This window comes from Kitasatospora sp. Ki12 (genome assembly GCF_054601375.1).
The window spans coordinates 1,886,846-2,115,901 of record NZ_BAAIHT010000001.1 but is presented as its reverse complement, the minus strand read 5'-3'; the positions used below and the strand labels follow the sequence as shown (position 1 = coordinate 2,115,901).

The 229,056-nt window shown below is 73.1% G+C and carries 192 protein-coding genes, 8 tRNA genes and 2 pseudogenes (1 of these 202 running past the window's edge); 101 read left to right on the top strand and 101 right to left on the bottom strand.

Annotated features, from left to right (window positions below; genetic code table 11):
• Positions 1-521: 521 nt before the first annotated feature.
• The 6 genes from ACYP53_RS09220 to ACYP53_RS09195 all read right to left on the bottom strand — a co-directional run bounded on the left by ACYP53_RS09220 (position 522) and on the right by ACYP53_RS09195 (position 7,245).
• Positions 522-851 (bottom strand): hypothetical protein, encoded by a 330-nt coding sequence (locus ACYP53_RS09220; protein ID WP_189913162.1) that lies wholly within the window; start codon positions 849-851, stop codon positions 522-524.
• A gap of 456 nt (positions 852-1,307) precedes the next feature.
• Entirely contained in the window at positions 1,308-2,672 is a 1,365-nt protein-coding gene (locus ACYP53_RS09215) for an FAD-binding oxidoreductase (RefSeq protein WP_459647109.1), read from the bottom strand.
• 172 nt (positions 2,673-2,844) lie between these two features.
• Positions 2,845-4,131, bottom strand: a complete 1,287-nt coding sequence (locus ACYP53_RS09210; protein WP_459647108.1) for an MFS transporter — start codon at positions 4,129-4,131, stop codon at positions 2,845-2,847.
• Positions 4,132-4,190: 59 nt separating this feature from the next.
• On the bottom strand, positions 4,191-5,018 hold the full coding sequence (locus ACYP53_RS09205) for a MerR family transcriptional regulator (RefSeq protein ID WP_459647107.1): 828 nt from the start codon (positions 5,016-5,018) through the stop codon (positions 4,191-4,193).
• A 128-nt stretch (positions 5,019-5,146) separates the two neighbouring features.
• A tRNA-Ser gene (locus ACYP53_RS09200) sits at positions 5,147-5,234 on the bottom strand.
• A gap of 76 nt (positions 5,235-5,310) precedes the next feature.
• Positions 5,311-7,245, bottom strand: coding sequence for a S1C family serine protease (locus ACYP53_RS09195; RefSeq protein ID WP_459647106.1), 1,935 nt, complete (start codon positions 7,243-7,245; stop codon positions 5,311-5,313).
• Positions 7,246-7,593: 348 nt separating this feature from the next.
• Here ACYP53_RS09195 and ACYP53_RS09190 point away from each other — a divergent pair, with 348 nt between their 5' ends.
• The 4 genes from ACYP53_RS09190 (at position 7,594) to ACYP53_RS09175 (ending at position 12,005) form a co-directional block, all read left to right on the top strand.
• Entirely contained in the window at positions 7,594-9,051 is a 1,458-nt protein-coding gene (locus ACYP53_RS09190) for a purine-cytosine permease family protein (RefSeq protein ID WP_189913166.1), read from the top strand.
• A gap of 115 nt (positions 9,052-9,166) precedes the next feature.
• Positions 9,167-9,991, top strand: coding sequence for a glycerophosphodiester phosphodiesterase (locus ACYP53_RS09185; protein WP_189913167.1), 825 nt, complete (start codon positions 9,167-9,169; stop codon positions 9,989-9,991).
• Between the two features lie 408 nt (positions 9,992-10,399).
• On the top strand, positions 10,400-10,819 hold the full coding sequence (locus ACYP53_RS09180; RefSeq protein ID WP_308437509.1) for an ATP-binding protein: 420 nt from the start codon (positions 10,400-10,402) through the stop codon (positions 10,817-10,819).
• 202 nt (positions 10,820-11,021) lie between these two features.
• Complete coding sequence (locus ACYP53_RS09175) at positions 11,022-12,005, top strand: DUF5926 family protein (RefSeq protein ID WP_189913169.1); 984 nt, start codon at positions 11,022-11,024, stop codon at positions 12,003-12,005.
• Between the two features lie 238 nt (positions 12,006-12,243).
• On the opposite strand, the gene ACYP53_RS09170 is transcribed toward ACYP53_RS09175, so the two are convergent.
• The gene (locus tag ACYP53_RS09170) at positions 12,244-12,879 is read right to left on the bottom strand and encodes a bifunctional DNA primase/polymerase (protein WP_189913170.1); all 636 of its coding nucleotides are present in this window, start codon (positions 12,877-12,879) and stop codon (positions 12,244-12,246) included.
• Between the two features lie 614 nt (positions 12,880-13,493).
• On the opposite strand from ACYP53_RS09170, the gene ACYP53_RS09165 reads away from it, so the two are divergent.
• Positions 13,494-14,945: a PP2C family protein-serine/threonine phosphatase gene (locus ACYP53_RS09165; RefSeq protein WP_189913171.1), complete on the top strand. Its 1,452-nt coding sequence runs from the start codon at positions 13,494-13,496 to the stop codon at positions 14,943-14,945.
• A 138-nt stretch (positions 14,946-15,083) separates the two neighbouring features.
• Complete coding sequence (locus ACYP53_RS09160) at positions 15,084-16,583, top strand: aminopeptidase P family protein (protein ID WP_459647105.1); 1,500 nt, start codon at positions 15,084-15,086, stop codon at positions 16,581-16,583.
• Positions 16,584-16,676: 93 nt separating this feature from the next.
• Here the strand turns inward: ACYP53_RS09160 and ACYP53_RS09155 are convergent, their stop codons facing one another.
• Positions 16,677-18,128, bottom strand: a complete 1,452-nt coding sequence (locus ACYP53_RS09155; protein WP_459647104.1) for a hypothetical protein — start codon at positions 18,126-18,128, stop codon at positions 16,677-16,679.
• Positions 18,125-18,802, bottom strand: coding sequence for an RNA polymerase sigma factor (locus ACYP53_RS09150; RefSeq protein ID WP_229928207.1), 678 nt, complete (start codon positions 18,800-18,802; stop codon positions 18,125-18,127). The genes ACYP53_RS09155 and ACYP53_RS09150 overlap by 4 nt, the downstream gene beginning before the upstream one ends.
• 336 nt (positions 18,803-19,138) lie before the next feature.
• On the opposite strand from ACYP53_RS09150, the gene ACYP53_RS09145 reads away from it, so the two are divergent.
• Entirely contained in the window at positions 19,139-20,116 is a 978-nt protein-coding gene (locus ACYP53_RS09145) for a helix-turn-helix domain-containing protein (RefSeq protein ID WP_459647962.1), read from the top strand.
• Positions 20,117-20,150: 34 nt separating this feature from the next.
• Here ACYP53_RS09145 and ACYP53_RS09140 read toward each other — a convergent pair whose 3' ends face one another.
• The 7 genes from ACYP53_RS09140 to ACYP53_RS09110 all read right to left on the bottom strand — a co-directional run bounded on the left by ACYP53_RS09140 (position 20,151) and on the right by ACYP53_RS09110 (position 26,737).
• Complete coding sequence (locus ACYP53_RS09140; protein WP_459647103.1) at positions 20,151-20,924, bottom strand: MerR family transcriptional regulator; 774 nt, start codon at positions 20,922-20,924, stop codon at positions 20,151-20,153.
• A 116-nt stretch (positions 20,925-21,040) separates the two neighbouring features.
• Complete coding sequence (locus ACYP53_RS09135) at positions 21,041-22,267, bottom strand: hypothetical protein (protein WP_459647102.1); 1,227 nt, start codon at positions 22,265-22,267, stop codon at positions 21,041-21,043.
• Between the two features lie 138 nt (positions 22,268-22,405).
• Positions 22,406-23,536: an LPXTG cell wall anchor domain-containing protein gene (locus ACYP53_RS09130; protein ID WP_459647101.1), complete on the bottom strand. Its 1,131-nt coding sequence runs from the start codon at positions 23,534-23,536 to the stop codon at positions 22,406-22,408.
• 300 nt (positions 23,537-23,836) lie between these two features.
• The gene (locus ACYP53_RS09125) at positions 23,837-24,415 is read right to left on the bottom strand and encodes an NAD(P)H-dependent oxidoreductase (protein WP_189913177.1); all 579 of its coding nucleotides are present in this window, start codon (positions 24,413-24,415) and stop codon (positions 23,837-23,839) included.
• Positions 24,416-24,574: 159 nt separating this feature from the next.
• Entirely contained in the window at positions 24,575-25,489 is a 915-nt protein-coding gene (locus tag ACYP53_RS09120; protein ID WP_229928208.1) for an NAD(P)-dependent oxidoreductase, read from the bottom strand.
• A 74-nt stretch (positions 25,490-25,563) separates the two neighbouring features.
• Complete coding sequence (locus ACYP53_RS09115) at positions 25,564-25,989, bottom strand: YunG family protein (RefSeq protein WP_189913178.1); 426 nt, start codon at positions 25,987-25,989, stop codon at positions 25,564-25,566.
• Between the two features lie 187 nt (positions 25,990-26,176).
• Positions 26,177-26,737: a GlcG/HbpS family heme-binding protein gene (locus tag ACYP53_RS09110; protein WP_189913179.1), complete on the bottom strand. Its 561-nt coding sequence runs from the start codon at positions 26,735-26,737 to the stop codon at positions 26,177-26,179.
• A 342-nt stretch (positions 26,738-27,079) separates the two neighbouring features.
• Here ACYP53_RS09110 and ACYP53_RS09105 point away from each other — a divergent pair, with 342 nt between their 5' ends.
• Positions 27,080-28,297: a sensor histidine kinase gene (locus tag ACYP53_RS09105; RefSeq protein WP_229928209.1), complete on the top strand. Its 1,218-nt coding sequence runs from the start codon at positions 27,080-27,082 to the stop codon at positions 28,295-28,297.
• A gap of 81 nt (positions 28,298-28,378) precedes the next feature.
• On the top strand, positions 28,379-29,011 hold the full coding sequence (locus ACYP53_RS09100; RefSeq protein WP_189913180.1) for a response regulator: 633 nt from the start codon (positions 28,379-28,381) through the stop codon (positions 29,009-29,011).
• A gap of 520 nt (positions 29,012-29,531) precedes the next feature.
• Here the strand turns inward: ACYP53_RS09100 and ACYP53_RS09095 are convergent.
• Positions 29,532-30,011, bottom strand: a complete 480-nt coding sequence (locus ACYP53_RS09095; RefSeq protein ID WP_459647100.1) for a hypothetical protein — start codon at positions 30,009-30,011, stop codon at positions 29,532-29,534.
• Positions 30,012-30,337: 326 nt separating this feature from the next.
• Between ACYP53_RS09095 and ACYP53_RS09090 the strand changes: the two genes are divergently transcribed.
• On the top strand, positions 30,338-31,120 hold the full coding sequence (locus ACYP53_RS09090) for an alpha/beta fold hydrolase (RefSeq protein WP_459647099.1): 783 nt from the start codon (positions 30,338-30,340) through the stop codon (positions 31,118-31,120).
• A 123-nt stretch (positions 31,121-31,243) separates the two neighbouring features.
• Here ACYP53_RS09090 and ACYP53_RS09085 read toward each other — a convergent pair whose 3' ends face one another.
• Positions 31,244-32,380 carry a M20 family metallopeptidase gene (locus ACYP53_RS09085; RefSeq protein WP_189913184.1) on the bottom strand — a complete coding sequence of 379 codons (1,137 nt, stop codon included), beginning with the start codon at positions 32,378-32,380 and terminating at the stop codon, positions 31,244-31,246.
• Between the two features lie 109 nt (positions 32,381-32,489).
• Entirely contained in the window at positions 32,490-32,873 is a 384-nt protein-coding gene (locus tag ACYP53_RS09080) for an ACT domain-containing protein (RefSeq protein ID WP_459647098.1), read from the bottom strand.
• 623 nt (positions 32,874-33,496) lie between these two features.
• Here ACYP53_RS09080 and ACYP53_RS09075 point away from each other — a divergent pair.
• Positions 33,497-34,834 carry a hypothetical protein gene (locus ACYP53_RS09075; protein WP_459647097.1) on the top strand — a complete coding sequence of 446 codons (1,338 nt, stop codon included), beginning with the start codon at positions 33,497-33,499 and terminating at the stop codon, positions 34,832-34,834.
• Here the strand turns inward: ACYP53_RS09075 and ACYP53_RS09070 are convergent.
• Positions 34,785-36,917: a tetratricopeptide repeat protein gene (locus ACYP53_RS09070; RefSeq protein WP_459647096.1), complete on the bottom strand. Its 2,133-nt coding sequence runs from the start codon at positions 36,915-36,917 to the stop codon at positions 34,785-34,787. The genes ACYP53_RS09075 and ACYP53_RS09070 overlap by 50 nt on opposite strands.
• A 255-nt stretch (positions 36,918-37,172) precedes the next feature.
• Positions 37,173-37,246, bottom strand: a tRNA-Gly gene (locus tag ACYP53_RS09065).
• 275 nt (positions 37,247-37,521) lie between these two features.
• Here ACYP53_RS09065 and ACYP53_RS09060 point away from each other — a divergent pair.
• Complete coding sequence (locus ACYP53_RS09060; protein ID WP_189913187.1) at positions 37,522-37,743, top strand: hypothetical protein; 222 nt, start codon at positions 37,522-37,524, stop codon at positions 37,741-37,743.
• Between the two features lie 71 nt (positions 37,744-37,814).
• Positions 37,815-38,390 (top strand): dCTP deaminase, encoded by a 576-nt coding sequence (dcd, locus tag ACYP53_RS09055; protein WP_189913188.1) that lies wholly within the window; start codon positions 37,815-37,817, stop codon positions 38,388-38,390.
• A 76-nt stretch (positions 38,391-38,466) separates the two neighbouring features.
• Here dcd and ACYP53_RS09050 read toward each other — a convergent pair whose 3' ends face one another.
• From ACYP53_RS09050 to ACYP53_RS09035, 4 genes and pseudogenes are all read right to left on the bottom strand, one after another.
• Positions 38,467-39,357, bottom strand: a complete 891-nt coding sequence (locus ACYP53_RS09050; RefSeq protein WP_189913189.1) for an alanyl-tRNA editing protein — start codon at positions 39,355-39,357, stop codon at positions 38,467-38,469.
• An 86-nt stretch (positions 39,358-39,443) separates the two neighbouring features.
• On the bottom strand, positions 39,444-40,457 hold the full coding sequence (locus ACYP53_RS09045; RefSeq protein WP_459647095.1) for a Yip1 family protein: 1,014 nt from the start codon (positions 40,455-40,457) through the stop codon (positions 39,444-39,446).
• Between the two features lie 240 nt (positions 40,458-40,697).
• Positions 40,698-41,771: pseudogene (gene manB, locus ACYP53_RS09040) on the bottom strand (mannose-1-phosphate guanylyltransferase); the annotation flags it as partial.
• A gap of 344 nt (positions 41,772-42,115) precedes the next feature.
• Entirely contained in the window at positions 42,116-44,341 is a 2,226-nt protein-coding gene (locus ACYP53_RS09035) for a (Fe-S)-binding protein (RefSeq protein WP_189913192.1), read from the bottom strand.
• Between the two features lie 342 nt (positions 44,342-44,683).
• Between ACYP53_RS09035 and dnaK the strand changes: the two genes are divergently transcribed.
• From dnaK to ACYP53_RS09010, 5 genes are all read left to right on the top strand, one after another.
• Positions 44,684-46,525, top strand: a complete 1,842-nt coding sequence (dnaK, locus tag ACYP53_RS09030; protein ID WP_189913193.1) for a molecular chaperone DnaK — start codon at positions 44,684-44,686, stop codon at positions 46,523-46,525.
• Entirely contained in the window at positions 46,522-47,145 is a 624-nt protein-coding gene (gene grpE, locus ACYP53_RS09025; RefSeq protein ID WP_189913194.1) for a nucleotide exchange factor GrpE, read from the top strand. Before dnaK ends, grpE begins: the two co-directional genes overlap by 4 nt.
• Positions 47,146-47,291: 146 nt before the next feature.
• A complete protein-coding gene (dnaJ, locus tag ACYP53_RS09020) occupies positions 47,292-48,455 on the top strand; it encodes a molecular chaperone DnaJ (RefSeq protein ID WP_459647094.1) in 1,164 nt (387 codons plus the stop codon).
• Positions 48,456-48,471: 16 nt separating this feature from the next.
• On the top strand, positions 48,472-49,002 hold the full coding sequence (locus ACYP53_RS09015; protein ID WP_373313663.1) for a heat shock protein transcriptional repressor HspR: 531 nt from the start codon (positions 48,472-48,474) through the stop codon (positions 49,000-49,002).
• A gap of 184 nt (positions 49,003-49,186) precedes the next feature.
• A complete protein-coding gene (locus ACYP53_RS09010) occupies positions 49,187-50,179 on the top strand; it encodes a helix-turn-helix domain-containing protein (RefSeq protein WP_189913197.1) in 993 nt (330 codons plus the stop codon).
• A gap of 72 nt (positions 50,180-50,251) precedes the next feature.
• Here ACYP53_RS09010 and ACYP53_RS09005 read toward each other — a convergent pair whose 3' ends face one another.
• A complete protein-coding gene (locus ACYP53_RS09005; protein WP_189913198.1) occupies positions 50,252-50,410 on the bottom strand; it encodes a hypothetical protein in 159 nt (52 codons plus the stop codon).
• A gap of 332 nt (positions 50,411-50,742) precedes the next feature.
• On the opposite strand from ACYP53_RS09005, the gene ACYP53_RS09000 reads away from it, so the two are divergent.
• The gene (locus tag ACYP53_RS09000; protein ID WP_051709310.1) at positions 50,743-51,360 is read left to right on the top strand and encodes a TIR domain-containing protein; all 618 of its coding nucleotides are present in this window, start codon (positions 50,743-50,745) and stop codon (positions 51,358-51,360) included.
• Positions 51,361-51,583: 223 nt separating this feature from the next.
• Here the strand turns inward: ACYP53_RS09000 and ACYP53_RS08995 are convergent, their stop codons facing one another.
• The 4 genes from ACYP53_RS08995 to ACYP53_RS08980 all read right to left on the bottom strand — a co-directional run bounded on the left by ACYP53_RS08995 (position 51,584) and on the right by ACYP53_RS08980 (position 56,314).
• Complete coding sequence (locus ACYP53_RS08995) at positions 51,584-52,543, bottom strand: LuxR C-terminal-related transcriptional regulator (protein ID WP_459647093.1); 960 nt, start codon at positions 52,541-52,543, stop codon at positions 51,584-51,586.
• Positions 52,536-53,519 carry a LuxR C-terminal-related transcriptional regulator gene (locus ACYP53_RS08990; RefSeq protein ID WP_459647092.1) on the bottom strand — a complete coding sequence of 328 codons (984 nt, stop codon included), beginning with the start codon at positions 53,517-53,519 and terminating at the stop codon, positions 52,536-52,538. The genes ACYP53_RS08995 and ACYP53_RS08990 overlap by 8 nt, the downstream gene beginning before the upstream one ends.
• Positions 53,509-54,459 (bottom strand): LuxR C-terminal-related transcriptional regulator, encoded by a 951-nt coding sequence (locus ACYP53_RS08985; RefSeq protein WP_189913201.1) that lies wholly within the window; start codon positions 54,457-54,459, stop codon positions 53,509-53,511. Before ACYP53_RS08985 ends, ACYP53_RS08990 begins: the two co-directional genes overlap by 11 nt.
• Before the next feature lie 742 nt (positions 54,460-55,201).
• Positions 55,202-56,314, bottom strand: coding sequence for a TDT family transporter (locus ACYP53_RS08980; protein ID WP_189913202.1), 1,113 nt, complete (start codon positions 56,312-56,314; stop codon positions 55,202-55,204).
• Positions 56,315-56,384: 70 nt separating this feature from the next.
• Here ACYP53_RS08980 and ACYP53_RS08975 point away from each other — a divergent pair, with 70 nt between their 5' ends.
• Both ACYP53_RS08975 and clpB read left to right on the top strand, forming a co-directional pair.
• Complete coding sequence (locus ACYP53_RS08975) at positions 56,385-57,329, top strand: LysR family transcriptional regulator (RefSeq protein WP_459647091.1); 945 nt, start codon at positions 56,385-56,387, stop codon at positions 57,327-57,329.
• Positions 57,330-57,462: 133 nt separating this feature from the next.
• Positions 57,463-60,069 carry an ATP-dependent chaperone ClpB gene (clpB, locus tag ACYP53_RS08970; RefSeq protein WP_459647090.1) on the top strand — a complete coding sequence of 869 codons (2,607 nt, stop codon included), beginning with the start codon at positions 57,463-57,465 and terminating at the stop codon, positions 60,067-60,069.
• Between the two features lie 94 nt (positions 60,070-60,163).
• On the opposite strand, the gene ACYP53_RS08965 is transcribed toward clpB, so the two are convergent.
• On the bottom strand, positions 60,164-60,451 hold the full coding sequence (locus ACYP53_RS08965) for a helix-turn-helix domain-containing protein (protein ID WP_459647089.1): 288 nt from the start codon (positions 60,449-60,451) through the stop codon (positions 60,164-60,166).
• A 355-nt stretch (positions 60,452-60,806) separates the two neighbouring features.
• Here ACYP53_RS08965 and ACYP53_RS08960 point away from each other — a divergent pair, with 355 nt between their 5' ends.
• The 6 genes from ACYP53_RS08960 (at position 60,807) to pyrE (ending at position 67,575) form a co-directional block, all read left to right on the top strand.
• Complete coding sequence (locus ACYP53_RS08960; RefSeq protein ID WP_189913206.1) at positions 60,807-61,364, top strand: type III secretion system chaperone family protein; 558 nt, start codon at positions 60,807-60,809, stop codon at positions 61,362-61,364.
• A gap of 238 nt (positions 61,365-61,602) precedes the next feature.
• Positions 61,603-62,763: a pyridoxal phosphate-dependent aminotransferase gene (locus ACYP53_RS08955; protein WP_459647088.1), complete on the top strand. Its 1,161-nt coding sequence runs from the start codon at positions 61,603-61,605 to the stop codon at positions 62,761-62,763.
• Between the two features lie 502 nt (positions 62,764-63,265).
• Positions 63,266-63,796 (top strand): DUF2617 family protein, encoded by a 531-nt coding sequence (locus ACYP53_RS08950; protein WP_189913208.1) that lies wholly within the window; start codon positions 63,266-63,268, stop codon positions 63,794-63,796.
• A 307-nt stretch (positions 63,797-64,103) separates the two neighbouring features.
• Entirely contained in the window at positions 64,104-65,600 is a 1,497-nt protein-coding gene (locus ACYP53_RS08945; RefSeq protein ID WP_189913535.1) for a polyamine aminopropyltransferase, read from the top strand.
• Between the two features lie 314 nt (positions 65,601-65,914).
• On the top strand, positions 65,915-66,994 hold the full coding sequence (locus ACYP53_RS08940) for a CoxG family protein (protein WP_459647087.1): 1,080 nt from the start codon (positions 65,915-65,917) through the stop codon (positions 66,992-66,994).
• Positions 66,995-67,038: 44 nt separating this feature from the next.
• On the top strand, positions 67,039-67,575 hold the full coding sequence (gene pyrE, locus ACYP53_RS08935) for an orotate phosphoribosyltransferase (protein WP_189913210.1): 537 nt from the start codon (positions 67,039-67,041) through the stop codon (positions 67,573-67,575).
• 124 nt (positions 67,576-67,699) lie between these two features.
• On the opposite strand, the gene ACYP53_RS08930 is transcribed toward pyrE, so the two are convergent.
• Entirely contained in the window at positions 67,700-68,416 is a 717-nt protein-coding gene (locus ACYP53_RS08930) for a DedA family protein (protein ID WP_229928214.1), read from the bottom strand.
• 366 nt (positions 68,417-68,782) lie between these two features.
• Between ACYP53_RS08930 and fbaA the strand changes: the two genes are divergently transcribed.
• The gene (fbaA, locus tag ACYP53_RS08925) at positions 68,783-69,805 is read left to right on the top strand and encodes a class II fructose-bisphosphate aldolase (RefSeq protein WP_189913212.1); all 1,023 of its coding nucleotides are present in this window, start codon (positions 68,783-68,785) and stop codon (positions 69,803-69,805) included.
• A 104-nt stretch (positions 69,806-69,909) separates the two neighbouring features.
• On the opposite strand, the gene ACYP53_RS08920 is transcribed toward fbaA, so the two are convergent.
• Together ACYP53_RS08920 and ACYP53_RS08915 are read right to left on the bottom strand one after the other, a co-directional pair.
• Positions 69,910-70,329: a DUF3151 domain-containing protein gene (locus ACYP53_RS08920; protein ID WP_049659647.1), complete on the bottom strand. Its 420-nt coding sequence runs from the start codon at positions 70,327-70,329 to the stop codon at positions 69,910-69,912.
• 92 nt (positions 70,330-70,421) lie between these two features.
• Positions 70,422-71,423: a zinc-dependent alcohol dehydrogenase family protein gene (locus ACYP53_RS08915; RefSeq protein ID WP_189913213.1), complete on the bottom strand. Its 1,002-nt coding sequence runs from the start codon at positions 71,421-71,423 to the stop codon at positions 70,422-70,424.
• 98 nt (positions 71,424-71,521) lie between these two features.
• Between ACYP53_RS08915 and ACYP53_RS08910 the strand changes: the two genes are divergently transcribed.
• From ACYP53_RS08910 to ACYP53_RS08900, 3 genes are all read left to right on the top strand, one after another.
• Positions 71,522-72,241, top strand: a complete 720-nt coding sequence (locus ACYP53_RS08910) for a TetR/AcrR family transcriptional regulator (protein ID WP_189913214.1) — start codon at positions 71,522-71,524, stop codon at positions 72,239-72,241.
• A 212-nt stretch (positions 72,242-72,453) separates the two neighbouring features.
• Positions 72,454-73,263, top strand: a complete 810-nt coding sequence (locus tag ACYP53_RS08905) for a DUF3152 domain-containing protein (protein WP_459647086.1) — start codon at positions 72,454-72,456, stop codon at positions 73,261-73,263.
• Between the two features lie 73 nt (positions 73,264-73,336).
• Positions 73,337-74,059: a hypothetical protein gene (locus tag ACYP53_RS08900; RefSeq protein WP_459647085.1), complete on the top strand. Its 723-nt coding sequence runs from the start codon at positions 73,337-73,339 to the stop codon at positions 74,057-74,059.
• Positions 74,060-74,074: 15 nt separating this feature from the next.
• On the opposite strand, the gene ACYP53_RS08895 is transcribed toward ACYP53_RS08900, so the two are convergent.
• From ACYP53_RS08895 to purS, 4 genes are all read right to left on the bottom strand, one after another.
• Positions 74,075-74,890 carry a maleylpyruvate isomerase family mycothiol-dependent enzyme gene (locus ACYP53_RS08895; protein WP_459647084.1) on the bottom strand — a complete coding sequence of 272 codons (816 nt, stop codon included), beginning with the start codon at positions 74,888-74,890 and terminating at the stop codon, positions 74,075-74,077.
• Between the two features lie 92 nt (positions 74,891-74,982).
• Positions 74,983-77,238, bottom strand: a complete 2,256-nt coding sequence (gene purL, locus ACYP53_RS08890) for a phosphoribosylformylglycinamidine synthase subunit PurL (RefSeq protein ID WP_189913218.1) — start codon at positions 77,236-77,238, stop codon at positions 74,983-74,985.
• Positions 77,238-77,918, bottom strand: coding sequence for a phosphoribosylformylglycinamidine synthase subunit PurQ (gene purQ / locus ACYP53_RS08885; RefSeq protein ID WP_189913219.1), 681 nt, complete (start codon positions 77,916-77,918; stop codon positions 77,238-77,240). The genes purL and purQ overlap by 1 nt, the downstream gene beginning before the upstream one ends.
• Positions 77,915-78,169 carry a phosphoribosylformylglycinamidine synthase subunit PurS gene (purS, locus tag ACYP53_RS08880; protein WP_030232982.1) on the bottom strand — a complete coding sequence of 85 codons (255 nt, stop codon included), beginning with the start codon at positions 78,167-78,169 and terminating at the stop codon, positions 77,915-77,917. Before purS ends, purQ begins: the two co-directional genes overlap by 4 nt.
• A 467-nt stretch (positions 78,170-78,636) precedes the next feature.
• On the opposite strand from purS, the gene ACYP53_RS08875 reads away from it, so the two are divergent.
• The 7 genes from ACYP53_RS08875 (at position 78,637) to ACYP53_RS08845 (ending at position 83,417) form a co-directional block, all read left to right on the top strand.
• Complete coding sequence (locus ACYP53_RS08875) at positions 78,637-78,954, top strand: histone-like nucleoid-structuring protein Lsr2 (protein WP_189913220.1); 318 nt, start codon at positions 78,637-78,639, stop codon at positions 78,952-78,954.
• Positions 78,955-79,106: 152 nt separating this feature from the next.
• Positions 79,107-79,179: transfer RNA gene (locus tag ACYP53_RS08870), tRNA-Gly, on the top strand.
• Between the two features lie 39 nt (positions 79,180-79,218).
• A tRNA-Gly gene (locus ACYP53_RS08865) sits at positions 79,219-79,291 on the top strand.
• 169 nt (positions 79,292-79,460) lie between these two features.
• Positions 79,461-80,483: an ABC transporter ATP-binding protein gene (locus ACYP53_RS08860; protein ID WP_459647083.1), complete on the top strand. Its 1,023-nt coding sequence runs from the start codon at positions 79,461-79,463 to the stop codon at positions 80,481-80,483.
• Entirely contained in the window at positions 80,480-81,322 is an 843-nt protein-coding gene (locus tag ACYP53_RS08855; protein ID WP_459647082.1) for an ABC transporter permease, read from the top strand. The genes ACYP53_RS08860 and ACYP53_RS08855 overlap by 4 nt, the downstream gene beginning before the upstream one ends.
• 95 nt (positions 81,323-81,417) lie before the next feature.
• Complete coding sequence (locus ACYP53_RS08850) at positions 81,418-82,734, top strand: sensor histidine kinase (protein ID WP_459647081.1); 1,317 nt, start codon at positions 81,418-81,420, stop codon at positions 82,732-82,734.
• A 59-nt stretch (positions 82,735-82,793) separates the two neighbouring features.
• Positions 82,794-83,417, top strand: coding sequence for a response regulator (locus ACYP53_RS08845; RefSeq protein WP_459647080.1), 624 nt, complete (start codon positions 82,794-82,796; stop codon positions 83,415-83,417).
• 27 nt (positions 83,418-83,444) lie between these two features.
• Here ACYP53_RS08845 and ACYP53_RS08840 read toward each other — a convergent pair whose 3' ends face one another.
• From ACYP53_RS08840 to purD, 4 genes are all read right to left on the bottom strand, one after another.
• On the bottom strand, positions 83,445-84,344 hold the full coding sequence (locus ACYP53_RS08840; RefSeq protein WP_189913225.1) for a phosphoribosylaminoimidazolesuccinocarboxamide synthase: 900 nt from the start codon (positions 84,342-84,344) through the stop codon (positions 83,445-83,447).
• Positions 84,345-84,433: 89 nt separating this feature from the next.
• Positions 84,434-85,972: a N,N-dimethylformamidase beta subunit family domain-containing protein gene (locus ACYP53_RS08835; protein ID WP_189913226.1), complete on the bottom strand. Its 1,539-nt coding sequence runs from the start codon at positions 85,970-85,972 to the stop codon at positions 84,434-84,436.
• Positions 85,973-86,331: 359 nt separating this feature from the next.
• Entirely contained in the window at positions 86,332-87,915 is a 1,584-nt protein-coding gene (locus ACYP53_RS08830; protein ID WP_189913227.1) for a M48 family metalloprotease, read from the bottom strand.
• Between the two features lie 594 nt (positions 87,916-88,509).
• Positions 88,510-89,757, bottom strand: a complete 1,248-nt coding sequence (purD, locus tag ACYP53_RS08825) for a phosphoribosylamine--glycine ligase (RefSeq protein ID WP_189913228.1) — start codon at positions 89,755-89,757, stop codon at positions 88,510-88,512.
• Between the two features lie 369 nt (positions 89,758-90,126).
• Here purD and ACYP53_RS08820 point away from each other — a divergent pair, with 369 nt between their 5' ends.
• On the top strand, positions 90,127-90,912 hold the full coding sequence (locus ACYP53_RS08820) for an SLATT domain-containing protein (RefSeq protein WP_229928216.1): 786 nt from the start codon (positions 90,127-90,129) through the stop codon (positions 90,910-90,912).
• 68 nt (positions 90,913-90,980) lie between these two features.
• Here ACYP53_RS08820 and ACYP53_RS08815 read toward each other — a convergent pair whose 3' ends face one another.
• From ACYP53_RS08815 to ACYP53_RS08805, 3 genes are all read right to left on the bottom strand, one after another.
• Entirely contained in the window at positions 90,981-91,628 is a 648-nt protein-coding gene (locus ACYP53_RS08815; protein ID WP_459647079.1) for a hypothetical protein, read from the bottom strand.
• Positions 91,629-91,744: 116 nt separating this feature from the next.
• A complete protein-coding gene (locus ACYP53_RS08810) occupies positions 91,745-92,788 on the bottom strand; it encodes a GntR family transcriptional regulator (protein WP_459647078.1) in 1,044 nt (347 codons plus the stop codon).
• A 136-nt stretch (positions 92,789-92,924) separates the two neighbouring features.
• Positions 92,925-93,722, bottom strand: coding sequence for a carbon-nitrogen family hydrolase (locus ACYP53_RS08805; protein WP_189913231.1), 798 nt, complete (start codon positions 93,720-93,722; stop codon positions 92,925-92,927).
• Between the two features lie 173 nt (positions 93,723-93,895).
• Between ACYP53_RS08805 and ACYP53_RS08800 the strand changes: the two genes are divergently transcribed.
• Positions 93,896-94,717, top strand: a complete 822-nt coding sequence (locus ACYP53_RS08800; RefSeq protein ID WP_189913232.1) for a maleylpyruvate isomerase family mycothiol-dependent enzyme — start codon at positions 93,896-93,898, stop codon at positions 94,715-94,717.
• A gap of 168 nt (positions 94,718-94,885) precedes the next feature.
• Positions 94,886-95,707 carry a BRO-N domain-containing protein gene (locus ACYP53_RS08795; protein WP_189913233.1) on the top strand — a complete coding sequence of 274 codons (822 nt, stop codon included), beginning with the start codon at positions 94,886-94,888 and terminating at the stop codon, positions 95,705-95,707.
• Positions 95,708-95,765: 58 nt separating this feature from the next.
• Here ACYP53_RS08795 and ACYP53_RS08790 read toward each other — a convergent pair whose 3' ends face one another.
• From ACYP53_RS08790 to ACYP53_RS08780, 3 genes are all read right to left on the bottom strand, one after another.
• Positions 95,766-97,106, bottom strand: a complete 1,341-nt coding sequence (locus ACYP53_RS08790) for an MFS transporter (RefSeq protein ID WP_189913234.1) — start codon at positions 97,104-97,106, stop codon at positions 95,766-95,768.
• A 133-nt stretch (positions 97,107-97,239) separates the two neighbouring features.
• Complete coding sequence (locus ACYP53_RS08785; RefSeq protein WP_189913235.1) at positions 97,240-98,472, bottom strand: M64 family metallopeptidase; 1,233 nt, start codon at positions 98,470-98,472, stop codon at positions 97,240-97,242.
• A 183-nt stretch (positions 98,473-98,655) separates the two neighbouring features.
• Positions 98,656-99,879, bottom strand: coding sequence for a benzoate/H(+) symporter BenE family transporter (locus tag ACYP53_RS08780; protein ID WP_189913236.1), 1,224 nt, complete (start codon positions 99,877-99,879; stop codon positions 98,656-98,658).
• A 205-nt stretch (positions 99,880-100,084) separates the two neighbouring features.
• Here ACYP53_RS08780 and ACYP53_RS08775 point away from each other — a divergent pair, with 205 nt between their 5' ends.
• A complete protein-coding gene (locus ACYP53_RS08775) occupies positions 100,085-100,984 on the top strand; it encodes an LPXTG cell wall anchor domain-containing protein (protein WP_459647077.1) in 900 nt (299 codons plus the stop codon).
• Positions 100,985-101,071: 87 nt separating this feature from the next.
• On the opposite strand, the gene ACYP53_RS08770 is transcribed toward ACYP53_RS08775, so the two are convergent.
• The 3 genes from ACYP53_RS08770 to pdhA (ACYP53_RS08760) are packed head-to-tail and all read right to left on the bottom strand — an operon-like array spanning position 101,072 to position 104,667.
• Positions 101,072-102,523 (bottom strand): dihydrolipoamide acetyltransferase family protein, encoded by a 1,452-nt coding sequence (locus tag ACYP53_RS08770; RefSeq protein ID WP_459647076.1) that lies wholly within the window; start codon positions 102,521-102,523, stop codon positions 101,072-101,074.
• A 15-nt stretch (positions 102,524-102,538) separates the two neighbouring features.
• Positions 102,539-103,513 carry an alpha-ketoacid dehydrogenase subunit beta gene (locus ACYP53_RS08765; RefSeq protein WP_459647075.1) on the bottom strand — a complete coding sequence of 325 codons (975 nt, stop codon included), beginning with the start codon at positions 103,511-103,513 and terminating at the stop codon, positions 102,539-102,541.
• Entirely contained in the window at positions 103,513-104,667 is a 1,155-nt protein-coding gene (gene pdhA / locus ACYP53_RS08760) for a pyruvate dehydrogenase (acetyl-transferring) E1 component subunit alpha (RefSeq protein ID WP_459647074.1), read from the bottom strand. Before pdhA (ACYP53_RS08760) ends, ACYP53_RS08765 begins: the two co-directional genes overlap by 1 nt.
• Before the next feature lie 425 nt (positions 104,668-105,092).
• Between pdhA (ACYP53_RS08760) and ACYP53_RS08755 the strand changes: the two genes are divergently transcribed.
• Together ACYP53_RS08755 and ACYP53_RS08750 are read left to right on the top strand one after the other, a co-directional pair.
• Positions 105,093-105,752, top strand: coding sequence for a response regulator (locus ACYP53_RS08755; RefSeq protein WP_189913240.1), 660 nt, complete (start codon positions 105,093-105,095; stop codon positions 105,750-105,752).
• Positions 105,753-105,817: 65 nt separating this feature from the next.
• Complete coding sequence (locus ACYP53_RS08750; RefSeq protein WP_229928217.1) at positions 105,818-106,918, top strand: phosphotransferase; 1,101 nt, start codon at positions 105,818-105,820, stop codon at positions 106,916-106,918.
• Positions 106,919-106,923: 5 nt separating this feature from the next.
• Here the strand turns inward: ACYP53_RS08750 and ACYP53_RS08745 are convergent, their stop codons facing one another.
• The 10 genes and pseudogenes from ACYP53_RS08745 to ACYP53_RS08700 form a co-directional block, all read right to left on the bottom strand.
• On the bottom strand, positions 106,924-108,669 hold the full coding sequence (locus tag ACYP53_RS08745; protein WP_189913241.1) for a protein kinase domain-containing protein: 1,746 nt from the start codon (positions 108,667-108,669) through the stop codon (positions 106,924-106,926).
• Positions 108,670-108,781: 112 nt separating this feature from the next.
• On the bottom strand, positions 108,782-110,221 hold the full coding sequence (locus tag ACYP53_RS08740; RefSeq protein ID WP_459647073.1) for a protein kinase domain-containing protein: 1,440 nt from the start codon (positions 110,219-110,221) through the stop codon (positions 108,782-108,784).
• Between the two features lie 288 nt (positions 110,222-110,509).
• Positions 110,510-111,124, bottom strand: coding sequence for a bacterial proteasome activator family protein (locus ACYP53_RS08735; RefSeq protein ID WP_229928218.1), 615 nt, complete (start codon positions 111,122-111,124; stop codon positions 110,510-110,512).
• Positions 111,125-111,390: 266 nt separating this feature from the next.
• Positions 111,391-112,197 (bottom strand): hypothetical protein, encoded by an 807-nt coding sequence (locus ACYP53_RS08730; RefSeq protein ID WP_459647072.1) that lies wholly within the window; start codon positions 112,195-112,197, stop codon positions 111,391-111,393.
• Positions 112,198-112,350: 153 nt separating this feature from the next.
• On the bottom strand, positions 112,351-113,328 hold the full coding sequence (locus ACYP53_RS08725) for an NAD(P)H-quinone oxidoreductase (RefSeq protein WP_189913244.1): 978 nt from the start codon (positions 113,326-113,328) through the stop codon (positions 112,351-112,353).
• Positions 113,329-113,391: 63 nt separating this feature from the next.
• Complete coding sequence (locus ACYP53_RS08720) at positions 113,392-114,438, bottom strand: potassium channel family protein (RefSeq protein ID WP_189913245.1); 1,047 nt, start codon at positions 114,436-114,438, stop codon at positions 113,392-113,394.
• A gap of 87 nt (positions 114,439-114,525) precedes the next feature.
• Entirely contained in the window at positions 114,526-115,734 is a 1,209-nt protein-coding gene (locus ACYP53_RS08715; RefSeq protein ID WP_229928219.1) for a molybdopterin molybdotransferase MoeA, read from the bottom strand.
• Positions 115,731-116,673 (bottom strand): annotated as a pseudogene (locus ACYP53_RS08710) (NTP transferase domain-containing protein). Before ACYP53_RS08710 ends, ACYP53_RS08715 begins: the two are co-directional and overlap by 4 nt.
• Positions 116,674-116,756: 83 nt before the next feature.
• Positions 116,757-117,716, bottom strand: a complete 960-nt coding sequence (locus tag ACYP53_RS08705) for an MBL fold metallo-hydrolase (RefSeq protein WP_189913247.1) — start codon at positions 117,714-117,716, stop codon at positions 116,757-116,759.
• Between the two features lie 111 nt (positions 117,717-117,827).
• Complete coding sequence (locus ACYP53_RS08700) at positions 117,828-118,475, bottom strand: FMN-dependent NADH-azoreductase (RefSeq protein ID WP_189913248.1); 648 nt, start codon at positions 118,473-118,475, stop codon at positions 117,828-117,830.
• A 107-nt stretch (positions 118,476-118,582) separates the two neighbouring features.
• Here ACYP53_RS08700 and ACYP53_RS08695 point away from each other — a divergent pair, with 107 nt between their 5' ends.
• Positions 118,583-118,993 (top strand): winged helix-turn-helix transcriptional regulator, encoded by a 411-nt coding sequence (locus ACYP53_RS08695; RefSeq protein ID WP_189913249.1) that lies wholly within the window; start codon positions 118,583-118,585, stop codon positions 118,991-118,993.
• 76 nt (positions 118,994-119,069) lie between these two features.
• Here ACYP53_RS08695 and ACYP53_RS08690 read toward each other — a convergent pair whose 3' ends face one another.
• Entirely contained in the window at positions 119,070-119,834 is a 765-nt protein-coding gene (locus tag ACYP53_RS08690) for a polyprenol monophosphomannose synthase (protein ID WP_229928220.1), read from the bottom strand.
• Positions 119,835-120,162: 328 nt separating this feature from the next.
• Between ACYP53_RS08690 and manA the strand changes: the two genes are divergently transcribed.
• Positions 120,163-121,362 carry a mannose-6-phosphate isomerase, class I gene (gene manA / locus ACYP53_RS08685; RefSeq protein ID WP_459647071.1) on the top strand — a complete coding sequence of 400 codons (1,200 nt, stop codon included), beginning with the start codon at positions 120,163-120,165 and terminating at the stop codon, positions 121,360-121,362.
• Between the two features lie 76 nt (positions 121,363-121,438).
• Here the strand turns inward: manA and dnaB are convergent, their stop codons facing one another.
• On the bottom strand, positions 121,439-123,061 hold the full coding sequence (dnaB, locus tag ACYP53_RS08680; protein ID WP_189913251.1) for a replicative DNA helicase: 1,623 nt from the start codon (positions 123,059-123,061) through the stop codon (positions 121,439-121,441).
• 452 nt (positions 123,062-123,513) lie between these two features.
• Here dnaB and ACYP53_RS08675 point away from each other — a divergent pair, with 452 nt between their 5' ends.
• Positions 123,514-124,854 carry an MATE family efflux transporter gene (locus ACYP53_RS08675; protein WP_189913252.1) on the top strand — a complete coding sequence of 447 codons (1,341 nt, stop codon included), beginning with the start codon at positions 123,514-123,516 and terminating at the stop codon, positions 124,852-124,854.
• A gap of 115 nt (positions 124,855-124,969) precedes the next feature.
• Here ACYP53_RS08675 and rplI read toward each other — a convergent pair whose 3' ends face one another.
• The 4 genes from rplI to rpsF form a co-directional block, all read right to left on the bottom strand.
• A complete protein-coding gene (rplI, locus tag ACYP53_RS08670; protein ID WP_189913253.1) occupies positions 124,970-125,416 on the bottom strand; it encodes a 50S ribosomal protein L9 in 447 nt (148 codons plus the stop codon).
• Positions 125,417-125,433: 17 nt separating this feature from the next.
• The gene (gene rpsR / locus ACYP53_RS08665; protein ID WP_030059640.1) at positions 125,434-125,670 is read right to left on the bottom strand and encodes a 30S ribosomal protein S18; all 237 of its coding nucleotides are present in this window, start codon (positions 125,668-125,670) and stop codon (positions 125,434-125,436) included.
• Positions 125,671-125,748: 78 nt separating this feature from the next.
• A complete protein-coding gene (locus ACYP53_RS08660) occupies positions 125,749-126,357 on the bottom strand; it encodes a single-stranded DNA-binding protein (protein ID WP_189913254.1) in 609 nt (202 codons plus the stop codon).
• A 96-nt stretch (positions 126,358-126,453) separates the two neighbouring features.
• Entirely contained in the window at positions 126,454-126,744 is a 291-nt protein-coding gene (rpsF, locus tag ACYP53_RS08655) for a 30S ribosomal protein S6 (protein WP_063348486.1), read from the bottom strand.
• Positions 126,745-127,064: 320 nt separating this feature from the next.
• Here rpsF and ACYP53_RS08650 point away from each other — a divergent pair, with 320 nt between their 5' ends.
• From ACYP53_RS08650 to ACYP53_RS08640, 3 genes are all read left to right on the top strand, one after another.
• Complete coding sequence (locus ACYP53_RS08650) at positions 127,065-127,364, top strand: hypothetical protein (protein WP_459647070.1); 300 nt, start codon at positions 127,065-127,067, stop codon at positions 127,362-127,364.
• Between the two features lie 181 nt (positions 127,365-127,545).
• Positions 127,546-128,664: a lipid II:glycine glycyltransferase FemX gene (locus tag ACYP53_RS08645; RefSeq protein ID WP_189913256.1), complete on the top strand. Its 1,119-nt coding sequence runs from the start codon at positions 127,546-127,548 to the stop codon at positions 128,662-128,664.
• A gap of 13 nt (positions 128,665-128,677) precedes the next feature.
• The gene (locus tag ACYP53_RS08640; protein WP_459647069.1) at positions 128,678-129,712 is read left to right on the top strand and encodes an alanine racemase; all 1,035 of its coding nucleotides are present in this window, start codon (positions 128,678-128,680) and stop codon (positions 129,710-129,712) included.
• Between the two features lie 42 nt (positions 129,713-129,754).
• On the opposite strand, the gene ACYP53_RS08635 is transcribed toward ACYP53_RS08640, so the two are convergent.
• The gene (locus tag ACYP53_RS08635) at positions 129,755-131,332 is read right to left on the bottom strand and encodes a glycosyltransferase family 87 protein (RefSeq protein WP_189913258.1); all 1,578 of its coding nucleotides are present in this window, start codon (positions 131,330-131,332) and stop codon (positions 129,755-129,757) included.
• Positions 131,333-131,487: 155 nt separating this feature from the next.
• Positions 131,488-133,971 carry a transglycosylase domain-containing protein gene (locus ACYP53_RS08630; protein ID WP_459647068.1) on the bottom strand — a complete coding sequence of 828 codons (2,484 nt, stop codon included), beginning with the start codon at positions 133,969-133,971 and terminating at the stop codon, positions 131,488-131,490.
• Between the two features lie 514 nt (positions 133,972-134,485).
• On the opposite strand from ACYP53_RS08630, the gene ACYP53_RS08625 reads away from it, so the two are divergent.
• The 5 genes from ACYP53_RS08625 (at position 134,486) to ACYP53_RS08605 (ending at position 139,761) form a co-directional block, all read left to right on the top strand.
• Positions 134,486-135,190 carry a PadR family transcriptional regulator gene (locus ACYP53_RS08625; protein WP_189913260.1) on the top strand — a complete coding sequence of 235 codons (705 nt, stop codon included), beginning with the start codon at positions 134,486-134,488 and terminating at the stop codon, positions 135,188-135,190.
• A 126-nt stretch (positions 135,191-135,316) separates the two neighbouring features.
• A complete protein-coding gene (locus ACYP53_RS08620; RefSeq protein ID WP_189913261.1) occupies positions 135,317-136,399 on the top strand; it encodes an inositol-3-phosphate synthase in 1,083 nt (360 codons plus the stop codon).
• Positions 136,400-136,557: 158 nt separating this feature from the next.
• Positions 136,558-137,877 (top strand): MFS transporter, encoded by a 1,320-nt coding sequence (locus tag ACYP53_RS08615; protein ID WP_459647067.1) that lies wholly within the window; start codon positions 136,558-136,560, stop codon positions 137,875-137,877.
• Positions 137,878-138,022: 145 nt separating this feature from the next.
• Complete coding sequence (locus ACYP53_RS08610) at positions 138,023-138,685, top strand: LppU/SCO3897 family protein (RefSeq protein ID WP_459647066.1); 663 nt, start codon at positions 138,023-138,025, stop codon at positions 138,683-138,685.
• A 56-nt stretch (positions 138,686-138,741) separates the two neighbouring features.
• Positions 138,742-139,761 carry an LppU/SCO3897 family protein gene (locus ACYP53_RS08605; RefSeq protein WP_268256513.1) on the top strand — a complete coding sequence of 340 codons (1,020 nt, stop codon included), beginning with the start codon at positions 138,742-138,744 and terminating at the stop codon, positions 139,759-139,761.
• A 131-nt stretch (positions 139,762-139,892) separates the two neighbouring features.
• Here the strand turns inward: ACYP53_RS08605 and ACYP53_RS08600 are convergent, their stop codons facing one another.
• Entirely contained in the window at positions 139,893-141,299 is a 1,407-nt protein-coding gene (locus ACYP53_RS08600; protein WP_189913542.1) for a CCA tRNA nucleotidyltransferase, read from the bottom strand.
• Positions 141,300-141,733: 434 nt separating this feature from the next.
• Here ACYP53_RS08600 and ACYP53_RS08595 point away from each other — a divergent pair, with 434 nt between their 5' ends.
• The 7 genes from ACYP53_RS08595 (at position 141,734) to trxA (ending at position 152,473) form a co-directional block, all read left to right on the top strand.
• Positions 141,734-144,253, top strand: coding sequence for a DUF6049 family protein (locus ACYP53_RS08595; protein WP_459647065.1), 2,520 nt, complete (start codon positions 141,734-141,736; stop codon positions 144,251-144,253).
• A gap of 58 nt (positions 144,254-144,311) precedes the next feature.
• On the top strand, positions 144,312-146,825 hold the full coding sequence (murJ, locus tag ACYP53_RS08590; protein ID WP_459647064.1) for a murein biosynthesis integral membrane protein MurJ: 2,514 nt from the start codon (positions 144,312-144,314) through the stop codon (positions 146,823-146,825).
• Between the two features lie 301 nt (positions 146,826-147,126).
• Complete coding sequence (locus ACYP53_RS08585; protein ID WP_189913266.1) at positions 147,127-149,124, top strand: protein kinase family protein; 1,998 nt, start codon at positions 147,127-147,129, stop codon at positions 149,122-149,124.
• 40 nt (positions 149,125-149,164) lie between these two features.
• Positions 149,165-149,887, top strand: coding sequence for an RNA polymerase sigma factor SigM (gene sigM, locus ACYP53_RS08580; RefSeq protein ID WP_189913267.1), 723 nt, complete (start codon positions 149,165-149,167; stop codon positions 149,885-149,887).
• A complete protein-coding gene (locus tag ACYP53_RS08575) occupies positions 149,884-150,867 on the top strand; it encodes a hypothetical protein (RefSeq protein WP_459647063.1) in 984 nt (327 codons plus the stop codon). The genes sigM and ACYP53_RS08575 overlap by 4 nt, the downstream gene beginning before the upstream one ends.
• Before the next feature lie 174 nt (positions 150,868-151,041).
• Positions 151,042-152,007: a thioredoxin-disulfide reductase gene (gene trxB, locus ACYP53_RS08570; protein ID WP_459647062.1), complete on the top strand. Its 966-nt coding sequence runs from the start codon at positions 151,042-151,044 to the stop codon at positions 152,005-152,007.
• 139 nt (positions 152,008-152,146) lie between these two features.
• Positions 152,147-152,473: a thioredoxin gene (gene trxA / locus ACYP53_RS08565; RefSeq protein WP_189913270.1), complete on the top strand. Its 327-nt coding sequence runs from the start codon at positions 152,147-152,149 to the stop codon at positions 152,471-152,473.
• Between the two features lie 121 nt (positions 152,474-152,594).
• On the opposite strand, the gene ACYP53_RS08560 is transcribed toward trxA, so the two are convergent.
• The 9 genes from ACYP53_RS08560 to rpmH all read right to left on the bottom strand — a co-directional run bounded on the left by ACYP53_RS08560 (position 152,595) and on the right by rpmH (position 159,345).
• A complete protein-coding gene (locus tag ACYP53_RS08560) occupies positions 152,595-153,212 on the bottom strand; it encodes a GNAT family N-acetyltransferase (RefSeq protein ID WP_189913543.1) in 618 nt (205 codons plus the stop codon).
• Between the two features lie 144 nt (positions 153,213-153,356).
• On the bottom strand, positions 153,357-154,418 hold the full coding sequence (locus ACYP53_RS08555) for a ParB/RepB/Spo0J family partition protein (RefSeq protein WP_189913271.1): 1,062 nt from the start codon (positions 154,416-154,418) through the stop codon (positions 153,357-153,359).
• Positions 154,415-155,359 (bottom strand): ParA family protein, encoded by a 945-nt coding sequence (locus ACYP53_RS08550; RefSeq protein WP_189913544.1) that lies wholly within the window; start codon positions 155,357-155,359, stop codon positions 154,415-154,417. Before ACYP53_RS08550 ends, ACYP53_RS08555 begins: the two co-directional genes overlap by 4 nt.
• 297 nt (positions 155,360-155,656) lie before the next feature.
• Positions 155,657-156,493: a 16S rRNA (guanine(527)-N(7))-methyltransferase RsmG gene (gene rsmG, locus ACYP53_RS08545; RefSeq protein WP_189913272.1), complete on the bottom strand. Its 837-nt coding sequence runs from the start codon at positions 156,491-156,493 to the stop codon at positions 155,657-155,659.
• 179 nt (positions 156,494-156,672) lie between these two features.
• Complete coding sequence (locus tag ACYP53_RS08540) at positions 156,673-157,203, bottom strand: Jag family protein (RefSeq protein WP_459647061.1); 531 nt, start codon at positions 157,201-157,203, stop codon at positions 156,673-156,675.
• A gap of 90 nt (positions 157,204-157,293) precedes the next feature.
• A complete protein-coding gene (yidC, locus tag ACYP53_RS08535; RefSeq protein WP_189913274.1) occupies positions 157,294-158,445 on the bottom strand; it encodes a membrane protein insertase YidC in 1,152 nt (383 codons plus the stop codon).
• A gap of 3 nt (positions 158,446-158,448) precedes the next feature.
• Positions 158,449-158,763: a membrane protein insertion efficiency factor YidD gene (gene yidD, locus ACYP53_RS08530; protein WP_189913275.1), complete on the bottom strand. Its 315-nt coding sequence runs from the start codon at positions 158,761-158,763 to the stop codon at positions 158,449-158,451.
• On the bottom strand, positions 158,760-159,188 hold the full coding sequence (gene rnpA, locus ACYP53_RS08525) for a ribonuclease P protein component (protein ID WP_189913276.1): 429 nt from the start codon (positions 159,186-159,188) through the stop codon (positions 158,760-158,762). Before rnpA ends, yidD begins: the two co-directional genes overlap by 4 nt.
• Positions 159,189-159,207: 19 nt before the next feature.
• Complete coding sequence (gene rpmH / locus ACYP53_RS08520; RefSeq protein ID WP_148643823.1) at positions 159,208-159,345, bottom strand: 50S ribosomal protein L34; 138 nt, start codon at positions 159,343-159,345, stop codon at positions 159,208-159,210.
• Positions 159,346-159,700: 355 nt separating this feature from the next.
• On the opposite strand from rpmH, the gene dnaA reads away from it, so the two are divergent.
• The 14 genes from dnaA (at position 159,701) to ACYP53_RS08450 (ending at position 175,489) form a co-directional block, all read left to right on the top strand.
• Positions 159,701-161,575 (top strand): chromosomal replication initiator protein DnaA, encoded by a 1,875-nt coding sequence (dnaA, locus tag ACYP53_RS08515; RefSeq protein ID WP_189913277.1) that lies wholly within the window; start codon positions 159,701-159,703, stop codon positions 161,573-161,575.
• A gap of 953 nt (positions 161,576-162,528) precedes the next feature.
• A complete protein-coding gene (gene dnaN, locus ACYP53_RS08510; RefSeq protein ID WP_189913278.1) occupies positions 162,529-163,659 on the top strand; it encodes a DNA polymerase III subunit beta in 1,131 nt (376 codons plus the stop codon).
• A 194-nt stretch (positions 163,660-163,853) separates the two neighbouring features.
• Positions 163,854-164,729, top strand: a complete 876-nt coding sequence (gene gnd, locus ACYP53_RS08505) for a phosphogluconate dehydrogenase (NAD(+)-dependent, decarboxylating) (protein ID WP_189913279.1) — start codon at positions 163,854-163,856, stop codon at positions 164,727-164,729.
• A 91-nt stretch (positions 164,730-164,820) separates the two neighbouring features.
• The gene (gene recF, locus ACYP53_RS08500; RefSeq protein WP_189913280.1) at positions 164,821-165,954 is read left to right on the top strand and encodes a DNA replication/repair protein RecF; all 1,134 of its coding nucleotides are present in this window, start codon (positions 164,821-164,823) and stop codon (positions 165,952-165,954) included.
• A gap of 148 nt (positions 165,955-166,102) precedes the next feature.
• The gene (locus tag ACYP53_RS08495; protein WP_189913281.1) at positions 166,103-166,645 is read left to right on the top strand and encodes a DciA family protein; all 543 of its coding nucleotides are present in this window, start codon (positions 166,103-166,105) and stop codon (positions 166,643-166,645) included.
• Between the two features lie 268 nt (positions 166,646-166,913).
• Entirely contained in the window at positions 166,914-168,935 is a 2,022-nt protein-coding gene (gene gyrB, locus ACYP53_RS08490; protein WP_189913282.1) for a DNA topoisomerase (ATP-hydrolyzing) subunit B, read from the top strand.
• A gap of 131 nt (positions 168,936-169,066) precedes the next feature.
• Positions 169,067-171,604 (top strand): DNA gyrase subunit A, encoded by a 2,538-nt coding sequence (gene gyrA, locus ACYP53_RS08485; RefSeq protein WP_189913545.1) that lies wholly within the window; start codon positions 169,067-169,069, stop codon positions 171,602-171,604.
• Positions 171,605-171,755: 151 nt separating this feature from the next.
• Positions 171,756-172,499: a DUF3566 domain-containing protein gene (locus tag ACYP53_RS08480; RefSeq protein WP_229928223.1), complete on the top strand. Its 744-nt coding sequence runs from the start codon at positions 171,756-171,758 to the stop codon at positions 172,497-172,499.
• A 261-nt stretch (positions 172,500-172,760) separates the two neighbouring features.
• Positions 172,761-174,155, top strand: a complete 1,395-nt coding sequence (locus ACYP53_RS08475) for a class I SAM-dependent methyltransferase (RefSeq protein WP_459647060.1) — start codon at positions 172,761-172,763, stop codon at positions 174,153-174,155.
• A gap of 16 nt (positions 174,156-174,171) precedes the next feature.
• Positions 174,172-174,248, top strand: a tRNA-Ile gene (locus tag ACYP53_RS08470).
• An 85-nt stretch (positions 174,249-174,333) separates the two neighbouring features.
• Positions 174,334-174,407, top strand: a tRNA-Ile gene (locus ACYP53_RS08465).
• 123 nt (positions 174,408-174,530) lie between these two features.
• Complete coding sequence (locus ACYP53_RS08460; RefSeq protein ID WP_189913284.1) at positions 174,531-174,863, top strand: DUF6191 domain-containing protein; 333 nt, start codon at positions 174,531-174,533, stop codon at positions 174,861-174,863.
• Between the two features lie 256 nt (positions 174,864-175,119).
• Positions 175,120-175,248 carry a DLW-39 family protein gene (locus ACYP53_RS08455; RefSeq protein ID WP_014137031.1) on the top strand — a complete coding sequence of 43 codons (129 nt, stop codon included), beginning with the start codon at positions 175,120-175,122 and terminating at the stop codon, positions 175,246-175,248.
• Between the two features lie 168 nt (positions 175,249-175,416).
• Positions 175,417-175,489, top strand: a tRNA-Ala gene (locus ACYP53_RS08450).
• A 91-nt stretch (positions 175,490-175,580) separates the two neighbouring features.
• On the opposite strand, the gene ACYP53_RS08445 is transcribed toward ACYP53_RS08450, so the two are convergent.
• Positions 175,581-176,285 carry a DUF5324 family protein gene (locus tag ACYP53_RS08445; RefSeq protein ID WP_459647059.1) on the bottom strand — a complete coding sequence of 235 codons (705 nt, stop codon included), beginning with the start codon at positions 176,283-176,285 and terminating at the stop codon, positions 175,581-175,583.
• A gap of 222 nt (positions 176,286-176,507) precedes the next feature.
• On the opposite strand from ACYP53_RS08445, the gene ACYP53_RS08440 reads away from it, so the two are divergent.
• Positions 176,508-177,401, top strand: coding sequence for a rhomboid family protein (locus tag ACYP53_RS08440; RefSeq protein WP_459647058.1), 894 nt, complete (start codon positions 176,508-176,510; stop codon positions 177,399-177,401).
• 372 nt (positions 177,402-177,773) lie between these two features.
• Here the strand turns inward: ACYP53_RS08440 and crgA are convergent, their stop codons facing one another.
• Entirely contained in the window at positions 177,774-178,022 is a 249-nt protein-coding gene (crgA, locus tag ACYP53_RS08435) for a cell division protein CrgA (protein WP_189913287.1), read from the bottom strand.
• Between the two features lie 179 nt (positions 178,023-178,201).
• Here crgA and ACYP53_RS08430 point away from each other — a divergent pair, with 179 nt between their 5' ends.
• The 5 genes from ACYP53_RS08430 to ACYP53_RS08410 all read left to right on the top strand — a co-directional run bounded on the left by ACYP53_RS08430 (position 178,202) and on the right by ACYP53_RS08410 (position 181,912).
• On the top strand, positions 178,202-178,966 hold the full coding sequence (locus tag ACYP53_RS08430) for a DUF881 domain-containing protein (protein ID WP_459647057.1): 765 nt from the start codon (positions 178,202-178,204) through the stop codon (positions 178,964-178,966).
• Positions 178,967-179,034: 68 nt separating this feature from the next.
• Positions 179,035-179,214, top strand: a complete 180-nt coding sequence (locus tag ACYP53_RS08425) for a hypothetical protein (RefSeq protein WP_189913289.1) — start codon at positions 179,035-179,037, stop codon at positions 179,212-179,214.
• A 55-nt stretch (positions 179,215-179,269) separates the two neighbouring features.
• A complete protein-coding gene (locus ACYP53_RS08420) occupies positions 179,270-179,932 on the top strand; it encodes an aminodeoxychorismate/anthranilate synthase component II (RefSeq protein ID WP_189913290.1) in 663 nt (220 codons plus the stop codon).
• A 5-nt stretch (positions 179,933-179,937) separates the two neighbouring features.
• On the top strand, positions 179,938-181,074 hold the full coding sequence (locus tag ACYP53_RS08415) for a class E sortase (protein WP_459647056.1): 1,137 nt from the start codon (positions 179,938-179,940) through the stop codon (positions 181,072-181,074).
• A 37-nt stretch (positions 181,075-181,111) separates the two neighbouring features.
• Positions 181,112-181,912, top strand: coding sequence for a class E sortase (locus tag ACYP53_RS08410; RefSeq protein WP_189913292.1), 801 nt, complete (start codon positions 181,112-181,114; stop codon positions 181,910-181,912).
• Between the two features lie 156 nt (positions 181,913-182,068).
• Here the strand turns inward: ACYP53_RS08410 and pknB are convergent, their stop codons facing one another.
• The 6 genes from pknB to ACYP53_RS08380 all read right to left on the bottom strand — a co-directional run bounded on the left by pknB (position 182,069) and on the right by ACYP53_RS08380 (position 190,602).
• A complete protein-coding gene (gene pknB / locus ACYP53_RS08405; protein WP_459647055.1) occupies positions 182,069-184,180 on the bottom strand; it encodes a Stk1 family PASTA domain-containing Ser/Thr kinase in 2,112 nt (703 codons plus the stop codon).
• 260 nt (positions 184,181-184,440) lie between these two features.
• Positions 184,441-185,895, bottom strand: a complete 1,455-nt coding sequence (locus ACYP53_RS08400; protein WP_189913295.1) for a peptidoglycan D,D-transpeptidase FtsI family protein — start codon at positions 185,893-185,895, stop codon at positions 184,441-184,443.
• The gene (locus ACYP53_RS08395; protein ID WP_229928259.1) at positions 185,892-187,295 is read right to left on the bottom strand and encodes an FtsW/RodA/SpoVE family cell cycle protein; all 1,404 of its coding nucleotides are present in this window, start codon (positions 187,293-187,295) and stop codon (positions 185,892-185,894) included. The genes ACYP53_RS08400 and ACYP53_RS08395 overlap by 4 nt, the downstream gene beginning before the upstream one ends.
• A 133-nt stretch (positions 187,296-187,428) precedes the next feature.
• Complete coding sequence (locus ACYP53_RS08390; protein ID WP_459647054.1) at positions 187,429-189,084, bottom strand: PP2C family protein-serine/threonine phosphatase; 1,656 nt, start codon at positions 189,082-189,084, stop codon at positions 187,429-187,431.
• Between the two features lie 53 nt (positions 189,085-189,137).
• On the bottom strand, positions 189,138-189,683 hold the full coding sequence (locus ACYP53_RS08385; RefSeq protein ID WP_189913298.1) for an FHA domain-containing protein FhaB/FipA: 546 nt from the start codon (positions 189,681-189,683) through the stop codon (positions 189,138-189,140).
• A 46-nt stretch (positions 189,684-189,729) separates the two neighbouring features.
• Positions 189,730-190,602 (bottom strand): FhaA domain-containing protein, encoded by an 873-nt coding sequence (locus tag ACYP53_RS08380; protein WP_189913299.1) that lies wholly within the window; start codon positions 190,600-190,602, stop codon positions 189,730-189,732.
• Between the two features lie 419 nt (positions 190,603-191,021).
• Here ACYP53_RS08380 and ACYP53_RS08375 point away from each other — a divergent pair.
• Positions 191,022-191,105 (top strand) — tRNA-Leu (locus ACYP53_RS08375).
• Between the two features lie 76 nt (positions 191,106-191,181).
• Here the strand turns inward: ACYP53_RS08375 and ACYP53_RS08370 are convergent.
• Both ACYP53_RS08370 and ACYP53_RS08365 read right to left on the bottom strand, forming a co-directional pair.
• Complete coding sequence (locus ACYP53_RS08370) at positions 191,182-192,327, bottom strand: sensor histidine kinase (protein WP_189913300.1); 1,146 nt, start codon at positions 192,325-192,327, stop codon at positions 191,182-191,184.
• Entirely contained in the window at positions 192,324-192,974 is a 651-nt protein-coding gene (locus ACYP53_RS08365; RefSeq protein ID WP_459647961.1) for a response regulator, read from the bottom strand. The genes ACYP53_RS08370 and ACYP53_RS08365 overlap by 4 nt, the downstream gene beginning before the upstream one ends.
• Before the next feature lie 340 nt (positions 192,975-193,314).
• Here ACYP53_RS08365 and ACYP53_RS08360 point away from each other — a divergent pair, with 340 nt between their 5' ends.
• The gene (locus ACYP53_RS08360) at positions 193,315-195,147 is read left to right on the top strand and encodes a phosphatidylglycerol lysyltransferase domain-containing protein (RefSeq protein WP_459647053.1); all 1,833 of its coding nucleotides are present in this window, start codon (positions 193,315-193,317) and stop codon (positions 195,145-195,147) included.
• A gap of 277 nt (positions 195,148-195,424) precedes the next feature.
• A complete protein-coding gene (locus ACYP53_RS08355; RefSeq protein ID WP_189913301.1) occupies positions 195,425-196,117 on the top strand; it encodes a hypothetical protein in 693 nt (230 codons plus the stop codon).
• A 205-nt stretch (positions 196,118-196,322) separates the two neighbouring features.
• On the opposite strand, the gene ACYP53_RS08350 is transcribed toward ACYP53_RS08355, so the two are convergent.
• Positions 196,323-199,166, bottom strand: coding sequence for an ATP-binding SpoIIE family protein phosphatase (locus tag ACYP53_RS08350; RefSeq protein WP_459647052.1), 2,844 nt, complete (start codon positions 199,164-199,166; stop codon positions 196,323-196,325).
• A 250-nt stretch (positions 199,167-199,416) separates the two neighbouring features.
• Between ACYP53_RS08350 and ACYP53_RS08345 the strand changes: the two genes are divergently transcribed.
• The 5 genes from ACYP53_RS08345 (at position 199,417) to ACYP53_RS08325 (ending at position 205,663) form a co-directional block, all read left to right on the top strand.
• Positions 199,417-200,667 carry a rhodanese-like domain-containing protein gene (locus ACYP53_RS08345; RefSeq protein WP_459647051.1) on the top strand — a complete coding sequence of 417 codons (1,251 nt, stop codon included), beginning with the start codon at positions 199,417-199,419 and terminating at the stop codon, positions 200,665-200,667.
• A gap of 100 nt (positions 200,668-200,767) precedes the next feature.
• On the top strand, positions 200,768-201,430 hold the full coding sequence (locus ACYP53_RS08340) for a DUF5819 family protein (protein WP_459647050.1): 663 nt from the start codon (positions 200,768-200,770) through the stop codon (positions 201,428-201,430).
• Positions 201,427-202,758, top strand: a complete 1,332-nt coding sequence (locus ACYP53_RS08335) for an HTTM domain-containing protein (protein WP_459647049.1) — start codon at positions 201,427-201,429, stop codon at positions 202,756-202,758. The genes ACYP53_RS08340 and ACYP53_RS08335 overlap by 4 nt, the downstream gene beginning before the upstream one ends.
• 9 nt (positions 202,759-202,767) lie before the next feature.
• Complete coding sequence (locus tag ACYP53_RS08330) at positions 202,768-204,873, top strand: FUSC family protein (protein WP_459647048.1); 2,106 nt, start codon at positions 202,768-202,770, stop codon at positions 204,871-204,873.
• A 34-nt stretch (positions 204,874-204,907) separates the two neighbouring features.
• Positions 204,908-205,663: a TrmH family RNA methyltransferase gene (locus tag ACYP53_RS08325; RefSeq protein WP_459647047.1), complete on the top strand. Its 756-nt coding sequence runs from the start codon at positions 204,908-204,910 to the stop codon at positions 205,661-205,663.
• A 46-nt stretch (positions 205,664-205,709) separates the two neighbouring features.
• Here the strand turns inward: ACYP53_RS08325 and ACYP53_RS08320 are convergent, their stop codons facing one another.
• The 5 genes from ACYP53_RS08320 to ACYP53_RS08300 form a co-directional block, all read right to left on the bottom strand.
• Positions 205,710-207,020 (bottom strand): peptidoglycan-binding protein, encoded by a 1,311-nt coding sequence (locus tag ACYP53_RS08320; RefSeq protein ID WP_459647046.1) that lies wholly within the window; start codon positions 207,018-207,020, stop codon positions 205,710-205,712.
• Between the two features lie 230 nt (positions 207,021-207,250).
• Entirely contained in the window at positions 207,251-208,159 is a 909-nt protein-coding gene (locus ACYP53_RS08315) for a pyridoxamine 5'-phosphate oxidase family protein (RefSeq protein WP_189913308.1), read from the bottom strand.
• Between the two features lie 23 nt (positions 208,160-208,182).
• Positions 208,183-208,653, bottom strand: coding sequence for a VOC family protein (locus ACYP53_RS08310; RefSeq protein ID WP_459647045.1), 471 nt, complete (start codon positions 208,651-208,653; stop codon positions 208,183-208,185).
• Between the two features lie 216 nt (positions 208,654-208,869).
• Positions 208,870-209,898, bottom strand: a complete 1,029-nt coding sequence (locus tag ACYP53_RS08305) for a hypothetical protein (protein ID WP_189913310.1) — start codon at positions 209,896-209,898, stop codon at positions 208,870-208,872.
• Between the two features lie 326 nt (positions 209,899-210,224).
• A complete protein-coding gene (locus tag ACYP53_RS08300; RefSeq protein WP_229928225.1) occupies positions 210,225-212,381 on the bottom strand; it encodes a protease pro-enzyme activation domain-containing protein in 2,157 nt (718 codons plus the stop codon).
• 256 nt (positions 212,382-212,637) lie between these two features.
• Here ACYP53_RS08300 and ACYP53_RS08295 point away from each other — a divergent pair, with 256 nt between their 5' ends.
• On the top strand, positions 212,638-213,204 hold the full coding sequence (locus tag ACYP53_RS08295; RefSeq protein ID WP_459647044.1) for a CGNR zinc finger domain-containing protein: 567 nt from the start codon (positions 212,638-212,640) through the stop codon (positions 213,202-213,204).
• Positions 213,205-213,285: 81 nt separating this feature from the next.
• Here ACYP53_RS08295 and ACYP53_RS08290 read toward each other — a convergent pair whose 3' ends face one another.
• The 3 genes from ACYP53_RS08290 to ACYP53_RS08280 form a co-directional block, all read right to left on the bottom strand.
• The gene (locus tag ACYP53_RS08290) at positions 213,286-214,776 is read right to left on the bottom strand and encodes an FAD-dependent monooxygenase (RefSeq protein WP_459647043.1); all 1,491 of its coding nucleotides are present in this window, start codon (positions 214,774-214,776) and stop codon (positions 213,286-213,288) included.
• 145 nt (positions 214,777-214,921) lie between these two features.
• Positions 214,922-216,622, bottom strand: coding sequence for a phenylacetic acid degradation protein PaaN (paaN, locus tag ACYP53_RS08285; protein WP_459647042.1), 1,701 nt, complete (start codon positions 216,620-216,622; stop codon positions 214,922-214,924).
• A 198-nt stretch (positions 216,623-216,820) separates the two neighbouring features.
• The gene (locus tag ACYP53_RS08280) at positions 216,821-218,083 is read right to left on the bottom strand and encodes a glycosyltransferase family 39 protein (protein WP_189913314.1); all 1,263 of its coding nucleotides are present in this window, start codon (positions 218,081-218,083) and stop codon (positions 216,821-216,823) included.
• 129 nt (positions 218,084-218,212) lie between these two features.
• Between ACYP53_RS08280 and ACYP53_RS08275 the strand changes: the two genes are divergently transcribed.
• Positions 218,213-218,797: a TetR/AcrR family transcriptional regulator gene (locus ACYP53_RS08275; protein ID WP_189913315.1), complete on the top strand. Its 585-nt coding sequence runs from the start codon at positions 218,213-218,215 to the stop codon at positions 218,795-218,797.
• Between the two features lie 10 nt (positions 218,798-218,807).
• Here ACYP53_RS08275 and ACYP53_RS08270 read toward each other — a convergent pair whose 3' ends face one another.
• The gene (locus ACYP53_RS08270) at positions 218,808-219,269 is read right to left on the bottom strand and encodes an Lrp/AsnC family transcriptional regulator (protein WP_189913550.1); all 462 of its coding nucleotides are present in this window, start codon (positions 219,267-219,269) and stop codon (positions 218,808-218,810) included.
• 164 nt (positions 219,270-219,433) lie between these two features.
• On the opposite strand from ACYP53_RS08270, the gene pdhA (ACYP53_RS08265) reads away from it, so the two are divergent.
• From pdhA (ACYP53_RS08265) to ACYP53_RS08250, 4 genes are all read left to right on the top strand, one after another.
• Positions 219,434-220,573, top strand: a complete 1,140-nt coding sequence (gene pdhA / locus ACYP53_RS08265) for a pyruvate dehydrogenase (acetyl-transferring) E1 component subunit alpha (RefSeq protein WP_189913316.1) — start codon at positions 219,434-219,436, stop codon at positions 220,571-220,573.
• Positions 220,573-221,580, top strand: coding sequence for an alpha-ketoacid dehydrogenase subunit beta (locus ACYP53_RS08260; RefSeq protein WP_189913317.1), 1,008 nt, complete (start codon positions 220,573-220,575; stop codon positions 221,578-221,580). The genes pdhA (ACYP53_RS08265) and ACYP53_RS08260 overlap by 1 nt, the downstream gene beginning before the upstream one ends.
• Positions 221,580-222,950 (top strand): dihydrolipoamide acetyltransferase family protein, encoded by a 1,371-nt coding sequence (locus ACYP53_RS08255; protein ID WP_459647960.1) that lies wholly within the window; start codon positions 221,580-221,582, stop codon positions 222,948-222,950. Before ACYP53_RS08260 ends, ACYP53_RS08255 begins: the two co-directional genes overlap by 1 nt.
• Positions 222,951-223,183: 233 nt before the next feature.
• Positions 223,184-224,845, top strand: a complete 1,662-nt coding sequence (locus ACYP53_RS08250; RefSeq protein WP_459647041.1) for a globin domain-containing protein — start codon at positions 223,184-223,186, stop codon at positions 224,843-224,845.
• Here ACYP53_RS08250 and ACYP53_RS08245 read toward each other — a convergent pair whose 3' ends face one another.
• On the bottom strand, positions 224,846-225,388 hold the full coding sequence (locus ACYP53_RS08245; RefSeq protein ID WP_189913318.1) for an NUDIX domain-containing protein: 543 nt from the start codon (positions 225,386-225,388) through the stop codon (positions 224,846-224,848).
• A 143-nt stretch (positions 225,389-225,531) separates the two neighbouring features.
• Between ACYP53_RS08245 and ACYP53_RS08240 the strand changes: the two genes are divergently transcribed.
• Complete coding sequence (locus tag ACYP53_RS08240; protein WP_459647040.1) at positions 225,532-225,957, top strand: SsgA family sporulation/cell division regulator; 426 nt, start codon at positions 225,532-225,534, stop codon at positions 225,955-225,957.
• Positions 225,958-226,070: 113 nt separating this feature from the next.
• On the opposite strand, the gene ACYP53_RS08235 is transcribed toward ACYP53_RS08240, so the two are convergent.
• The gene (locus ACYP53_RS08235) at positions 226,071-226,451 is read right to left on the bottom strand and encodes a phage holin family protein (RefSeq protein WP_189913320.1); all 381 of its coding nucleotides are present in this window, start codon (positions 226,449-226,451) and stop codon (positions 226,071-226,073) included.
• Positions 226,452-226,573: 122 nt separating this feature from the next.
• Here ACYP53_RS08235 and ACYP53_RS08230 point away from each other — a divergent pair, with 122 nt between their 5' ends.
• The 4 genes from ACYP53_RS08230 to thiC form a co-directional block, all read left to right on the top strand.
• Complete coding sequence (locus tag ACYP53_RS08230; protein WP_459647039.1) at positions 226,574-226,891, top strand: cupin domain-containing protein; 318 nt, start codon at positions 226,574-226,576, stop codon at positions 226,889-226,891.
• Between the two features lie 86 nt (positions 226,892-226,977).
• Positions 226,978-227,646, top strand: coding sequence for a thiaminase II (gene tenA, locus ACYP53_RS08225; RefSeq protein ID WP_189913322.1), 669 nt, complete (start codon positions 226,978-226,980; stop codon positions 227,644-227,646).
• Positions 227,647-227,872: 226 nt separating this feature from the next.
• Entirely contained in the window at positions 227,873-228,073 is a 201-nt protein-coding gene (locus ACYP53_RS08220; protein ID WP_189913323.1) for a DUF5326 family protein, read from the top strand.
• Between the two features lie 364 nt (positions 228,074-228,437).
• On the top strand, positions 228,438-229,056 hold the beginning of the coding sequence (gene thiC, locus ACYP53_RS08215) for a phosphomethylpyrimidine synthase ThiC (RefSeq protein WP_189913324.1). 1,196 nt of this gene lie beyond the right edge of the window; 619 of the gene's 1,815 nt are visible here — the first part of the coding sequence; the start codon lies at positions 228,438-228,440; its stop codon lies beyond the right edge, outside the window.

Sequence of the window (229,056 nt, the reverse complement as noted above, 5' to 3'; positions counted from 1 at the left end):
TCCTTCCGAGTGCCGCGGTCGCCACCCCCGCCGGGCCGTCCCATTCGGGCCCTGGCACGAGATGCGCTGTCGGAGCGCAACCGTACCGCCGTGGACCGACGGCCCCGGGCGCGGGCCCGTCGGTGGACGGATCACGGCCGGTCCGCGGGAGGGCGCCCGGACGCACTCGTGGGCGGTGCCGATGGCGGCACCGCCCACGAGGCCGGTCTGACGGTGACCCTTTCCGCCGGCCGGTCATGCGCTGTTCCCTCGGTGATGCGCGGTTCCCTCTGGTTGTCGCGGCTGGTGCGGTTGCCGCTGTCGTCGCGGCTGGTGCGGTTGTCGCGTCCGGTGCTGTTGCCGCCGTTGCCGCCGTTGTCGCGGCCGGCGCGGTCGTCGCCGTGCGGTCCGAGTCCGGGCGCGGGTGCTCAGCTCACCCGCGGCCCCCACCTCCGGCGCCCCCGCCCTCGGTGGTTCTCGGTGGTACTCCACGGCACTCGACGGAACCCGACGGCACTCGGTGCGGCCGTCCGGCCGCTCGGTCAGGGGAAGACCGGGGCGAAGATGACGTTGACGTTCTTGTTGCCCTGACCGGCCAGCACGGCGCCGGCGTTGTCCTTCACCGCGAGGGTGTTGCTCTGGTTCGAGGCACCGGAGCCGGTGGCCGTCTGCTGGGTGGAGACGTAGTTGCCGTCGACCCCGCCGAACACGTTGCCGGTGCCCACGTTGGACACCACGCCGGCGTTGGAGCCGGCCGCGGCACCCGCGCCGTTGTCGGCGACGGCGGCACCGGCGCCCACCAGCAGCAGACCGGCCGCGAGCGGGCCGGCGAGCAGGAGTCCGGCCACCCGACGGGTGTGGATGCGAGCCATGAGAGCCTCCAGAAATCTGTTAATCGTGCAATGGTCGATCATGAGGTGCGGGGTTCGCCGGCCAGACGAACACCTGCGGGCTGCGACGCCGGGAGACAGACTTCCGCAACAAATCGACAAAGCACTAGCTCACCCCGCAGTTTTCGCCCGTTCGCGTGATATCCACCGAGGCCGCGCATAACGGGTCGGAATCCGGACAGCGCGCCGACGCACCACCCATGAGCTGGGACTTCACCCGGATGGACGACGGTTCGCGGACAACGGGGAGCGGCGCGTCGACACCCTTGCGGACTACTGGTCGCACCACCCCGGCGCAGGCGAACCGTGAATGCGCCCCAGAAAAGTTCGACCACCCTTCTATGTCGACTTTTCCAGCCATTCGCAGACCATCGGAAAGTCACACTGAAATGGGGCGCAGAAGCGAGCGGAAACCGTGTCGAGAGGGCTCGGAGAAAATCAGACCATCTTGCCCGGGTTCAGGATGCCCAAGGGGTCGAAGACCCCCTTCAGCTGCCGCTGCAGCTCCAGCGCCACCGGGCCCAGCTCACGGGCCAGCCAGTCCCGCTTGAGCAGCCCCACGCCGTGCTCGCCGGTGATCGTGCCGCCCAGCTCCAGGCCGAGCGCCATGATGTCGTCGAAGGACCGCTGGGCGCGTACCGCCTGGTCCTCGTCCTCGGCGTCGAAGATCACGATCGGGTGGGTGTTGCCGTCCCCGGCATGACTCACCACCCCGATGGTCAGCCCGTGCCGCTCGGCGATCGCCGCGACCCCGTTCAGCATCTCCGCCAGCCGGGAACGCGGCACCGCCACGTCGTCGATCATGGTGGTGCCCAGCCGGTCCAGCGCGGGCAACGCCAACCGCCGTGCGGCCAGCAGCAGATCGGACTCCGCCTGGTCCTCGGCCGGCACCACCTCGGTCGCCCCGGCCGCCCGGCACAACTCCGCCACCCGCGCCAACTCGCCCACCCGGTCCGGCCCGTCGAACGCCACCAGCAGCAGCGCCTGGGTGGACTCCGGCAGCCCCATCTGCCCCAGCTCGTTCACGGCCCGCACCGAGACCGCGTCCATCAGCTCCATCAGCGACGGGGTCAGACCGCGCGCCATCACCTCGCACACCGCCGCCCCCGCCGCGTCCGCGCTCGGGAACTCCGCCGCCAGGGCCAACTGCGGAGCCGGCGCGGGCCGCAACGCCAGTACGGCCCGGACCACCACCCCGAGCGTCCCCTCCGAACCGACGAACAGCCGGGTCAGGTCGTACCCGGCCACGCCCTTGGCCGTCCGGCGGCCGGTCGACAACAGCCGCCCGTCCGCCAGCACCACGTCCAGGCCGAGCACGTACTCGCTGGTGACCCCGTACTTCACGCAGCACAGCCCGCCCGCGCCGGTGCCGATGTTGCCGCCGATCGTGCAGGACTCCCAACTGGACGGGTCCGGCGGGTACGACAGGCCCAACTGCTCTACCGCGCGCGAGAGTTCGGCGTTCACCACACCGGGCTCGACGACCGCGATCCGGTTCACCGGATCGATCTCCAGGATCCGGTTCAGCTTCACCAGCGACAGCACGACGCACCCGTCCACCGCGTTCGCCGCCCCCGACAACCCGGTCCGGGCACCCTGCGGCACCACGGGCACCCGCAGCTCGGTCGCCACCCGCATCACGTGTTGCACCTGCTCGACCGTCTCCGGGAACACCACCACGGCAGGCACCCCGGCCGCACAGAACCCCGCCATGTCGCGGCTGTACGCGGCCGTCACATCGGGGTCCACCACCACGGCCCCGGCCGGCAGGCCCTGCGCCAGTCGATCCGTCAGATCACCCATCGCCGCCTCCGCTCACCGCCGACCAGCTCCACCACCGCACTCTGCCCGCGTGCCGGATGTGGGGCAAGTGGGCCCCGGGGGCGGGACGGGCGGTGGGGCCGGGCCGCCAGGGCGGGGGTGGGTGAGACGGGAGGAGCGGTGGGCTGCCGGGCCCGTGCGCCGACTGCGGGGGTCAGGCTCGGCGGAGGGTCGGGGTCGCGAGGGCGGTGAGGCCGGCGGCGGCGGTGGCGAGGGCGCAGAGGAGGGTGGGCAGGGCGGTGCCGGCCGTGTCCGCGAGCAGGCCCAGCAGGGCGTTCGAGAGCACCAGCGCGAGGCTCTGCACGAGCGTCAACAGCGCCTGTACGCGCGAGAGGTGGGAGGAGGGCGTGCCGGTCAGCACCAGCGGTCCGAGGTGGCACGCGAAGAGGCCCGAACCGATGCCCGCCACCACGCTGCCGGCCACCGCCGTCACCGGCCCCGCGGCGAGCGCCAGCACCGCCGTCCCCGCCGACGCCGTGCAGAGCCCGGCCGCCGCCCCCGCGCCGGCCCTGGGCAGTGCGCCTCGCCAGGCGACCAGGCCGGCCACCGCGAGCACCCCGGCCGCCTGGCCGCCGCTCACCAGCCCGGCCGTGCCCGCCGTCCAGCCGTGCGCCCGGGCGAGCAGCGGGCCGAGCAGCGACACCACCGGGAGCAGGGCCCCGGCGGCCGCGCCGGTGAGCAGCAGCGCGGCCCGCAGCAGCGGGTCGCCGAGGGCGAGCCGGACGCCGGACGCCGCCTCGCGCAGCAGGCCGGCCGGCCCGGCGGACGGCGCGACGACCGGCCCGGCGGACGGCGCGCCCCCGCCGGGCCGGACCCGCAGCAGGACCAGCAGGACGACCCCGAAGCTCGCCGCGTCCGCCGCCGCCGCGCCGGACAGCCCGCCGGCGGCGACCAGCAGGCCGCCCAGCGGCGCCCCGAGCAGGACGGCGCCCTGCCCGCCGGCCTGGCGCAGGGCGAGCGCCCGGGGCAGCCGGTCGGCGGGCACCAGCCGGCTGGGCATCGAGCCGCTCGCCGGGAGGTAGAAGGCGTCGACGGTCCCGATCACGGCCGCCGCCACGACCAGCAGCCACAGCGGCGGTGTGCCCGGGCCACGGGCCGCGAGCGCCAGGGCGACGGTCGCGGCCAGCATCACCGCGTCCCCGGCGAGCATCACCCGGCGGGCCCCGAACCGGTCCGCGACCGCGCCGCCCAGCAGGACCAGCACCGTCCGCGGCACGGTGATCGCGGTCAGGACGAGCCCGGCCGCCCCGCCGCCGTGCGCGGAGGCGGCCCAGCCGAGGGCGAAGTACAGCGCGGCGTCGCCCAGCAGTCCGGCCTGGGTGCCGGCCAGCCAGAGCAGGTACGGCCGGGGCAGCGGCGCCCGCGCGGCACCCGCGGCGGTGTCGGAGCGGGCGCCGGTGGCGGCGTCGGAGGTGGCGGCGTCGGAGGTGGCGGTGGTCATGCCGGGCGACGCTAGGGCCCTCGACCTGGTCGAGGGCAAGCGCGCCCCGAGGGGCAGCCCTACCGGCGGACGACCGGCTCCTGGAGTTCGGTGACCCACCCGGCCTCGTCCTCCGGGCACTCCAGGTACAGCTCCCGGGCGTAGCCGGCCGAGCGGTAGCCGTTCTCCTCGATGAAGCGGGCCAGGTGCTGGACGGTCCCCAGCACTCCGTTCATCGGGCCGCGGTGCACGATCGTCGCCGCCTCCTCGATCGGCGGGAGGTCGACCACCTCGAAGTCGTGCGCGCCGGGCCGCACCGACGGCCCGACCGGGACGGCGACCAGGATCAGCACCGAGCCGTCTCCCTCCGGCCCGTCCTCGTACCGGGCGACGGACGGGCCGGTCCCCTCGACCCCGGCCTCGGCGAGCCGCCGGCACAGTTCGGTGAACAGCTGGCCGATCACCGGGGTGATGTCCTCGGGCGCGTAACTGGCGGCCACACCGGTCAGTTGGGCCGCCCGGACGGACGGCACCGGCTTCACCACGACATCGTGTGCGGACATGGTCCCCTCACTCTCGATCGTCCGGAGCCTCGCCTCCACCCGGGCCAGCCGCAGCTCGTCCGCCGCGATCGCCTCGGCGAGCTGGGCCCGTCGCAGCCGCAGCATGCCGCGCAGTTCGGCCGGGTCCACCTCGTCGTCGAGGACGGCCCGTACCTGTTGCAGCGTGAAGCCGAGCTCCTTGAGCGCGATCACCCGGTTGAGCCGGGCGAGTTGGGCCGCCTCGTAGGAGCGATAGCCGCTGACCGGGTCCACCCGGGCGGGCCGCAGCAGGCCGATCGCGTCGTAGTGCCGCAGCATCCGTACCGACACCCGGCCGTGGCTGGCGAAGTCTCCGATGTTCAACATGGTGCCTCCACTCCACCGCCTCCCACGGTGTCAGGGTCAACCCCGGCCGCCGGACCGCCCCGCAAAACACCGAGGGCGGGTGCCGAGTGGTCTCGGCACCCGCCCTGAGCAGGTGGTTCTCCTACCGGCGGAGAGCGTGGGATTCGAACCCACGGTGACGGGTCACGCCACGACAGTTTTCAAGACTGTTCCCTTAGGCCGCTCGGGCAGCTCTCCAGGCGGAGGTCAGCCTAACGGGTCCGGCGGGGTTCGGTGCACACCGTTTCGCGGTGCCGCCGGTCGGTGGGCGGGGTCACGGCTGGTCGCCCTCGCGCTGGCCGAGGGTGACCTTGGTGGTGAGCTGCTGGCCACCGCGGGTGTACTCGACGTCGACGGTCTCGCCGGGCTTGTGCGTCCAGATCCGGCTGACCAGGGCGGGGCCGTTGTCGATCGGCACGCCGCCGAGCTTGGTGATGACGTCGCCGGGCTTGAGGCCGGCCTTGTCGGCCGCGCCGCCGGGGGTGACGGCCGGCTGGCCCTGGACGTCGCGGGTCTGGATCTGCGCGCCGTCGCCCTTGTAGTCGTCGTTGCGCAGCACGTCGAGCTTGGCGTAGACCGGCTTGCCGGTCTTGATCAGGGTGTCCGCGACCCACCGGGCCTGGTTGATCGGGATGGCGAAGCCCAGGCCGATGCTGCCGGCCCGGCCGTTGGCGGAGGCGTTGGACTGGATCGCCGAGTTGATGCCGACCACCGCGCCGCCGGAGTCGAGCAGCGGGCCGCCGGAGTTGCCGGGGTTGATCGAGGCGTCGGTCTGCAGGGCGTTCATGTAGGAGGCCTGCGAGCCGGTCTCGTCGCCGGAGGCGACCGGGCGGTCCTTGGCGCTGATGATGCCGCTGGTGACGGTCGACTCCAGGCCGTAGGGCGCGCCGATCGCGACGGTGGCGTCGCCGACGTTGACCTTGTCGGAGTCGGCCAGCGGCAGCGGGGTCAGCTTGCCCTTCGGCGGGTTGTCGATCTTGACCACGGCGACGTCGTAGCCCTCGGCGTGGCCGAGCACCGAGGCGTTGTACGAGGTGCCGTCGGCGAACTTGACGGTCAGTTTGCCGCCGTTGAGGGTCGGCGCGACCACGTGGTTGTTGGTGAGGATGTGGCCCTCGGTGTCGAAGACGAAGCCGGTGCCGGTGCCCGACTCGCCGTTGCCCTGCGCCTTGATGGTGACGACGCTGGGCAGCGCCTTCTGCGCGATGGCGGCGATCGAACCGGGGGAGGGCTCGTTCTTCTGGGTGTCGCTGGCCTGGACGGTGGTGCTGCGGTGGTCGTCGGCGGAGCTCCTGCTGTCGCCGCGGTCGGCGACGCTCACGCCGACCGCGCCGCCGGCGATCCCGGCGACCAGCGCGACGGCCGCGATCAGGGCGAGCAGCGCGCCGCGCTTCTTGCGCGGGCCGCCGCCGTGCGGGCCGCCGGAGTGGTCGGCCGGGTAGCCGAGCGGGCCCGCGGGGCCGCCGGGGAAGCCCGCTCCGGAGCCGGCGTCGTGGTTCGGGCCCCAGCCGCCGAGCGGCTGGCCGGCGCCGAACGGGTGGTGGGCGTGCGCGGCGGGCACGCCGGGGGTGATCGGGGTGCCGGGGGCGGGCGTGGCGGCGCCGTACGGGTCGTGCGCGCCCGCGGCGGGGACGCCGTGGGTCGGGGTGGCGTACGGGTTGCCGGCCGGCGGCAGCGCCGGGGCCGCGGGCGCGGCCGGGGCGGGCGGCAGGACCGGCGGCGGCGCGTCGATGTACCCGGTGACCGGGTCGACGGCGGGCTCCCCGGTGACGGGCGCCACGGGCGCGACCGGAGCGGCGTCCGCGGCGGGCGCCTGGGGCGCGGCCGCCGGGGCCTCCGGCGCGGTGACCTTGGTGAAGGCGACGGTGGGCTTGTGGCCGCCCTCGGGCGCCGCACCCTCCGGCGCCGTACCCTCCGCCGCGACGCCGGCGGCGGGCGCCGGCTCGGGCGCGGGCACCCGGCTGAACGCCATGGTCGGCTGGTGCCCGCCGTCCGCCGGAGCGGCGTCGACGGGGGCGGCCTCGACCGCGCCCGCCTCAGCGGCGCCGGCCTCGACCGCGCCGGCCTCCGGCTCGGGGACCCGGCGGAAGGCCATGGTCGGCTTGTGCCCGCCCTGAGCGGGGCCCTCGGAGACGGACTCGGCCGCCCCCTGGCCTGCGGGCTGCTCCCCCTGCGGCCCGGTGGGCCCAACCTCGCGCTCGGTGCTCACGGACGACCTCCATAGCTGGCAGAACCAAGGACCATAGTTTTTCGCATTGTCGATTCGATTGCCGTAAGGACCCCTCTGAAGAACTCATAAGAATCCTTAGCCGGCACCGACACCCGGGGGTTCCCCTCCCCCGTCGGGCGTCCCGCGATGCGGACCGCACACGCCCTGGCCTTGGGTGTTCGCCCCTGTGCCGGTTAGCCTGTCGCTCCAAACTGACACGCGGGAGCTTGGACCGACCAGGCTGAGAGTGCGCATGTCGACCGTACGCCACACGAGCGAGGCGAACGGCCGAGGGGGCGCTGACCGCCGGAACCTGTCCGGGTAATGCCGGCGTAGGGAGTATCGGCCATGCCGCCTGCTTCGTCATCCTCTTCTTCGGGCGCCCCCGCGTCCAAGGGTTTCCCCGCCACCGAGGGCCCCGCCGCCACCGCGGACCCCGCCGGGTCAGCGGCCGCCGGAACCGCCGTCCTGGACCCCGCCGAGCGCCCCGAGCGGGCCGAGGCGCCGCTGGTCCTGGACACCGAGCCGCCGCGCACGCTGCGCTTCCGGGACCACTTCGCGCTCTGGATGAACCTGGGCGTCAGCCTGATCGGCTTCTCCACCGCCGCCACCGTGCTGGGCGCCCCCGGCAGCGAGCTCTCGCTGGCCGCCGCGGTGACCGCGATCGTGGTCGGTACGGCGGTCGGCACCGCGATGCTCGGCGTGGCCGCGCTGATCGGCGCCCGGACCGGCGCCCCCGCGATGGCCAGCCTGCGCGGGCTGTTCGGCACCCGGCTGTCGTACCTGCCGACGGTGCTGAACATCGTGCAGTGCGTCGGCTGGGGCGTGTTCGAGCTGCTGACGATCTCGGCGGGCGCCCAGACCGTCGCCCACACCACCGGCTACCGCTGGCTGTTCGTGCTGCTCGCGGGTGCGCTGACCACCGCGCTGACCATCTGGCCGCTGGGCTCGATCGCGGTGCTGCGCCGCTTCGTGGCCGGGGCGGTCGCGGTGGCGATGGTGTACCTCACCGTCCAGCTGGGCCGCCAGGGCGTGCCGGACCCGGGGGCCGGCAACTGGCACGGCTTCCTGGGCGCGACCGACGCGATGATCGCGGTGTCGATCTCCTTCGTGCCGCTGGCCGCCGACTACACCCGGCACTCGCGCACCCCGCGCTCGGCGTTCTGGGGCAGCTTCTCCGGCTACACGATCGCCCAGGTCTGGTGCTACGTGCTCGGCCTGATGGCGCTGCTGCAGTCCGGCGGCGACCCGAACAAGATCTTCGACTCCTTCCTCGGCGTCTGGGCCGGCTGGCTGTTCCTGCTGGTGCTGGTGGTGCGCGAGACCGACCAGTCCTTCGCCAACGTGTACTCGACCGCGATGTCGGTGCAGAACCTGCTGCCGAAGGTGGACCGCCGGGTGCTGAGCGGCGCGATCGGCCTGCTGACCACCGTGCTGGCGCTGCAGATCGACGAGTTCACCGACAGCTACTACAGCTTCCTCGGCCTGATCGGCTCGGTGTTCGTGCCGCTGCTGGCGGTGCTGGCCGTGGACTTCTTCCTCGGCGCCGGGCGCCGTGGCTGGGACCTCTCCGAGGACGCGCCGTCCCGCTGGACGATGCTGCTGCCGTGGGTGCTGGGCTTCGCCGTCTACCAGTTCATCGCGCCGACCAAGGTGGCCGGCTGGTGGACGGACTTCTGGACCTCCGCCCAGGAGACCCTGCACTTCACCCCGCAGGAGTGGACCTCGGCCTCGCTGTTCGCCTTCCTGGTGCCGGCCCTGGCCACCTGGGCGCTCACCCCGCTCACCCGCCGCACCGCCCGCTGACGGCACCGGACGGCCGTCCGCCGACACCGGACGGCCGCCCGGAGGGCCGCAGACGGCGCCGCAGGTTGGGACCGTCGTCGCCCCCGCTTCACCTGCGCCGCCTATCGTTGGCCGCGTGACCAGCCCAGACCTGTCCTCGGCGGTGGCGCGCACCGCGCCGCCCGTCCAGGTGATCGCCCACCGCGGTTCCTCCCACGCCCTGCCCGAACACACCCTCGCGGCCTACCGGCGCGCGCTCGACGAGGGCGCCGACGCGGTGGAGTGCGACGTCCGGGTGACCGCCGACGGCCACCTGGTCTGCGTGCACGACCGGCGGATCGGCCGGGTCTCCAACGGCCGCGGCACCGTCTCGGCGATGACGCTCGCCGAGCTGGAGGCGTACGACTTCGGCGCCTGGAAGACCGGCCGCCCCAGCACCGACCCGGAGCTGCGCGGCGTGCTGCGGCTGGAGCGCCTGCTGGAGCTGGTGGTGGACTGCGGCCGCCCGGTGGACCTGGCGATCGAGACCAAGCACCCGGTGCGCTTCCGCGGCCTGGTGGAGTCCGAGCTGCTCCGGATGCTGGAGCGCTTCAAGATCGGCGCGGCCCGGCAGGGCGACCGCCCGTCCGCCCGGATCATGAGCTTCTCCTCGATCGCGCTGAACCGGGTGGCCGCCGCCGCGCCGGAGTACCGGCGGGTGTTCCTGTTCGAGCGGACGCTGCCGCTGCTCGGCAAGCTGCGCGAGGGCGCGCCGCTGCCGGGCGGGGCGCGGATCGCCGGGCCGGGCATCGACCTGGTGCGGGCCCGTCCGCAGCTGGTGACCCGGCTGCGCGAGCTGGGTCACGAGGTGCACGTGTGGACCGTGGACGAACCGGCCGACGTCGAGCTCTGCCTGGAACTCGGCGTTTCCGCGATCATCACCAACCGGCCCGCCGAGGTCCTGGCACAGCTCGGACGGTGATCCGCCGACGCACCGGCGGCCGGGCCGGTGCGGACCGGCCGCCCTGGTCGGCGGTCAAACCTTCCGCGCTCGATATTGCCGGAATTCCTCTTCCCCCGGGCGACGGAGGGTGAGCACGGAATGACCTCGTGTCGACCTTCCGTAGCCACGCTCGAAATGGGCTCGCGGGATCGTCCGGTGTTCGTTTCCGACGCATTACCAAGGGGCATCTCTCCCTCGGCATACGCTGAAGGAGGTCCGGGGGTGGCGTTGATGGTGGCGCGTGAAGTGCCGACTTCATCGACCATGGCAGTGCCGCACGGCCCAGCGAGTGTCGGGGTCGCACGGCGCCGACTGCGTCGAGATCTGGGTGACCGGCAGATACCCGAACCGGTCATCGACGATGCTGTACTGATCCTGTCCGAACTGTTGAGCAACGCCTGTCGGTACGCCCGTCCGCTCGGCCCGCTGCCGGCGCTCGGCCGCAGTGCCCGGGCCGAGGTGCTCGGTCAGGTGCTGGTCGGCGTCCCGTCCGGGGCGCAGCCCGCGCCGGAGGGCCGGGAGCACGGCGAGGACACCGGGCCGCCGGACGACGGCGTGCTGGTCCGCTGGCAGATGCACGCCGACGGCGTGCTCACCCTGGAGGTCACCGACGGCGGAGCGACCACCCGGCCGCTGCCCGCCAGTCCCTCGCTGACCTCGGGCGGTGGCCGCGGCCTGAGCATCGTCGACCAGCTGGCCAGCGACTGGGGCGTGCGCGACGCGCCCGGCGAGGTGACGGTCTGGGCGGCGCTGCCCGCCCGCGCCCGCCACGCCCGGCGCACCGGGGGCGACGCCCGCAGCGCGTAGGACGACACCCGCGGCGCCCAGGACGGCGTCCGCAACGCGCAGGACGGCGTCCGCAACGCCCAGGACGGCGACGGCGGCGCTGCCCCCCGGCGCGCGACACCCGCCCCGGCGCGTCGGCGCGCGCCGGGGGAAGCGCGGGTGCCTCGAGAACGTCAGTAGGCTTCCCGGGACACAGGACCACCGTTCCCGGGAGAGCCGCACCATGGGCAAGAAGGCCGCCAAGAAGGCGCCGCAGCGTCAGTCCACCACCGCCGTCACGGGCGAGATCCCCGTGGTCGGGGCCCGCGAGGACTGCCCCTGCGGCTCGGGCCGCCGCTACAAGGCCTGCCACGGCCGCGAGGCCTCGCACGCGGTGCAGGAGCTGGTGCACCGCCCGTTCGAGGGCCTGCCGGGCGAGGCCGACTGGGTCGCGCTGCGCGAGCTGGTGCCGGCCGCCACGGTGCCGCTGACGCTGGCCGCCGGCGTGGTCGAGGGTGCCGAGGGCGAGGTCCCGTCGGTGACGCTGGCCACCGTGCTGCCGCTGGCCTGGCCGGCCCTGCGCCGCCAGGACGGCTCGATCCTGCTCGGCCTGCAGACCCAGTCCTCCTCCGGCGACCTCAGCCGCGACCTCGCGGACGCCCTGGAGCTGGCCCTGGCCACCGAGCCGGGCACCCCGGTGCCGGCCCGCCGGACCGTCCCGGGCGGGCGCCGCCTGCAGGACCTGCTGGACACCACCGCCGCGTTCACGCCGGACGTGCACACCGGCTTCGAGTTCTGGCTGGAGGACGCCGAGACCGCCACCGGCGAGGTCGCCGCCTCCCTGGAGCGCGCCAACGCCTCGGCCATCCCGACCGAGAAGCTGGGCAGCGTCGACGCCGCCTACTGGTGCGGCACCCCGGACAAGAACCACCTGCGCTGGGTGATGACCGTGCCCGAGGAGCAGCTGCTGGACGCGCTGGCCCGGCTGAACGCCGCCGGCGAGGCCTCGCTCGGCGCGGACACCCGCCTGGTCGGCTCGTTCCGCGCGCACGGCCTGACCGTCCCGGTGTGGGACCTGCCGCTCTCGATGACCGCCGCCGACTGCGAGAAGCCGGCCGCCGAGTTCGGCGAGCGACTCGCCGCGGTGCTCGCCGAGCCGGCCCCGCTGACCGCCGAGGAGCGGCGCGCCCGCGCGAACCTGGTGAACCGTCAGGTCACCTTGAACTAAAGCGCGCAGGATCCACGTGATACGCGTCACATTGTCGCGGTGAACGCGCAATTTCCGGGCGTGGAGGGCGTCTTGGAAATTGGCGCGGGCGCGGATCCTTGTTACTGTCTAAAGAGTCCGGCCGCTGGTGCATCCCCCGTCGCCAGCGGCCGGATCTTTTCTTTTTCCGGAGCGCCCCGGTGGTAGCCGTCCCGCGAGCCCCGGGAAGACCACTCGCTCCCAGGGCCCGCAGCCGCCCTCAGTACGCCGAGCGGCCGCTGTCCAGCCGGACCGTCGCCTCCACCAACTCGCCCAGCAGCGGCCCCACCTGCGGCAGCCAGACCCCGCCGCCCGCACCCGGTCGCGGCGCGAGCACCCAGCGCACCCGGCCGGCCGACCCGCCGGGCGGCAGCGGCAGGAAGCCGCCCGGCCCGTGGTAGCGCAACGAGCCAGGGACCCAAGGGAGTTGGGCGAGCATCTCGCCGAGCGCGTCCAGCGAGTAGGGCGCCACCAGCAGCGCGTAGCGGCCGGGCATCGCCAGCACCGGGCCGAGCGGCAGCCGCAGCGCGCCGAGGTAGACCAGCGCCCGCGCCCCGGCCGCCGCGGGCAGGCTGACCGCCGAGACGGTGGAACCGGTGGCGGCCAGCACCGTCGCGTCCGGGCTCTGCCGCTCCCACCACCAGCGCACCATCCGGGCGTCCGTGGTGGCGGCCAGCAGCGAGGGGTCGTGCGGGTGCGCGCCGGGGACGCTGCAGTCCCGGTCGCCGCAGGAGCAGCGTCCGCCGCGCAGCACGGCGCTCGGCACCACGGGCCAGCGGTGGTCGACAGCGGCCCCCAGGGCCGCGGCCAGTCGGGCGGCACGCTCTTCGGACCGGTCCTTCGGGTTCTCACGCATGGCGCTCGTTCCTTTCCCTGACCGCTCGGTTCGCTCCACTCCGTCGGCGTCCGCCGGGACGATCCGCGCGGGTCCGCCGCGGCACGGCCCCGGAACGAACGGGGCGGGCGGCAAGGCGGACGGCGCGGCTACGGCGTGGAGCACGGTGCGGAGCACGACATGAGAAGGGCCGCGCAGTGGAACAGCCCTTGGAACGAGAATCCCGTATGCGACCGGATGGACGCCGCCCGGGCGCGCTTGGTTCCACCGTACGAGTGAGAGACGTCAGGCCGACCCGGCTCGCGGGCGGCAGGGGCATACGATCCGGACGGCCGCCCGGTCCGTCCCCACGGTTCTGCCCGCTCGCGGCTCGCTCCATGCCTCCCGGCCCTACCGGCGCGCGCACCGACCACGCACGCCCCCCGACCGGGTCGGGAGGGCCGTGGAACCGACCAGCGCGTCGTCCCGGATCTGGACATGCCCCGAATGGCCTGTGTAGAAGTGGTGGCATTGCTGTCGATCAATGACGAGTAGTAGCGAATCGAGGCGAAACACGCCCTTTGGCCGTGCTCGCTCCACATCGGCCGTACCTGGGGGTTCCGCATGGCACAGAGCACCGCGTCAGGAGTGGCGGCATGACCGAGTCCCACCAGTCGACGGCTCTCCCGTCGACGACGACCGCCGAGCCGGGCGAACCCGGCTGCGCAGGCGGGCTCACCGTCCTCGACCCGCCGGGGCTCACCGGCCCCGCCGACACCCCGACCGGCCCGGCGGACGACCTCACGGCCCCCTCCACCGCCGTGCAGGACCGTTTGGCCGGACGCCTGTCCGATATCACCAGCCTGCACGAGCACACCGAACGGCTCGCCCGGGCGCGCGGCCTCGACGCCACCCTCGACGCCGTCCTCGCCTCCGGCGCCGCCCTGCTCGGCGCCCGCCGCGGCGTCCTGGTCACCCGGCTGCCCGGCGGCGGCCCCGGCCAGCCCGTCGGCCTCGGCCTCGACCGCTCCAGCCTCGGCGCCCTGGAGACCGTCCCCACCGAGCAGAGCCTGCTCGCCCGGCTGCTCCGCGAACGCGACCGGCCCCGGCAACTGCACTCCCCCGACCTCGCCACCGACCCCGCCATCGGCGCCCGGCTGCGCGAACTCGCCGTCCACCTCGGCCTCGGCGGCGCCTTCGGCCTCCCCCTCGCCACCCCCGAGGAGGGCCCGCTCGCCGCCGCCGTCTGGTTCTACGACGAGCCCGCCGAACCCGCCGAATGCCGGCGCGAACTCGCCCGCCACTACAGCGAGATCGCCGCCCCCCTGCTCGCCAAGCAGCTGGAGGCGGACCGGACCCGGCGCACCACCGAGGCGCTGCGCCGCGGCCTGCTGCCCGACCGCCTCCCCCAGACCCCCGGCGTCCGGCTGGCCGCCCGGCTCGTCCCCGCCGGCCTCGACCGCTCCAGCGGCAGCGACTGGTACGACGCCATCCCGCTGCCCGACGGCACCGTCGGCATCACCGTCGGCTCCGTCTCCGGCGACGGCCCCGGCGCCGGCCCCGGCTCCGCCCCCGGCGCGGCCGCCGCGATGGGCCGGATCCGGGCCGCCCTGCGGGCCTACGCGGTACTGGAGGGCGAGGACCCGGTCTCCGTCCTCGGCGACCTGGAACTGCTGCTCAAGACCACCGAGCCGACCCGCAGCGCCACCGCCGTCTACGCCTGGCTCGAACCCGAGGAGCGCCGGGTCACCCTCGCCGGAGCCGGACACTGCCCGCCCGTCCTGGTCGGCCGCAACGGCGCCGAGTTCGTGGAGACCTCGCTCTCCGCCCCGCTCGGCATGCTCGCCTGCTGGGAAGCGCCCGGGGTCGAGTTCACCGCCGGACGCGGCGACACCCTGCTGCTCTACACCGAAGGCCTGGCCCGCCGCTGCGGCCCCACCCTGCACGCCGGACAGGCCAACCTCCGCCGGGCCGCCGCCGACGCCCCCCGCGACGTGCGGATCGACCCCGACCGGCTCTGCGCCCACCTGCTGGCCGTCTGCCCCGCCCCCGAGACCGCGGCGACCGCCACCGACGACCTGATGCTGCTCGCGGCCCGCTTCGAGTAGGCATTCGAGTAGGCATACGAACCCCGCACCGGCGGGCGGCACGGCGTCCGTACCATGGGACGCACGGCCGCCCGCGCGTTGTCGCGATCCGACACTCCCCCGAGGGGCGGCGGTACCACCCCCAAGGAGGCGTTGAACGTGACCGAGGACCGCACCCCCGCGGTGGCCGAGAACCCCGAGGCCGAGGGCGGCGAGGAGCCGCAGGAGTTCAAGGGCCGCAAGAACGGTCTCTACGGCGAGATCTCCGACGAGCTGGCCGCCTCGATGAAGACCGGCTGGGCCGACACCGAGCTGCACGGCCTCGTCCCCGTCGCCCAGGCCCCCTACGCGGCCGAGCGCCGCGCCCGGCTGTCCGCCGCCTACCCCGGCGAGCGCCTCGTCGTCCCGGCCGGCAACCTGCGGGTGCGCGCCAACGACACCGACTACGCCTTCCGCGCCTCCAGCGAGTACGTGCACCTCACCGGCGACCAGACCGAGGACGCCGTCCTCGTCGCCGAGCCGACCGGCGACGCCGGCCACGCGTTCACCCTCTACCTGCGGCCCCGCTCCGACCGCGAGAACGGCGAGTTCTGGCTGGACGGCCACGGCGAGCTGTGGGTCGGCCGCCGGCACAGCCTGAGCGAGCAGGAGCAGCTGCTCGGCCTGCCCGCCCGCGACGTCCGCAAGGCCGCCGAGGAACTGGCCGCCGCGGCCGCCGACACCGCCGTGCCCACCCGCATCGTCCGCGGCTACGACGCCGGCCTGGAAGCCGCCCTCGCCGAGGTCCTCGACGCCGACCAGGACGCCGGGCTCAAGGAGTTCCTGAGCGGCCTGCGACTGGTCAAGGACGAGTGGGAGATCGGCGAACTGCGCGCCGCCTGCGACGCCACCGTCAAGGGCTTCACCGACGTGGTCCGCGAGCTCGGCCAGGCCGTCGCCACCTCGGAGCGCTGGATCGAGGGCACCTTCTGGCGCCGCGCCCGGGTCGAGGGCAACGACGTCGGCTACGGCACCATCGCCGCCGCCGGCCCGCACGCCACCACCCTCCACTGGGTCCGCAACGACGGCGACGTGCGCCCCGGCGAACTGCTGCTGCTCGACGCCGGCGTCGAGACCCACACCCTCTACACCGCCGACGTCACCCGCAGCCTGCCGATCGACGGCCGCTTCACCGACCTGCAGCGCAAGATCTACGACGCGGTGTACGACGCCCAGGAGGCCGGCATCGCCGCGGTGCAGCCCGGCGCCCGCTTCCGCGACTTCCACGAGGCCTCCCAGCGGGTGCTCGCCGAGCGCCTGCTCGCCTGGGGCCTGCTGGACGCCTCCGCGTACGACGTCGAGAAGGTCCTGGAACTCGGCCTGCAGCGCCGCTGGACCCTGCACGGCACCGGCCACATGCTCGGCCTGGACGTCCACGACTGCGCCCACTCGCGCCGCGAGGAGCACGTCGACGCCCTGCTCGTCCCCGGCATGGTGCTCACCGTCGAGCCCGGCCTGTACTTCCAGCAGGACGACCTGACCGTGCCGGAGGAGTACCGCGGCATCGGCGTCCGCATCGAGGACGACATCCTGGTCACCGCCGACGGCAACGAGAACCTCTCGGCCGGCCTGCCCCGCCGCTCCGAGGACGTCGAGGCCTGGATGGCCTCCCTGGCCTGAGCCGCACCCGCACGGACGTGAAGGGCCCGGCCTCCCGAGCAGTGGGAGGCCGGGCCCTCGCGCGTAGGGGGTGTCGACACCGGACCGCGGACGTTACCCGACGACTCGCACCGGAACGCTGTTCCGGCCGAGGAACGTCTGCGGACCCTGACCGTCGAACGGCAGCACGGCCTGCGCCGTCACCGGCATCACCCCGGGGCCGTTCCCGGAGTCGAGGGTGAGCCGGAACTTCACCGTCCTGCTCTGGCCCGGCGCCAGCGGAAAGACGGCCGTCCTGCCCGCGGTCAGATGACTCATGCTCGGTGTCGGCGACATCGGCACCGGGACCCAGGTGTCACCGTCCTGGCGCTCCAGCCTGCCCGAGTTCACCGGCTCGGTGGCGCTCGCCGGAGAACCGCTGTAGGGCTCGGTGAAGAGCGCCGGCTGGACCGAGGCGTAGGTGGTCTGGCTGGTGTTCCGGTACGTCACGGAGAAGGTCAGCGGTGTTCCCTTCGCCGGCACCTGTTGGCCGGTGCCCAAGCCGTCGAAGGTGATGCCGATGTCGTTCTCGTTCGGTGCGAGGAGCGGTGTCCGGTAGCCGCTGAGGTCCAGGGTGTCCAGGATCGAGACCACGGCGGCCTGGTGCTCCGGCTTGAGGCCCGCCGTCGTGAGGTACACCTGGTCCTGGGTGAACCGCCACATCTGTGCGGTGAAGGACTCCTTGCTGTTGCAGGAAACCTGCCAGAGGGACTTGTAAGCCGGGCGGCCGGCCACGATGTCCCTGGTACTGGTGGGGTTGGAGGTCTTCAGGACATCGTTCGAGCCGATCGCGTGCGGGTCGTCCCACACCGGGCAAGCGGGCTGCTTGGCCCAACCCGTCCCGCTCAGCGACGCGTTGGCGTTCGGCCAGGCACCGCTCTGATTGACCTCGTCGAAGCTGGTGTAGACCGTCAGCAGCGCACCGTACGGCTGACAGTCCGCAGCCCCGGCGGACTGTGGCGAGCCCGGGGCGAGGACACACAGCGAGGAGGCCGAGGGGCCGGGCACCGCCTTCCAGCCCGCCGGGATCCTGAACTTGACGCCCCGGAAGGTGTACGGGGTCGACGGGCCCGCCGGGGGTGTGGTGTTGGTGGTGGTCGCGACGGAGGAGGGGGTGGAGTCGGCGAGGGGGAGTTCGGGTTCGGGGTCGGCCGTCGGGCTGCCGGTGCCGGTGTCGGTGGGGGTGGGGGTGGCCGACGGGGTGGGGGTGGTGGTCGGTTCGGCGGTCGGGCTCGGGGAGGTCGTCAGGGTGGCGGCCGGGGGCGGGACCTGGTCGTGGGCGACCGGTTCGCCGTGGAAGGTGAGCACGCCGAGCGCCATCGCGGCGGCCAGGCCGAGCGGCACGGCGACGGTGTAGACGGGGCGCAGGCGGCGGATGCGGCTCTTCGGTGGCGCGGCCGGGCGCAGGGAGTTCGCCGTGACCTGGGCGGCGCGCGCGCCCATCGCCTCGCGGAGCAGCCGTTCCGTGGGGGTTTCGGCCGGCTCGTCGCCGTCGCCGCCGCTTCGGCGGGGGAGCTTGTCGGTCATCGAACCTTCTCCAGGTGCTTTTCCAAGGCGTCCAGGGCGCGACTGGCCGTGGACTTCACGGCACCCCGGGAGAGTCCCAGGGTCTCGGCTATCTGCGCCTCCGACATGTCGGACCAGTAGCGCAGCACCAGCACCTCTCGCTGGCGGGGGGTCAGTTCCTGCAGGGCGACCAGCACCCGGCGGTGCTCGTCGTTGAGGACCGCGTGGTCCTCGGCGGACGGGGCGTCGGCCTCGTGCGGCGGCACGTACTCGCGGGCGGTCCTGCGGCGGCGCAGCATCGAGCGGGCCCCGTTGACGACGGAGGTCCGCAGGTAGCCGAGCGCGTTGTCGAGGTCGTCCAGTTCCTCGCCGTGGCGCTGGTAGAGCTGGGTGAAGGCGTCCTGGACGACGTCCTCGGCCAGGTCCTGGTGGTCGACCAGCAGGACGGCCATCCGGACCAGACCGAGCCGGTGGGCGTGGTACAGGTCGGTCAGGGTGGGCCGGTCCTCGGCGGGCTTGCGGCCGCCGCGCAGCAGCCGGAACCCGGACCGGCGCTGCTTCGCCTCCTGCTCGGTGACGGCGGCGGCGAGCGGCTCGCCCGCCTCCTGCGCGCCGAACAGGGCGGCGACCACCCCGCGGACGGTGAATCCGCGCGCGCCTGCCGGCGCGACGGTCGGCCCGATGGCCATGGACATGTGCGCTTCCGCTTTCCCCCGGGACGGTGACGGCGTTCGCCGGACCGTCAGGTCCACCTGATCAAGATCGTGATCGGGAGGGATCCTCCCAGCCGCCCTCGGCCCGGTTCCCTCCGCCCCCGTACCAATGGACGTGTGGCGGGGACGGAGGTTGCAGGTGGGTTCGGGGAAAGTTCCGGGGTGGCCGGGACGGCTACACTCACCGGCATTCCGCCACCCGTGAGCAGGGGGTTTCGCATGGCCGAGCAGAACGTCGAGGGCCCGGTCGGCACCGGTACGGCGACCGCGCCGCGGCCGCGACCGGTGGCCGTCGCCATCGGTCGCCGGCCGGAGCCCGTGCACGATGTCGCGGTGTACGCCTTCGAGGGCATGGCACCGTTCGAACTCGGCGTCGTGGTCGAGGTGTTCGGGCTGGCCCGGCCCGAGCTGGCCGGGCTGCTGGCCACGCCCTGGTACGGGCTGAAGGTGTGCGCCGACCGGCCGGGCACGGCGCTGGACGCGGTGGGCGGCTTCAGTCTGACGGCCCGGCACGGGCTGGACGAGCTGGCGGCGGCCGACACCGTGGTGGTCCCCGGGGTGCCGAACGCGTTCGGCGGCGTGGTGTCGCCCGGGCTGGTGCGGGCGCTGCGCACCGCGCACGAGCGCGGCGCCCGGATCGTGTCGATCTGCTCGGGCGCGTTCGCGCTGGCCGCGGCCGGGCTGCTGGACGGCCGGGACGCGACCACCCACTGGCGGTACGCCGAGTTGCTCCAGCGGCGCCACCCGGCGGTCCGGGTCAACCCGGACGTGCTGTACGTGGACAACGGGGACGTGCTCACCAGCGCGGGCAGCGCGGCCGGGATCGACCTCTGCCTGCACCTGGTCCGCCGGGACCACGGCGCCAAGGTGGCCAACGCCGTGGCCCGCCGGTTCGTGGTGGCGCCGCACCGGGACGGCGGGCAGGCCCAGTTCATCGAGGCGGCGGTCCGCCCGGTCGAGGAGGAGGACGACGGGATCGCCCGCAGCATGCAGTGGGCGTTGGACCACCTGTCCGCCCCGCTGACCGTCCCGGTGCTGGCCCGTGCCGCCCGGATGTCGGACCGCTCCTACCTGCGGCACTTCACCGCCCGCAACGGGACCAGCCCGATGCGCTGGGTGATCACCCAGCGCATCGCCGCCAGCCTGCCGCTGCTGGAGTCGCCGGACGGGACGGTGGAGGAGATCGCCGCGGCGGTCGGCTTCGAGAGCTCCGCGACCTTCCGCCACCACTTCGGCCGGGTGATGCGCACCTCCCCGACCGCCTACCGGCGCTCCTTCGGGCGCGGGGTGGCGTGACTCGCTACGCCTGCTCCCGCCTACTCAGGCCTGCTCAGCCCTGCTCCCGCCGGTCGGCGTTGGCGACGATGGCGTCGTGCAGCCACTGCGCCAGGCCGGGGGCGAGGTCCTCGTAGGTACCGGTCCAGCGCGGGTCGGAGACGTACAGGCCGGCCAGTCCGCGGTGGATGGTGAAGGTGCAGTCGTAGAAGTTCCGGCAGATGTGCTGCCGGTGCTCCTCGGCGAGGCCGGTGGCCACCGCGCCGTCGGCGGGCTCGCCGGCGGTGATCGCCTCGACCAGGCGGGTGTTGAGCTCGGTCATCTCGGTCTGGATCCGCTGCCAGTCGGCCTTGGAGTAGCCGCCGGTGCGGCGCTGGGACTCGGCCCAGGCCTCGGTGTCGCCCCAGCGCTGCTCGGCCTCCTGCTCCCAGTCCTCCTGGTAGCCCTCGCCGAAGATCTCGAACTTCTCCTCCGGGGTCAGCTGAATGCCCATTCTCCGTGCCTCCATGGCGTGTTCGACGGCTGTGGCGAGGTCCTGGAGGTGCCTGATCCGGTCGGTCAGCAGTCGGTGCTGCCGCCGGAGGTGCTCGCTCGGGCTGACCGAGCGGTCGTCCAGGATCGCCGCGATCTCCTCCAGGGGGAATCCGAGTTCTCGGTAGAAGAGGATCTGCTGCAGCCGGTCGAGGTCGGCGTCCACGTACCGGCGGTAGCCGGACCGGGTACGGCCGGCGGGGGACAGCAGGCCGATCTCGTCGTAGTGGTGCAGGGTGCGGACGGTCACCTTGGCGATCTTCGCCACGGCGCCGACCGAGTAGCCCTCACTGGTCATCGGGGTTCCTCCCTGGTGCTGACCACCACCCTCGGCTCTCACGTCGCGTGAGGGTCAAGCCGTCGTGCCGGACGGCGGCCGGAACGGTGCGGCCGCCGCTCAGGCGTCGGCGCCGCTCAGGCGTCGGCGCCGACCAGCACCCGCTCACGCCGCCGGGCCGCCCGGCGCCCGCCCTCGCCCGGCCTGCCGGAGCGCGGCCGCCGGGGCTGCTGGGTGGGCCAGAAGAGCACGTACGCGGCGGAGACCACCACGAAGGCGAGCCGGACGAAGCCGCGGGCCGAGTCGGACGGGAGGAGCAGCGTGCCGCCGTACAGCGCGGCCAGCGCGATCCAGCTCCACCACGGTACGAGCCGCTTCTGCCCGACCGCGTCCCAGAGCAGGGTGCCGAGCAGGATCGAGGCCGTGTAGTACGTGTAGACGCTCGGGTCGAGCAGGATCCGGGCGTCCGCGCCGAGCAGCACCACGGCCGGCCAGCGGCCGCGCCAGACGGCGATGCTGCCGAGGCCGAGGCCGAGCGCGAACTGGGTCGGACGGTCCCACCAGGGGGTCGCCGGGTCGGTCACCCCGAACCAGCGCAGCGCGGAGGCCGGCTGGTTGGGGATGGTGAACTTGGCGGCCGCCATGGTGTCCAGGTTGCCCAGGTAGAACGGCAGCCAGGCGACCGCCACCAGGACGGCGAACCAGAGCGCGGTGCGCAGCCAGTCGCGTCGGGGCAGTGCCAGGACCAGCGGGGCGAAGGCGATCGCCCAGGGCTTGGAGTCCACCGCCAGGGCCAGGAACACCGCGACCTGGGTGGGCTTGCCGCGGGCCAGGGCGTGCGCGGCGAGGGTGGTGAAGAACAGCGCGAGGACGTCGTCCAGGTGCGCGAAGCGGACCGACACCTCGACCCACATCGGGATGAAGGCCAGTCCGGCGATCAGCAGGCGCTGCTGGAGCCGGCGGTGGTTGGTGCCGGTGCCCAGGTAGTAGAGGGCCGCGGTGCGGCCGACCACGACCAGCATCACCAGGCCGAGCGCGGCGCTCGCCGCCTCGGCGACCAGCTGGCCGGTGTGCGGCGAGAACGGGGCGGTGAGTCTGGCCGCGGCCAGGCTGACCGGGCCGATCTGCAGCTCCGGGTGGTGGGCGTAGAGCGACAGGCCACCGTCGGACTGACCGCTGAAGAGCAGCTGCTCGCCCTGGCGCAGGTAATGCCAGGAGAAGCCGCCGCTCGGCTCGACCAGGAAGAACCAGAGCACCGTCCACGCGGCCAGCAGGACGTGGTGCCTGCGGAACGGCAGTCCCGCGATGCGCCCGGTCGCCGCCTCGTAATCGGTGGTGGTCCGTGCCGTGCGTACTTCCCGCACCTGTCCTCTCCCCGCCGGTTCCGCCCCCCTCCGGCCGGACATCCTATGTGACGGAGGAGTACCGCCCGGGCCGCCCGCGTGGCCGTCCGGTGGACGGTGCGGGCGGCCCGGGGGTACCCGGGAACCGCTTCCCCCAGGTCAGCTGTGCTGGCCGGACTTGCGGCGGCGCAGCACCACGAGGGTGCCGACACCGGCCACCAGGACGGCGCCGCCGACGGCCGCGATCGCGGTGGTGTCGTCACCGCCACCGGTCTGGGCCAGGGACTTGTCCGCGTTGTCGGCGGCGGTCTTGGCCTTGCTGACGCCGCCCGGGGTGATCTTCGGCGGGGTCACGGTCGGGGGCTGCACCGGGAAGTCGATCGGCTGCGGGGCGTCGCTGCTGCTGTCGCCGGCGGGCGGCGTGGACGGCGAGGCCGGGCCGGTGGTCGGCGCGGCCGTCGTCGGCGCGGTCGACGGGGTCGTCGGCTGGGTGGTCGGCGTCGTCGGCGCGGTCGACGGCGTGGTCGGCGCGGTGGTCGGCGTCGTCGGCTGGGTGGTGGGCGTCGTCGGCGCGGTCGTCGGCGAGCTGCTCCCGGTCGGGCTCGGCTTGCCGGTCTTGGTCGGGGTGGGGGTCGGGGTGGGCTTGCCGCCGCCCGCCTTGATGGTGAAGCCCGCGCCCTTGATGCCGTCACAGCTGAAGTGGCCGTGGTCGTCCTGGTCGTTGGCGTCGGCGGAGTAGACCACCGGGACGACACCGGCCTTGCCCAGCGGGGCGTCCTTGGTGAAGGAGGCGCGGATCTTGATGTCGACGCGCTTGCCCTGGGCGATGAAGAGCAGCGCGCCGTCACCGGCGTTGCCGTCGGTCACGTCGCCGAGGAACAGCAGCACGGCGCTGTCGTCGCCGTCGCCGCCACCGGGGGCGACCACGGCGGTCTTCCAGGTACCGCCGCCGGGCAGGCCGGCCGGCAGCTGGAACTCGACCTTGAGGTCCTTCGACTGCAGCGAGCCGGCCTTGTTCTTGAACTTCAGCAGCGGGTAGGCGACGAAGTCGGTCTTCGTCGAGTTGTCGATCCGGTAGGTGAACTCGCGGGCGTCACCACCGGCGAAGAAGGTGCCGGGAACCCCGTGCACCGAGAGGTCGAGGGCCTGGTGGCCCGCCTTCTCGGCCGGCGCGGCGGCGGACGGGGATCCGGTGGTGCCGACGGCCACGGCGCCCTGGGCGCCGGCCAGCACGAGCGAGGACGCGAGCGCGGCGGCACCGGCGAGGGCGAGAGTGCGACGTATGGACAAGGGAGACCTCACGGACGTTTCCGGGCGAGGCCCGGGCGCGGGAGGGTGGCCGCGGACGCCCCGCCCCCCGCGAAGCTGAAAGTGCGACGGAGAGTACCGAACGATCCGGCCGCTCCGGAAGGCGGGTGGCGCACTGTGCCCAAGACTTGGCGAAGGGCCGTCCGGTTCGTCCAACTCCGTCCATCGGTAAGGCTTTTGCGCTTTGCCAAATGATGACCACAGAGTGACGGGTACACGTCCGGACGACCGTACCGCACGCGCCGCTGGCGGCGGTGCCCGGGCACCGCCGCCGGCGGGGGCTCAGCCGGCGAAGAAGGACTTGGCCGCGACCAGCGCCCGCTCGTCGCGCAGCACGTCCCCCGGGCGGGTCCCGTTGCCGAGCAGCGCGCCGCCCCAGCGCATCCCCATGTACTCGGCGGTCAGCCGGAGCGTGCCGATCAGCGGCTCGGCCGTGGACTCGGCGCCGCTCAGGGCGGTGACGCTCCACAGCGTGGCGCCGCCCATCCGGGCCCGGAAGTCCAGCCCGGGCACCCGCAGCCAGGCCGACCAGTGGTCGAGGTAGAGCTTGGCACTGGTCGGCAGGGTGTACCAGTACAGCGGCGCGACGAAGACCAGGTCGGTGGCGGCCAGGGTGGCGTCCAGCAGGGTCCGCTCGTGGCCGACCGGCTCGGGGGTGCGGCCGTCGCCGACGTGCCGCCGGTCCCGGTGCGGCGGCAGCGGGTGCTCTTCGAGCCGCAGCCAGCGCTGCTCGGCCCCATCCGGCAGGCTCGCCTCGGCGGCCAGCCGCGCCAGCCGGGCGGAGTTGCCGCCGGTGCGCGCGCTGGCGTCGAGGAACAGGAAACGGCGCGGCGCCTCGGCGCCGGACGGCTGGTCGGTCATCGGAAACTCCCCCGGGTCACGTGGTGCGGACGGAGGTACGAGCCTCCGCGGCGCACCGGTTATTCCGGGGGCGTCGGTTCCGGGCCCGTCAGCTCCGCGCCCGGGCCCGCAGCCGCAGGCCGGTCGGTTCCGGGCCCGCAGCCGCAGGCCGGCCGCCGGTCAGTCCGGCAGTCCGGCCCGGCGGCGGGCGACGGCGGCGACCGCCGCCCAGTCCTTGTCCCCGTCGCCGTGCGCCAGCGCGTCCAGGAAGGCGTCCCGCAGGATGCTGCCGAACGGCAGCGGCACGTGGCGGGCCGCCCCCGCGTCCAGGGCGAGGCCGACGTCCTTGAGCCCGAGCGGCAGCCGGAAGCCGGCCGGCTCGTAGCGGCGCTCGGCCACCATCGCGCCGTAGCCCGAGTAGACCGGCCCGGGGAAGAGCGTGCCGGTGAGCATCTCGATCAGGTCGGTCGGCCGGACCCCGTTGGCCTCGGCCAGGCTGCACGCCTCGGCCATCGACTCGATCGCGCAGGCCAGCAGGAAGTTGGTGCTGATCTTGGCGGTGTTGGCCTGCCGGGGGCTCTCGCCGAAGTGCCAGGTGCGCTGCCCCATGGCGGCGAACAGCGGCTCCGCCCTGGCCAGCAGGTCGGCTCCGCCCGCGGCCAGGATGTTCAGCCGGCCCTCCGCCGCGACCGGCGGCCGGCCGAGGACGGGCGCGGCGACGTAGCCGATGCCGTGCTCGGCGTGCAGCGCCTCGGCCCGCTCGGCGATCGCGAGCGAGACGGTGGCCATGTTGACGTGCAGGCTCGCCGCCGCGCCGGTCAGCAGGGCGGGGTCGAGCAGCAGCCGCTCGACCGCGTCGTCGTTGGCGAGCATCGAGACCACCGTGTCGGCGGCGAACACCTCGGCGAGCGAGCCGGCCGCCTCCGCGCCCTCGGCCACCAGCGCGGCCACCGGCTCGGGCGAGCGGTTCCAGACCCGTACGGCGTGACCGGCCCGCAGCAGGCTGCCAGCCATGCCCCGTCCCATCGCGCCCAGTCCCACGAAGCCGACCGTCGTCCCGGTCATCCGCCCACTCCCGTCGCCGTCGTCGATCACTGCGACCGACTGTACGTCAGGAGGCGAACCGCCCGGGGCCCGTGGGCAGCTCGGGGCCCGTAGGCAGCTCGGGCTCAGGCGCAGGCGCGGGCGGGCATCCGGCCACGGTTGGCGGCGGCGCCGCGCTCCAGCTCGGCGACCACCCGGCCGCGCAGCAGCTCGTACTGCGCCTGCAGCCGGCCCGGACGGGCCGGGCGGGCGACCGGGCGGCCGGGGCCGACCAGTTCGTCCGGCCCGAACTGCTCGCGGGTGAGGTCGATCTCGAAGCCGGTGGCGAAGCGGTTCCACCAGTGCAGGTCCGTACGGACCCCGTCGACGTACACCTCGCCCATCATCAACTCGCCGCCGAGCAGGTCGTGCACCACCATCGCCGTCACCCCGCACTGGCCGCGGGCGGGATTGTCGGGACGCCAATGGGCCAGATCCTCGGGCGCACAGGTGTCGACACCCCAGGAGGAGCGGATCGCACGTTCGATGTCGTTGAGGGTCCACGCCGTCATACCGGAGAGCCTGCCACGCGGCACTGACAGCGGCAGCGGCTTTTCGAAGGGTCACCCCGTGTTCTGCGGTGACCCTCCCGGCGTTCACCCGATCGAGTCAAACGCACCCGGCCGGTCGAACGGCCCCGGCCGGCCGGGGGCACCCGTCACCCCGCCGACGGGACGGCGGGGCGGCGAGGCAGGGGCGTCACTTCGCCAGGGCGGCGACGCCGGCCTGCGCGAACTGCTCGTCCAGGTCGCCGCTGGGCGCGCCCGCGACACCGATCGCCGCGACCGGAGCGCCCTTGGACTGCACCGGGGCGCCGCCGGCCAGGAACAGCGTGCCCGGGATGTCCTTCAGGTTCGGGGCCTGGGCGAGCCGCTTGGCCAGCTCCGAGGTCGGCGCGTTCCAGGACACCGCGGTGAAAGCCTTGCGCTCGGCCGACTCCGGGGCCTGCGGGCCGGCGCCGTCGCCCTTCAGCAGCACCCGGGTGACGCCGTCGCGGTCGACGACCGCGACCGAGACGTGCTGGCCGGCCTTGGTCGCCGCGTCCAGGGCGGCCTGGGCGGCGCGGGTGGCGGCGTCGATGGTCAGGCCGGTGCTCTGGGCGAGGTTCTTGTTCTGGGTGTCGACCTTCACCGCGGCCGGGGCGGCCGGGGTGTCGGTGGTCTCGGCGCTGGCCGAGACGGCGCCCACGGTGGCGGCGGCGATCGCGGCGGCGGCGACGGTGCCGGTCAGCACCCGGGTGCGCACGGAGGTCTTCTTCATGGTCAAGCTCCTCGACGGGTCTGCGGGGTGGTGCGGGGTTTCGGGGGCCGCCGGGCCGGGGGGCGTCCGGCGGCACGTTCCGATCCTCCGTCCGGGGACCCGCCCGCCACATCGACGGTCCGGCGCGAGCGTTTGGGCATGATGGAGGACGGCGGCGTCAACCGATCGGCTGATGCGGGACCGGGCCGGACGGGTCACCATCGAGGAATCGGCGCAGGTCGGCGCGGGTCCACCGCTCGCATCCGGGCCCACTCCGTCCGCAGGCCCGCCGCTCGCCCGCGGACCCGGCACCCGGGTGCGCCCGCGCCGCCCGCGCACCGCCCGTCCGACCAGGAGCCACCCGTGCCACAGTCCCGCCCCGCAGGCCCCGACCTCGGCCGCGACGCCGGGGACCCGGACGCCGGCCGGCTGGCGGTGCTGCTGGACTCCGCCTTCGTGGTGCTGCTCGCCGCCTCGCTCAACCGCTACCTCACCCACCACTCCGGCAACTCCCAGGCCCCCTGGGTGATCGGGCTGAGCGCCGCCCTGGCCCTCGCCCAGCCGGCCGGCTCCTGGCTCGACCACCACCGGCCGACCGCCTCGGGCCGGCGCCGCCGCTGGCCCCTGGCCCTGGTGGTGGTGCTCTGGGTGGTGCTGGTGCTGCTCGCGCCGAGCTTCGCCTGGTGCGCCGTCCCGCTGATCTACACCGCGCTGCGGGCGCTGCCCGCGAAGGCGGCGATCCCACTGGTGGGCGCCCTGACCCTGCTGGTGGTGATCGCCGAGATCCGGCTGCCCGGCGGGGCGGACGCCACGCTCGTCCTGCTGCCGCCCGCGGTGGCGGCGCTCGCCACCGGCGTCTTCCTCTTCATGGCCCGGCAAGCCGCCCGGCAGCGCGCGCTGATCGCCGACCTGGTCCGCACCCGGCGCGAACTCGCCGCCACCGAACGGCGGGAGGGCACCCTGGCCGAGCGCGCCCGGCTGGCGATGGAGATCCACGACACCCTGGCGCAGGGCCTGTCCAGCCAGCAGATGCTGCTGCAGGCCGCCGAGCGCACCTGGGACACCGCCCCGACGACCGCCCGCGCCCACGTCCGCACCGCCGCCGAGGTGGCCGCCCGCAACCTCGCCGAGGCCCGGCGCTTCGTCCACGACCTCGCACCGGCCGAACTCGCCGACGGCCGGACGCTCGACCAGGCGCTGCGGGCACTGGCCGGGCGGGAGTCCGCCGAGAGCGGGCTGCCGGTCCGCTTCCACCTGGACGGCACGCCCGTCCCGCTGCCCACCGCCACGCAGTCCGCCCTGCTGCGGATCGCCCAGGGCGCGCTGGCCAACGTCCGCGAGCACGCCGGGGCGTCGGCCGCGGCGATCACGCTGTCCTTCCTCGGCGACCAGGCGGTGCTGGACATCGCGGACGACGGGCTGGGCTTCGACCCGGCGGCCGCGGGCACCGGCGGCGGGCGCGGGTACGGGCTGCCCGCGATGCGCGCCCGGCTGCGGCAGCTGGGTGGCACCCTGACCGTGGAGAGCACGCCCGGCGAGGGCACCGTCGTCTCGGCCGCGATCCCCCTGGAGCACCGATGAGCGAGCGGTACCCGTGAACGAGCGGTACCCGCGAACCCGCAGCACCGATGAGCCCGCAGCCCCGATGAACGTGGAGCACCGATGAACGCGACCCCCGTCCGACTGCTGGTCTGCGACGACCACGCGGTGGTCCGGGCCGGACTGCTGGCGCTGCTCGCCAGCGCGGGCGACATCGAGGTGGTCGGCGAGGCCAGCACCGGGGAGGAGGCCGTCGCGCTGGCCGCCCGACTGACCCCCCAGGTGGTGCTGATGGACCTTCAACTCGGGGACGGCATCGACGGCGTGGAGGCCACCCGGCGGATCACCGCCGAGCCGGGCGGGCCGCACGTCCTGGTGCTCACCACGTACGACACCGACGCCGACATCACCCGGGCGATCGCCGCCGGCGCCACCGGCTACCTGCTGAAGGCCGAGCGGCCGGAGGAGCTGTTCGCCGCCGTGCACGCGGCCGCGCAGGGCCGGACGGTGCTCTCGCCGCCGGTGGCCTCCCGGGTGATGGCGCAGATGCGGGCGCCCTCGCCGCAGCTCACCGAGCGCGAGCAGGACATCCTCGAACAGCTGGCGCAGGGCCTGGGCAACCGCGAGATCGCGCGGGCGCTGTTCATCAGCGAGGCCACGGTGAAGACCCATCTCGGGCGGATCTACGACAAGTTGGGCGTGGACACCCGGTCGGGCGCGGTGGCGGTGGCGAAGGAACGCCGGCTGCTGCGCTGAGCCGGCCGCGACGCGCCTCCCCGCCCGTACCCGTCCGCCGACGGACGGCTGCGCTGGGCGTTCGCGCGGTGTCGCTGCGTGCTGTCATGATGCTCGGAATGCCTGGTTCCAAGGCCGAGGTCGCCGGGTACACGGTCCGGCCGAAGGTGCGCGGACCGGGCCGACGGAGGCCGCCGGGGGTCCACAACCGCCTGGTCCGGAGCGTTTCGAGCCGGTCCGGGCCGGCCATCACAATGTGGATGTTTCGTGGATTCCACTATTGACAAACCAACCACGCGGTTTGTTAGCGTGAGGTCAACGACGTCCCCGGGGGTGGGGGCTCGCCGGGGCCTGTGCGGACCGCTCTCGCCGGAGGGTGCTGCCAGGGGGGAACGGCGGGGCTGCCGGGGTGTCGGGGGGAGCGGCAACGCCGAGCCGCGCGACGAGGGTGGCGTGGAGCGAGTCCGGGGGGACTCGCTCCACGCCTCCCCCGACCCCTTCCGCCTTCCGGGGATCCACCCGGCACGCCGCCCGGACGGGCCTACGCCAACGCGCTCCAGTACGGGCAGCAGACGGACGGCAGCGGCGCCGGGGCCCGGGCACCCGACCCCGCCGGCACCGGGCTCCGCTCCGAGCGGGCCACCCCGGGTGAGCTCGCGGTCAGCCCGGCCTCGCCCAACTCCCCGAAGCGCAGCGCCAGTCGGTAGCCGTCCCGGGTGATCGCGGCGACTCCCGGGCGCTCGCGGTCGGCGTTCAGCGCGGTGATCGTCCAGCCGCACCGCCGCCAGTGCCGTTCCACCACGCCCACCAGCGCCGCCCGCCGGGGCAGCGAGACGACGGTGAGGACGTCCCGTCCCAGGGTCACGTACCAGAGCACCGCCGCCCCCTTCCCCGGTGGCGACAGCCGCGCACCCGCCCGGGGCGCCGCCTCCTGCCAGGCCGGCGCGGGGTCGATGGCGTCCACGGTGTCCCGGAGCAGCGTCTCGCAGCGTTCGGCGGCGTCGAGTTGATCGATCGTCACTCCGGGGTCCGGCCCCGGCCACCGCGGGGCGGGCGCGACCGGCGCACCGTCGGGGCGGCCACCCGGGCAGCCGACGTTGAGTTCGGCACCACCTGACTGCACAGGGCCCTCCGTACTCCTCCCGGCGTTCAACCCGGGCTGGGATTCCATCACTGCTTGGACGGCGGACGGGTACGGACAGTTCCACCCTCCACCGTTTCCACCCCTCAAATTGCACTGCACGGTGCAGTTGAATCAGTGCTCTGCACTGTGTAGTTTACTTCTTGTGCCGCCGACGGGAACAGCCCGCCGGACCGGCCCACCACCGCCTTCGAGAGGACCCCGCCATGCCCACCATCACCGTCGGCACCGCCCGCATCCCCTACCGCGTCGTCGGCGACGGCCCCGACACCCTCGTCCTGGTCCACGGCACCGGCCCCGGCTCCGGCATGTGGGACGCCCTGCTGGACTCCTTCACCGACCGCTACACCGTGCTGCTGCCCGACCTCTCCGGCAGCGAGGCCGCCGAGGACGACGGCGCCCCGCTCACCCTGGAGACCCTCGCCACCCAGGTCAACGCCGTGATCGACGACGCCGGCCGCGGCCCCGCCGACGTCTTCGGCTTCTCGCTCGGCGCCGTCGTCGCCACCGCGGCCGCCGCCCAGCGCCCCGACCAGGTCCGCCGCCTGGTCGCCGCCGCCGGCTGGATCAGCGCCGAACAGGACGAGTACCTACGGCTGTCCATGGCCACCTGGCTCTCGCTCGCCGAGCACCCGAGCGCCTTCGGCGGCTACGCCACCCTCACCGCCTTCAGCAGCGGCTTCCTGGACCGCATCGGGCGCGCCGCCGTCGAGGCCAACACCGCCTACATGCAGCCAACTCCCGGCACCCTGCGGCACATCGCCCTCGACCTCAGCCTGGACCTGACCCCGCTGCTCCCCCGCGTCCAGGCCCCGGCCCTGGTGATCGGCTGCGCCCAGGACGCCACCGTCCCGGTCCGGAACGCCCGGCGCCTGCACGCCGCCCTCCCCGGCAGCGTCTACGCCGAGTTCGACACCGGCCACATCGTGCTCGCCGAGGAGACCGCGGCCTTCACCAGGACCGTCCGGGAGTTCCTCGACGCCGCCTGAACGACGGGCCGCGGGCAGCCGACGGCGGGCCGAGAACGGCGGGCGGAGGCCCGACCGCCGGGGGGCGGCCGGGCCTTCGCGCGCTTCCGAACCGTCCGTGCCGTTACGTGCTGTTACGTGCCGTCAGCGGAAGCCGCCCTCGGGCGGGAGCGCCCGGCCGGCCCCGGCCCGGATCGCCTCCACCAGTCCGGTCACCAGGCGCGCCCGCGGCACCATCGCGTCGACCAGCAGGTACTCGTGGTCGGCGTGGGCGCCGCCGCCGACCGCGCCCAGCCCGTCGAGCGTCGGTATGCCCAGGGCGGCGGTGAAGTTGCCGTCGCTGCCACCGCCGACCGCCGTGCCCGCGAGGTCCGGCCGCAGCCGGCGCGCCAGCCCGAACAGCTCCGCCGACGCCGACTCCGGCATCGGCGGCCGGCCCACCGCGCCCCGGACCGCGATCTCGGCCCCGTCGAGGTGCGGGCGCAGACGCGCGAACGCGGTCTCGATCCGCTCCTTCTCCTCGGCCGACTCGACCCGGACGTCGACCGTCACCGTCGCCTCCGCCGGCACCACGTTGTCGGTGGTCCCCGCCGAGGCCATGGTCGGCGTCACCGTCGTCCCGGCCTCCGGCCGGCTCAGCGCCGCGAGGTCCAGCACCTGGTGCGCCGCCTCGACCAGCGCGTTGACCCCCGCCTCGGGCTCCAGACCGGCGTGCGCCGCCCGCCCCCGGACCGACACCTCGAAGGTCCCGCAGCCCTTGCGGCCCGTCTTCAGCGCGCCGCCCTCACCCGCGCCCTCGAACACCAGCACCGCGCCACAGGCCCGGGCCCGCTCCTCGATCAGCGCCCGCGAGGAGCCCGAGCCGACCTCCTCGTCCGCGGTCACCAGGATCTCCACCCCGCCGGTGTCCTCCAGCGCCGCCAGCCCGTGCACGGCCTGCACCAGGCCGCCGAGCATGTCGAAGACGCCCGGTCCGGTCGCCCGGCCGTGCTCCACCAGGAACGGCCGCCGGGCGAGCGTGCCGAGCGGGAACACCGTGTCGTGGTGGCCGAGCACCAGCACCCGGGGCTCACCGCCGCCCGACCAGTGGACGTGCGGCCCCGCCTCGCTCTCCACCAGGACGGCCCGCCCGCCCAGCCGGCCCTCGATCACCGCGGCGACGGCCTCCGCGGACGCCCGCAGGGCGACCAGATCGCGGGACGGGGACTCGGTCTCGACGAGCCTGCGCAGGTCGTCGAGCATCGCGTCGACCTGCGGGGCGGAACTCCTGTGCAACGTCATCTCCCGGACTCACGGGGCGAGCCGCCCGCGGCCGGGCGAAGGACGCCCCCCATCGAACCCGATCGCCCCCGGACCGAATCCCCCGGGGGCGGCCCGCTCGTCTACCCGCCTACCCGTCGACCCGGTGGCCGGCCGCCCTGAGCGCGGCCACCGCGTCGGCCAGCCGCCCCGCGGGCACCAGCACCAGGTCCGCGTCGTACGTGGACGCCACGAACACCGGCACCCCGGCACCCGCCAGCGGCCCGAGGAGCCCGGCCAGCATCCCCGGCAGGTCGAGCGCATGGGCGGTGTCACCGCCGTACAGCGCCTTCCACCGCTCGACGGACGCACCGTCCGTCCGCTCGTCCGCCTCCCGAACCACGGTCACCCCCTCGGGCGCCCGGACCAGCGCGATCCACCGCGCCGCCAGGGCCGCGGCCTCGTCGGCCGGCCGCTCGACACAGAACACTTCCGGGAGTACGCGCAGATGCTGCGTGGTGGTCGCTGTGGTCACCCGCCGATCGTAGGACCGCCGGCTCGACCGAGAACGCGCGCAGCCCTCAGGGCTCCGGAGGCAGGACAGCCGGGGCTTCATCCCTCCTCGCGATACGTTGGCACTTCCGACTCCAAGATCGGAAAGGGTGGCCGCAGAGGCCTCGAAGCGGAAGGGCTGGGGTGGCAGAGGTGGTCGAGGACCTGAAGCACTGGGTTCGCGTACCGGTGGGGCCCGATGCGGCCCGATGGGCCACCCGCGGACGGTGTCGACGGGTCCTGCTGGTCGTCCACAACGTGACGGCGGCGACGCGGTTGCTCGATGTGCTTCCGCTGTTCCGCGATGATCTGCGCGTACAGGTACTGGCGACCTGCACCGGCTCGTCGCCGTTCCAGTCGGGCGTGGCGGAGCTGCTGGCTTCGACGGGCGTCCCGGTCCTGCCGTGGGACCAGGCCCTCACGGTTCCCGTGGACCTGGCGATATCGGCGAGCTTCGGCGGCCAACTCGACCGCATCAAAGGCAAGTTGACAGTCCTCTCGCATGGTGTCGGATACAATAAAAGGCTGGCGAAGCCGGAAGCCGGAAGCCGGAAGCCGGAAGCCGGAAGCCGGAAGCCGGAAGCCGGAAGCCGGAAGCCGGAAGCCGTGTTCGGGCTCGGACCCGAGTGGATCCTCACCGCCGAAGGCGTCCCGATCGCGGACGCCATGGTCTTCTCCCACCCCGAGCAGATCGGCCGGCTCGCCGAGTCCTGCCCCGCGGCGGTGCCGACCGCCGTACTGGCCGGCGATCCCTGCTTCGACCGCATCCTGGCCGCCCGGCACCACCGCGACCGGTACCGGCGGGCCCTGGGGGTGCGTCCCGGGCAGCGCCTCGTCCTGCTGAACTCCACCTGGAATCCGACCTCGCTCTTCGGTGACTCCGGCCCCGAGGACGTCCTCCCGCTCCTGCTGCCCCGGCTGACGTCCGAGCTCCCCGCCGACGAGTACCGGGTGGCAGCCGTCCTCCACCCGAACGTCTGGCACGGCCACGGCCCCGGCCAGATCCGCCTCTGGCTGGACAGGGCCCGTCGGGCCGGCCTCGCCCTCGTCGACCCGCTCGAAGGCTGGCGCCAGGCCCTGATCGCCGCGGACGTCGTCCTGGGCGACTTCGGTTCCGTCAGCTACTACGCCGCCGCCTGCGGCACGCCCGTACTGCTGGGCGCCACCGATCCGGGGGTCCTCGGGGCGGAGTCACCCGTCGCGGCGTTCGTCCGATCGGCGCCCCGCCTCGATCCATACGGCGCGCTGCCGCCCCAGCTGGACAAGCTGCTGGCCGAACACCTCCCCCTCGACGGGCCGGCCACGCTGACCAGCTCGGTCCCGGGACGGTCGGCGGCCCTGCTGCGCGGCCTCTTCTACCGGATGATCGGCATCACCGAGCCGGCCGCCCCTGCGGTGCTCGACCCGCTGCCGCTGCCGCCGTACGAACCGCCGCTCCGCACCGCGCCCCTGCGTGTCCTCACCCGCACCACCGCGGACGGCACCATCGCCGTCCTGCGCTTCGCCGAGCCCCGGTACGAACCCGACGACGCCGAGGGCGAGGGCCACCTCGCGGTGCACGAGGACACCCTCGATCCCGGTGTGCTGGAGTCGGCCGACGTCATCCTCCGGTACGGCGAGGCCGACGACCCCCGGTTCGGCTCGCCCCACGCGTGGGCGGCCGAGGTGCTCGACCGGTACCGTTCCGCCTCGCTCGCCGTCTACGTCACCGGCCCCCGCGAGTGCGAGGTGCTGCACCGCGACGGACTGCGGTGCCGGCTGACCTCCGACACCGCCGGGGACCCGGCCGTCCACGCCTCGGCGCTGCTCGCACGGCTGCACACCGGCCCCGCGAAGGCGCCGGCGCCCTCCACCCTGACCGTCAGGACCGGCACCCGCCTCGCGCGGGTCCGCGTCACGGTTGCCCGGGAAGGCACTGGGCGCGCAGCCCGGCCAGGTAGGTGAGGTGGACGGTGGCGTTCTCCCGGCTCAGCAGCGCGACGGCCTCGTCGATCAGGGGCAGCGCCCCGGTGTGGTCGGCCGCGTCGAGGTGGAGCTCCGCGAGATCCGTCAGCACCCGGGCGGTGTTGTAGCGCTCGCCGCTGTCGCGGAAGAACTCCCGTGCCGTGGTGAGCCGTTGCTCAGCGTCGTCGAACCGGCCGAGGCCTCGCAGCGCCCGCCCCCGGTGCCGGTGCAGCAGCGCACGGGCCCGCGGCACATCGGCGGCGCCGTCGTCGGCCGGACCGATCCCGTCCAGCAGCCCGTCCGCCTCCTCGAAGCACTCCAGGGCCGACCGGAAGCGCCACTGGCGCAGCCGCAGCAGGCCCAGCGACTCGACCGCCGTCGCCCGGCCGCGCGCGTGCCCGGCCCGGGCCTCGTCGTCCGCGGCCGTCAGCAGTTCGCGTTCGGCCTCCTCGTCCTGCCGCAACTCCATCAGGGCGAAGGCCAGTTGAGTGTGCATCCGGCCGGCCGTCCGGGCCCCCGGGCAGTGCCGGGCGGCGGTACGGGCCCCGGCCCGCAGCGCGGGCAGCAGAGCGTCGTGGCAGCCGACCTTGAGCTGCACCGCCCAGAGCGCCTCGACGGTCTGGCAGACCGTGTCGAACCGGCCGAACTCCTCGGCGGCGAGCACGGCTTCGACCAGGTTGCCCGCCTCGGCGACCAGCGCGGCGACGGCCGCGCCCTCGTCCTCGTACGGGCCCGGCCCCAGCTCGGTGTACAGCGGGCCGAGGTGCCAACGTTCCTTCAGCGCCGCGCAGTCGGCGCGGACGGCGAACCGCAGGTACCAGTCCACCGCGCGGGTCACGGCCGCGGCGCACCCCGCCAGGCCGTCCTCGCGGGCCGCGGCCTCCTCCGCGTGCGCGCGCACCGCCGGCCGGTACCGGTAGCGGCCGTCCCCGGTGCCCTCCAGCAGCTGGAGCTCCGCCAGTTCGGCCAGCGTCCGCTCCGCCTCTTCCTCCGGGACCTCGGCCGTCGCCGCCACCACGGCCGCGGTCAGCGAGGACCACGGTCGCAGCGCCCCGAGCCGGTAGATCCTCGCCGCCTCCACGCCGAGCCGCCGGTAGGCCTCCTCGGCGACGGCCCGCACCGGAGGCAGGGCATTCGCCGGACCGTCACCGCCGAGCGACCCCGTCGCCAGCTGCGGGGCCATCGCTCGCAGGGCGAACGGGGAGCCGGCGCACCGCTCCAGCACCGAGGGGAGCGCGGCACGGGCCGTGGCCATGGCCGGCCGCCCCGCCAGGTCGGCCAGCAGCCGCTTGGCGTCCCGGTCGGACAACGGGCCGACGGGGATGGTGACGGCGTCCAGGCCGGTGAGCGGACGACGGGCGACGATCAGGGTGAACACCCCGGGCGCCGCCGTGATCAGCGGTTTGACCTGGGCCGCCGACTGCGCGTGGTCGAGGACGACCAGCAGCCGCCGGTTGGAGAGCAGGGAGCGGAAGAGGTCGACCCGGTCCTCCGCGGCGGGCGGAACGTACTCCGCGGGTACGCCCAGGCGCAGCAGGAAGTGCCGCAGAACCGTCGCGGCCGTCGGAGCGGTGCTCGCCGAGCCGCCCCGGAGATCCGTGTACAGGGTCCCGTCCGGGAACCGGCCGGCCTCGCGGCCTCCCCAGTGGAAGGCGAGGGCACTGGTACCGATCCCCGCCGGACCGTGCAGAACGGCCACCTTCGGCAGACCGTCGGGCTTGCGGTCCGCCTCCCGGTCCAGCAGCGTCAGCGGGCCCTTCCGGTCGGTGAAGAAGCGGGCCGAAGCCGGCAGCAGCCGCGGCACCCCGTGCGCCGCCGCCCCACCGGCGCCCTTCCCGCTCATCACGGCGGCGAGCGCCCTCGCCTGCTCGGGGCTGCGCATCGCCTCCGCCACCAGCAACCCCGCCACCGACTCCCGTTCGGCCTGCCCGACCGGCGCCGGCACCTCCCGCCCCACCGCCCGGGCCACCAGCCCGCCCACCGTCTCCCAGGCCCGCTTCCCCGCCTCGTTGGCCATCCCCGCGCCGGCCGCGCCCAGGAAAGCCGTCACCATCGACAACGACAACGGATCCACCGCACCCACCCCCGGTCCTCCGTGGGGCAGATGTCCGCCAATGCCCCAGCCTGTTGCATCCGGCCCAACGGTAGCCTGCCGCGGCAAGCCGTCGAAGGGCCTCGAGCGCCACCGGAAACGGAGAACACCACCCCTGGCACGGGCCTGAATTCGCCGGCCGGAACGCCAGGATTCGCCGCCGCACCGGCGGCCTTCCGGCACGGTGGGGGTGGATCGGTCCGGAGAACGCGAAAGCCCCAGGTCGTTGACCTGGGGCTTTACCACTGGAGCGGGCGACGAGAATCGAACTCGCGCTCTAAGCTTGGGAAGCTCATGTTCTACCATTAAACTACGCCCGCTTGACGAGCCGTCAGAGACCGCTCGATCCAGTGTCACTGTACCCCATTCGAGACGGTGGTTGCACAAGGGGTTCGGGTGCGCGGCGGTGCGGGGTGGGGGCGGGTGCGGAGGCGTACTGTGTGGGCCGCGTACGAGTGCTCCGGCGGGTGGGGTCGGGGCGGCGAGCCACCTGAGGAATGTCCGGAACATCCCCTAATGTGACGCTGTCCCGGGGCTCGGCCGCCGGGGCGTCTGAGTACGGGTGAGTACTGGGTTAGGGATGGGAAGGGGATCGATGGAGCAGCGCGCCGTCGTTCGTTGTGCCGAGGGGCACCTGTTCAGCACCACCACGTTCCCGATGCAGAACCTCGGTCCGGGCCGGCTCGGCCCCGGGCGGTTGATCCGCTGTCCGCAGTGCGGACGGCTGCGGAGCTCGGTGCTGGCCGACGTCGGGGAGCTGTCGGAGCCGCAACTGGAGCGGGCGATGCGGCTGGAGGCCGCGGAGTTCCTGGCCTGACGGCGGGCGGACGGGTAGCCGGGCCCCGGGCGGATTCGTCCGGGGCCCTTTCATGCACGTAACCTCGAAGCGTGCTGCTCTCTGACAAGGACATCCGGACCGAAATCGACCTGGGCCGGGTCTCCATCGACCCGTTCGACCCGGCGATGGTCCAGCCGTCGAGTATCGACGTGCGCCTCGACCGCTTCTTCCGCGTGTTCGAGAACCACAAGTACCCCCACATCGACCCCTCCGAGGAGCAGCCGGACCTGACCCGGCTGGTCGAGCCGGAGGGCGACGACGCGTTCATCCTGCACCCGGGTGAGTTCGTGCTGGCCTCGACGTACGAGGTCATCACGCTGCCCGAGGACGTGGCCTCCCGGCTGGAGGGCAAGTCGAGCCTGGGCCGGCTGGGCCTGCTCACCCACTCCACGGCCGGCTTCATCGACCCCGGCTTCAGCGGCCACGTGACGCTGGAGCTGTCGAACGTCGCGACGCTGCCGATCAAGCTGTACCCGGGCATGAAGATCGGGCAGCTCTGCCTGTTCCGTCTCTCCTCGCCGTCGGAGCACCCGTACGGCTCGGAGCGCTACGGCTCGCGCTACCAGGGCCAGCGCGGCCCGACGCCGTCCCGTTCGTACCTGAACTTCCACCGCAGCCAGGTCTGAGCCGCGGGACCCGCGGAGCCGCACGCAGCCGGGCGGCCGTCCCCCCACCGACGGGGGGCGGCCGCCCGCGGCGTTCTCAGGCCCGCTTCGGGCTGGTGACGGCGACCAGCTCGGTGCCGTCCTCGGACAGCCGCAGCTCGGTGCGCAGCTCGGCCAGCTCGCCGAGGTGGTGCAGGTGGGTGCCGCCGCAGAAGATCTGCGCGCCGCCCTCGGGCAGCTCGCAGTGCCACTGGCGGCGGGCGGTGAGCTCGGGGCCGGGCACCTCGATGCGGACCGGGGCGTCGGCGGCGACCCAGGCGGCGAGCCGGGCGTTGACGTCCTCGGTGAGGGCGGGCAGGGCGTCGGCCAGGGCGGGGAACTCCTCGGTGGCGTCCGCCGTGAAGCCCTTCTTCTTGAGCGACTTGCCGAGCCGGTAGGTGTCGGTGCTGGCCTCGGTGTCCATCACCGAGCTCGCCATCGCGAGGCTGTCGAAGTCCGGGTTGCCGAAGGCGTCCGAGCGGCCCGGGTCCTTGCGCCAGCGCGGGGCGAGCGCGGCGTTGAGGGCGAGGGCGAGCAGGTGGCAGCCGCTGTGCGAGGCGCTGAGGGCGCCCCGGCGGGTGGCGTCCACGGCGAGCTCCGCGGTGCGGCCGACGATGGCGCCGGGGTCGGTGTCGAGGACGTGCAGGACCAGCCAGGACCACTCCTCGTCGCCGCGCCGGACCGGGATGTCGGCGCCGACCAGCAGTGCGTCGTCCGCCGGGCCGACGGCGCCGGTCAGGCAGTCCACCACGGCCAGCTCGGTGCCGTCGACGGTGAGGGTGCCGTGGTCGGCGGGCTGGTCGGGCCAGGTGTGGTCGAGCGGGTGGAACGGGGTCGCCCCGGTCACGACGGCGTACCGGCCGTCGGCCAGCGGGTGCACCGCGAGCACCGGGGACTCGCCGGTCACCGCCCCGGCCGGGAAGCTGACGTGGGTGGTGGGGAGGGTCATGCCTGGCTCCGGTGGACGTGGGACGACGAGGGTGGACGGGCCGCGGCGCTCGGCCGCCGCCCGTCCACCATTCTGCCCTCCGCCGGTCAGCCCAGTGTCGGCAGCTTGATCAACACCAGCAGGGCGAGCAGTTGCAGCGCCGAGGCGGCGGCGGCCTTGCCCCAGGGCAGGTCGTGCAGCCGCCGGACCATGCTGGTCAGCAGGAACGCGCAGAGCCCCCAGGTGGCCCAGCCGACGACCTGGACGACGAGGCTGCCGGAGGGCAGCACCAGGTCGAGCAGCAGCCGGGGGGCGTCGGTCAGCCAGCCGATCAGCGCGGCCAGGCCGACGGTGGACTTCCACGGGCCGTCGCCGCCCAGCTGGCGGGCCAGCCCGTAGGTGACCGCGCCGAACAGCGCGCCGGCCACGGTGAAGCCGATGGCGGCGGCGACGATGCCGGTCAGCGCCACGGTGAAGGTGGAGTTGACGATGTCGTCGTGGGTCAGCCCGATGCCGAGCACCGCGAGCGCGCCGTACAGCAGCGAGACGGTGACGGCGGGCAGCCAGACCTGGTGGTCGCGGGTGCGGTCGAACATCGCGGTCGGGCTGCGGAAGAGGCCGACGAACAGCTCGCGCCACTGCGGCCGGGGGCCGGCCACGTGCGGGGAGGACTGGCCGCCCGCCCGGTAGACGGCGACGTTGTCCTGGCCGTACGGCGGCTGCTGCTGCTCGTAGGGCTGTTGCTCGTACGGCTGCTCGTACGGCGGCTGCCGGCCGTAGCCGTCCGGCGGGTACTGCCCGTACTGGCCCTGGTCCGGGTACTGCCCCTGGTCCGGGTACTGGCCCTGGTCGTAGTACCCCTGCCCGCCGCCGCCCGCGTACGGGTCGCCCGTCGGGAAGGCACGGGTGCTGCCCGGCCGGTCGGCCGCGTACGGGTCGTACCCGTCGCCGGCCGGTCCCCCCGGCGCGCCGGCGGCTCCCGGGTGCGGGGCCGTGAAGTACTCCGGCCCGTCCGTCTGCCCGTGCCCCCCGGGCACCCCCGCCGGCGGCGGCGGAGGGGGCGACCATCCGCCGTGCGGACGGTCGGCGCCCTGACCGCTGTCGTATCGATTACCAGCCACGGTCCGAAGGTACCCGTCCGGCCCAACCCGCGTCGGCCCCGGACGAAGCCGGGGCCGGTTTGCAGCCAGCCTGAGACGAACGGGGCCGAAAGCCGCCCCGGAGCGACACGGAGCGGGTGCTCCGTGGTCCGCCGACTCCGCCGGGGCCTCCGACTCCGCCGGGCGCTACCGCTGCGCGGTGACCGACGGCCCGTGCACGGCCGCCGCCGCGCTGGTGCCGGCCGGGCAGCCGCCCGGGCCGGCCGAGGTGCGGACGGCGCCGACCGGCAGCAGCGTGCCGCAGGCGATCCGGATGCCGTTCGGCAGCTCGTTGTCGGACTCCACGATCGCGCCGTCGCCGATCACCGCGCCGTCCAGCGCCGAGCGGTCGCCGATGCTGGCGTAGGCGCCGACGATCGAGTCCTTGACCAGGCTGTCCGGGCCGATGACCGCGCCGGGCAGGATCACGCTGGCCTCGACGATCGCGCCGGCCTCGACGACCGCGTCCGCGGAGACCACGGTGCCGCCGCTGAGCACCGCGCCCGGGTGGACGGTGGCGCCGGGCAGCAGCAGGGCGTCGCCGGTCGGGCCGGGAACGGCCGGGGAGTCGACCTTGCCGAGCACCAGGTCGGCCGAGCCGCGGACGAAGGCGGCCGGGGTGCCGAGGTCCAGCCAGTACGAGGTGTCCACCACGCCGCGCAGCAGGGCCCCGGTGGCCAGCAGCTCGGGGAAGGTCTCGCGCTCGACGGACACCTCGCGGCCGGCCGGGATGCGGTCGATCACGGAGCGGGTGAAGACGTAGCAGCCGGCGTTGATCTGGTCGGTGACGATCTGCTCCGGGGTCTCCGGCTTCTCCAGGAACTCCAGCACCCGCCCGTTCCCGTCGGTCGGGACGAGGCCGAAGGCGCGCGGGTCCTCGACCCGGGTGAGGTGCAGGGTGACGTCGGCCCCGGCGGCCACGTGGCCGTCGCGCAGGGCGGCGATGTCGACACCGGAGAGGATGTCGCCGTTGAAGACCAGGACCGGCTCGTCCGGGCCGCAGGTCAGGCCGGAGGCGGCGTTGCGGATGGCCCCGCCGGTGCCCAGCGGCTCGCGCTCGGTCAGGTAGACCAGCTCGATGCCGTACGGGGTGCCGTCCTGGAAGTGGTCCTCGAACACCTCGGCCAGGTAGGAGGTGGCCAGCACGACGCGGGTGACGCCGGCGGCGGCCGCGCGGGCCAGCTGGTGCGCGATGAACGGGACGCCTGCCACCGGCAGCATCGGCTTGGGGGTGTGGGTGGTCAGCGGACGCAGTCGCGTGCCCTTACCACCGACCAGCATGATCGCCTCGGTCATGGTCTGCGCTGTTCCCCTTGTGGTCTCTGCGGCCCGGCCCGGCGGGCCGTTGCCTCCGTCGGTGTTCTGGACCCGTCCGTCCGGCGCGGGTCGGCGCCCGTCCGGTTTTCCGTCCGGAACGGGCCGACCGGCTCGGAGCCGGTCCGGCGCCTACTGTATTTCCTTCCAACCGAATGCCCGTCCGGCCCCTGTGCGACGGATGTCACTCCGGGTTCTCCCCCGGTACCGCCGCGAGCCGCCGGGGCCGCCCAAAAGCCCGGCCCGGCGGGCGCGTTGGCGGCGTCCACCGGGCCGGGCAGTTGTAGCAGAACTGTCGAACAGCGGGGCTGCCGGGCAGCGGACGGTCAGGCGTCCACCGTCGCGGGCTGCTCCTCGGCCTCGGCCGGCGGGACGGCCTTGACGGAGTCCAGCAGCAGCTGGGCCACGTCGACCACCTTCAGGTGCTCCTTGGCCGCGCCCTCGTTCTTCTTGCCGTTGACCGAGTCGGAGAGCATCACCAGGCAGAACGGGCAGGCGGTGGAGACGATGTCCGGGTTGAGGGACAGCGCCTCGTCCACGCGCTCGGTGTTGATCCGCTTGCCGATGCGCTCCTCCATCCACATCCGGGCGCCGCCGGCGCCGCAGCAGAAGCCGCGCTCCTTGTGGCGGTGCATCTCCTGCTGGCGCAGACCGGGGACCTTGTCCATGATCTCGCGCGGCGGGCTGTAGACCTTGTTGTGGCGGCCCAGGTAGCAGGGGTCGTGGTAGGTGATCAGGCCCTCGACCGGGTTGACCGGGACGAGCTTGCCCTCGTCGATCAGGTGCTGCAGCAGCTGGGTGTGGTGGATCACCTCGAAGTGCCCGCCGAGCTGCGGGTACTCGTTGGCGATGGTGTTGAAGCAGTGCGGGCAGGTGGCCACGATCCGCTTGGTCGGGGCGTCCTCCAGCGCGGCGTTCAGCGTCTCCACGTTCTGCGCGCCGAGCATCTGGAACAGGAACTCGTTGCCCAGGCGGCGCGGGGAGTCACCGGTGCAGGTCTCCTCCTTGCCGAGGATCGCGAACTTCACGCCCGCGGTGTGCAGCAGCTCGGCGAAGGCCTTGGTGGTCTTCTTGGCGCGGTCCTCCAGGGCGCCGGCGCAGCCGACCCAGTAGAGGTACTCGACCTCGGCGGGGTCGATGTCCTCGCCGATCACCGGCACCTCGATGCCGGTCTCCTTCTTGAGCTCCTTGACCCAGTCCAGGCGCGCCTTGGTGGCCATGCCCCACGGGTTGCCCTTGTTCTCCAGGTTCTTGAGCATCGTCCCGGCCTCGGTCGGGAAGTTGCTCTCGATCATCACCTGGTAGCGGCGCATGTCGACGATGTGGTCGATGTGCTCGATGTCCACCGGGCACTGCTCGACGCAGGCGCCGCAGGTGGTGCAGGACCACAGCACGTCCGGGTCGATGACGCCGTTCTCTTCCGCGGTGCCGATCAGCGGGCGCTCGGCCTCGGCCAGCGCGGCCGCCGGGACGTCCTTGAGCTGCTCGGGGGTCGCCTGCTCCTCGCCCTCCATGTCCTTGCCGCCGCCGGCCAGCAGGTACGGCGCCTTGCCGTAGGCGTGCTCGCGCAGGCTCATGATCAGCAGCTTCGGCGAGAGCGGCTTGCCGGTGTTCCAGGCGGGGCACTGCGACTGGCAGCGGCCGCACTCGGTGCAGGTGGAGAAGTCGAGGATGCCCTTCCAGGAGAAGTGCTCGACCTGGGAGACGCCGAAGACGGCGTCGTCGGCCGGGTCCTCGAAGTCGATCGGCTGACCGTCGCTGGTCATCGGACGGAGGGCGCCGAGCGCGGTGCCGCCGTCCTCCTCGCGCTTGAAGTAGATGTTGAAGAAGCCGAGGAACCGGTGCCAGGCCACACCCATCGACGGGTTGAGGCCGATGGTGGTCGCCCACGCGAACGAGATGCAGATCTTCAGCATCGCGAACAGGTAGATCAGGTTCTCCAGCGTGCCGTGCGACAGGCCGCTGAGCGCGGTGACGAGCGGGTACGAGACCAGGTGCTCGGGACCGTACGAGTCGACGCCCTTGAGGGCGCCCTCCAGCGCGCGCAGCATCGTGATGCAGAGGCCGATGCCGAGGATCGTGTACTCGACGTAGAAGGCCTGCCAGGCGATCGAGCCGGCGAAGCGGGACTTGCGGCCGGACCGCGACGGCAGGCTCATCAGCCGGATCACGATCAGGACCAGGATGCCCAGCGTGGTCAGGGTGCCGAGCAGCTCGACGAAGAGCTGCCAGATCATCCAGTGGCCGATGACCGGCAGGTCGAAGTCGGCGTCGAAGAGCTGGCCGAACGCGTTGACGATGGTCAGCACCAGGCTGAAGAAGCCGACGGCGACGAACCAGTGGGCGATGCCCACGATCCCCCAGCGGTTCATCCTGGTGTGACCGAAGAATTCGGTCGCGAGGGTCTTCGCCCGCTGGGCGGGCTGCCCGAAGCGGGTGGAGTCCGCCGCTCCGGTGCGCACCACCTTGTAGATGTACAGCGCCGCACGGGCGGCGAGCGCGGTGCCGATCACAAATGTGACCAGCGAGATGACGATCGCTGCTAGCTGCATCGGCTCTCCGTCTCCTGCGGCTTTGCGGTTGAGCAGTCTCTGCGGTCCTACGGTTGTCGACCTGAGTGTACTGGTCGGTAACTTGCCGGGCCGACGGCCCGGACATTACCGGTCGGCAACAGTTCTCCAGAAGATTCCCAAGCTATGGCGGCAGTCACGTGACCGCACGCGCGCCACGGCGCCCGCCGCTCCACTACCGCCCCACCACCGTCCCGCCCACGCCCCATCGGTCGATTCCGCTCAGCAAAGTTGAGCGACTGGCACTCATAGCTGTTGACGCTGCCCGTCGAGTCGTGCATCCTTGAGCCTGTAAAGCTCAACTCTTCCGTGGAGGTACCTACGATGGCACGCGCGGTCGGCATCGACCTCGGCACGACGAACTCGGTCGTCAGCGTTCTGGAGGGTGGCGAGCCCACCGTCATCACGAACGCCGAGGGCGCTCGGACCACGCCGTCCGTCGTCGCCTTCGCCAAGAACGGCGAGGTCCTGGTCGGCGAGGTGGCCAAGCGTCAGGCGGTCACCAACGTCGACCGCACCATCCGCTCGGTGAAGCGCCACATGGGCACCGGGTGGAAGATCAACATCGACGGCAAGGACTTCAACCCCCAGCAGATCTCGGCCTTCGTGCTGCAGAAGCTGAAGCGGGACGCCGAGGCGTACCTGGGCGAGACCGTCACCGACGCCGTCATCACCGTCCCGGCGTACTTCAACGACTCCGAGCGCCAGGCCACCAAGGAGGCCGGTGAGATCGCGGGCCTCAACGTCCTGCGCATCGTCAACGAGCCCACCGCGGCCGCCCTGGCGTACGGCCTCGACAAGGACGACCAGACCATCCTGGTCTTCGACCTCGGCGGCGGCACCTTCGACGTCTCCCTGCTGGAGATCGGCGACGGGGTCGTCGAGGTGAAGGCCACCAACGGTGACAACCACCTCGGTGGTGACGACTGGGACCAGCGCGTCGTCGACCACCTGGTCAAGGTCTTCCAGTCCGGCCACGGCGTCGACCTGTCCAAGGACAAGATGGCCCTGCAGCGTCTGCGCGAGGCCGCCGAGAAGGCCAAGATCGAGCTGTCCTCGTCCTCCGAGACCTCGATCAACCTGCCGTACATCACGGCCTCCGCCGAGGGCCCGCTGCACCTGGACGAGAAGCTCACCCGGGCCCAGTTCCAGCAGCTGACCGCGGACCTGCTGGAGCGCTGCAAGGTCCCGTTCCACAACGTCATCAAGGACGCCGGCATCTCGCTCTCCGAGATCGACCACGTCGTCCTGGTCGGCGGCTCCACCCGCATGCCGGCCGTCGCCGAGCTCGTCAAGGAGCTGACCGGCGGCCAGGACGCCAACAAGGGCGTCAACCCGGACGAGGTCGTCGCCATCGGCGCCGCGCTCCAGGCCGGTGTCCTCAAGGGCGAGGTCAAGGACGTCCTGCTGCTCGACGTCACCCCGCTGTCCCTCGGCATCGAGACCAAGGGCGGCATCATGACCAAGCTGATCGAGCGCAACACCACGATCCCGACCAAGCGCTCCGAGATCTTCACCACGGCCGAGGACAACCAGCCGTCCGTGCAGATCCAGGTCTACCAGGGCGAGCGCGAGATCGCCGCGTACAACAAGAAGCTCGGCATGTTCGAGCTGACCGGCCTCCCGCCGGCGCCGCGCGGCCTGCCCCAGATCGAGGTCACCTTCGACATCGACGCCAACGGCATCATGCACGTCGGCGCGAAGGACCTCGGCACCGGCAAGGAGCAGAAGATGACCGTCACCGGCGGCTCCTCGCTGCCGAAGGACGAGGTCGACCGCATGCGCCGCGAGGCCGAGCAGTACGCCGAGGACGACCACAAGCGCCGCGAGGCCGTCGAGACCCGCAACTCCGCCGAGCAGCTCGTCTACTCGACCGAGAAGTTCATCGCCGACAACGCGGAGAAGCTCCCGGCCGACGTCAAGACCGAGGTCGAGACCGCCATCGGCGAGCTCAAGGAGGCCCTGAAGGGCGAGGACATCGCGAAGATCCGCGAAGCCTCGGAGAAGGTCTCCACCACCGCCCAGAAGCTCGGCCAGGCGCTGTACGCCAACGCCGACGCCGCCGGTGCCGCCCCCGCCGGTGAGTCCGCCCAGGCCAAGGACGACGACGTCGTCGACGCCGAGATCGTGGACGACGAGAAGCCCAAGGGTGGTGCGTCGGCATGACGGACAAGCCGCAGGGCGGCAAGCCCGGCGACGACTCCGCCGCCGAGGAGGCCGTGATCAAGGCCGCCGAGGAGGCAGCGGCGGCCGGTGCCGGCGAGGGCTCCCCCGAGGAGCTCGCCACCGCCAAGCGCGAGCTGGCCGAGCGCACCGCGGACCTGCAGCGCCTGCAGGCCGAGTACCAGAACTACCGGAAGCGGGTCGAGCGCGACCGGCTGACCGTCCGCGAGATCGCGGTCTCCAACATCCTGGAGTCCCTGATCCCGGTCCTGGACGACATCGGCCGCGCCCGCGAGCACGGCGAGGTCACGGGCGGCTTCAAGTCCGTCGCCGAGTCGCTGGAGACGGTCGTCGCCAAGCTGGGCCTCCAGCAGTTCGGCAAGGAGGGCGAGCCTTTCGACCCGACCATGCACGAGGCGCTGATGCACAGCTACTCCTCGGACGTCACCGAGGACACCTGCGTGCAGATCCTCCAGCCCGGCTACCGCATCGGCGAGCGGATCATCCGCCCGGCGATGGTCGCCGTCGCGGAGCCCCAGCCGGGCACCCAGACGGCCTCCGCCCCGGACGCCGACGCCAAGTCCGGCGACGCGGACACGTCCGACGGTGGCTCGGACAGCTGACCACCTGTGACAGCTGACAACCAGTGCGCTGCGGAGTCGTACGCCGGCCAGTACGGCGGCCGGCTCCGCAGCGCGTTGTCGACGGCCGTGCGTTCCCGTGCTGTTGACAACACAGTGACGATGGACATCGGGAGGTGGCGGAGGCCATGAGTGGCAAGGACTATGTCGAGAAGGACTACTACAAGGTCCTCGGCGTGCCCAAGGACGCCACCGCCACCGAGATCAAGAAGACGTACCGCAAGCTCGCGCGCGAGTTCCACCCGGACGCCAACAAGGGTGACGCCAAGGCCGAGGAGCGCTTCAAAGACATCTCCGAGGCGTACGACGTCCTCTCCGACGAGAAGCGCCGCAAGGAGTACGACGAGGCCCGCAGCCTCTTCGCCAACGGCGGCTTCCGGGCCGGCGGCGGCCCCGGCGGCACCGGCAGCTACAGCTTCGACTTCGGCGACCTCTTCAGCGGCAACCAGGGCGGCGGCACCGGCGGCGGCGGGATCGGCGACGTCTTCGGCGGCCTCTTCAACCGCGGCGGCACCCGGCAGGCCCAGCCCCGGCGCGGCGCCGACGTCGAGACCGAGGTGACGCTCTCCTTCGAGGAGGCCGTCGACGGCGCGACCGTCCCGCTCCGGATGACCAGCCAGGCCCCCTGCCGCACCTGCAACGGCACCGGCGCCAGGTCCGGCACCACGCCGCGGGTCTGCCCCACCTGCGTCGGCGCCGGCACCGTCAGCCGCGGCCAGGGCGCCTTCGCGCTCTCCGAGCCGTGCAAGGACTGCCGCGGCCGGGGCATGATCGTCGACGACCCGTGCACCGACTGCCACGGCAGCGGCCGGGCCAGCTCCGCCCGCACCATGCAGGTCCGCATCCCGGCCGGCGTCCAGGCCGACCAGCGCATCCGCCTCAAGGGCAAGGGCGCCCAGGGCGAACGCGGCGGACAGCCCGGCGACCTCTACGTCACCGTGCACGTCGACCCGCACCCCGTCTTCGGCCGCAAGGGCGACAACCTCACCGTCACCGTCCCCGTCGCCTTCCACGAAGCGGCCCTCGGCGCCACCATCGAGGTACCCACCCTCGGCGGCCCCGCCGTGAAGCTCAAGCTGCCCCCGGGCAGCGCCAACGGCCTCACCATGCGCGCCCGCGGCAAGGGCGCCACCCGCAAGGACGGCACCCGCGGCGACCTCCTCGTCACCGTCGAGGTCGTGGTGCCCCAGCACGTCACCGGCGACGCGCTGAACGCCCTGGAGCAGTACCGCGAGGCCACCGCCTCCGACGATCCGCGCGCGGCCCTCTTCCGGGCGGCGAAGGGAGCGTGACGACCAGATGTCCCCGATGAATCCGATGAATCCGGTCAACCCCGACGGGTCGATCGGCCCCGGCGTCGGCGAGGGCCTCCCCGGCGACGGCACCCGCCGCACCCGCCGGGTCCCCTCGGCCGCACCGCCGTACGTCCTCACCGAGGACACCCCGGTGTACGTCATCTCGGTGGCCGCCGAACTGTCCGGACTGCACCCGCAGACCCTCCGCCAGTACGACCGCCTCGGCCTGGTCTGCCCCGACCGCACCGCCGGCCGCGGCCGCCGCTACTCCGCCCGCGACATCCAGCAGCTGCGCGAGGTCCAGCGGCTCTCCCAGGACGAGGGCATCAACCTGGCGGGCATCAAGCGGATCATCGAGCTGGAGAACCAGGTCACCGCCCTCCAGTCCCGGGTCACCGAACTCGTCGACTCCCTGGAAGGCGCCGCCACCGCCCTCCAGCAGCGCGAGGCCGCCGTCCACGCCTCCTACCGCCGCGACCTCGTCCCGTACCAGCCCCCCACGCCCCAGTCCAGCGCCCTCGTCGTCTGGCGCCCCAAGCGCTGACCCGCCCGCCCGGACCCCGCCGCCGGCCCCCTCCTGTTCGGGGGGTGCCGGCGGCTCGGCCTTGGTGAGAGGGTGCGGTCATCAATCCCTCTTCGGAGGGCGCACCGGATCTGGCATGCTGAAACGCGATTCAGCGTCAGCGCTGACGGGACGCAGGTATCACGGTAACGGCAAGGAGTCGCGGATGAGTGAACGAGAGCAGCCCCTTGCCGCCGGCTTGACCGTGCTCTCGACAGAAGCACGGGAGCTATTTCTCACCGTTCTCCGAGGAGACGGCAGGCTGCCATCGGGCACCAATACCGATCAGAATGATTCTGCGCGCGACGAGCTGGCGAGGATTGGCCTTCTCGTTCCCGACAGCGATGATCCGACTGTTTTCGTAGCCGCCGACCCCACACAGCTCTCAGCCAGCCTCAGCCATTCGTGGCAGCGTCAGGCCTTGGAGCTCCTGTCACGAGCCGTCTCCCTGCCCTCCGAACTGCAGGAACTCGCTCGGGAATTCCATTCCCCGAAGCAACGCGGCGGATCGATCGAGTATGTGCAGGGCAAGGCTCTTATCCGTCAGCGGCTGGAGCAGTTCAGAGAATCCGGGCTCGAGGAAGCCCTGGCGCTCCAACCCGGCGGCCCGCGCCAGCCGGACCTTCTCGCCGGGATGATCGAGCACGATCTGGAAACGCTCCGCAGTGGTACGGAGATGCGGACGATCTACCACGCCAGCACGCGCTACCACCAGCCGACCAGGGATTACGTGGCCACACTCGCCCGGGCAGGTGGCCAGTACAGAACCCTTGACGAACCCTATACGCGGCTCATAGTGATGGATCGGCGGGTAGCCGTGATCCCGATCGCCGATGACATGAGCCTCGCGGCCTTCATCTACGACCCCGCGGTCGTCGACTATCTCGCCGAAGAGGTCTTCGAACGGTGCTGGAGCCGAGCGCTGGAATTCGAGGGCGACCGCACCGTGCCGCAGCAGGTGGTGTCCCGTCTGCGTCAGACGATCATCGACCAGATGCTCGAAGGCACCAGCCACCGGGTCATCGCGCGGCGTTTGGGAATCAGCGAGCGGACGCTGGCAAGACACATAGCCGAAATGCGCGATGACTACAAAGTCGACTCGCTATTCCAACTCGGATATGTCCTCGGCCGGAAGATGCAGGAATCGCCGACTGACTGAGAGCCCCGATTCAGGGGGTCGGCGAATCCTTCACGAGTCCTGACAAGCGGCCAGACACTCAAACGATCGTGTTCACTGCCAGGAGATGTCGTCCAGGGCGCTCGCGGTGGCCTCGACGGCAATCGCGTTGTGCGAGTCGGCAACATGGGCAAGAGAGCCGGCACCGAGCACAGCGGCGGCGACGGCCAACGAAAGCACAACCTTGCGGACAAACCGGCGCATGTCAGTCATGCCCCCACTCTCTCTCCGGAGAATCGCCACTAGAAGCGTCGAACAGGATAACGGCTCACATAGTGCCGCGCGAGGGGGGAGGCTGTCACCCCCGGTGCACGGGTGTGCGTCATCTCCCTGCCAGGCATCCAGATGACACAGGCCAACCCTGGACGCGGCGCTGCCCCGCGATGGACGATCAGTTCGCTCCCAATGGTCCGGCAAGACGCCACACCTTGCCAATGTACCGTCAAATGCTAAGTCGTTCATCAGCGGGATCACCACGCAGAGCAGCCCACATCCAACGCATCGCCGACGCTCACTCTCCCGGTCGGCCTTTCCCCGGAGTCGACATGACCGAGCCCTACCTGCGTCACCACGACAGCCAGGCCCCTGAGGGTCGGCGTGCACGTGTGTTCCTGGCCGCGCCGCTGATGCGGCTGACCGGCCCGGCCGACAGTGTGGTGACGCTCGCCAGCCGGACGCGGCTGACGACGCTCCGCACGACCCTGCTCCGCAGCGGTGCCGCTGTGTACAGCGCGCACCACAGCGACGCCTGGACCATCTCCGGCCGCGCTCCGGAGCCCCGCGTCCCCTCCGACTTCCGCGCCCTGCAGTCCGCGGACCTCGTGTTCGCCTACGTGGGAGCGCCGCTCTCGGCCGGTGTCAGCCTGGAGCTCGGGTGGGCGTCGGCCCTGCGGAAGCCGATCGTCCTCCTCGTCGACGAGGCCATCACCCACAACCCGCTGATCGCCACCATCGAGCAGGTCGCCCCCGTCCTGCCGCTGGTCTTCGACGACACCTGGTCGCAGGAGGCCCTCAACCACACGGTGGAGACCGCGCTCGACTGGGCCGGCATGGCGCTCTCCCTGCGCGAGGGCTTCTGGACCGCCCCCGGCGAGCAGTTCAACGTCCCCCGGCAGCAGCCCCCGGTCCCCGGCTACTGGCCGACCGGCGCCGCCACCGGCTGAGCACCGCTCAGCCACCGGGCTCCCCCGCCCGCCGGGCCGGCCGGACTCGGCCAGGCACGTCGCAGGATCCACCACCACGGCGGCGACCCCGCTCTCAGGGGTCGCCGGGATCAGAGCGACAGTGCGACCGACGACCAGGCCGTGGTTGAACGGGGTCTCCGGACAGCGGATCCGTGAGCCCCCGTTCCGGCCCTCCACCACGGCGACATCGGGCAGACCGCGCTCAGGCATCGCGGGCTCCCCTCATCTGCCAGCCGAGCTGGAACAGCGTCTCCGCGTCGTACTGCTCACGCAGCCGGGCGATGTGACCGGCCACGGTGCGCTCGCTGAGGCCCATCCGGGTGGCGATCGCCCGCTGGGTGAGCCCCCGGGCGAGGAGGCGGCCCACCTGCTCAAGGGTCGTGGACCCCGCGGATCCTTCCGCGAGTGCCTCCCAGTCCACCACCTGGGCCTGCGCCCACTGCCGTTCGAAGACGTCGACCAGGTAGGCGACGATCGCGGGATCCTCTACGACGGCGGCCACCGTATGGTCCGCCGCCGCGGGGATCAGGGCGACGGTCCGGTCGAAGATCAGCGTCTTGGTGAAGGGCCCCTCCAGCAATCGGATGGGGACACCGACCCGCGTCGACCGCATCGCGTACTCGACGGTTCGCGGGTCGGAGCACGCCGAGGGCTCGAAGATGGTGTGCATCACGCCACCCGCTTCGACGTAGCGGCGGGCCTGATCCAACTCGTCCGCCATGTGGTCGTGCGGACGGGGCCCGCCGGGCTGCGCGGACAGGGCCTCGTGCGGGTGGTCCCTGGCGATCTGGGAAAGCAGGTGCCGGATCTCCACCATGCCCGCCAGCCGCCGCACGCCACCGGCCGACTCCCTCCGGCGAGGTGCCGCGTCGTAGGCCTGAGCCAGGTCCTCCAGAAGATCCGGAACGAGCGCTGCCCGAGCGAGCAGGCGAGCACTCTCCTCCCGCAAGTCGGCACCGAGGCGCTCGCCGACGGCGCGCGGGTTCACCGCACTGTAGGAACTGTCGGCGGCGCGAAGGACCAGGAGCCCGAGGCCGACGAGCTGCTGGATCGTCGGCTCGTCCTCGGGACGGATGTCACCGACGTGAAGGCGACCGCCCTCCTTGAGGATCTCCCGGTAGAACTCCCGGGCGGCGGCACCGAGCAGGTCGGGCTCAGGCATCGCGGGCTCCCCTCATCTGCCAGCCGAGCTGGAACAGCGTCTCCGCGTCGTACTGCTCACGCAGCCGGGCGATGTGGCCGGCCACCGTCCGCTCACTGAGGCCCAGACGGGTGGCGATGGCGCGCTGGGCGAGGCCGCGGGGGAGGAGGCGGGCCACCTGTTCGTGGGCCGTCGGGCTGGCGGAACTGTCGGCCAGGGCTGCCCAGTTGACGCCTTCGGCCTGCTGCCAGAGCTGTTCGAAGGTGTCGACGACGAAGGCCACCGTCGCCGGGTCGTCGACCACGGCGGCGCTGGTGTAGTCGTGGGCGGCGGGGATGACCGCGACGGTGCGGTCGAAGACCAGGAAGCGCTTGAACGGCTGGTCCAGGATGCGGATCTGGCAGCCGAAGCGGGCGGCTTCGGCGCCGTACGCGACGGCCAGGTCGTGGGTGCGGGCGGCACGTTCGAAGAGGGAGCGGACGACTCCGCCGCGCTCGATGTAGCGGCGGGTGCGGGCGAGGGAGTCGGCGAGCAGATCGGCGGGGCGGGCGGCGCCGGGTTGGGCGGTGAGGCTCTCGTTGGGGTAGGCGTGGGTCAGCTGTTCGAGTTCGTGGCGGATCTCGGCCTTTCCGGTGACGGTCCGGGTGCCGGTCCGGCGGGCTTCGCGGCGGGGCACGGTGTCGTAGGCCTGGGAGAGTTCGCGGAGCAGTTCGGGGACCTGGTCGGCTTCGGCCAGGAGGCGGGTGCCGGTCTTGCGCAGGTCGGTGCCGATCCGTTCGGCGACCGGGCGCGGGTCGACGGCGCTGTACGAGGCGTCGACCAACCCCGGCACCAGCAGCCCGAGTTCGACCAGCTTCCGGAGCGCCGGGCCGTCGTCCACCCCGACGTCCGCGGCGCGCACGCGGCCGCCTTCGCGGAGGACGGCGAGGTAGAGCGCGCGGGCGGCCGGGTCCGGGAGGGCGGCGGTGAGCAGGGTGGGGGCGGGTTCATCGGTCATCGCGGGCGCCTCGCATCAGCCAGCCGAGCTGGAAGAGGGTCTGGGCGCCGTGGCGGTCGCGCAGGCGGGAGATGTGGGCGGCGACGGTGCGTTCGCTGAGGCCGAGGCGGGTGGCGACGGCGCGTTGGGTGAGGCCGCGGGCGAGGAGGCGGCCGACCCGGTCGGGGACGGTGCGGGTGGGGCCCTGGCCGAGGACCGCGGCTTCGGCGGTGTCGGCGCGGGCCCAGTCGCGTTCGAAGGTGCCGACGAGGAAGGTGATGGTGGCGGGGTCGCTGATGAAGGCGGCGGTGCTGTTGTCGTCGTTGGCGGAGATCACGGCGACGGTGCGGTCGAAGACGATGAGCCGCTGGAAGGGTTCGTCGAGGACGCGGATGAGGGAGCCGTGCCGGGTGACTTCCTCGGCGTAGGCGAGGGCGGGCGGTTCGGCGAGGGCGACCGGCTGGTAGATGGTGCGCAGCGAGCAGCCGCGCCGGAGGAGCTGGACGTCCTGGCGGAGGGCGACCTGCAGGGTGTCGGCGGGGCGTTGGCCGGGCTGGGCGGTGAGGACTTCGGAGCGGCAGTCGGAGACCAGTTGGGAGATCCGCTGGCGGATGTGGACGTGTCCCTCGACGTGGACGGCGCCGCCGGCCCGGCCGGAGGGGCGGGGCATCGCGTCGTAGGCGCGGGTGAGGCCGTCCAGGGTGCCCGGGAGGCTCTCGGCGCGGACGAGCAGCCGGGTGGCCTCGCTGCGGAGTTCGGCGCCGAGCCGGTCGCTGACGGAGCGCGGGCTGACGGCGGTGTAGCAGCGGTCCACCGGGTTGACCATCAGCAGGCCGATGTCGATGAGCTGTTGGAGGGCGCCGCGGTCGGTGTCGACGACGCTCGCGCAGGGGATGCGGCCGCCCTCGGCGATGATCGTCAGGTACAGCTGCCGGGCGGCCTCGTCGGGTTCCTCGCCCACGGGCCCTGGCTGGTGCGGAGCGACCGCCGGTTCCGCCGTCACGTCGCACTCTCCCTGCCGGACGCATCTCCCCTGGTGTTGCCCGCGTTTCCCGGCGGACGAGCCGCGGGTGCCGGTTGCCGGGCGGGCTCACGGTACCGGGTGCCGGTACGGGGTGATCATGCGGTCGGCGGTCACGGTACCGGTTCGGACGGCGGGCCCCCGGGCCCGGGTGCCGTCGCACACCGGGACGTCCGGGGGCCGCCGTCTCTGCACGCCAATGCCAGGGCGCTTCCGTCGAGGCGGAGCAGCAACGCCTCGACGGATCCGGTTCCGGGGGCCATCACCACACATGGTCCCCGGCCGGTGCTCTTCTCCCCCCGTTCCACCGGCGCGGGAATGGTGCGCCGGCGGTCAGTCCGAAGAGCAAGTCGCCACCATCGGGCTGCGGTTGCCCGGACGACTTGGCGTGTCTCCACCCTCACAGCGTGACGGCCGGTGAACAAGTGCCGCCCGAGTGCATGTTCGCGCAATTGCAGTTATCTGCATCCCGGGGTGCGGCCGGGGGGTGGAGCGGCGGGGCGGATTCCGGTAAAGGGCGAGGCCAGCGGGGGGCGGGGTGGTGCCCGGCGGTACCTCCGGTTGGCCGCGTACGGTCATGACCCGGTTGCGCGTTCCTGCAACGGCGACATGCTCCTGAGCTGCATGTCTACGCGCGGTGACAATCCGGTCCGGCACCTCAGCCCGCCTCAGCGCCCCCGCCTCACCGCGCCAGCAGCCGGCCGCGTGCCAGGCCCGCCGCCGTACCGCCCGCCGCGAGCGCCCAGGCGAGCGCCAGCAGCAGGTACAGCCCGGCGGCCAGCGCGGTGAAGCCCACGAAGCCGGTGTGCCGGGCGAGCGCGGAGGCGCCGGTGACACAGGTGCCGATCGGGAAGGTGTACGCCCACCAGGTCATCGCGAAGGGCATCCCGGCCCGGCGGGCGCGCAGGTTGGCGGCGAGCGCGACGGCCAGCCAGAGCACCGCGACGCCCATCACCGCGACGCCGTACAGCTCGGCGAGGTCGAGCATGGCGGGCGCCAGCGCGGGCAGCACCGGGTGGGCGGCGTCGGCGATCTGGTGGACGGCGGTGACGGACTGGCCGAGCGGGCCGAGCACCAGGAACAGCGAGGGGGTCAGCACCAGGGTGGGCAGCTTGCTGTGGAACAGCCCGGTGAACACCACCGGCAGCAGCACCAGGGTGGCCAGCAGCCCGATCCCGAACAGGGCGCAGCAGGCGTACAGCATGGCCTGCCGGGGTGTGCCGGCCGGCAGGTGCGGGACGAGCACCGGGCCGCAGGCGGAGGCGACCAGCGGGGCGACCACCGGCAGCAGCCAGGTCGGGTTGGACTCCAGGGCGGAGATCCGGTGCCGGGTGATCATCAGGTACGGGATGCCGCCGGCGACGGCCAGCGCGTACAGGGTGCCGACGCCCCAGAGCACGGCGTCCACGGCGACCGCGGGGCCGGTGCCGATGACCCGGGAGCCGACCGTCATCGTGCCGAGCCCGACCGAGAGCAGGGCCATCGGCGGGCAGCCGTAGAAGACGGCGGTGGCGGGCTGCTCCAGCAGGTGGGCGCGGGCGGCCTCGCGGTGCCGGGTGAGGTGCACCAGCCGGGCCGCGCCCAGCACCAGCAGGGCGGCCAGGCCGAGCGCCCACATCACCTCGCCGAAGCCGATCAGCCCGGGCAGCCGGACGGGCAGGGCGGCCGCGCCGTTGCCGATGATCGCGGTGCCCATCACCACGGCGTACCAGTTGGGGCCGAGCTGGGAGAGGTCGACGCGGGAGCGGCGGACGGCGGGGCGGGCGAGGGGACGGACTCCGGCCAAGGTGGACATGTTTCCACCATCGGTCCGAAGGCCGGCCACCGGTAGCGCCGAGGATCCTATGGCGACATAGCCTGGACCTATGCCCCTCTCCTCGCACGTCCCCGAACTCGGCGCCCTGGAACTGCTGCTCGCCGTGGCCCGGCTGGGCAGCGTCGGACGGGCGGCGGCCGAGCTGGGCGTCAGCCAGCCGACCGCCAGCGCCCGGATCAAGGGCATGGAGCGGCAGATCGGCGTGCCCCTGCTGGAGCGTTCACCCCGCGGGAGCAAGCCGACCGAGGCGGGCCGGCTGGTGGTCGAGTGGGCCCGGCAGGTGGTGGAGGCGGCGCAGGCGCTGGACGCCGGGATCGACGCGCTGCGCGAGCGCCGGGACGCCAAGCTGCGGGTGGTGGCCAGTCTGACCGTCGCCGAGTACCTGATGCCGGGCTGGCTGCTGGGGCTCTCCGAGGCCAGCCCGGGCACCGCGGTGACGCTGCGGACGGCGAACTCGGCGGAGGTCGCCGGGCACGTCCTGGCCGGGGACGCCGACCTCGGCTTCGTCGAGGGCCCCGCCACCCCGCCCGGACTGGCCGGCGCGGTGGTGGCGGCGGACCGGCTGGTCGTGGTGGTGGCACCCGGCCACCCGTGGGCGCGCCGCCGCACCCCGCTGACCGGCCCGGAGCTGGCGGCCACCCCGCTGGTGCTGCGCGAGCCCGGCTCGGGCACCCGGGAGGTGCTGGAGATGGCGCTGCGCCCGTACGGGGGCGCGACGCAGCCCCGGATGGAGCTGGCCTCGTCCACCGCGCTGAAGGCGGCGGCGATGACCGGGGCGGGGCCGGTCTGCCTGAGCGAGCTGGCGGTGGTGGAGGAGCTGGCGACCCGGCGGCTGGTCGAGGTGCCGCTGGAGGAGGGGCTGGACCTGCGCCGGCCGCTGCGCGCGGTCTGGCCGGCCGGGCAGCGGCCGAGCGGCCCGGCGCGGGAGCTGCTGGTGCTGACCCGGCGGAGCCCCGCCAGGCGCTCGGCCGGAAGCCGCCGGGCCGGAGGCTGACGGGAAGGACCGAACCCGGGCCCGGAAGATTGGGCGTAGAAGATTGGGCACGGAAAGTTGAGCGGAATAGACTCAACTTAGTGCATGCTGTAGGTAGCAGTAGTGAAGGACGACGAGGGAGGACCCCCCAGCAGTGGACGCCAGCAAGTTCACCACCAAGACGCAGGACGCCCTGTCCACCGCGATCCGGCAGGCGGGCGCGGCCGGCAACCCGGACGTCAAGCCGGTGCACATCCTGATCGCCCTGCTGGAGCAGCCCGAGGGCATCGCCCGGCCCCTGCTGGAGGCGGTCGGGGCCGACGCCACCCGGGTCGACGCCGAGGCGCGCCGCCAGCTGGCCGCCCTGCCCAGCGCGATGGGCTCGACGGTCGCCGCGCCGCAGCTCGCCCGGGACACCCTGGCGGTGCTCACCGAGGCCGGCAAGCGCGCCGACGACCTGGACGACCAGTACGTCTCCACCGAGCACCTGATGGTCGGCCTGGCCGCCGAGGGCGGGTCGGTCGCCGAGCTGCTGACGCAGCGGGGCGCGACGCCCAAGGCGCTGCTCGCCGCGTTCAAGGACGTGCGCGGCTCCGGCAAGGTCACCTCGCCGGACCCGGAGGGCACCTACAAGGCGCTGGAGAAGTACGGCACCGACCTCACCCAGGCCGCCCGGGACGGCAAGCTCGACCCGGTGATCGGCCGGGACCACGAGATCCGCCGGGTGGTCCAGGTGCTCTCCCGCCGGACCAAGAACAACCCGGTGCTGATCGGCGAGCCGGGCGTCGGCAAGACCGCCGTGGTCGAGGGCCTGGCCCAGCGCATCGTGGCCGGTGACGTCCCGGAGTCGCTGCGCGGCAAGCGGCTGGTCGCGCTGGACCTCAGCGCGATGGTCGCCGGCGCCAAGTACCGCGGCGAGTTCGAGGAGCGGCTGAAGGCCGTCCTGAACGACATCAAGGCCTCCGACGGCCGGGTCGTCACCTTCATCGACGAGCTGCACACCATGGTCGGCGCGGGCGCCGGCGGCGACTCCGCGATGGACGCGGGCAACATGCTCAAGCCGATGCTGGCCCGCGGCGAGCTGCGGATGGTCGGCGCCACCACGCTGGACGAGTACCGCGAGCGGATCGAGAAGGACCCGGCGCTGGAGCGCCGCTTCCAGCAGGTGCTGGTCGGCGAGCCCAGCGTGGAGGACTCGATCGCCATCCTGCGCGGCCTCAAGGGCCGGTACGAGGCGCACCACAAGGTGCAGATCTCGGACGCCGCCCTGGTCGCTGCGGCCACCCTGTCCAACCGCTACATCACCTCCCGCTTCCTGCCCGACAAGGCGATCGACCTGGTCGACGAGGCGGCCTCCCGGCTGCGGATGGAGATCGACTCCTCCCCGGTCGAGATCGACGAACTCCAGCGCTCCGTGGACCGGTTGCGGATGGAGGAGCTGGCCCTGGAGAAGGAGTCGGACCCGGCCTCGGTCGACCGGCTGGCCCGGCTGCGGCGCGATCTCGCCGACAGGAACGAGCAGTTGAGCGTGCTCACGGCGCGCTGGGAGCAGGAGAAGAAGAGCCTCAACCGGGTCGGCGAGCTCAAGGAGCGGCTGGACGAGCTGCACGGCGCCCTCGAACGCGCCCAGCGTGACGGGGACTTCGAGCGGGCGTCCAAGCTGATGTACGCCGAGATCCCGGCCGCCGAGACGGAGCTCACCGAGGCCCAGGAGCGCGCCGCCGACCAGGACGCCTCCGCCTCGATGGTCAAGGAGGAGGTCGGCCCGGACGACGTGGCCGACGTGGTCTCCTCCTGGACGGGCATCCCGGCCGGCCGTCTGCTGGAGGGCGAGAGCGCCAAACTCCTGCGCATGGAGGAGGAGTTGGGCAGGCGCCTGATCGGCCAGGCGGAGTCCGTGCAGGCCGTCTCGGACGCGGTGCGCCGCACCCGCTCCGGCATCGCCGACCCGGACCGCCCGACCGGCTCCTTCCTCTTCCTCGGCCCGACCGGTGTCGGCAAGACCGAACTCGCCAAGGCCCTGGCCGACTTCCTCTTCGACGACGAGCGGTCGATGGTCCGCATCGACATGAGCGAGTACGGCGAGAAGCACTCGGTCTCCCGGCTGGTCGGCGCCCCGCCCGGGTACGTCGGCTACGAGGAGGGCGGCCAGCTCACCGAGGCGGTCCGCCGCCGCCCGTACAGCGTCGTCCTGCTGGACGAGGTGGAGAAGGCGCACCCCGAGGTCTTCGACGTCCTGCTCCAGGTGCTGGACGACGGGCGGCTCACCGACGGCCAGGGCCGCACGGTGGACTTCCGCAACGCCATCCTGATCCTCACCTCCAACCTGGGCTCGCACTACCTGGTGGACCCGACCACTCCGGAGGACAAGAAGAAGGCCCTGGTGCTGGACTCCGTCCGGGCCGCGTTCAAGCCGGAGTTCCTCAACCGGCTGGACGACATCGTGGTCTTCGAGCCGCTGGGCACCGCCGAGCTGAGCCGGATCGTCGACCTGCAGGTGGCCCGCCTCGGCGAGCGGCTGAACGAGCGGCGGCTCACCCTGGACGTCTCCCCGGCCGCCCGCGACTGGCTGGCGCTCACCGGCTACGACCCGGCGTACGGCGCCCGCCCGCTGCGCCGGCTGGTGCAGTCCGCGATCGGCGACCAGCTGGCCCGGGCGATCCTGTCCGGCGCGGTGCACGACGGGGACACCGTCCTGGTCGAGCGGGACGAGGAGGGCGACCGCCTCACCGTCCGCGGCGGGGGGCCGCTGGAGAAGTAGCGGTGGTGCCGCGCGCGGGCCGTTCCCTTCCGGGTGGGAGGGAACGGCCCGCGCGCGGTGTTCCGGTGGACGTCCACCGGGACACCGCGCGCGGTCAGTCGGACGACCCGCCCCGCCGCTGCCGTCGCCTCGCCCGGTCCCGCCAGCTGCGTGCCAGCCGGTGCAGCTCGGCCACCTGCGCCTCCGGCAGGTTCCAGGTCTGGGTCAGCAGCCGCAGCGTCGACACCCGCGGGCAGGACACACCCCGCTCCAGGTCGCGGATCGACCGCACGCTCAACCCCGTCGCGTCACCCAGCTGCTCCTGCGTCATCCCCCGGTCCAGCCGGATGGTCCGCAGCAGCGTCCCGAGTGTCGCGCCCTCCCCCGTGACCGTTCCGTCCATGCCTGTTCCCCCCTCAACTCAGAACAGCTCAACTTGCCCGTCCGGGACGGGCTTTGTGTGAAGTGAGTTCCGTCGCACGCTAACCGCATCCGGCCCGTACGGCAGGCGAACCCGGGCGCCGGGCGCGTGACGTGGCTCACTCGGCGCACCGCGGCGCGCACCGCGCCCCACCCCCGGCACGCTCCGTGACCGGCACCCGTCGCACCGGCCGCCGACCCCCGCGAACAGCGCCGGAACGAAGATCGACGCGCCCCCGACCGCCCCTGTGAGCGGCGCCCGGGATGAGGCAGGATGGGAGGTGGAAAGGGCGGCCTCTCATTGCCGGCCACCACGTGCACTGAGGAAGAGGACCCCCATGAGCATCGACCCGTCGTCCATCCCGTCCTTCGGCATGCCCCAGGGGGGCCAGCCCGGCGGCCAGGGCGGGCAGCCGGCCGGCCCGCCGCCGATCATCGTCCCGGACCAGGGCCTGGTCGCCCAGCTGCTCGACCAGATGCAGCTCAAGCACGTCGTGGACGAGGAGGGCGACCTCACCGCCCCCTGGGAGGGCTTCCGCGTCTACTACATGTTCCGCGGCGACCAGAAGGAGCTCTTCGCGGTGCGCGCCTTCTACGACCGCGCGTACCCGCTGGAGAAGAAGGGCGAGATCCTCGACCTGATCGACGAGTGGAACCGTGAGACCCTCTGGCCCAAGGTCTACACCCACACCCACGAGGACGGCGTGGTCCGCCTGATCGGCGAGGCCCAGATGATCGTCGGCACCGGCGTCAACCTGGACTACTTCGTGACCACCACCGCCAACTGGACCCAGGCCGCGGTCGGCTTCGAGCAGTGGATCGTCGAGCGCCTCGGCCTGCAGAACGAGATCGAGGGCGAGGACGGCGAGGCCCCCGAGGGCACCGACGAGGCCTGATCCCCAGGCCTGATCCCCGGGCCTGATCCCCGGGGCCCGCTCCGGCCCCGGCGACGTCCGGTACGGCCCGCCACCGCGTTCGCGCCGGTGGCGGGCCGTCCTCGTCCCCGGCCCCAGCGGGCCGTCCTTGTCCCCGGCCCCGGCGGGCCGCCCTCGTCCCCGGCCCCGGCGGGCCGTCCTTGTCCCCGGCCCCTGGCTGTCCCAGGATGGGCGCGACGACGACGCAGGAGGAGCCGCAATGGGAACCAGGCCGCTGTTGAACCGCCGACTGGCCGGGATGGGCACGACGATCTTCGCCGAGATGTCCGCCCTGGCCACGGCCACCGGCTCGATCAACCTCGGCCAGGGCTTCCCGGACACCGACGGGCCCGACGAGATCGCCCGGGCCGCCGCGGACGCCGTGCTGACCGGCCGGGGCAACCAGTACCCGCCCGGCCCCGGCATCCCCGAGCTGCGCACCGCGATCGCCGAGCACCAGCAGCGCTTCCACGGCCTGACCTACGACCCGGACGGCGAGGTCCTGGTCACCGCCGGCGCCACCGAGGCCATCGCGGCCACCCTGCTGGCCCTGCTGGAGCCCGGCGACGAGGTCATCGCCCTCGAACCCTTCTACGACTCCTACGCCGCCTGCATCGCCATGGCCGGCGCCACCCGCGTCCCGCTCACCCTCCGGGCCCCGGACTTCCGCCCCGACCTCGACGAGCTGCGCGCCCTGATCACCCCGCGCACCCGGCTGCTGCTGATCAACACCCCGCACAACCCGACCGGCACCGTGCTCACCGCCGGGGAGCTCCGGGTCATCGCCGAACTCGCCGTCGAGCACGACCTGCTGGTGGTCACCGACGAGGTCTACGAGCACCTGGTCTTCGGCGCGACCCACCACCCGATCGCCGCGCTGCCCGGCATGCGCGAGCGGACCGTCACCATCTCCTCCGCCGGCAAGACCTTCTCCTTCACCGGCTGGAAGGTCGGCTGGGTCACCGCGAGCCCCGCCCTGGTCGCGGCCGTGCGCACCGCCAAGCAGTACCTGACCTACGTCAGCGCCGGCCCCTTCCAGTACGCCGTCGCCGAGGCGCTGCGACTGCCCGACGCCTACTTCGACACCCTCCGCGCCGACCTGCTGCGCAAGCGCGACCTGCTGGCCGACGGCCTGGCGGCGGCCGGGTTCCGGGTCTTCACCCCCGAGGGCACGTACTTCGTCACCACCGACATCACCCCGCTCGGCGAGAAGGACGGCATCGAGTTCTGCCGCGCCCTGCCGGAGCGCTGCGGGGTCGTCGCCATCCCCAACGCCGTGTTCTACGACGACGTCGACGCCGGCCGTAGCCTGGTCCGGTTCACTTTCTGCAAAAAGGATGACGTCCTCCAGGAGGCCGTTGCGCGACTGCAGCGCCTCTGAGGGCCCGCGCGCCCCCTTTCACGCCCTTCGAACGGTGTCGCCGCAGTCCCGACAACCGTTCTGATGCATCATCAACTCACGTGATCGAACTGCCCGGTTGCCGCCTCCACGGCAGATCCGACGGCCCGTCCGGCACAGCTCAGCCGCCCTCCCCGCCCCGTGCGAGGAGGGCGGCGGCGCGTGATGCGCGCTGACGGCGCACAACCAGCGCGCACGGCGCGCGACCCGGTGACAGGGGCGCGCGCTGTGCAAACTCGCACACCGGCTCGATCAGAGCCGGGAAGCAGGTGTGCTCGAAACGGTGAATGCTTGACAAAGTTGGGTAAATCACCGGCGGACCCGGCGTATTCGTGCTTCTCTGCTGCTGAATCTCCAGCCGGAATCCTTCCTTCCACGGTCGGCCGCGCCCAGGGCCGCACAGCCCCGAACAGCCTCGCCATCGCCTAGGCTTTTCTCGCTGCTGCTCGGCGGGCGCGCACGGAGCTGAAACGCGGAGCCGAGCATGCTCACCACACTGCAGACCTCCTACACGGACACCCGCGCCGGTGACCTGGCCTGGTGCCTCGGCGGCGACCCGCTGCCCGCTCTCGCGGTCCGCGACCTGAGACTCGACGGCGGCGGCCGTCCCGGCACGACCGGCACCCTCCAGCTGCGGCTGCTGGGCGCCTCGCACCAGGTGGTGATCGACGCCGGTCCCGGCCAGTGCCTGGAGACCGTCGCCTGCCTGCCCGGCCGCCGCACCCCGCTGCCGGCCCGGGTGGCCAAACAGGTCGGCGGCTGGGAGTACGAGTTCGCCGCCCGGATCGAGGCCCTGCCGCCGCACGACTTCGCGGCCCGCGCCCAGGAGCTGCTGGCCCTGGTCGAGGGCCACCCCCGGGGCCTCGCCGGGGTCTTCCCGGGCGACCCGAGCGCCTTCACCGCACTGGTCACCCAGGGCGGCACGGACCGCCTGCTCTGGCGGACCTGGCACGCCTACCCCCAGGAGGGGCAGCTGGTGTGCACCCGCTCCTCGCTCGTGGTGTCGGGGGCATGACCGCCGGGAGTCCGGGCGAGAGCACCGGTCCGGGCATACGCTGCAAAGCGAAGGTCAACGAATCGCACGCAGGAACGATTCGTCAATCAGACGTGGCTCAGTGTCCGTCGGATGGGCGCAGCTATCCGTCCCGCACGTCCCCTAGCGTTTGTTCGTGATCAACCATCCGGCCGGTCCGCCCGCACGCCCGCGAGTGGACCTCGACGACGGCACCCCACTCCGACCCGGGCACGGCCTCACCCCACTGCCCGCCCGCCGTCGATCCCGGCTGCGATCCCGCCCCCGGCTCGCCCGCCTGACCGTCCTGATGGCCGCGTTCGTCTGCGCGGCCTGCGGGCTGGTCTACGAGCTCGAACTCGTCGCGCTCGGCGACTACCTGCTCGGGGACGCCGTCACCCAGACCTCCGTGGTGCTCTCCGTCATGGTGTTCGCCATGGGCCTCGGCTCGCTGCTCGCCAAACGGTTCACCCACCGGCCCGCCACCGCCTTCGCCCTGGTCGAATGCGCACTCGCCCTCACCGGCGGACTCTCCGTCCTCACGCTCTACTCCTGCTGGGCCTGGCTCGGCCGCTACCAGACCGCCATGGTCGGCCTCACCTGCCTCATCGGCATCCTGATCGGCGCCGAGATCCCCCTGCTGATGACCCTCATCCAGCGGATCCGCCGCGAGGACGCCGGACGCGCCGCCGCCGACCTGTTCGCCGCCGACTACGTGGGCGCGCTCATCGGCGGCCTCGCCTTCCCCTTCCTGATCCTGCCCACGCTCGGCCCCGGCGACGGCGCGCTGCTCACCGGCGCCGTCAACGCCGTCGCCGGCGCGGCCGTCGTGCTCTGGCTCTTCCGGGAGGAACCCGTCCCCCGGATACGACGGCTGCTCTGGGCCGGCTGCCTGCTCGTCCTCGCCGTCCTCGCGGCCGCCGCCGCCGGCTCCGACACCGTCGAACGCGCCGCCCGGCACACTCTCTACGGCGACCAGGTCCGCTACGCCACCCGCAGCCGCCACCAGGAGATCGTGCTCACCGGCCCCGCCGAAGGCCCGCTCCGGCTCTACCTCGACGGACGCCTCGCCGTCTGCGGGCCCGACGAGTACCGGGCCAGCGAAGGCCTCGTCCACCCCGCCATGGCCGCCGGCCCCGACACCCGGGTCCTGCTGCTCGGCGGCGGCGACGGGCTCGCCCTGCGGGAGGTCCTTCGGCACCGGGGCGTGCGCACCGTCCGCCTCGTCGACGCCGACCCCGCCCTCCCCCGGCTCGCCCGCACCGACCCCGCGCTCGCCGCCCTCGGCGACCACTCCCTGGACGACCCCCGGGTCCGCACCACCGCCGCCGACCCGATGGCCTGGCTGCGCGGGGCCGACCCGGGCACCCCCGGCGGCGACGGGCCGTACGACGTGGTGCTCGCCGACCTGCCCGCACCGGCCGACGGCGGACCGGTCAAGTTCCACTCCCAGGAGTTCTACGGCCTCGCCACCCGGCTGCTCTCCCCCGGCGGCCGGATCGCCGTCCGGGCCGGGAGCGACCCGGACGGCCTCTGGCAGATCGACTCCGGCCTGCGGACCGCCGGACTGCAGACCGCCCCCTACGCCGTCCCCGGCAGCCCCACCGCCGGCTGCCGCCCCGGCCCGCCGGACACCGCCCAGAACTACCTCCTCGCCGCCGCCGGCCGCCCCCCGCTCACCCTCGCCCCCGACGCCCCGCCACCCCGCGCCCTCACCCCCGACACCCTCCGCACCTCCACCGCCCGCCTCACCTCGACCCGCCCCGCCCACCCCCCGGCCGCCCTCACCCTCCTCGGCCCCCGCTGACCGGCGGCCGCGGTCGCGGAGCGGCCTCCGGAAAGAACGGCGCCCCCGCCGAACGACGGCAGGGGCCAGGCACCGCGGTCGGGCGGGGAAGTCGGGTGGTGGTGGGTAGGGACCGGGCGCCCTCCTCGGCCCCGCTGACCGGCGGCCGCAGTGGCGGAGGAACCCGCGTGGTCGCGGAGCAGCGCCCGGAAGGGGCGACGGCCCCCGGCCGGAGGGCGGCGGTGGCCCGGGGCCGGGGTGGGGCGGGTGGGGCGGGGAAAGTCGGATGGTGGTGGGTAGGGACCGGGCGGGGTTGGGTCGGTAGGCTCCGTGGCATGGAGCATGAGGTTGTCGTCCCGATGTCCGCCGAGCTGGTGCGGCAGGCCTTGCAGGATCCGGCGCTGCTGGCGCGGAGCGTCCCTGGGCTGAGCACCGAACCGGCCGCCGTCGGGGGCGGGCCGGCCGAGGAGATCGGCGGGCGGCTGAAGCTGCGGATCGGCGGCTCCACGATCACGTACAAGGGCGTGCTGTCGCTGATCGAGGGCCGTGGGGGCGTGCTGACCGTGCTCGCCGAGGGCGAGGAGGCCCGGGGCAGCGGCGAGGCGACCGCCACCGTGCGGGTCAGCGTCGTGGACGGCGCCGAGGACGGCACCGCCGTGATCCGCTTCACGGGCGACCTGAGCGCCACCGGCCGGCTGACCGAGTTCGACGAGGAGACCCTCGACGGCACCGGCCGCCGGCTGCTGGACCGGTTCGCCGCCGCCCTGGTCGCCCCGGAGGGCGAGCAGGAGCAGGACCAGGAGCAGGACGACGACTCCGGCGCCGCGACCGCCGCGGTGGTCTTCATCGAGGACCGCCAGGACCAGCCCGGCGACGACCTCGACGACGACCTCTCCGAGCTGATCGCCTTCTCCGACGCGGACGCCGAGCGCTTCGGCCTCCCCATCGGCTCCGCCGACGACGAGGACGCGGACGAGGACGAGGACGAGGACGGCAACGGGGGCGAGGACGACGAGGCCCCGGACAGCAGCGCCGCGGCCGAGCACGGGGAGCCCGTCGAGGCGGCGGACGACGTCGAGGAGCGCCCCGCCGGGCAGGACTCCGTGGCCGAGGAGATCCCGGTCGAGCCGCTCTTCGCGTACGAGGACGAGCCGGCGCTCTCCGGCCCGGTGCGCCGCAGCATCGTCGGCCGGTCCGCCGAGGAGGTGGACCACGCCCCGCCGCGCGGCCCGTACGCCCCGGCGCTGCCGGCCCGCAGCGCGCGGGCCCGGGCGGCGTCCCGCTGGGGCGGCGAGGCGGGCGGGATCGTGGTGCCCGGTACGGGTGGCCGCAGCGCGGTGCCGTGGGTGATCGGCGGTTCGGTGGCGCTGCTGGGTGGTGCCGTGGTGCTGGTCAGGGCGCTGCGCCGCCGCTAGTCCGGGGGCGCCGTCGGGGACGTCAGGCCCTAGACTGAACGCTCATGAGCAACGACCGCGACGCCCTGCTGGCACAGATCAAGGACAAGGCCGTCGTGCACGGCAAGGTCACCCTTTCCTCCGGCAAGGAGGCCGACTACTACGTCGACCTGCGCCGGATCACGCTGGACGGCGAGGCCGCGCCGCTGGTCGGCCGGGTGATGCTGGACGCGACCTCGCACCTGGAGTACGACGCCGTCGGCGGTCTGACCCTGGGCGCCGACCCGGTGGCCACCTCGATGCTGCACGCCGCCGCCGCGCGCGGGCGGACGCTGGACGCCTTCGTGGTCCGCAAGACGGGCAAGGCGCACGGTCTGCAGCGCCGGATCGAGGGCCCGGAGGTGAAGGGCCGCCGGGTGCTGGCGGTCGAGGACACCTCCACCACCGGTGGTTCGGTGCTGCAGGCCGTCGAGGCGCTGCGTGAGGCGGGCGCCGAGGTGGTCGGCGTCGCGGTGATCGTGGAGCGCGGCGGCGCGGGCGCGGTCGAGGAGCAGGGTCTGACGTACGTGACCGCGTACACCCTGGACGACCTGGGCCTCTGACCCCGGCAATGCCAGGGAATCGGAACCTCCGGAACCCCCGGGACTTCCCCACGGACGACTGAGGGCCGGGCCTGTTTCACGTGAAACAGGCCCGGCCCTCGTGCTGTCCGCTCGTGGCCGGGGCTCAGCCGCGCCGGTGGCGGCCGCCGGCCTGCGCCGTGGCGTCGGCGACGCTCTCGGCGACGCCGGCCTTCTTCTTCTTCCGCTCGCGCAGGATCTCGATCAGGATCGGCGAGACCGACAGCAGGACGATCAGCAGCACCGCCGGGATCAGGTACTTGTCGATCACCGGGGCGAGCGCGTCGCCGAAGAAGTAGCCGATCAGCAGCATCGACTCGGTCCAGAGCACACCGCCGATGACGTTCCAGAGGAAGAACGTCCTGGCGGGCATCTCCAGGGTGCCGGCGACCGGGTTCAGGAAGGTGCGGACGATCGGCATGAAGCGCGCCAGCACCACGGCCTTGCCGGCGCCGAACTTGTTGAAGTACTCCTCCGCCTTCACCACGTACTCGCGGCGGAAGATCTTCGACTCCGGCTTGTCGAACATCTTCGGTCCGACCTTGACACCGATCAGGTGTCCCAGCTGGGCACCGGCGATCGCCGCGATCGGGCAGCCGACGAGCAGCACCGCGATCGGCAGCTTGGCACCGTCGCCGAGCACCGACGAGGCGGCGTTCGAGGCGGCGACGCCCGCGAGGATCAGCAGCGAGTCGCCCGGGAAGAAGAAGCCCACGAGCAGGCCGGTCTCCGCGAAGATGATCGCGATCAGCCCGATGGCGCCGAGGGACGAGATCAGGGATTTGGCGTCGAGCAGATTGACGGCCAGCTGGTTGTAGTCCACGGGCGCAGGATAGCGGGCGTACCTTGCGGGCGTACCTCGCGGGCGAGCGGCCGTACCGTGCCCGGGGGCTCCCGGCGGGCGCCCGTCGGGGCGGGTCCCACCGGCCCCGGCCGCCCCGGGGTGCGGCGTTTCGACTGGCGGGCTCCTGCTGACCTGCGGGCACGAGTCTGGGAAGATGGCCGAGGCGTCCGGTCCGCGGCGGCCCTCCACCCTCATGGCCGTACCGCGGAGGTCGCCTCGAACCTTGGTGCCGGAGAGCCACACCGCAACGCCGCGCGTCGGCGGGCCGGCACGGAGTCGTCAAGAAGGCGTACACAGCGTCGGACAGCACCGTCCGTACGCCGCAACCCGACAGGAGCGGATCGCATGCCCATCGCTACTCCCGAGGTCTACAACGAGATGCTCGACCGGGCCAAGGCGGGCAAGTTCGCCTACCCGGCCATCAACGTCACCTCGTCGCAGACCCTGCACGCCGCGCTGCGTGGTTTCGCCGAGGCCGAGAGCGACGGGATCATCCAGATCTCGACCGGTGGCGCGGAGTTCCTGGGCGGCCAGCACAACAAGGACATGGTGACCGGCGCGGTCGCGCTCGCCGAGTTCGCCCACATCGTCGCCGCCAAGTACGACATCACGGTCGCCCTGCACACCGACCACTGCCCGAAGGACAAGCTGGACGGCTACGTCCGCCCGCTGCTGGCCGTCTCGGCCGAGCGCGTGGCCAAGGGCGAGAACCCGCTGTTCCAGTCGCACATGTGGGACGGTTCCGCCGAGACCCTGTCGGACAACCTGTCCATCGCCCAGGAGCTGCTGGCCCAGGCCGCCGCCGCCAAGATCATCCTCGAGGTCGAGATCACCCCGACCGGTGGCGAGGAGGACGGCGTCACCCACGAGATCAACGACGAGCTGTACACCACCGTCAACGACGTCGTGCGCACCGCCGAGGCGCTGGGCCTGGGCGAGAAGGGCCGCTACCTGCTGGCCGCCTCGTTCGGCAACGTGCACGGCGTGTACAAGCCGGGCAACGTCGTGCTGAAGCCGGAGCTGCTGCGCGAGCTGCAGGACGCGATCGGCAAGCAGTACGGCAAGACCGACCCGTTCGACTTCGTCTTCCACGGCGGCTCGGGCTCCTCCGCCGAGGAGATCGCCACCGCGCTGGAGAACGGCGTCGTGAAGATGAACCTGGACACCGACACCCAGTACGCCTTCACCCGCCCGGTCGCCGGCCACATGTTCGCCAACTACGACGGCGTGCTGAAGGTCGACGGCGAGGTCGGCAAGAAGAACACCTACGACCCCCGCACCTGGGGAAAGCTGGCCGAGGCCGGCATGGCCGCCCGCGTGGTCGAGGCCGCCGAGCAGCTGCGTTCGGCGGGCAAGCGCCTGAAGTGAGCGCGGTCACCGCGTGAGACACGGGTGCCCCCGGCGGTCCTCCGCCGGGGGCACCCGCACGTCCGGGGTTCCTCTGGTTCCCTCTGTTCGAACGGCGGCTCGGACTACTGCTTGAGCTCCGCGTACGCCTCCGCGCTGCTGTCCTTCAGGAACTGCCAGCAGCGGGCCTCCTCCTCGGTCTCCTTGATCGCGCCGGCCGCCCGCGCGAGCGCCGCCAGGCAGCGCAGGAAGCCGCGGTTGCCGCGGTGCTCCCACGGCACCGGGCCGTGGCCCTTCCAGCCGTTGCGCCGCAGCGCGTCCAGGCCCCGGTGGTAGCCGGTGCGGGCGTAGGCGTACGACTCGACGTAGCGGCCGGCCGCGTAGGCGTCGTCGGCGAGCATCGCCCAGGCGAGGCAGAAGACCGGGAACTCGGCAGCCACCTGGGTCGGGGAGGCCGACTCCTCCGCCAGCATGCGGTAGGGCCGCTCCTCCTCGGGCAGGAGGGTCGGTTCGGGACCGTCGAGAAGATTCCTGTGGATCGCCATGCCCTGAAGTCTGCCACCCGAGCCGCAGGGGTCAACCGTCGCACCGTGGTCGTCGGCCACCGCGCTCCCGCCCGCCGCCGTCGCGGGGCCGTTCAGTGCCGGACGGTCACCACGATCTTCCCGACCTGTCCGTTGGACTCCATGTGCCGGTGCGCCTCGACGATCTCCGTCAGGTCGAAGACCCGGTCGATCAGCGGCTTCAGGGTGCCGTTGCGCAGTCCGGCGTGGACGAAGGCCCGGCCGCGGCGCAGCGCCGCCGGGTCGGCGACGAGGCCGGCCACGGCGTAGCCCCGGACGTCCAGCGGCCACACCATCGGCAGCGGGGTGGGCCGGGGGTCGAGCCAGCCGTAGACGATCAGGGTGCCGCCCGGGGCGACCAGGGTGGCGAGGTCGGTCAGACCCGGTCCGGCCACGCAGTCGAGGACGATCCGCGCGCCCTCGTCACCGGTCACCGCCCGGACCTTCGCCACCGTGTCGGCGGCGCCGTCCGCGACCACCACGTGGGCCGCGCCGGCCGCCCGCAGCTGGTCCTCCTTCGCCGCGGCGCGGGTGACCGCGACCGCGACACCGCCGAGGGCCGCGACGATCTGGATCGCGGCGACGCCGACGCTGCTGGACGCGGCGGTGACCACCACGCGGTCGCCGGGCGCGATCCGGCCGGCCTCGACCAGCGCGCCGTAGGCGGTCAGGTAGGACAGCCAGACCGCTGCGCCGGTGACGGCGTCCAGGTCCGCGGGCCGGGGCAGCAGGGTCGTCGCGGGCACCACCGCGTGGTCGCCGTACACGCCGGAGCCGGACATCCCGGTGCCGACCGCCAGGACGCTGACCGCGTCGCCGGGCGCGACCTCCGTCACGCCGGGGCCGACGGCGAGCACCTCGCCGGCGGCCTCGCCGCCGAGCCGGGAGCCCGGCAGGGTCGCGTCGTACCAGTAGCCGCCGGAACGGAAGAGCGCCTCGGCCCGGTTGAGCCCGATCGCGTCGATCCGGACCAGCGCCTCCCCCGGGCCCGGGTCGGTCAGCGTCACCTTCTCCAGCCGCAGGACCTCCGGTCCGCCGATCTCGTCGAACAGTACAGCCGTGCTCTCCGTGGCCATGGCTTGTCACCCTCCCCTTGGACGAACCGAGTGATCGATGCTCATTTTCCGTGCACCGTTCTGTTTTCGCGCACCGAACTCTAATTCAGCTCTGTACGATGTCAAGCGTGGAAGATCGGAAACCCGGCCGACGCGCCCGGCTGCGGGCGCAGACCACGGCGGAGATCAAGCGGATCGCCCTGGAGCACATGGCCGAGCAGGGCGCGGACGCGATCTCGCTGCGCGCCATCGCCCGTGAGATGGACATGAGCGGCAGTGCGATCTACAGCTACTTCGACACCCGCGACGACCTGATCTCCACGCTGATCGGCGACGTCTACACCGCACTCGTGGACGCCGTGGAGGCCGCCCGGGACGCCGTGCCCGCCGACGATCCCGGCGGCCGGATCACCGCCTGGGGCGAGGCGCTGCGCACCTGGTCGCTGGCCAATCCGCAGGGCTTCCGGCTGATCTACGGCGATCCGGTGTCCGGCTACCGGCCGCCAGCCGACGGGCCGGCCCCGGAGGCCGCGAAGCGCGCCTGCCTCGGACTGGTCGGCCTGATCGCGGCCGCCTGGCCGACCGCCCGGGCACTCCAGGACGACCCCTCGGCCCGGTGGAGCGACTTCTCCGAGGACCTGGTGGCCAAGGTCCTCGAGCGGGACCCTGACCTCCCGCCCGCCGCCGTCGCGCTGGCGCTGCGGACCTGGGGACGGATGCACGGCCTGGTCGCCCTGGAGCTGCACGGCCACCTGGGCCCGCAGGCGCACCATCCGGACCGGCTGTACCGGCGCGAGCTGCTGGACCTGGTCCGCTCGCTGGGGCTCCCGGCCGCCTGAGCCGCCTACCCGACCGGGCCGTCCGCGGCGGGCGGGGGGCGAACGGGCACACGGGACCTCCGTGATCTGCATACCGGGTACATGGACATTCACCCGTTCGCCATGCCAAGGTGACGATCATGCCCGGAGCCCGACCCGCCAGCAGGCGAGCCGCCCCCCATCGGAAGAGCGGCGGCAGACGCCGCAAGTCGGCCCGGAGAACAGGCCCTGGCATGCTCACGGCACTGGTGCTCTCGGCGCTCGTGCTGGGCGCCACCGCGATCGCGCTGACCTGGCCCGCCGGCACCCCGGAGGCCGCCCCCACCGCCCAGGCGCGGGTCGTCCCGCCCGGCGAGCAGACCGCACCGGCGGCACCGGCCCCCACGCCCACCGCGGCCGCCACGCCGGCGCCCACCCCGACGCCCACGCCGCCGCCGGTCCCCACTCCCCCGCCCGCCCCCGCCGGGCCGGACCCGGGCCCCACCAAGGGCACGGGCACCTTCACCATCGCCCAGGCCGGCGCCAAGGCCGTCGGACGCGGCACCGTGCGCCGCTACCGGGTCGAGGTCGAGGACGGCATCGGCATCGACCCCGCGACCGCCGCCGCCCAGATCCACGGCATCCTCGGCGATCCGCGCGGCTGGACCAACGACCGCCGCAACGGCTTCCAGCTGGTCGCGACCGGCTCCTACGACTTCACCGTGAAGATCGCCTCGCCCGCCACCGTGGACCGGATCTGCGGCGCCTCCGGGCTGGACACCCACGGCGAGGTCAACTGCAACGTCGGCGACCAGGTGCTCGTCAACTCCAAGCGCTGGAACACCGGTTCACCGCAGTTCAGCGGCCCGATCGAGGAGTACCGGGCGCTGATCGTCAACCACGAGGTCGGCCACCGGATCGGCCACGGCCACGAGAGCTGCCCCGCCCCCGGCAAACCCGCGCCCGCGATGATGCAGCAGATCTACGGCCTCAAGGGCTGCACCCCCAACGCCTGGCCGTACTCGGCGGACGGCACGTACCTCAGCGGGCCGTCGGTGCCGTGACCCGGACGGCACCGCAACGGAGTTGAGACCGTACCGGCAGCCCGGCGGGACCCCCGGCCCGTACGCTGCGATCATGACCGCTGCCCAACGCCGAAGGCCCACCGCCCTGTTCGCATCCGCCGCAGTCCTGCTCGGCGCGGCCGCCTGCTCGTCCTCGTCCGGGGGCGTGCCGCCCGGCCCGGGCGGGCTCTCGTACGACACCGTCCGCACGGTCGCCGAGAAGCTGCTCCAGGACCAGGCGGCGGGGAAGGGGAAGGAGGCCGCCTGCCCGTTCGGCCTCGACCTCGGCAAGGCGCTCAAGGCGGCCGGGATCCCCGGGACGCCCGCCCTCGACACCGGGGACGAGCACGCCGTGGACGGCGACATCGGCAACGGCGAATCGCCGCAGCCGTGGCCGTCCGGCATGAGCCACCCCCCGGAGATGCCGTCGATCCCGGCCAAGCCCCCGCTCGCCGACGTCTCCTGCGGCTGGCGGGTCGGCTCGGCCAAGCTGGACCTCGAACTGCTGGCCACCACCCAGCGCGGGGTCGCCGTCAACCTGATGCTGCCGGGCATCCAGCACGCCGCCCGCCTCGGCGCCTCCGACCTCCAGCAGCTCGCCGCCGACCAGCCGGGCCCCGGGCAGACGAAGCTCCTCGCCGGCCGGGGCACCGCGGCGCTCTCCCGGATCACGCCCAAGGGCGACGGGGACATCGTCCTGCTGGTGTCCCAGAACTACGACGCCCAGCCGGACGAGGCGCTCACCGGCGAACCGCTGCGCAAGCTCGCCGAGTCACTGGCGGGCCAACTGCGCTGAGCCGCCTCACGGGCTCTATCCCAGGACCGGCAGGTGGTCCCGGAGGTCGCTGCGCTCCCCGGAGGCGGACACCGCGGCCGCCTCCACCGCCGTCGCCCAGTCGGTCCGGCCGGTGGCCAGCCGGATCCAGGTCAGCGGGTCGGTCTCGACCACGTTCGGCGGGGTACCCCGGGTGTGCCGGGGGCCCTCGACGGCCTGCACCACGGCGTACGGCGGGATCCGCAGCTCGACCGCGCCGCCGGGGGCGCGCTCGGCGAAGGCGTCGGCCAGCATCCGGGCGACGGCGGCGACGGCCTGCCGGTCGTGCGGGAAGGCCTCCGGGCCGAGCGCGGCGGCCAGGTCGTCGGCGTGCACGACGGCCTCCACCAGCCGGGTCACCAGGTAGTCGGTCAGGAGCATCGACCGGCCCGCCAGGAGGGTGATCCGGCGCCCCGGCTCCGCCACCACCGGCCCGTCGAGCACGGCCCGCACGGCGTCGAGCGGCCGGTCGAACGCCGCGGCCACCTCCTCGGGCGGGCCTGCGTACCCGGTCGCCGCGTGCTCGGTCACCGCGGCGTCGACGGCCCCGGCCATCGTCCTGCTCAGCTCCGCGTAGCCGGCCAGCGTGAGCACCGGCCCGTCCGGCCCCTGGTCGTCCAGCGTGTCCGGCAGCCGGCCCAGCGCCAGGCCCAGGTGGGCCACCAGCTCCCGCACCCGCCAGGAGCCGAGCCTGGTCGGCAGGTCCAGCTGCGCCGCGGTCAGCCGGTGCACCGCGGCGCGCAGCGCCTCGTTCTGCGCCGCCAGCGCGGCGCTCGTCTTCTGCGGTTGGTACGTACGGGACTTGGGAGGCATGGGCCCCAACATACGCCGAGGGGCGGACGGTTCCGTAGAACCGTCCGCCCCTGTTACTCGCCCGCTCGCCCCCGAGCCAAAGGGGCGGCCCGTCAGCCCAGCAGGGCCTCGATGACGCCGGTGTGGGCGTCCTTCAGCTCGGTCAGCGAAACGCTGAACTGGCCCTGGACGTCCAGCTCCTGGCCGTCCACGACACCGATCCGGGTGGCCGGCAGGCCACGCGCGGTGCACATGTCGTTGAAGCGGAGCTCCTCGCTGCGCGGCACCGCCACGACGGCGCGGCCGGCCGACTCCGAGAACAGCAGGACGAACGGGTCCGTGCCCTCGGGCACGACGATCCGCGCGCCGTGGCCGCCCTTGAGGCAGCTCTCCACGAGCGCCTGGCCGAGGCCGCCGTCGGAGAGGTCGTGCGCGGCGTCGATCATGCCGTCACGGGAGGCGGAGATCAGGATCTCGCCGAGCAGCCGCTCGCGCTCCAGGTCCACCTTGGGCGGCAGGCCGCCGAGGTGGTCGTGGACCGCCTGGGACCAGGCCGAGCCGCCGAGCTCGTCCGCCGTGTCGCCGAGCAGGTAGAGCAGCTGCCCCTCCTCGGCGAAGGCGAGCGGGACGCGCCGGGTGACGTCGTCGATGACGCCGAGCACCGCGACCACGGGGGTCGGGTGGATGGCGACCTCGCCGGTCTGGTTGTAGAGCGAGACGTTGCCGCCGGTGACCGGGGTGCCGAGCACCAGGCAGGCGTCGGCCAGGCCGCGGGTGGCCTCGGCGAACTGCCACATCACGTCCGGGTCCTCGGGGGAGCCGAAGTTGAGGCAGTCGGAGACGGCGAGCGGCTTGGCACCGCCGGCCGCGACGTTGCGGTACGCCTCGGCCAGCGCCAACTGGGCGCCGGTGTACGGGTCCAGCTTGGCGAAGCGGCCGTTGCCGTCGGTGGCGACCGAGACGCCGAGGTTGGTCTCCTCGTCGATCCGGATCATGCCCGAGTCCTCGCCGACCGAGAGCACGGTGTTGCCGAGCACGAAGCGGTCGTACTGGTCGGTGATCCAGGACTTGGAGGCCTGGTTCGGGTGGCTCGCGACCTTCAGCAGGTCGGCCTTGAGGCCCTCGCCGGTGGTCGGGCGGGCCAGCCGCTCGGCGGTCGGGGCGTCGGCCTGCAGCGCGTCCTGCCAGCTCGGGCGGGCGTACGGACGCTCGTAGGTCGGGCCCTCGTGGGCGACGGTGCGCGGCGGGACGTCCACCACGAGCTCGCCGTGCCAGAAGATCTCCAGGCGCTCGCCGTCGGTCACCTCACCGATGACGTTGGCGATGACGTCCCACTTCTCGCAGATCTCCAGGAAGCGGTCGACCTTGTCGGGCTCCACGATCGCGCACATGCGCTCCTGCGACTCGCTCATGAGGATCTCCTCCGGCGAGAGCGTGTGGTCGCGCAGGTGCACGGTGTCGAGCTCGATCCGCATGCCGCCGGAGCCGGCCGAGGCCAGCTCGCTGGTGGCGCAGGACAGGCCGGCGCCGCCGAGGTCCTGGATGCCCTTGACGAGCTTCTCGCGGAAGATCTCCAGGGTGCACTCGATGAGGAGCTTCTCCTGGAACGGGTCGCCGACCTGGACGGCCGGGCGCTTGGCCGGCTTGGTGTCGTCGAAGGTCTCGGAGGCCAGCACCGAGACGCCGCCGATGCCGTCGCCACCGGTGCGGGCGCCGTACAGGATGACCTTGTTGCCGGCGCCGGAGGCCTGCGCGAGGTGGATGTCCTCGTGCTTCATGACACCCACGCACAGCGCGTTGACCAGCGGGTTGCCCTGGTAGCAGGAGTCGAAGACGACCTCGCCGCCGATGTTCGGCAGGCCCAGGCAGTTGCCGTAGCCGCCGATGCCCGCGACGATCCCGGGCAGCACGCGGCGGGTGTCCGGGTGGTCGGCCGCACCGAAGCGCAGCGGGTCCATCACGGCGACCGGGCGGGCGCCCATCGCCAGGATGTCGCGCACGATGCCGCCGATGCCGGTGGCCGCGCCCTGGTAGGGCTCGATGTACGACGGGTGGTTGTGCGACTCGACCTTGAAGGTGACCGCGTAGCCCTGGCCGACGTCGACCACACCGGCGTTCTCGCCGATGCCGACGAGCATCGCGTCCGAATCGGGCTTCTTCTCGCCGAACTGCTTCAGGTGGACCTTGCTGCTCTTGTACGAACAGTGCTCCGACCACATGACCGAGTACATGGCGAGTTCGGCGCCGGTCGGGCGCCGGCCGAGAATCTCCCGGATGCGCGCGTACTCGTCCTCCTTGAGGCCGAGTTCGGCCCAGGGCTGGGCGGCGTCCGGGGTCTGCTCGGCGTTCTTGACGGTGTCGAGGCTCATCAGGCGTTCACCAGCTGCTTCAGGACGGAAGTGAAGAAACCCAGGCCGTCCGTGCCGCCGGTACCCACCAGCGGCTCGACCGCGTGCTCCGGGTGCGGCATCAGACCGACGACGTTCCCGGCGGCGTTGGTGATGCCGGCAATGTCATTGATCGAACCGTTGGGGTTGACGTCCAGGTAGCGGAAAACCACCCGGCCCTCCGCCTCCAGCTCGTCGATGGTCCGCGCGTCCGCGGTGTAGCGGCCGTCCATGTTCTTCAGCGGGATCCGAATCTCCTGCCCGGCCGCGTAATCGCGGGTCCAGGCGGTGCCCGCATTCTCCACCCGCAGCTTCTGCTCGCGGCAGATGAAGTGCAGGTGGTTGTTGCGGAGCATGGCGCCGGGCAGCAGGTGGGACTCCGTCAGCACCTGGAAGCCGTTGCAGATACCGAGGACCGGCATTCCGAGCTTCGCCTGCTCGATGACGCTCTGCATCACCGGCGAGAACCGGGAGATGGCGCCGGCCCGCAGATAGTCGCCGTAACTGAATCCGCCGGGCAGGACGACGGCGTCGACCTGGTGGAGATCCTTGTCACGGTGCCAGAGGGCGACCGGCTCGGCGCCGGCGAGGCGGACCGCGCGCTGGGCGTCGCGGTCGTCGAGGGATCCGGGGAAAGTGACGACGCCGACGCGGGTGGTCACTTCGCCGCCTCCTCGACCCGGACGGTGAAGTCCTCGATCACGGTGTTGGCGAGAAAGGTCTCGGCGGCTTCGCGGATACGGGCGAGCGCCGCGTCGTCGACCGGGCCCTCCACATCCAGCTCGAAACGCTTGCCCTGGCGGACGTCGGCGATCCCGGTGAATCCGAGACGGGGCAGTGCACGCTGCACCGCCTGGCCCTGGGGGTCGAGGATCTCCGGCTTGAGCATGACGTCGACTACGACGCGTGCCACTGGCACTCCCGGTGGTGTCTTCGGTGAGGCGGGGGAACTCCAGACTACCGGTGGTTTCGGGCGGCATTGCTGGCCGGGGATAGCGACGCGCGTAGACCCCCGACCCTTACGCCCCAAGGGATCCGGCGCCCCCACCCCCCGCCCCGGCGGGCCGGTTTCGACGGTTTCGGCGCCCGGAACGGCCCCGCCCGGAGAACACCCGAATACGGCACTTGGGGACAGATCCGCCCGTCCCGCACATCGGTATCCGGCAGTCCCGCGAAGACACGTGAATATCCGGAAAAGAATGCCGGACTCTTCGATTTCGACCCCCTTCGGGTGCAGAATAGGGCCACCTGTCGCGGCAAGTGCTGCGTATCAGGCGGGCCAACGGGCCTGCCCGTATGCGCTTGCGCGAGTTGGTGCACATCAGGCCCCGGGCGTACCCCCGCGGACCGGTGGCCGAATTGCCGAGAGGATTGACACCCATGGCTCAGCGTGTAGTTGTCACGCTCTCCGACGACCTGGACGGCGGCGCTGCCGCGGAAACCGTCCACTTCGGCGTCGACGGGAAGTCGTACGAGATCGACCTGTCCCTGGACAACGCGGAAAAGCTGCGCGAGGCGCTCGCCCCGTTCGTCGCCGCCGGACGCCGTCAGAGCCGCACCGGAAAGTCCTTCCGCCGCACCGCCCTCACCCCGGACCCGGCCGCCGTCCGCGCCTGGGCCCAGTCCCGCGGCATGGAGCTGCCGGCCCGCGGCCGCATCCCCAAGCACGTGTACGAGGAGTTCGCCGCGGCGAACTGACCCCCGGGGCCGGCCCGAAGGCGGGCCCCCGGTCGCCCCGCCCGCCCTGGACCGAAAGGGTGGGGCGACCACCCCGAAAGATGCTGTAGAGTATTCCTCGTCGCCGCAACGGAGAGATCCGGAGAGGCGGCGGGTGCCCCACCAGGCACCGTGCGGACGTGGCTCAGTTGGTAGAGCATCACCTTGCCAAGGTGAGGGTCGCGAGTTCGAATCTCGTCGTCCGCTCGCAGTGCGCGAGCACAGCACAACTCAATAGTTTGACCTGCGGACGTGGCTCAGTTGGTAGAGCATCACCTTGCCAAGGTGAGGGTCGCGAGTTCGAATCTCGTCGTCCGCTCAGAAACGAAGGGCCCCCTCGATCGAGGGGGCCCTTCGGCATTCCCTCCGCGCGGCATTCCCCCACGAAATGGCCCATGACATTTGTCATCGCCCACCCGTGGATCCCCACCGCGATGTCATGACGGCCCGCACTGCCCGCGGGGCCCGGGCGGCGGAAGGCTTGGGGCATGGAAACGAGCCAGCCCTCCCGCCCCGACGACAGCGTGATCGAGGTCACCGACCTGCACCGCCGCTACGGCAGTGGCACCACCGGCTACCACGCCGTCCAGGGCGTCGACCTGACCGTCGGCCGCGGCGAGCTGTTCGCCCTGCTCGGCACCAACGGGGCCGGCAAGACCTCCACCATGGAACTCATCGAGGGCCTGGCCGCCCCCAGCGGCGGCACCGTCCGGGTGCTCGGCCACGACCCCCACCGGGAGCGCGCCGCGGTCCGCCCGCGGATCGGCATCATGCTCCAGGAGGGCGGCTTCCCCGGCGACCTCACCGCCGCCGAGACCGGCCGCGCCTGGGCCGGCATGACCAGCGGCACCCGCCCGGTCGAGGAGGCCCTGGAGCTGGTCGGCCTCGCCCACCGCCGCGACGTCCGGGTCAAGCAGCTGTCCGGCGGCGAACGGCGCCGGCTCGACCTCGCGATGGCCCTGCTCGGCCGCCCCGAGGTGCTGTTCCTCGACGAGCCCAGCACCGGCCTCGACCCGGAGGCGCGCGCCGCCGTCTGGCGGCTGGTCCGCGAACTGCGCGCCCAGGGCACCACCGTGCTGCTCACCACGCACTACCTGGAGGAGGCCGAGGAGCTGGCCGACCGGCTGGCCATCATGCACGGCGGCCGGGTCGTCACCAGCGGCACCGTCGCCGAGGTGATCGCCGGACGGCCGTCCCGGATCTCCTTCGAGCTGCCCGCGTTCGGCGGCGCCTCGCTCCCGCCGCTGGCCGCCGAGGTCGCCGTCGACGGCCGCAAGGTCACCGTGCAGACCACCGACCTCCAGCAGACCCTCTACGACCTGCTCGGCTGGGCCCACCGGCACGGCATCGCGCTCGGCGCCCTGGACGCCCGCAGCGCCTCGCTGGAGGAGGCCTTCCTCGCCATCGCCTCCGAGGCCGCCAACCAGGCCCCGCCGCAGGCCGCACCGCCCTCCGGGACCGCCGCCCCCGCCCGTACCGCCCGCCGCCGCCTGATCGGATCCGCCCGATGACCACCGCCGTCCCCACCGCCACCGGCCCCACCACCGCCGGCCCGCGCAGCACCACCGCCCGCCGGCTGCTCGCCCTCGGCCGCGCCGAGGCCACCCTGCTGCTGCGCAACCGCACGGCCCTGTTCACCGCCCTGCTGCTGCCGCTGTTCCTGCTCTTCACGCTGCGGGGCACGCTCACCCAGCAGGCCGAGGACCACCCCGGGCTGGACGTCGACTCGCTGCTGGTCTACGGCTCGGTCGGGATGATGCTCGGCTTCGTCGTCTACTACAACCTGACCGCCGCCTACGTCGCCCGGCGCGGCGAGCTGGTCCTCAAGCGGCTGCGCACCGGCGAGGCCCGGGACATCGAGATCATGCTCGGCACGGCCGTCCCCTCGCTGGTGCTCGCGCTGCTGATGGCCGCCGTGATCGGGATCGGCGGCAGCGTCGCCCTGCACCTGGCGGTGCCGGTCAACCCGCTGCTGATGCTCGCCGGCCTGGTGCTGATCCTGGCCACCATGATCGCCATGGCCGCGCTGTCCAGCTCCTTCACCAAGACGGTGGAGAGCGCCGGCATCACCACCATGCCGATCATGCTGGTCATCCAGCTCGGCTCCGGCCTGTTCATCCCGCTGGAGGTGATGCCCGACCGGGTGGCCGACGTCTGCCGCCTGCTGCCGACCACCCCGGCCTACCAGCTGATCCGCGTCGGCTGGTTCGGCACCGACGGCTCGTCCGCCGCGACCGGCTTCGCCGGCAGCTGGGGCACCGCGGCCCCGCACCTGGTCACCGCGACGGTCTGGCTGGGCCTGGCGGTCTGGGGCGCGGTGCGCTACTTCCGCTGGGAGCCGCGTCGCTGATTGGCCGACAGCAAATCAAGGTAATACCCCCAGTCAGACCTCTGATATGAAGGCAGCTGCAGGATCGTGGTCGAACTGGGGGCAGCACGTTGAACATGGGTTCACCACTGCGCAGATGGCGGGGCTTCGGAAAGCCCAAGCGCGCCGAGCTCTACTTCCGCTGGTCGATCTACCTGATGCCGCTGATCGTGCTGCCGGTGGCCCTGCTCGGCCTCGCCGCCCAGACCGGGCAGTACCCGGTCGGCTCCGCCCGGGTCATCCTGGCCGTCTCACTGGCCACCACCCTGGTGGGCATCCGGGCCTGCCGCACCTCGCTCGACCACTACCTGGGGCGGCCCACCGACCACCACCGCTGGCTCCTGGCCAACGGCGCGGTCACCGTCGTCGGCGCCTGGGCGCTGCTGCTGACCGGCCCGGCGATCGACGGGCCCACCGCTCCACCGCCCACCCTCCTCCTCACCACCGGCCTGCTGGTCGTCGCCTTCGCCCCGCTGTCCATCGGCCTCCCGCTGCGCTGGTCCGCCCCGGCCGCCGTCGTCCTCGCGCTGGTGGTCGCCCCGGCGATGATGCTGGCCGGGATGAGCGTCGGCAGCACCGCCGGACAGCTGGTCGGCACCGTGCTCGGGATGCCCTTCGTCGCGGCGAGCTGCCGCAGCTTCGCCTGGCTGACGGCGGTGGTCTGGGAACTGGACGGCGCCCGCGAGACGCAGTCCCGGCTGGCCGTCGCCGAGGAGCGGCTGCGCTTCTCCCGCGACCTGCACGACGTGATGGGCCGCAACCTCACCACCATCGCGCTGAAGAGCGAGCTCGCCGTCCAACTGGCCCGCCGCGGACGCCCGGAGGCCGCCGAGCAGATGGCCGAGGTGCAGAAGATCGCCCAGGAGTCGCAGCGCGAGGTCCGCGAGGTCATCCGCGGCTACCGCACCGCCGACCTGCACGCCGAGGCGATCGGCGCCCGCGCGGTGCTGCGCTCCGCCGACGTCGCCTGCGAGATCGACCTCGGCGAGCACGCCGACGAACTGCCGCCGCCGGTCCAGTCGGTGTTCGGCTGGGTGATCCGCGAGGCCACCACCAACGTCCTGCGGCACAGCGAGGCCGGGCGCTGCCTGATCCGGCTGCGCCGGGAGGACGGCCGGGCGGTGCTGGAGCTGGAGAATGACGGGGTGCCCGCCGTGCCGCTCCCCTCCCAGGGCGGCGGCACCGGGCTGCGCGGGCTGCGCGAGCGGCTCGCCGCCCACGACGGCGAGCTGACCGTGCCGCCCGCGGCGGCGGGCACCTTCCGGATGCTCGCCACCGTCCCGCTGCCGGACCACGCGGACCGGACGGACCAGGCGGGCCACGCAGACCAGGCGGACCGAACGGACCAGGCGGACCGAGCGGCCCGCGCGGCCCGCGCGGCCCGCGCGACCTGAGCGGTCCGCCCGCCGCCGGACCCGAGCGACCCGAGCCGACCCGAGGAAGGCCCCACCCGATGACCGACCCCACCGCGCCCGTCCGCGTCCTGCTCGCCGACGACGAGCACCTGATCCGGGGCGCGCTCGCCGCGCTGCTCTCGCTGGAGGACGACCTGGAGGTGGTCGCACAGGCCGGCTCCGGCCCCGAGGCGCTCGCGATGGCCCGTACCCACCGGCCGGACGTCGCGGTGCTGGACCTGCAGATGCCCGGCAAGGACGGCATCGAGGTGGCCGCCGAGCTGCGCCGGCTGCTGCCGGACTGCCGCTGCATGATCGTCACCGGGCACGGCCGCCCCGGCTACCTGAAGCGGGCGCTGGAGGTCGGGGTGCGCGGCTTCCTGCCGAAGACCGTCTCGGCGGCGGACCTGGCGGGCATCATCCGCACCGTGCGCTCCGGCGGCCGGTACGTGGACCCGGAGCTGGCGGCGGACGCGATCAGCGCCGGGGAGACCCCGCTGACCCCGCGGGAGACGGACGTCCTGGAGCTGGCCGCCGACGGCACCTCGATCGTCGAGATCGCCGAGCGGGCCTCGCTCTCCCAGGGCACCGTCCGCAACTACCTGTCCTCGGCGGCCACCAAGCTGGGCGCGGAGAACCGGCACGCGGCGGTGCGGATCGCCCGCGAGCACGGCTGGATCTGACCGGCCGCGCCCGCGGGCGTCACCGGGTCACTGCCAGGTGGTCCCGGTCAGCCGCTCGTACACGTCGATGTACTTGGCGCGGGTCAGCTCGACCACCTCGGCGGGCAGCGCCGGCGGCGGCTGCTCGCTGTAGCGATCCCAGCCGGAGGCCGGGGAGACCAGCCAGTCGCGGATCAGCTGCTTGTCGAAGGACGACTGCGAGCGGCCAGGCCGGTACTCGTCGGCCGGCCAGTAGCGGGAGGAGTCCGGGGTGAGCACCTCGTCGCCGATCACCAGCTCGCCGTCCAGCAGGCCGAACTCGAACTTGGTGTCGGCCAGGATGATGCCGCGCTCGCGCGCGATGTCCCGGGCCCGGGCGTAGACGTCCAGCGTGGTGCGGCGCAGCTGGGAGGCCAGCTCGGCGCCGATCCGGCGGGCGGTCTCCTCGTAGGGGACGTTCTCGTCGTGCTCGCCGACCTCGGCCTTGAGCGCCGGGGTGTAGATCGGGGCGGGCAGCTCGGAGCTGTTCTCCAGGCCCTCCGGCAGCGCGATGCCGCAGACCGTACGGCTCTCCTCGTACTCGCTCAGGCCGGAGCCGGCCAGGTAGCCGCGGGCGACGGCCTCGACCGGGATCATGTCCAGGCTGCGGCAGACCAGCGTGCGGCCCTTCCAGTCGGCGGGGGCGCCGGCCGGGACCTCGGTGGAGATCACGTGGTTGGGGACGATGTCGGCGATCCGCTCGAACCACCACAGCGACAGCTGGGTGAGGATGCGGCCCTTGTCGGGGATCTCGTTCGGCAGCACCCAGTCGTGGGCGGACGTCCGGTCGCTGGCCACCATGACCAGCTCTCCCGACTCGGTGCGGTAGAGGTCGCGCACCTTGCCGGTGTGCAGGTGGACCAGGCCGGGTACCTGGACCGGCTCGGGCTTGGTGACAAATCCGCTCAAGGTGTTCAGTCCTCAGGGGTCGTTCGCGGGCGTGGGGCACGGCGAAAGGGGAGGTCACTGCCCCCGCAGTCTTTCACGCCCGCCGGAACTCAGTTCTTGCAGAGCCGGTCCAGCAGGTTGGCGGTGGCCCGCTGGATCCGCTCGTCGGTCAGCCCCGGGCGGCCCAGCGCGGGCGACCAGGCGAAGGTGCCGGCCGCGAAGACGTACGCGCCGCTGGGCGCCCGGTACAGCGAGGTCTCCTGGTAGCGGGTGCGGCCGGCCAGGTCCCGGTACGGCGAGTGCGCCAGCAGCACCCGCTCGGTGTGCTCGGGCAGCGCCACCTTGGGGTAGTACCGGTCGGCCTCGCCGGCCACCAGGCCGGGCAGCTCGTCGCCCTCCTGCAGGCCGGTGCCGTCCCAGAGCCAGTGCGCGGTGTGCCGGGCGACCAGCGGGACGGGCGCGGCCACCCGGCCCGAGTACTGCACCCCGAGCAGGTGCTGCTCGGGCTCCCCCGCGTCCCGCCAGAGCGCGCTGGCGGCGCCGGTGGCGCCGGCGGCCGGGCTGCCGGGCCCGACCTTCTGCCGCTTGCGGCAGTTGAGCAGCCGGTTGGGCTCGCCGGAGGCGGCGGCGGTCAGCTCGACCCGCCAGTACATGGTGTTGGCGGACAGGAACACCAGCGAGGTGCCGCCGTCCCTGGCCCGCTCGGCGGCCCGGCGCATCGGCGCGGACCAGTACTCGTCGTGGCCGGGGAAGACCAGCGCCCGGTGCCGGGACGGGTCGACCAGTCCGGCGTGCAGGTCGGTGGCGGTGGCGTAGGAGAGGTCGTAGCCGTAGCGCTCGGCCCAGCGGATGAAGTCGTACGCGTGGCCGACGTGCAGCGGCAGTCCGGCGGTGGCGTGCGGACGGTCGAAGGAGACCGTGACGGCCGCCTCCGGCTCGCCGACCAGGTCGCCCCGGCCGTCCCAGGCGTGGTAGAGGCTGGCGCCGGTGCGGCCGTCCTCGGGGAACAGGTTGTACGCCTGCCAGGTCACGTCCGGGAGCACCAGGAGCAGTTCGGCGGTGTGCCCCTGGTCCTCGAAGTCCCGCACGGTGAACGGGATGTGGCTGCGGTGCAGCAGGTCCGCCGTGGTCAGCACGGCGACGTACGCGCCGGGCTTCCAGTGCGCCGGGACCTGCAGGCGCCAGGAGTGCCACCAGTGGTGGCAGGAGACCGTCCGGTCGACCACCAGCGGGGCTGGCTGGGCGAGGCCGGAGATCGGCGGGCTGGAGGTGATGTGGCGGGCGCCGTCGCCGCCGTAGTGGCCGATCCGGTAGACGTCCACGGTGAACTCACGGGGCGGGTTGACGGTGACCCGGAAGTCCACCGAGCCGCCGGGGCGGATCACCCCGGCCGAGGCGAAGCCCTTGATCTGCTGGTCGACGTCGTTGGAGCTCTGCGGGGTGCCGACCGGGGGCTTGGGCAGGGGGCCGGCCGTCAGCGGCCGCTGGCCGGGCGCGTCCACCGAGACGTACCAGGGCACGGCGCCCTCCGCCCCGGCCAGGTACTGGTCCGGGCTGCGCAGCCAGGGCAGCGGGCCCTGGCCGAAGGGGTCGGAGACGCTGTAGGCGTGCGTTCCGGACTCCCAGCGGCGGTTGAGTTCCGTCCCCACGCGCCCCTCCCAGGTGCACTTCCGCGACTCCTCGTTCGCCTCCGGGTGCCCCTGATCCGGTGTCGACGGTCCTGGCTCGGCGCTCGTCGCTTCCGGCACCGGCGCGCCCTTCGGCTCCCGAGGCCCGGTTGGCACGTGCCCCCCGGATGTGCGTGCGGTCTAATACACCACACAGTGCTGCCGGTTCGTCACCCTCCGGTGGCAATTGGTGCCGGGAATCTGACGGCCCGCCCGGAGGGGGCCTCCGGCCTGCGAGGACGACCGGCGGCCGGACCGACCGGGGGCGCGTGCGGTGGTGTCGAGCGCCGCCCCACCGGTCACAGCCGGACGGTCACAGCCAGGCGGTCACAGCCGGACGGTCACAGCCGGACGGGCTTCTCCAGCCGGACGTCGGCCGCGTCCAGCCAGGCCCGCAGCGGGCCGTCCTGGCCCTGTTCGACGGCCTGGGCGACCGGGCCGGCCAGGTCGGTGCGGCGGACCCCGCCGAGCAGCAGCACCGGACCGTCCAGCCAGTCCAGGCCGGGAGCACCGCCCGCGGTGTCCACGGCCGCGCAGCAGACCATCGCGGTGACGTGCTCGACCAGCAGGTCGCGGCCGCTGCGGTCGGGCTCCAGCAACGGGGCCGGGGCGGTGGTGCGGGCCAGCTGGGCGGCGAGGGCGGCGGCCAGCCGCTCGCCGTCGCCCTCGGCGAGCCGGACCAGCAGCCTGGTGAGGGTCGGGGCGCCGGGCCGGGACTGCGGGGCGAGCCGGTCCAGGGCGGACTGCAGCGCGGCGGCGCCCGCCCGCCAGCCGGCGTCCACCACCTCGGCCGGGTAGTCGGCCCACTCCAGCTCGTGCCAGGCGCCGGCCGCCGGGCGGCCGAAGAACAGCTCGGCGGCGAGCCGGGAGACCGCCCGGTCGACGGAGCCGGGCTCCTCCAGCAGGTCGCAGGCGGGGCGGTCGCCGAGCCGGCTGCCGTAGCCGTCGGCCAGCCGGTCGCGGCGGGACAGCTCGGTGAGGGCGGCGACCACGCCGGCGTTGAGGTGGGCCGGGTGGCGGCCGAGCCGCCAGGCGGGCAGCGCGACCCGGGTGAGCAGCCGGTCCCAGCCGGCGTAGGCGAGGCCGACCTGCTCCTGGGCGGCGATCCGCAGCCCGTAGTCGACCGCCCTGGCCTGCTCGGAGGCCCAGCTCGCGACGGCGCGCTCCAGTTCGGCGGAGTGGCCGCGGCAGGCGCCGAGCAGCCGGCGGGTGATCCGCCGGGCGATCCGGTCGGCGAGCGCGGCCGGACCGCGCCGGGGCGGCCGGGGCGGGGCGGCCAGGGTGCCGCCGCCGAGGCCGGGGGCCGCGCCCTGCCCGGAGTCCAGGCAGGCGTCCAGACCGCGCAGGAAGCGGCGGGCGGCGGCGATCTCCGGGTCGGCGGAGGCGGCGGCGCCGGCCACCACGGGGGCGAGCAGGGCGCGCAGCTCGCCGGCCCGCATCCACCAGAGGAAGGGCGAGCCGATCACCAGCACCGGGGCGGGCGGCTCCTCGTGCGGCCGCAGCGGGTGCGCGCGGCGCGGCGGGGCGACGTCCTCCAGCCAGCTGTCGCAGTCCGGGGTGAGGGCGATCGCGGAGGGCGCGGGGACGTCCAGCCGGTCGGCCAGCTCGTCGATCAGCCGGTACAGCTCGGGGGCCTCGGCGCGGTCCAGCGGGACGGCCGGGGTCCGGGGCGGCTCGGCCCGGCGCAGGGCGTGGGCGGTCAGCCCGGCGACCAGCAGGGTCACCCCGGCGACCGCGCAGACCACCCAGCGGGCGGCGTCCCAGCCGGCCGCGTCGGCGGCCCCGGGCGCGCCGATCCGGCCGGTGAACCGGCCCGCGAGCAGGACCACCGCCAGGGCGGCGGGCAGGACGGCGGCGGCCAGCGCGAGGCCTCGGACGCGCAGGACCGCGTGGGCGTGAGCGCGCGCGGTGTCGACAGCGGCCATACGGTGCGGCACCCCCTTCGGAGCCCTCGGGCGCCCGGCTACGGGCCCTGAGCCGACTCGAAACGATCAGTTCCGACCGGGAAGCGGAGGTGTCCGATCCCGGTAGTGCATGCTGCGTGGCGCTACTGCCATTTTCGACGCCCCGGTGCGGGTGGTCGTTCCGGATCTCCCCGGTTCTCACTCGTCCCGGTGACGCCGCCCGAATTCCGGACGCCCGCGACCGGTCCGGTGCGAAGCACCCGGCGACCGCCCGGCCGGACGCCGTCCAGCATCCCCCCGCGGAAGCGCCGCTACCCGGCGGCGACCCCGGCGCGCGACCCCCGCGCGCTGCGATCCAGCGCACCATAAGGCCGGGCGGACCGTTACGTCAGCCGGATGCGGGTGCTGTCACCCGATGGGCTGGAATCCGTCGGCTGAACGGTGCGTCCGCCCCGGGAACCACTCCAGTCCCGAAACGCCGAGGGCGCTGCGTCCATGGGGGTTGGTTCCCACGGCCCGCAGCGCCCTCGGGGCAAGCTTCGGAACGGCTCTCGGAGCAGCCTCGGAGCCGCTCCCGGAACAGCCTCCGAGCGGCCTCTCAGCGGCCTGACGTCGCTACGCGGTGGCCGCCTTCAGCGCGATGTCGGTGCGGTGCTGACCGCCCTTGAGGGAGATCCGGTCCACCGCGGCGTACGCGTGCCCGCGCGCCTCGGCCAGGTCGGCGCCGGTCGCGGTGACCGACAGCACGCGGCCGCCGGCGCTCAGCACCTGCCCGTCCTCGCCCGCCTTCGTCCCGGCGTGCAGCACGAACGCGGTGCCGTCCGCCTCGGCCTCGGCCAGGCCCTCGATCGGGTCGCCGGTGCGCGGCGCGGCCGGGTAGCCCTCGGAGGCGACGACCACGGTCACGGCCGCGCCCTCGTCCCAGCGCAGCGGCTCCAGCTGGTCCAGGGTGCCGGTGGCGGAGGCCAGCAGCACCGCGGCCAGCGGGGTGCGCAGCCGGGCCAGCACGACCTGGGTCTCCGGGTCGCCGAAGCGGGCGTTGAACTCGATCACCCGGGTGCCGCGCGAGGTGAGCGCCAGGCCCGCGTACAGCAGGCCGGAGAACTCGGTGCCGCGGCGGCGCAGCTCGTCCACGGTCGGCTGCAGGACGGTCTCCAGGACCTCCTCGACCAGCCCGGCGGGCGCCCACGGCAGCGGCGAGTAGGCACCCATGCCGCCGGTGTTGGGGCCCTCGTCGCCGTCCAGCGCGCGCTTGAAGTCCTGCGCGGGCTGCAGCGGGACGACGGTCGTGCCGTCGGTGATCGCGAACAGCGAGACCTCGGGGCCGTCCAGGTACTCCTCGATGACCACGCGCTCGCAGGAGGCCGCGTGCTCCAGCGCCTCCGCGCGGTCGGAGGTGACCACCACGCCCTTGCCGGCGGCCAGCCCGTCGTCCTTGACCACGTACGGGGCGCCGAAGGCGTCCAGCGCCTCGGCGGCCTCCGCCGCGGTGGTGCAGACGTAGGAGCGGGCGGTGGGGACACCGGCGCCGGCCATCACGTCCTTGGCGAAGGCCTTGGAGCCCTCCAGCTGGGCCGCGGCGCCGGACGGGCCGAAGACGGGGATGCCGGCCGCGCGTACGGCGTCGGCCACGCCGGCGACGAGCGGTGCCTCCGGGCCGACCACGACCAGGGCGGCGTCGAGCCGCTCGGCCAGGGCGGTGACCTGGGCACCGTCGAGCTGGTCGACCGGGTGGACCGTCGCCACCTGTGCGATCCCGGCGTTGCCCGGGGCACAGTGCAGCTCGGTCACGGCGGGATCTTGGGACAGAGAGCGGCACAGGGCGTGTTCGCGGGCGCCGCCGCCGATGACGAGGACCTTCACGCCTCGCAACAGTAGTCGGTGGCCGGTTCCGGCCGCTCTCCGGTCCCGTCGGATCCTCCAGGAGAACCGCTTTGTACGCCGAGGATGCCGGAGGATCCTCCAAGTCCGGAGGGGGTCGGACGGCGGTCGGTGCCCGGGTCACGACCACGGGTCACCGGGCCCTCGCTCGGACGGGTGAAATCCCGCCGGGCCCCGCAACCCGCTCACCTCGGGTTCCGGTGGCCGAAACCGGTAACGATCAACCACGAAGCTCCCCCATGGTCAGCCATTTGGCGGTAAGAAGTGCTGTTGGACAACCACCGGCAGACCCAGCGTCAGCCGATGCACCGCCAGCACCCAGCCGCCCGCCCGCCACAGGGAGCCCCACAGGTGAGCCAGCCGGAAATGCAGCCCGAGGAGAGTGCCTGGGGCAAGGAGATCGGCGAGGAGGACCCGCCCGCCGCCGCCGTGGTCCGGCGCGCCTCCACCCGCCACCGGACCGATCTGAGCACCCGCCAGTTCCCGCTCGGGGACTGGGGCGAGCCCGCCGAGCGGCTGGAGGAGCTCTACCGCTGGTCCGAGGAGCGGGCGGTCGAGGCGATCGAGTGGTACCGCCGGGACCGGGTCTGGAAGCGCCGCTGGGCACGGCTGCTGCGGTTCGGTACGGCCGGGTTCGCGGTCGGCGGGGTGACCGCCCCGCTGGTCGACCTGGCCGGCGCCTTCGCGCACGGCACCAGCTGGGGCTACGTCGGCCTGGCGCTCTCCGCCGGCTGCTACGGCGTCGACCGGGCCTTCGGCGTCACCTCCGGCTGGATGCGGGACGTCTCCACCGGGCAGGCCCTGCAGCGCCGGCTGGAGGCCTTCCAGTTCGACTGGGCCTCGGAGTGCGTGCGCGAGGTGCTCGGCCCGACCGAGGGCACCGCGGGCGAGGCCGCCGAGCGCTGCCTGGGCGTGCTGCGCCGGTTCTGCGAGGACGTCTCGGACATGGTCCGCACCGAGACCTCGGAGTGGATGCTGGAGTTCCGCGCCTCGATGACCCAGCTGCCCACCCAGGCCCCCGGGAGCTGGGGCGGGCGCTCCGAGCCCGGGGTGGGCGCCCAGGTGCGGGTGCTGCCGCCGCCGGGCACCCGGCCGACCATGCCGCGCCAGCGGCCGCCGGAGGGGCCGCTGCGGTAGCGCCTGCCCCTCCTGCGTCGGCGCCCGGCGGCAGCTCAGGCGTTCAGTCGCTCAGTCGCTCAGTCACGCTACGCGAAGACGATCATCGAGCCCTGGGTGACGCTCCTGGTCGCCGCCGCGTACAGGCCCGACCAGGCGTGCCGCTCCCGGGCGAAGGGGTGCACGTCGTCGATCGGCGGCCCGAACGGCTGCTCCAGACCGGTCGGGCCGAGCGGCCGAGTCGGGTCCGGCGGGTTGAGCGGATCGATGCCCAGCGCCGGTGCCACGGCCTGGAGTTCGCGCAGCAGTCCGTAGCTGGAGCCGAGCGGGCCGCCGGTGGCGAGCAGCGCGTCGTCCACCAGCGGCACCGCGAACTCGATCGGCACGTACGCGCCCGCGTGGTCGAAGTGCCAGACCAGGTGGGACTGTTCGGCGCTGCTCTCGAACATCTCCAGCAGCTGCTCGTAGTCCCCGCCGAGCGCGTCGACCGGGGTGATGTCCAGGCCGGTGAGGCCCAGCAGGTAGGCGCGGCGCAGGAAGTGCAGCGAGTCGTAGTCGAACGCGGCTATCGGCTCGACGGCGCCGCTGAGGCCGGGGACGTACTCGTAGACCGGCACCTCGGGCAGCCCTCGCGAGACCAACACCGAGTTGTAGAGGGCTAGGTCGTCCCGGAAGGGGTTGTCGGGGCTGTGGCTCAGCACGTCCACCAGCGGGACGAGCCAGAGGTCGCAGGCCATGGCCGGCAGTTCCTCTCCGGGCGGCGGGAATCGCCCGCGGAGCGGGGCGACGACGGGGGCGGGGTCGGTACCCGGACAGCCCTTTCACGGGGCGCCCGGTTCGACGCCCGCCCACCCTACCGGCCCGGGGCCGCGTGCGGGTCGGGCCGTCCTCGCGGGGCCTCGGGGGGCGCGGACGGGGGCAGCCGGCGGCCCAACCGGCCGTACGGGACCGAGCGGGGCTGCGGCACCAGGCCGAGGCCCAACCCCAGCTCACGGCCCAGCTCCCGGCCGACCTCGTCGCCCCGCGACGGCCGGCCGCCACGGGCCGGACCGGGCTCGGACCCGGCCTCCGGAGCGGGGGCGGAGGGGGCGGCCGGCTCTCCGGCACCGGGCGCCGGCGGCGTCCCGTCCGTCCCTGCCGTCCCCGCCGTCCCTGCCGCCCCTGCCGTCTCGGCGAGCAGTCCGAGGACCGTCACCGACTCCAGCGGCTGCCCGGCCAGTTCGGCCAGCGTCCGGGCGGTGTGCAGGTTGTACTCGCAGATGATCCGGTGCGCGCCGGCCAGGTCACGCGCCTCGATCGCCGCGACCAGGTCCGGGTGGCGGTCCCAGCAGACCCCGGCCAGGCTGGGCATCTCCCGCAGGTAGGGGGCCGCGAACATCCAGGACTGCACCCGCAGCCAGTCCAGGTAGTCGGCGATCCGGCGGTTGCCCAGCAGCCCCGCGACCTCCTGCCAGAACCGCCGGTCGCAGCCCACCATCACGTCCAGGTTCCCGGCCCTGGCGGCCCGGACGGCCGCGTCGGCCCGGCGGTGCAGCGAGGGCAGCCGGCTGAGGTCGGGGAGGGCGCGGCGGGTCGAGAACTGGCGGTGGAAGCTGTCGGTGAGCAGCACCCGGGACTCGAAGATCTCCAGGAAGTCGTCCCAGCACAGCTCGGGCACCGTGAAGCCGCGGTGGTGCTCGACCCGCAGCAGGCCCTGCGAGCCCAGGTCGACCAGCGCCTCGCGGGCCGGGGTCGCGGAGACGCCGTAGAGCTCGGCGATCTCCTTGACGGTGAAGTTGCGACCGGCCGCCAGTCGGCCGGCCATCATCTCCTCGCGCAAGGCGCCGGCGATCTGTTCGCGCAGGCTGTTGCGCTGGATGACGGGACGGGGGGTGCCGCCGTCGCCGGTGCCAGGCATGGGCGCGACCTCCTCGGGCGGGCCGACCGGGCCGGTCTTCGACGGGCCGGCGGGAACACGACGAGTGCTCATCTTCTCAAACCCGCCCGGGCCAGGTCCGAACCAACCCTCCGGAAGCCGCCGGGCGCCCCCGGGCTCAGCGCTGGACCGGCGCCGGGATCCCCAGCAGGCGGTCCCGCAGCACCGGGAACTCCTCCCGCGCCCTGGCCACCTCGGCCGGGTCGAACTCGACCGTCAGCACCTGCTCCTCCGCCCCCGCCTCGGCCAGCACCCGGCCCCACGGGTCCACCACGATGCTGTGCCCGGCCTGCTCCACCCCGGCGTGCGTCCCGGCCGTGTTGCAGGCCAGCACGAAGGCCTGCTCCTCCACCGCCCGCGCCCGGGCCAGCAGCGTCCAGTGCTCTCGCCGCTTGGCCGGCCAGGCCGCCGGGACCACCAGCAGCTGCGCGCCCGCGTCCAGCAGCGCCCGGAACAGCTCCGGGAAGCGCAGGTCGTAGCAGGTGGCCAGGCCCAGCGTGGCGAAGTCGGTGGGCGCGGTGACGATCTCCTGCCCGGCGCCCATCACCACCGCCTCGCCGCTGTCGAAGCCGAAGCGGTGGATCTTGCGGTAGGTGTGCACCAGCTCGCCGTCCGGGGCGAACAGCATCGAGGTGTTGTAGATCGGCCCGTCCGGGTCGCGTTCGACGATCGAACCGGCGTGCAGCCAGACACCGGCCGCCCGGGCGGCGGCCGCCATCGCGTCCGAGGTGGGCCCGTCCAGGCCCTCCGCGCCGTCCGACCAGAGGTCGTGGGCGAAGCCGCCGAGCGGCCACAGCTCCGGCAGCACCACCAGGTCGGCGCCCTGCTGGGCCCGCACCAGCGCCGCCGCCCTGGCCCGCCGCTCGGCGGGCGGCTCGGCGTCGGAGACCGCGAGTTGGATCAATGAAGCGCGCACAGTACCACCGTCCACGGCAAGAGACCTACGATCGTCACCCGAAAGCGCTGCCCAGCTGTCTCCCGGCAGCGTAACGTGCGGTTAGCGTGTGCGCCCGGAAGCCGGACCATCCCGGTCGGCCAGGACGGCCGGGCGCGGACGGCAAGGAAGCTGACGGAGGGCCGGAGATTCCCGTGACGGACAACCAGACCGTGCAGGCTCACACCGAGGCCTGGACCCAGAGCATCGAGTCCATATCGGAGCTGGTCGCCCCCCTCCCCGAGGGGTCCTGGAACCGGCCCACCGAATGCCCCGGCTGGTCCGTCCGGGACGTCGTCTCGCACGTCATCGCGGTCGAGTCGGAGCTGCTCGGCGACCCGCGCCCGATCCACTCGCTGCCCCGTGACCTCCGTCACGTGACCACCGAGTTCGCCCGCTACGTCGAGCTGCCGGTCGACAAGCGCCGCTGCCACACCGCGCTGGAGATGACCAGCGAGCTGGAGTACACGGTCATCCGCCGCTCCCGCGCGCTGCGCAACGCCAAGCAGACGCCCGGCGAGCCCGTGCGCTGGCCCGCCGGCCCGCTCGCCAGGGACGTCCCGTACCACGAGCTGCTGCGGATGCGGGCCTTCGACGTCTGGGTGCACGAGCAGGACCTGCGCCGGGCCCTGGAGACCCCCGGCAACCTGGACTCCCCCGCCGCGCTGATCGCCCGGGACCTCCTGCTGGAGCTGCTGCCCAAGGCCGTCGCCAACAAGGCCGGCGTCCCGGCCGGGACGGCCCTGGTGCTCGACGTCACCGGCCCGGTGGAGTTCCTGCGCACCGTCCGGGTGGACGCCACCGGCCACTGCACCGTGGACGAGTCGATCAGCCTGGCCCCCGACGTCCAGCTCACCATGGACTGGGAGACGTACGTGCGGCTCGCCTGCGGCCGCGGCCGGCCCGGCCCGGTGTCCGTGGAGGGCGACAAGGAGCTCGCCGAACGGGTGCTGGCGAACTTCTCCGTCACCATCTGAACCACCCGGCGCCCCTGGCGCACACCACCCGGCGTACACGCACCAACGCGCGCCGGGTGGGCACCACTCGCGCATCCATACGTCAACCCAGCACCAGCCACCTCACCTGTTTGGCCTCGTTGTTCCGGGCAGTCCTGCCACCACCCGGAAGAAGGAGGGGCGTCCACCATGGACGACGAACAGGAACAGCGGGAACAGATGGTGCTGGTGCGGTCGAGCTTCCCGGTCACCGGGCAGCCGATCCGCGTCGTGATGATCGACGGCGAGCCGTGGTTCGTCACGGCGGACGTGTGCCGGGTGCTCGGTCGCGGCAACGCGGCGCAAGCTGTGAAGGGGCTGGAAGAGCACCAGCACCGCACCGTCGACATGAGGGCGGTAACTGTCACCAAAAGTGATAGTTACGACGTTTCCGCAGGTCGGAAACTGTACAGCCACGCGAATCCATACCTACGCGTGCTGAACGAGGCAGGCCTGTACACCCTGCTGATGCGGTCCAACAAGGCGTCCTCCAAGCCGTTCAGGGATTGGGTCACCCGTGACCTCCTCCCTTCCATCCGCCGCGGGGACACCGACATCCCCACCCAGCAGCGGCGGATGGCGGAGACCCTGGCCGAGGCGGTCGGGCAGCAGGTGGAGATCATCGCCGAACTCAATCGCGACGGCTGGCCCCAGGTCTACCTGCGGTCGGACGGGGCGGTGTACTGCAAGCACGGGGAAATGCTCTACGACGTGCCGGCGCGCGAGGACGACAGCGGCCCGCCCTTCGGCGGCTACTACTCCTGCCCGAGTGTCGAGCGGGTCGGCATCAGGGGTGGCACGGCCATCCCCCGGTGCTCGAAGGTCAAGATCGTGGATCTGGTCCGCATGCTTGTCCTGGCACCCGCACCAACCCCTCTCGGTGACGGACAGCTGACCGTGGAACTGCATGGCGCTCGAATCTATGGGACGGCCCGGCAGATCTCGGACCTGATGCGCGAGTACGGCCGCTGATGCCATCGCTAACCCTCGCTTTTGGCGAGGGTTAGCGCGTCTTCGCAGGTCAGAAACGCTACGCATCAACCTTCCGGCGCAGCCGGAGGATCATCAGCGTCCCCACTGCCAGCGGGACGTACTGCCAGCAGAACGCCCAGCGGAAGGCGTCGGCCGAGTACGAGCCGGCGCCTTCCGGGGTGAGGGCGTCGAGCAGTACGCCGATGCCGAACAGTGTGATCATCGTTCCGATGAAGCCGCCCATGTTGACGATCCCGGAGGCGGTGCCGAGCCGCTCCGCGGGGTTGCGCGAGCGGGCGTAGTCCAGGCCGACGAGCGAGGCCGGGCCGTTGCTGCCCATCACCAGGATGATCCCGACCAGCAGCCAGGTCGGCGGGTGTCCGCCGGGCCAGGCCAGTACCAGTGCCCAGCCGAGCGCGGTGGCCGTGATGGCGGTGAGCACGATCGGCATCCGGGCGCGCGCCGTCGCGGAGAGCAGCCGGCCGAAGAGGAAGCCGAAGGTCATGTTGGAGAGCACCAGCAGGGTCAGCAGCCCGCCGGCCCCGGCCCGGGACATGCCCTGCGCCTCGACCAGGTAGGGCAGGCCCCAGAGCAGGCCGAAGGCGTTGCCGGGGAACTGGGTGGTGAAGTGCACCCACAGGCCCAGCCGGGTGCCCGGCTCCCGCCAGCAGTCCAGGACCTGCCGGCGCAGGCCTGGCCGTTCCCGGTGTTCCACCGGCCGTACCGGGGCCGCCGGCACCGGGGACTCCCGGAGGAAGAGCGCGACCAGCGCGAACACCGCCACGCCGAGCAGCGCGATCGCGGCGAAGGTCGGCGTCCAGCCTTCGCTGTGCAGTGCCTGGGCCAGCACCACGGTGGTGATCAGGTTGCCGCCCATCCCGGCAAGACCGGTCAGCTGGGCGACGAACGGGTTCTTCGCCGCCGGGAACCAGCGGGCGGCGATCCGCAGCACGCTGATGAAGGTCATCGCGTCGCCGCAGCCGAGCACCGCCCGGGAGGCGAGTGCCGGGGCGAAGGTGGAGCTGAACGCGAAGGCGAGCTGCCCGGTGCTCAGCAGCAGCACGCCGAGCAGCAGCACCCGGCGCGGCCCGAACCGGTCGACCAGCAGGCCGACCGGGATCTGCATGGCCGCGTAGACCAGCACCTGGAGGATCGAGAAGGTGGAGAGCGCCGAGGCGCCGATGCCGAAGCGGTCGGCGGCGTCCAGTCCGGCGACCCCGAGGCTGGTGCGGTGGATGACGGCCAGGACGTAGACGCTGACGCCGACGGACCAGGCCAGCCAGGCCGCGCGGCCGCCGGGCGGTCCGGCCGCGGGGACGGCGGTACCTCGGGGAGCGGGAGCGGAAGCGGGAGCAGGGGCGGACAGGGGCGCGGCTGGGCGGGCGGGCTCCACGGTCATAGTGCGACCAGGTTAGTCATCCCATGATGGGAGGCCCAGGGCGGGGTTCGGTCGTCCGGACGCGAACCCGCACCGACCGGACGCGGCCCCGCGCCCCCGCGGGGCCGTGGATCCGCCGGTGCGCTCCCCGGTCTCAGCCGGCCAGCGTCCAGGACACCGACCGGGTCATGTAGCGGTCCCGGAAGGCCTCGTCCCGTACCCAGTCGGTGGTGTCCCGGACGGTCGCGGTCACGGTGGCCGTCCGGCCCGGGGGCAGGTCCAGCCTCGCGGTGTCCAGCCAGGAGCCGTCGGCCGACTGCGGCGTCACCGGGACGCCGTCCACCTTCCACTCCACCTTCAGCTGCCGCGGCCCGCTCAGCGGCAGCGCCCGGACGTCGAGCCGGGGCCGCCCGGCCACCTCGCCGGGCGGCGGCACCGGGGCGTCGGTCGGGCGGACCTTGCGGTACAGCTCCTCGACGATCGCCTCCCGCGAGGGCAGGTTGTAGGTGCTGCCCAGGGTGCGCATGACCGAGTCCGGGGTCGGCCGGTAGAGGCCGTTGGCGCTGCGGTAGGCCCCGACCAGCCCGGCGCCGTCCGGGGACTCGGCGCCCAGCCAGCGCCACCACTTGGTCTGCTTCCTGCGCATGTCGTCGGCGTTGAGGGTGGAGAGGTTCGGGTAGTCGGCGTCGTCCGGGGCGCTGTCGTACTCGTCGCCGAGGTCCCCCACGGTGTGCCCGATCTCGTGCTGGATGATCCGCCCGGCGTCCTGGCTGCCGCCCGCCAGGGTGGTCACCCCGGTGCCCCCGGCTCCGCCGTACTCCGTGGAGTTGGCCAGGGCGATCAGGTACTGCGGCCCGGCGCCGTCCCCCGCGTAGCGGGCGGTGGCGGACTCGTCGGCGCAGAGCAGCCGGGCGGTGCCCTCGCACCAGAAGTGCATGCCGAGCGGGGTGGCCGGGTGGCGGCCGCGGCTCTCGCTCTCGGCTATCCCGGAGACCGGGGAGACCACCTCGACCCGCCGTATGTTGAAGAAGCCCTGGTAGGTGCGGAAGGGCTCGATCTCCATCAGCGCGTGCCAGGCCCGGTCGGCCTGCTGCCGGAACAGTTCCTGTTCTCCGGCGGTGTAGCCGTCGCCGAGCAGGACCAGGGTGATCCGGTTGGCCGGGTCCCCGGTGCGGCGTATGTCGACGGTCGGGGCGGCCGCGGGTATCCGCTGGTCGGCGCGGACCGCGGTGTGCGGCGGCACCGCCCGGTCGGCCGGGGCCCCCGGCCCGATCACGCCGAACGGCGAGGGGGCGGCCAGTTCCAGGGCGGCGGGCAGCAGGGCGGTGGACACCAGCACGAGCGCGGCCAGACTCCGGACGAGACGGCCAGGGTTGCCAGACGGCATACGGGTGCGTCCTCGGGGCTCCGGTCACCCGGCGTCGCCCGGGTGGTGGAGCGGAGACGTACCCGGCGCGGCGTGTCGCCCCCACCGGCGGACGCAAATGTCACCGACCTGGCCGAACGATCCGCATCCTCCCCGCCGTACCGGTCATGCCTGTCATGCCTGACATACCAACCACATCGCCGCTCAGGACCGCCGGAAGTCCAGCACCAGATGGGTGCCCAGCCCGAAGAGCAGCCCCCAGAAGGCCGAGCCGATCCCGAACAGGCTCATCCCCGAGGCACTCGCCAGGAAGGTCACCACCGCCGCGTCCCGGCCGCGCTCCTCCGCGACCGCCGCCGTCAGGCTGCCCTGCAGCGCGGCCAGCAGCGCGACCCCGGCGATCACCGCGATCAGCTCCTTCGGCAGCCCGGTGAACAGGCTCACCAGCACCCCGCCGAAGCTGCCCACCAGCACGTACAGCACGCCCGAGGACATCCCCGCGACGTAGCGGCGGCGCGGGTCCGGGTGGGCCTCCGGGCCCGAGCAGATCGCCGCCGTGATCGCCGCCAGGTTCACCCCGGGCGAGCCGAACGGCGCCACCAGCATCGACACCGCGCCGGTCGAGCCGATCAGCAGCCGGTCGTCCGCCCGGTAGCCGAAGGCCCGCATCACCCCGAGGCCCGGCGCGTTCTGCGAGGCCAGCGCGACGATGGTGAGCGGCAGCGCCAGCCCCACCAGCGCCGACCAGGAGAAGGCCGGCACCGTCAGCACCGGCACGGTCGGCCCGCCCGAGCCCGGCCGCAGCGACAGTCCGACGGTCAGCGCCGCCAGCACCCCGCCGACCAGCAGCGCGACCGGTACGGCGTACCGCGGCGCGAGGCGCTTGGCCAGCAGGAAGGCCGTGAAGCTGCCCAGCACCAGCACCGGCGCGCTGTGCACCGCGCCGAAGATCCCGGCACCGAAGGAGAACAGGATGCCCGCGAGCATCGCGTTCACGATCCCCACCGGCACCGCGGCGATCAGCCGGCCGAACCAGCCGGTCACCCCGAACAGCGCCACCACCACCGCGCTCACCAGGAACGCCCCGACCGCTTCCCGGTAGGGGTAGTCGCCCAGGCTGGTCACCAGCAGCGCGGCCCCCGGGGTGGACCAGGCGGTGATCACCGGCGTCCGGGTCCACCAGCTCAGCGCGAAGCCGCTCAGCCCGCTGCCGATCGCCACCGCCCAGATCCAGGAGGCGGTGTGCGCCGGGTCCAGCCGCCCGGCGGCCGCCGCCGCCAGCACCACCACCAGCGGTCCCGAGAAGGACACCGCGACGCAGATCAGGCCCGCCAGCAGCGCCGGCCCCGACACGTCGCGCCGCAGCGACCGGCGTTCCCCGCTCCCGACCGGCGTCGTCTCCGGTCGGATCGTCAGCTCATCCGTCATCCCGGCAGTATCCCGAAGCAAGGGTCCGGAGGTCCCGAAAAAGTTTTTGAATCCACCTGCAACCCCCGGCGGGGATGCGCGTCTATACGGATGAAGGCACGGAGAGCGAGACCGGCAGAGCCGGGGGGCGCTTCCGCTCGGTAGGAGCGGGGCCGGTCGTCTTCACCATCACACCGTCAGTCACATGACCCTGGGGAGTCACGTCATGCGCATGCCCGTTATCACCCGTTTTGCGAAGAACGACCGCGCACTCTCCGGCCGCCGCCGCGTCGCCGTCCTCGCCGCCACCACCGTCCTCGCCGGCGGCGTCCAGTTCCTCGCCACCGACACCGCCTGGGCCTGTGGGGACGTGCGGTACGGCGACCCGCGCCCGTCGGTCGACAAGCCGACCGTCCCGTCCGCAGGCTTCCGGGTCTTCGACTCCAACAGCGTCGCCGCCGACGGCAGCTGGACCGAATTCGGCCTGTCGATCGGCAACCTCACCGGGACCGACGTCCCGAAGACCGCACCGGCTTTCGGTCTGTCGGCCGCCAGTAAGGGAACCCGGCTGCGCGTCAAGGACGTGCGGGTCGAGGTCATGCAGCACGGCGCCTGGAAGCCGCTCAAGCTCGACGTGGGCTGCATCGGGCTCGACGCCGACACCGACGGGCTGGCGCAGCCGCTGTCCAACGGCCGGGCCGCCAACTTCATGTTCCGGGTCTCGCTCTCTCCCGACTCGCCGAAGGACCTGACCTCGCTGAGCCTGGTGACGAACGCCACCAACGACAAGGGCGAGGAGGAGACCTGGGACCACCGCGAGGTGAAGGTCACCCACCCCAAGGCCGCCCCGGCTGCGAAGCCGACCCAGGCTGCCAAGCCCGCGCCCACCAAGTCGGCCAAGCCCGCCCCGGCCGCCGACAACAGCCCTGCCGACAAGCCCGCTGAGATGGCCCAGGCCGCGGCCCCGTCCGCCGCCCCGGCCACCACGGCGCCCGCCGGCACCCCCGAGCTGGCCCAGACCGGCGCCTCCTCCACCAACACCTTCCTCGCCCTCTCCTCCGCCGCCCTCCTCGCCCTCGGGGCCGGTGTCCTGATCGCCGTCCGCCGACTCCGTCCCCAGCGGTAACCGGCGGGCGGGCACAGGAAAGGGGGCCCTCCTCTTCCGCACGGCGGTGCGGAGGAGGAGGGCCCCCTTCTCATTCCTTCGGGGACGTCAGCCCCAGGTGATCAGGCGCTTCGGGCGCTCCAGCAGGGCGGCCACGTCGGCCAGCACCTTGGAGCCCAGCTCCCCGTCCACCAGGCGGTGGTCGAAGGAGAGCGCCAGCGTGGTCACCTGACGCGGGACCACCTTGCCCTTGTGCACCCACGGCAGTTCCCGGACCGCGCCGAAGGCGAGGATGGCCGCCTCGCCCGGGTTGAGGATCGGGGTGCCGGTGTCGACGCCGAAGACGCCGACGTTGGTGATGGTGATCGTCCCGCCCTGCATGTCGGCCGGCGAGGTCTTGCCCTGGCGGGCGGTCTCGACCAGCTCGCCGAGCGAAACGGCCAGCCCGGAGAGGGTCTTGGACCCGGCGTCCTTGATGTTGGGGACGATCAGGCCGCGCGGGGTGGCCGCGGCGATGCCGAGGTTCACCTGGCCCCTGATGACGATCTCCTGGGCCGCCTCGTCCCACTGCGCGTTGATCTCGGGGTGCCGCTTGACCGCGGTCAGCAGCGCCCTGGCGACCAGCAGCAGCGGGCTGACCCGGACGTCCCGGCCCAGCTCGCCGCTCTCCTTGAGCCGGCGGACGAACTTCATCGTGCGGGTCACGTCGACCTGGACGAACTCGGTGACGTGCGGGGCGGTGAAGGCCGAGGCCACCATCGCCTGCGCGGTCGCCTTGCGGACGCCCTTGATCGGCACCCGGACGTCGCCCGTGGCCGGGGCGGCCGCCGAGGCGACGACCGGCTCGGCCACGACGGCCTCGGCCACCGGCGCCGGAGCGGCCGCAGCCGCCGGAGCCGCCTGGGCCGTGGCGTACGCGTGCACGTCCTCGCGGGTGATCACGCCGTCCCGGCCGGTCGGGGTCACGGCGCGCAGGTCGACGCCGAGGTCCTTGGCCAGCTTGCGCACCGGCGGCTTCGCCAACGGCCGGTCACCGGCGGGGACTTCGGCCACCGGCGCCGGAGCGGCCGGAGCCACCGGGGCGGGCGCGACCGGAGCAGCGGCGGGAGCAGCGACAGGCACCGCCGCCGGCTTGGCCGCGGTGACGGTGGTGGTGGTCCGCCGGGCCCGGCGGGTGGAGCCGCCGGTGCGCGGGCCGTACCCGACCAGCACCTCGCGGCGCTCCGGCTCGGCCTCCTCGGCGGGGGCCGGCGCGGCGGGCGCCGCCGCGACGGGGGCGGCCGGAGCCGCGGCCCCCGCCTCCCCGGCGACCGCGACGGAGATGATCACGGTGCCGACGTCGACCGTGGTGCCCTCGGGGAAGTGCAGCTTCTCGACCACCCCGTTGAACGGGATGGGCAGCTCCACCGCCGCCTTGGCGGTCTCCACCTCGCAGACGACCTGCCCGTCGGTGACGGTGTCACCGGGCTTGACGAACCAGCTGAGGATCTCGGCCTCGGTGAGGCCCTCGCCCACGTCGGGCATCTTGAACTCGCGGAGCGAGCGAACTTCGGTGGTCATCTTCGCTCCCCGGTATCAGTACGCGAGCGCGCGGTCGACGGCGTCGAGCACGCGGTCAAGGTCGGGGAGGAAGGCCTCCTCGACGCGGGACGGCGGGTACGGCGCGTAGTAGCCGCCGACCCGCAGAACCGGTGCCTCCAGGTGGTAGAAGCACTTCTCCGTGAGCCGGGCGGCCAGCTCGGCGCCCATGCCCAGGAAGACGGGTGCCTCGTGCACCACGACGGCGCGACCGGTGCGCTTGACCGAGTCCTCCAGGGTGGTGAAGTCCACCGGGGAGAGCGAGCGCAGGTCGACGACCTCCAGCCGGCGGCCGTCCTCCTCGGCGGCCGCGGCGGCCTCCAGGCAGACCTTGACCATCGGGCCGTACGCGACCAGCGTCGCGTCGGTGCCGGGCCGGACGATCCGGGCGTCGTGCATGCCCAGGTCGGGGGCGTCGCCGACCTCGCCCTTGTCCCAGTAGCGGCGCTTGGGCTCCAGGAAGATGACCGGGTCGTCCGACTCGATCGCCTGGCGCAGCATCCAGTGCGCGTCGTGCGGGTTGGACGGGGTGACCACGCGCAGACCGGCGGTGTGCGCGAAGTAGGCCTCGTGCGACTCGCTGTGGTGCTCGACCGCGCCGATGCCACCCGCGTAGGGGATCCGGATGGTGACCGGCATCTTGACGTGGCCGAGCGCGCGGGCGTGCATCTTCGCCAGCTGGGAGACGATCTGGTCGAAGGCCGGGTAGACGAAGCCGTCGAACTGGATCTCCACCACCGGGCGGTAGCCGCGCAGGGCCAGGCCGATCGCGGTGCCGACGATGCCGGACTCGGCGAGCGGGGAGTCGATCACCCGGTCCTCGCCGAAGTCCTTCTGCAGGCCGTCGGTGATCCGGAAGACGCCACCGAGCTTGCCGATGTCCTCGCCCATGAGGAGGGTCTTCGGGTCGTTCTCCAGCGACTTGCGCAGCGCTCCGTTCAGCGCCTTGGCGATGCTCAGCTGACCGGCCATCAGTGGTTCTCCCCCGCCTCGAAGGAGGCCGCGTACGCGACGTACTCGGCCCGTTCCTCATCGACCAGTGTGTGCGGCTCGCTGTACACGTGGTCGAAGATCAGGGTCGGGTCCGGGTCCGGCATGCCGCGCACGCCCTCGCGCACCCGCAGCCCCAGCTGCTCGCTCTCGGCGTCGACGGCGGCGAAGAACTCCTCGTCGGCCAGGCCCTCCTTCTCCAGGTGGGCGCGGAGCCGGCTGATCGGGTCCTTGGCCTTCCAGGCCTCGGTCTCCTCGGTGTGCCGGTAGCGGGTGGGGTCGTCGGAGGTGGTGTGGGCGCCCATGCGGTAGGTGAACGCCTCGATCAGCACCGGGCCGTTGCCGTTGCGGGCGTGGTCGAGCGCCCAGCGGGTGACCGCGAGGCAGGCCAGCACGTCGTTGCCGTCGACCCGCACGCCGGGGAAGCCGAAGCCGGAGGCGCGGCGGTACAGCGGGATCTTGGTCTGGGTGGTGGTGGGCTCGGAGATCGCCCACTGGTTGTTCTGGCAGAAGAACACCACCGGGGCGTTGTAGACCGAGGCGAAGGTGAAGGCCTCGTTGACGTCGCCCTGGCTGGAGGCACCGTCGCCGAAGTACGCGATCACCGCGTCGTCGGCGCCGTCCTTGGTGATGCCCATCGCGTAACCGGTGGCGTGCAGGGTCTGCGAGCCGATCACGATGGTGTAGAGGTGGAAGTTCTTCTCGTTCGGGTCCCAGCCGCCGTGGTTCACGCCGCGGAACATGCCGAGCAGGTTCAGCGGGTCGACGTCGCGGCACCAGGCCACGCCGTGCTCGCGGTAGGTGGGGAAGGCGTAGTCGCCGGTGCGCATGGCGCGGCCGGAGCCGACCTGGGCGGCCTCCTGGCCGAGCAGCGAGGCCCACAGGCCCAGCTCGCCCTGGCGCTGCAGCGCGGTGGCCTCGCCGTCGAACCGGCGCACCAGCACCAGGTCGCGGTAGAGGGAGCGCAGCTCGTCCGGAGTGGTGGTGAGGGGGTAGTCGGGGTGCTCGACCCGCTCGCCTTTCGGCGTGAGCAGCTGGACGAGCTCCGGCTGGGCGTCCGTACCCGCGGCGCGGAGGGTGTCAGGGACAGCGGGGGCCGCCTTCTTGCGGGCCCTCGCCGTGCTTTTGACGGTCACGTTCACTCCTCGGTCTGTCCGGCCGCCCGGGGTCGCCGGTGACCGGTCCGGTCACCGCCTCGCGGGGCGCGCGTGGGTGTGCGCTCCCACTGCGGGGCAGGTGGTGATCCTGTTCCGACGGCACCCTCACGAGAACGTTACCCAGCGTCCGCCCTCGGCGCGCTTGCGCTAGGACGTCCTACTTGTTCAGGGCCTACAACCCCGAGGGTGCCGCGTTCGGCTCGCCGTCGGAAGGGTGGGGGTGACGGTCGGCGTGACGCAGCTCTCAATTCGAGCGCCTTCAGGACACCAGCGCACGTTATCCGGGCGGACGCCCGCGCGTAAGGGGGTTCTCGGTATCGGTTTCGGATGTCTCTGGCCGGATCACGTCTTTACGGCGTTGAGAGCGATAGGTCTTTCCTACGGTGATATGGGAGGCTTTGGACGTGACTGACAACGGACAAATCAGGGTATTCCTGCTCGATGATCACGAGGTCGTCCGACGGGGTGTGCACGACCTGCTCTCGGTCGAGGACGACATCGAGGTGGTCGGCGAGGCCGGCACCGCGGCCGAGGCGCTCACCCGGATCCCCGCGGTCCACCCCGACGTCGCGGTGCTGGACGTCCGACTGCCGGACGGCAACGGGGTCGAGGTCTGCCGCGAGATCCGGTCCCGGCTACCGGAGATCAAGTGCCTGATGCTGACCTCGTTCTCCGACGACGAGGCGCTGTTCGACTCGATCATGGCCGGCGCCTCCGGCTACGTCCTGAAGGCGATCCGCGGCACCGACCTGATCACCGCCGTCCGGGACGTCGCGGCGGGCCGCTCGCTGCTCGACCCGGTCGCCACCAGCCGGGTGCTCGCCCGGCTGCGCGACGGCGGCGAGAAGGAGGACGAGCGGCTGGCCCAGCTCACCAAGCAGGAGCGACGGATCCTCGATCTGATCGGCGAAGGTATGACCAATCGTCAGATCGGCAACGAGTTGCACCTGGCCGAGAAGACGGTGAAGAACTACGTCTCCAGTCTGCTCGCCAAGATGGGCATGGAGCGACGGACCCAAGCGGCCGCCTTCGTGGCGCGGCACCAGGCCGACCACCAGTACTGAGCCGACGACTGCACAGTCCTGACGGTTTGTCAAGGGCCCCCGCCAGGGGGCCATAACCTCTGGCTGTGACTTTCAGCCAGACCCTCGCCTGCGCCCCGGCCCGCCCCGATCTCTCCGCACCACCGATGGGAACCCTCAGTCCGCCCGTCCCGCACACCGCGCTCGCCGAGGTCCTGGCCCGTTACCGGGTGGGGCGCCTGCTGACCGCAGAACCCGTCGCCGAAGGCCTGTTGAACCGGGGCTACCGGGTCACCACCGAGGCCGGCGCGTACTTCCTGAAGTGCTACGTCGACTCCGCCACCGCCAGCCGCCCGAAGATCCTCGCCCACCACCGCGCGATGGCCGCGCTGAACACCCTCGGACTGCCCGTCGCACCCCCGCTGGCCTGCGCCGAACGGTCCGGCACGGTGGCCGGCTGGGGCGGCCGGCTGTTCGCGCTGTTCCCGTGGACCGATGGCCGACACCGGCACGGCACCGAGCTCGACCTCCCGGGGTGCGAGGAGCTCGGCGCGCTGCTCGGCCGCCTGCACGGCGCCCTCGACGACGTCTGCGCCCCCGTCGACCCGCCCGCCGGCTACCGCAGCGCCGACCCCGCCGACAGCGCCGGGATCGCCCGCGACCTGCGGCTGCACGCCCGCGAGCACCGCCCGTACGGGGAGCTGGACGCGCTGGTCGAGCAACGGCTCACGGAACGGCTGGAACTGCTCGCCGAACACGCCCACCGCCGCCCCGCCCCGCAGGCGGCCCCGCCCACCGGCTGGACCCACGGCGACTTCCACGGCCTCAACCTGCTGTACGACGAGGGCCCGGGGGGCGGCCGGGTGACGGGCGTCCTGGACTGGGACAAGCTCGGCCCGCAGCCGCGCGCCGAGGAGGCCGTCCGGGCCGCGACACTGCTCTTCAACGACCGGGCGTCCGGCGTCCTCGACCTGGTCCGGGTCCGCCGCTACTCACAGGCCTACCGGGCCTCCGGCGCCGCCACCGCCGAGCACCTGGCCGCCGCCGCCCACCGGGTCTGGTGGGAACGGCTGAACGACTTCTGGATGCTGCAGTGGCGCTACCAGCGGGCCGACCACCGGGCCGACCCGCTCTACCCCGCCTCGGCCGGCCAACTGGCGTGGTGGTGCCAGGAGTACGAGCAGGTCCTGGACGCCTTCGCCAACTGACCGGATCAGCCGCCGGGGGGCGGCGGTGTGATCGGCCCCTTCGTGGAGGACGGCGGCACCGGGTTGGTGGGCGTGCCGCCCCCGCCGCCCGGGGTCGGCGTCGTCCCGCCCGTCGACCCGCCCGTCGCGGTCGCCGACGAGGAGGGCGTCGTCGTGTGGCTGGGCGAGGTCGTCGCGGTCGGGGACGGGGTGTTGTGCTTGCCCGTGGTCGCCGACGGCGTCGTGTTGTTGCCGCTGTTCCCGGAGTTGTTCCCGCTGTTGTTGTTGCCGGTGTCGGTCGGCTGCTGCGGCTTCCTGCTGCCGGAGACCGAGGCGGGCGGGCTCGTCGTACCGCTCTGGGTCGGCGTGGTCGGCTCGGCCGTGCTCACCACCGGCGCCGGCGTGGAGGGCACGCCGTGGTCCTTGTTCCCGCCGTCGTCGGTGCCGCTGAGCGCGAAGGCGATGCCGGCCCCGGCCGCGACCAGCACCGCGACGCCGCCGGCCACCCAGGCCCACGGCCCGCGCCGCCGGCCGTGCCCGTCGTCGCCGCCACCACCGTCGTCGCCGCCGTACGAACCGCCACCGCCCGAGTAGGGGGTGAAGGGGGTCTGCTGGTCGCCCGACCCGTAGGGCAGCGCGGAGGTCTGGTCGCCCGGGCGGACCACGCCGAAGGCCGCGGTGGCCGCCGTCTGGTCCGGCCGGAGCACCTGGGTCGCGCCGGTGTCGCCGGGGATCCCGGGCACACCGGCCCAGCCGGCCCCGGCCGCGCCGTGCATCTCGCGCAGCGCGTGCTGCACGTGGGCGCGGAACTCGTCGGCGTCCTGGAAGCGGTCGTCCGGGTTCTTGGCCAGCGAGCGCAGCACCAGCCCGTCGAGGCCGACCGGCACCCGGCCGTTGGCCTGCGAGGGCGGCACCGGCATGTCCTGGACGTGCTGGTAGACCACCGAGAGCGGGGTGTCGCCGGTGAAGGGCGGGCGCAGGGTGAGCAGTTCGTACAGCATGCAGCCGGCCGCGTACAGGTCGGAGCGGTGGTCGACCGGCTTGCCGAGCGCCTGCTCGGGCGAGAGGTACTGCGGGGTGCCCATGACCATGCCGGTCTGGGTCATCGTGGTGGCCCCGCCGGTCAGCGCCCGGGCGATGCCGAAGTCCATCACCTTGACCGCGCCGCTGTTGGTGATGATCACGTTGGCGGGCTTGATGTCGCGGTGGACGATGCCGTGCCGGTGGCTGTAGGCGAGCGCCTCCAGCACCCCGGCGATGATGATCAGCGCCTGGTCGACCGGCGGCGCGGCCTCGTCCGCCAGCAGCTCGCGGACGGTCCGGCCCTCGACCAGCTCCATCACGATGTACGGCGTGGACTCGTCCCCGACGTACTCCTCGCCGGTGTCGTAGACCGAGACGATCGAGTGGTGGTTCAGCGCCGCGACGGCGTGCGCCTCGCGGGTGAACCGCAGCCGGGCGATTTCGTCCTGGGCGAGCTCGCCGCGCAGCAGCTTGACGGCGACGGTACGGCCCAGCCGCACGTCCTCGGCGGCGACCACCTCGGCCATGCCGCCGCGGCCCAGCCGGTGGGTCAGCCGGTAGCGGCCGTCACCGACGGTGCCCAGCGGTGCGGCGGTGCCGCGGCCGGGGGTGTGCGGGCCGCCACCGAAGGCGGGCGGCAGCGCCGAGGTCGCGGCCTCGCTGCCGGGCTCGGGGAGCCTCGGCGTCCCGCCGGTCCGTCCGGCCGCTCGGGCACCCGCGTCGTCGTCCGGCTGCTGCGTCTGTGCCATCGCTCCTCGCCCCGGGCGTTCGCTCGGATCGCGGTGCCCTGTCGCTTTCGTATCCCCGAACGCTACCGCCTCCGGGGCGGACCCGTGCCACCCCCGAACCGGTCGGAAACCGTCAGAGCAGGCCATTCCGGTCGGACGGGACGTCGACCACCAGCACGTTCGCCTGGCGGTCGGCGTGGCTGAACTTGCCGCCGGTCTTCTTGTCGGCGTTGTTGACCACGATCGCGATGATGATGCCGGCGAGCACCAGCACGCCGATGATGATCCCGACCACGACCACGGCCGTCGAGCAGCCGCCGCTCGCCTTCGGCTGCTGGTACGGCGGCATCGGCTGCTGCGGCATCGGCTGCGGCGGCGGGGTGTGCGCCTGCTGGGGGAAGGGGTGCGGCGTGTGCGGGGCCTGCGGACGCGGGGTCTGGTAGGCCGGCGGCGGGGTCTGGTACTGCGGCTGCCCGCCCTGCTGCAGGTACTGGGGGTGCGGCGTGTGCGGGGCCTGCGGACGCGGGGTCTGGTAGGCCGGCGGCGGGGTCTGGTACTGCGGCTGCCCGCCCTGCTGCAGGTACTGGGGCGGCGGGGTCTGCGGGTTCTGCTGGGCGGCGTGCACCGAGCGCGGGCCCTCGTTGATCACCAGCGGGGTGCTGGCCTGCAGCTGGTGCCCGCTGCCACCGCCCTTCGCCGCCTGGATCAGCCGCTCCGCCTCGTCCCGCATCGCCGCGGCGCTCTGGAACCGGTGCGCCGGGTCCTTGCGCAGCGCCTGGGCGACGAAGGCGTCCAGCTCGGGGGTGACCGAGCGGTTGAGGGCGGAGGGCGCCGGCGGCTCCTCCTGGACGTGCTTGTAGGCGATCGAGAAGGCCGAGTCGCCGTCGAAGACCAGCTGGCCGGTGAGCATCTCGAAGAGCATCACGCCGACCGAGTACAGGTCGGAGCGGGCGTCCACCGGCTTGCCGAGCGCCTGCTCGGGCGAGAGGTACTGCGGGGTGCCGACCACCATGCCGGTCTGCGTCATCGACGTGACGCCGGATTCCAGCGCCCGGGCGATGCCGAAGTCCATGACCTTGACGTTGCCCTTGCGGTCGAACATGACGTTGCCGGGCTTGATGTCGCGGTGCACCAGGCCCATGTCGTGCGAGGCCTCCAGCGCGTTCAGCACGCCGACGGTGACCTTCAGGGCCTCCTCGGCGGGCATCGCGCCGTGCTGGGCGACCGACTCGTTGATCGCCTCGCGCAGGCCCTTGCCGTCGATCAGCTGCATGACGATGTACGGCGTGCTGGAGCCGTCCGGGGCGATGTCCTCGCCGCTGTCGTACACCGTGACGATGTTCGGGTGCTCCAGCCGGGCCACCGCCTGGGCCTCGCGGCGGAACCGCTCCTTGAACGAGTCGTCCCGGCCCAGCTCGCTGTGCATGCTCTTCAGCGCGACCTGCCGGTCCAGCACGCTGTCGTAGGCCAGGTGCACGGACGCCATGCCGCCCTCGCCCAGCAGCCGCTGCAGCACATAGCGGCCGTTGCCCAGGGAGAAGCCCTCGACCGCCGCGTTGCCGTGCTCGCTCATGGTCCTCTGCTCCCCCTCGGCGCGGCCGTGCTGCCGCCACCGTGACGTTCGGTCTCGTCCGTGCGTGTGGGCCCGGCCCGCCGGCCTGGCGGACCCCTGTCGCGGCGGATCCACCGGCCTGCGACAGGGGTCAGGGTATCGGCTCGCGCCGACGGTGATCGGTCCAGGGCCGGTCCTGGGTCCGGGCCGTCGGCACCGGATCCCGGCGGTACGGCCCGGGGCGGATGGTCGTGGTACGTCCGGTCCGGCGGGCCGCCCGGCCCGCCGGCGGGTACCGGCGAGTAGCGGCTACAGGTACGGGCCGGAGCGGATGCCGCGGCCCTGGCCCGGCTCGTCCTCGTCCGGGTCGCCGCCGTGCAGGCCCGGCGGCAGCGCCCGCCGCATCTGCTCCAGCTGGGCCCGCGCCGCCATCTGCTGGGCGAACAGCGCGGTCTGGATGCCGTGGAACAGGCCCTCCAGCCAGCCGACCAGCTGGGCCTGGGCGATCCGCAGCTCGGCCTCGGTCGGGATGGTGTCCTCGGTGAACGGCAGCGACAGCCGCTCCAGCTCGGCGACCAGCTCCGGGGCCAGGCCGAGTTCGAGCTCCTTGATCGAGCTCGCGTGGATGTCCTTCAGCCGGACCCGGCTCGCCTCGTCGAGGGGCGCCGCCCGGACCTCCTCCAACAGCTGCTTGATCATGCTGCCGATGCGCATGACCTTGGCGGGCTGCTCGACCATCTCGGTCACCGGGAGCTCACGCGGCATGTCGCCGTCGTCGTCCGAGTCCCCCATCGGGCCGGCGAAACCCTGGCCCACCGGCAGCCCGTCCGGTCCGACGATCAGCACCTTCTGGCCGTCCTGCGGCTGCCCGCCGGCGGCCTGGTAGGGCTCCCGCGACGAGCGCTCGTTCATCGGATTCGTCATGAACAACATTCTCTCTCACTGGGGTTGGTCGGGCGGAAGCCCCCGTTCGTCCCGCCGGCCTGCGCCACCCGTCACGAAGGTACGCCCCCGAGCGCCGCGCGGGAATCCGTACGGGTACTCAGATCCCGTGCCGGGCGCGCCGACCGCCCCACGGAACCCGCACCGAACCTCCACCCCCACCACCCGCCGCCGACGGCGCCGGCGACCCGGTCGGTCACCCTGGGGAACCGGTCACACACTCCCCGTCGCCCAGCCGCACCGTCGACTCAGCGCCTCCGCAGCCGCAGGCCGACCAGCCCCAGGCCGCAGCCGATCAGGCCCAGGCCGGCGCCCAGCGGGAGCTGGGTCGTGGAGGCGTCCTGCCAGCGGGCCGGCAGGACGATCGGGACGGTGACGGCCGTGACGGGCCCGGCGGCCGCCGTGACCGCGTCCGGTGCGACGGCGTCGCCGCCGGCGGCCTGGTCCTGGGCGTCCGGGTCGCTCTCGACAGCCCGGTCCGGGGCCTGCTCGGACGCCTGGTCGACGGCCTGCTCCGGCGCCTGCTCCGGCGCCTGGTCCGGGGCCCGCTCCGGCGCCTGCTCCACGGCGGCGTCGGAACGCTCCGGCAGCAACGCCGGGCGGTGCCGGTGGGCCCGGGGGAAGTCGCCGTCCTGGTGCGACCGCGGGCCGGGGCGCAGCGGCGGCGCGGCCGCCGGGGTGGGCGCGGCCGGGTGCGCCGGGGCCTCCTCCGCACCGGCCGGGCTCGCGGCGCCCCCCGTACTCGCCGCGCCCGCCGCGCCCGCCGCGCCCGTCGCGCCCGGCCCGACGCCGGGCGTCGGCGCGGAGGGCGGAGCAGGCGAGGGGAAGGGAGCGGGTGTGGGGAAGGGAGCGGGCGAGACCCCCGCCGAGGGCGAGGGCATCGCCGCCGCCGCCGACGCGGCGGCCAGCGGGAGCGCGAGCCCCAGCACGGCCGCCGCGAACAGCCGCTGGGCGCGGCCCGGGTGCGGGTGGCGGGCGGACGGGTGGCGACGGGTACGACGGCGGTGCGGCTCCCGGGGCAGCGGCCCGAGGCGTGCGTGCGGCGATGCGGCCACGGTCGGAGTCCTTCCGACGGCCGCCCGCGCCCGGGGGCGGGGTCGGCGGCGGGACAGCTCCGGACCAGCGTCGCACGGCCCGACAATCCAGGCATTTCGGACACGTACCCGGTCGGTCGCCGCACCGCGCCGCCCCTCGGGCCGGCCCGGCGATCAGGCCCGCAGGACGACCTTGCCGACCTGCTCGCCGGCCTCCAGCACCCGGTGCCCCTCCCCCGCGTCGGTCAGCGGCAGCACCCGGTCCACCACCGGCTTCACCACCCCGGACTCGACCAGCGGCCACACGTGCTCCCGCACCGCCGCCACGATCGCCGCCTTCTCCGCCAGCGGCCGCCCGCGCAGGTTGGTGGCGATCACCGCCGCCCGCTTGCGCAGCAGCGCGTTGAGGTCCAGCTCGCCCTTCACCCCGCCCTGCAGCCCGATGATCACCAGCCGCCCGTTGACCGCCAGCGCGTCCACGTTCCGCTGCAGGTACTTGGCGCCCATGATGTCCAGGATCACGTCCGCCCCGGCCCCGCCGGTGGCCTCGCGGAGCGCCTCGACGAAGTCCTGCCGGCGGTAGTCGATCACGATGTCCGCCCCCAGCTCGGTGCACCGCGCCAGCTTCTCGGCACTGCCCGCGGTGACCGCGACCCGCGCGCCGACCGCCTTGGCCAGCTGGATCGCCATCGTCCCGATGCCGCTCGCGCCGCCGTGCAGCAGCACGGTCTCGCCGGGCCGCAGGTGCGCGGTGAGGAAGACGTTGGACCACACCGTGCAGGCGACCTCCGGCAGCGCCGCGGCCTGCTCCGGGCTCAGCCCCGCGGGCACCGGCAGCAGCTGCCCGCTCGGCACCGCGACCCGCTGGGCGTAGCCGCCGCCCGACAGCAGCGCGCACACCTCGTCGCCGACCGCCCAGCCGGACACCCCGGCCCCGAGCGCGACGATCCGCCCGGCGCACTCCAGCCCGGGGTAGGGCGAGGCGCCGGGCGGCGGGTTGTAGAAGCCCTGCCGCTGGAGCAGGTCGGCGCGGTTGACGGCGGTGGCCGTCACCTCGACCAGGACCTCGCCGTCGGCGGGCACGGGGTCGGGCACCTCGGCCCACACCAGTGCCTCGGGACCACCGGGTACGGGAATCGTCATCGCATGCATGCCCCGAACCTACTGCGCGTCAGGGCGGTTCGCGGGCAGCGCCCGCACGGTCCGGCCGTCCGGTCAGCCGGCCGCCTTGATGACGATCACCCGGTCGGTGAGCTGCAGCACGGCGGCCTCCGGCTCGGTGTAGTTGAGCACCCGCCGGCCGCGGACCACCGCGACCACCAGGTCCGCGCACTCGCGCGGGCTGTGCCCGGCCTCGGCCCGGGTGACCGGACGCTCCACCACGTCCAGCCCGTTGCCGTACGTCAGCAGGTCCTCCATCACCGCGCCGGCGTGCGGGCTGAGCATCGACATCCCGAGCAGCCGCCCGGCCGAGCTGGAGCTGGTGACCACCACGTCGGCACCGCTCTGCCGCAGCAGCGGGGCGTTCTCGTCCTCCCGTACGGCGGCGACCACGGTGGCGCCCTTGTTCAGCTGGCGCGCCGTCAAGGTGATCAGCACGGCGGTGTCGTCCCGCTCGGGCGCGACCACCACCCGGGCCGCCGCGGGCAGGGCGGCCCGCACCAGCGTGTCGGTGCGGGTGGCGTCGCCGACCACCCCGACCAGGCCCTGCTGCGCGGCCTGGTCGATCACCTTGCGCTGCGGGTCGACGACGACGATCTCCTCCTTCTTCACCCCCTGCCCGAGCAGGGTGTCGACGGCGCTGCGGCCCTTCGTCCCGTACCCGATGACGACGGTGTGCTCGTGCACGGTGGACCTCCAGCGGTTCAACCGCCATTGCAGGCGGGTCCGTTCGGTGAGCACCTCCAGCGTGGTGCCGACCAGGATGATCAGGAACACCACGCGCAGCGGGGTGATCACGAAGATGTTGGTGATCCGGGCGCCGTCGCTGAACGGCGTGATGTCGCCGTACCCGGTGGTGGAGAGCGTCACGGTGGCGTAGTACGCCGCGTCGAGGAAGCTGACCCCGCCCCCGGCGTTGTCGTTGTAGCCGTCCCGGTCGAGGTAGACGATCAGCGTGGTGGCGACCAGGACGGCGAGCGCCACCAGCAGCCGCGAGCCGACCTGCCGCACGGCGGGCGCGGCCCGGCGGGCGGGCAGCACGATCCCGCCGTCCGACCACGGATCCGCCCCGGTCGCCCCGGCCCGTCGCATCCGACTCATGCGTCCACCTCGCCGCACACGCTCCGCTCGCTCACATGCCCACCCCGCCGGAAACGCACCCCTCGACGGCTCCCCCACCCCGCTCGCTCACGGCACCTCCAGCAGCTCGACCGTCTCCCCCGCCGCCGCCCCGCCGGGCGGGACCACGGCCAGGGCGTCGGCCCGGGCGAGGCCGCGCAGCATCGCGGGCCCGTCGAAGGCGAGCGGCACGACGCCCCCGGCGGTGCGCCGGACGGGCTGCAGCCGGGTGTCCGCCGGGTGCCCGGGCAGCGCGGCCGCGGCGGGTGCGAGGACGGGGGCGCCGACGGTCCGCCCGCTGCGGGCGTGCAGCAGCGGCAGGGCGAGCGTGACCGTCCCGGCGACGGCGGCCAGCGGGTTGCCCGGCAGACCGACGAGGTGGCGCCCGCCGGGGAGTTCGGCCAGCAGCATGGGGTGTCCGGGCCGGACGGCCACGCCGTCCACCAGCAGCCGGGCGCCGGCCTCGGCGAGCGCCCGGTGCAGGTGGTCGACCGGCCCGGCGGCCGTCCCGCCGGTGGTGACCACGATGTCGGCGGTGGAGTGCCGCAGCGCGTCCCGGAGCAGCCCGAAGTCGTCGCGCACGTACCGCACTTCGCCGACCTCGGCGCCGGCGGCCCGCAGCCAGTGCGGCAGCAGCGGCCCGAGCGCGTCCCGGACCAGGCCCGGGCCGGGGATCCCGGAGTCCAGCAACTCGTCGCCCAGGACGAGCAGTTGGACCACCGGGCGGCGGCGGACGAGCAGCCGGTCGTGGCCGCAGGCGGCGGCCAGGCCGAGCACGGCCGGTCCGACCGGGGTGCCGGCCGGCAGCAACTCCTCGCCCCGGCGGCACTCCTGGCCGCGCGGCCGGACGTCCTGGCCGGTGGTCAACCGGTCGGGCCCGTGTTCGTGGAGCAGCGCGCCGTCCGTCCGGCCGTGCTCGCGGCGCAGGACGGCGGTGGCGCCGGAGGGCAGCCGGGCGCCGGTGGCGATCTCCACGGCGCCGCCGTCGGCCAGCGGCGCCGGTTCGTCCGGTCCGGCCAGCACCCGGCCGGCGACCCGCCACGGGCCGGGCCCGGCGACCGCCCAGCCGTCCATCGCGGAGGTGTCGAAGGCGGGCAGGTCGGTCAGCGCGGCGAGCGGCTCGGCGAGGGTGTGCCCGAGCGCTTCGGCCAGTGGCAGCCCGGTCCCGGGCAGCGGGCGCAGTCCGGCCCGGCGCGCGGTCTCGCGGGCCCGGGGCCAGGTCTCCACGGCGGGGCCGGTGGACGGGGCGGCCACGGTGGTCTGCCCGACCGCGCTCACTGCTCGCCCGGCCGGTCGGCGGCGACCCACCGCTCGGCGAGGGCCTCGGTCCGCCGGGAGGCCTCGGCGACCGCCTCCGGCCCGCCGCCCTGCTGGGCCGCGGCGTAGCCGATCAGGAAGGCGGTCAGCGGAGCGGCCGGCCGGGCCACTCCGTGCGCGACCACCCGGGCCAGGTCGAGCAGACCTCGGACGTCGACGTCCAGGTCGATGCCCAGCTCGGCCTTGGCCTCGGCGATCCAGTCATCCAGCGTGCGCTCCATGCGCCCATGCTGCCTGATCGGCGGTTTCCCGGGGGTGTTCACCCCGTGTGCGGGGCGCGTCGTTTCCCTCACGGGCCGGTGGCGGCTGCGGTGAGGGTCAACCCCGGTCGCGCTCCCGGGCCTGTTCCAGGTCCTCCCAGGTGTCGCAGTCGTACGCGACGTTGTCGGTGTCGGCGACCCGCAGCCGCGCCAGTGCGCCGACCAGGCGGCGCAGCGGCTGCCCGGCCGGGTCGCCGAGGGCGGTGAGCGCGGCGCGCAGCGGGGCGGTGCGGTAGGCGGCGGCGAGCGGCTGGTCGCGCCCGCCGGCGTCGACCAGGACGGCGGCGTCCACGGCCGGCCCGGCCTCCTCCAAGGCGGCGGCGAGCCGCCGTACCGTCCGCCGGTCCAGGAACGGCAGGTCGGCGGCGAGCAGCAGCACGGTGTCCGCGGTGACGAGGTCGAGCCCGGCCGCGACGGCGGCGACCGGTCCGCCGCCGGGCGGCTGCTCCCTGGTCCAGCGCACCCCGGTGCGGGTGGTCGGCCGGGCCGGGCCGACCACGACGGTGGTGCGGGCGTCCGCGCAGGCGGCGAGCACCCGGTCGAGCAGGGTCGTCTCGCCGACGGTCAGTCCGGGCTTGTCGGCCCCGCCGAGGCGCCGTGCGGCCCCGCCCGCCGGGACGATCACGTCGTACGGCGTCATGCGGCCAGTATCGTCCCTGGCACGGCGGAGCCCGCCGGGTGGCCACACCGCAGAACCTCTCCGCAGGGCCGAGCCCGCGGGAACTACTCGTCCTGGTCGTCCTCGACGATCTCCGCGTCGATGATCTCCGCCTCGACGGTGTCCTCCCCCTCCGCCGCCGCCCGGGCGGTGTTGGCCGCCGCGCCGAGTTCGAGGATGGCCGGCAGGGTCAGCTCGCCGTACCGCTCGTTCATGGCGGTGACCAGCGCTTCCGGGTCGTCACGGTGCCGGGCCAGCGCCCGGTCGAAGTCCCGCAGGTACTCGCCGGTGAAGGCGAGCACCCGGGCGGCGTCGTCGCCCTGCCCGGGGGCCCGGTGCCCGGCGATCACCCGGTCCGCGCCGAGGTCGGCGATCCGGCCGAGGTTGTGCCCCCAGGTGGTGCGCTGGGCGGGGGTGGTGTCGGCCGTCCAGACGTGGCAGCCGTTGTAGGCGAAGTCCCCGGCGATCACGGTCCGGCTGCTCGGCACGTGGACGACGGTGGAGTTCCCGCAGTCGGCCTGGCCGAGCAGCAGGACGGGGATCACCTGGCGGTCCAGCATGAGCGGCTGGGGCAGCAGCGGGGCGGGGATCAGCGGGTGGTCCGGGATGTCGTCGCCGTACACCGGCTTCCACTGCGCGACCTTGGCGGCGGCGGTGCGCCGGATGCCCTCGACCACGGCGGGCGCGGCGAGCAGCTGGGCGTCGGGGAAGAGCTTCAGCACCTCCTCGGCGCCGAAGTAGTGGTCGGGGTGCTGGTGGGTGACCACGATGGCGAGCAGCCGGCGGCCCTTGCCCGCGACCCATTCGGCGAGTTCGCGCCCGGCGCTGCGGGTGAGCTGGGCGTCCACCAGGATGGCGGTCCGCTCGCCGAGGATCAGCGCGGAGGTGGCGAAGAAGGCCGACTCGGGGCCGGTGAAGACGGCGACCTCCAGCGGCCGGGCGGGGCGTTCGCCCTCCGGGACGGCGGCCGGTGAGCCGTCCACTCGCTCCGCGCCGGCGCTCTCCTCGGGCGGGGACGACGTCACGGGCTTGCTCCCTCTGGTAGGCGGTCGGTCTTCCTGCGCCCTACAGCATGGGAGCACCGGCGCCCGATTGCGCGGAAGGCGCGCCCGGCGGGGCGCGCCTTCCGGCTCAGGTCACACCGCGACCCGGGCGGCGATCTCCTTGGCCCGCTGGGCGGCCTGCTCCAGGGCCCGGGCCTTGGACTCGGCGGCGTTCGGGATGAACTCGGCCAGCGCCGGGACGCTCGCCGCGAGGGTGAGCTCCGGGACGATGAAGTCGACCTCCAGCCCGAGTCCGCCGGCCAGCACCTTCTCCAGGTAGGTGGTGACGAACTCGAACGGCTCGCGCGGGGCGCCGGGCGCGTACGAGCCGCCGCGGGAGGCGACCACGGTGACCGGGGTGCCCTTGGCGGACGGCGCCTCGCCGGCGGTGCGGCCCATCAGGATCACCTGGTCCAGCCAGGCCTTGAGGGTCGACGGGATCGTGAAGTTGTACATCGGGGCGCCGATCAGCACCGCGTCGGCGGTCTCCAGCTCGGCCATCAGCTCCTCGCGCAGCACGAAGGCGGCGGCCTGTTCGGCGCTGTGCGCCTCGGCGGGGGCGAAGCCGGCGGCGATGCCGTGCGCGTCCAGGTGCGGGATCGGGTCGGTGGCGAGGTCGCGGTAGATCACCGTGCCCTCGGGGTGCTCGGCCTGCCAGGCGGCCCGGTAGGCGGCGGTGACCTCGCGGGAGACGGAGCCGTCGGTGACCGCGGAGGAGTCGATGTGCAGGAGCGTGGGCATGGCGGGACCTCCGGAGGATTAGTAGCTGCTGTTTTCGCTGCAACTGAAAGTACCGTAGCAGCTTACTTTTCTGCAGTCACTAGTGACCGGTCTAGTACGCTGGATCCATGGCCCAGCACGAGGTAGTGACCGACGGAGCCCCGAACGCCCTCGACGCGTGCGCCGCCGGGGCCCAGAACCCGTGCCAGAACACCGACCTGGCCCTCGGCCGGGTGTTCACCCTGCTCGGCAAGCGCTGGACCGGCATGCTGCTGGCCGTGCTCAACAACGGCGGCCAGGCCTACTTCTCCGAGCTGCGCCGCGCCGTCCCGGGCATCAGCGAGCGGATGCTCTCCGACCGGCTCACCGAGCTGGCCGAGGCCGGGATGGTGGTCCGCGAGGTCGACGCCGGCCCGCCGCTGCGGGTCAGCTACCGGCTCACCGAGGGCGGCGTCGCGCTCAAGCCCGCGCTGAACGAACTGGCCGTCTGGGCCGACCGCTACCTTCCGGAGAGCGCCCTCAAGAGCGGCGGCTGCTGAGCCCGGAAACGCCTCCCGGCATGCGAAAGGGCCCGCCCGCTGTCACCAGCGGACGGGCCCTTCACCACAAGCGAATTCAGCGCTGCTTCGCGCCGCGCAGCCGGGCCAGCCGGTCGGACAGACCCCACGAGGTCACCCGCCACAGCGCCTCGACCACGATGCTGCGGCTCATCTTGGACGCGCCCAGCTCGCGCTCGACGAAGGTGATCGGCACCTCGGCGACCTTGAACCCGGCCTTCACCGTGCGCCAGGCCAGGTCGACCTGGAAGCAGTACCCGGCCGAGGCGACCTCGTCCATGCCCAGGCCCAGCAGGGTCTCCTTGCGGAACGCCCGGTAGCCGCCGGTGACGTCCTTGATCGGCACGCCCAGCATCAGCCGCGAGTAGGTCGAGCCGCCGCGCGAGAGCAGCAGGCGCGACTTCGGCCAGTTCACCACCCGGCCGCCCGGCACCCAGCGCGAGCCCAGCACCAGGTCGGCGCCGCGCAGCGCACCCAGCAGCCGGTCCAGTTCCTCGGGCTGGTGCGAGCCGTCGGCGTCCATCTCGACCAGGACGTCGTAGCCGTTGTCGATGCCCCAGCGGAAGCCCGCGAGGTAGGCGGCGCCCAGGCCCTCCTTGCCCTTGCGGTGCATGACGTGCACGTGGGCGTCCTCGACGGCCAGCTTGTCGGCCAGGTCGCCGGTGCCGTCGGGGCTGTTGTCGTCGGCGACCAGCACGTGGGCCTCGGGCACCGCGGCACGGACCCGGCCGACGATCCGCTCGACGTTCTCCGCCTCGTTGTAGGTCGGGATGATCACCAGGACCCTGCCGAGATCAGCAAAACTCTGCTGGTTCACGGTCACGTACAAACCTCTCGGCCGATGGCGGGGAATCTCAGAACACCGTCGCCCGCACGCTGGAACGCGGCTCCACCGGCAGCCCTCCGACGGGGTGACCACGGTGGGGAACTGCGCGCAGGGCGGAGACTACTGCGTCCTGGCATCCTACTACCGAGCCCGGGAACCACCGGTCCGACCATGGCACTCCCACCGGATGCCCACCGTTTCCCCGTGGGTGACACCGGTCGGCTAGGGTCGATGCCCTTGCCCGTGCCCGGGCCGCCCGCACCGCCGGGCCCGCCCCCGGCGATCCGGCACACCCGCCAGACAGCGAAGGAGTAGGACCGCGCGCATGGACAGGCTCGTCAACACCGTCCGCCCGTACGCCTGGGGGTCGCTCACGGCCCTGCCCGAGCTGCTCGGACAGCAGCCGACCGGTGAACCGCAGGCCGAGCTGTGGATGGGCGCCCACCCCGGCGACCCGTCCCGCGCCGACCGCGGGGAGGGCCCGCGCCGGCTGGACGACCTGATCACGGCCGACCCCGAGGGCGAGCTGGGCGCCGCGAGCGTGGCCCGGTTCGGCCCGACCCTGCCGTTCCTCCTCAAGGTCCTCGCCGTGGGCACCCCGCTGTCGCTCCAGGCCCACCCCACGATCGCGCAGGCCCGCGCCGGCTTCGCCGCCGAGAACGCCCTCGGCATCCCGCTGGACGCCCCCGAGCGCAGCTACCGCGACGCCAACCACAAGCCCGAAATGGTCTGCGCGCTCAGCGAGTTCGAGGGCCTCTGCGGCTTCCGGCGGCCCGGTGAGGCGGCCGAGCTGATGGCCCGGCTCGGACTGCCCGAGCTGGACCCGCTGATCGACCTGCTGGGCGTCGAGGACGAGACCGAGGCGCTGCGCGGCACCCTGGCCGCGATCCTCACCATGGACGACGAGACCGCCCGGCAGACCGTCGGGGCGACCGCCGCGGCGCTGGCCGAGCACGACACCGGCGATCCGGACTGGTACTACGCCCCGTACGCCCGGATCGCCAAGGACTTCCCGGACGACCGCGGCCTGATCGCCGGCATGCTGCTCAACCGCTTCAAGCTGCGCGCCGGCGAGGCGCTCTACCTGGGCGCCGGGGTGCCGCACGCCTACCTGTCCGGCGTCTGCGTCGAGCTGCAGTCCAACTCCGACAACGTGCTGCGGGCCGGCCTCACCCCGAAGCACATCGACGTGCCGGAGCTGCTGGAGGTCGTGCTCTTCGAGTCCGCCGCCCCCGGGGTGCAGGCCCCCGTCCCGGTGGACGCCACCCCGGGCGAGGAGCTCTACCCCGTCCCGATCGACGAGTTCCGGCTGTCCCGCTTCACCCTGGACGGCGTCGAGCGCGCGGTCGACGGCCGCACCCCGCAGATCCTGCTCTGCACCGAGGGCTCCGCCCGGCTGACCGCGGCCGACGGCACCGTCCTGGACCTCGCCCGCGGCCAGTCCGCCTTCCTCCCCGCCACCGGCGCCCCGACCCGGCTCTCCGGCACCGGCGCCACGCTCTTCCGGGCCACCGTCACCGTCTGACCGCCCCGTCCGACCGCGCCGTCCGATCGCGCCGTCCGACCCCCGACGGGGGCGGCCGCGCGGGCGGCCGACGGGGTCAGTCCCGGGTCATGTCGACGAAGCGCGAGTAGTGGCCCTGGAAGGCCACCGTGATGGTCGCGGTCGGACCGTTACGGTGCTTGGCGACGATCAGGTCGGCCTCGCCCGCGCGCGGGGACTCCTTCTCGTAGGCGTCCTCGCGGTGCAGCAGGATGACCATGTCGGCGTCCTGCTCGATCGAGCCGGACTCGCGCAGGTCGGAGACCATCGGCCGCTTGTCGGTGCGCTGCTCGGGGCCACGGTTCAGCTGGGAGAGCGCGATGACCGGCACTTCCAGCTCCTTGGCCAGCAGCTTGAGGTTACGGGACATGTCCGAGACCTCCTGCTGACGGTTCTCGGCCCGGCGGGAGCCGCCGGACTGCATCAGCTGGAGGTAGTCGATGACGACCAGCTTGATGTCGTTGCGCTGCTTGAGCCGACGGCACTTGGCGCGGATCTCCATCATCGACAGGTTCGGCGAGTCGTCGATGAACAGCGGCGCCTCGCTGACGTCGGGCATCCGGCGGGCGACCCGGGTCCAGTCGTCGTCCGTCATGTTCCCGGAGCGCATGTGGTGCAGCGCGACCCGGGCCTCGGCGGAGAGCAGACGCATGGCGATCTCGTTGCGCCCCATTTCGAGCGAGAAGATCACGCTCGGCAGCTTGTGGTGGATCGAGCAGGCCCGCGCGAAGTCCAGCGCGAGGGTGGACTTGCCCATCGCGGGACGGGCGGCGATGACGATCATCTGGCCGGGGTGCAGGCCGTTGGTGAGCGCGTCGAAGTCGGCGAAGCCGGTCGGGACGCCGGACATCTGGCCGTTGCGGGAGCCGATCGCCTCGATCTCGTCGAGGGCGCCCTCCATGATGTCGGCGAGCGGCGCGTAGTCCTCGTTGGTGCGCTGCTCGGTGACGGCGTAGATCTCCGCCTGGGCGGCGTTGACGATCTCGTCCACGTCGCCCTCGGCGGCGTAGCCCATGCCGGCGATCCGGGTGCCCGCCTCGACCAGGCGGCGCAGCACGGCGCGCTCGTGGACGATCTGGGCGTAGTACTCGGCGTTGGCCGCGGTCGGGACGGAGTTGACCAGGGTGTGCAGGTAGGAGGCGCCGCCGACCCGCTGGAGCTCGCCGCGCTTGGTCAGCTCGCCGGCCACGGTGATCGGGTCGGCCGGCTCGCCCCGGGCGTACAGGTCGAGGATCGCGCCGTGGACCATCTCGTGCGCGGGCCGGTAGTAGTCGGCCGGCTTGAGCACCTCGACGACGTCGGCGATGGCGTCCTTGGAGAGCAGCATGCCGCCGAGGACGGACTGCTCGGCCGCGAGGTCCTGCGGGGGGACCCGCTCGAAGCCGTCCGCGCCGCCCTCGCCGTCGCCCTCGCCCCTGCGCTGCCAGCCGCCGTCCCGCTGGCCGTCCCCGGAGCCGTTCCGGCCGCCCTTGCCACCCTTCTGGAAGCCGTCGCGGCCACCGCCGCCCTTGCCGTCCTTGCCGCCCTGACCGCCGCGGCCGCGGGAGACCGGGAGCCGGTCACCGGGGCCGTCCGGGAAGGGCGCGTCGTCGAAGGCGCCGGCCGGGAAGGGGTCCTCGGCGGGCTGCCAGTCCTCCTCCGGCGGCGGGGCGTCGTGGTCGTCGTACTGGGGGCCGGTCACGCGTGTTCCCCGATCAGCGAGTGGTGCGAGTTTGGAGCTTGCCTTGCCGGTGGCTGGGTGGAGCGGATCCGCTCCTCTTTGTACGCCACGGCTCCGACAAATCGGACGCCGGGGCGCTGGGAGTGTCGGGCGGACGGCCCACGCTAAGGCGCCGGACGCCCTCCCGCCAAGGCGGTTATCCACAGGGGGTGTGGATGAACGGCCCCGGCCTGTGGAGAACTGCCGCAAAGCTGTGGACACCCCTGTGGACGCCCCTGTGGATAACCGGACGATCGATCCACCGTCAACCTGCTGACCTGGCATTACCTCTTTGAGGGCCTGTGCATGAGAAATTCTTCACACACCTCCGAACGGCTGTGGGCACGGAGCGGGCGAACGGCGTCGCTCAAGATTTCGAGTAACAGGCACAGGCCTCTTACGTCCATTACCTGTGGATGAGTAGCCTGGAGCCCATGACCGCCTCGCCCCCGACCCCCGCCCGCGCCGGGCGCCGGCACGACCGGGAGATCCTCTCCCTGGCCGTCCCGGCCTTCGGCGCACTGGTCGCCGAACCCCTCTTCCTGATGGCCGACTCGGCGATCGTCGGCCACCTCGGCACCCCCCAGCTGGCCGGGGTCGGCGTCGCCTCCGCCGCGCTCACCACCGCGACCGGCGTCTTCGTCTTCCTCGCCTACGCCACCACCGCGGCGGTCGCCCGCCGGATCGGCGCCGGGGACCGCCGGGGCGCCGTGCAGCAGGGCGTCGACGGCATCTGGCTCGCCCTCGGCCTGGCCGTCCCGGTGGTCCTGCTGACCCTGCTGGCGGCACCCCTGGTGGCCGACCTGCTGGGCGCCTCGCCGACCGCCGCGCCCTACGCGGTGACGTACCTGCGGATCAGCGCCCTGGGCATCCCGGCGATGCTGATGGTGCTGGCCGCCACCGGCGTGCTGCGCGGCCTCCAGGACACCCGTACGCCCCTGCTGGTGGCCGTCGCGGGCTTCACCGCCAACATCGGCCTGAACGTCGGTCTGGTGTACGGCGCCGGGCTCGGGGTGGCCGGCTCGGCCTGGGGCACCGTGCTCGCGCAGACCGGGATGGCCGCCGTCTACCTGGTCGTGGTGGTCCGCGGCGCCCGCCGGGAGCGGGCCTCGCTGCGGCCGGACGCGACGGGCATCCGGGCCTGCGCCAGGGCCGGCGGCCCGCTGCTGGTCCGGACGATCAGCCTGCGCGCGGTGCTGATGATCGCCACCGCGGTGGCCGCCCGGCTGGGCGACGACCAGGTCGCCGCGCACCAGATCACCATGACGCTGTTCAGCTTCCTGGCCTTCGCACTGGACGCCATCGCGATCGCCGGCCAGGCCATCATCGGCCGCTACCTGGGCGCCTCGGACGTCCCGGGCGCCAGGGCCGCCACCCGGCGGATGGTCCAGTGGGGAATCGGCTCGGGGGTGGTGCTCGGCCTGCTGGTGGTCGCCGCCCGCCCGCTGTACGTCCCGCTGTTCACGCCCGATCCGGCCGTGCGGGCCCAGCTGGACACCGCCCTGCTGCTGCTCGCGCTCAGCCAGCCGGTCTCCGGCCTGGTCTTCGTGCTGGACGGGGTGCTGATGGGTGCCGGGGACGGCCCGTACCTGGCCTGGGCGGCGCTCGCGACCCTGGCGGTGTTCGCCCCGGCGGCCTTCGCGGTGCCGGCCACCGGCGCCGGGCTGGCCGGGCTCTGGTGGGCGATGAACCTCTTCATGCTGGTCCGCGCCGCCTTCCTGGTCGGACGCGCCCGCGGCGGCAAGTGGCTGGTCACCGGGGCCGTGCGCGGGTAGCCCCGCCCCCCCGGGGGGGGGGAGGCGGACGGCGCCTGGAAAGACGGACCGCGCCGGAAAAGACCGAGGGCCGGGCTCCCGGAGGAGCCCGGCCCTCAGGCCACTGCTACGGAACTCAGGCAGCGACGACCGCGATGTCCAGGTTGGCCTGGACGTCGGAGTGCAGCTTGACCGAGACCTTGTGGGTGCCCACGGTCTTGATCGGCGAGGCGATCGCGACGGCGCGCTTGTCGACCGCCGGGCCGCCGGCGGCCTTGATGGCGGCGACGACGTCGGCCTGGGTCACCGAGCCGAACAGACGGCCGGCGTCACCCGAGCGGACGGCCAGCTTGACCTGGACGCCCTCGAGCTGACCCTTGACCTCGTTGGCGGCCTCGAGGGTCTGGATGGCGTGGATCTTCCGGGCGCGACGGATGGCGTCGACGTCCTTCTGACCACCCTTGGTCCAGCGGATGGCGAAGCCACGCGGGACCAGGAAGTTGCGGGCGTAGCCGTCCTTGACCTCGACGACCTCGCCGGCGGAGCCGAGACCCGGCACCTCGTGCGTGAGGATGATCTTCATTACTTGGTCACCCTCTCTTAGCGCGCGGTGCTGGTGTAGGGCAGCAGCGCCATCTCACGGCTGTTCTTCACGGCCGTGGCGACGTCACGCTGGTGCTGGGTGCAGTTGCCGGTGACCCGGCGGGCACGGATCTTGCCGCGGTCGGAGATGTACTTCCGCAGCAGGTTCGTGTCCTTGTAGTCAACGTAGTTGACCTTGTCCTTGCAGAAGACGCAAACCTTCTTCTTCGGCTTGCGAGCAGGCGGCTTCGCCATTGTGTGCTCCATTTGGGGTTCACGGCCCGGCGGGCGTCCGGGGACGCCGCGGCCGGGCCGCACGAAATCTGTCAGCTCTTAGAACGGGGGCTCTTCCGAGTAGCCGTTGCCACCACCGGACGGGGCACCCCAGCCGCCGCCCTGGTTTCCACCGGACGGGGCGCTGGAGGCCCAGGGGTCCTCGGAGGGGCCGGACTGGCCGCCGGAGTTTCCACCCCAGTTGCCGCCCTGCTGGCCGCCACCGCCGCCCCAGTTGCCGCCACCGCCGCCCTGGCCGCCGCCGCCCTGCTGGCCGCCGAAGCCGCCGCCGGGAGCGCCGGACCGGTTGGCCCGGGTGACCTTGGCGGTCGCCGAGCGCAGGCTCGGGCCGACCTCGTCGACCTCGACCTCGAAGACCGTCCGCTTCTCGCCTTCCTTGGTCTCGTAAGACCGCTGGCGCAGTCGGCCCTGCACGATGACGCGCATGCCGCGCTGCAGCGACTCGGCCACGTTCTCCGCCGGCTGCCGCCAGACGTTGCACGTGAGGAAGAGGCTCTCGCCGTCCTTCCACTCGTTCGTCTGACGGTCGAAGGTGCGGGGGGTGGACGCGATGCGGAACTTCGCGACCGCCGCACCCGACGGGGTGAAGCGCAGCTCGGGGTCGTCGACGAGATTGCCGACGAGGGTGATGACGGTCTCGCCTGCCATGGTGGTGATGACCTCTCGGGAAGATGTCCGTTCACCGCTGTTTCACGTGAAACAACGGTCGCGAGCTACCCGAGACCCGAAGGCCTCAGAGGTGGCTCAGTGGGTGTCCGGGCGCAGGACCTTGGTCCGCAGAACCGACTCGCTCAGGCCCATCTGGCGGTCGAGCTCCTTGACGACCTCAGGCGTGGCCTTGAGGTCGATGACCGAGTAGATGCCCTCGGACTGCTTGTTGATCTCGTAAGCCAGACGGCGACGACCCCAGGTGTCGACCTTCTCCACCTTGCCGCCCGCGTTGCGGACGACGGTGAGGAAGTTCTCGATCAGGGGGGAGACAGCGCGCTCCTCGACCGAGGGGTCGAGGATGACCATCACCTCGTAGTGACGCATGGGTAACCCACCTCCTTTGGACTCAGCGGCCACGGTCTCTCCGTGGCAGGAGGGTTGTGCGTAGCGTCGGCACCGGTGCGGTGACGACTCCGGCCCACCGTAGCGGCAGGGTCCGACAGTCAGGCCCCGCACCACCCGATCGGGGGGCGGCCCCGTAAGAGGGCGCAAGGGGGCACAACTACACCAGTGCAGACGGCACAGCCTACCCGCACCCGTACGGCCGAACAAAACGCATAGGGGTTGTGAGACGGACCCAACCGCCGCAATCTGGACGGAACGGGATTCCTGCCCGTTCGTCTCCACGCCTGGAGGTGGGACCCATGGCCCAGTCCGTCCACCGCATGCCCGCGCTCACGCTGAACACCGACGGCCACCCGCACCCCCGCGAGAACACCCTGGTGGCGCTGACCGCCGTCCTGGGCGTGATCGCCTTCACCACCTCGTTCTTCTACAACCTGCATCTGCTGACCTCGTGGACCGGCCTGGCCGGCATCGTCACGGGGTTCTGGGGCATGTTCGTCTCGGTGACCACCGCCGAGCGCTTCGTCCTGATGATCACGCTCGGCGCGTCCGCGATCGGCTTCTACCTCGGCATCGCCCGCGGCGGCCTCTGGGGCTGAACCAGGGCCTAACCGGGCCACTCCGGAACCCTCGGCGCCCCCGCCGCGTATCTGCTGGAAGACAGGTACGCGACGGGGGCACCGTCGTGCCCGCCCGGAACGGGCGCCCGGGCCCCGGACGATAAGGTCAGCCCGAGAACCCGGGGCCCACCGCAGCCCGACCGACGAGGAGCACCGAGCAATGAGCCTGCGCCTGAGGACGATCACCCGCGAGGAGCACCTCGCCTTCATCAGGAGCCGCGCCTCGGCCAGCCACATGCAGGTGCCGTCGTGGGGCGACGTGAAGGCCGAGTGGCGGTCCGAGTCGATCGGCTGGTTCGACGACGCCGACCAGCTCGTCGGCGCCGGCCTGGTGCTCTACCGCCAGCTGCCCAAGCTCAAGCGCTACCTCGCCTACCTGCCCGAGGGCCCGGTCATCGACTGGTTCGACCGGGACCTGGACCGCTGGCTCTCCCCGATGCTGGCGCACCTGAAGTCGCAGGGCGCGTTCTCCGTGAAGATGGGTCCGCCGGTGGTCATCCGCCGCTGGAACGCCCCCACCATCAAGGAGGCCATCGCCGCCAAGCAGGCCAAGCGGCTGCGCGACGTCGAGGCCGACTGGTACGAGGCCCGCGCCTTCGAGGTGGCCGACCGGCTGCGCAAGGCCGGCTGGCTGCAGGGCGAGGACGGCGGCGCCGGCTTCGGCGACGTCCAGCCCCGCTACGTCTTCCAGGTGCCGCTGGCCAACCGCTCGCTGGACGACATCCACAAGAACTTCAACCAGCTGTGGCGCCGCAACATCAAGAAGGCCGAGAAGAGCGGCGTCGAGGTGTTCCAGGGCGGCTACGACGAGCTGCCGATCTTCCACCAGCTCTACCTGGTCACCGCCGAGCGCGACCACTTCACCCCGCGCCCGCTGTCGTACTTCCAGCGGATGTGGAAGGCCCTCACCGCCGAGGACCCGAACCGCATGCGGCTCTACATCGCCTACCACGAGGGCGAGCCGCTGGCCGCGACCACGATGCTCGTGGTCGGCGAGCACGTCTGGTACTCCTACGGCGCCTCGGCCAACCACAAGCGCGAGGTCAAGCCGTCGAACGCGATCCAGTGGCGGATGATGCGCGACGCCTACGCCCTCGGCGGCGGCGTGTACGACCTGCGCGGCATCAGTGACACCCTGGACGAGAACGACCACCTGTTCGGTCTGATCCAGTTCAAGGTCGGCACCGGCGGGCAGGCGGCCGAGTACCTCGGCGAGTGGGACTTCCCGCTCAACAAGCTGCTGCACAAGGCCCTCGACCTCTACATGTCCCGCCGCTGAGGAGGCTGCTCCGATGACGCTGTCGCTCTACCTCGACACCGAACGCTGGCGCACCCACCAGCGCTCCGTCCTCGCCGAGTTCCCCGGCCTGGTGCCGGTCGCCAAGGGGAACGGCTACGGCCTGGGCAACCACCGGCTGGCCGAGGAGGCGACGCTGCTGGGCACCGGTGTGCTCGCCGTCGGTACCGCGTACGAGGCGGCCGACGCCGCCGAGTGGTACGGCGGTGAGCTGCTGGTGCTCACCCCGTACCGGGTCGGCGAGGAGGTCCTCCCGCTGCCGCACGCCCGCGTGATCCGCACGGTGGCGAGCGTGGACGCGCTGCGGGCGCTGCACGGCGCCCGGGTGGTGCTGGAGTGCATGACCACCATGCGCCGGCACGGCGTGAGCGCCGACGACCTGCGCACCGTCGCCGCCGAGCTGGAGGGCGTCGCCTTCGAGGGCCTGGCGCTGCACCTGCCGATGGACCGGCCGGACGGCTCCAGCCCGGTCGAGGAGGTCGCGTACTGGGTGGACACCGCCCGCGCGGCCGGCATCCCGGTGCACACCGTGTTCGTCAGCCACCTCGGCGCGGCCGGCATGGAGCAGCTGACCCAGCGCTACCCGGGGACGGTCTTCCGGGCCCGGATCGGCACCCGGCTCTGGCTGGGCGACCACGCCGCGCTGGAGGTCCGGGCCACCGTCCTGGACGTCACCCCGGTGAAGAAGGGCGACCGCTACGGCTACCGCCAGCACCCGGCGCCGGCCGACGGCCACATCCTGGTGGTCGCCGGCGGCACCGCGCACGGCATCGGCCTGGAGGCGCCCAAGTACGTGCAGAGCATGGGCGCGCGGGCCAAGGGCATCGCCCGGGCCGGGCTGGCGACCGTCAACAAGACCAAGTCGCCGTTCCACTGGGCCGGCAAGCAGCTCTGGTTCGCCGAGCCGCCGCACATGCAGGTCTCGCTGCTGTTCCTGGACGGCGAGACCAAGGCCCCGGTGATCGGCGACGAGCTCGGTCTCCAGGTCCGCCACACCACCACGCACTTCGACCGCGTGGTGGACCGCTAGACGCTCCCCGGGCGCTCGGCGCGGCCGTTCGGCCCGCCCGCGCTACGGCTTCTCGGCCGGCTCCAGCAGTTCCGGCTCACCCAGCCACTGCTCGGGGCCGGCCGGCGCGTAGGCGGCGTAGCTCTCCTCCTCGCGCAGCCGCCGGGCGGTGCCCAGCACGAAGACGTCCGGGGCGCGGTCCAGCACCCCGCCGGAGGGGTCGTCGCTGCCGTCCCAGCGGACCGGGTCGCGGTCCGGGTACAGCACGTCGCGGACCACGAGGGTGACCAGGTAGAGCGTGCCGATCAGGTGCAGTCCGATCGCGAAGTGGTACCAGGCCTCGCCGATCCCGTGCTGCTTGGGCCCGGTGACGAAGCCCAGGTGGGACCAGATGCCCAGGGTGTAGAGCACCTCGCAGGCCTGCCAGATCAGGAAGTCCCGCCAGCGCGGCCGGGCCAGCACCGCGAGCGGCAGCAGCCAGAGCGCGTACTGCGGCGAGTACACCTTGTTGACCAGGACGAACAGCGCGACGACCAGGAAGGCCAGCTGCGCGAAGCGCGGGCGGCGCGGCGCGGAGAAGCCGAGCCACGCTATGGCCAGGCAGCCCAGCACCATCAGCGCGCCGATGTAGACGTCGAGGTCGGCCAGCCCGACGCCGCGGGTCTGCATGAGGATCAGCCAGACCGAGCCGTAGTCCTCGCCGCGGTGCTTGCTGAACACGTAGAAGGTCGACCAGCCCTGCCAGTTGGCGATCATGATCGGCAGGTTGACCACCAGCCAGGAGCCCACCGCGCCGCCCAGCGCCAGCCGGAACTCGCGCCACTTGCCGGCCCGCCAGCAGAGCACCAGCAGCGGGCCGATCAGCAGCAGCGGGTAGAGCTTGGCGGCGGTGGCCAGGCCGATGAAGACGCCGGCCCAGCCCGGCCGCGAGCTCGCCCACCAGGCCATCGCCACGGCGGCCAGCGCGACCGCGAGCAGGTCCCAGTTGACGGTGCCGTTGAGCAGCAGGACGGGCGCCAGCGCGAACAGCAGCGCGTCCCAGGGGCGGCGGCGGTGGGTGCGGGTGAGCGCGACCACCGCGACCACCGCGCAGGCCATCAGCAGCCCGGCGTTGACCGCCCAGAACCACTGCTCCTGGCTCTGCTGGTCGCCCCCGCCGGGCGTCAGCCAGGCCGCGACCTGCATGAACAGACCGGTCAGCACCGGGTACTCGAGGTACTGCAGGTCCCCCGAGGAGCCCGGGATGCGGTCCACGTACGGGTGCAGCCCGGCGGCGAAGCCGCGTCCGGAGAACAGGTGCGGGATGTCGCTGTAGCAGGCGTGGATGTACTGCGGCGAGCCCGGCTGGAACCAGGCCTGCTCGTAGCAGGGCACCTTCTGCACCATGCCGAGCACCGAGACCACGATCACGGCGAGCGCCAGGAAGCGCGCCGGGATCCACCAGGAGACGCCGAGCAGCGCCCGGCGGCCGGGCGGCCCGCCGATCACCTCGCTGCCGGCCGCCGCCACCGGGTCCTCGTCGGCCGGGACGACCACGGTGTTGGCGGGCGGCGCGGCCGTGGCGACGGCTGCCGGGGCGGGCCCTGCGGCGGCGCCGGGCCCGACCGGGGCGGCGGATTCGTCACGATCGCTCGACGTCATGCCGGACATCCTGCCGCACCGTCCGCGCCGGGACGAGGAGGACCCCGCAACGGTCTGCGGCGATCCGGGGGCGGCCGGGCCGCGAAGCGTGACGAAAACGGCGGTGGCGGCCCTCCGAGGAGGACCGCCACCGCCGTTCCGACGTCTCGCCCGGGCTACTGCCCGGCGACCCCTGGTGGGGCGGGGGGAGGCGTGGTCTGCGTCGGCTTTCCGGTCGGTTTGCCGCCGCCTCCCGGTGTCGTCGTGTCCGTGGGTGTCGGCTGCTGCGTCTGGCAGCCGGGCAGGCCCAGCAGACAGGTGTTGGTCGGGTGCGGGGTCTTGGTCTTCGTCGGGGTCGGCTGCTGGTCGCCGGGGCAGTCCACGCCCGGCACGCAGGTCGGGGTCTGGGTCGGCTGCGGCGGGGCGGGCTGCGTCGGCTGCTGGGTCTGCGTCGGGGCCGACGGGCTGTCGGTCATCGTCGGCGTCGGCGCGGCCGTGGGCGTGGACGGCGCGCCCGAGGAGTCGACCTCGGAGCCGACCGGCTGCGGGCTCGGGAAGTCGAGCACCTTCTCGTTGGCCAGCGCGACCTTCATGTACCGGGTGAAGACGTCCGTCGGGATGTCACCACCGTGGATGGACGCCTTGCCGCCGGTGCCGTTGAGCGACTGCCGCTCGTGCTTGCTCGGGTCCTCGCGCCACATCGCGACGCTGGTCACCAGCTGCGGCGTGTAGCCGACCCACCAGGCCGACTTGTTCTGGTCGGTGGTACCGGTCTTGCCCGCCACCGGGCGGCCCAGCGCGAGGGTCTTGGTACCGGTGCCCTTCGCCGCCACGTTCACCAGGACGTCGGTGACGTTGTCGGCGACGGTCGGCTCCAGCGCGACCTTGGCCTCCTTCTTGCCGAAGCCCGGGCGCTCCTTGCCGTCCACCTCGACCTTGGTGACCGAGTACGGCTCGGACTCCTTGCCGCTGGCCGCCAGGGTCCCGTAGGCGGTGGCCATCCGGATCGGGCTGATGGTGGAGGTGCCGAGCGGGAAGGTGGCGGTCTTCGGGTCGGCGAGGCTGTCCTTCTTGACGCCCATCTGCACCGCGATGTCGGCCACGTTCTGGCCGCCCACGTCCTGGTTGAGCTGGACGAAGGGCACGTTGTACGAGAACTGCATGGCCTGCCGCAGCGAGACGTAGCCGTGCTTGCTGGTGTCCTCGTTCTTCTGCTTGTACGGCTTGCCGTCGTCGCCGATCACCAGCGAGCCGTCCGGCTTGCGGATCTCGGAGAGGTCGTCGGCCAGGTAGCGGCTGTCGGCGTTGATCCGCTTCGGCTTGCCGTCCTCCTTCGCGGTCTGCACGCCGACCTGCATGGCGGTGGCCAGTACGAAGGGCTTGAAGGTCGAGCCGACCTGGACGCCGGTGGCGTCGGCGTTGTTGTCGAAGTGGCCGTTCTCCACGCCGTCACCGCCGTAGAGGGCGATGATCGCGCCGTCGGAGGGGCGGATGCTGGCGGAGCCGAACTGGATGTTGGTGTCGTTGTCCGGCCGCTTCTGCGGGTTGAGGTTCTCCGCCTTGACGTCGTCCACGGCCTTCTTCAGGGCGTCGACCTTGTCCTTCTCGAAGGTCGTGTAGATCTTCAGGCCGCCCTTGTCGATCACCTGCTGGGTGATCGACTTGTCGTTGTTCAGGACGTACTTGTTGGCGGTGTCGACCAGGTAGCTGATCTCACCGTTCATGTTGGTGCTGGGCTTCAGCGGGACCGGGGCCGGGAACGTGGTGCACTTGGCCCGGTCCTCCGCGGTGATCGCCTTGGTCTTCACCATCTGGTCGAGGATCCAGGCCCACCGCCCCTCGGCCCGCTCCTTGTTCGCCGGGTTGGTCGGGTCGTAGTACGCCGCGCCCTTGAGCAGGCCGGCCAGCATGGCGCTCTGGCAGACGTCCAGATCCTTGGCGTTGATCCCGTAGTACGCCTGGGCGGCGGCCTGGGCGCCGTTGGCGCCGCGGCCGAACCAGCTGGTGTTCAGGTAGCCCTTGAGGATCTCGGGCTTGTCCAGCTTCTGGTTGATCTTCAGGGTGATGAAGAACTCCCGCACCTTGCGGCTGAGGGTCTGCTCCTGGCTCAGGTAGGCGTTCTTGACGTACTGCTGGGTGATCGTCGACGCGCCCTGGGTCTCGCCGCCCTTCGCCATGTTGTAGACGGCGCGCATCATGCCCTTGGGGTCGATGCCGCTGTCCTCGCGGAAGCTCTGGTTCTCCGCGGCGATGACGGCGTTCTGCAGGTTCGGGCTGATCTCGTCGAGCGGCACGATCTGACGGTTGGTCTGGCCCTTGCGGGTCATCTCGCTGCCGTCCGCCCAGTAGTAGATCGTGTTCTGGCCCTTCACCAGCTCGTTCATGTTGGGGATCTCGGTGGTCTGGTACAGGTAGAACACCAGGCCGACGAAGCAGCCGAAGACCAGCAGGAAGCCGCTCAGCCACTGCTTCCAGGACGGCAGCCAGCGCCGGATCCCGGTCTTGCCGAAGCGCGGGTAGTCGATGAAGCGCTTCTTGCCGGGCCCGGCGGCCGCGGCGGCACCGCGCCGGCCGCCACCGGCACCACCGGTACCGCCGGCATCGGCACCACCGCCCTTGCCCTTCTTCTGGGCGGCCTTGCGCATCTCGGCACGGGTCATCCGGGGTTGCTGAGCGGTCTCCCGGACGCCCGGCGGGCGCCGACGGCCGAGGCCCTCGGAGCTCAACTCGTCGGGCCCAGGCCCTCCCCGACGGCCGCCGCCTCCCGGGGGCTGCTGCCCGTCACCGCCCGGGTCGGGCGTCCTTCGCCGTCGCTCGCTCATCTTCCAGCTACTCCTCGCCAGGCGTTTCCGACCTGAAGGCAGGGTTCACGTCCGATGCCCGCCAACCGCCCTGATCCCGGAGGTGGTCCTCGTGCACACGCGACAGCGTACGCAGCACTGAATTACAACTAATCGGGCATCATTCGCCAATAACCGCAAAACGGCGTCAGATCATTACACGCCCGTTGCCAAGCCCACCCGCGCGTCGGCTTGTGATCACATTCACGCGCGCCCCCCTTGCCGGTTCCGGGGGTCGGGTTTACTGTTCTCGATATATCGAGCCGATACATCGAAGCGGAATACCGCCGGATGCAGCGGCTCGGCGGAGGCCGAGAGGGAGGAGGACGCGGCAGTGGGCAGGCGCTCAGGAGTCCTGGAATTCGCCGTTCTCGGCCTGCTCCATGACGCTCCGATGCACGGCTACGAGCTGCGCAAGCGGCTCAACATCCTGCTCGGCACGTTCCGCGCGCTCTCCTACGGCACGCTCTACCCGTGCCTGAAGAGCCTCGTCGCCCAGGGCTTCCTGGTCGAGGACAACCCGGACGTCGAGTACGTCCCGGCCACCGCGCTCAACGGCAAGCGGTCCAAGATCGTCTACCGGCTCTCCCCCGAGGGGAAGCAGCGCTTCGAGGAGCTGCTCGCCGACTCCGGTCCGGACGCCTGGGAGGACGAGCACTTCGGCGTCCACTTCGCGTTCTTCGGCCAGACCGACCGGGCCGTCCGGATGCGCGTCCTGGAGGGGCGCCGCAGCCGGCTGGAGGAGCGCCTGGAGCGGATGCGCAACTCGCTGGCCCGTGCCCGCGAACGGTTCGACGACTACACCGTCGAACTCCAGCGGCACGGACTGGAGTCCGTGGAGCGCGAGGTCCGCTGGCTCAACGAGCTGATCGAGACCGAGCGGTCCAACCGCACCGGCCGCCCCGGCGGCCCCGCCACCGGCGGCAACTCCACCGCCGTACCCCACAAGACTTCGGACGGCCGTGGCCAGGAGACCGGGTCCTCGGACCCGTCCGGGCCACCGTACGACCGCCCGGGGCGCTCCGCCCAGGAGCGCTGACACCGCGCCAGCCCTGTGCCGCGCGGCAGGAGTGGGCGCCTCGCGCCCCACAAGCAGTCATCGAAGATGCAGGACGAGTTCCGCCGGTACCGGCGGCCCTCATGAGATCACAGGGAGCAACCGGAAATGGGTTCGGTTCGCGTAGCCATCGTGGGCGTCGGCAACTGCGCCGCGTCGCTGGTGCAGGGTGTCGAGTACTACAAGGACGCCGACCCGGCCGGCAGGGTCCCCGGGCTGATGCACGTCCAGTTCGGTGACTACCACGTCAGTGACGTGGAGTTCGTCGCCGCGTTCGACGTCGATGCCAAGAAGGTCGGCTTCGACCTGGCCGACGCCATCGGCAACAGCGAGAACAACACCATCAAGATCTGCGACGTGCCGCCGAGCGGCGTCACCGTCCAGCGCGGCCACACCCTCGACGGCCTGGGCAAGTACTACCGCCAGACCATCGAGGAGTCCGACGAGGCCCCGGCCGATGTCGTCGCGATCCTCAAGGAGAAGCAGGTCGACGTCCTGGTCTGCTACCTGCCCGTGGGCTCCGAGCAGGCCGCCAAGTTCTACGCCCAGTGCGCCATCGACGCCAAGGTCGCCTTCGTGAACGCCCTGCCGGTGTTCATCGCGGGCACCAAGGAGTGGGCGGACAAGTTCACCGAGGCCGGCGTGCCGATCGTCGGTGACGACATCAAGTCCCAGGTCGGCGCCACCATCACGCACCGCGTGATGGCCAAGCTGTTCGAGGACCGCGGTGTCCTCCTCGAGCGCACCATGCAGCTGAACGTCGGCGGCAACATGGACTTCAAGAACATGCTCGAGCGCGAGCGCCTGGAGTCCAAGAAGGTCTCCAAGACCCAGGCCGTCACCTCGCAGATCCGTGACCGCGAGATGGGCGCCAACAACGTCCACATCGGTCCCTCGGACTACGTGGCCTGGCTGGACGACCGCAAGTGGGCCTACGTCCGCCTCGAGGGCCGCGCGTTCGGCGACGTCCCGCTGAACCTGGAGTACAAGCTCGAGGTCTGGGACTCCCCGAACTCCGCCGGTGTCATCATCGACGCCGTGCGCGCCGCGAAGATCGCCAAGGACCGCGGCATCGGTGGCCCGATCCTGTCGGCCTCCTCGTACTTCATGAAGTCCCCGCCGGTCCAGTACTTCGACGACGAGGCCAAGGAGAACGTCGAGAAGTTCATCCGCGGCGAGGTCGAGCGCTGAGCGCAGCGAAGTTCGCGACCGTCGAACGCTGAGCGGTTGAGCGTTCGCGGCTCGTAGCTCCGCCGAAGGGCCCGTGATCCCCGGATCACGGGCCCTTCACCTTTTCCGGGGCAATGTTTCACGTGAAACCACGGCCGGTTCCATGGCACTCTGGGCGGGTGGCGATCACCGAGAACGGCAGCACCCACCAGTCCGCGCACCGCGCCACGCTCCTGGACCTGCTCCGGGGCCGCGACTTCCGGAGGCTGCTGACCGCCCGGGTGCTCTCCCAGCTCTCGGACGGCGTCTTCCAGGTCTCGCTCGCCGCCTACGTGGTCTTCTCCCCCGAGAAGCAGTCCTCCCCCGCCGACATCGCCTCGGTGCTGGCCGTGATGCTGCTGCCGTTCTCGGTGATCGGCCCGTTCGCCGGGGTGCTGCTGGACCGCTGGCGCCGTCGCCAGGTGCTGTACTTCGGCAACCTGGCCCGCTTCGGGCTGGGCATGGTCACCGGCGCGCTGCTCCTGGCCGAGGCTCCGACCTGGCTGTTCTTCGCCTCGGCCCTGCTGGTCACCGCGCTCAACCGGTTCATCCTGGCCGGTCTGTCCGCGGCCCTGCCCAGGGTGGTGGAGCAGGACCAGCTGGTCACCGCCAACGCGCTCTCCCCCACCCTCGGGACGGTCGCCGCCGCCTCGGGCGGGGGCATCGGCTTCCTGCTGCACCAGGTGATGACCCCCGGGCCGGAGGCGGACGCCGCGCTGGTCACGGTCGCCTCGCTGCTCTACCTGTCGGCCGCGCTGGCCGCCCGCCGGATGGACCGCGACCTGCTCGGCCCGGACCAGCACGCCGACCGCCCGGCGCTCGGTCAGGCACTGGTCCGGGCCGCCGTCGAACTCGGCGCCGCGGTGCGCCACCTGGCCCGGGACTGCCGGCCCGCCGTGCACGCGCTGGCCGCCGTCACCGCGGCCCGGTTCTGCTACGGCGTGCTGATCGTGGTCGTGGTGATGCTCGCCCGGTACACCTTCAACGACCCGTCCGACAGCGCGGCCGGCCTGGTCACCCTCGGCCAGGCGGTCGGCCTCTCGGCCGCCGGCTTCTTCATCGCCGCGGTGGTCAGCCCGTGGTGCACCCGCCGGCTCGGCCTGACCGGCTGGATGACGGCCTGCCTGGTCGCCCCGGTGGTCTTCGTCCCGGCACTCGGTCTGAGCTTCACCCTGGCGCCGTGTCTGATTGCCGCCCTGCTGCTCGGCGTGGTCACCCAGGGCACCAAGATCTGCGCCGACACCGTGGTGCAGGAGTCGGTCGAGGACGAGTTCCGCGGCCGGGTCTTCGCCATCTACGACGTGCTGTTCAACGTCGCCTTCGTGGCCGCGGCCCTGGTCACCGCGCTGGTGCTGCCGCTGTCCGGCCGTTCGGTCGGGGTGGTCGTCGGGGTCGCCGCGGTGTACGCCGGCACGGCCGCCCTCTACCTGCGCGCCGCCCGCCGCCGGCTCGGACACTGAACCGGGCCGCTGAACCGGGCCGCTAACCGGACCGCCGACCGGTTCTCCACGAAACCCCCGGGACTCGGGACGGATGGCGTCCGACCGAGTCGCTAAGGTGTCAGACCTGTCGGAGCGACAGCACTCTGTCTCGGGGGACGAACTGATGAGCACACCGCCCAACCCCTACGGCCCGCCACAGCCGGCGCCGGGGGGACCGCCCGCGCACCCGTACGGCTCGCCCGTTCCCCCGCCGGCCGCGCCCTACGGGCCGCCGCCCGGCTACGGGCAGCCCCCGCAGCCGGCCCCCGGCTACGGACCGCCACCGCCGTACGGGCAGCAGCCCCCGTACGCGCAGCAGCCCCCGTACGGCCAGGCGCCGCCCGGGCAGCAGCCGTACGGGCAGCAGCCGCCCCCCGGGGCGTACGGCTACCCGCAGCCCGCCGCTCCGGCACCGGCCGCACCGCCCGCCAAGCGCAGCGGCTTCTCCAAGCTGAAGGCCGTCGGCCTGGTCGGTGGCGGCGTGGCCCTGGTGGTCGGGTACTTCGTCGCCGGACCGAGCGTCAGCAGCGCCAAGCCCGGCGACTGTGTGAAGGTGAGCGGCTCCCGCGATGTCGACATCGTCAAGTGCACGGATTCCAAAGCGAATTACCGCGTACTGTCGAAGTTCGAAGGCACCACCGACGTGAACCGCTGCAAGCAGACGCCGCAGACCACCAGCGCCGTCTCGGGCAAGAGCGGCCGCCGCTGGAACAAGAAGCGGTACGTGCTCTGCCTCGGCCCGATGGCACCCGCCACCACCGGCGTCCCGCCGGTGAAGAAGTCCTGAACCCTTCCGCCACTCCGTCCCCGGGGGACCACTTGTCCGTTCCGCCTCCGCCCCAGATGCCGTACGGTCCGCCGCCGGGCGACGGCAACCCCTACTCCTCCGGCGGTGCCTACGGCGCGCCGCCCCCGCCGCCGCCCGGCCAGCCCGGGTACGGCTACCCGAGCGCCCCGCCGCCCGAGCAGCCGTACGGCTACCCGCAGCAGGCCGCGGGCTACGGCTACGGGTACCCGCAGCAGGGCCCGGCGGACGGCCTCACCTGCCGTTTCTGCGGGGGCTACCCGGCGGTCAACGCCACCGTCCGCGGCCACCAGGGCCTGATACTCGCCTACCGGATGCTGCGGATGACCGGCCCGTTCTGCCGCACCTGCGGAACGGCCACCGTGCGCGACATGTCCGCCCGGACGCTGGTCCAGGGCTGGTGGAGCCTGGTGTCGTGGCTGCTCACCCCGATCACCCTGCTGGCCAACCTCGTCCCGCACAACCGGTTCCAGCGGCTGCAGCCGCCCGTGCCGGGCAGCCACGGCCCGCAGCTGGACCCGGGCGTCCCGCTGACCCGCCGCCCGCACATCGCGATGCTGCTGGTGCCGGTCTCGCTGGCGGTCACCCTCGTCCTGGCCTCCACGGGCGTGCTCGGCCCGGGGAAGCACGGCACCGGCACGGACCCGATCATCGCGGCGCCGTCGCCGTCGGCCAGCTCCTTCAGCTACACGCCCGCGCCGCCGCCGGCCTTCCCCTCGCCGACCTTCACGATGCCGGCGGTGCCGAGCATCACCCTGCCGCCGGTCACCACCCCGAGCGACCCGGCCGACGCGCCCGACAGCGTCGACACGGCCAAGGCCGGCGACTGCCTGCGCAACGAGAACGGCCCGGCCGGCGAGACCACCGACACCCACCCGAAGGTCTCGGTGCTGCCCTGCACCGACACCAAGGCGCAGTACAAGGTGATCTACAAGTACCCCGCCACGTCGGACGAGAAGGTCTGCGAGAAGCAGCCGAAGTCGGACAGCTGGTACACCCGGACCTACACCAACTTCCCGGCGCTGAACTACGTGCTCTGCCTCAAGAAGCTCAAGTAGCCCCAGCGGTCAGGGCAGTTCGGGGGTATCCCGAGCGGTCCGCCGCACGCGTGAGGGGTGGTCCCGGCCTGGTGCCGGGACCACCCCTCACGTCGTGTCCGGAGCGTCCCCGCCGGGGCGCCGGAGCCGGGTCAGCCCTGCTGCCCGGCCCACCAGGCCCGCAGCGCCGCGACCGCCTCGTCGTGCTCCATCGGGCCGTTCTCCAGCCGCAGTTCGAGCATGTGCTTGTACGCCTTGCCGACCTGCGGGCCGGGCTTGAGGCCGAGCAGCTCCATGATCTGGTTGCCGTCCAGCGCCGGGCGGACGGAGTCCAGCTCCTCCTTCGCCCTCAGCTCGGCGATCCGCGTCTCCAGGCCGTCGTAGGTGCGCGAGAGCGTGGCGGCCTTCTTCTTGTTGCGGGTGGTGCAGTCGGAGCGGGTCAGCTTGTGCAGCCGCTCCAGCAGCGGCCCGGCGTCGGTGACGTAGCGGCGCACCGCGGAGTCGGTCCACTCGCCGCCGCCGTAGCCGTGGAAGCGCAGGTGCAGCTCGACCAGGCGCGAGACGTCCTCGGTGAGCTCCTTGGAGTACTTGAGCTCGCGCATCCGCTTGCGGGTCATCTTGGCGCCGACCACCTCGTGGTGGTGGAAGGAGACCCGGCCGTCCGGCTCGAAGCGGCGGGTGCGCGGCTTGCCGATGTCGTGCAGCAGCGCGGCCAGCCGCAGGATGAGGTCCGGGCCGTCCTGCTCCAGGGCGATGGCCTGCTCCAGGACGGTCAGCGAGTGCTCGTAGACGTCCTTGTGCCGGTGGTGCTCGTCGCGCTCCAGCCGCAGCGCGGGCAGCTCGGGCAGCACGTGGTCGGCCAGGCCGGTGTCGACCAGCAGCCGCAGGCCCTTCACCGGGTGGTCGGCCAGCAGCAGCTTGTTGAGCTCGGCCTGGACCCGCTCGGCCGAGACGATGGTGATCCGCTCGGCCATCGCGGCCATCGCGGCGATCACCTCGGGCGCCGGGTCGAAGTCCAGCTGGGCGGCGAAGCGGGCGGCCCGCATCATCCGCAGCGGGTCGTCGGAGAAGGACTCCTCGGGGGTCGCCGGGGTGCGCAGCACCCGGGCCTCCAGGTCCTCCAGGCCGCCGTGCGGGTCGACGAAGCCGCGGCCGGGCAGGTCGACCGCCATCGCGTTGACCGTGAAGTCCCGGCGGACCAGGTCCTCCTCGATGGTCTCGCCGTAGGTCACCTCGGGCTTGCGGGAGGTGCGGTCGTACGCCTCGGAGCGGTAGGTGGTGATCTCGATCAGGAAGGAGCCCTCGGGGGTGTCCTTGCGGGCGCCCACCGTGCCGAAGGCGATGCCGACGTCCCAGACCGCGTCCGCCCAGCCCTTGACCAGCTTGAGCACCTGCTGCGGGCGGGCGTCGGTGGTGAAGTCCAGGTCGTTGCCGAGGCGGCCGAGCAGCGCGTCCCGGACCGAGCCGCCGACCAGCGCCAGCCGGTGCCCGGCCGCCTGGAAGCGGCGGGCGATCTCGTCGGCGACCGGCGACACCCGCAGCAGCTCTTGCAGGCCCATGGTCTGGGCCTCGCTCAGGCCTGGTACGGCCCGGAGGTCGGTGCTGGAACGGTCGGTGCGCGCGGTGGGCTCATTGGCAGTGGACACGGCTCACAAGGGTACGTGCCCCGACAGGTCAACCGCCCGCGCGTTTTGGGCGTCTCACCCCACAGCCCGCAACACTGCACCGCAGGCTGCATCGTTACCATGCCGGTGGACGAGTCTCGGGCACCGGACAGGGGATGCGGTGCCGCGTGCCGTCACGGCCTGCGGCGCTCCCGCGGAAGCGGTGCGGCGAGGGCGTCGGGCCATCGGTTCCCAGCGTTCCGAGTGCTCCGAGAATTCCAAGAGTTTCCAGAGTTTCAGAGTTCCAAGCGAAGGACCGTCGGGCGCACCGCGCCGGACGGGACGACCAGCATCAGCAGCAGCGATCGAGAACGGCGAGGGCGAAACGAGTGAGTGAGCCGGCACGGCACTCGGGCCTGGGGGCGCACCGACAGCCTGGACGGGCCGAACGTCCCGCCGACGGACGTCATCCGGTCCGCCGGGCGGGGCTGCGCCTCGCCGCCGCCTGTGCGGCCGCCCTGACCCTCTTCGCGGCCGCCCCGGCCGGTGCGCTGCCGGCCGGGGGCAACCCGGCCGCCGACTCCACCGCCTCGGCCAAGTACCCGGTGGTCCTGACCATCGAGTCGCTGGCCCCGCAGGTGGCCGTCCCCAACGGCACCGTGACGATCACCGGGCACGTCACCAACGCCGGCCAGTCCGCGCTGAAGGGCGCCCACGCGGCCGTCCGCAAGCCGTACTCCGGCAAGCCGCTGGACCGGCGCAGCGACCTGGCCGGCGTGGCCGGCCGCTCCACGCCGGTCGAGCCGGACGGCGTGGAGCTGGACAGCCCCCAGTACGCCCTTCCGGAGCTGAACCCGGGCCAGACCCTGCCGTACACCCTGAGCGTCGCGGTGAACGACCTCGGGCTGTCCTCCAGCGGCGTCTACGAGCTCGCGGTGGACGCCTGGGGCTCGACCGCCGACAACTCGCACGACCGGGCCCTGGGCATCGCCCGGAGCTTCCTGCCGTACAACCCGGGCGGCGCCGAGGCGCAGCCGACGAAGCTCGCCACGCTCTGGCCGCTGGTGCACGCGCCGGTGCTGACCGCGCAGACCGTCACCGACAACGACCAGTCCGTCCCGGTGCTGCGCGACGACAGCCTGGCCACCGACCTCGCCCCGGGCGGCCGGCTGTACGAGCTGGTCGACACCGGCTCCAAGCTGCCGGGGCTGACCTGGGTGGTCGACCCGGACCTGCTGGACGCCGCGCTCGCGATGACCAAGCCGTACCGGGTGCAGAACCCGGGCACCGAGGAGGCGGGCAAGCCGGCCAGGGACGACAACACCGTCCTGCACAACGGCTCGGCCGCCGCCGGCGCCTGGCTGGACAAGCTGCGCGCCGCCGTCGCCAAGCCGGAGAACCAGGTGGTCGCGCTGCCGTACGCCGACCCGGACCTCGCCTCGATCGCGCACAACGGCGCCGACCTGTCCGGGATGGCCACCGCGCTCGGCAAGGCGGCCACGGCCGGCCGGCTGACCGTCGAGGGCCGGCTCTCGGTGGACACCCGCTCCGACGTCGCCTGGCCGTACCAGGGCTACGTCGACCAGCAGATCGTCGGCCTCGCCCAGCAGACCGGCAGCTCCCTGGTGCTGGCCAACGGGGCGAGCATGCCGGAGCCGGACGCGCTGAACTACACCCCGAGCGCGGCGCGGCCGATCGGCAACGGGCAGAGCGCCGTGGTCGCCGACGAGACGGTCTCCGCGCTCTTCCAGCGGGACCTGAGCACCGCGAAGGACCAGACCGAGTCGACCCAGCGCTTCCTGGCCGAGACCTTCGCGATCACCCACGAGCAGCCGCAGAACCAGCGCGGCCTGCTGGTCATGCCGCCGCGCGACCTGAGCGTCACCACCGCCAAGGTGCTGGCGACCGCCCTGCAGGCGGCGTCCGGCAAGTGGATCGCCCCGGTCAAGCTGGACGCGGTGGCGCAGTCCTCGCCCGACCCGAAGGCCACCACCGCCGTCCCCGCCGCCACCGACTACCCGACCCAGGCCCGTGCCACCGAGCTGACGTCGACCGAGCTGGTCGCCACCAACCGGATCCAGTACGACCTGGACACCCTGATGCGGGTGCTCACCCTGCCGCAGCGGGTGCGCGGCCCGTTCAACGCCGCCATGGTCCGCTCGCTGTCCACCGAGTGGCGCGAGCGGGAAGCGGCCGGCGTCGACTACCGCAAGGGCGTCACGGCCTACCTGAAGGAGCTGACCAAAGCCGTCCAGGTGCCGCCGAAGAAGGTGGTCACCCTGGCGGGCGACACCGGTCTGCTCCAGGTCAGCGTCCGCAACGACCTCACCCAGACGGTCACCAACCTGAAGCTGGTGCTCACCTCGGCCCAGCCGAACAGGCTGAACGTCCGCCGGGAGGAGGAGCTGGTCCTCCCGGCCTCGCAGAGCGCCACCCTCCGCTTCCAGGCCGAGGCGCACAACAACGGGACGGTCCAGATGACCGCCCAGCTCTGGACCACCGGCCCCAACGGGCGGCCGTACGGCGAAGCCCAGCCCTTCACGGTCGAGGTCACCTCGGTGACCAACGGCGTGCTGTACGTCTTCGCGGGCGCCGGCGTGCTCCTGCTGCTGGCCGCGCTGCGCTTCGTCCGCCAGCGAAAGCGGCGGGACGGGCAGCCGCACGCGGACGGCGACCAGCCGGTCGGCGACGCCCCGGCGACGGGCGGGGCCGCGGCGGCGGAGCCGACGGCGGAGTCCACGGACGCCCCGGACGCCCCGGAGGCGGCGGGCGGGCCCGCCCGGTCCGCCGGGTCCACCGGCGACGGGCCGGGGGACGGCGACGCCGGTGCCGGTCCCGCGCAGACACCGCGCGGCAGCAGCCCGGATGGCCGGGATCGGGCCGCCAGTGATGAGAAGGTTGGTCCTTGATACCGCCGACCCCCCGTGACGCCGGGCCGGCCTCCCCCCACGACAGCGAAGAGGTGACATGACCGGGCGCAGCGAGGAGCGGCCGCCGGGCCGCGGTGAGAGCCGGCCGGGTGCCGAGTCGCCGTCCGGCGACTGGTACGTGGCCGACACCTACGCCCAGGACCCGTACGCGACCGACGCCTACGGGAACCAGCAGGACGGCCAGGACCCGTACGGTCTGCGGGCGGGCCGCCCGGCCGCGCCGCAGCCGCCGGCCGCCGCGTACGACGTGCCGCCGCAGCTGCCGCCGCAGGGCGGTGGCTACCCGACGCCGGTGCCGCCGACCCCGTACCCGGCGGCGGACCGGTTCTCGGCCCCGGTGCCGCCGATGCAGCCCGGCTGGGACACCCCGCCGCAGGGCGGCTGGCAGCAGGAGCCGGCCCCGGCTCCGGCCGGCGGCCAGTGGGGCGGTGCCGGACAGCCGCAGCAGCAGTGGGAGCCCGGCCCGGCGCACTCCGCGTGGGACAGCGAGACCACCGAGTACGTCGGGGTGGACGCGCTGTTCGGCGGCCGGCCGGCGACGGAGGCCGCGGCCCAGCCGCCGGTCCCGCCGCCCGCTCCGGCCCCGCAGCCGACCCAGCCGATGACCCAGCACACGACCCAGCCGGTGCCCGCGCCCGGCGCCCCCGGCGCCGTGCCGCCGGCCGGCCCCGCGCCGTACCCGCCGGTGGGCGGCCACCCGGGGCAGCCCCGGCCCGGCGGTCCGGGCGGGCAGCGCCCCTTCGTGCCGCCGATCGAGTTCGACCCGCCGCTCTCCGAGGAGGAGGCCACCATGCAGGTGGCCGCCGTCGCGGTGCCCCCGGCGGTCGAGCCGCTGGCGGACCTCGCCGCCGAGGAGCACACCGCGGAGCCCGCGGCCGCGCCCGCCCCGGCGGGCGGCGGCGGGGGCAAGGTCGCCAGCCTGCTCAACTCCAGCGCGATCATGGCGGCCGGCACCCTGGTCTCCCGCGGCACCGGCTTCGTCCGGACCATGGTGATCACCACCGCCATCGGCGTCGGCGTGATGGGCGACTCGTACAACGCGGCGAACACCCTGCCGACCCTGCTGTACATCCTGATCGGCGGCGGCGCGCTGAACGCCGTCTTCGTGCCGCAGCTGGTGCGCAGCATGAAGAACGACGAGGACGGCGGCACCGCGTACGCCAACCGGCTGCTCACCCTGGTGATGGTCGGGCTCGGCGGCGTGGTGTTCCTGGCCGTGCTCGGGGCTCCCGTCCTGGTCCAGCTGATCGCCCACCCGATGATGGCGAACCCGGAGCGCGCCGAGACCACGGTCGCGATGGCCCGCTACTGCCTGCCCACGATCTTCTTCATGGGCATCCACGTGGTGATGGGCCAGATCCTCAACGCCCGCGGCCGGTTCGGCGCGATGATGTGGACCCCGGTCCTGAACAACATCGTGGTGATCTTCACCTTCTCCGCGTACACCTGGGTCTACGGCGGGTTCGGCACCACCGGCGTCACGCCCGAGTCCATCTCACCCGAGGGCGTCCGGCTGCTCGGCCTCGGCACCCTGGTCGGCCTGGTCGTCCAGGCCCTGGCGATGATCCCGTACCTGCGGGCGGCCGAGTTCCGCTTCCGGCCTCGCTTCGACTGGCGCGGCCACGGCCTGGGCAAGGCCGCCCGGCTGGCCAAGTGGACGTTCTTCTTCGTGCTCGCCAACCAGGCCGGCTACCTGGTGATCACCCAGCTGTCCACCATGGCCGGTGACGCCGCCGCGGCGGCGGGCCACCACGGCGGTGCCGGTCTGGCCGCGTTCTCCAACGCCCTGCTGATCTGGCAGCTCCCGCAGGCCGTGATCACCGTCTCGATCATGAGCGCGGTGCTCCCCCGGCTCTCCCGGGCGGCCGCCGACGAGGACGCCGGAGCCGTCCGCGACGACATCTCCTACGGTCTGCGCACCACGGCCGTGGCGGTCGTCCCGGGGGCGTTCCTGTTCCTGTCGCTCGGCCCGGTGATCGGCCGTTCGATCTACGCGGTCGGCGGCAACGAGGCCGTCCTGAGCGCCGCCACCGACGTCGGTCTGATGCTCTCCGCCTTCGCGCTGGGCCTGATCCCCTACTCGGCCCAGTACGTGATGCTCCGCGGTTTCTACGCCTACGAGGACACCCGGACGCCGTTCGCCAACACCGTCTGGGTCGCGGTCTGCCAGGCCGGCTTCTCGGTGCTGTGCTGGCTGCTGCTGCCCGCCCAGTGGACCGTGGTCGGCATCGCCTTCGGCTACGGCCTGGCGTACGCCGTCGGGGTGATGGTGGCCGTGCCGAAGCTGAAGAAGAAGATCGGCGGACTGGACACCAAGCGGATCGGCAAGACGTACAGCCGGCTCGCCACCGCCTGCGTCCCGGCCGCACTGGTCGGCTTCGGCGCCAGCCTGGCGGTCCAGCACGTGCTCGGCGGCTGGGGCGGGAGCGTCGCCTCCCTCGTCGTGGCCGGCGGCCTGCAGCTGGGCGTCTTCGTGCTGATCGCCAAGCGCCTGCGGATCGAGGAGCTCAACTCCATGCTGGGCATGGTCCGCGGCCGACTGGGCCGCTGACCGCCCGTTCCACGGCCGGACGAGCGGCGCCCTGAACGGGCGTCAACCGGAGCGCACCGCTCCTCCGCTCGTCCGGCCGAGTGCTGGGCAGCCAGTCGTGCGGGCCCCGCCCGGCGGCGAGATGGCGACCCGGTGTCCTTTCTGCACCACATCTCTCCACCCGTACGCAACCGAGTGGACCCCTCAGCGGTCGTACCCGGTGGAGAAGAGTGGGCACAATTGTCCTGGAGCACAGGGCCGCCAACCCGCGGGCTCCAGCGACTCTCTCGGCCGGGGCGACACAAGGGGAGGCAGGACCACGGTGGCTGATGGCACCAAGGCGGTCGTCGACACGTCAGCAGCTGACGCGGCGGCGGACGAAGCCGCGCTGGCCGCGGCGATCGACGGGCTCGCGGTCGCGGAGGACGCCGACGGGCGTGCCCCCGCCGACACCGACGAGGGCCCCTCCACCGCTGCCGCCGCCCCGGGGAAGACCGCCGGGAACGAGCGCGAGGCGAAGGACAAGGCGAAGGACAAGGCTGAAGGCGAGGCGTCGGGAAGCGGCCGGGAGACCTCCGTCAGCGAGGAGACCTCCGAGATCACCGCACCGCTCTCGGTCCGGGAGATCGCCGCCGAACTGGCCGCCGGCTCCGCCCGGAAGAAGCCGGCCCCCGCCGCCGAGCCCCCCAAGCGCAAGCCCACCGACCCCCAGCCCACGGTCGACCCGCGCGACACCGCCACCCTCCCGCGCACCCTCCCCGCGCCGCAGCGGCGCAGCGGCGACATGATCGGCCACCGGTACCGGCTGGAGGAGTGCATCTCCCAGAGCGACACCTTCAGCAGCTGGCGCGCCGTCGACGAGAAGCTGCGCCGGGCCGTCGGCGTCCACCTGATGGCCTCCGGCCACCAGCGGGCCCGCAAGGTGCTCGCCGCCGCCAAGTCCGCCGCCCTGCTCGGCGACCCGCGCTTCGTCCAGGTCCTGGACGCCGTCCAGGAGGGCGAGCTGGTCTACGTCGTGCGGGAGTGGCTGCCGCACTCCTCCGACCTGGCCAGGCTGCTCGCGAACGGCCCGATGGAGCCGCACGAGGCCTACCAGATGGTCCGCCAGGTCGCCGACGCGGTCGCCGCCGCCCACCGGCGCGGCCAGGCCCACCTGCGGCTCACCCCGCGCTGCGTGCTGCGCACCGACAGCGGCCAGTACCGGATCAACGGCATCGCGGTGGACGCCGCCCTGCGCGGGCTGACCGCGGAGGAGTCCGCCGAGGACGCCCAGCGCGTCGACACCCGGGCGATCGGCGCCCTGCTGTTCGCCGCGCTCACCCACCGCTGGCCGTACCCGGAGGACCGCTACGACCTCCGCGGCCTGCCGAAGGACCTCCAGAACGCCGCGCCGGACCAGGTCCGCGCCGGCGTCCACAAGGGCCTGTCCGAGCTCGCCGCCCGGGCCCTGTTCGACCACCCGCCGCACCACGCCGAGCCGATCACCACCCCGGAGGACCTGGTCCGGGCGATCGCACGGATGCCCCGGATCCGCCAGCCCGAGCCGGAGCTGCCCGCCTACCCGGCCCCGCCCCGGCACAACACCCACGCCCTGCCCACCGCGCCCAACCCGACCCGGGTGGCCGACACCACCGTCGCCCCGCTGCCCGCCTCCTCCCGGCCCACCTCCTCCCGGCGCATGCGTCGGCGGCTGCGCCGGGTGGTCAAGGCCACCGCCTGGACGGTCGCCCTGGGCGCGATCGGCGTGGCCTCCTGGCAGTTCGTCGGCAGCCTGCGCAACAACAACGGCGCTTCCGCCTCCCCGCTGCCCTCGGTCAGCAGCGCCGCGCCGACGGCCACCCACGCGACCCCGCACACGCCGGTGCCGCTCGCCATCAAGGGCGCGCAGTCGTACAACCCGCTCGGCGAGGGGTCCGACGGCAAGGAAAACACCGCCAAGGCCGTCGACGGCGACCCGAACACCGTCTGGAACACCCAGTGGTACGCCGACCAGTTCGGCACCAAGCCGCCCGCCCTCAAGTCGGGCACCGGGCTGCTGATCGACCTCGGCACCCAGCAGTCGGTCTCCTCGGTGAACGTCCAGTTCGTCGGCGAGCACACCGCGGAGCTGCGGGTGCCCACCCCGGCCGCCGCCGCCAACCCGATGCAGGCCAGGCCGGAGGGGTACACCGTCCTCGCCAAGAAGTCCGGGGCCAACGTCGAGTACACCCTTGACGCCCCGGTCACCACGCGCTACCTCTTGCTCTGGCTGACCGCACTGCCGAAGGACGGCGCCGGCACGTTCACCGGCCAGGTCGCCGAGGTCAAGGTCTCCGGCTGACCGGGGCCGGCGGACCCGGTACGACGCGGAGGCTCGAGGGGTGACGGTGGCGGACGACGACGCGGCACTGCTCGCCCGGCACGTGGCGGGCGACCCGGAGGCCTTCGGCCTGCTGGTGAACCGCCACCGCGACCGGCTCTGGGCGGTCGCCCTGCGCACCCTGGGCGACCGCGAGGAGGCCGCCGACGCGCTCCAGGACGCCCTGGTGTCCGCCTTCCGCGCCGCCGCCGGCTTCCAGGGCCGCTCGGCCGTCACCACCTGGCTGCACCGGATCGTGGTCAACGCCTGCCTGGACCGCGCCCGGCGCAGCGCCACCCGCCGCACCACCCCGCTCGACGAGGACCCGCAGCGCCTCGACACCCTGGTCGGCGCGGCCGAGCCCGCCGACTCCCCGGTGGTCCGGGCCGAACTGCACCGCGAGCTGACCGCGGCGCTCGACGAGCTGCCCGTCGAGCAGCGGGCCGCCCTGGTCCTGGTCGACATGCAGGGCTACCCGGTGGCCGAGGCCGCCGAACTGCTGGGCGTCCCGGTGGGCACCGTGAAGAGCCGCTGCGCGCGCGGCCGCGCCCGGCTGCTCCCGCTGGTGCGCCACCTGCGCGAGAGCGACGGCGGCCCGGACGTTTCACGTGAAACACCGGGCCCGCACGGCTCGGCCCCACCCCGACGGGACGCCCCGGGGAACCCGAAGGCCCCCCGCACCGTCACAGGAACAGGCCCGAGCACCGGTCGGACGATTCTGGAAGGAGACGCGAGCACACGATGACCGCCGACCTCTCCTCCCCCGACCGCACCGACGACCACCCCCCGGTCGAGCAGCTCGCCGACCTCGCCGAGGGGCTGGTCGACTCCCCCGCCGACGTCGAGGCGCTGCGACGGCACCTGGACGGCTGCGCCGAGTGCCGGGAGACCGTCGACGCGCTCGCCGAGGTCCAGGCGCTGCTGGGCGAGGTCGAGACCCCGCCGATGCCCGCCGACGTCGCCGACCGGCTGGACGCCGCACTGGCCCGCGCGGCCGCCGAAGCCGCCGAGTCCGCCGACGCGGCCCGCGCGGCCGCGTCCGGGGACGACCGGACGGCCGCCACCCGCCCCCAGGAGGCCCCGGCAGCCGCCCACCGGTCCGCCGCCCAGGCCCCCGCCGCACGCCCCGCCACGGGGCCCTCCGCGCCGCCCTCCCGCCCCGCCGCGGCCACCGGCCCCGGCCGGCCCCGCCCCCGCCGGCGGCGGATCGCCCTGCTGCTCGGCGCGGCCGCCGCACTTGCCGGGCTCGGCCTCGGCGGGGCACTGCTGCTGCACCCCGACGACCGGTCCGGCGTCGCCGTCACCGCGGGCGCCCCGGCCGGCACCGGCACCGCGGCGGACCAGAGCGCCCGCACCCCGCACGCGGCGGGCGGCGGCACCACCTACCGCGCCGACGGGCTCGCGGCCCAGATCCAGCAGCTGCTGGCCCGCTCGGACAGCAGCGCCCCGGGGCTGCGGCCGACCGCCCCGGCCAAGCCCGAGAGCGTCCTGCCCGCCGAGGGCGCCCGGCCGGAGCCCGCGTCCCCCACCTCCCCCACTGCCCCGCCCTCCTGCCCGGCCCCCGCCCCCGGCGTCCCGCTGGCCACCGACCGGGGCAGCTACGACGGCTCCCCGGTCGACGTCCTGGTCTACCCGCTGCCGGGCCGGCCCGGACTGGTGGACGTCTACCTGCGCGCCGCCGACTGCGGTCCGGTCCTCCTGCACCAGAGCGTTCCCACCCCCTGACCGAGTGGTCGCCATGCGATCCACGCCCAGCACGGCACGCCGCTTCCGGAGTTCGGGCACCTGGTACTGATCCGCCTGGGAATGCGGGAGACTGGTCAGTCGTTGTCCCGGGCGGCGGAGCAGGACCGCCCTCCCCGCAGCAAACGCGGGTCGCGATGCGAACCAGGAGAAGCAGTGAGCGACGTCCGTAACGTGATCATCATCGGGTCCGGCCCGGCCGGGTACACGGCCGCGCTCTACACGGCCCGCGCCTCCCTCAAGCCGCTGGTCTTCGAGGGAGCCGTCACCGCCGGTGGCGCGCTCATGAACACCACCGAGGTCGAGAACTTCCCGGGCTTCCGGGAGGGCATCATGGGCCCCGAGCTGATGGACAACATGCGGGCCCAGGCCGAGCGCTTCGGCGCCGAGCTGATCCCCGACGACATCGTCGCCGTCGACCTCACGGGTGACATCAAGACCGTCACCGACTCCGAGGGCAACGTGCACAAGGCCCGTGCCGTGATCGTCACCACCGGCTCCCAGCACCGCAAGCTCGACCTGCCGAACGAGGACAAGCTCTCCGGGCGCGGCGTCTCCTGGTGCGCCACCTGTGACGGCTTCTTCTTCCGCGACCAGGACATCGCGGTGGTCGGCGGCGGTGACACCGCCCTGGAGGAGGCGACCTTCCTCTCCCGCTTCGCCAAGAGCGTCACCATCATCCACCGCCGGGACACCCTGCGCGCCTCCAAGGCGATGCAGGAGCGTGCCTTCGCCGACGAGAAGATCCGCTTCGAGTGGGACAGCGCGGTCGAGGCCATCCACGGCGACCCGAAGCTGAGCGGCGTCACCCTGCGCGACACCACCACCGGCGAGACCCGTGAGCTGCCCGTCACCGGTCTGTTCATCGCGATCGGCCACGACCCGCGCACCGAGCTGTTCAAGGGCCAGCTGGACCTCGACGCCGAGGGCTACCTCCAGGTCGAGGCCCCCTCGACCCGGACCAACATCCCGGGCGTCTTCGGCGCCGGCGACGTCGTGGACCACACCTACCGCCAGGCCATCACGGCCGCCGGCACCGGCTGCTCCGCCGCGCTGGACGCCGAGCGCTACCTCGCCGCCCTGGACGACCTGGAGGCCAAGGCCGCCGCCGTGGCGGTCTGATCCCCCGGGCCACCGACCCATCCCCTCCCGCGGGGGTGTTCCGCGTGAAACACCCCCGCTCCGGCCGGGCAGAAACAGAACGGGCCCGCCCGTTGTTCTCCTGGCAGCAGCCCCCTCCGTCCTAACCCGAGGAGTTCCCGTGGCCGGCGCCACCACCACCGTCACCGACGCGACGTTCCAGTCCGACGTCCTGGACAGCGACAAGCCCGTGCTGGTCGACTTCTGGGCCACCTGGTGCGGCCCGTGCCGCCAGGTCGCCCCGATCCTGGACGAGATCGCCTCCGAGCACGGCGACAAGCTGACCATCGCCAAGCTCGATGTGGACGCCAACCAGGCGACCGCCGCCCAGTACGGCGTCATCTCGATCCCGACCCTGATCGTCTACAAGGGTGGCGAGCCGGTGAAGTCCATCACCGGTGCCCGTCCGAAGGCCGCGCTGCTGCGCGAGCTGGCCGAGTTCATCTAGGTCGTCGGACCGTCGACCGCACGGCGGCGGGGCTCCCCACCCGGGGAGCCCCGCCGCCGTCTTTCGTCTCCGCCGTCTTTCGTCCCCGTGCCGCCTCGTGCCGCCCCACCCGGGGCCGCGCTCAGAACGGCCGCAGCGCCGGCTCCTTGCGCCCGCCGCCGAGCAGCCGCTCCAGCGCCCCCTCCACGTCCCCCCGCCAGGAGAGCGTGGTCCGCGCCTCCAGCCGCAGCCGCGGGTAGCGCTGGTGCGGCCGGACGGTCTTGAAGCCGACCGCGAGCAGGTGGTCGGCCGGCAGCACGCAGCTGGTCGGCAGCCGTCCGGCCGAACCGAAGGCCTCGATCGCCCGCACCCCGCGCCCGATCAGGTCCTTCGCCACGGTCTGCACCAGCACCCGGCCGAGCCCCTGGCGCTGGTAGCCGGGCAGCACCCGGCTGACCATCAGCTGAACGGCGTCCGGTGAGACCGGACTGGTCGGGAAGGACTGCGATCTGGGGACGTAGGCCGGCGGCGCGTAGAGCACGAAGCCCGCGGGCCGGTCGTCCACGTAGACGATCCGACCGCAGGAGCCCCACTCCAGCAGCACCGTGGAGATCCACCCCTCCTTCTCCAGTTCCGGCTTCCCGGACTCCACCGCCTCCTTGGCGCTGACCGGGTCCAGCTCCCAGAACACGCAGGAGCGGCATCCGGTCGGCAGGTCGACGAGGTTGTCCAGCGTCAGCGGAGCGATCCGGCGTCCCATGGCCCGTACCTCCTCCTCCACTTCACGGTCGAGCATTCCCCCACGAACACCGATGGGTGCATGTTTCACGTGAAACAGCGCTCACGTGAAGCATGCACCCATCGGTCGGTGCCCTCGGCCCTGGAGACAGACCCGAAGCCGGGCTCAGCCCTGCGACAGCCGCAGTCCGTCCTCGCCCGGGGCCATGCTGTCCAGGATCCGGTTGAGGTCCTCCACCGATCCGAACTCCAGCACCACCTTGCCCTTGCCCAGCTTGCCCCCGCGCTGCGACACCTCGACCTTGACCCGGGTGTCGAAGCGGTCCGAGAGCCGGCTCGCCAGGTCGTTGAAGGCCGGGGAGAGCAGCTTGCCCGCCTTGGGGGCCTGGCGCTTCGGCTCCTCCCCCTTCATGGACTTCACGATCTCCTCGACCGTGCGGACCGAGAGCCCCTCGGCGTTGATCCGCTTGGCCAGCCGCTCCTGCTGCTCGGGGTCGGTCAGGGAGCAGAGCGCCCGGCCGTGGCCGGCCATCAGCACCCCGGCCGCCAGCCGGCTCTGGACGGACGGCGGGAGCTTCATCAGCCGCAGCGTGTTGGTGACGTGCGTCCGCGAGCGGCCGATCCGGTCGGCCAGCTCCTCGTGGGTGCAGGAGAAGTCCCGCAGCAGCTGGTCGTAGGCGGCGGCCTCCTCCAGCGGGTTCAGCTCGGCCCGGTGCAGGTTCTCCAGGAGGGCGTCCAGCAGCAGCTTGTCGTCCTCGGTGGCCCGGACGATCGCCGGGATCCGCTCCAGCCCGGCCTCCCGGGAGGCCCGCCAGCGGCGCTCGCCCATGATCAGCTCGAAGCCGTCCGGGCCGGTCTGGCGCACCACGATCGGCTGGAGCAGGCCCACCTCCTTGATGGAGTTGACCAGCTCGACCAGCTTGTCCTCGTCGAAGACCTCCCGCGGCTGGCGCGGGTTGGGGGTGATCGTGTCCAGCGGCAGCTCGGCGAAGTAGGCGCCCGCCGGCTGAGCCTGCTCGGCCTGCCGCTCGGCGGCCGCCCGGGCCGCCACGGTGCCCCGGCCACCCGGCAGCGTCGGCAGCGCGGCCGGCGACGTCGCGCCGACCGCCGCCACCCGGGCCGGTTCGGGCGCGGCCGTCGCGGGCTTCGCCGCCGCCCCGCCGTCCACCGGCGCGGCGGGGCGGATCAGCGCCTCCAGCCCTCGACCCAGACCCCTGCGACCACTCACTGATGACCCTCCGTCGTGCCGTGCTGTGCCACCGGGGCGCCGTGCCCCGGTCGGCCGTCCCGCTGCTGACCGGGCAGCGCGCCGCCCTGTCCCACCGCACGCAGTGCGAGCTCGCGGGCGGCCTCCAGGTAGGAGAGCGCCCCCGTCGAGCCCGGGTCGTAGGTGAGCACCGTCTGCCCGTAGCTGGGCGCCTCCGAGATGCGCACCGAGCGGGGGATCGCCGTGCTCAGCACCTCTTGCTGGAAGTGGGTCCGGACCTCCTCGGCCACCTGGGCGGCCAGCCTGGTCCGGGCGTCGTACATGGTGAGCAGGATGGTCGAGACGTGCAGCGCGGGGTTGAGGTGCGCCCGCACCAGCTCGACGTTCCGCAGCAGCTGGCCGAGGCCCTCCAGCGCGTAGTACTCGCACTGGATCGGGATCAGCACCTCCTGCCCGGCCACCAGGGCGTTGACCGTCAGCAGGCCGAGCGAGGGCGGACAGTCGATCAGGATGTAGTCCAGCGGCTGCTCGTACGCCGCGATGGCGCGCTGGAGCCGGCTCTCCCTGGCCACCAGGGAGACCAGCTCGATCTCGGCGCCGGCCAGGTCGATGGTGGCGGGCACGCAGAACAGGCCCTCGACGTCGTGCACCGGCTGCACCACGTCGGCCAGCGGCTTGCCCTCCACCAGTACGTCGTAGATGGACGGCACCTCGGCGTGGTGGTCGATTCCCAGCGCCGTGGAGGCGTTGCCCTGCGGATCGAGGTCGACGACCAGGACGCGCAGTCCGTGCATGGCCAGCGAGGCAGCCATGTTCACGGTGGTGGTGGTCTTGCCGACCCCACCCTTCTGGTTGGCGACCACGATCACCCGGGTCGCGGCGGGCCGGGGCAGCCCCTCGCCCGCTCGGCCGATCGCCTGTACCGCAGCCTGGGCAGCCCGCGCGATGGGCGTGTCATCGATCTGGTCGATGGTCTCCGAGTCCTGCATGGGGCTCAGTGTTTCACGTGAAACCGGAGCGGCAACAGTCGCCGCCCGGAAGAGGCCGAGCCGGCGGCGGAGCCGAAGATCGAGACCGTCGGAGAGCAAGGAGCGACGTTTCACGTGAAACACCATGCCCGCTTTGCCGGAAATCTGATGGTGCGACACTCCGGTGCCCCGGCCGTCGGCCCGCCCGTCACCTGAACGACGACGGGCGGACGCCCCTCCCGTTCAGGAGGACCGTCCGCCCGTTCCCGTGCGTGTCCGAGGTCACCCGGCTCAGCGGGTGCGGCGCCGTCCGCCCCGGGCGGCGCCGCCGGTGCGGGCGCTCGCGTTGCGGCCGGCCCGAGCCGCCTTGGCCCGCCGGGTCGCGGCCTTCACCCCGCCGGGGCTCTCCCCCGCCTTGACCTGGACCACCCGGGTCGAGGTCTCCAGGGTGCCCTCGCCGACCGAGATCACGCTCCACTCGACCGCGCCCAGCTTGGCCAGCCCGGCGCGCGAGTCGGCCAGCTCCTGCTCCGCGCTGTCGCCCTTGAGCGCCAGCATCTGGCCGTGCGGGCGCAGCAGCGGCATGCCCCAGCCGGCCAGCCGCTCCAGCGGTGCCACCGCCCGGGCGGTCACCACGTCCACCGCGAGCTTGCCGACCATCTCCTCGGCGCGGCCGCGCAACACCGTGACGTTCTCCAGCCCCAGCTCCCGGACGACCTCCTCCAGGAAGGTGGTCCGGCGCAGCAGCGGCTCCAGCAGCGTCACCGAGACGTCCGGACGGGCGAGCGCCACCGGGATGCCGGGCAGACCGGCACCGGAACCGACGTCGCACAGGGTGATGCCGGCGGGCAGCAGCTCGGCCAGCACCGCGCAGTTGAGCACGTGGCGGTCCCAGAGCCGGGGCACCTCACGCGGCCCGATCAACCCGCGCTGGACGCCCGCGGTGGCCAGCAGCTCGGTGTACCGGACCGCGGCGTCGTAACGGTCGCCGAAGACCTCCCGGGCGACGGCCGGCGCCTCGCCCGGGCCGGCCACCTCGCCGGGTGCAGCCACTTCGGCGGTCCGCCCGTCGGCGGCCGGGTCCACGTCCGCCCCCGGCCGGCCGGCAGCCGCGTTCTCCGTGTCCATCTCGACCTCTCCGATCCCCGGATCCACCGACCCGCTCAACGCACTGTTTCACGTGAAACGTCTCCCGCCGGGCCGCTCCCCGCGGAAGGGACGACGACCCCGCCCGCACGAGGCGGACGGGGTCGCGTCCGGTGAAGCTCTCCGGCCGCCAGGGCGGCCGGTCATCGACCTGCCGGGCCTCAGGCCGGCAGCACGACCACGCACCGCTGGGGCTCTTCGCCCTCGGACTCGCTGCGCAGGCCCGCCGCGGCGACCGCGTCGTGGACGACCTTGCGCTCGAAGGGCGTCATCGGCCGCAGCTTGACCTGCTCACCGTTGCTCTTCACCTGCTCGGCCGCCTCGGCGCCGAGCGTGGCCAGCTCGGTGCGCTTGCGGGCCCGGAAGCCGGCAATGTCCAGCATGAGGCGGCTGCGCTCGCCGGTCTCCCGGTGGACAGCCAACCGGGTCAGCTCCTGCAGGGCCTCCAGCACCTCGCCGTCCTGGCCGACCAGGCGCTGCAGCGCGCGGTCGTTGCCGTCGCTGACGATGGAGACCAGGGCGCGGTCGCCCTCGACGTCCATGTCGATGTCACCGTCGAGGTCCGCGATGTCGAGCAGACCCTCCAGGTAGTCCGCCGCGATGTCGCCCTCCTGCTCCAGGCGGGAGACGAGGTTCTCGTCGGCGCTGGCGGCGGCCTCGGCCTCGACGGCGGAGGTGGTGCCTTCCGTCACTGATGGACTCCTTCGGAGTTGGGCCCGTCGGACGGGCCGGGAACGAAGCTCTTCGGGGCTGCCGAAACGAGCCGGGGCCGGTGGGGAGGACTACTTCCTCTTCGGCCGCTGGCCGCCGCCGCGCTTGGGCTGCTGACGGGTGCCCTGCCTGGTGCCGCCGGGCTTGGCCGCGGTCTGCTTGGCCGTCGGCTTGGTGCCCGAGTCCGCCGGAACGGCGTCCTCGACGGACTGCTCGGACTGCTCGGTGGCCTCGCCGGCCTCGGCCGTCTGCGCGCCGCCCTGCTGACGCTGGGCCTTGGTCTGCCGACGCGGCTGCTGGCGGTTCGCCCGCACCGACTCCTCGACCACGGCGGCGGCGGAGGCCGCCTCGGCGAGGGCCGACTTGCTCGGGGGCAGCATGCCCCAGAGCGCGCCCTTGATCTCCGTACCGTCCGGACGCAGCCGGCCGGCCTTCTTCAGCCGCTCCTGGCGCTGCTGGAAGGCGTGGCTGCCCGGGGTCGGGTTGTTGTGGATGACGATCAGCTGCTGGCCCATGGTCCAGACGTTGGTGGTCAGCCAGTAGACCAGGACACCGACCGGGAAGTTGATGCCCATCACGGCGAACATGACCGGGAAGACGTACATCAGCATCTTCTGCTGCTGCATGAACGGCGTCTTGACCGTGAGGTCGACGTTCTTCGTCATCAGCTGGCGCTGGGTGATGAACTGCGACAGCGACATCATGATGATCATCACCGCGGTGACGATCTGGACGTTCAGGCTGTCGGAGCCGACGAACTTGGCCGACAGCGGCGCACCGAAGATGTGCGCCTGCTTGGCGCTCTCCAGCAGGCCCTGGTCGATGACGCCGATCTTCTTGTTGTTGGCGACCGAGGCCAGAACGCCGTAGAGGGCGGTGAAGAACGGCGCCTGCACGAGGATGGGAAGGCAGCTGGAGAACGGGTTAGTACCCGCATCCTTGTACAGCTTCATCATCTCTTCGGACTGGCGCTGCCGGTCGTTCTTGTAGCGCTCCTGGATGGCCTTCATCTTCGGCTGGATCGCCTGCATGGCCCGGGTCGCCTTGATCTGCTTCACGAAGAGCGGGATCAGGCAGATCCGGATGACGACCACCATCGAGGCGATGGACAGACCCCAGGCCCAGCCACCGTTCGGGTCGAAGACGTGGCTGTACAGCGAGTGGAACTGGACGATGATCCAGGACACCGCTGTGTAGAGGGGACTCAGAAAACCGAAGGTCACCGGTCAGACTCCTTGGGCATCGGGCTTCGCCACCGGCTCCGGCTCGGCGGTCCCGCTCTTGGGGCTCAGCAGATCACGCAGCCGGCGGTGCCACACCGGATGCTTTCTCGGCGGGACGTGATCGACCCCGCCGGGCGTCCATGGGTTGCAGCGCAGGATGCGCCACACGGTCAGCCCGCCGCCCTTGACCGCCCCGTGCACCTTGACGGCCTCGAAGCCGTAGTGCGAGCAGGAGGGGTAGTAACGGCAGACCGGACCGAGCAGTGGGCTGATCGTCCACTGGTAGACCCTGATCAGACCCATCAGCAGGTACTTCATCGCCCTGCTCCCGTCGGCGCCGTCGCGGCGGGCTCAGCCTTCAGCAGCCGCTTCAGCGCCGCGTCCAGGTCACGTTCGAGGTCCTGGTACGAGGCGGACGCGGCCTGGGGCAGCGCACGCACCACTATCAGGCTACCGGCGGGCAGCCTGGACAGACGATCACGGATGAGGTGGCGCAACCGGCGCTTCACGAGGTTGCGGACGACCGCCGGGCCGACGGCCTTGCTCACGACGAAACCCGCACGCGCCGAAGGAGTCCCCTCGGCGACGTGCGGGCGGAAGTCGCTGGTCCGGTCGGCCTGCCCCTGCGGGTCACCGTCTCTGCTGAGATGGACGACCAGGAGGGGCCGGCCGGCCCGACGACCGCGTTTCACCGCGGTCGCGAAGTCCTCGCGCCGCCGCAGCCGGTTTTCGGAGGGCAGCACAGCAGACTCTTGGCGCGGATCAGGCGGAGATGGCGCTGCGGCCCTTGCCACGGCGGGCGGCCAGGATGGCGCGGCCGGCGCGGGTACGCATACGCAGCCGGAAGCCGTGGGTCTTCGCGCGGCGACGGTTGTTCGGCTGGAAGGTGCGCTTGCTCACTCGGGGGCTCCTGAGGTGAATCGTAGGATGACGAGAAGTCGCTTGGCCGTCACCGTGCGTCCGCGTGATCTCCCTTGGAATCGGAAATCCGGCTCATCGCCCCAGTTCGGCTGGGGTCTGAGGCAATCCACGGCGCCCGTGCTGCGCGCCTTATGGAGCGGGTGGACCCGCGGACATGCGGCAGCGGCCATCGACAACTCGACCTGGTTACGGTACGCGGGACGGGGCTCGAGGGTCAAACCAGCCCTCCGGGACCCGCTTTACCCACAGCCTGTGGACAACGACTTGATCCCGCTCTGTTCGCTGACTACCGTTGCAGAACTTGTCTGGGTTTGTTCTTGGAAAGCGTGCACCAGTGGCTGATGTCAACAGCGACCTCGTCCCGGTCTGGGCCAGGGTCGTCGAGCGGCTGGTCAGCGACCCCGATGTCGCGGAGATGGACAAGCAGTGGGTGCAGCGCACCCAACCGATGTGGATGATGCACGACACCGCCCTGCTGGCGGCCCCGAACGAGCGGGCCAAGCAGGTGCTGGAGGGCCGGCTGCTGCCGCAGCTGACCGAGGCCCTCAGCCGTGAGCTCAGCCGCCCGGTCCGGATCGCCGTGATGGTCGACGCCAACGCCGTGCCGACCACCCCCGCGCCCGCCCCCCAGCCCCCCGCCGAGCCGTACCCCGGCCCGTCCGAGGACACCGACGGCTACGGCGACCAGGGCTACCAGCGCCCGTACGAGCACGGCCCGCAGTACGAGCAGGGCCAGCCGTACGAGAAGGCGCAGCCCTACGAGCAGGGCCAGCCGTACGAGCAGGACTACGAGCGCCCCCGCTACGACACCGGCGGCTACGAGCAGCGCCCGGGGCCGTACGGCGCCCCCTCCGGCGGCCCGCAGGGCTGGCAGGGCTACCAGGAGCAGCCCCCCGCCCACTACGAGCCCGAGGAGCCCGCTCCCCGCCAGGCACCGCGGCCCCTGCCCGGCCCGCCCGCGACCACCCAGGGCGACCTCTTCGGCGGCGCCTACGGCCCCGGCCCGAACGAGCAGCCCCGCGGTGCCGCGGGGCGCCGCGCCACCGGTGCCCGCCCCACCGGCGGACGTCCGGCGGAGAAGGCCGCCCCGGAGCGGTCCGGCGAGCGTCCCCCCGTCCCCGGTGTGCCCGCCCCGCCCGGCGCTCCCCCGGCCGGCGGCTCCCGCAAGGACGAGCCGGCCGCCCGGCTGAACCCCAAGTACCTCTTCGACACCTTCGTCATCGGCGCGAGCAACCGCTTCGCGCACGCGGCGGCGGTGGCGGTCGCCGAGGCCCCGGCCAAGGCGTACAACCCGCTCTTCATCTACGGCGAGTCCGGGCTGGGCAAGACCCACCTGCTGCACGCCATCGGGCACTACTCGCGCAGCCTCTTCCCGGGGACCCGGGTGCGCTACGTGTCCTCGGAGGAGTTCACCAACGAGTTCATCAACTCGATCCGGGACGGCAAGGCGGACACCTTCCGCCGCCGCTACCGGGACATGGACATCCTGCTCGTGGACGACGTCCAGTTCCTGGCGAGCAAGGAGTCCACGCAGGAGGAGTTCTTCCACACCTTCAACACCCTGCACAACGCGAACAAGCAGATCGTGCTCTCCTCGGACCGGCCGCCCAAGCTGCTGACCACGCTGGAGGACCGGCTGCGCAACCGCTTCGAGTGGGGCCTGATCACCGACGTCACCCCGCCGGAGCTGGAGACCCGGATCGCGATCCTCCGCAAGAAGGCGATCCAGGAGCAACTGAACGCTCCCGCCGACGTGTTGGAGTTCATCGCGTCCCGGATCACCCGCAACATCCGGGAGTTGGAGGGGGCGCTGATCCGGGTCACCGCCTTCGCCAACCTCAACCGGGCGCCGGTGGACCTGGAGCTGGCCGGGATCGTCCTCAAGGACCTGATCCCGGGCGGGGACGAGGACGCCGGCCCGGAGATCACCGCGCAGGTCATCATGCAGCAGACCGCCGCGTACTTCGGTCTGGGCGTGGACGACCTCTGCGGATCCTCGCGCAGCCGGGTGCTGGTGACGGCCCGCCAGATCGCGATGTACCTGTGCCGGGAGCTCACCGACCTGTCGCTGCCGAAGATCGGCGCGCAGTTCGGCGGCCGCGACCACACCACGGTGATGCACGCGGACCGCAAGATCCGCTCGCTGATGGCCGAGCGCCGCTCGATCTACAACCAGGTCACCGAACTGACCAACCGCATCAAGAGCTAGCCACCGCCGCGCACGCGGCCCGGAGGGCGTCAGGAGCGATCCTGACGCCCTTTTCGCGTGTCCGGACGCATCAGCGGGCATCCACAGGTGTGCGCCGCCCGCCGGCTGGGCAGGGATGTGGTCGACGGACGGTTCGCCAGTCCACAGCCCGCGCCGAACAACCGACCGGTGATTCGAAAACCCGGGGCGTGCAGGGCAGTTGTCCACAGGGCGGGTGCCTTCCCCGCCGTCCACAGGCCGGTGGCTCCGGAGTTATCCAGAATTCTTCCACAGGCCCGTCACCGCTACGCTCTTCCGCGCAGGTCAGGTGCCTGTGGACTTGTGCACAACGGTTATCCACAGGGTGTGGACAATTGACGGCCCGCCAGTGGGCCATCCGGGTTATCCACCGGTTGTCCCCAGGGCAGGGGCGGTTATCCCCAGGTTGTCCACAACCGCGTCCACAGTTCGACAACCGTGAGCTGGCGTTCATACCCTGGTGTGAAAGGCGTCACGAAAAGTTGACCGGGCCCCGTGGATAACCGCACCCGGATCTGGGGACAGGCCTGGGGATAACCTGTGGATACCGAGCGTGCCCTGTGGGTAACGCTCGGCTGTCCACAGCGGGGCCTGCTCGTCCACAGCCGCCGTCCACACCCACTGTGGACAAAATCCGGGCCTTGACCTGCGGAAACGGGGTTATCCACGGTTTCCACAGGCCCTACTACTACCACTACACATTTAGACCGTGGACTTGCTTTCAAAGTGGGTGGGCCCCGAATCTGTGGACAACGCGACCCCGACACCTGTTCGGGTTGCTTCCGCCCGTCTGCCCCGTCTGTCGGCGGAGTACGTCAGACTGTCCTTGCGACTGGAAGCGGAGCGAGCAGAGCTCCGACGGACAGCGGACCGACGATCAAGATCAGACGAACCAGAGTGCGAGCGGGAGCGCTCGATCCAGGAGGCGGTTACCGGTGAAGTTCCGGGTGGAGCGTGACGTCCTCGCGGAGGCGGTGGCCTGGGCTGCCCGCAGCCTCCCGGCACGGCCTCCGGTGCCGGTGCTGGCAGGCCTGCTGCTGACCGCGCAGGAGGGCAGCCTGGCGCTGTCCGGCTTCGACTACGAGGTCTCGGCCCGGGTCGAGCTGGAGGCGGACGTCGAGGAGGCCGGCACCGTGCTGGTCTCCGGTCGACTGCTCAACGACATCTCCCGCAACCTCCCCAACAGGCCTGTGGAGATCTCCACCGACGGCCAGCGGGTCAGCGTGGTCTGCGGCAGCTCCCGGTTCACCCTCCCCACCCTCCCGGTGGACGAGTACCCGGCCCTGCCCCAGATGCCGACCGCCACCGGCACCGTCTCCGGTGACGTCTTCGCCTCCGCGGTCAGCCAGGCCGCCGTCGCCGCGGGCCGGGACGACACCCTCCCGGTGCTCACCGGTGTCCGGGTCGAGATCGAGGGCGACCGGATCACCCTGGCCGCCACCGACCGCTACCGCTTCGCCGTCCGCGACCTGCTGTGGAAGCCCGAGCAGTCGGACATCTCCGCAGTCGCCCTGGTCCCGGCCAAGACGCTGCAGGACATCGCCAAGTCCCTGGGCAGCGGCGACACCGTCTCCATCGCGCTCTCCTCGGGCGGCGCGGGCGAGGGCCTGATCGGCTTCGAGGGCGCCGGCCGCCGGACCACCACCCGGCTGCTGGAGGGCGAGTTCCCCAAGTTCCGCAGCCTGTTCCCGACCGAGTTCAACGCGGTCGCCGCGATCCAGACGCAGCCCTTCCTGGAGGCGCTCAAGCGCGTCTCGCTGGTCGCCGAGCGCAACACGCCGGTCCGCCTGAACTTCGAGGAGGGCGTGCTGACGCTGGAGGCCGGATCGGGCGACGACGCCCAGGCCACCGAGCGGATCGACGCCTCCCTGGAGGGCGACGCCATCTCCATCGCCTTCAACCCGGGCTACCTGGAGGAGGGCCTCAAGGCCATCGACTCCGCCTACGCCCAGCTCAGCTTCACCACCCCGACCAAGCCCGCGCTGCTCAGCGGCAAGGTCTCGGTGGACGCCGAGGAGGACAAGGCCTACCAGTACCTGATCATGCCGGTCCGCCTCTCCGGCTGATCCCCGGGAGCGGCTCCGGCCGCCCCCGCTCCGCGTGACCGTCCACAGGCTGTGCACACCCGCTGTGCACAGCCTGTGGACGTCTCCCCCGGTCGGCCGGACCGCAAGCGGGCGCGGGCGGTCCAGCGCGTAGGCTCAGGGAGTGCGGCAACGGCGCCGCCGGCAGGCACGTCACCACAGGTAAGGACTTGGTCATGGAGCTCGGCCTCATCGGTCTCGGCAAGATGGGCGGCAACATGCGCGAGCGGATCCGCCGCGCCGGCCACACCGTCATCGGCTACGACCGCAATCCGGACATCTCCGACGTCGAGAGCCTGCAGGAGCTCGTCAACAAGCTGCAGGGCCCGCGCGTGGTCTGGGTGATGGTCCCGGCCGGCGCGGCCACCCAGGCGACCGTCGACGAGCTCGCCGAGCTGCTCTCCCCCGGCGACGTGGTGGTGGACGGCGGCAACTCCCGCTGGACCGACGACGTCAAGCACGCCGAGGCGCTGGCCGCCAAGGGCATCGGCTTCGTGGACTGCGGCGTCTCCGGCGGCGTCTGGGGCCTGGAGAACGGCTACGCGCTGATGTACGGCGGCGACGCCGAGCACGTCGCCCTGGTCCAGCCGGTCTTCGACGCGCTCAAGCCCGAGGGCGACTTCGGCTCGGTGCACGCGGGCGCGGTGGGCGCCGGCCACTTCGCCAAGATGGTCCACAACGGCATCGAGTACGCGATGATGCAGGCCTTCGCCGAGGGCTGGGAGCTGCTGGAGGCCGCCCCCGAGGTCACCGACGTGCGCGAGGTCTTCCGCAGCTGGCAGGAGGGCACGGTCATCCGCTCCTGGCTGCTCGACCTGGCCGTCCGTGCCCTGGACGACGACGAGCACCTGGCCAAGCTGCGCGGCTGGGCCGCCGACTCCGGCGAGGGCCGCTGGACCGTCGAGGCCGCGATCGACCACGCCGTGCCGCTGCCGGCGATCACCGCCTCGCTGTTCGCCCGCTTCGCCTCCCGCCAGGAGGACTCGCCGCAGATGAAGATGATCGCCGCGCTGCGCAACCAGTTCGGCGGCCACGCGGTCGAGTCGAAGTAATCCCCTCCGGGGCGCAATCCCCACCCCGGGTCCGGGGCGCAATCCCCTCCGGACCCGGTTCATCCACAGAAGGCGGGCGCAGTCCACAGCCATGCACGTCGCGCATCTGTCGCTCGCCGACTTCCGGTCGTACGCCCGGGCCGAGGTTCCCCTCGACCCGGGCGTGACGGCCTTCGTGGGGCCCAACGGCCAGGGCAAGACCAACCTGGTCGAGGCGATCGGCTACGTCGCCACCCTGGGCAGTCACCGGGTCGCCACCGACGCGCCGCTGATCCGGCTGGGCGCCGAGCGGGCGGTGGTCCGCACCTCGGTGGTGGACCGCGGCCGCTCCACCCTGATCGAGCTGGAGCTCACTCCGGGCAAGGCCAACCGGGCCCGGATCAACCGCTCCGACAACGTCCGCCCGCGCGATGTGCTGGGCCTGCTGCGCACCGTGCTGTTCGCCCCCGAGGACCTCAGCCTGGTCAAGGGGGACCCGGGTGAGCGACGCCGCTTCCTGGACGAGCTGCTGACCGCCCGAGCCCCCCGGCTGGCCGGTGTGCGGCAGGACTACGAGCGGGTGCTCAAGCAGCGCAACGCCCTGCTGAAGACCGCCGCGATGGCCCGCCGGGCCGGCGGCGGCAAGGGCGCGGACCTGTCCACCCTGGAGGTCTGGGACGGCCATCTGGCGCGGGCCGGCGCGGAGTTGACGGCCTTCCGGATCCAGCTGGTGGCCGCCCTGCAGCCGCTGGTGACCGCCGCGTACGGGCAGCTGGCCCCCGGCGGCGGTGAGACCCTCCTGGAGTACCGCAGCTCCTTCGAGGGGGAGCTGCCGACCAGCCGCGAGCAGGCCGAGGAGCAGCTGCTGCAGGCCCTGCAGGCGGTCCGCAAGCAGGAGGTCGACCGCGGCCTCACCCTGGTCGGCCCGCACCGCGACGAGCTGGTGCTCAAGCTCGGCCCGCTGCCCGCCAAGGGCTACGCCAGCCACGGCGAGTCCTGGTCGTTCGCGCTGGCGCTGCGGCTGGCCTCGTACGAGCTGCTGCGCGCCGACGGCGGTGAGCCGGTGCTGATCCTGGACGACGTGTTCGCCGAGCTGGACGCCGCCCGCCGGGACCGGCTGGCCGAGCTGGTGGCCGACGGCGAGCAGGTGCTGGTCACCGCGGCGGTCGCCGAGGACGTGCCGAAGGCGCTGGCCGGCGCCCGGTTCGCGGTGGCCGACGGTGCCGTGCGCCGCGTGGACGCCTGACCCGCGCAGCCGTTCTCCGCCGGCTGTCCCCTGCCACCCCTCACCCCCACCGCCGCGGGTCGCGGCGGCCGTGCGCTCCCGTAGGCTGGACGGCTCGGCGGGCGTGCGACCGCGACCGTTGTCCACAGGCTGGGGAAAGGAGATCGCCGTGAGCGAGCCGGCGGAGAACCCTCCCGGCGGGCCCGGCGCCCCCGAGCCGACCGGCGCCGACCTCGCCCGCTCGGCACTGCGGGCGGCCCGGGCCCAGGCCAAGCAGCGCGGCGAGCAGGTCCGGGAGAAGCGCGAGGCGAAGCGGCACGGTCTGCGCAGCGGCGCCCGTTCGGACGGCCGCGACCCGGTGCCGCTGGGCGCCGCGCTGAACCGGCTGCTGACCGAGCGCGGCTGGGAGTCCTCGGCCGCGGTCGGCGGGGTGATGGGCCGCTGGCCGCAGATCGTCGGTCCGGACATCGCCGCGCACTGCCACCCCTCCTCCTACGACGAGGCGGCCGCGGTGCTCACCGTGCAGTGCGACTCCACCGCCTGGGCCACCCAACTGCGCTGGCTGGCACGACAGTTGGTGGCCCGTCTGAACCACGAGCTGGGCCACGGCACGGTCAGGACCATCAAGGTGCTGGGCCCCGCGGCGCCCGCCCGCGGCTACGGCCGGCTGCGCGCGCCCGGGAGCAAGGGGCCGGGAGACACCTGGGGCTGATCGAGCCACCGGCCCCTCGCCGGCGGCATGGATCGGATCCGGATCTTCCGGAACCCCTGACAGCCCTCCCAGGCGCTCTGGGGCCCCCGGGCGAGTATCGGGACACGTGCCGAGGGGATTCAGGGCGGCGTATCTGCCTTCAAGGGCTGCCAAACGCCCATCTCTGTCAGTCGTACCGGTAGACTGAGAGCCAAACACTGTTGCCAGTGGCAACCGAGTCGAAACGCCGTGGTCGCACGCTCGCCCGTACGGGGCGGGAATGCGGCCCGTGCTGTGCCAGAGAGGGCGCTTCGTGGCCGATTCCGGCAACCCCAGCCAGACCCCAGACCAGTCCGACCAGGACGAGAAGTCCTACAACGCCAGTAACATCCAGGTGCTGGAGGGCCTCGACGCCGTCCGCAAGCGTCCCGGCATGTACATCGGCTCGACCGGTGAGCGTGGCCTGCACCACTTGGTGCAGGAGGTCGTGGACAACTCCGTCGACGAGGCGATGGCCGGGCACGCGGACACCATCGACGTCACGCTGCTGCCGGACGGCGGCGTGCGGGTGGTCGACAACGGCCGCGGCATCCCGGTCGGCATCGTCCCCGGGCAGGAGAAGCCGGCCGTCGAGGTCGTGCTCACCGTGCTGCACGCGGGCGGCAAGTTCGGCGGCGGCGGGTACGCGGTTTCCGGCGGTCTGCACGGCGTCGGCGTCTCGGTGGTGAACGCGCTCTCCACCCGGCTCGCGGTCGAGATCCACACCGAGGGCCACCGCTGGACCCAGGACTACAAGATGGGCGCGCCGACGGCGTCGCTGGTCAAGAACGAGACCACCGACCGGACCGGCACCAGCGTCACGTTCTGGGCCGACGGCGACATCTTCGAGACCACCGTCTACTCCTTCGAGACGCTCTCCCGGCGCTTCCAGGAGATGGCCTTCCTCAACAAGGGCCTGTCGATCTCGCTGACCGACGAGCGCCCGGAGCACGTGGACGAGGACGGCAAGCCGCTCTCCGTCACGTACAAGTACGACGGCGGCATCGCCGACTTCGTCGCCCACCTCAACTCCCGCAAGGGCGAGGTCATCCACCCCTCGGTGATCGACTTCGAGGCGGAGGACAAGGACAAGGCGATCTCGGTGGAGATCGCGATGCAGTGGAACTCCTCCTACACCGAGGGGGTCTACAGCTTCGCCAACACCATCCACACCCACGGCGGCGGTACCCACGAGGAGGGCTTCCGCGCCGCGCTGACCGGCCTGGTCAACCGCTACGCGCGGGACAAGAAGCTGCTCCGCGAGAAGGACGACAACCTCTCCGGCGAGGACATCCGCGAGGGCCTGACCGCGATCATCTCGGTCAAGCTCGGCGAGCCGCAGTTCGAGGGCCAGACCAAGGACAAGCTCGGCAACACCGAGGCGAAGACCTTCGTCCAGCGGGTCGTCCACGAGCAGCTGAACGACTGGCTGGACCGCAACCCCAACGAGGCCGCGGACATCATCCGCAAGTCCATCCAGGCCGCCACCGCGCGCGTCGCCGCCCGCAAGGCCCGCGACCTGACGCGCCGCAAGGGCCTGCTGGAGTCCGCCTCGCTGCCGGGCAAGCTCTCGGACTGCCAGTCCAAGGACCCGTCCGAGTGCGAGATCTTCATCGTCGAGGGTGACTCCGCCGGCGGCTCGGCCAAGCAGGGCCGTGACCCGCGCACCCAGGCCATCCTGCCGATCCGCGGCAAGATCCTGAACGTGGAGAAGGCCCGGATCGACAAGGTGCTGCAGAACACCGAGGTCCAGGCGCTGATCTCGGCCTTCGGCTGCGGCATCCAGGAGGACTACGACGAGTCCAAGCTCCGCTATCACAAGATCGTCCTGATGGCGGACGCCGACGTCGACGGACAGCACATCCGCACCCTGCTGCTCACCCTGCTGTTCCGCTTCATGCGGCCGCTGGTCGAGTCCGGGTACGTCTACCTCGCCATGCCCCCGCTGTACAAGATCAAGTGGGGCAAGGACGACTTCGAGTACGCCTACTCCGACCGCGAGCGCGACGCGCTGATCGCGGCCGGGGTCGAGGCCGGGCGCCGGCTCCCCAAGGACGACGCGATCCAGCGCTTCAAGGGTCTCGGCGAGATGAACGCCGAGGAGCTCCGGGTCACCACCATGGACGCCGAGCACCGGCTGCTGCTCCAGGTCACGCTGGAGGACGCCGCCCGCGCCGACGAGCTGTTCTCCGTGCTGATGGGCGAGGACGTCGAGGCCCGCCGCTCCTTCATCCAGCGCAACGCCAAGGACGTCCGCTTCCTGGACGTGTGAGGCCTCCACCCCAGGCCCCGCACGTACCAGTCCGCGTGAAAGGAAACTGACCACCAGTGGTCGACGACAACCGTCCCGAAGGCGACCAGCCCGAGACTCCCGAGGCCGCCGAGGCCACCGCCCAGGCGACCATGCGGATCGAGCCGGTCGAGCTCGAGACCGAGATGCAGCGCTCGTACCTCGACTACGCGATGAGCGTGATCGTCAGCCGCGCGCTGCCCGAGGTCCGCGACGGCCTCAAGCCGGTGCACCGCCGCGTGCTCTACGCGATGTACGACGGCGGGTACCGGCCCGAGAAGGGCTACTACAAGTGCGCCCGCGTCGTCGGCGACGTGATGGGCAACTACCACCCGCACGGTGACACCTCGATCTACGACACCGTGGTCCGCCTGGCCCAGCCGTGGTCGCTGCGGATGCCGCTGGTGGACGGCAACGGCAACTTCGGCTCCCCGGGCAACGACCCGGCCGCGGCCATGCGCTACACCGAGTGCAAGATGATGCCGCTGGCCATGGAGATGATGCGCGACATCGACGAGGACACCGTCGACTTCGCCGCCAACTACGACGGCCGCTCGCAGGAGCCGACCGTCCTGCCGGCGCGCATCCCCAACCTGCTGGTCAACGGTGCCACCGGCATCGCGGTCGGCATGGCCACCAACATCCCGCCGCACAACCTCCGCGAGGTCGCCTCCGGCGCGCTCTGGGCGCTGGAGCACCCGGAGGCCTCCAACGAGGAGCTGCTGGAGGCCCTGATCGAGCGGATCAAGGGCCCCGACTTCCCCACCGGCGCGCTGATCGTCGGCCACCGCGGCATCAACGACTACTACCGCACCGGCCGCGGCTCGGTCACCATGCGGGCCGTGGTCGAGGTCGAGGAGATCCAGGGCCGCCAGTGCCTGGTGATCACCGAGCTGCCGTACCAGGTCAACCCGGACAACCTCGCGCTGAAGATCGCCGACCTGGTCAAGGACGGCCGGGTCGCCGGCATCGCGGACGTCCGCGACGAGTCCTCGTCCCGCACCGGCACCCGCCTGGTGGTCGTGCTCAAGCGCGACGCGGTCGCCAAGGTCGTGCTGAACAACCTGTACAAGCACACCGAGCTGCAGACCAACTTCGGCGCCAACATGCTGGCCCTGGTCGACGGCGTGCCGCGCACGCTCTCGCTCGACGCCTTCATCCGGCACTGGGTCAACCACCAGGTCGAGGTCATCGTCCGGCGCACCACCTTCCGTCTGCGCAAGGCGGAGGAGCGCGCCCACATCCTGCGCGCCCTGCTCAAGGCCCTGGACCTGATCGACGAGGTCATCGCGCTGATCCGGGCCTCGGCCAGCGCCGACGCCGCCCGCACCGGCCTGATGGGCCTGCTCGACATCGACGAGCTCCAGGCCAACGCCATCCTGGAGATGCAGCTGCGCCGCCTGGCCGCCCTGGAGCGCCAGCGGATCATGGACGAGCACGACGAGCTGCAGCGCAAGATCGACGAGTACAACGCGATCCTGGCCTCGCCGACCCGCCAGCGGGAGATCATCTCCGAGGAGCTCACCGCGATCGTCGAGAAGTACGGCGACGAGCGGCGCTCCACCCTCATCCCGTCCGACGGCGACCTCTCCATCGAGGACCTCATCGCCGAGGAGGACATCGTCGTCACGATCACCCGTGGCGGCTACGTCAAGCGGACCCGCTCCGACCTCTACCGCTCGCAGAAGCGCGGCGGCAAGGGCGTGCGCGGTGCCCAGCTGAAGCAGGACGACATCGTCGACCACTTCTTCGTGACGACGACCCACAACTGGATCCTGTTCTTCACCAACAAGGGCCGGGTCTACCGTGCCAAGGGCTACGAGCTGCCGGACGCCGGGCGCGACGCCCGCGGCCAGCACGTCGCCAACCTGCTGGCCTTCCAGCCGGAGGAGCACATCGCCCAGGTGATGGCCGTCCGGACGTACGAGGACAAGCCGTACCTGGTCCTCGCCACCCGGGCCGGCCTGGTGAAGAAGTCCCCGCTGAAGGACTACGACTCCCCGCGATCCGGCGGCCTGATCGCGATCAACCTGCGCCAGGACGAGGAGGGCCGGGACGACGAGCTGATCGGCGCCGAGCTGGTCTCCTCCGAGGACGACCTGCTGCTGGTCTCCAAGAAGGCCCAGTCGATCCGCTTCACCGCGACCGACGACGCCCTGCGGCCCACCGGCCGCGCCACCTCCGGCGTCAAGGGCATGGCCTTCCGCGAGGACGACGAACTGCTCTCGATGAACGTCGTCCGTCCGGACACCTACGTCTTCACCGCCACGGACGGCGGCTACGCCAAGCGGACCGGTGTGGACGAGTACCGTGTCCAGGGACGCGGCGGCTACGGCACCAAGGCGGCGAAGATCGTCGAGGGCCGGGGCTCGCTCGTCGGCGCGCTCGTGGTCGACGAGAGCGACGAGATCATGGCGATCACCCTCTCGGGTGGGGTGATCCGCACGAGGGTTTCCGAGGTTCGTGAAACCGGACGTGACACCATGGGCGTCCAACTGATCAACCTCGGAAAGCGCGACGCGGTCGTGGGCATGGCCCGCAACGCGGAGGCCGAGGACGAGGAGACGGCGGAGGACGAGTTCGCCGGCACCGAGTCCACCGAGACGACCGAGGGTGCGGAGACGGCGGTCGGCGGAGACGTCGAGGCCTGAACCGAACCGCAGACCGGTGCCGCCGCGTCCACAGGGTTGGACGCGGTGGCTCCGGCCGCCGGCCAGTTCCGGGCAATCCCGCCGGGCGCTGGATGACGAGTGACGAAGCAGGGCGGCGACGCCGCCCTGGTGGGAAGTGCGGGAGGACCAGGTGAGTGGAGCCACGGGTGCTGCGGGAGGGACCTCCGGCGGCCGTCCGGGCGCGCAGGGCGGGGGTTCGTACGGGGTGCCGCAGCCGCCGACCGAGCACTCGACCGCGTCCACCTCGCTGATGCCGCCGGTCGGCGCCGCGGGTCAGAGCGGTGCGACGTACGGCGGCGGCCAGACGCCCCCGCCGCCGGGCTCGCCCGCGCCCGGCTCGGGAGGCTTCTCCCAGCCGACCACGTACGCCAAGGGGCAGCCGACCCCGGCCCGGGGCACCCGGACCTCCGGCAACACCCCGCCGGGCGGCACCCCCGTCCCGGGCGCGGCCCGGCGCCCCGCCGCGGCGCCCGCGGCGGCGGCCGCCGGGCCCGGCCTCGGCCGGACCCGCAAGGCCCGGCTGCGGGTGACCAAGGTCGACCCGTGGTCCGTGATGAAGGTCAGCTTCCTGCTGTCGCTGGCCGTCGGCATCATCCTGATCGTGGCCTCGGCCGTGCTGTGGATGACGCTGGACTCGCTCGGCGTCTTCGACTCCCTGAGCAAGACCCTCAAGGACGTCACCGGCTCCGACAGCAACGGCGGCGTCAACCTGATGGACTACGTCGGCTTCGGCAAGGTGATGACCTTCACCACGCTGATCGCCGTGGTCGACGTCGTCCTGCTGACCGCGCTGTCCACCCTCTCCGCGTTCATCTACAACGCGGCGGCCGGCTTCACCGGCGGCGTCGAGCTGACCCTGGCCGAGGAGGACTGATCCCGGCCGGATCCTGACCCTCGCTCAGCTTTCCGTCCACGGACGGAATGTACGGGCCCCACCGGCTGTTGCAGCCGGTGGGGCCCGTCGGCATTTCGGGTGACAGCCGGCACCCCGCGGCGTGCCGTCCGGAAGCCGGTCGGCCGCGGTGGGATTAGCTGGATGGCGCCCGTTCCGCGCCTGGGAGTGCCGCAGGCCCGCCCCCCGGTCCGCCCGACCGGGCAGGTGAGGTTCAGCAGGACGACTGGACGGAGGCGCGCGGTGGCGAAGCTCGCAGGTCAACTGGTCGAGGCCCTGGAAGGGCTGCTGGAGGTCCCGGTACCGCTGCGGGTACAGGCCTGGGACGGCAGCGTCGCCGGGCCGCCGGGGGCGCCCACCCTCGTCCTGCGCAACCGCCGGGCGCTGCGCCGCCTGCTCTGGCAGCCGGGCGAGCTGGGCCTGGCCCGGGCCTACGTCGCGGGGGACCTGGAGATCTCCCCCGGCGGCGACCTCTACGAGGTGCTCTCGGCCGTCGGCCGGTTCGCCGAGCTGCCGGAGATCCGCACGCTCCGCCTCGGGCCGCGCGAGGCCCTCGGCGCCAAGGGCCGCCGGGCCCTCGCCACCGTCCTGCGCGCCGGCGCGCTCGGCCCCGAGCCGGCCCCGCCCCGGGAGGAGGTCCGCAAGCCCGGCGGGCGGCTGCACAGCCGCGGCCGGGACCGCGCGGCCATCAGCCACCACTACGACGTCGGGAACGACTTCTACGGCCTCGTGCTGGGCTCCTCGATGGTCTACTCGTGCGCCTACTGGACTCCGGAGGCGAAGAGCCTGGAGGCCGCCCAGGAGGCCAAGCTCGACCTGATCTGCCGCAAGCTCGGCCTGCGGCCCGGGATGCGGCTGCTGGACGTCGGCTGCGGCTGGGGCTCGCTGCTGCTGCACGCCGTCCAGCACTACGGCGTCACCGCGGTCGGCGTCTCCATCTCCGCGGAGCAGGTTGCGCTGGCCCGCGCGCGGGTCGAGGAGGCCGGCCTGGCCGACCGGATCGAGGTCCGGCTGCAGGACTACCGGGAGATCGTCGACGGACCGTTCGACGCCGTCTCCAGCGTCGGGATGGCCGAACACGTCGGCTCCGAGCAGTACCGGGTCTACGCCGAGGGCCTGTACCGGCTACTGGTGCCCGGCGGCCGGCTGCTCAACCACCAGATCGCCCGCCGCCCCGACCACCCCGGCGAGCCGTACCGCAGCAGCCCCTTCATCGACCGCTACGTCTTCCCCGACGGCGAGCTCTCCCCGGTCGGCTCCACCGTGGCCCGGCTGGAGGAGGCCGGCTTCGAGGTCCGGGACGTCGAGTCGCTGCGCGAGCACTACGGGCTGACCCTGCGGGAGTGGGTGGCCAACCTGGAGGCGCACTGGACGGAGGCGGTCCGGCTGGTCGGCCGCGGCCGGGCCCGGGTCTGGCGGCTGTACATGGCGGCCTCCGCGCTCGCCTTCGAGCAGAACCGGATCGGGGTCAACCAGGTCCTCGCCGTCCGCAGCACCGAGGAGGGCACGGCGGGCCTCCCGGCGACCCGCGGGGAGTGGCTGCTGGACCGCGCCGCCGGCACGCCGCGGCCGGTCGCCGGGGTGCCCGCCGCGTCCCCGGCCGATCCGGATTTGGGAGATCGGCCGTCGGTCCGCTAATCTTTCAGTGCGGCAAGGGCCTATAGCTCAGACGGTTAGAGCGCTTCCCTGATAAGGAAGAGGCCACAGGTTCAAGTCCTGTTAGGCCCACCACCGCGAAGGCCCCGGAGTGATCCACTCCGGGGCCTTCGACGTTTTCGCGGATCGGCCGGATTCGGGTACGCTCTCTGTTCGGCGAGGGCCTATAGCTCAGACGGTTAGAGCGCTTCCCTGATAAGGAAGAGGCCACAGGTTCAAGTCCTGTTAGGCCCACCTCCCCGAAGGGCCCGGAGTGATCCACTCCGGGCCCTTCGGCGTTCCCGCCCGCCGGACCGGGAACCGGGGGCCCGGCCCGGCGGTTCTCCGGGACGGACCGTGTGGAGGGTTGGTGGCGACATGACGGTGTTCTGGGCGATGAGCATCCCGGGGCTGGTCTGTGCCCTGGTGCTGGTGGCGGCGGTGGACCAGCTGCTGCTGCGGGCGGGCCGGGCGCGCTGGGTGCCGTGGCGGGGCACGGGCCGGGAGGGGCAGATCTCGGCCACCGGATTCGAGCAGCTGCACGCCCAGTTCGCGCCGGGCAAACAGCACGAGCTGGACGAACGCGGCAGCACCCTGATGCTGCGCGACGAGGAGGGCGAGGGCGCGCCGCCCCGCAGCACGGTGGACCTGGCGAGCGGTACGGCGGTGGTGGTGCTGCCCCGGTCGGAGGGCCCGGCGGGCCGGGTCTGACCGGGGAATCCCGGGCCGGTCGTGCGCGGGCGGAGCACCCGGGAGGAGGTGCTGCGTCAATCCTGGGCCCGGACCGCCGGGTTGGCCGCACCGGTGGCTGGTCACGATTGGGATACCGGTGTGTATCATCGGCCGCAAGGGCAGTCTGGCACCCGGCCGCCCTTCGCGCTCGAAACACAACTGGACTCGTCGGCCCGGTCAGTCCGGCCGGATCCGGCTCTTGAGTCCACCAACGCAAGAAGGACGAGGTCCCGCGGTGAAGAAGCTTCTCCTGGTCGCCCTGGTCGCCCTCGGCGGCTTCTTTGTCTACCGTCAGGTCCAGGCGGACCGCGCCGAGCAGGACCTGTGGACCGAGGCCACCGACCCGGTCCCGGCCGGTCGCTGAACCCGGGCGATCTGACGATCGACGGTCTTCGGGGGCGCCGACCCGCGCCTCCCGGACCGGCCGGCCCGGTCGACCGACCGGACCGGCCGGTTCCCCACAGGGGACGGCGCTGGGAAACGCGCCGGAACCCGGTACGCTAGTGCCCGTCGGCACGCGCGATGCCGTCGAGGGGCATTAGCTCAGTTGGTAGAGCGCTGCCTTTGCAAGGCAGATGTCAGGAGTTCGAGTCTCCTATGCTCCACAGTTCACAGCAGTCACCGATCGGCCGCTGACCAGGGATCTGGTCGGCGGCCGATCGGCGTTTCCGGGCCCTTTCCGCGGCTTTCGCGCGGTCAGTCCGCCGTGGGGCCCCCGTCGTCGGCGGGCTCGGCGGCCTCTGCGTCGGGGCCGGCGCCGTTCATCGGGGCGGTGGCGGCGTGCGCGCCCGCCGGGCGGCGCTCCTGCGGGGCCGGCGGCTCGACCAGCCACTCCGGGTTGCTGTGCCGGCGCCACCACTGCCAGGCCACGATGCCGCCGCCGATCGCCAGCAGGCCGGCCACGGCGAGGCCGGCGGCCAGCCTGTCGCACCGCTCCTTCCTGGCGTTCCGGGCGGCCAGCGCGCTGATCTCGGCGGAGCTGACGTGGCCCTGCAGCGCGGTCAGCGCGGCAGCGCCCCGGGACTGGGCCTCCTGGGCGACCGGGGTGACCGCGGCGCGGGCCTCGTCGACCGCCTGCGCGACCCTGGGGCCGACGGTGGCGCGGGCCTGGTCCGCCGCCCGGGTCGCGGAGAGGCGGGCCGCCAGAGCGGCCTCCTGGGCCCGGTGGAGGGCCTTCAGGGCGTTCTGCTGGGCCTCCGGCGGCAGACTGGCGAAGGCCTGGCCGAACTGTGGGGCGAGATGCTTGTCGTACTGGACGCGGAGGTTGTGGGCGGCCTGGGTGGCCATCGGCCCCAGGGCGTCCAAGGTGGGCCCGAGCCGGTGCTTGGCGCCGTCCGCGAACTGCGCGGCGGTGTCCCGGGTCCTGGTGGCCGTCTCGCGGGCCGAGTCCGAAAAACTCACGAGTCTCTCCTCCTGGGTGGCGTCCTTTATGCACATATCCACCTGAATGCTGATCATGCATGGTGATTTGTCCGGCGGCACGCTGGGGTGGGCCGTACGCGGGCCCCGGCCGGGCGGGGGCACGGAAACGGCCGGCCGGGATGCGGGGGATCGGGCCGGGGGCCGGGGGTGCGGCAGTAGGCTGGCTGTTTCGGAGGTCGTGTACCGGAAGGGGATCCGCTGATGCTCCCGGACGAGCCGCGGTCGTCGGCCGATCGGTCCCCGGCGGGCGGGCCGCCCGGCTGCTACCGGCATCCCGGGACGCCCACCGGGATCTCCTGCACCCGCTGCGAACGGCCGATCTGCCCGGAGTGCATGGTGCCCGCGTCGGTGGGCTTCCACTGCCCGGAGTGCGTCGGCGCCGGGCACGCCGGGGCCAGGCGGGCGACCACCCGGTTCGGCGGGGTGCCGGCCGCCGACGGCGGGCTGGTCACCAGGGTGCTGGTCGGCGTCAACGTGGTGGTCTGGCTGCTGGCCGCCTATGTGCTCACCCCGCGCCTGGGCCAGGTCTGGCAGCTGCTCAGCGTCGGACGGGACCGCGACGGCGGCCCGGGGGGCGTCGCCGACGGCCCGGACCAGTGGTACCGGCTGCTGACCGCCACCTTCCTGCACGAACAGTGGTGGCACATCGGGCTGAACATGCTGGTGCTGCTCGTCCTCGGCCCGCCGCTGGAGGAGGCGCTCGGCCGGCTCCGCTTCCTGGCCCTCTACCTGGTCGCCGGCCTGGGCGGCAGCACCTTCGCCTTCCTGGTGGCCGGGGACTGGTTGAGGTTGGTCGGGGCCTCCGGGGCGATCTTCGGGCTGATCGGCGCCACGATCGTGATGCAGCTGCGGAACCGAGGCCCGCTGGCCCCGGTGATGGCGTTCCTGGTCTTCAACCTGATCGTCACCTTCTCCCGCGAGGGCATCGACTGGCGGGCGCACCTCGGCGGTCTGGCGCTGGGCACGCTGACCGCGGCCGGCCTGATGTACGCCCCGCGCGAGCGCCGCGGACTGGTCCAAGGGCTGGCGGTGGCGGGGGCGTTGGCCGTGGAGGCGGCGATGCTGTTGATCGGGATGTCCCTCTACGGCTCCTGAGGACCCGGGCCGCGGGGCCCGGGGACCCGGACGTTTGTCCACAGCGGGTGCGGGGTTGTGCACAGGCTGTGCGGCACCCGGGTTGTGGACTGCTGTTCTACGCGCGTCCTGCTGTGCGGTTCTTCCGTTCCCCGGGGCTTGCGCACAGCTGTGGACGGTATCGGCCGGGAAAGTTATCCACAGGTTGGGGAGACTTTTCCCCAGTGTGGATAACCATGTGGATAAGCCCGACAGTCTGATGATGGGGATGGCGGGCAGGGACAGCCGACCGGCCTCCCGCCCGGCTCCGGGCACGCCTGACCGCCGCCCCGGGTCGAGCTGTCCGGAGCGGCGGGAATCGGCCCGTTCCCGGGCCTCAGGACGAGCGGGTCGTCACTTCCACTGGGTGGAGACGCCGAAGCCCGCGGCGATGAAGCCGAAGCCCACCAGGATGTTCCAGTTCCGCCAGCTCTCGACCGGGTAGGTGCCGCTGGTCACGTAGTAGGTGACGATCCACACCAGGCCGATCAGGAACAGTGCCAGCATCAGCGGCGCGACCCAGCCGCGGCCCGAGCTGATCTTCACCACGGCCGTGGTCGGCGGGGTGTAGTCGGACTTCTTGCGGAGTCGAGACTTCGGCACGAGGGGTTCTCCTGTCGATGCGCTGTGAGACCGCGCAGAGGTGCAGCGGGTGGGTCGGTCGGTCGGTCGGCGGTCGGCAGCGGAGAACACCCCGAGGGGGACGGCTCCGCACGTGCCACCGGCGTCCGTTAGCGTAGTGGCTCGGCGGGTCTTGAGGAGATAAGGGTACGGTGACTAATTTGTCGATTCCCCCGGAGCCGGCCCCTACCCGCCCTTCCGGTACCCGAATTGTCGGACGTGCCCTGACCTGCGCCGTCTTCGCGCTCGCCGGTCTGCTCTTCTACATCAGCGCGCAGACCGCCCGCGGCACCGACCTGCGGACCGACAACTCGCTGCTGAGCCTCGGCGACGTGATCCGCCAGCGCAGCGCGCAGAACCAGCAGGCGCAGTCCCAGCTCGCCGACCTCCAGGACCGGGCCCAGGACCTCACCGAGCAGCAGGGCCACAGCCCCGCCGACGCGGCCCGGCTGGACGGACTGCGGGCCGGCGCCGCCCTGGAGCCGCTGCAGGGCGGCGGCCTGACCGTCACCCTCAACGACGCCCCGCCGAACGCCACCGCGCGCATCCCCGGCGTCCCCGAGCCCGGCGTCAACGACCTGGTCATCCACCAGCAGGACATCCAGGCCGTGGTCAACGCGCTGTGGCGGGGCGGCGCGGAGGGCGTCCAGGTGATGGACCAGCGGCTGATCTCCACCAGCGCGGTCCGCTGCGTCGGCAACACCCTGCTGCTCCAGGGGCGGGTCTACTCCCCGCCGTACGTGGTCAAGGCGGTCGGCCGGACCGAGGCGCTGCACTCGGCCGTCGACGCGGACCCGACGATCCGCAACTACCTGCAGTACGTCCAGGCGTACGGGCTGGGCTGGAAGGTCCAGGAGAGCGGCGACCTCACCCTGCCGGGGTACTCCGGTACCACCGAGCTGCGTTCGGCGGGCGGGCAGCAGTAGCGGACCGGCCTCGCGGCCGTGGGGGGCGGGTCTACTCTTGACCCAGTCTGCTACGACGAGGGAGCACCATGTACGGCTTCATCTGGCGTCACCTCCCGGGGAACACCCTGGTGAAGGCCGCCATTTCGGTGCTCCTGATCCTGGGGATCGTCTACCTGCTCTTCACGTACGTCTTCCCCTGGGCGGAACCATTGCTCCCCTTCGGCGACGTCACAGTGGACGGCGGCGACGGCGCAGCGAGCGGCTGACCCGGGCGGCCCGGTACTTCCATCCAGCACCGCATCCCACGGAGACCACGCGCGCATGACCACCCAGTCGACCCCGCCCCGCATCCTGGTGGTGGACAACTACGACAGCTTCGTCTTCAACCTGGTCCAGTACCTGTACCAGCTCGGCGCCACCTGCGAGGTGGTGCGCAACGACGAGGTGACCGTCGAGCACGCCGTCCGGCGCTCGGGCGAGGAAGGTTTCGACGGGGTCCTGCTCTCCCCCGGGCCCGGTGCCCCCGAGGAGGCCGGGGTGTGCATTGAGATGGTGCACCACTGCGCCCGGATCGGGCTGCCGGTGTTCGGCGTCTGCCTGGGCCTGCAGTCGCTCGCGGTCGCCTACGGTGCCGTGGTGGGCCGGGCGCCGGAGCTGCTGCACGGCAAGACCTCGCTGGTCGAGCACGAGGACGGCGGGGTGTTCGAGGGCCTGCCCTCGCCGCTGACCGCGACCCGCTACCACTCGCTCGCGGTCGAGCCGGCCACCGTGCCGGCGGAGCTGGTGGTCACCGCGCGGACCGAGAGCGGTGTGATCATGGGCCTGAGGCACCGTGAACTGCCGGTCGAGGGCGTGCAGTTCCACCCCGAGTCGGTGCTCACCGAGGGCGGGCACCGGATGCTCGCCAACTGGCTCGCGGAGTGCGGCTTCCCGCAGGCCGTCGACCGGTCGGCCGGGCTCGCCCCGGTGATCGGCCGGGGCTGAGCGGCGTGACCGCGCTGCGTCCGGAGGGGCGTTACCAGCCGGAGGCGGACCCGTACGGCGGCGCGCAGCACTACGGGGGTCCCGAGCAGGGCGGGGGCCGCTACGGCGGTTCGCCGCACGGCGGTCCGCAGTACGGCGACCAGCCCTACGGTGACGACCCGTACCGGCAGGAGTCCCCGGTCCGGACCGTGCCCGAGGACGCCTGGGGCGTGTACGAGCCGGCCGAGGAGCCCCTCGCGGGCGGGCCCGAGTACCCGTGGCTGCCCGACCAGACCCTCCAGCTGCGCCTGCCCGTCGGCGTGGGCGGGCCGGCCGCCGAGCCGGTCCCGGCCACCGGCGGCCGGGCCGAGCGCCGCCGGGCCGCCCAGGGCCGGACGGCGATCCGTTCGGGCAACGGGCGACGCCGGGCGGGCGGCCGCGCCGCGGGGCGGCCGCGCCCCAAGGAGTCCGTGCTGGTGGTGGCGGCCCGGGGCGTCGGCGAGCTGTGCATAACGCTCGGCGTGGTGATGCTGCTCTTCGTCGCCTACCAGCTCTGGTGGACCAACGTGCAGGCCGACGCGGCCGCCGACGGGGCCCGCAACAAGCTGGAGCAGCAGTTCGACGCGGCGCCGCCGCCCGCCCAGCCGGGGCAGCCGGCCCCGGACCCGAACAAGCCCGAGGTGTTCGAGCCGGGCAAGGGCTTCGCCATCATCTACCTGCCCAAGCTGGGGCTGAAGTTCCCGATCGCCGAGGGCACCTCCAAGCCGGCGGTGCTCGACAAGGGCCTGGTCGGCCACTACCCCGGCACCGGCATGCCGGGCGACAAGGCGGGCAACTTCGCGCTGGCCGCCCACCGCAACACCCACGGCGAGCCCTTCCGGTACATCAACCAGCTGGGCAAGGGCGACAAGATCGTGGTGGAGACCGCCGCGGGGTACTTCACCTACGAGGTCACCGGCGGCATCCCGGAGACCTCGCCCAGCAACGTGAGCGTGATCAAGCCGGTGCCGAACGGCGCCGGGTACGCCGGCCCCGGCCGCTACATCACGCTGACCACCTGCACTCCGGAGTTCACCTCCAAGTTCCGTCTCATCGTCTTTGGGAAGATGATCGAGGAACGGCCGCGCAGCCAAGGCAAGCCGGCCGCGATCTCGGGCGGGTAGCCGCCCGGACGCCGGGCCCGGAGGGGGAGCACCGCAGATGCAGGACGACGAGACCGCGCAGCCCGTCGGACCGGGGCGGGAGGCCGCCCCGCCGGCCGGGCGGGGGCGGAGCCGGGCGCTGGCCGCGCTCGGGGTGTTCGGCGAGCTGCTGATCACCCTGGGCCTGGTGCTCGGCCTGTTCGTGGCCTACTCGCTGTGGTGGACCAACGTGCAGGCCGACCGCGCGGCCTCGCAGGCCGCCGACCGCCTCCGCGGCTCCTGGGCGGCCGGCCCGACCGCCGGCCCCTCGGCCGCGCCCGGCACCACCCCCGCCCCGGGCGCGCCGTCCGCGCCGGAGAGGTTCGCGGCCGGGGACGACGTCGGCTTCCTGCACGTCCCGGCGATGGGCCGGGACTACCAGGTGCTGATCCGGATGGGCACCTCCACCGAGGTCCTGGACGAGGGCGTGGCGGGCGTCTACGAGCAGCCGTACCGGGCCGCGATGCCCTGGGACCAGGCGGGCAACTTCTCGCTGGCCGCGCACCGGGACGGCCACGGCGCCAAGTTCCACGACCTGGACGCCGTCCACAAGGGCGACGCGGTCGTCGTCGAGACCAAGGACAAGTGGTACGTCTACAAGGTCGACAACACCCTGGCGGAGACCTCCAAGTACGACACCGGCATCGTCGCGCCCGTCCCGGCCCGCTCCGGGTACGCCGGCCCCGGCCGCTACATCACGCTGACCACCTGCACCCCGGTCTACACCTCGCGCTACCGGATGGCGGTCTGGGGGAGCCTGGTGCGGGTGGACGACGTGGACGCCAAGCGCACCCCGCCGCCGGAGCTGCGCCGCTCCTGAGGCCCTGCGCGGGGCCTCAGGGGGCCCGCGGATCCTGGTACGAGCGGAAACGCCCGAGGGCCCGCCGCATCCGCTGCGGCGGGCCCTCGGGCGTCACGGTCCGGTCCTGCCGGGCTCCGGGCCCCGGTTCAGTTGAACCAGGGGAATATCGGAGGCTTAGTGGTCCCCTTTGGGGGGTGTGGTGGTGGGGTCGCCCCCTTTGGGCGGGTCGGCGGGCTTCGTGAACAGCTGGACCTGGGTGTTCGGGTCCACCTGGGTGCCGGCGCCGGGGTTGGTCATCTGGACGGTCGCGTTCGGGTCCTGCGGGCCGGCGACCACGGTGTAGCCGAGGCCGGCCTTCGCGAGCTGGGCGATGGCGTCCGACAGCTTCTGGTTCTGCAGCGGCGGGACCTGGGCCTTGTCCGGGGCCTTGAAGACCGTCAGGGTGATCTTGGTGTTGGCCGCGGCCTTGGTGTTGGCCGGGACGGACTGCGAGGCGACCGTGTTGACCTTGGAGGGGTCGGGGGCCGGGGTGGTCTGCGGGGCGATCACCACCTGGAAGCCGAGGCCCTGGAGCGTGTTCTGGGCGTCCTCCTTCTGGGCGCCGACCACACTCGGGACGTTGATCTTGCTCTTGCCCTGGGAGACCGTCAGCTTGATCGGCGCGGTCGGGTCGGCCGAGGCGTTGGCCGCCGGGTCCTGCGCGGTGACGGTGTCCTGCGGGGCGTTGTCGTCGTCCTTGTACTCCGGGGTGCCGACGTTGGTGAAGCCGGCCGCGGCCAGCGCCTGCAGCGCCTGGTCCTTGGTCTTGCCGACCACCGGCGGCACGGTCGCCTTCGCGGGGCCGGAGGAGAGCTGCACCGTGATGGTCGAGGTCTCGGCGACCTGGAGCCCGGCCACCGGGTTCTGGGTGCAGACCTGGTCCTTCTTGATGTTGGCGTCCGGGCAGGCGAGCTTCTCGCCCTCCGCCACCACCAGCTTGGAACCGGCCGCGGCGGCGGCGGTCTTCGCGTCGGCGAGGGTCCTGCCCACCAGGTTCGGCGCGGCGACCTTCACCGGGTCCTTCGTGCCCTTGTCGCCGAACATCGCCTGGGCCACGAAGAAGGTGCCGACCAGGACCAGCACGGCGGCGATCGCCAGCACGATCCAGGAGGTGTTGCTCTTCTTCGGCTGCTCCTCGCCGCGTCGGCCGGCGCGGCCCTGGCCGTCGTCGTTGCCGCCCTGGCCGGCGTAGGTCTGGCCGTAGCCGTCGTCCGGGTAGCCGCCCTGCTGCCCGTAGCCGGGCTGCCCGGAGGCCTGCGGCAGGAGGGTGGTCGGGCCGCCGCCGGGCTGCTGCGGCAGCACGTTGGTCTGGCCGTACGGGTCGTGCTGCTGCGGGTAGCCGTTCTGGTCGTAGCCGTAGCCGGCCGAGCCCATGCCGTAGGCGGCCTGCTGGGCGGCGGCCACCGGCAGGCCGTCGAGGAAGCGCTCGATGTCGTCGCGCATCTCGTCGGCGCTCTGGTACCGGTAGTCGCGCTCCTTGGCGAGCGCCTTCAGCACGATCGCGTCGATCTCGGGGCGGACCTCCGGGTCGAAGACCGACGGCGGCTGCGGCTCCTCCCGGACGTGCTGGTAGGCCACCGCGACCGGCGAGTCGCCGATGAACGGGGGGCGGACGGTCAGCAGCTCGTAGAGCAGGCAGCCGGTGGAGTACAGGTCGGAGCGGGCGTCGACCTGCTCGCCCTTGGCCTGCTCGGGGGAGAGGTACTGGGCGGTGCCGATGACGGCCGAGGTCTGCGTCATGGTCATCCCGGCGTCACCCATCGCGCGGGCGATGCCGAAGTCCATGACCTTGACGTTGCCCTGCCGGGTCAGCATCACGTTGGCGGGCTTGATGTCGCGGTGCACGATGCCGGCCCGGTGCGAGTACTCCAGGGCCTGGAGGATGCCGATGGTCATCTCCAGCGCGCGCTCCGGCAGCAGCCGGCGTCCGGAGTGCAGCAGCTCCCGCAGCGTCGACCCCTCGACGTACTCCATCACGATGTACGGGATGGAGATGCCGTCGATGTAGTCCTCGCCGGTGTCGTACACGGCGACGATCGCGGGGTGGTTCAGGGACGCCGCCGACTGCGCCTCGCGGCGGAACCGGGCCTGGAACGACGGATCCCTGGCCATGTCGGCCCGGAGCGTCTTCACAGCGACGGAACGGCCGAGCCGGGTGTCATGGGCGAGGTACACCTCGGCCATGCCGCCGCGCCCGAGGACGCCGCCGAGCTCGTACCTGCCGCCTAGGCGACGAGGCTCTTCCATAGTTCCGACCCTCTCCCTCACCCGCCGGTGAGGTTGTGACGTAGGTGTCCCCGCACGCTCTGGGTGACGCCGCGCGGACCGCGACCGGTTCTCCGGCCGGGCCGTGCGGTGCCTCACGGGCGGCAACGGGCACACCCGCTGCTGGCGGATACGCTACCGGTCGCACCCCATCGGACCGGAGTCAGCCGTCGGCCGATATCAGACCGGTATCCGGACGGGGGTGCCGATCGTGACATTCCCCTCACCCGGGACGGGGCTGCCTACTTGCCGAGTGCGGCCTGCATCACCGCCTTGGCGATCGGGGCCGCGAGCCGGCCGCCGCTGATGCCGTCGCGGTTCTGCGAGCCGTCCTCGACCACCACCGCGACCGCCACCGACTGGCCGTCGGCGCCCTTGGCCCAGGAGGTGAACCAGGCGAAGGGCAGCCCGGCGTTGTCCTCGCCGTGCTGCGCGGTGCCGGTCTTGCCGCCGACCTGCACGCCGGGGATCCTGGCGGTCTTGCCGGTGCCGTTCTCGACCACCGAGACCATCAGGTCCTGCATCTTCTGCGCGGTGGACGGGCTCATGGCCTGGGAGAACTGCTTCTCGGTGTGCTTGGAGATGGTGGTCAGCGAGGCCGAGCGCTCCTGGTCGACCAGGTAGGGCTGCATCAGGCTGCCGTTGTTGCAGATCGCGGCGGAGACCATGGCCATCTGCAGCGGGGTGGCGCGGGTGTCGTGCTGGCCGATCGAGTCCTGGGCGGTGCCGTCCAGGCTCTTGCTGTCCGGGAAGACGCTCTTCTCGGAGCGGACGGGGATGTCGATCGTGCTGTTGAAGCCGAACTTCTCGGCCTGCGCCCGCATCTTCTCCTTGCCCAGGTCGGCGCCGATCTTGGCGAAGACCGTGTTGCAGGACTGGTCCATCCCGGACTTGACGGTGGCGTTCTCGCAGCGCTCGTCGGGGCTCTCGTTCTTCAGCTGCGTGGTGGTGCCGGGCAGGATGTACGGCTCGGGCGTGGTCGTGGCGTCGTCGACGCCCTGGAACATGCCGTTCTCGAACGCGGCGGTCGCGGTGACCAGCTTGAACGTCGAGCCGGGCGGGTACGTCTCCTTGAGCGCCCGGTTGAGCAGCGGCTTGTTCGGATCGGCGTTGAGGTCGTTCCAGGCCTTGGTCGAGGCGCCGTCGAAGCCGGAGAAGCTGCCCGGGTCGAAGGACGGCGTGGAGACCATGGCGAGGATGGCGCCGGTCTTCGGGTCGATCGCGACCGCGGCGCCCTTCTTGTTGCCCATGGCGTCCCAGGCGGCCTTCTGGACCTTGGCGTTGATCGTGGTGACGACGTCGCCGCCGCGCTTCGGCTCGCCGGTCAGCATGTCCAGGGTGTTGCGGAAGAACAGCCGGTCGTCGCTGCCGGAGAGGATGCCGTCCTCCAGCGCCTCCAGGCCGACGCTCTGGAACTGGGTGGCGTAGCCGGTGACCGGCGCCCACATCGGGCCGTCCACCCAGGAGCGCTGGTACTTGAAGCGCAGGCCGTTGACGAAGTCGGACTTGGTGACCGGCTGGCCGCTCGCGATGATGTTGCCGCGCGGGTGGGCGTACCGGTCGTACAGCTGGCGCTTGTTGTTCTTGTCGGTGGCCCAGGACTCGGCCTGGACGCCCTGCACCCAGTTGGTGCGCACCATCAGGGCCAGTATCAGGACGAGGCAGAAGATCGAGACCCGGCGGATCGGCTTGTTCATCGGGCGGGTCCTCCCGGGCCCTCGGTGGCGGGGGTCGGCTCGACGCCGGGGCGGCGGGCGCTGTCGCTGATCTTCAGCAGGATCGCGACCAGCGCCCAGTTCGCGACCACGGACGAACCGCCCTGCGCGAGGAACGGCATGGTCATACCGGTCAGCGGGATCAGTCCGGTCACACCGCCGGCCACGACGAACACCTGCAGCGCCATCGCCGAGGCGAGGCCGACGGCGAACAGCTTGCCGAAGGGGTCGCGGGCGGCGATCGCGGTGCGCAGGCCGCGCTGGATCAGCAGCCCGTACAGCAGGAAGATCGCCATCATGCCGGTGAGTCCGAGCTCCTCGCCGAAGGAGCCCAGGATGAAGTCGCTCTTGGCGGCGAAGTTGATCAGCCAGGACCGGCCCTGGCCGAGGCCGGAGCCGGTGACGCCGCCGGAGCCGAGCGCCATCAGCGACTGGCCGATCTGCTCGGTGGCGCCGGGCGGCGGCTTCGGGGCGAAGGCGGCCATCGGGTCGAGCCAGGCGTTGATGCGGATCTTCACGTGGCTGGCGGTCGAGGCGACCAGGACCGCGCCGCCGACGGACATCAGCAGGCCGAACAGGATCCAGCTGGTCCGCTCGGTGGCGACGTAGAGCATCACCACGAACAGGCCGAAGAACAGGAAGGACGTGCCGAGGTCGTTCTCGAAGATCAGGATCAGTAGGCTGAGCAGCCAGATCACGACGATCGGGCCGAGGTCGCGGCCGCGCGGCAGGTACAGGCCCATGAAGCGGCGGCTGGCCAGCGCCAGGGCGTCCCGCTTGACCATCAGGTAGCCGGCGAAGAACACCGTCAGGATGATCTTGGCGAACTCGCCGGGCTGGATCGAGAAGCTGCCCACCCGGATCCAGATCTTGGCGCCGAAGTCCTCCGCCCGGGCCGGGAAGAAGGCCGGCGCGGCGAGCAGGACCAGAGCCACCACCATCGAGATGTAGGTGTAGCGCTGGAGCACCCGGTGGTCCTTCAGGAAGACCATCACCGCGATGAAGCCCGCGATGCCGAGGCCCGACCACATCAGCTGGTTCTGGGCCGCCGGGAAGTTGCCGCTGAGCAGCTTGCCCGCCTTGTCCAGCCGCCAGATCATCACCACCCCGAGGCCGTTCAGCAGGGTGGCGATCGGCAGCATCAGCGGGTCCGCGTACGGCGCGAACCGGCGCACCAGCAGGTGCGCGACCAGCGCCAGGGCGCCCATGCCCAGCCCGTAGCCGAGCATGCCGGCGGGCAGCTTGGAGTCCATCGCGAGGCCGACGTTGGCGTACGCGAGGACCGGCAGCAGGACCGCGAAGAGCAGCAGGGCCAGCTCGGTGTTGCGCCGGTTCGGCGCCTCCTGCGGGGAGATCGTGGTGTTGTCCCGCCGACGGGGCACGACGCGTCCGGCGGTCGCCCGCCGACGGCCGGACCGGCCGGTGTCTTCGCTCAGGTCGTAGCTGCTCACGTGGTGACCGCTCCCTGACGGCCGGACCGACCGCCGGGGGCGGTCCTATGTCGGATCACGGACGTCACTGCTTCGGGCAGGCGTTGGCCCGGCTGAGTTCGTCTTCGGTCAACTGGGTCGGGTCGCCCTGCGTCCCGGTCGCCGGCGCGGTGGCGTTCGGCGTCGGGGCGGGCGTGCCCGTGGCGCCCGCGCCCGGGGCCGGCGTGCCCGTGGCCGGCGCGGTCGCCGTGGCCGAGGGGGTGCCGGTCGGGGCGGCCGCGGCCGGGCCCCGGTTCTTCTCGCCCGGGGTGGGCGTGGTCGCCAGGAACGCCGCGTTGGTGGCCTGCGTCGCCTGGCTGCCCTGCGCCGGGGCCGTCTTGGCGGCGGCCTTCTGGCAGAGCTGGACCCAGCCGTCGAGCTCCTGGACGGTCGACTGGGCGTCCTTCAGGCTGCCGACCGAGATGGTCTTGTTCACGTGCGCGCGCTGGTCCTGCGGCAGCCACTTGAGCTGGATCCCGCTGTACGAGGCGTGCACCGAGGACAGGCTCAGGCCGGCCAGGTTCTGGTTGATGCCCTGGTAGACCGCGACGTGGTCGCCGTCCTCGCCGACGTAGTACTGGTCCTGGGTCCACCGGTAGCCGAAGAACCCGGCGCCGCCGAGCAGGCCCAGCGTGACCAGGACGGCCAGCGAGACGGTCAGCCCCTTGCGCTTGCGCTTCGCGGGCGGCTGCTCCTCGTCGAAGTCCTCGGTGCCGTAGACCGAGGGCTCCGCGGAGCCGTAGCCGTACGCGCCCTCGTAGCCCTCGGCGGGGCCGAAGCCGCCCGCCGCGCCGGGGTCGCCCTCGTAGCCCTCGGCCGGGCCGAAGGCGCCCTGCGGGCCGCGGCCGAGGCCGGCCGCGCGGCCGGCCGGGGTGTCCGCGATCGAACGGTCGGCGGCGGCCGAGGACGGCGGGGCCTCGGCGACCGCGCCGACCACCACCGGGACGTCGTTGAACTGGCCGCTCATGGTGTCCGTGGCGCCGACGTCGATGACGTCCGCCACGATGCAGGTGATGTTGTCCGGACCGCCGCCGCGCAGGGCGAGCTGGATCAGCTCCTGCACGGTCTGCTCGGGCGAGTAGTAGCTGCCGAGGGTGTCCTGGAGGGTCTGGTGGCTGACCGGGCCGGAGAGGCCGTCGGAGCAGATCAGGTAGCGGTCGCCGGCCCGGACCTCGCGGATCGACAGGTCGGGCTCGACCTGGCCGCGGCCGTCCAGCGCCCGCATCAGCAGCGAGCGCTGCGGGTGGGTCTCGGCCTCCTCGGGCGTGATCCGGCCCTCGTCGACCAGGCGCTGCACCCAGGTGTGGTCCTGGGTGATCTGCACCAGGGAGCCGTCCCGCAGCAGGTAGGCGCGGGAGTCGCCGACGTGCACCAGGCCCATCCGCTGGCCCGTCCACAGCATGGCGGTCAGCGTGCAGCCCATGCCTTCGAGCTGCGGGTCCTCCTCGACCATCTGCCGGAGCCGGTCGTTGGCGCCCTGGACGGCGTCGCCCAGCAGGGTCAGCAGGTCGGCGCCCGGCACGTCCTCGTCCAGCCGGACGATCGAGCCGAGCACCTCGGAGGAAGCGACCTCGCCGGCCGCGGCGCCGCCCATGCCGTCGGCCACGGCCAGCAGCCGCGGCCCGGCGTAGCCGGAGTCCTCGTTCCCCTCCCGGATCAGTCCCTTGTGGGAGCCGGCGGCGAAGCGCAGCACCAGGGTCATGCGACCTGTGCCCCCCTCTGGGTCATGGACGGGATGCTGTCCCTCATGCGCTACTACTTCCGCAGTTCGATGACGGTCCTGCCGATACGGATCGGCATGCCCGGCTGGAGCGGGGTGGGCGCGGTCAGGCGCTGCCGGTCCAGATAGGTGCCGTTGGTGGAGCCTAGATCCTCGACCGTCCACTGCCCAGTCTGATCCGGATAGATCCTGGCATGCCGGGAGGACGCGTAGTCGTCGTCCAGCACGATGGTGGAGTCGTGCGCGCGGCCCAGCGTGATCGTCTGGCCCTGCAGCGCGACCGTGGTGCCGGCCAGCGAGCCCTGCACCACGACCAGCTGGGTCGGCCCGCCGCGGCGGCGTCCGCCGCCGGGCTGGGTCGGGGCCGCGGCCGGAGTGGCGGCGGGGGCGGGCGCGGGGCGACCCGCGGCCTGGGTGGGCGCACCCCCGGCGGCCGTGGCGGACGCGCCCCGGCGGGAGGGGCGCGGGTTCACCTTGGTGCCGAAGAGGTCGCTGCGGATCACCTGGATCGCGACGATGACGAACAGCCACAGCACGGCCAGGAAGCCCAGCCGCATGACCGTGAGGGTCAGTTCGGACATGACCGTCCCGCCAGTCGGTGAGCGAGGCGCGCGAACAATTCGGACACTACCCTTCGACCTGCCGGTAGACGATGGTGGTGGAGCCCACGACGATTCGCGAGCCGTCGCGGAGCGTAGCGCGCTGGGTGTGCTGTCCGTCCACCACGATGCCGTTGGTGGACCCCAGGTCGAGCACCATCGAAGGGGTGCCGGGCCGGATCTCGGCGTGCTTGCGGGAGACCCCGGGGTCGTCGATCCGCACGTCGGCCTCCGTGGATCGGCCCAGGACGCAGGCCGAACCGGTGATCTGGTGCCGGGCGCCGTTCACCTCGACCCAGCGGCGGACCGAGGCACCGCCGTGGCCGGCGCCGGGGAGGTTGCGGACGTTGCCGCCGGCGGGCGAGGGCGGGCCCGAGGGCATCGCGGGGGGCGCGGCCGGCGGCGGGGGCGTGCCGTACTGGGCGGCGCCGCTCTGCTGCCACGGCGCGCCGGGGGCCGGGGCGGCCGGCGGGCGGTCGTAGCCGGGCTGCTGCGGCTGCTGCTGCGGGGCGTACTGCTGGGGCTCCTCGGCGGCGAGGGTGCGGCTGCGCACCCGGTACAGGCCGGTGTCGAGGTCGTCGGCCTTCTCCAGGTTCACCTGGAGCGGGCCCATGAAGCTGTACCGCTGGGCCTCGGCGTACTCGCGGACCATGCCGGCCAGCTCGGTGCCGAGCTGCCCGGAGTAGGGGCTGAGGCGCTCGTGGTCGTGCGGGCTCAGCTCGACGATGAAGTCGTTCGGCACGACGGTGCGGTCGCGGTTCCAGATGCTCGCGTTGTTGTCGCACTCGCGCTGCAGCGCCCCGGCGATCTCCACGGGCTGGACCTCGGACTTGAACACCTTGGCGAAGGTGCCGTTGACGAGACCCTCGAGCCGCTGCTCGAACTTCTTCAGCACTCCCATGGGGCACCCCCTTCCAGAGTTCGTTCGCCTGCCTGCCGGCCGGATCCCGCCCGGGAACCGGTCGCGCCTACTTGCGGTACTTCCGTACTGATCGTATCCACGCCGGGCCCTTCCGTACGGTTCCCGGAGCGTGTGGTGCCCGGGGGTGGGCTCGGACACACAGGGTGACGCATTCCGGGTACGGCACGCCAGGTGTGCCCGTCGGAGCGGTCGTCCGCCCCTCGCGCACGCGTTCGTCGCGCACCCGTTCGGATGCGGTCGGTCCCCCCGGACGGGCGATTCGGAGCAGCCCCGCAGGTCGTGCTAATGTTTTCCACGTCGGAAGGGCCGCCCGGAAGGGAGGCCGGTCCAAGGAAGCGCGAAGGCCTCATGGTACCGAGCGTTTCGGAAGACCGGTCGGCAACGAGGACAACACCCATGCGCGGGTGGCGGAATAGGCAGACGCGCTGGATTCAGGTTCCAGTGCCCGAAAGGGCGTGGGGGTTCAACTCCCCCCTCGCGCACAGCGAAGCCCCGCAGATCTACGGATCTGCGGGGCTTCACCTTTTTCTGGGGCTCCCTTCGCCTCCGGGGCGCGCCTCAGGGAGCCCTGGCCGGGAGCTCGGCGCGGACCTCGAAGCCGCCGTCCTGGGTGGGGCCGGCGGTCAGGGTGCCGCCCAGCAGCTGGGCGCGCTCGCGCAGGCCGACCAGGCCGTGGCCGCCGCCCGGGAGGGTCTCGGCCGGGTGGACCGGCGGGGCCTCGTTGCGCACCTCCACCCGCAGCCGGCGGCCCTTCGCCCGGACCCTCACGTGCACCGCCGCCTCCGGGGCGTACTTGGTGATGTTGGTGAGCGCCTCCTGGACGGTTCGGTAGGCGGCCCGCTCGACCGCCTCCGGCCACGGGCGGTCGCCGGGGTTCAGCTCGGCGTCGGCGGCCAGGCCGCTCTCCTCGATCAGCCGGGGCAGGTCGGCCAGCCGGGGCTGCGGGGCGAGCGGGGCGTCCGGCAGCGTGCCGGTGCCGCGCAGCACGCCGACCATCTGGCGCAGCTCGTCCAGGGTCCGTACGGACAGTTCGCGGATGGTGCGGGCGGTGGTCACCGCGGCCGGGTCGGCGGTGCTGACCTGCAGCGCGCCGGCCTGGATGCTGATCAGGCTGACCTGGTGCGAGACCACGTCGTGCATCTCCCGGGCGAGGCGGCCGCGCTCGGTGATCAGCACCCGCTCGGCCAGCAAGCGGCTCTCCCGCTCCTGGCCGCGGGTCAGCTCGTCCAGGCGGGCGGCCAGCTCGCGCCGGGTGCGGGCGAGCAGGCCGGTGGCGGCCGGTCCGGCGGCCAGCATCACGGCCTGGATGGCGTCCAGCGCGGTGGCCCGGCTCAGGTCGATGAGGTCGGGGGGCAGCGGCCAGTGGAAGAACTCGACCAGGGTGAAGAGGATGCCGCAGGGGACCACGAACCGCGGCCGGGGGCGTTCGGCGGCGACCGTGTAGACGGCGGTTATCGGGGCCAGCCAGATCTCGTCCAGCCAGCTGCCGGGCATGGTGAGCAGCAGCACCGTGACCGGGAAGCGGCGGCGCCAGAACAGCGCGACGGCGGCCAGCGTCGAGAAGGACAGCTGCCACCAGGCGGCGTCCCGGGCCACCAGGGCGGCGTCCAGCAGCGAGTACAGGACGGGCAGCAGCAGCATCAGCCAGGGCGCGGTGCACCAGGCCGGCAGCCGACGGGACGGCAGGTGGTCGGCGGCCGTCATGCCCCGTCGCCGGGCTTGGGCCGGACCAGGCCGGCCCGGTGGGCGAGGACGGCGGCCTGCACCCGGTTGGCGGCGCCGAGCTTGCCGAGGATCGCGCTGATGTGGTCCTTGACGGTGCCGGTGCCGAGGAAGAGGCGGTCGGCTATCTCGGCGTTGGACAGGCCCTCGCCGAGCAGGGCGAGCACGTCGAGCTCCCGGCCGGTGAGGGTGCGGGCCAGCGTGGTGGCCTCGGCGTCCGGGCCGCCGCCGTCGACGTAGCCGCCGATCACGGTGCGGGTGACGGTCGGGGAGAGGATGTTGCCGCCGGCCGCCAACACCCGGACGGCGTGCACCAGCTGCTCGGGGGCGGTGTCCTTGAGCAGGAAGCCGGTCGCGCCGGCCCGGAGCGCGGTGCCGATGTACTCGTCGGTGTCGAAGGTGGTCAGCATCGCCACGGCGGGCGGGTCGGGCAGGGCGCGCAGCCGGCGCAGCACCGAGATGCCGTCGAGGTCGGGCATCCGGATGTCGAGCAGCACCACGTGCGGGCGCAGGCGCTGGACGTGCTCCTCGGCCTGCCCGCCGGAGCAGTCGCCGACCACCTCCAGGTCGGGGGCGGAGCCGACGATCAGGCCGAGGCCGGAGCGGACCAGGATCTCGTCGTCGACGATCAGCACGCGGGTGGTGGTGATGGTGCCTCCTCGGTTCGGGCGGCCGGGTGGGGGCGGTCCGCGTGGGTCCTTCCGAGCGTAGGGGTAGCCGGGGCGGGGCGCCGAACACTCGGGGGGTGGCGACCCCCGCCGTTCGGCGGGGGTGGGAATCCGCTACCCGGTTCACGCGATTCTCAGGTTCGGTGGGGAACCATGGAGTTGGCTGACCCTTTCCGGCCCGCTCCTCACCAGGGCGGACAGCCGGGCGGGCGTCGCCGGTCAGTCCGTCGGGCCCGCGCGGGCGCCAGGCGCCGGGCCGTACGCGGATGCGCCCCACCATCTGATCGTTTGGAATTGAGCTGTGTCGTCCACTGTGAAGTCGGACCCGTCCGCCGCGTCCCCCGGGCCCCGGCCCGTCGGCGTGCTCGACCGCTGGCGCCCCAGGGCCGCCGCGGCCTCCGTCTGGTACCTGCGGCTGATCGCGCTGCTGAATGTGGCGACAGTACTGCTGGTGCCCTTCCGTGACCAGGTCAGCGAGCACAACGAGGGCGAGTACTTCACCCCGTACCTGATGACCTCGGGCCTGGCCGCCGCGGTGCTCTCGGTCTTCCTCGCGATCGCGATGCGGCGCCGCAAGCGGGCCGCGTGGATCTTCAACGCGGCGCTCGGCGGCCTGTTCGCGCTGCTCTACCTGGCGGCCATGGTGCTGCCGGACGAGCGGTTCAACAAGCACCCGCTCAACTACTTCTCCACCGTGCTGACCTGCCTGTTCGTGCTGGCGCTGCTGGTCGGGCGGAAGGAGTTCACGTCCAAGGGCGACAGCTCCAACCCGAAGACCGCCGCGGCCACGTTCGTCGGCGGGCTGATGTTCGGCGGCGCGGTCGGCGGGCTGCTGGTCTGGGCGACCAACGACCTCAAGGGCGCGGGCTTCTGGGACCTCTTCCGGTACTCCGTCGGCCGGATGATCACCATCAACCCGTCCGAGCACCTGCGCTCGGTGATCGCCGCCCCGACCTGGGTGAACGCCGCGATCAACGCCATGGGCGGGGTGCTCTTCCTGCTGGTGCTGTACGTGGCCTTCCGCAGCCCGCGGGACAAGGAGCTGCTGACCCCCGAGGACGAGGCCCAGCTGCGCGGACTGCTCGCCAAGCAGGGCGAGCGGGACTCGCTCGGCTACTTCGCGCTGCGCCGGGACAAGGCGGTGATCTTCTCCCCCAGCGGCAAGGCGGCGGTCACCTACCGGGTGATCGGCGGCGTCTCGCTCGCCTCGGGCGACCCGATCGGCGACCCGGAGGCCTGGCCGGGCGCGATCGACGCCTGGCTGGCCGAGGCCCGCGAGCACGCCTGGGCGCCGGCCGTGATGGGCGCCTCCGAGGAGGCCGGGGTGATCTACGCCCGGCACGGGCTGGACGCGCTGGAGCTGGGCGACGAGGCGATCGTCGAGCTGGACGAGTTCTCGCTGGACGGCCGCGCGATGCGGGTGGTCCGCCAGGCGTACAACCGGGTCAAGCGGGCCGGGTACACGGTGCGGATCCGCCGCCACGAGGAGATCTCCGAGGAGGAGATGGCCGAGCTGGTGGCCAAGGCCGACGAGTGGCGCGACGGGGCGACCGAGCGCGGCTTCTCGATGGCGCTGGGCCGGCTCGGCGACCCGGGCGACGGCCGCTGCGTGATGCTGGAGTGCAGCGACGGCGAGGGCGAGCTCAAGGCGCTGCTGAGCTTCGTCCCGTGGGGCCCGGACGGGCTCTCGCTGGACCTGATGCGCCGGGCCCGGGACACCGAGAACGGCCTGATGGAGTTCATGGTGATCGAGCTGCTGCAGCGTGCCGACGAGGTCGGGCTGAAGCGGGTCTCGCTGAACTTCGCGATGTTCCGCTCCGTTTTCGAGCGCGGTTCGCGCCTCGGTGCCGGCCCGGTGCTGCGGCTGTGGCGCTCCACCCTGGGATTCTTCTCGCGCTGGTGGCAGATCGAGTCGCTGTACCGGGCGAATGCCAAGTACCGGCCGATCTGGGAGCCGCGCTACCTGCTGTTCGCGAAGAGCAGCGAGATTCCGCGGATCGGCATCGCGAGCGCGCGCGCCGAGGGGTTCATCGTCGCGCCCAGCCTGCCCGCCCTGTTCCGGCGCCGGCACGCCCGGGCCGCCGTGGCCGCCGCACCCCGGGTGCCGGTGGCGGCGCAGGACGGGAAGGGGTAGCCCTCCGCCGGGGGGCGGAGGGGGCCGGTCGGTCGAATGGGGGTCAGGCGGGGGGATTGTTCTCCCCCCAGAGGATGACCCATATCCCCATCCGTGCCGATGTGGCTTTGTTAACGGGCTTCTAATGTTGGAGTAGACGAGAGTTCGGGGATTCGGAGAAACGACTGTGATTGACAGGACCCACGCGGGGGGCGTGCGAAAGGGGCCGCTGGCGGTAGCCAGGGCGGCCGCTGTCGCCGAGTGGGGAACGTTGTTCGTGACGGTTCGGAACGCTTTGGTGCGAAAGAAGTTCGCCGCGGTTCCGCTGGCCACGCTGGCGACGTTTCTGATCCTGCTGTTCAGCATCGTCCAGCACCTGCCGGGCGGTGAGCGTTTCGTCAACAACATCGGGGTGGTGCGGGCGGCGCTGCCGCTGGAGGTCTCGCTGCTGCGGACGCCGCTGTCGCTGTACGTGCCGGCGCTGGACCTGCCGGTCTGGGGGGCGCTGGCCCAGGTGTTCGTGGTCTTCGCGATCGCGGAGATCGTGCTCGGCCGGCGGCTGACCCTGGTGGTCGCCTACACCTGCACCGTGGCGGGCACGCTGTTCGCCCGGGTCGGCGTGGCGATCGGGCCGGCCCACCTGTTCGGCTTCCCGAAGTGGGTCGCCTACGTGCGGGACACCGGGCCCTCGGCCGCGGTGGTGGCGCTTGCGATCTGCATCGCCTTCCGCAGCCGGGCCTGGTTCACGGCCGGGCTGGTGGTGGCCCTGATGGTCGGCGAGGCGGTCGTGCTGCCGAACCTGGCGGGCCTGGAGCACGTGGTCGCGGTGATCGCCGCGCTGCTGATCGCCGTCTCGGTCGAGGTCTTCGGGGACTTCTGGCCGCGGGTGCTGGCCGGGGTGGGTGCCGCCACCGCGGTGGCCACGGCCGCGTCCCGGGAGGTCGCGGTGGAGGCCCGGCGCCGCCGGTCGGCGGGCGCCGTGATTCAGTAACTCGCCCGCTCGCCTCCGGGGCGCTCGGATCCGGTGCCGACGGTCGGCGCTCCAAGGCCCTCGTCCCTCGGGCCTCCTCGCTCCTCCCTTTCGGCACCGGCGCGCCCCTTCGGCTCGGGGCGGGGGCTCGCCCGCTCGCCCGTGACCCGGCTCGGGGCGGGGGCTCGCCCGCTCGCCCGTGACCCGGTTCGGGGCGGGGCGGCCGTCAGGCGTGCGGGAGGGGCAGCTCGAACCAGACGACCTTGCCCACCGCCTTGCGGGCGGTGCCCCAGCGCTCGGCGAGCTTGGTGACCAGGGTGAGCCCGCGGCCGGTCTCGCCGAGCTGCTCGGCCGGCTCCAGCGAGGGCAGGTTGTGGTTGTCGTCGCTGACCTCGACCAGCAGCTTGTCCACCCGGATCAGCTGCAGCTGGACCCGGTCCCGGGCGACCCGGACGGCGTTCGTCACCAGCTCGCTGACCAGCAGCTCGGTGGTGTCGCTGAGCGCCTCCAGGTGCCAGCCGGCCAGCTGCTCGCGGACCAGCGAGCGCGCCCGGCGGACCTCCCGGTGGTCCACGGTGAGGTCCCAGGTGGCCACCTCGGACGGGGCGACCCCGTCGAAGCGAGCCACCAGCAGGGCGACGTCGTCCTTGCGGTCGTCCGTGTGCAGCCGCCGCAGCACCTCGTCGCAGGCCTGCTCGGGGCTCTGCTGCGGGTCGATCAGGTTGCCGCAGAGCGCGGCCAGGCCGGCTCCTATGTCCCCGCCCCGGACCTCCACCAGGCCGTCGGTGCACAGCACCAGCATCGAGCCGTCCGAGACGTCGATGGTCTTGGCGACGAACGGCACCCCGCCGACGCCGATCGGGGCCCCGGCCGGGATCTCCAGCAGCTCGCCGCTGCCGTCCGGGTGCACCAGGACCGGCGGGACGTGGCCGGCGCTGGCCAGTTCGCAGGTCCGGTTGATCGGGTCGTAGACCGCGTACAGGCAGGTCGCGAGGTGGTCGTCGCCGAGCTTGTGGGCCAGGTTGTCCAGGTGGCGCAGCAGCTGGCCGGGCGGCAGGTCCAGGGCGGCCAGGGTCTGCATGGCGGTGCGGAAGCGGCCCATCGCGGCGGCTGAGTGCAGGCCGTGGCCCATCACGTCGCCGACCACCAGGGCGACCCGGCTGCCGGGCAGCTGGATCGCGTCGAACCAGTCGCCGCCGACCTCCGCCTTGGGGTCGCCGGGCAGGTAGCGGTGGGCGATCTGCACGCCGGGGATCTGCGGCGGGCGGGTCGGGATCATCGAGCGCTGCAGCGTGGTGGCGACCCGCGCCTCGGCACGGTGCAGCCGGGCGTTGTCCAGCGACAGCGCGGCGCGGACGGCCAGCTCCTTGAGGGTCGCGGCGTCGCTCTCGTCGAAGGGGGTGCGGTCGGGCAGCCGGAGCAGCTTGAGGATGCCCAGCACGGTGCCCCGGGCGGAGAGCGGCACGACCAGCATCGAGCGGCCGGAGACCACCGGGGCCAGCCGGGCGCCGCCGAGCGCGATCGCGTAGTCGACCGCGACGTCCGCGCTGACCACCGGGACCAGCACCGGCTGGTTCAGCTGGAGGGCCATCCCGGGCGGGGTGCGGCGGGGCATGCTGACCAGCGAGCCCTCGGAGAGCACGTGGTCCCAGGCGCCGCCGGTCTCGTTGTAGACCAGGGCGACCCGGCGCAGCATGGTGTCGTCGTCCGGGCGGGCGACCGGCAGCTCGGAGTCCGAGATCAGCCCGTCCACCAGGTCCACGCAGGCGAAGTCGGCGATCCGGGGGACCAGCACCTGGCAGAGCTCGTGGGCGGTGAAGCCGAGGTCCAGGGTGGTGCCGACCTTGCCGCCGACCTCGTTCAGCAGGGCCAGCTGCTCGCCGGCCTGCCCGTTGGTGAGGAACGGGCCCAGCCGGCCGCCCGACGGGGCCGCGTCGCCCGCGGGGGCGGGCACCGGGACGTGCCCGGCGGCGGGCGGGGCCTGGTCGGCGTGCGGCTGCGGGCGGCCGTCGGCGGACGACTCGGCGGACGACTTGACGGGGGCTCGGTCGATGGCGGGTCCTTCTCCGGTGGGTGCGGGGACCTCCCAGCCGGTGGCGGGGGGAGGGACGGACGGGCCGCCGGCGGCCGCGGCGCCGCTGACGGCGGTGACGGGGTGGGCGACCTGCTGAGCGACGGGTTGGGCGACGGGGAGCTCGGCGGGCTCGCGGTGGGAGGGTTCGCGCTGGGCGGGCAGCGGGGCGGCCGCACGGCGGCCGGGCGCGCCCTGCTCGGGCTGCGGCGGCGGGCCGACCCGGGCCGCGCGCTGCTGGGGCGTCGGGTAGCGCCGGCCGAGGCCGGAGGCCGCGTGCGTGGTGCCGGTCTGCGCGTCGGCGGGCAGCACCGGCAGCACGGTGACCGCGTCCAGCCGCAGGGCGGGCAGCCCGCCGGAGCCGAGCGCGGCCAGCATCGGGGCCCGGTGGGCGGCGGGCAGCAGCCTGGCCAGCGGTTCGGGCACCCGGTCGGCAGAGGGGGTGAGCGCCGCGGTCAGCCCGTGGAAGCCGCCGCGGGCGGCGGGGGCGGCGGCGAACGGCAGCAGCCGCTCGCCGAGCGCGAGCCGGGGGCCGGCGGTGCGCAGCGGTCGGGCGTCGGCGGCCAGGGTGAGCAGTCCGCCGGACGGGCCGGGCAGCGGGTAGGCCCACCAGAGCACGTCGCGCTGGTGCTCCTCGCGGTCGGTGACGGTCAGCCGCCCGGCCCAGGGACGGCCGGAGGCGGTCAGCTCGGCGAGGGTGTCGAAGGCGTCGCAGGCGCGGCGGACGGAGCAGCGGCCGAGCACCCGGGACTCCACGGCGGGCAGCAGGCCGGAGGCGGGGCGGTCGTGGGCGACCTCGGCGCGGTGCCCGAACAGTTCCTCGGCGGCCCGGCCCCACTGCGCGATCCGGCCGGACCGGTCGACCAGGACGAGGGCGAGCCGGACCAGGGCGGCCACGCCCGTCGGGTGGTCGCCCGGGGCGGCCCCGCCGGCCGTCGGACGCGGTGTGGAGTTGGACTCGGCCACCATGGATTCGGTCTGCTCCCGCCTGGCCGCCACGCCTGGAGGCGGCCGTCTCTCCGGAGGAAGGCACGCTGTGCGGATACCAGCGAAGCACGGACCGGGCCGGGCTTGATACCGAAACGGGGAGATTCATCAGTATCGGTTGCGTGTCGCGCGCCGAGCGCCGGTTCGTACTCCCGGTTCACCCGGACGGGGCTTTCGCGCACGGCGGTAGGCTGGCAGGCCGGACCCGCCCGAGCGGCGGACCCGATCCGCAGGACGCAGCCGGACGAGACAGAGGCGAGAAGTGAGCGCGCAGAGCCCCGCCCGCTGGACGGACCCGGAGCAGCTGGAGCTGGAGGAGCGGGTCGCCGCCGCCGAGCTCGCCTGGCTCAGCATGGACGTGGACGTGCAGACGCTGCGGGTGGAGATCGACAACTTCGCGCTGATCCACCATCAGCTGCTCGGCCCGCTCTACGCCCGGCTGGACGAGCTGGACGCACTGGTCGCCGAGGCGGTCGCGGCCCGCACCGGGCTGCCGGAGGACCTGCGCCGGGCCGCCGAGGCACGCCGCCAGGTCGAGGAACTCCCGGACCTGGACGCGCTGTTCGACTCCGTTCAGGAGCAGCGGGAACAGCGGGAGCAGTCCGGCGAGGGGGAGCAGACGGCCCCGCCGCCGTCCGCCGCCCCGACCCGGGTGCGGCCCGGCAAGGACGCCCAGCGGGTCTACCGCGAGCTGGTCCGCCGCGCCCACCCCGACCTCACCACCGACCCGGACGAGCAGCGGCGCCGCGCCGACTTCCTGGTCCGGGTCAACGAGGCCTACGCGTACGGGGACGCCGCCGCGCTGGAGGGCCTGGCCGCCGAGTGGTCCACCGCGCCGGAGGCCGCGCCCGCCGTGGACGCCCCCGACCGGACCGACTGGCTGCGCCGCCGGCTGGAATGGCTGACCGGCAAGATCACCGCGACCGCGACCGAACAGGTCCGGCTGGAGCAGACCCCGATGGGCCAGCTGCTCGCCCTCGCCCCGCAGGACCCGGACCGGCTGCTGGAGCAGCTCGCCGAGGAGCTGCTGGCCAAGGCCGCCGACCGGCAGGCCGAGCTGGAACGACTGCTCGGCGGCCACCGCCCGGCGGACGGCCACGGCCCGGCGGCCGGCGACGACCGGGCGCCGGTGGGCGACAATGGCACGGACCCGACCCATCCCCAGCACGCCCAGGAGAGCCACACGATGTTCGCGCAGATCCCCACCGCCGACGCCGCCGCCGTGCCCGCCGACGCCGCCCTGCTGGACGTGCGGGAGCAGGACGAGTGGGACGCCGGCCACGTGGACGGCGCGCTGCACATCCCGCTGGGCGAGGTCATCGCCCGGCTCGGTGAGCTGCCCGACGACAAGCTGTTCGTGCTCTGCCGGGTCGGCGGCCGCTCCGCGCAGGTCGTCCAGTACCTGGTGCAGCAGGGCCGGGACGCGGTGAACGTGGACGGCGGCATGTACGCCTGGCAGAGCGCCGGCCGTCCGATGGTGAGCAGCACCGGCGCGGAGGCCTTCGTCCTCTGAGGGGAAGCCCCCCGGGGCCCGTCACCCGGTAGGGCAGGATGGGCGCGCGAGCGCGCCGGTACCGGGCCGGGCGCCGCCCGCCGACCGGGCTGGGGAGGCCATGACGGAGACGACGGACCGGCCGGCCCGCGGCAGGGCCTGGTCGAAGCCCGCCCAGCTCGTCCTCGGCCTCGCCGGGGCGGCGCTGATCGGCGTCACCGGGCTGTTCCTCGCCGCGGTGTTCCTGCACGTCGCGCCCGCCAACTCGCTGTCCCGGCAGTACCGGGACGAGATCGACGGCGTGGTGTACCCGGAGTTCGAACAGAACTGGAAACTGTTCGCGCCCAACCCGCTGCAGCAGAACGTCAGCGTGGACGCCCAGGTGCGGACCGTCGCGCCGGGCGGCGCGACCACCGCTCGCGAGTGGACCGGGCTGACCGCGCGGGACATCGCCGCGATACGGGGCAACCCGGCGCCCAGCCACGTCGACCAGAACCTGCTGCGCCGGGCCTGGGACTTCTACGACGGCTCGCACAACCCGCAGGACGAGACGCCGATCGGCTCGCGCGGCAAGCTCGCCGAGCAGTACCTGAAGCGGATCGCGCTCCAGCGGATCGGCCGGGAGGCGGACGGCGAACGGGTCCTGGAGATCCGGTTCCGGGTGACCACCGCCACCGTCCCGGCGCCCTCCTGGAGCGGTGAGACCGCGCCGCCGGCGCCCAAGGTGCGGGAGCTGCCGTGGTGGCCGGTGGCGGACGAGGACTACCGGGGGCTGCTCGGATGAACGAGGTGTCGCTGCCGGCCGCCCGGCCGGACGGGGTCGAGCCGGCGGCCGGGGTCGAGCCGCTGGACGGGGACGGGCTGTCGGCGGGGGCGGTGCCGCCGGCCCGGGTTCCGCGGCAGGCCGGTGCGGGACCGGACGCCGCGGCGCCGCGCGGGCCGGGACCGGCCGAACTGCTCGGCCGGGCCGTCGACGCCTTCACCGGGCGGGTCCTCGGCCGGCACCAGGCGGCCGTGGTGCGGATCGGCTTCGGCCTGGTCTGGCTCGCCCACCTGCTGCGGGAGTGGCCCAACCGGCGGGTGCTGTACGGCGACCGCTCCCCCTGGTCGATGGAGCTCGCCGAGCGGCTGCTGGGTGACGACGGCGCGTTCACCGTGCTGACCTGGTCCGGCGGGCGGCTCTGGTTCGAGCTGGTCTACCACCTGGCGGTGCTGGCGGCCCTCGGCGTCCTGCTGGGCTGGCGGACCAGGGCGAGCACGGTGCTGTTCCTGGTCACCGTGCTGTCGCTGCAGAACCGCGACGTCTTCCTCGGCGACGGCGGCGACAACGTCGTCCACCTGATGGCCGTCTACCTGGTCTTCACCCGCTGCGCCGAGGTGTGGTCGCTGGACGCCCGCAGGGCGCGGAGCGGGCGGGGCGGACCGGCCGGGGTGGTGCTCTGGGCCGTCCTCGGGGCCGTCCTGGCGGTCTGCCAGTTCGGCGGCTTCTCCGGCACGAACCTGAGCTGGACCGGCCGGACCTTCCCCCACCTCGGCTGGGCGCCGCTGTTCTGGGGGCTCTGGGCGGTGGCCGGGCTCTGGTGGGTGCTCGGCCGGCTGCGGCCGGACGGCGAACCGCGGGCGGTGCTCGACGCGCTGGCGACCATGGTGCACAACTGCGCGATGCTGGTGATCGCCGTCGAGGTGGTGCTGATCTACGCCACGGCCGGCTGGTACAAGGTGCAGGGCTCGCGCTGGCAGGACGGCACCGCGCTGTACTACCCGCTGCACCTGGACTACTTCACCCCCTGGCCCGGGCTGTCCGCACTCGTCGGCTCGGCGCTGCTGCCGGTCTTCCTGATCTCGTACGGCACCGTGATGGTGCAGGTGGCCTTCCCGTTCACCCTGCTCAACCGGCGGGTCAAGAACGTGCTGCTGGCCGTCATGATGCTGGAGCACGCGGGGATCGCGGTGGTGCTCGGGCTGCCGGTGTTCTCGCTCGCGATGATCGCGGCGGACGCGGTGTTCCTGCCGACCGGCGCGCTGCTCCGGCTGGCGGCGTGGGCGAGCCGGCCGGCGGCGCGGGCGAGCCGGATCCGCACCGGCCGGATCCGGCGGAGGCCAGCCCCCTAGGATGTCGCTATGTCCTGGTTCGACGCACTTCGTGACACCGCGCGGACCGGACTCACCCTGGACCGGACGCTCACCGACCCCAAACGCGCCGTGCGCGGGGCGGTCGCCGTCGCGCTGGTGCTCTTCCCGACCCTCGCGCTCGGCGGGGTCGGGCTCGCCACCTCGGCCGCGATGGGCGCGTTCATCGCGGGCTCCGCCACCTTCCAGCGCAGCTTCCGCCCCCGCGCCAGCCTCGCCGTCGCGGCCGGGGCCGGACTCGGGATCAGCACCTTCCTCGGCTACCTGGCCGCGGGGGTGTACGGGCTGTTCCCGGTGCTGCTCGCGGTCTGGGCCTTCGGCGCCGGGCTCGCCTGGGCGGTCGGGCCGACCGCCGGGGTGGTCGCGACCAATACGGTCTCGGTGATGCTGATCGTCGTCCAGCTGCCGGTCAGCGCCACCGCCGCGCTCGGCCACGGACTGGTCGCGGCCCTCGGCGGGGTCGTCCAGGCCGCCGTCATCACCCTCTGGCCGATCGGGAGTTGGAGCGCCCAGCGGGACGCCCTCGCCGACACCTACGCCGAACTCGCCGACTACGCACGACGGTTGCGACAGGACCCGACCGCACACGTCGACCCGGCGCCGTTCATGACCGCCCGGCACGCCGCCGCCCTCACCCCCTGGCAGGACCGCCACCGGCCGCCCGAACTGCGCGGCCTGCGCGGCATCGCCGAACGGATCCGGCCCACCCTCGCCGCGCTCGCCGACCCCAAGGTCGGAGCCCCCGAGGAGGGGCCCGAACGGGACCGGGCCCGGGAGGTGCTGGCGGCCGCCGCCGAGGCCATGGACGCCCTCGCCCGGGCGATCCGCACCGGCGACCCGGTCCGGCTCCCCCGGTCCGCGCCCTCGCTCACCCTGGTCCCGCCCGACGACGGGCCCCGGCTGCGCGGCGCCGCCCGGCGCTCCTCCCGACGGCTCGGCACACTGCTGCGGAAGGCCGCCGACACCCTCGACCGCAACGACGAGGACACCATCACCACACCCGTGGTCGGGGCCGGCGGGGCACTGCACAAACCCTCCATCGGCCGGATGCTGCCCGTCGCCCTGCGGGCCGTCCGGCGCCAGCTGCGGCCGCGCTCGGCGATCTTCCAGCACGCCGTCCGGCTCGCCGGGGTGGTCACCGCCGCCTACCTGCTCGCCCGGCTCGTCGGGTTCCGCCACGGGTACTGGGCGCCGATGACCGCCGCCATGGTGATGCGGCCGGACTTCGCGCAGACCTACAGCCGGGGCGTCGCCCGGCTCGCCGGGACGGTCGTCGGGGTCGCCGTCTCCACCCTGGTGGTGCAGCTCGCCCACCCCGGGCAGTGGGTGCTGGCCGCGCTCGCCGTGGTCTGCATCGGCGGGGCGTACCTCGCCTTCCGCACCGGGTACGCGCTGACCACCGTCGGGATCTCGACGTACGTGGTCTTCCTGCTCGGGCTGCAGGAGGGGAACCCGCTGGTCACGGCCTTCGAACGGGTCGGGCTCACGCTGCTCGGCGGATCGGTCGCGCTCGTCACGTACGCGCTGTTCCCGACCTGGCAGACCGCCCGGCTCGGCGAACGGCTCGCCGAGTGGCTCGCCGCCGCCGGACGGTACGCGGGGGCGGTGATCGCCTGCTACGAGCAGCCCGCGGCGCCGCGCGGACGGGCCGTACGGAGCGCCCTGCTGGACTCCCGGGAGGCGCGGTCCGAACTCCTCCAGGCGATGCAGCGGGCCGACGCCGAGCCGGGACGGCACGAGACCGGGCTGGCCGGGGTGAGCCGGCGCCAGATCGACCGGGCCCGGGCGGCGGTCGGCCACCTCGGACGGGCCGCCGTGCTGCTGGAGGCCCACCTGCCGGCGGCGGACGCCGAACCGGTCGCCGGGACGGGGGAGTACGCGGAGGAACTGCGGCTCGCCACGGCGCTCGCGGCGGCGGCGCTGCTGACCGGGCGGCCGGTGGAGTTCGGGGCGGTGCGGGAGGCGCAGGCGCGGCTGGAGGAACGGCTGGCGCGGGGCGCGGCGGGGGTGCAGGGGGACGTGGTGCGCGCGGGGACGCGGCTGGTGGGCCAGGCCCTGCGGGATCTGGAGCGGGCCCTGCGGGGGTCGGCGACGTAGGGACCGGCCGCGGGGCGGTGGGAGAGTGGGCGGCATGGGTGACGAGGAGCTGGTGCGGGCGTGGCGGGAGGCCGAGCGGGAGCCGGGGGCGGTGGTGCTGGACGGGTTCCACGCGTTGAAGCACGCGCTGCGGTTCGGGGGTGACGTGCGGCGGGTGCTGACCGTGGACCGGGAGGCGCTGCTGGCGTTGGCCGCGGAGCTGGCCGAGGACGTGGTGCCGGCGCTGGAGGGGCTCGCGCTGGAGGTGCCGGAGGCGGTGGTGCGGGGGCTGGTGTCGCGGGTGCATCCGACGGGGGTGATCGGGCTGGCGGTGCGGCCCCCGGCCGAGGCGAACCTGGCGGCTCTGGCGGAGCGGCCGCGGCGGTCGCCGGTGGTGCTGCTGGAGAATCCGCGGAACCTGGGCAACGTGGGGGCGGTGATCCGCTTGGCGGCCGGGTTCGGGGCCACCGGGGTGGTGACCACCGGGGACCTGGATCCGTGGCACCCGAACGTGCTGCGGGGCAGCGCCGGTCTGCACTTCGCCACGGCGGTGGAGCGGCTGACCCTGCCGCAGCTGCCGGCCGGGCCGCTGTACGTGCTGGACCCGGAGGGGACGGACATCCGGGACCTGTCGTTCCCGGACGACGCGCTGCTCGCCTTCGGCACCGAACGGCACGGGGTGTCGGAGGAGCTCAAGGCCCGGGCCGACCACCTGGTCGCGGTGCCGATGCGGCCGGGGGTGTCCAGCTTCAACCTGGCGACCAGCGTCGGGATGGGGCTCTTCCACTGGATGTCGGGGAGCAAGCGGTGAGCCGGTGAGGTGCGGCATCCGGGGCGGATGCCGCACCTCAGATGGTTCAGGAGAAGAGGCGGCGCCAGGTGTCAGGGCCCGGGTAGCCGTCGGCTTCGGCGCCGCGCCAGCCCTGGGCGAGCTGGAAGGCCTGGGTGGCCGTGCGGTCGGCCTCGCCCCAGCGGGGGCCGGGGCCGACGGTGTAGGAGCCGCCGAAGCCCTTGCGGACCAGCTGTTCGCCGAGCTGCCGGACGGAGTCGTTCTCCTGGCCGGGGTCGAACGCGCCGGCGCCGGGGAAGGCGGGGGCGTCGGCGGCGGGCGGTGGCGGGGGCAGCGGGGTGCCGGTGGCGATGTTCCGGCCCTTGCCGTTGACCAGGTAGTCCCAGGTGTCCTTGCCGGGGAGGCCGTCGGCTTCGGCGCCGCGCCAGCCCTGGGCGACTTGGAAGGCCTGGGTGGCCTTGCGGTCGGCCTCGCCCCAGCGCGGGCCGGGGCCCTCGGAGTAGAAGCGGGAGCCGCCGCGCTGCACCAGCATCCGGCCGAGCTGGGTGACGTACGCGTTGTTCGCGCCGGGGCCGAACTTGTCGGCGCCGGGGAAGGCGGTGGCGGGGGCGCCGTCGCTGCTGCCGCCGGACAGGCCGGTGTAGCGGTACGGGACGTAGCCGCCGGAGTTGTTCCAGTACGCGTACGGGGTGGCGCGCTTCCGGGTGCCGGGGGAGGTCTGCTCGTAGGCGAGGTACCGGGTGCGGGAGGAGTCCGTCCAGCCGCCGAAGAGCGTCACGTGCGAGCCGGACTGCGGGTTGGCGGGGTTGTTGTAGAGGAGGACGTCGCCCGGCTGGAGGTCGTTCTTGGTGATCCGCTCGGCGAAGTCCGGCAGGGTCCAGGTGGTCTGGCTGCTGCCGAGGCCCCAGGCCATCGAGACGAAGCCGGAGCAGTCCTGGCGGTAGCCGTCCGTCCAGTAACGGCCCATGCCGTACGGCACGCCCTGGTCGACCCAGCTCTGCGCGCGCTGGATGATCTGCGCCCGGGTGACCGGCTGGGCGGTGCCGGGGGCGGCGTAGGAGCGGGCGCCGTCGGACTCGCCGTAGGGGCCGCTGACCTCGCCCTGGGGGGACTGCGGGGGCTGGGCGCTGCTGCTGCCGCCGGGGGTGGGGGCCGCGGCGGTGGCGGCCGTTCCGCCGCCGATCGCGGTGCCGACGGCGGCCACCAGGACGGCGGCCCGGCGGCGGAGGCTGCGGGCCGCGGCGTGCCCGCCCTCGTGGACCGGCGCGGCGTGCAGCCGGGCGAGGCGGCGGGCACGGCAGCCCCCGCATATGCAGTCCTCCTCCGGTTCGACCTCGTCGAACTCGATGAGCGGGGACAGGGGGTCGGTGAGGGTCATGCTCCGCCTCTTTCCTGCGGTCTTTCCAGGCCCCGGCCTGACGGCGGGACAGGAGTGGCCTTCCCCGGCCGGCTCCGCGTGTCATCGGGACCAAAGTCCCAAAGCGGGCGGAGCACGGCGCGGCAGGTTGAGCCGGGAGGGTGACGACCGTTCGGCTCCCGGGCGTGGCGCGGCGGTGCGGGCGACGGTAGTGCGGGCGACGGTAGTGCGGGTACGGAGCTGAGTCGGGATCAGTGCGGGTTGGCGGGTGAGTACTCGGGGTCGGTCCAGGTCAGCGGGGTGGCGTCGGCGAGTTCGACCACGCCGGTGACGGCCAGTTCGACCATCCGCTCGGCGCCCGGGACGGCCTGCCGGGCCTCCTCGGACCAGTCGGTGCGGGCCTCGCCGGTGACCAGCAGCGCCCCGCCGCTCTCCCAGTCGGGCAGCAGCAGGCCGGCCCGGGGGTCGAGCTCCAGGTTGCCGAGGGTCAGGAACATGCTGTTGCCCGGGTACTCCGGCCAGCGCAGCCGGTCCGGGGCCACCGCCTCCAGGAAGCCGGGGAAGCCGCCGCGGTGGGAGGCGTCCACGCTGCCGTCCGGTCCGGTGGTGGCGACGAAGAAGGTGTCCGCGGTGGCCGCGGCGAGGCGCTGGGCGGTGGTCAGCCGCGGGCCGGCGGCGACCGCGCGGGGCGGGCCGGCGACCGGGCGGTCCAGCGGGGTGCGGCGCTGGATGTACTTCGGGCAGTTGGCGACCACCTCGGCGGCGTGGAGCAGCAGCCCGCCCCGGCCGTCCGGGACGGAGCCGCCGTTGAGCCGCATCCGGCGCCGGCCGGCCGGGTCCAGGGCGATGGTGCCGACCCGGGCCGGGCGGGCCAGCGCCCCGGCCAGCGGGTCGGCCCCGGCCGGGCGGGCGGCGACCGAGACCGTCCGTTCGTCCGGCGCCCGAAGGAATCCGGCCGGTCCGGCCAGCTGGGTGGCCCAGACCCGGCCGTCCTCGTCGGCGGCGCCGACGACCAGCATCCGCCGCTCGGCCAGGAAGCGGGCGGCGACGGCCGGGACGGTGTCGCGGATCGACCGGCCGGCGTGGTCGGCCCGTTCGGTCCGGCCGGCCCGGGCCTGGGCGGCCCGCTCGCCGGGGTGGTACGGCGTGCTGGTGGTCATGGTGGGCTCCCCCGGGTTCGGGTCTAGAAGAATCCGCAGGTCGGGGCGGAGGTGGTGGGGGCGACGGCCTCGGTCTCGTCCACACCGGTGCGGGTGTAGACCTCCAGCCGGATGCCGTCCGGGTCGGTGAAGAAGATGCCGCCGGAGGCCGAGCCCTCGCGGTGCGGGACGACGCCGTCGTAGGCGAACTCGGCGCCGAGTCCGCGCAGCAGCCGTTCGGTGGCGCGGACCTCGTCGAGGCTCTCGACCTCGAAGGAGAGGTGGTGCAGGCCGGGGCCGGTGGTGGCGAAGGTGCCGGTGCTCTGCTGCCAGAGGGTCACCACCAGGCGGCCGTCGCGGCCGAGCAGGGCGAACCGGCGATCGGGGTCGGTGCCCTCGGCGGTGACGTCGAGGCCGAACACGGCGCGGTAGAAGTCGATCGAACGGGCCAGGTCGGTGACGTTCAGGCCCACGTGGCCGGTCTGCAGGGTGCGGAGCAGGGTGGTGTCGGACATGCCTGGTCACTCCCGGGGCTGGGGCTTCCGGCGAGGCTTCTGCCTAACCGGTACTCATGAGAGTAAGAGTTAGGTGATGCATCGTCAACCGGTACGGGTTGGTGAAGTGGTTAGGTTTCCGCGGTGGACACGGAAGAGCCCCGCCGGACCGGGTGGTCCGACGGGGCTCGGGAAGGGCGGAGGGGTGGTGGGGGCCGGCGAGCGTCCGGCCGGAGGCTAGGCCCACTCCCAGCGGATGCCGATGTGGCCCGGCTGCTGGTCCGGGGCCAGTACGTGGGCGCTCGCCGAGGCGCCGATCCAGAGCTGCTCACGGCGGTGGTCGACGTCGGCGCCCGGCTCGCGGTCGTAGCGCTCGCAGTGCGCCGGGACGGCCGCCGGGTCGAAGTGCACCTGGAGCACGTACTCGCGCACCGGGGTGGCGAAGCGACGGCTGTACTCCAGCGTCGGCCCGCCGGGCGGGATCTCCACCTCGTACTCGAAGACGGTGCTGTCGCCGAGGCCGAGCGGGCGGTCCAGCATCAGCTCGGCGACGGTCAGCCCGACCTCAGGGCGGCGGCGCACCCGGCCCAGCCGGCCGTGCCGCACCGCGGTGATCTCGGGGCAGCCGGTGGCCTCCTCGTCGGCCTTGTGGACGACCAGGCAGCGGCCGACGCCGCCGACGGTGGCGCGCACCACCTGGCGCATCCGCAGCAGGTTGCCGCGCCGCTGGGCGTCCACGTAGTACGAGTCGTGGATGCTCAGCCGCTCCAGCTCGCCGGCCGGCGGGGCGTCCAGCTCGGTGAAGATCGAGGCGATCTCCAGCTCGCCCGGCCAGACGTCCTCCAGCCCGAGGTGCAGGGTGTTGGCCGCGGCGGCCCAGCGGCCGCGCGGGCGCGGCGGGCCGAGCAGCGAGGAGAGCGCGCTGTGCGGCAGGCCGAGCAGCTCCTCCAGCAGGTGGACGGCGCGCAGCGAGCTGGCGCGTTCGGGCTGGCTGCGGCCGCGACGCCAGTAACTGAGCGTCGTGACACTGACCCTGACGCCCCGTTGGGCGAGGGCGGCGCGGATCCGGTCCAGGCTGAGGCCGCTGGCCTCGATGGCCAGGTGCAGGGTGTCGGCGAAGCCGCCGACCGGGGCGAGCCGGCCGGCCTGCGGTGCCGACGCCGCTGCCGGTGTCGGGGCCTGCGCGGGTGCAGGCGGTCCGGGGCGCTCTGCGCGCGACCCGACCAGCCGCAGCCGCGCGGCGTCCTGAGGTTGCTGTGCGGCCATACGGTGACCCTCCCCACCAGGTGAGTTCGGTGGGACCGGGCCGACGCCGGGGCGCGTCGCCGCGGGCTTCACCGAGCTTTGGGGAACCCTATGCACGGTCGAGAGGCTACGTCATCAGTCGTGCGTATGACAGTGGTCACGGCAGGTCGACCGGATGGTTAGCGATCTTGAAACAGTCCGGAAACACAAGGCCGCCGGACCCCGGCGCCGGGCGGTCCCGGAAGACGCGACACCGCCGGGGCGGGCCCTGACGGCGCCGCCCCGGCGGGGGACTCGGTGGTGCTGCCCGGTGCTACGCGGAGTGTCCGCTCGGCACCGGAGGGTGATCAGCCGATGTTCAGCGCCACGTCGTCGACCACGAAGCTGGTCTGCATGGACGAGTCCTCGGTGCCGGTGAACTTGATGGTCACGGTCTGGCCGGCGAAGGAGGTCAGGTCCAGGGTGCGCTGCACGTAGCCGGCGGCGGCGTTCGCGTTGGAGTAGGTCGCCAGCGTGGTGCTGTTCGCCTGGACGGTCAGCTTGTCGTACGCGGTGGAGCCGGTCTCCGCGGTGTCGATGTGCAGCCAGAAGGTCAGCTTCGCGGAGGCGCAGCCGGCCGGGATCGAGACGGTCTGCGACATCGTGTCGGTGTGGGCCGAGCCGTAGCCGTTCATCCAGGCCTTCCAGCTGCCCGTGTGGGCGGCCTGGGAGGAGCTGTTGTCGACGACGCCGCTGGAGGTGGTCCACGGGGCGGCGGTGCCGGTCTCGAAGCCGCCGTTGCCGACCAGCTGGGCGGCGGTGCAGCCGCCGGACGGCGGGGTGGTGCCGCCGCCGAGCAGGGCGGTGGTCAGGGCGTCGGCGACCGGGGAGCCCCAGCCGGTGACCTGGTCGTAGCCGGCCTTGGCGGGGAAGTCCTGGTTGGAGCCGGTGCTCACGTCGTGGAAGACGCTGCCGTAGCTGCTGCTGTTCGCGACGGTGTACAGCCGCGGGCTGGCCTCGCCGAGGACCGGCTGGCCGGCGGCCTTGGCCTTCTGGTTGAACTGGGCCGCGTAGCCGGACCAGAGCGGCGCGGCCGCGCTGGTGCCGCCGTAGACCTGCCAGCCGCCGGCCGTGTAGATCGAGAAGCCGCTCGCCGGGTCGGCGTTGGAGGAGACGTCCGGGACGGTGCGCATGGTGCCGCTGACCCCGGTGCCGGTCTGCCAGCTCGGCTTGGCGAACACGGTGGAGACGCCGCCGCCGGCGGTGCTCCAGGCGCTCTCCGAGGAGTAGGTGTTGCCGGAGCCCACCTTGAGGTTGGTGCCGCCGACACCGGTCTGGTGCGGGCTGGAGGCCGGGAAGTCGACGGCCTTGACGGTCGAGCCGCTGGTGGAGCGGGTGCAGTCGCGGGAGCCGTCGTCACCGGAGGCGGAGAAGATCGAGATGCCCTGGGCGGCGGCCTGCTTGAAGGCGTTGTCGACCGCGGTCATCGAGGCGGCGGTGGTGTCCGGCTCGCAGGAGCCCCAGGAGATCGAGATGACCGATGCCCGGTTGTCGGCCACGATCTTGTTGGCCATGTCGATCTCGCCCTGGTCGCTGTTCGGGGCCTCGTAGACCAGCTGGGTGGCCTTGGGCGCCGCGCCGCGGACGATCTCGCTGTCCAGCTCGACCTCGCCCTGGCCCTGGCCGGGGGCGGAGTCGTAGCTGGCACCGTCGACCGAGACCGTGGTGACGGCCGGGCCGGTCAGGCCGAACTGCGAGTCGTAGGTGGTGAGGTTCGAGGACTTGTAGCCGTCGAACTCCCAGAGCGCGACGGTGGTGCCGGTGCCGTCCGCGCCCGTCTTGTTCAGGTTGTAGGCGCCGGTGTACTGCACCGGGTTCATGCCGCTCGGGCTGGCCGTGGCGGCCTTCGGGGCGAGCGCGTTGGGCGTGGCCAGGCGGTTCTTGCGCACCGCGTGGTTGTCCAGGCCGCTGACGCCCTGCACCACGGCGGCCAGGTCGGCCGGGATCGAGGCGGCCGCGTCGTTGGCGAAGAAGGCGCGCTGGAGCTGCGGGTCGACGTACGAGCTCTCGTGCGTGCCGAAGGCCTGCGAGACCTGCGCGGCGGTGCCGTGGGCGTTGACGACCTGGCGGTTGGCGCTCACGTCGGTGACGGTCAGGCCCTGCTGGGCCAGGTAGGCCTTCACCTGGTCGACGGAGGCCTGGGTCGGGCCGAACCGGGCGGTGAACTGCTCCGGCGTCAGGTAGTGGCCGTACTCGGCGGTGCCGGGGGTGGCGACCGCGGTCAGGAAGCGGTCCAGGGCGTCGGAGTCACGCAGCTTCAGGCTGACGGACACCGGGATCTGCTGCTCGGCCGGGACGTCGCCCTTCTTCTCCGAGTGGGCCACCGCCGGGTTCACGGTGTTCGGCAGGGCGACGCGGGGGGCGGCGTTGGGGGTGGCGGCCTGCGCGGCGGAGACACCGAGCGAGACGGCGGTCAGCGGCAGGACGGCTATCGCCGCGGCGAGAGCGAGAGTGCGGGGGCGCAACGGATCCTCCTCTGGCCGGCTGTGGGGGCCGGCAAGGGGCCAGGCGTTCCGGGGTCGAGAACGCTGGCTCGAACATGACAGAACCCGTGTGCGAATTGGCTCATGATCAAGCAATTCGTTGCTAAAAAACAGTCAACTGTGGAGGGGTGGAAACTCCCGCATTCCATACAGTGAATGACCCGAATTCACGGCCCGGTCCATACCAATTCGCACCGAGGGCCCCCGACGTAGAATCGGGTGGAGCCGAGGGAGAACGATGACTGACGTGAAGGCGGACCCGAGGGACCCACGACCGCTGACCGGCGAGCCGCTCGCGCTCGACCTGCTCAACACGCGCTGGGCCGGGACACCCGTCAACGACCTGCTCACCGGGGTCGAAGGGTACGGGATCTGGCTCTCCTCCGCCGGACTGGGCGGACGCTGCGAGGCCGACGAGGAGGGGCTGGCCGCCATCCGGAAGGTCCGCGAGGCGATCCTCCTGGCAGCCCAGGAGGCCCGGGAGCAGGGCGAGTTGAGCACCGCGGCCCGGGCCGGACTGGACGCGGTACTGGCGCACGGGCGGATCCGGCGGACGGCCGGACCGGGCGGTGCCGAGGACCTGGCCGAGACCGACCGGCCGCACTGGCTGGCGCCCTGGCTGGCCGCGGACGACTTCCTCACGCTGCTCGGGCAGGGGGCGCAGCGGGTGAAGCAGTGCGCGCACGAGGCATGCATTCTGCATTTCTTCGACGCCTCGCAGAACGGGCGCCGGCGGTGGTGCCGGATGGCGGTCTGCGGGAATCGCGCGAAGGCGGCGCGGCACTACGAGAAGGCCCGGGGTTAACGGACGACCGAATGACTGGTCGGGCGCCGGCGTTCGGGCACCGCGGTCCGGGCGGGCAGGTGTGCCCGCCCGGACCGGGGGTCAGGCCGGGTCGCCGAGCCAGGTGGTGAGCGCGGCGCGGAGCTCGTGCTGGCCGGGGTCGACTGCGCCCCAGGCGACGTAGCCGTCCGGGCGGATCAGCAGGACGGTGTCGCGGAGCTTGCCGTGCGGGTCGGCCGGGGCGGCGGAGACCATGCGGTCGGCCCAGGGCTCGGCGGCGGCCAGCTCGTCGTTGCTGACGAGGACGAACCTGCCGGCGCGCAGCGCCTCGTACAGCCGCTCGGGGGTGGCGGGGGCGCCCTCGGCGGGCTTGCTGAGGGCGGTCAGCCGCAGGTCCGGGACGCGCTTGCCGACCTGCGGGTGGGCGTCCTTCGGGGCGGGGTACGAGATGCCGATGCCGGAGACCATCCGGGCGCCGCGCTCGGTGATCAGGTCGAGGTGGCCGCCCAGCGCGGTGAGCGCCCCGCGCAGGGCGCGGGTGGGGGCGGACTCGGCGAGGGCGAGCCGGATCAGCGCGCCGGAGGTGCGCAGGACCGTCTTGCCGACCGGGTGCCGCTCGGTCTGGTACGTGTCGAGCAGGGCGTCGGTGGCCCGGCCGCGGACGGCGGCGGCGAGCTTCCAGGAGAGGTTGGCGGCGTCCTGGAGGCCGGTGTTCATGCCCTGGCCGCCGGCCGGGGAGTGGCAGTGCGCGGCGTCGCCGGCCAGGAAGACCCGGCCGGAGCGGTAGTTGGGGGCCTGGCGCTCGTCGCTGTGGAAGGTCGAGCTCCAGCGCACGTCGTGCAGCCCGTAGTCCTCGTCGAGGATGGCCCCGACGAGGGTGGTGAGCTGCTCGGCGGTGGGGGTGGTGCCGTCCTCGAAGCGCTCGTTGCGGTCCCAGGCGATGACCCGGTACCAGCCGTCGCCGAACGGGGCGATGAAGGCGAAGCCGGTCTCGTTGGCGCCGACGGTGATCGCCCCGGCGGGTTCGCGCTCCAGCCGGACGTCGGCCAGCACCACGGAGTCGACCACCGACTCGCCGGGGAACGGGATGCCGAGCAGGTCGCGGACGGCGGAGTGGACGCCGTCGGTGCCGACCGCGTAGGCGGCGCGGTGGCTGTGGCCGTCGGCGGTCTCCACCGTGACGCCGTCGGCGTCCTGGCGCAGCCCGGTGACCTCGGCGCCGCGCAGCAGGGTCGCGCCAGCCTTCTGGGCGCGCTCCAGGAGCAGCCGTTCGACGTTGTACTGCGGGGTGATGAGGACGAACGGGAAGCGGGTCGGCAGGGCGCCGAGGTCGATGGTGAAGCGGTCGAACATCTTCAGCGCGCCGAGCGGGCGGCCGGTGGCGATCAGGTCGTCGGCCAGGCCGCGGGCGTCCAGCAGCTCCAGGCTGCGGGCGTGCACCGCGAAGGCGCGGGTCAGGTTGGACTCGGCGGCACGCTTCTCCAGCACGGTGACGCCGACGCCGGCGGCGGCGAGGTCGCCGGCCAGCAGCAGTCCGGTCGGTCCGGCGCCGACGATCAGGACGTCGGTTTCGGACGTCGGCTTCACGGCCATGTATCAGCTCCCGTTGTTCGGAGGGCGGTTGGACGCCGTTCCCTGCGTTCTCCCAGCCTCCATCATCGCTGGCCCGGGAGGGAGCTGTGAACCGCCGGGCCCCGACGGTCGGTGACCGTCGGGGCCCGGGGAGTCACGCCGGCGCTCAGGCGTGCCGGCGGACCTCCACCGTGCGGAACCGGTTGGCGACGAACGCGCCGTCGCAGTAGGCCGAGTTGGCGGCCGGGTTGGCGCCGGTGCCGTGCAGGTCGGAGAAGGCGGCGGTCTGGTTGGGGTAGACGCCGCCGGTGAGGTTGAGCGAGAGCGAGACGCCGGCGTCCAGCGCGGCCTCGACCAGCAGCTGCTCCACCTCGGGCGAGGTGGTGTAGCCGGAGGCCGTCATGGCGCCCTTCTCGCGGACCGTGGTGCGCAGCAACTCGATGCCGGCGGGGGTGGATTCGACGGCGACGGCGAAGGAGACCGGGCCGAAGCACTCGCTGCGGAAGACCGCGCGGTCGTCCGGCTTGTCGGCGTCCAGCTTGACCAGGGCGGGGGTGCGCAGGGTCGCGCCGGGGAACTCGGGCGAGGTCACCGGGCGCGGGGCGAGGACGAGTTCCCCGTACTCGCCGCCGGCCGCGGCGGCCGAGCGCTGCAGCACGCCGGGGTTGACCACGGCGCCGAGGACGGCGGCGGCGCGGGCGTCGTCGGAGAGCAGGCCCTCGATCGCGCCGGCCAGGTCGGTGACGACCTCGTCGAAGGACTTGTCGCCCTGGTCGGTGGTGATGCCGCCGCGCGGGACGAGGACGTTCTGCGGGGTGGTGCACATCTGGCCGCTGTAGAGCGAGAGCGCGAAGGCCAGGTTGCCGAGCATGCCCTTGTAGTCGTCGGTGGAGTCGATGAGGACCGCGTTGACGCCGGCCTTCTCGGTGTACACCTGCGCCTGCCGGGCGTTCTCCTCCAGCCAGTCGCCGAAGGCGGTGGAGCCGGTGTAGTCGATCATCTTGATCTCGGGGCGGACCGCGAGGGTGGCGGCGACGGTGCCGCCCTCGTGCTCGGCGGCCAGGCAGACCAGGTTCGCGTCGTAGCCGGCCTCGGTGAGCACCTCGCGGGCGATCGCGACGGTCAGCGCCAGCGGCAGCACGGCCCGCGGGTGCGGCTTGACCAGCACCGGGTTGCCGGTGGCCAGGGAGGCGAACAGGCCCGGGTAGCCGTTCCAGGTGGGGAAGGTGTTGCAGCCGATCAGCAGCGCGAGGCCGCGCGGGACGACGGTGAACTCCTTGGTCATCACCAGCGGGTCGCGCTTGCCCTGGGGCTTGGTCCAGCCGGCCTGCCGGGGCAGCCGGGTCTGCTCGGCGTACGCGTAGGCGACGGCCTCCAGACCGCGGTCCTGGGCGTGCGGGCCGCCGGCCTGGAAGGCCATGCCGTAGGCCTGGCCGGTGGTGTGCATGACGGCCTGGGCGAACTCGTGGGAGCGGGCGTTGATCCGGTGCAGGATCTCCAGGCAGACGGCGGCGCGCTCCAGCGGCGAGGCCGCGGCCCAGCCGGGGCGGGCGGCGGTGAGCGCGGCGATCAGCGCGTCCGGGCCGGCGTGCGGGTAGGTGATGCCCAGCTCGACGCCGTACGGGGAGGTCTCGCCGCCGACCAGGTCGCCGTCGGTGGGGTGGCCCGCCAGGGCGAAGGGCTTGCCGAGCAGCGCGTCGAAGGCGGCCTTGCCGTCCGCCGGGCCGCTCTCGCCGTACGCCTTCGGGAACTCGGGGTAGGGCGACCAGTAGTCGCGCTTGGCGGCGGCGTCGAGCGCGGCGTCCAGGGTGGCCTGGTGGCGCGCGACCAGCTCGCTGACGAGGGGGTGGGTGACCGCTGCGGACATCTGTGCGCTCCTCAGAGGGGAGGACGGGACACGTCACAGAGTAACCGAACGATCGGTCGGCTCAAGAGGGTGCAGGGAGGGGAATCCGCCGGGACGTGAGCCGGGGCATCTACCGGGACATCCGCCAGGACATCCGCGGAACGGACGGAGGGCGCGTCCGTGGCGGACGCGCCCTCCGAACCTTCCGCACCGCGCCGACTACGGCACGCCCAGCTCGAACAGCACGTACCCGCCGTACCAGCCGGAGGCGATCGCGCCGCTGCCCAGCACCGCGGCCAGCACCGGCCAGCTCAGCTTGCGCATGCCCACCGCCAGCGCGATGAACAGCGGGAACGCCGGCAGCAGGTAGCGCGAGGTGTTGCCGAAGATGCCGAGGCTGCCGAGCACCGAGACGATCGTGGCCAGCGTGTAGGCGGTCAGCACCAGCGGCGGGCGCAGCCGGATCATCAGCACGATCAGCACCGGCAGGGTGAGCACGATCAGGGTCGCCAGCAGGTCCGGCACCGGGAACGCGAAGGGGTAGTCGTTCCGGCCCAGCAGCACGCCGCGGATCGCGTGCCAGGTGCCCTGGCCGCCGTCGAAGTAGTGCAGCCAGGCGTCGTGCTGCAGCCGGAAGTAGCCGCCCCACTCGCCGGTCTTCCAGCCCACCCAGCCGACGTAGCCGAGCAGGCCGACCGGGGCCAGCAGCATCGCGGCCAGCGGGCGCAGCACCCCGCTCTCCCGCCGGTACAGCTCGACCAGCGCGGCCAGGCCGACCGCGCCGATCAGCGCCGCCGCGGTCGGCCGGTTGAGCCCGGCGACCAGGGTGATCACCCCGGCCGCGACCCACTGCCTGGTCATCACGGCGTAGCAGGCCCAGGCGGCCAGCGCGACGAAGGTGGAGTCCGAGTAGACCGCCCACTCGGCGCCCGAGCCCGGGGCGATCGCCCAGATCCCGGCCGCGATCACGCCCGCCCGGACGTCCCCGGTCAGCTTCTCCACCACGGCGTAGATCCCGGCGGCGGCGAACAGCGAGGCCACCACCGACACCAGCATCCCGGCGCCGTACAGGCCGAGCGGGGTGACCTCCGAGGTCAGTCGCATCAGGCCCGGGTAGAGCGGGAAGAAGGCGGCCGAGTTCTGCTCGACGTTGAAGCCCTCCGGGCCGGGGATCGCCACCAGCGCCGGGTGGTAGCCGAACTGGGCGACCTGCTGGTACCACCAGCCGTCCCAGCTGGCCAGCACGTCCCAGGGGTTGGCGCCGCCGCCGAACCTGGCCGGCTTCTTGGCGTAGTCGCCGGCGAACGAGAGCAGCTTCATGAACACCGTGAAGCCGATCAGCTTCAGCAGCGCGTAGCACCACACGGCCGGGCCGAACCGGACCACCAGCGCCCGGGCGCGCTCCTGCCAGGCGCGCGACTCCTCGGGCTCCCCGCTGCGCTGCTCGGGCACGTCGGAGGCGACTGCCGGTATTGCGTTCATCAGCCGTGGACCCCAGCCTGCTGGACGTGGACGGATCGTCCGCAGATTCTAGGGCCTGGCCCTCCTGACCGGTGCGGACCGAGAGGACCCGATCGCGTACCGCGCCGGGCGGCCGGGGATACTCGGAGGATGGCCGATCACACCACGCGCACCGCCTACACCGTTGAGTCACTGCTCGCGGTGACCGTCGACGTCTTCAACGAGCGCGGTTACGACGGCACCTCGATGGAGGACCTGTCCCGGGCGGCCGGGATCTCGAAGTCCTCCATCTACCACCACGTCCGCGGCAAGGAGGAACTGCTGCGGCTGGCGGTCGGCCGGGCGCTGGACGGACTCTTCGGGATCCTGGCCGAGCCGGCGGCGGTCGAGGGCCCGGCGGTCGAGCGGCTGGAGCACGTGGTGCGGCGCACCGCCGAGGTGCTGCTGGCCGAGCTGCCGTACGTGACGCTGCTGCTGCGGGTGCGCGGCAACACGGCCACCGAGCTGTGGGCGCTGGAGCGGCGCCGGGACTTCGACCACCAGGTCGCGGAGCTGCTGCGGGCGGCGGTCGCGGACGGTTCGCTGCGCGCGGACGTGGAGCCGCGGCTGGCCACCCGGCTGCTGTTCGGGATGATCAACTCGATCGTGGAGTGGTACCGGCCGGGGCTCAAGGCCGCCGACGGCGTCGCGGACGCGGTGGTGCACCTGGCCTTCGACGGCCTGCGGGCCCGGTAGCCGGCGGCGCTTACACGGGGGGTGCCGGGTCCGGGGGGACCTGGTCGGTCTCCTCGAAGACCAGCATGGTGCGGGTGCCCAGCACCTGGGGGATGGACTGGATGCGGTTGAGCACGAGCTCCCGCAGGGTCCGGTTGTCGGCGGTGTGCACCAGCAGCAGGACGTCGAAGTCCCCGCCGACCAGGGCGATGTGCGCGACCCCGGGCAGTGCCAGCAGCTGCTCGCGGACGGTGCGCCAGGAGTTCTGGACGATCTTCAGGGTGATGTACGCGGACGCGGCCTGACCTGCCCGTTCGTGGTCCACCCTGGCCGTGAAGCCGCGGATGATGCCGTCCTCGACCATCCTGGAGATCCGGGCGTACGCGTTGGCCCGGGAGACGTGCACCCGCTCGGCCACCGAGCGGATCGAGGCCCGGCCGTCCTGCTGCAGCAGCCGCAGGATCGACCGGTCCACCCGGTCGAGTCTGGACATCTGTTCAGCCGACATGACCCCCCACCCTCACCGATTGGACGTAATGCCACCAGTCGACCGCCGCTCAGGCCGAATGTCCACCACCTTGTCACGCTTCTGGCCAAGATGAACAGACGACCGAACAATCGGTAGGGAGCCCCCGCCACCCCTGGAGGTGCCCCGAGATGACCGTTCTCGACCACAGACACCACACGGGCGTGCCCGGTTGGTCGCCCGGAGCCACCGCCCCGCGCACCGACCCGGCCCCCCTTCTCCCGGACCTCTCCCCCGTCCGGGTGCTCGGCACCCCCGCGCTGGAGAAGTACGAGCCGGCGCTGCTGCGCGAGCTCTACCGGCGCCTGGTCGTCGGCCGCCGCTACAACCAGCAGGCCACCACCCTGACGAAGCAGGGTCGACTCGCCGTCTACCCGGCGTCCACCGGCCAGGAGGCCTGCCAGATCGCCGCCGCGCTGGTGCTCGGCGAGCGGGACTGGCTGTTCCCCAGCTACCGCGACACCCTCGCCGTGGTCTCCCGGGGCGTCGACCCGCTGGAGGCGCTGACCCTGCTGCGGGGCAACGCCCACACCGGCTACGACCCGCGCGCCAGCCGTACCGCCCCGCTCTGCACCCCGCTCGCCACCCAGGCCCCGCACGCCGTCGGGCTGGCGCACGCCGCCCGGCTCAGCGGCGAGCCCGCCGTCGCGCTGGCGATGCTCGGCGACGGCGGCACCAGCGAGGGCGACTTCCACGAGGCGCTGAACTTCGCCGCCGTGCTCAACGCGCCGGTGGTCTTCCTGGTCCAGAACAACGGCTACGCGATCTCCGTACCGCTCAGCGCGCAGTCCGCCGCGCCCAGCCTGGCGCACAAGGCCGTCGGCTACGGCATGCCGGGCCGGCTGGTCGACGGCAACGACGCCCCCGCCGTGCACTCCGTGCTGGCCGAGGCGGTCGAGCGGGCCCGCGGCGGTGGCGGTCCGACCCTGGTCGAGGCCCTGACCTACCGGATCGAGGCCCACACCAACGCGGACGACGCCACCCGCTACCGCACCGAACCCGAGGTGGCCGCCTGGCGGGACCACGACCCGATCCTGCTGATGGAGCGCGCGCTGCGCGGACTCGGCGTGCTGGACGACGCCCTCGTGCGGGAGTCGGCGGACGAGGCGGAGGCGCTGGCGGCCCGGATGCGGGCCGAGTTCCACGCCGACCCGGCCCTGGACCCGATGGCCCTGTTCGCCCACGTCTACGCCGAGCCGACCCCGCAGCTGCGGGAGCAGGCCGCCCAGTTGTCCGCCGAGCTGGCCGCCGAGGCCGAGGTGCAGCACTGATGTCCACCGTCGTCTCCTCCGGTGCCCGTACCGCCTCCATGGCGCAGGCGCTCAACTCCGCGCTCCGGGACGCCATGCGCGAGGACCCGGCGGTGCACGTCCTCGGCGAGGACGTCGGCGCGCTCGGCGGCGTCTTCCGGATCACCGACGGGCTGACCGCCGAGTTCGGCCCCGACCGCTGCCTGGACACCCCGCTCGCCGAGGCCGGCATCCTCGGCACCGCGATCGGCATGGCGATGTACGGGCTGCGCCCGGTGGTCGAGATGCAGTTCGACGCCTTCGCCTACCCGGCGCTGGAGCAGCTGTTCTCGCACGTCGCCAAGATGCGCAACCGCACGGCCGGCCGGCTCCCGCTGCCGATCACCGTCCGGATCCCGTACGGCGGCGGCATCGGCGGGGTCGAGCACCACAGCGACGCCTCCGAGGCGTACTACACCAGCACCCCCGGCCTGCACGTGGTCACGCCCGCGACGGTGGGCGACGCGTACGGGCTGCTGCGCGCCTCGATCGCCTCCGACGACCCGGTCGTCTTCCTGGAGCCCAAGCGGCTCTACTGGGGCAAGGACGGGTTCGACCCGGCGGCGCCGGTCGAGCCGATCGGCAAGGCCGTGCTGCGGCGCGCCGGGACGTCCGCCGTGCTGATCACCTACGGCCCCTCGCTGCCGGTCTGCCTGGAGGCGGCCGAGACGGCGAAGGCCGAGGGCTGGGACCTGGCCGTGCTGGACCTGCGCACCCTGGTGCCGTTCGACGACGAGACGGTCTGCCGGGTGGTGCGCTCGCTCGGCCGGGCCGTGGTGGTGCACGAGGCGACCGGCTTCGGCGGCACCGGAGCGGAGATCGCCGCGCGGGTCACCGAGCGCTGCTTCCACCACCTGGCCGCGCCCGTACTGCGGGTCACCGGCTTCGACATCCCGTACCCGCCGCCGATGCTGGAGCACCACCACCTGCCCGGGGTGGACCGGATCCTGGACGCGGTCGCCCGGCTGCAGTGGGAGGACCGAGCATGATGCCCGTCGTACGGGAGTTCCGGCTGCCCGACCTCGGTGAGGGGCTCACCGGGGCGGAGGTGGTGCGCTGGATGGTCGAGGTCGGCGAGGTGATCGCGATCGACCAGCCGGTGGTGGAGGTGGAGACCGCCAAGGCCGTGGTGGAGGTGCCCTGCCCGTACGGCGGGGTGGTCACCGCGCGGTACGGCGAGGAGGGCGAGGAGATCGCCGTCGGCGCGCCGCTGGTGACGGTCGCGGTGGCCGCGCCGGGCGGGGGCTCCGACGAGCCGGTCGGGTCTGCTCCCGGATCCTCGGCTTCGGCCGGGTTCTCGGCTTCGGCCGAGGTGGAGCGGCCGCTGGTCGGGTACGGCGTCGCGGAGACCGGGAAGGGCGGGCGGCGGCGCCGGGTCGGTGCGGCTGCTCCTGCTGTTCCCGTCGTTTCCGCTGCGCCTGCTGCTCCGGCTGTTCCCGCTGTGCCGACTGCGCCTGCTGCTCCGGCCGTGGTGCCGGTGATCTCGCCGCTGGTGCGGCGGCTGGCCCGGGAGCAGGGGGTCGACCTGACTGCGCTCACCGGCAGCGGGCCGGACGGGCTGATCATGCGGGCGGACGTCGAACGGGCGGTCGCGGCCATGGTGGCGGCTCCGGTCGCGGCCAAGGCCGCCGGGACCGGTGCGGCCGGTGCGTCCGTCGGGTCCGTCGCTTCGGAGAACGTCGTCCCGTTGCGCGGGCTGCGCAAGGCGGTGGCCGAGAAGCTCAGCCGCAGTCACCGGGAGATCCCGGCCGCGACCTGCTGGGTGGACGCCGACGCCACCGAACTGATGGCGTTGCGGCGGCAGTTGAACGCGACCCCGGGCCCGAAGGTGAGCGTGCTGGCGCTGCTGGCGCGGATCTGCACGGTCGCGCTGGCGCGCTTCCCCGAGCTCAACTCCTCGGTGACCGAGGACGGTTCGGGCATCGTCCGGCACCCGGCGGTGCATCTGGGCTTCGCCGCGCAGGGCGAGCGCGGCCTGGTCGTCCCGGTGGTGCGGGACGCGCAGGACCGCAGCACCGAGCAACTGGTCGAGGAGCTGGCCCGGTTGACCGAGTCGGCGCGCAGCAGCTCGCTCTCCCCGGCCGAACTGACCGGCGGCACCTTCACGTTGAACAACTACGGGGTGTTCGGCGTGGACGGTTCCACCCCGATCCTCAACCACCCCGAGGCGGCGATGCTCGGGGTCGGCCGGATCGTGGCCAAACCCTGGGTCCACGGCGGGGAGTTGGCGGTGCGCGAGGTGACGCAGCTGTCGTTCACCTTCGACCACCGGGTCTGCGACGGCGGGACGGCGGGCGGATTCCTGCGGTTCGTCGCGGACTGCGTGGAGCAGCCCGGGATGCTGCTGCGGCAGCTCTGAGGGCATCCGCCGCGCACGGACGACGGTTGCCCTGGGTGGACGGGGGGCCACTCAGGGCAACCGCGATCGAGTGAGAGTAGCGCGTTCCCGGGCCGGGTGTCCGGGCTTCGCGCGATTTGTCGGATGAGCAGTTCGGGCGTGCCACGCTGCCTAGGCGTCAGCAGAGACAAGCCAGGTGGTGGCGCAGGCCGGCCGGAGGCGAAACGATTCTCTTGGGTACTCGAAACGTAGCGGTGAAGTCCCGCAGAACACTTCTGGTCCGCACCGGGCACGGTTCGGCGGGGGCCTCCTCCGTCCCGGGCCTGCCGGAGCTCCCGTCCGAGGACCCGGCGGTGCGGCAGGCACGCCGGTCGGAGGAGCCCCGCTCGGCGGAGCCGGTACGGCCGCCGATGCCGCTGGACCCGCCGGACCTCCCGCCGGTGGCCGCGCCTCTCGCCCCGGCGATGCCTCTCGCTCCGGCCGAGCCCGTCGTTCCGGCCGCGACCGGAATCCCGGCGATGCCCGGCATCCCGGCGATGCCCGCCGAGCCGCCGGCCGTCCCGGCGCCGAGCTACCCGGAGGCGGTCATGACCACCGGGACCTCGCCCGCCTTCCGTCCGCTGTTCGCCGATGCCCCCGGGCTCAACTGGGCCGGGCCGGGCGACAGTTGGAGCGACGCCTGGGCCGTTCAGCCGCCCGTCGAGCACCCGTCGGCCGCCGTGCCGGCCGCCGCGCCGGCCCTCCCGGCCGGTGGACAGCTCGTCCCCGCCGTCGAACTCCCCCTCACCGCCCGGGACATCGAGCTGATCCGGGCCAGCCTCGCCGTCGTCGAGCCGGTCGCCGACCGGGCCACCGCGCACTTCTACGCGCTGCTCTTCCTGCAGCACCCCGAGGTCCGCTCGCTCTTCCCCGCCGCCATGGACGTCCAGCGCGACCGGCTGTTCCGCGCCCTGCTGGACGCCGCGCGCGGCGCCGAGGACCCGGTGGCCCTGACCGCCAAGCTGGGCGGGCTCGGCCGGGGCCACCGCCGGTACGGCACGCTGACCGGCCACTACGCCCCGGTGGGGGAGTGCCTGGTGCAGGCACTGGCCCGGTACGCGGGCGCCCGCTGGGACGCCGAGACCGAACTGGCCTGGCGCCGCGCCTACCGGCTGATCTCCTCGATCATGATCGAGGCCGCCGAGGAGGCCGCCCGCACCTCGCCGCCCTGGTGGCAGGGCGAGGTCGTCCGGCACGAGCGCCCCGCCCGGGACATCGCGGTGATCACCGTCCGCCCCGACCAGGCGTACCCGTTCCGGGCCGGGCAGTACACCAGCCTGGAGACGCCCTGGTGGCCGCGGGTCTGGCGGCACTACTCCTTCGCCACCGCCCCCCGGCCGGACGGGCTGCTGACCTTCCACGTCAAGGCCGTCCAGGCGGGCTGGGTGAGCAACGCGCTGGTCCACCGGGCCGCGCCCGGAGACGTCCTGCGGCTCGGCCCGGCGGCCGGGTCGATGACCGTCGACCACACCGCCGGCGGGGACCTGCTCTGCCTCGGCGGCGGCACCGGCATCGCGCCGGTCGGCGCCCTGGTCGAGGAGATCGCCGGGCACGGCGTGCCCGGCCGCCGGGTCGAGGTGTTCTACGGGGCCCGCCGCGCCGCCGAGCTGTACGCGCTGGACGGGCTGCGCGAACTGGCCCGGGTCCACCCCTGGCTGACGGTCCGCCCGGTGCTCTCCGGCACCGGCCCGGCCGAGGGCGCGCTGACCGGCGAATTGCCCGAGGTGGTGGGCCGGTTCGGCCCGTGGGCGGACCGCGAGGCGGTGCTCAGCGGGCCGCCCGCGATGGTGCGCCGGGGCGTCGGGGTGCTGCTCCGGGCCGGCGTCCCGGCCGAGCGGATCCGGCACGACCTGGTCGGCGACCTGGCCGCCGGGTGATCACCCGAGATCGGGCGCGAGCAGCGCGCGGATGCCCTCGATGTTGGCCGCCAGGTACGCCCGCAGCCGGGGCGGCACCACATTGACCGAGGTGACCCCCTCCCGGGTGAACGGCAGCCGGACCACCTCGTACTCGCCGTTCGGCTCCGTCACCTCCGGCCCGTGCCGCCGGCTGAGGTCCATCGAGGCGAGCCGGCAGACGAAGAAGTGCTGCACCTTGACCCCGTGCGGATGCAGCGGCGTCCCGTCGTCGTGGTGCGTGTGGCTGATGGTGTCGACGAAGGCGGGCACCACGTCCACGACCTTGCCGCCGAGCTCCTCGTCCACCTCGCGGTGCAGCGCCTCGACCACCGTCCGGTCCTCGCGCTCGACCCCGCCGCCGGGCGTGATCCAGTACGGGTGCGGCGCGCCCGGCCGGACCCGCCGGATCAGCACGATCGACGCCGGGCCGTACGGATCGTCGGGGTCCAGCTCCAGCAGGATCGCCCGGGCGGTGCGCTTCACGACCGGGCGCGGTGGCGGGGTTCGGTTCTCGTGGTCCATGGCCACCTCCGGGGCTGGAGCGTTGTGCGGGAGTCTCCCGCGCCGGGAATGCGTCGAAACCCGGGGAATCGACCGAAACGCGGACCCGCCCGGGCCGCCACCGCGCGCGTCGCGGGAACCGCAGAACGAGAGGTAGGGGCGCCATGCAGCACAGCACCGTCCAGGGCCACCTGGTGATGGACCTCCTGGTCTCGCAGGAGCTCTCCCTCCGCATCCGGGTGGACCTGGCGTACGAGGCCGCCGACCCGTACGCCGTCCGGTTCACCTTCGACCTGCCCGGCGACGCGCCGGTCACCTGGTACTTCGCGCGGGAGCTGCTGCTCGAAGGGATCGGCGGCCCGGCGGGCGAGGGCGACGTGCACATCCACCCGGTCGGCGAGGAGCGCTCGGAGGTCCGCGTCGTGCTGCGGTCCCCGCACGGCCGGGCCGCGCTGCGGGCCCCGTCGGCGCCGCTGACCGCCTTCCTGGCGCGCACCGGCCGGCTGGTGCCGATGGGGCGGGAACTCGCCGGGCGGGAGCTCGACGCCGAGCTCGCGGACATCCTCAGGGGGCGCGAGAACGCGGGGTGAAGCGCGGGGTGCGGCGCGGGGTGGGGGCCGGCCGCGGCTGGGCGGACGACGAAGGGGCCCGTCCCCGGTGGACCACCCGGGTACGGGCCCCTCGCGCGGGCGCACGTCGGCGGTCAGTCGTCGTCCAGGGCCAGGTGCAGGCCCCAGGCCACCAGGCTGATGATCAGCGAACCGACCAGCGCGTTCCCGAAGTTGTTCACGTGGAAGTCCAGCTCCAGCCTCCCGGACGCCCACGAGGTCAGCATCAGCATCAGCGCGTTGATCACGAAGGTGATCAGGCCCAGCGTGAGGATGAACAACGGGAACGAGAACAGCTTGACCACCGGCTTGATCAGCCAGTTGACGAGGCCGAAGACCACGGCGACGCCGAGCACCGTGAGTGCCTTGTGCTGCCAGTCGGCCTTGCCCTGGGCGAGTTGGATGCCGCTGACGATCCAGGCGGCGACCCAGATGGCCACCGCGTTGATCAGTGTCTTGATGACGAAACCCTTCATGCCGCCCAAGAGTGGCAGGCCGGGCCTCCCGGGGGAACCACCACACGGCGGGTTGGTGTTGAATGCCCCTGGTCCCGGAGGTGGACGGACGGTCCCGGAGCGGACGAAGGAGGACGGCGGCGGTGAAGCTGTTCCGGCTGGACGAACTGGACGCCGAACGGGCGGCCAACGACGGCGCGTACCTGCGGTTCCTGCGCGAACCGCACATGTCCGCCGGGCTGTACGCGCTCTCCCCCGGCGACACCGACCCGCAGACGGCGCACGACCAGGACGAGATCTACCAGGTGATCAGCGGCCGCGCCGAGCTGACCGTCGGTACCGAGACCGCGACCGTCGGCCGCGGCACCGTGGTGTACGTCCCGGCCGGCACCCCGCACCGGTTCCACCACGTCACCGAGGAGCTGCGGGTGCTGGTCGTGTTCTCGCCGCCGGAGGCCTGAGCGGCCCGGAGGGCTGAGCGTTCCGGAGGCCTGAGCGTTCCGGCGGGCTGAGCAGGGAGAAGGAGGGCTCGCTTAGGGTCGTCCGCATGACCCGCAGCCTCACCGAAGAACTCTGGGCCTCGATCGAGCCGGTCTACGCCGAGATCCTCGCCCACCCCTTCCTCGCCGGCCTCACCGACGGCACCCTGCCGCGCGAGGCCTTCCGCCACTTCGTCGTCCAGGACTCGCACTACCTGCGCGACTACGCCCGCGCCCTCGCCGTCTGCGCCGCCAAGGCGCCCGGTGAGCAGGACGTCCGGGCCTTCGCGGACGACGCGGTCGGCGCGCTGGCCGCCGAGCAGGGCATGCACGCCGAGTTCCTGACCGCCTTCGGCGGCACCGCCGAGCAGGCCGCGGCCGAGCCGGTGCTGCCCACCACCCGCGCCTACACCAGCTACCTGCTGGCCACCGTCTACGGCGGGTCCTTCGCCGAGGCGCTCGGCGCGGTGCTGCCCTGCTACTGGATCTACGCCCGGGTCGGCGAGGCGCTGCTCGCCCAGGGCTCCCCCGAGCCGCTCTACGCCCAGTGGATCGCGACCTACGGCGACGAGGCGTTCCAGTCGGTGGTCCGCCGGGTGCTGGCCCTCACGGACCGGATCGGCGAGGAGCTCTCCCCGGCCGAGCGCCGCAAGGTGGTGGACCACTTCGTGACCACCTCGCGCTACGAGTGGATGTTCTGGGACGCCGCCTGGCGCGGCGAGCGCTGGCCGGTCTGACCGGCGGCGGAGCCCGTTCCCGGCCGTTCGGCGGGGGTCTCCCGGGGGGTCTCCCCGTAGATCCGCAAGGGGTGTTCCCGGGGGTCGGGGTCGGGGTGATCTCGGGGTTCTCTCCGGGCCGTTGGCCCTCGTTCCGGCACTCCGGCCCCCGTACGATCGAAGTATCGAAAGCAAGCGGGATGCGGCACCGGACGGCGGCCGACCCGAGGGGAGAAGAGGAACCGACATGGCTGAGCTCTGGAAGTCGCTGCCCTCCTGGGTGCGCAACATCGTCATCCCGGTGCTGGTCCTGGTGCTGGCCTGGAACATCGTCGCCTTCGTCTTCGGCGTGGTCGGGGCGCTGGTCTGGTTCGCGATCAAGCTGCTGGTGGTGGTCGGCATCGCGGCCGCGGTGGTGATCCTGGTGAAGAAGGCCGCCAGGAGCTGACCGCCCTCCCCCGCACCGCCGCCCTGAGGCCCGGTCCCCGTCACGGGGAGCCGGGCCTCGGCCGTTCCCGTTCCCGGGCATCCCGCCCGCCTTCCTCCGCCTGCTGCCTCCGCCTGCTGCCTCCGCCTGCTGCCTCCGCCCGCTGCCTCCGCCCGGCGCTTCCGGCCGGTGGACCCGCTCTGGACCTGCGCCGATCGGCTCGCTACGGTGTTGGGCGTCATGTGCAGGCAACACCGCCTGCGACGCGGGAGCTCGGAGCACCGGGCTGAGAGGGCGCTGACCGGGACGTCGACGGACGGACCGACGGCTGCGTCGACCGCAGGAACCTGGACCGGGTAATGCCGGCGTAGGGAGTAGAGGTCAGATGACCACGTTCGACGCACAGCCGCAGTCTGCCCAGAGCGCCCCCAGCAGCGAGCGCACGGGCTACCCGACCCCGGCTTGGCGCAAGGCCTACCGCGAGGGATCCCGCCCCGACCTGCGGGTCCCGTACCGCGAGGTGCGGCTCACCAACGACAAGTCCGTCCCGCTGTACGACACCTCCGGCCCGTACACCGACCCCGCGTACGAGCCCGACGTGCGGCGCGGCCTGCCCGCCCTGCGCGACCCGTGGATCCGCCAGCGCGGCGACGTCGAGGAGTACGACGGCCGCGAGCCGCGCCCCGAGGACGACGGGATCAAGCACACCGCTCCGCGCGGCGGCAACCTGCGCAACCTGGACGCCGTCTTCCCCGGCCGGCCGCGCCGCCCGCTGCGTGGCCGGGGCGGCGTCGCCGTCACCCAACTCGCGTACGCCAAGCGGGGCGTGGTGACCCCGGAGATGGAGTTCGTGGCGCTGCGCGAGGGCCTCGCGCCCGAGTTCGTGCGCGACGAGGTGGCCCGCGGCCGGGCCGTCATCCCGGTCAACGTGAACCACCCCGAGGTGGAGCCGGCCGTCATCGGCACCAACTTCCTGGTGAAGATCAACGCCAACATCGGCAACT

What these genes read in the sequence shown, in the direction of transcription:
- ACYP53_RS08940 (WP_459647087.1), top strand. Translation starts at nt 65,915, where the DNA reads ATGGAGCATGAGGTTGTCGTCCCGATGTCCGCCGAGCTGGTGCGGCAG.
- purL (WP_189913218.1), bottom strand. Translation starts at nt 77,238, where the DNA reads ATGAGCCTCGACACCGTCAAGAACGCCGAGCAGACCCCGGACGCCGCC.
- dnaJ (WP_459647094.1), top strand. Translation starts at nt 47,292, where the DNA reads ATGAGTGGCAAGGACTATGTCGAGAAGGACTACTACAAGGTCCTCGGC.
- ACYP53_RS08650 (WP_459647070.1), top strand. Translation starts at nt 127,065, where the DNA reads ATGGCCCAGTCCGTCCACCGCATGCCCGCGCTCACGCTGAACACCGAC.
- rpsR (WP_030059640.1), bottom strand. Translation starts at nt 125,670, where the DNA reads ATGGCGAAGCCGCCTGCTCGCAAGCCGAAGAAGAAGGTTTGCGTCTTC.
- ACYP53_RS08340 (WP_459647050.1), top strand. Translation starts at nt 200,768, where the DNA reads ATGACGGAGACGACGGACCGGCCGGCCCGCGGCAGGGCCTGGTCGAAG.
- ACYP53_RS09060 (WP_189913187.1), top strand. Translation starts at nt 37,522, where the DNA reads ATGGAGCAGCGCGCCGTCGTTCGTTGTGCCGAGGGGCACCTGTTCAGC.
- ACYP53_RS09150 (WP_229928207.1), bottom strand. Translation starts at nt 18,802, where the DNA reads ATGTCCATGGCCATCGGGCCGACCGTCGCGCCGGCAGGCGCGCGCGGA.
- ACYP53_RS08875 (WP_189913220.1), top strand. Translation starts at nt 78,637, where the DNA reads ATGGCTCAGCGTGTAGTTGTCACGCTCTCCGACGACCTGGACGGCGGC.
- ACYP53_RS08280 (WP_189913314.1), bottom strand. Translation starts at nt 218,083, where the DNA reads ATGAACGCAATACCGGCAGTCGCCTCCGACGTGCCCGAGCAGCGCAGC.
- ACYP53_RS09210 (WP_459647108.1), bottom strand. Translation starts at nt 4,131, where the DNA reads ATGACCACCGCCACCTCCGACGCCGCCACCTCCGACGCCGCCACCGGC.
- rplI (WP_189913253.1), bottom strand. Translation starts at nt 125,416, where the DNA reads ATGAAGATCATCCTCACGCACGAGGTGCCGGGTCTCGGCTCCGCCGGC.
- ACYP53_RS08980 (WP_189913202.1), bottom strand. Translation starts at nt 56,314, where the DNA reads ATGTCCACCTTGGCCGGAGTCCGTCCCCTCGCCCGCCCCGCCGTCCGC.
- fbaA (WP_189913212.1), top strand. Translation starts at nt 68,783, where the DNA reads ATGCCCATCGCTACTCCCGAGGTCTACAACGAGATGCTCGACCGGGCC.
- ACYP53_RS08920 (WP_049659647.1), bottom strand. Translation starts at nt 70,329, where the DNA reads ATGGCGATCCACAGGAATCTTCTCGACGGTCCCGAACCGACCCTCCTG.
- ACYP53_RS08775 (WP_459647077.1), top strand. Translation starts at nt 100,085, where the DNA reads ATGCGCATGCCCGTTATCACCCGTTTTGCGAAGAACGACCGCGCACTC.
- ACYP53_RS09190 (WP_189913166.1), top strand. Translation starts at nt 7,594, where the DNA reads ATGCCGCCTGCTTCGTCATCCTCTTCTTCGGGCGCCCCCGCGTCCAAG.
- ACYP53_RS08955 (WP_459647088.1), top strand. Translation starts at nt 61,603, where the DNA reads ATGGGAACCAGGCCGCTGTTGAACCGCCGACTGGCCGGGATGGGCACG.
- ACYP53_RS08830 (WP_189913227.1), bottom strand. Translation starts at nt 87,915, where the DNA reads ATGGCCGCTGTCGACACCGCGCGCGCTCACGCCCACGCGGTCCTGCGC.
- gnd (WP_189913279.1), top strand. Translation starts at nt 163,854, where the DNA reads ATGGAGCTCGGCCTCATCGGTCTCGGCAAGATGGGCGGCAACATGCGC.
- ACYP53_RS09110 (WP_189913179.1), bottom strand. Translation starts at nt 26,737, where the DNA reads ATGAAGAAGACCTCCGTGCGCACCCGGGTGCTGACCGGCACCGTCGCC.
- ACYP53_RS09125 (WP_189913177.1), bottom strand. Translation starts at nt 24,415, where the DNA reads ATGACCGACCAGCCGTCCGGCGCCGAGGCGCCGCGCCGTTTCCTGTTC.
- ACYP53_RS08735 (WP_229928218.1), bottom strand. Translation starts at nt 111,124, where the DNA reads ATGACGAATCCGATGAACGAGCGCTCGTCGCGGGAGCCCTACCAGGCC.
- ACYP53_RS08335 (WP_459647049.1), top strand. Translation starts at nt 201,427, where the DNA reads ATGAACGAGGTGTCGCTGCCGGCCGCCCGGCCGGACGGGGTCGAGCCG.
- ACYP53_RS08700 (WP_189913248.1), bottom strand. Translation starts at nt 118,475, where the DNA reads ATGCCCACGCTCCTGCACATCGACTCCTCCGCGGTCACCGACGGCTCC.
- pyrE (WP_189913210.1), top strand. Translation starts at nt 67,039, where the DNA reads ATGAGCAACGACCGCGACGCCCTGCTGGCACAGATCAAGGACAAGGCC.
- ACYP53_RS09090 (WP_459647099.1), top strand. Translation starts at nt 30,338, where the DNA reads ATGCCCACCATCACCGTCGGCACCGCCCGCATCCCCTACCGCGTCGTC.
- ACYP53_RS08400 (WP_189913295.1), bottom strand. Translation starts at nt 185,895, where the DNA reads ATGAACAAGCCGATCCGCCGGGTCTCGATCTTCTGCCTCGTCCTGATA.
- ACYP53_RS09205 (WP_459647107.1), bottom strand. Translation starts at nt 5,018, where the DNA reads ATGTTGAACATCGGAGACTTCGCCAGCCACGGCCGGGTGTCGGTACGG.
- rsmG (WP_189913272.1), bottom strand. Translation starts at nt 156,493, where the DNA reads ATGGACACGGAGAACGCGGCTGCCGGCCGGCCGGGGGCGGACGTGGAC.
- ACYP53_RS09035 (WP_189913192.1), bottom strand. Translation starts at nt 44,341, where the DNA reads ATGCAGCTAGCAGCGATCGTCATCTCGCTGGTCACATTTGTGATCGGC.
- ACYP53_RS08425 (WP_189913289.1), top strand. Translation starts at nt 179,035, where the DNA reads ATGTACGGCTTCATCTGGCGTCACCTCCCGGGGAACACCCTGGTGAAG.
- ACYP53_RS08240 (WP_459647040.1), top strand. Translation starts at nt 225,532, where the DNA reads ATGCAGCACAGCACCGTCCAGGGCCACCTGGTGATGGACCTCCTGGTC.
- ACYP53_RS08995 (WP_459647093.1), bottom strand. Translation starts at nt 52,543, where the DNA reads ATGCCTGAGCCCGACCTGCTCGGTGCCGCCGCCCGGGAGTTCTACCGG.
- ACYP53_RS08675 (WP_189913252.1), top strand. Translation starts at nt 123,514, where the DNA reads ATGACCGCCTCGCCCCCGACCCCCGCCCGCGCCGGGCGCCGGCACGAC.
- ACYP53_RS08740 (WP_459647073.1), bottom strand. Translation starts at nt 110,221, where the DNA reads ATGAGCGAGCACGGCAACGCGGCGGTCGAGGGCTTCTCCCTGGGCAAC.
- ACYP53_RS08235 (WP_189913320.1), bottom strand. Translation starts at nt 226,451, where the DNA reads ATGAAGGGTTTCGTCATCAAGACACTGATCAACGCGGTGGCCATCTGG.
- ACYP53_RS09220 (WP_189913162.1), bottom strand. Translation starts at nt 851, where the DNA reads ATGGCTCGCATCCACACCCGTCGGGTGGCCGGACTCCTGCTCGCCGGC.
- ACYP53_RS09175 (WP_189913169.1), top strand. Translation starts at nt 11,022, where the DNA reads ATGGGCAAGAAGGCCGCCAAGAAGGCGCCGCAGCGTCAGTCCACCACC.
- ACYP53_RS08900 (WP_459647085.1), top strand. Translation starts at nt 73,337, where the DNA reads ATGACCGCTGCCCAACGCCGAAGGCCCACCGCCCTGTTCGCATCCGCC.
- gyrA (WP_189913545.1), top strand. Translation starts at nt 169,067, where the DNA reads ATGCGGATCGAGCCGGTCGAGCTCGAGACCGAGATGCAGCGCTCGTAC.
- ACYP53_RS08275 (WP_189913315.1), top strand. Translation starts at nt 218,213, where the DNA reads ATGGCCGATCACACCACGCGCACCGCCTACACCGTTGAGTCACTGCTC.
- ACYP53_RS08660 (WP_189913254.1), bottom strand. Translation starts at nt 126,357, where the DNA reads ATGGCAGGCGAGACCGTCATCACCCTCGTCGGCAATCTCGTCGACGAC.
- manA (WP_459647071.1), top strand. Translation starts at nt 120,163, where the DNA reads ATGGACAGGCTCGTCAACACCGTCCGCCCGTACGCCTGGGGGTCGCTC.
- ACYP53_RS09005 (WP_189913198.1), bottom strand. Translation starts at nt 50,410, where the DNA reads ATGACTGACATGCGCCGGTTTGTCCGCAAGGTTGTGCTTTCGTTGGCC.
- ACYP53_RS08965 (WP_459647089.1), bottom strand. Translation starts at nt 60,451, where the DNA reads ATGGACGGAACGGTCACGGGGGAGGGCGCGACACTCGGGACGCTGCTG.
- ACYP53_RS08270 (WP_189913550.1), bottom strand. Translation starts at nt 219,269, where the DNA reads ATGTCCAGACTCGACCGGGTGGACCGGTCGATCCTGCGGCTGCTGCAG.
- ACYP53_RS09115 (WP_189913178.1), bottom strand. Translation starts at nt 25,989, where the DNA reads ATGACGGCGTGGACCCTCAACGACATCGAACGTGCGATCCGCTCCTCC.
- ACYP53_RS09050 (WP_189913189.1), bottom strand. Translation starts at nt 39,357, where the DNA reads ATGACCCTCCCCACCACCCACGTCAGCTTCCCGGCCGGGGCGGTGACC.
- ACYP53_RS08950 (WP_189913208.1), top strand. Translation starts at nt 63,266, where the DNA reads ATGCTCACCACACTGCAGACCTCCTACACGGACACCCGCGCCGGTGAC.
- tenA (WP_189913322.1), top strand. Translation starts at nt 226,978, where the DNA reads ATGACCCGCAGCCTCACCGAAGAACTCTGGGCCTCGATCGAGCCGGTC.
- ACYP53_RS08815 (WP_459647079.1), bottom strand. Translation starts at nt 91,628, where the DNA reads ATGGCCTGCGACCTCTGGCTCGTCCCGCTGGTGGACGTGCTGAGCCAC.
- ACYP53_RS09000 (WP_051709310.1), top strand. Translation starts at nt 50,743, where the DNA reads ATGACCGAGCCCTACCTGCGTCACCACGACAGCCAGGCCCCTGAGGGT.
- ACYP53_RS08440 (WP_459647058.1), top strand. Translation starts at nt 176,508, where the DNA reads ATGCTCCCGGACGAGCCGCGGTCGTCGGCCGATCGGTCCCCGGCGGGC.
- ACYP53_RS08260 (WP_189913317.1), top strand. Translation starts at nt 220,573, where the DNA reads ATGTCCACCGTCGTCTCCTCCGGTGCCCGTACCGCCTCCATGGCGCAG.
- ACYP53_RS08245 (WP_189913318.1), bottom strand. Translation starts at nt 225,388, where the DNA reads ATGGACCACGAGAACCGAACCCCGCCACCGCGCCCGGTCGTGAAGCGC.
- ACYP53_RS08420 (WP_189913290.1), top strand. Translation starts at nt 179,270, where the DNA reads ATGACCACCCAGTCGACCCCGCCCCGCATCCTGGTGGTGGACAACTAC.
- ACYP53_RS08810 (WP_459647078.1), bottom strand. Translation starts at nt 92,788, where the DNA reads ATGCCTGGCACCGGCGACGGCGGCACCCCCCGTCCCGTCATCCAGCGC.
- ACYP53_RS08745 (WP_189913241.1), bottom strand. Translation starts at nt 108,669, where the DNA reads ATGGCACAGACGCAGCAGCCGGACGACGACGCGGGTGCCCGAGCGGCC.
- ACYP53_RS08610 (WP_459647066.1), top strand. Translation starts at nt 138,023, where the DNA reads ATGAGCACACCGCCCAACCCCTACGGCCCGCCACAGCCGGCGCCGGGG.
- ACYP53_RS08600 (WP_189913542.1), bottom strand. Translation starts at nt 141,299, where the DNA reads ATGGGCCTGCAAGAGCTGCTGCGGGTGTCGCCGGTCGCCGACGAGATC.
- ACYP53_RS08785 (WP_189913235.1), bottom strand. Translation starts at nt 98,472, where the DNA reads ATGCCGTCTGGCAACCCTGGCCGTCTCGTCCGGAGTCTGGCCGCGCTC.
- ACYP53_RS08330 (WP_459647048.1), top strand. Translation starts at nt 202,768, where the DNA reads ATGTCCTGGTTCGACGCACTTCGTGACACCGCGCGGACCGGACTCACC.
- ACYP53_RS08410 (WP_189913292.1), top strand. Translation starts at nt 181,112, where the DNA reads ATGCAGGACGACGAGACCGCGCAGCCCGTCGGACCGGGGCGGGAGGCC.
- grpE (WP_189913194.1), top strand. Translation starts at nt 46,522, where the DNA reads ATGACGGACAAGCCGCAGGGCGGCAAGCCCGGCGACGACTCCGCCGCC.
- ACYP53_RS08915 (WP_189913213.1), bottom strand. Translation starts at nt 71,423, where the DNA reads ATGGCCACGGAGAGCACGGCTGTACTGTTCGACGAGATCGGCGGACCG.
- ACYP53_RS08310 (WP_459647045.1), bottom strand. Translation starts at nt 208,653, where the DNA reads ATGTCCGACACCACCCTGCTCCGCACCCTGCAGACCGGCCACGTGGGC.
- ACYP53_RS08370 (WP_189913300.1), bottom strand. Translation starts at nt 192,327, where the DNA reads ATGACGGCCGCCGACCACCTGCCGTCCCGTCGGCTGCCGGCCTGGTGC.
- ACYP53_RS08895 (WP_459647084.1), bottom strand. Translation starts at nt 74,890, where the DNA reads ATGCCTCCCAAGTCCCGTACGTACCAACCGCAGAAGACGAGCGCCGCG.
- ACYP53_RS09140 (WP_459647103.1), bottom strand. Translation starts at nt 20,924, where the DNA reads ATGACCAGTGAGGGCTACTCGGTCGGCGCCGTGGCGAAGATCGCCAAG.
- ACYP53_RS09155 (WP_459647104.1), bottom strand. Translation starts at nt 18,128, where the DNA reads ATGACCGACAAGCTCCCCCGCCGAAGCGGCGGCGACGGCGACGAGCCG.
- ACYP53_RS09170 (WP_189913170.1), bottom strand. Translation starts at nt 12,879, where the DNA reads ATGCGTGAGAACCCGAAGGACCGGTCCGAAGAGCGTGCCGCCCGACTG.
- ACYP53_RS08860 (WP_459647083.1), top strand. Translation starts at nt 79,461, where the DNA reads ATGGAAACGAGCCAGCCCTCCCGCCCCGACGACAGCGTGATCGAGGTC.
- ACYP53_RS08855 (WP_459647082.1), top strand. Translation starts at nt 80,480, where the DNA reads ATGACCACCGCCGTCCCCACCGCCACCGGCCCCACCACCGCCGGCCCG.
- ACYP53_RS08620 (WP_189913261.1), top strand. Translation starts at nt 135,317, where the DNA reads ATGGGTTCGGTTCGCGTAGCCATCGTGGGCGTCGGCAACTGCGCCGCG.
- ACYP53_RS09100 (WP_189913180.1), top strand. Translation starts at nt 28,379, where the DNA reads ATGAACGCGACCCCCGTCCGACTGCTGGTCTGCGACGACCACGCGGTG.
- ACYP53_RS08790 (WP_189913234.1), bottom strand. Translation starts at nt 97,106, where the DNA reads ATGACCGTGGAGCCCGCCCGCCCAGCCGCGCCCCTGTCCGCCCCTGCT.
- ACYP53_RS08315 (WP_189913308.1), bottom strand. Translation starts at nt 208,159, where the DNA reads ATGACCACCAGCACGCCGTACCACCCCGGCGAGCGGGCCGCCCAGGCC.
- ACYP53_RS08380 (WP_189913299.1), bottom strand. Translation starts at nt 190,602, where the DNA reads ATGGGAGTGCTGAAGAAGTTCGAGCAGCGGCTCGAGGGTCTCGTCAAC.
- ACYP53_RS08255 (WP_459647960.1), top strand. Translation starts at nt 221,580, where the DNA reads ATGCCCGTCGTACGGGAGTTCCGGCTGCCCGACCTCGGTGAGGGGCTC.
- ACYP53_RS08325 (WP_459647047.1), top strand. Translation starts at nt 204,908, where the DNA reads ATGGGTGACGAGGAGCTGGTGCGGGCGTGGCGGGAGGCCGAGCGGGAG.
- ACYP53_RS09015 (WP_373313663.1), top strand. Translation starts at nt 48,472, where the DNA reads ATGAATCCGATGAATCCGGTCAACCCCGACGGGTCGATCGGCCCCGGC.
- ACYP53_RS09165 (WP_189913171.1), top strand. Translation starts at nt 13,494, where the DNA reads ATGACCGAGTCCCACCAGTCGACGGCTCTCCCGTCGACGACGACCGCC.
- ACYP53_RS08290 (WP_459647043.1), bottom strand. Translation starts at nt 214,776, where the DNA reads ATGGCCGTGAAGCCGACGTCCGAAACCGACGTCCTGATCGTCGGCGCC.
- dnaK (WP_189913193.1), top strand. Translation starts at nt 44,684, where the DNA reads ATGGCACGCGCGGTCGGCATCGACCTCGGCACGACGAACTCGGTCGTC.
- ACYP53_RS08640 (WP_459647069.1), top strand. Translation starts at nt 128,678, where the DNA reads ATGACGCTGTCGCTCTACCTCGACACCGAACGCTGGCGCACCCACCAG.
- ACYP53_RS08320 (WP_459647046.1), bottom strand. Translation starts at nt 207,020, where the DNA reads ATGACCCTCACCGACCCCCTGTCCCCGCTCATCGAGTTCGACGAGGTC.
- rpsF (WP_063348486.1), bottom strand. Translation starts at nt 126,744, where the DNA reads ATGCGTCACTACGAGGTGATGGTCATCCTCGACCCCTCGGTCGAGGAG.
- ACYP53_RS08725 (WP_189913244.1), bottom strand. Translation starts at nt 113,328, where the DNA reads ATGCATGCGATGACGATTCCCGTACCCGGTGGTCCCGAGGCACTGGTG.
- ACYP53_RS08905 (WP_459647086.1), top strand. Translation starts at nt 72,454, where the DNA reads ATGCTCACGGCACTGGTGCTCTCGGCGCTCGTGCTGGGCGCCACCGCG.
- ACYP53_RS08765 (WP_459647075.1), bottom strand. Translation starts at nt 103,513, where the DNA reads ATGGCCGGTCAGCTGAGCATCGCCAAGGCGCTGAACGGAGCGCTGCGC.
- ACYP53_RS08635 (WP_189913258.1), bottom strand. Translation starts at nt 131,332, where the DNA reads ATGACGTCGAGCGATCGTGACGAATCCGCCGCCCCGGTCGGGCCCGGC.
- ACYP53_RS08770 (WP_459647076.1), bottom strand. Translation starts at nt 102,523, where the DNA reads ATGACCACCGAAGTTCGCTCGCTCCGCGAGTTCAAGATGCCCGACGTG.
- pknB (WP_459647055.1), bottom strand. Translation starts at nt 184,180, where the DNA reads ATGGAAGAGCCTCGTCGCCTAGGCGGCAGGTACGAGCTCGGCGGCGTC.
- ACYP53_RS09085 (WP_189913184.1), bottom strand. Translation starts at nt 32,380, where the DNA reads ATGACGTTGCACAGGAGTTCCGCCCCGCAGGTCGACGCGATGCTCGAC.
- ACYP53_RS08945 (WP_189913535.1), top strand. Translation starts at nt 64,104, where the DNA reads ATGGCCGCGTTCGTCTGCGCGGCCTGCGGGCTGGTCTACGAGCTCGAA.
- ACYP53_RS08720 (WP_189913245.1), bottom strand. Translation starts at nt 114,438, where the DNA reads ATGAGTCGGATGCGACGGGCCGGGGCGACCGGGGCGGATCCGTGGTCG.
- pdhA (WP_189913316.1), top strand. Translation starts at nt 219,434, where the DNA reads ATGACCGTTCTCGACCACAGACACCACACGGGCGTGCCCGGTTGGTCG.
- ACYP53_RS08795 (WP_189913233.1), top strand. Translation starts at nt 94,886, where the DNA reads ATGGACGACGAACAGGAACAGCGGGAACAGATGGTGCTGGTGCGGTCG.
- ACYP53_RS08305 (WP_189913310.1), bottom strand. Translation starts at nt 209,898, where the DNA reads ATGGCCGCACAGCAACCTCAGGACGCCGCGCGGCTGCGGCTGGTCGGG.
- ACYP53_RS09215 (WP_459647109.1), bottom strand. Translation starts at nt 2,672, where the DNA reads ATGGGTGATCTGACGGATCGACTGGCGCAGGGCCTGCCGGCCGGGGCC.
- paaN (WP_459647042.1), bottom strand. Translation starts at nt 216,622, where the DNA reads ATGTCCGCAGCGGTCACCCACCCCCTCGTCAGCGAGCTGGTCGCGCGC.
- yidD (WP_189913275.1), bottom strand. Translation starts at nt 158,763, where the DNA reads ATGAAGTACCTGCTGATGGGTCTGATCAGGGTCTACCAGTGGACGATC.
- ACYP53_RS08990 (WP_459647092.1), bottom strand. Translation starts at nt 53,519, where the DNA reads ATGACCGATGAACCCGCCCCCACCCTGCTCACCGCCGCCCTCCCGGAC.
- ACYP53_RS08850 (WP_459647081.1), top strand. Translation starts at nt 81,418, where the DNA reads ATGGGTTCACCACTGCGCAGATGGCGGGGCTTCGGAAAGCCCAAGCGC.
- ACYP53_RS09010 (WP_189913197.1), top strand. Translation starts at nt 49,187, where the DNA reads ATGAGTGAACGAGAGCAGCCCCTTGCCGCCGGCTTGACCGTGCTCTCG.
- ACYP53_RS08910 (WP_189913214.1), top strand. Translation starts at nt 71,522, where the DNA reads ATGTCAAGCGTGGAAGATCGGAAACCCGGCCGACGCGCCCGGCTGCGG.
- ACYP53_RS08845 (WP_459647080.1), top strand. Translation starts at nt 82,794, where the DNA reads ATGACCGACCCCACCGCGCCCGTCCGCGTCCTGCTCGCCGACGACGAG.
- ACYP53_RS08390 (WP_459647054.1), bottom strand. Translation starts at nt 189,084, where the DNA reads ATGACCCTGGTGCTGCGCTTCGCCGCCGGCTCCCACAAGGGACTGATC.
- ACYP53_RS08385 (WP_189913298.1), bottom strand. Translation starts at nt 189,683, where the DNA reads ATGTCCGAACTGACCCTCACGGTCATGCGGCTGGGCTTCCTGGCCGTG.
- ACYP53_RS08780 (WP_189913236.1), bottom strand. Translation starts at nt 99,879, where the DNA reads ATGACGGATGAGCTGACGATCCGACCGGAGACGACGCCGGTCGGGAGC.
- ACYP53_RS08630 (WP_459647068.1), bottom strand. Translation starts at nt 133,971, where the DNA reads ATGACCCGTGCCGAGATGCGCAAGGCCGCCCAGAAGAAGGGCAAGGGC.
- ACYP53_RS08560 (WP_189913543.1), bottom strand. Translation starts at nt 153,212, where the DNA reads ATGGGACGCCGGATCGCTCCGCTGACGCTGGACAACCTCGTCGACCTG.
- ACYP53_RS08220 (WP_189913323.1), top strand. Translation starts at nt 227,873, where the DNA reads ATGGCTGAGCTCTGGAAGTCGCTGCCCTCCTGGGTGCGCAACATCGTC.
- ACYP53_RS08295 (WP_459647044.1), top strand. Translation starts at nt 212,638, where the DNA reads ATGACTGACGTGAAGGCGGACCCGAGGGACCCACGACCGCTGACCGGC.
- ACYP53_RS08460 (WP_189913284.1), top strand. Translation starts at nt 174,531, where the DNA reads ATGACGGTGTTCTGGGCGATGAGCATCCCGGGGCTGGTCTGTGCCCTG.
- ACYP53_RS08575 (WP_459647063.1), top strand. Translation starts at nt 149,884, where the DNA reads ATGACCGCCGACCTCTCCTCCCCCGACCGCACCGACGACCACCCCCCG.
- ACYP53_RS08645 (WP_189913256.1), top strand. Translation starts at nt 127,546, where the DNA reads ATGAGCCTGCGCCTGAGGACGATCACCCGCGAGGAGCACCTCGCCTTC.
- ACYP53_RS08960 (WP_189913206.1), top strand. Translation starts at nt 60,807, where the DNA reads ATGAGCATCGACCCGTCGTCCATCCCGTCCTTCGGCATGCCCCAGGGG.
- ACYP53_RS08975 (WP_459647091.1), top strand. Translation starts at nt 56,385, where the DNA reads ATGCCCCTCTCCTCGCACGTCCCCGAACTCGGCGCCCTGGAACTGCTG.
- murJ (WP_459647064.1), top strand. Translation starts at nt 144,312, where the DNA reads ATGACCGGGCGCAGCGAGGAGCGGCCGCCGGGCCGCGGTGAGAGCCGG.
- ACYP53_RS08605 (WP_268256513.1), top strand. Translation starts at nt 138,742, where the DNA reads ATGCCGTACGGTCCGCCGCCGGGCGACGGCAACCCCTACTCCTCCGGC.
- recF (WP_189913280.1), top strand. Translation starts at nt 164,821, where the DNA reads ATGCACGTCGCGCATCTGTCGCTCGCCGACTTCCGGTCGTACGCCCGG.
- ACYP53_RS08695 (WP_189913249.1), top strand. Translation starts at nt 118,583, where the DNA reads ATGGCCCAGCACGAGGTAGTGACCGACGGAGCCCCGAACGCCCTCGAC.